This window comes from Micromonospora sp. NPDC049048 (genome assembly GCF_043197615.1).
GTDB lineage: Bacteria > Actinomycetota > Actinomycetes > Mycobacteriales > Micromonosporaceae > Micromonospora.
Window position 1 is genome coordinate 112133 of the sequence record NZ_JBICTM010000005.1, and the last position, 230125, is coordinate 342257.

Here is a 230125-nt window from a genome sequence, read left to right on the forward strand (position 1 = left end):
AGGGGCAGTTCGCGGACTTCCTGCACGCCAAGCCGGCCACCCGGCAGCAGATCCTGGTCAACCTGCTGGGCCTCGGCGTCTACGAGGACGTGCAGAAGAAGGCGACCGCGCGGGCCGTGCAGGCCGAGGCGAAGCTGGAGGCGGTCGACCAGGCGCTCGCCGGGCTCACCGGCGTCGACGACGACGCGCTGGCGGCGGCGACCGGGCGGGTCGACCGGATGCGGGAGCTGGCCGAGGCGGTGGCGGGCGCCGTACCGGAGCTGGAGGCGGCCCGGGCGACGGCGCGGGAGGCGGGCGCGGCGCTGGCGGCGCTCGACGCCGACCTGGCGGTGCTGGCCGCCGTGCGGGCCCCGGACGGGGTGGCGGAGGTGGCCCGGGCGGTCGCGTCGGCGCGGGCCGGCGCGGACGAGGCGGCGACGGCGGTGTCGCTGGCCGAGGAGCGGGAGGAGAAGCTGCGCGGCGAGCTGGCCGCCGCCGGTGACGAGAGCGCGCTGCGGCTGCTGTTGCGGGCGTACACCGACCGGGAGAAGCTGGCCGGCGAGGCGGCGGCGGTCCGCGCGGCGGTGACCGGGGCGCAGGCCGAGCACGGCGCGGCCGTGGCGGCGCTGGCCGAGTCGCGGGCGGCGGCCGACCGGGCCGAGGCGGAGCTGGAGGCGGCCTTCCGCGCCCACGAGGAGGCGAAGGCGACCGACCAGGCGGTGGCGTTGCGCGCGCACCTGCGCGACGGGGCGACCTGCCCGGTCTGCGAGCAGACCGTCGCGACGGTGCCGGCGGTGCCGGCCGACTCGGCGGTGGCCGCCGCGACGGCGGCGGGACGGGCGGCGCGGGCCGCCAGCAAGGCCGCCCAGTCGGTGGTGCAGGAGCGCGACGGCGCGGCCCGGGAGCTGGAACGGGTGCTGCTGCGCGCGCGGGCCCGGCAGGACCAGGTGCAGGCCCGGCTGGCGGAGCTGGACGACCAGCTGGCCGGGGCGGCCGAGCCGGCGGTGCTGCGCCGCGAGCTGGACGACCACGCGCGGCTGCGCCGGGCGCTGGAGGAGTCGGCCGCGGCGGTGCGGGCCGGCCGGGACGCCGCCCGGCGGGCCCGGGCGGCGGTGGACGCCGCCGAGGAGCGACTGCGGGCGACCTGGCGGGCGTTCGACGCCACGCGCGACGGGCTGGCCCGGTTCGGGCCGCCGACGGCCGACCGGGAGGACCTGGGGGCGGCGTGGGCCGCCCTGACCGGATGGGCCGGGGAGGAGGCGCAGCGCCGCCGCGCGGAGCGGGCCGGGCGGGCCGAGGCGGTCGCGCAGGCCGAGGCGGTCGCCGCCGGCGTCGGCGAGCGCATCGCGGGCGTCCTGGCCGCCGCCGGGCTACCGCCCACCGACGATCCGCTGCGCGTCACCGACCGCGCCCTCCAGCGGGCCGAGGCCGACCTGCGCGAGCTTGAGCGGCGCCGGGAACAGGCCGGTGGCCTACGCGACCAGCGGGCCGGCTACGAGCGCGAGGCGCAGGTGGCGCGGTCGCTCGCGAGCCACCTGCGGGCCAACAACTTCGAGCGGTGGCTGCTCGCCGAGGCGCTTGACCTGCTGGTCGACGGCGCCTCGGGCATCCTGCGGGAACTCTCCGGCGGGCAGTACGACCTGGTGCACGACAAGGGCGAGTTCTTCGTGGTCGACCACCACGACGCGGGGCTGCGCCGGGGCGTGCGGACCCTGTCGGGCGGCGAGACCTTCCAGGCGTCGCTGGCGCTGGCGCTGGCGCTGTCCGAACAGCTCGCCGGGATGTCCACCACGGCGGCGAGCCTGGAGTCGATCGTGCTCGACGAGGGCTTCGGCACGCTCGACGCGGCCACCCTCGACACGGTGGCCGCCACGCTGGAGAGCCTGGCCGCCCGGGGCGACCGGATGGTCGGGGTGGTCACCCACGTGCCGGCCCTGGCCGAACGCATCCCGGTCCGCTACGAGGTCAGCAAGGACGCCCGGTCGGCCCGCGTCGAGCGGACCGGCCGGTGAGCGGGGCCCGCCGCGGCGCCCCGGCGCCCGCGACGGAAGGATCGCTGCGGTGACCGACCCCCGGTTCTTCGTCGACGCCTGGGATCCGGCGTACGGCGCCTCGCTCGAGGCGGCCGGCGACGGTCCCGCCGCGCAGAGCAGCGCCCAGGTCGACCCGGACGCCGAGCTGCCGGCGGTCGACTGGCGGGCGATCGGGCCCCGCGCGGGCGTCCGCGCCCCCGACGTGGTGCTGCTCGTCGACGGCGTACGCCGCATCGACGCGAGCGTGTGGACGGCCGAGGAGGACGGCGCGTCCTTCCCCGGCCTCGCCGCGTCGTACGCCGCCGGGGTGGTCCGCTGCGACCTGGAGCGCGGCGCGGCGCAGCTGGCCGGCGCGCGGGTGGGTCGGGGGCTGTTCACCGCCAGTCCCTCCGCCGTGGACGTGGTGGCGGGCAGCGTCCGCTACCCGGTGCACCGGGTCAGCGGCACGGGCGAACTGAACAAGCTCCCCGCCGCCGTGCAGGGGCCGCTGACGGCGCTGGAGGTGGAGGTCTCGGGGGCGGCCCGCACGGACGGCGACCTGCTGGTGGTGGACGGCCCGCTGCGCAACCGGCGGCAGCTGCCGCGCACCCTCGGCTACGTCAAGGCGCAGCATCGCCACTACCTCGACGCCCGGCTCACCGCCGTGGTCACCGGCTTGGCCGCCGGCGAGCGTTCCCCGGTGTTCAAGCTCGGCACGGCCTGGGGCGGCTGGTCGTGGTACCTGCGGCTGCCGGTGGCCCTCGGCGCGCCGTGGGCGGGCATCGTCCGGGTGGAGTGCTCCGCCGAGCTGAGCGTCGACGAGGCGGTCAGCCTGGCCGACCTGTCGCTGGTCACGCTGCCCCGGTTCGCCTCCACCCCCTACAAGGACCCGCGCGCGCCACAGAACCTGATCCCGATCGCCGGCCTGGAACGCCGGCTGCGCGCGCTGCTCGGCGACGCGCGGCTGCTGCACCGGGTGCTCACCACCGCCGCCCGGGCCCGGCGCTGATGGGCCGCAGACGGGCGGCCGACACGGTGGCCGCGCAGGTGGACACCGGCCAGGCCGAGCTGGTGCCCGATCCGGACCGGCCGGGGTCGTGGACGCTGCTGCTCGACGGCGCCCCGCAGTCGCACGTGGACCTGACCGATCCCACGCACCTGGAGTTCGAGTACGTCCGGCGCCTCGCCGCCGCGATCGACCTGCTGGCCCCGGCCGGCGCGCCGCTGCGGGTGCTGCACCTCGGCGGGGGCGCGTTGACCCTGCCCCGCTACGTGGCGGCCAGCCGGCCCGGCTCCACACAGCGGGTGGTCGAGGTGGACGGCGCGCTGGTGGAGCTGGTCCGCCGTGCCCTGCCGTGGCCGTCGGACCCACGGCTCAAGGTGCGGGTGGCCGACGCCCGCGCGGTGCTCGCCGCCAGCCGGGACGCCAGCTACGACGTCGTGGTCGCCGACGTCTTCGCCGGTGCCCGGACGCCGGCCCACCTGACCTCGGTGGAGTACGCCGCCGAGGTGGCCCGCGTGCTGCGTCCCGCCGGCTTCCACCTGGCGAACGTCGCCGACGGCCCGCCGCTGCGCCACGCCCGGGCGCAGGTCGCCACCCTCCGGTCGGTGCTGCCCCGGGCCTGCCTCGTCGGCGACGCGGCGGTGCTGCGCGGGCGTCGTTACGGCAACCTGGTGCTGGTGGCCGGCCGGATCGAGCCGCCGGTGCCGGAGCTGACCCGGCGGGCCGCCGGGGACTGGTTTCCCGGGCGCGTGCTGGCCGGCGAGGAACTCGACCGCTTCGCGGGCGGCGCGGCGGTGGTCCACGACGCGGACGCCACCGACTCCACCCCGCCGCCGCCCGGAATCTTCTCCGTCCGCCGTTGACCGGAATCTTTTCCGTCCACCGTTGATCCGTTGGCCCGGGCACCGCGTACCACCGGGCGGCCGTGCCCGCGCGGGGGGACGGCCGATGTCATCGGACACGCGGAGGTCTGCATGCATGCGGTGGCGGCGGCCGGTTGGCCCGGCGACAGGGCGCGACCGGACTGGATGTCCGCGCGGTCCCAGTCCCGGCCGGGGGCGTCGACCGGCGGGGTCGACGCCCGCGAGGTGCCTCGCCAGAATGGGCCGGTGACGCCGAAATCCGCTCCCGGGCGCCACCAGGCGGCACCGTCCACCGAGGCGGGTCACTCGGACCGGCTGATCCGGCTGCTCTACGCCGAGCACGCGGGGGCGCTGCTGGCGTTCGTCATGCGGCTCACCGGCGGCGACCGGCAGCGGGCGGAGGACATCGTCCAGGAGACGCTGCTGCGGGCGTGGCGCAACGCGCACCGGCTCGGCGCGCAGGGGCAGGGTTCGCTACGGCCGTGGCTGGTCACGGTGGCCCGCCGCATCGCCATCGACGAGCACCGCAGCGGGCAGGCCCGCCCGGCCGAGACGTACGACCGGGACCTGACGGCGTTCGCCGAGGCGGACAGCACCGACCGGGTGCTGCGCACGATGACGGTGGCGGACGCGCTGCGTACGCTGAGCCAGTCGCACCGGGAGATCCTGGTGGCCACGTACTTCCGGGGTCGGACGGTGCCGGAGGCGGCCGAGGAGCTGGGACTTCCGCTCGGCACGGCCAAGTCGCGGGTCTACTACGCGCTGCGCGCGCTGCGCACCGCTCTGCAGGAACGGGGGGTGACGGAATGAGCCGGGCGGACCACATGGACGTCGCGGCGTACGCGCTCGGCGTGCTGGACGAGCGCGACACGGAACGGTTCGAGGAGCACCTCGCCACCTGCTGGGCGTGCGCCGCCGAGCTGGAGACGATGGTGCCGGTCGTCGGCCTGCTCTCCGACATCGACGGCGAGACGATGGCCGCGCTGGAGCAGACCCGTACCGACCCGGCCCTGCTGGACCGGACGCTGGTCGCGGTCCGCGCCCACCGGCGGCGCAACCGCATCCGGCACCTGCTCGCCACGGCCGCCGCGGTGCTGGTCCTCGGTGGGCTGACCGGGCTCGGCCTCGTCAGCGTCGTCGGCGGCGACGCGCCTGAGGTGGTGGCCGAGCCGACCGCCACCACACGGGTTCCGCCACCCACGGCCAGCAGGTCCAGCGACCCGAACGACCCGAACATCGGCGGGACGCTGCCCGAGGGCGACCCGGTCAACGTCGTCGACCCGACCACCGGGGTCGAGGCGACCTTCTTCGTCGCGTCGAAGGAGTTCGGCACGGGCGTGGACTTCATCCTCGCCAAGCTGCCCGGGCCCCGGACGTGCCGGCTCGTCGTGGTGCGGCGCAACAACAGCACCGAGGTGGTCTCGACCTGGTCGGTGCCGGGCACCGGGTACGGCACCAACGCGCGTCCCGACAAGCTGAGCCTGTCGGCGTCGACGTCGACGCGGCTCGTCGACATCAAGCAGTTCCAGGTGCAGTCGGTGGACGCCGGCGGGGTGGCGAGCCCGCTGGTCACCGTGCAGATGTAGCACTCCGTCGCGGAACCGGCGCCGGCCAGCACCACGGCCGGCGCCGACAACGCGTCGCCGTTTCTCCGGCAGTGCGTCCTCATTTCCCGGCGGCGCCGTCGCCGTTTCTCCGGCAAGCGACGTGGCGGAACCGCCTCGTCGCGGGAAACGGATTTCCGGCCCGTTCGGTTCAACCATTCTGCGTGACATCGACCACGCTTTCGCATTCAACGTCGGCAGGGCTCTCTCCGTATTGACCGGTGAACCGCCATCACCGAGGAGGGCACGTGGCACAGATGAAGCGAACCGTCGTCGTGGCGAGCGCGCTGGTCGCGTTGACGGCCTGCGCTCCCGCGGGTTACGACGGGGCGAACCCGGATGCGGCCAACCCGGTCGCCGTGACCGCCGCCGAACCCACCGCGGCGGCCGAGCCCTCGGTCTCGCCGTCCCCCGTCGCCGACGCGCCACCCGCCGACGCGGACCTGACCGAGGAGCTCAACGGCAAGAAGGTCACCCGGATGGGCAGCGTCGTCACCGACCAGGACGGCTGGATCCTCTACCGCTTCGACAAGGACACCAACGACCCGCCCTCGTCGAACTGCGTCGACACGTGCGCCCAGGTGTGGCCGCCGGCGCTGACCGACGGCAACCCCGAGCTCAACGGTGTCTCCGACGACAAGGTCGGCACCGTCACCCGCCAGGACGGCACCCGGCAGATCACCCTCGGCGGCTGGCCGCTCTACCGCTACGTCGGCGACAAGAAGCCCGGCCAGTGGAAGGGCCAGGGCGTCGGGGGCACCTGGTTCGTGGTCGCCCCGGACGGCAGGAAGAACCTCAGCTGCCTGCCGAAGGGCACCCCGAAGCCGGTCGCCCCGCCGGCCGACCAGCAGTCCGGCCAGGGCGACTCGAACTACTCGTACTGACCGCACCGGACCGGTGGCCGGTCGCCGCCGGGGAGGGCGCGGCCGGTCACCGCGCCGGGCTCCTCGTCGAACGGCGGCGACGGCAACCACCCGCGCTACGCGGGCCCGGCGGTGGTGTCGCCGGTCACGGGGCCGGGACGTGGCAGCATGTGCGGGTGACCGGGACCGAACCCACCGCGCGTCGGGAGCTGCGCCCGCCCACCGGGTACCGGCTGGCCGCGTCGGTCCGGGCGCTGACCTTCAGCCCGTACGACCCCTGCGCGCGCGTGGCGGCCGGCACCTTCTGGTGGGCCACCCGCACCCCGGACGGGCCGGCGACCCTCGCCCTGCGGCCGTCCGGCGGCGTCCTGCTGGCCGAGGGCTACGGTCCGGGCGCCGAGCGGGTGGTGCAGCGGGCGGACGCGATCGCGGGGCTGCGCGACGACGTCACCGGGTTCGCGGCGCTCGCCGCCGCCCACCCGGTGGTGGCGCGGCTCGCGGCCCAGCACCGGGGGCTGCGGCTGCCGGCCACCGGGCAGGTCTTCCGCCATCTGCTGCGGGCGGTCTTCGAGCAGAAGGTCACCGGCAAGGAGGCCTACCGGGCGTACGCGGCGACGGTGCGGCACTTCGCCGAGCCGGCGCCCGGTCCGATGCAGCCGCTGCTGCTGCCGCCGGACCCGGCCGCGGTGGCCGCCACCGGGTACTGGGTGTTCCACCCGTTCGGCGTGGAGCAGCGCCGCGCCGAGACGCTGCGCCGGGTGGCGGCCGTCGCGGACCGGCTGGAGCGCTGCGCTGACTCCGCCGAGGCCACCCGCCGGCTCACGGCCATCGCCGGCATCGGCCCGTGGACCGCCGCCGAGGTGGTACGCGTCGCCTACGGGGACCCGGACGCGGTCAGCGTCGGCGACTTCCACGTGCCGAACACGGTGGCCTGGGCGCTGGCGGGCGAGCCGCGCGGCGACGACGCCCGGATGCTGGCGCTGCTGGAGCCGTTCCGGGGGCACCGGGGGCGGGTCTGCGTGCTGCTGGCGGCCGGCGGTGTCCAGGCGCCGAAGTACGGCCCGCGGATGCCGATCCGCTCCTTCGCCCGGTTCTGAGGCGGGACGTCGGTCCGGGGCGGCGCGGTGTCCTGCTCGGGCGCACCCGGCGCGAGGTGAGCGCCGGGCCGGGCGGTGGGAGGTGAGCGCCGAGGGCCGGGGCGGCGCGAGGTGAGCGCCGGGCTCGGGTCAGCGGCGGGCGCAGAGCCGGCGCAGGGTGCGCCCGAGCCACCAGGCGTACGCCCGCTGGAAGGCCCGACCGGCCGGCCCCGCGACGCGCATGACCCAGCGGTCCGGGCGGCTGAACGCGACCACCTCGAACCAGACGTGGCCGGCGGGGTCGCGGCTGACCACGAACGCCTCCTCGCCGCGCGCCGGGTGCCCGGGCAGCGTGCCGTACCCGAAGCCGGCCCGCCGCCCGTCGTCGACGACCCAGACCACCTCGCAGGGCGCGGCCAGCCGCAGCGGGCCGACGCCCAGGCCGGAGACGACCCGGACCCCGGGCGCGGCCCGCCCGGCGTCGGCGTCGATCCGGATGCCGGCCGCCCGGTGCAGGCGCCAGCCGAGCACGGCGTCCCCGGCCGTTCGGAAGCAGGAGTCGGGCAGCCGCACCCGGTGCCGCACGTGCCGCCAGCCGGCCGGCAGCTCGCCGGTCTCGGTGGCGCCGACGTGCGGATAGGTCAGTGCCGGCACGGCGCACCCCCACGGCTCGACGGGACACCGCCAGCGTACGGGCGGCACTGGCGGCCCGCCCGACGGCCTGTGGTTGTCTGTCGGGGTGATCATCGAGCCGCGGATCGCCCCCGCCGACGTCTCCGACGCCGGCGAGATCCTCACCGTGCAGCGCGCCGCGTACCTCACCGAGGCACAGCGCTACGCCGATCCCTTCCTGCCCCCGCTGACCGAGACCCTGGACGAGGTACGGGCCGCGCTGGCGGGCCCGGCGACGGTGCTCACCGCCCGGCTCGGCGACCGCCTGGTCGGTTCCGTCCGGGCACACGTCGACGGCGACACCGCGCACGTCGGCCGGCTCTCCGTCGCGCCGGACCAGCAGGGCCGGGGCGTCGGCGGGCGGCTGCTGCGCGCCGTGGAGGCGGCCTGCGCCGCCCGGGTACGCCGCTTCGCGCTCTTCACGGGCGCCGACAGCGAGCAGAACCTGCGGTTGTACCACCGGCACGGCTACCGGGTGGTCGGGCACCGGCCGGACCCGAACGGCATCCGGCTCGCCCTGCTGGAGAAGGCGGTGGTCAGTCCCGCTCGCAGCGACGCCTGAGCCCGTCGGCCTCCAGCCGCAGGTAGCGGCGCGTCAGGTCGCCGTAGAGCCAGCCGACGGGCCCGGCCAGCGGCCCGGACTGCGTGAGGGCCAGCTCCACGCGGCTGCGCCCGCCGGGTAGCGGCAGCACCCGGTGCTCGCCGAGGGTGCGCACCCCCGGGGCGTTCGACACCCAGGAGAACGACCGCCCCTCGGTCAGCTCGGTGACCCGCCACACCGCCGGCCGCAGCTTCGGCTGCTCCAGCCGGGCGGTGGCGCCCACCACGAGTGGCCCCGCCTCACCCCGTAGCGCCCGGCGCACCGAGGGCGTCCACTCCGGCCACCGCTCGACGTCCACCAGCGCCGCCCAGACCCGTCCCGCCTCGGCGGCCACCTCCGTACCGGCCTCGAACCGCATCGCGCCCCCTCCCCGTGGCGACGCCCGGCGGCGCCGCTGCCCGTCTCGACGACGCTGCCGCACGGATCGTGACCGCGGCAAGCACCCGGGCTCCACCCGTCGGCCGGCGCACTCCACGTCGCCGACCGCCGCGTCGCCGCCGGCGGGTCGCTTCCCGCCGGCCGGCCGGTCCCCACCGCCGCCTGGTCGCGCCGCGGGTCCGTGGTGACGGGGGGCGCCCGCCGGGGTCGGCCGCCGCCGGGTCAGGCGACCTCGCGCAGGTCGGCCAGCCCGAGGGGGGTACGCCGGCGCAGCAGCTCCTCCAGCTCCGCCACCGAGCCGACCTCGCCGAGCACGTCCTTGCCCCCGCCGAACTGGCGCGGATAGCGGCGCACCAGGCGGTACCGGTAGCGCCCGCGAATCAGCTCGACGCTCACCCGCCACCGCCCGCAGCACCCGCAGACCCACTCCGACACCCCGCGAAAGTAGCTCTGACCTGGGGTTTTCCGATTCGCCCGGTACGGCACGAGCGGCGCTCGGCGGGACACGCCGCCCGTTCACCGGCAGTGATCCGCCTCACCACTGTCGGTGCGGTCTGGTTGACTGGTCGCCGTGAAGCTGCCGATCAGTCCGCCGGTCGAGCCGATGCTGGCGAAGAGCGTCCCGCGGGTCCCCACCGCGCCCGGGATGACCTACGAGCCGAAGTGGGACGGCTTCCGGTGCATCGTGTTCCGCGACGGCGACGAGGTGGAGCTGGCCAGCCGGGGCGGCAAGTCGATGACGCGCTACTTCCCGGAGGTGGTCGAGCAGGCCCGCCGCCAGCTGCCCGAGCGGTGCGCGGTCGACGGCGAGCTGATCGTCATCCGGCGCGACGGTCCGGGCGGGCAGCCCCGGCTCGACTTCGAGCTGCTGGCCCAGCGCGTCCACCCGGCCGCGTCGCGGGTGAAGCTGCTGGCCGAGACCACGCCGGCCGACTTCGTCGCCTTCGACCTGCTCGCCCTCGACGACGAGACGTTGCTCGGCGAGCCCTACCCCCGGCGTCGGGCCCGGCTGGAGTCGGCGCTGGCCGGGGTCCGCCCGCCGGTGCACGTCACGCAGGTCACGACCGACGTCGACACCGCGCACCGCTGGTTCGACGTCTTCGAGGGCGCCGGCCTGGACGGTCTGATCGCCAAGCCGGCCGACCTGCCCTACGAGCCGGGCAAGCGGCTCATGTTCAAGGTCAAGCACGCCCGCACGGCCGACGTGGTGGTGGCCGGCTTCCGCTGGCACAAGTCCGGCCCGGTGGTCGGCTCGCTCCTGCTCGGCCTCTACGACGACGGCGGGGTCCTGCACCACGTCGGGGTGAGCGCGTCGTTCACCATGGCCCGCCGCGCCGAGCTGCTGGAGGAGCTGGAGCCCTACCGCGACGTCGGCGCCGACCACCCGTGGGTGCACGGCGACCACGAACGCGGTCAGCGCCTGCCCGGCGGGGTGAGCCGTTGGACGGGCACGCGCAACCTCGAGTGGGAGCCGCTGCGCCCCGAACTGGTGGTCGAGGTCGGCTACGACGCCATGGAGGGCGACCGGTTCCGGCACACCGCCCGGTTCGTCCGCTGGCGGCCCGACCGCAAACCGCAATCCTGCCGCTACGACCAGCTCGAGCGACCCGTACGGTTCGATGTGGACCAGGTGCTGCGCGGCGATCCCACGGTGACCACGGGCTCCGCCGCCGGTCCGGCGTAACCTGGCCGTCGACCCGATCACGGAGGCTCGCTCGTGACCCGCACCCCCGACCGGATCCGCCGGTTCCGGCTCACCCTCGCCGGGCTGACCGCCGCCGCGCTGGTCGCCGCCGGCTGCACCCTCCCGGCGATCGCGCCCCGCACCGAGACAGGTGGTGCGGCCGCCGAACTCGGGGCGGCGCCCACGTGGCGGGCCTGCCCCGGGGTGGCCGAGGAGTTGGTCGGGCGCCAGGCGCCGGACATGCGCTACGAGTGCGCGCGGATCAAGGTGCCGCGCAACTGGGGCACGGGTGCGACTGGCGGCGCCGCGACCGGTCCGGGTGCCGGGCAGACCTTCGAGATCGCGCTGCTGCGGGCCCGGTCGACCAAGCAGCGCGACCGGATCGGCTCGCTGGTCGTCAACCCGGGCGGGCCCGGCGGCTCCGGCGTGGACACGGCCGTCTACCTCTCCTTCGGCCCGGCGTTCGGCGGCCTGCCGACCTCGATCACCGACCGGTTCGACATCGTCGGCTTCGACCCGCGCGGGGTGTCCCGGTCCAGCCCGGTCAAGTGCATCCCCGACGCCGACCTGGACGCCAGCTTCGGCTACGACCCCGATCCGCAGAGCCAGGAGTCGTTCGACGGCTTCGTCACGCTCAGCCAGCGGATCGGGCGCGGCTGCGGCGACCGCTACGGCGACCAGTTGCCGCTCTACGGCACCGAGCAGGCCGCCCGGGACATGGACGCGGTCCGCGCCGCCGTCGGCGACGACAAGCTGACCTACCTCGGCTACTCCTACGGCACCCTGCTCGGCGCCACCTACGCCCAGCTCTATCCGCAGCGCGTGCGGGCGCTGGTGCTCGACGGCGCGGTCGACCCCCGGCAGGGCCTGGTCGCCGCCTCGGAGGGCCAGGCCAAGGGCTTCGAGCGGGCCTTCGGCAACTTCACCACGTGGTGCGCGGCCAACGCCGGGCGCTGCCCCATCGCCCCGGACGCCCGGGCCGCGGTCACCTCGGCGATCGACAAGGCCCGGGTGTCGCCGGTACGCGGGGACGACGGCCGGGAGGCCACCGCGGGCTGGGTCTTCTACGCGATCATCTCGTCGCTCTACACCGAGTCGGGGTGGCAGGAGTTGGCGCGCGCCATCGACGAGCTGGAGGGCGGCGACCCGGAGGAGGTGTTCCGCCTCGCCGACGCGTACGCCGACCGGGACGCCGACGGGCACTACTCGAACATGTTCGACGCCAACCTGGCGGTCAACTGCGCCGACGAGGACGAGAAGCCGAGCCGGGAGCGGATCCGGCAGCTCCAGTCGCAGTGGCGGGCGCAGTACCCGCTGTTCGGTCCGTCCCTGGCCGTCGGCATGCTCTCCTGCACCGAGTGGCCCGGGGGTCGCGACCCGTACCCGACGGGCCGCGCCGACGGGGCGCCGCCGATCCTGGTGGTGGGCACCACCGGCGACCCGGCGACCCCGTACGAGCAGACGGGCGCGTTGGCCGCGATGCTCGGCGTGGGCCGGGTGCTCACCTGGGAGGGCGAGGGGCACACCGCCTACCCGCAGACCTCCTGCATCACCGAGGCCGTCGACGGCTACCTGATCGACCTGACCGTGCCCAGGGAGGGGCTGCGCTGCCCGGCCCGCTGACCGGCCGCCGCGGCGGCGGCGCCCGTCCGGCGGCCCGGACCACTGTGCCACGCTGGGCGGCATGAGTGACGTGATCTTCCGCGAGGCCGTCCGGGCCGACCTGCCCGCCGTCGTCGCCCTGCTCGCCGACGACGTGCTCGGCAGGACCCGCGACCTCACCGAGGTCGACGCCGCCTACGAGAAGGCGTTCGCCGACATCGACGCCGACCCGCGCAACCAGCTCATCGTCGCCGAGGGCGACGACGGGGTGCTCGGCTGCATGCAGCTGACCTACATCCCGGGTCTGGGCCGGCACGGCGCCGAGCGGCAGCTGATCGAGGCGGTCCGGGTCCGCTCCGACCTGCGCGGGCGCGGCGTCGGCCGGCAGATGATCACCTGGGCGATCGACCAGGCCAAGCGGCGTGGCTGCGCCCTGGTCCAGCTCACCACCGACAAGACCCGGCACGACGCCCACCGCTTCTACCTCAACCTGGGCTTCCTCCCCAGCCACGAGGGCATGAAGCTCCCCCTCTGAGCCCTCTTCCAAGGTCCTCCGAACCACTCGCCCCTCGCCCCTCGCCCCTCGCCCCTCGCCCCTCGCCCCGGCGATCATGCAGTTGTGGTGCCCGACAAATAGGGACAAAGAGCGGATAACTCCCACCACAACTGCATGATCGACGCGAGCGGGGGTGGGGCGGGGCGAGAGGCGGGGGCGACGGGCGGGCGGGGGTGGGTGGGTCAGGTGGGGAGGAGGTGGCCGTCGCGGAGGGTGAGGACGCGGTCGGCCAGGTCGATCAGGGCCGGATCGTGGGTGGCGACCAGCGCGGTCATGCCACGGGCGTGCACGACTGCCCGGAGCAGGTCCATGATCGAGCGGCCGGTCTCGGAGTCGAGCTGGCCCGTGGGCTCGTCGGCGATCAGGAGGTCCGGCTCGTTGGCCAGGGCCCGCGCCACCGCCACCCGCTGCTGCTGTCCGCCCGAGAGCTCGTAGGGGCGCTGGCCCGCGTGCCCGCCGAGGCCCACCAGCTCCAGCAGCACCGCCACCCGCTCCTCCCGTTCGGCCGCCGGGACCCGCGCCAACCGCAGCGGTACGCCGACGTTCTCGGCGGCGGACAGGATCGGCACCAGCCCGAAGGTCTGGAACACGAAGCCGACCGTGCCGCGCCGGAGTTCCAGCAGTTCCTTCTCACCGGCACCGGTGACGTCGTGCCCGGCGACCACCACGCGGCCCGAGTCCGGCCGGTCCAGCCCGCCGACCAGGTTCAGCAGGGTCGTCTTGCCCGCCCCGGAGCGCCCCCGCACGGCGACCAGTTCGCCCCGCCCGGCCGAGAACGACACGTCCCGTACGGCGTGCACGGCGTGCTCGCCGCGGCCGAACGTGCGGTTGATCCCCTCCACCCGGACCACCTCGTCGACGACCGTCGCACCCGCCGCCCCGCCGGTGGTCCGCGTGCCCGCCGCCACACCGCCGGTGGTCCGCGCGCCCGCCGCCGTCCCGGCCGGCCGGCCGTCCGACGTCACGTCCAACTCGCTCACTGCTTGGCCTCCCGCTCGTCCTGCGCCCGGTCGCCCGGCCGCACTTCCACGTGGTCCGGTTCCAGGTTGAGCCGCACCCGGTCGCGCAGCGACAACGCGTCCACGAACGGCGCCGGCAGCTGCAACCGGCCACTGCGGTCCAGCACGGCGTACTCCTCACTGACCAGTTCGGTGCTGCCGTCGGCGCCGATCCGCGCGGTCCGGCGTACCTCCGAGGCGGTCCGGCCGTCGCGGATCGCGACGGTCCGACGGACCTGGGTGGCCACGGCGTGGTCGTGGGTGACCACCACGACGGTGACGCCCAGCTCGGCGTTGATGGTGCGCAGCGCCCCGAAGACGTCGGCGCCGGTCGCCTCGTCCAGCTCACCGGTCGGCTCGTCGGCGAAGAGCACCTCGGGATCGTTGGCCACCGCCACCGCGACCGCGCAGCGCTGCTGCTCGCCGCCGCTGAGCTGGGCGGGCCGCCGGTCGGCGAGGTGCCCCACCCCGACCATGTCGAGCAGCTCGCGGGCCCGCTCGCGGTGGGACCGCCGACCGCCCGGCCGCCCGGCGAGGCGCATCGGCAGCTCGACGTTCTCCAGCGCCGACAGGTACGGCAGCAGGTTGCGGCCGGTCTGCTGCCAGACGAAGCCGACCATCTTCCGCCGGTAGCTCAGCCGCCGCCGCGCGGAGAGGTTGAGCAGGTCGTAGTCCCCGACGCGGGCGATGCCGGCGGTGGGTGTGTCGAGCCCGGAGAGGATGTTCAGCAGCGTCGACTTGCCGGAACCGGAGGCCCCCACGATCGCCACCAGCTCGCCCCGGTCGATGACCAGGTCGAGCCCCTGCAGGGCGACCACCTCCACCCCCTCGGTCTTGAAGATCCGGACCAGCCCGTCGCAGACGATGTGCCCGCGCAACCGGTCCCGGCCACCGGCCCGCTCCGCCGCACGCTGGGCGGCGCGCTGTTGCAGGGCGGCCAGATCCGGCACGGCGGTGGTCTCCGCGGTAGCGGTCATTGTCAGTTCTCCTCTCCGAGCCGGAGCACCTCACCGAGGCGCATCCGGCGGTTGTTCAGGGCCTCGACGGTGACCGCGAAGGCGAGGGCGAGCGCACCGAGCGCGACGACGGCGGCCACCAGGGAAGGCTCGAACGCCACCCGGACCGCCACGCCGTCGGTGAAGGCGGACAGGCCGAGCACCGGGGTGAGCAGCAGCGGCAGGGCCGTGCCGACCAGCGCGCCGGTCACCACCGAGGCGCCCACCAGCGGGGCCAGCTCCACCAGCAGCAGCCCGCGCCACTGGCGTCGGGACAGGCCGAGGGTACGCAGCCGGGACAGCACCTGGCCCCGCTCCCGGGCGCCGGCCAGCACCGTGAAGGCGATCGCGAGCAGGCCGAGCGCCGTCCCGCCGCCGGCACCGGCGGCGAAGCCGAAGGCGAGGACCCCGTTCGCGCCGCCCTCGCCCACCTGCCGGCGGGTCTCCGCGTAGGTCAGCACCTCCACGCCGCGCGGGGGCGCCTTCCCGGTCACCGTCCCGCCGGTCTGGAAGCGGGACTGCCCCGCGTCGCCGGCCCGGCGCAGGGCCTCGGCGTCCAGCCCGTCGCCGGCCACCAGGAAGCCGGTCGGCACGGCGGCGTAGTCGCGGCGGGGCAGGGACTGCCAGGGCAGGACGACGAAGCGGCCACCGTCCGCGCGCAGCAGCGGGAAGCTCTCCGCCCGCTCGGCGACCCGGAACTCGTACCGCTGGCCCTGGGCGCTGACGAAGGCGGAGTCGGCCAGGCCGGCGGCGGCCAGCTCGGCGGCGACGGTCGGGGAGACCACGGCGGGCAGCGGCCCGGTTCCCCCGGCGGGGGCGAGCAGCGCCGCCGGCACCGTCACGTCGACGTCGGCCTGCCGCGCCATCCGGGCCAGGGCGGGGCCGTCCACCATGAGCACCGTCACCCCACCGAGCCGGGTGTCGGTGCCGTCCGCGTCCTTCGCCAGGCGCTGGCCCGCCTCGTGCAGCACGGGGCTCGCGGCGCGCACCCCCGGCAGCCGCTCCAGCTCGGCGCCCGTGTCCGGGGCGATCCGCTCCCCCAGGATCAGGGCGTCGGCGGGGACCGTCCGGCTGGCGGCCCGGTCCCGGCTCGCCTCGATCCCGGCGGCCGTCACCGCGCAGAACGCCGCCGTCGCGATGGCCAGCACCACGACCACCAGCGGTACGGCGACGACCGACCGGCCGGCCCGCGCGGTGCCCAGGAAGGCGACGCTGCCCCGGGCCCGGGCGGCGAGCCGGCTGACCAGCCGCAGCGGCCACGGGTACAGCCGCATCGCGACGACCGCCGCGGCGACGGCCAGCAGCACCGGGACCGACACCAGCAGCGGGTCGACCTCGCCGGGGGTGAGGCCGCGGCGGCGCAGCAGCACGACCGCCAGCGCGGCGAGGACCAGCAGGCCCGCCTCCACCGTGAGTCGACGCGCGGTGGGGCGCGAGCGGACCAGGTCGCGCCGCCCGACGCCGCCGGTGGACGCGACGAGGGTGGCCACCGGCGGCGCCGCCGCCACCAGCACGGTCGCGACGACGGCGAGCCACAGGGTCTGACCGGACGCCCCGGGGGCGAGACCGCCGAGCAGCCAGCCGAGCACGGCGGCGGGCAGCACCACCAGCAGCGTCTCGGCGAGGCTGCGGCCCGCGCTCGTGGTGCTCGCCCCGCCCCGGGCCCGCAGCAGGGTGAACTCCGCCCGGCGCCGGCGCACCAGCAGCCCGGCGGCCAGCACGACGAGCCCGGCCAGCGTGGCCAGTACGCCGGCGGCGATCACCCCGAGCACCGTCCGGGCGCTGTCCACCTCGGCGGCGAACTGCCGCAGCGGGATGTCCAGCCCCTGGACGAGGTTGCGCCCGACCGCCTCCCGGGTCAGCTGCTGGAGGCCGTCGATCACCTTGTCCAGCTCGCGGGCGTCGATCCCGTCGGCGCCCAGCCGGTAACGCCAGCCGAACGTCAGCGGCCAGCCGGCGGCGGCCTGGCGGTTCAGCGCGGCGGCGTCGACGACCCCGACGCCGATGAAGGGTTGGGCGTCCCCGGGCGGCTCCACGACACGCAGCAGCGGCGGCAGGCCGTCCCAGAACCCGTCGGCGCCGTCGCGGGGTTGGAAGAGACCGACCACGGTGAGCGGCACGCGGGGCGGGGCATCGGGCGAGACCGGTCCCGGCGGGGCGAGGGTGAGCCGGCTGCCGACCCGCAGGTTCAGCTTGCCGGCGACCTCCGCGGCGATTGCCACCTGCACCGGCTGGTCCTTCGGCGCGTCGGCCGGCCAGCGCCCCTCGACGATCGTGCCGGCCTCCTCGATGCCGGGCACCGCCCGCAGCCCGAGATCGACCAGGAGGTTCTCCGCCGCCAGGTCCGGGCCCCGCACCCTGCCGGCGGGGGTCTCGGCGGAGAACCACCGCTGCTCGACCATCCGCCGGACGACCGGCGGCATCCGGCTCTCCAGCGCCGCCAGGTCGGCCTGGTGGGCGGGCACCAGGGCGCCGCCGTCCGTCGCCATGACCGGTCCGGTCGAGTACGCCACGTCCCGCTGCTGCGGCGCCACGGTGTCCAGGTGCGCCCGCAGGCCCTGCTGGGTGTGCCCGTTGACGACCCTGGGCACCCCGCTGATCACCAGCGTGACGACCAGTGCCAGCGCCGCGAGCAGCAGGAACTGCCCGCCGTACGCCCGCACCCGGCGCGCGACCGACCCGATGCTCACCACGCCGTGTCTCCGTTCCCGCTCGTCCGTACGCTCCACCCGGTCACCGGTCTCCCCCGATCCGCAGCTGTGCCACGGCCACCCGCTGCCGGATGCCGAGGGCGATGAACGCGCTGAAGGCGAGGGCCGCCAGCAGCAGGCCGACCGCGGTCAGGCCGATGGGCAGCCAGGGCAGCACGAAGGCCGCCTCGGGCACCGGCCGGCCGGCGGACGGCGTGAGGATGACCAGCGGGGCCATGGTCGCGCCGACGGCGGCGCCCAGCAGCAGGCCCACGCCGACGCCGATCCCGGCCAGGAAGGTCTGCTCGGCCAGCAGGGCGCGGGCCAGCAGCCGAGGGCTGGCGCCGAGCGTGTGCAGTACGGCGAACTCCCCCAGCCGGTGCCGGGCGGTCGCCCAGACGTCGACGATCAGACCGACCAGGGCCAGCAGCACCGAGCCGAGCGCGGCGGCGAGCAGCCCCGTGCGGGCCCCCTGCCAGTACGGGTCGTCGGCGGAGCGCTCGGCCACCGCCCGCCGGTCGAGCAGCGTGGTGTCGGGCAGCCCGGCCGCCGCGCCGGCCGCCTCGGCGTGCCTGTCGCCGTCGGTGCTCAGCCACCACTCCGCGACGGGCCGGACGCCGCCCCGGTCCCGGATCAGCCACTGCGCCGCCGCCGGCAGGTCCAGCAGCACGCCCGCGCCGGCGGTGGACGGCACCGCGGCCAGCTCGCCGACCAGGGTGACCGGCAGCGTCGCGCCGGACAGCACGAGGTCGACCGTGTCGCCGGTGCGCAGGCTCAACGCGTCGCGCACGGCCCGGGTCATCAGCGCGGGTACCGGCCGGTCCTCGCCGGCCGGCACCACGGCGAACCGGCTGGGCGGCTGGAACGCGAACCGGCCACCCGCCCGGAAGTCGATCGGCCACTCCGCCCGCAGGCCGGCGGCCGTGACCGCCACGCCGACCGGATCGCGCTGGCCGTCGACGGCCACCCACTGACCGTCCAGCGCCGCCGGTGCGGCCGCGCCGTCGGCGCCGACCAGCCGCAGGTCCGACACCTCCATGCGGTACTCCCGCCCCCGCGCGCTCCCGCTGTCGAGCTCGAAACCGGACAGTCGCAGGGGACCTTCCCCGGCGGGGACGGCCACCGTGAACGGCGTGGGCCGGCCGTCGCTGTCGCCGCTGCCCGCCGGCAGCCGGAAGGCCAGCCCGTCCGCCCGGGTCAGCAGCACCCAGAAGCCGATCCGGTGCGGCGTGACGGCGTCGCGCACGGGGGTGCGTACCGTGCCGGTGAGCGACCGGGTGCCGGCGGGCAGCTCCAGGCCGGTCGGCGCGACGCGCGCCCGGGCCAGCCGGTCGAGCAGCGCCGGGGCCGGCTCGTCGGTCAGCCGCTCGTTGAGGCGCAGCACGTCGGCCGCGGCCGCGGCGTCGAGGCTCACCACCGTCGTCGGCAGGTCGGCGCGGCCGAGGCGGATCTCGTCCCGCCAGGCCGGCAGCGCCGCGCCGACGCCGGGCAGCGCGGCGAGCTGACCGGCCCGCTCGTCGGGCGCCACGCCGCTGCGCTCGACCACCCGCAGGTCGGCGCCGACGGTGTGGTCGGCCTGGTCGGCCTGCGACAGCTCGCCCGTCGTCACCAGCGACCAGGCCAGGGTGCTGCCGCCGACGGCGAGGGCGAGCAGCAGCACCGGGCCGGCGTGCGGGCGCCGCCCCGCCTGCCACATGCCGAACATGGTCGCGGTCCACGGTCTGCGGTCGACGAACCGCTCGGCGAACCGGGTCGCGGGCGGCAGCAGCCGCAGCGCCACGACAGCTCCGGCCAGCACGCCCAGCGTCGGCGCGGCGACCAGCAGCGGGTCCACCCCGAGCCGGCCGGCCGCCCCGGCGACCGGCGACGAGTACTGGCGCAGCTGGGTCCAGGCCAGCACCGCGAAGCCGACCAGCACCAGGTCGAGGCTGGCGCGTTGGACGCTCGCGGCGCGGGTGGGGCGGGACCGGGCCGCCATGTCGGCGACGTACGTGCCGGCCCCCCGCAACGTGGGGACGACCATCGCGACGAGGCAGCCGGCGGCGGTGGCGGCCGCGGCGGCCCAGACCAGCGTGGTGTCGCCGGGCTGGAGCGTCAGCGGGGCCGCGGCGTTGACGTGCCGCAGCGCCTCGGCGGCGATCAGGGGGCCCAGCACCCCGGCGGGCAGGACGACCAGGGCCGCCTCGCGGGCCGCCAACCCGGCCAGTTGCCGCCGCGCGGCGCCCCGGGCCCGGAGCAGTGCGGTCTGGCTGCGCCGGTCCTCGTGCAGCAGGGCGGCGACCAGCACCAGCGCGTACCCGCCGAGGACGACGATCAGCAGCAGCGGGGTGGCCAGCGAGGAGCGGCCCACCAGGTCGGCCCGGGTGACCCGGTCGAGGAGCCGGTCGATCGCCGTGACGGTCTGGCCGGAGGAGCCCAGCCCGGCCGCCTCGGGCACCTCGGCGAGGGCCGCGGCCACCTCCTGCCGCACGTCGGGCAGCCGATTCGCGCCGGCCGCCGCGACGAGGTCGGGGGCGACGACCCAGGACACCGACACCGAGCCCGGGTAGGTGGCGACGAAGTCCGCCGGGTCCAGCACGAACGGCCCGTACGACGTGCCGGACTCCGCGGCGCTGCCGGCCCCGATCCCGGGCGCCAGCCACCAGTACGGGTCGGCCGGGTCGCGGGGCTGCCAGGTGCCGACGAGCACCACCGTGCTCCGCTCGCCGGAGCGGCGGTCCAGCATGGGCACCTGGTCGCCGGTGGCCATCCCGAGCGCGCCGGCGACCTTCCCGGGCAGCGTGACCTGAAGCGGCGCGGCGCCCGGGGTGGGCCAGGCGCCGCTGGTCAGCTCGGCGTGGCGGGGCAGGTCGTCGAGGGTCGCCAGGTTGGCGAAGACGGGGTCGTCGCCGTCGCGGACGACGGGGCCGAGGTCACCGGTCAGCTCACGGCCACCGCCGTACCGGGCGGCGTCGACGGTGACCGGCGTGCCGCCGAGGCGGGCGACGAACCCGTCGCGGATCGCCCGGTCCCGGGTGGCGAACTCGGCCGCGTCGCGACCGCTCGTGCCGCTCACCAGGAGGCTGCGCTCCTCGACCGGCGCCCCGCCGAGCAGGGCACGCTGGCCCGCCTCGACGGCCCGCCGGTTGTAGTCGGACAGCCCGGTGACCAGCGCGACCGCCACCAGGGCCGCGACCACCGCGGCGAGCAACAGCCCACGCGCCTCGCGGGCCCGCCTCCACACCAGCTTCATCCGACGCCCTCCCATGGCCCGTGGTCGGGCCGACGACCAGGGAGAGCGGCGACGGTCCGGGAAAGGTTCGCGCCCGTTACTTGATCGTTATCCGGCGATGCCGGTGCGGCCCCCGACGACGGCCGGGCTGTCGCCGGCCCGTCCGCCGCCCCCACGCGACGCGGGCGGCGACGGCGGGATGGCATGGATGTGCTTCCATCACCGGATGGAGATTGCCCTCACCGTCCTGATGGTGGCCCTCGTCGCCCTGCTCGCCGCCCAGCTGCCGGGCAGGGCCGAGCAGGTGCGGACCGCGTACCGGCTCGGCGAGATCGAGCGCCGGCTCCGCCTGGTGATGGACCAGCTGGGCGTGATGGACACCTCGCCCCTGCCGGCGGAGGTGCGGGAGCACCTGGCCCGGGGCGACAAGATCAAGGCGATCGCCGCGTACCGGAAGGCGACCGGTGCGGACCTGCGCTCGGCCAAGGAGGCCGTGGAGACGTACGGGGGCCAGCACTGACGCTCCCCTGCCGCCGGCGCAGGGCGTGACAGGCCACAGTGGCCGCGAGGCGGGACGGTGCTTGCGAGGCGGGACGGTCAGCGGGGCCGGTCGCGGTCCTTGGAGGGCTGCACGCGCTTCGGCTCGCCGGGCATCTTCGGATGGTCCGGCGGGTAGGGCATGTCGCCCTGACCGCCCGCGTCGTCGCGGTCGGCCCACTCCAGCAACGGGGTGATGTCCCACGCGGTGTCGTCGATGCCGGCGTGCGGGTCACCGCGCTCGGCCAGCCGCGCCGGGACCGTACGCAGGTCGAAGTCGTCCGGGTCGACGTCGGGCAGCTCGTCCCAGGTGACCGGGGTGGACACGGTGGCCCGGGCGTTGGCCCGCAGCGAGTACGCGCAGGCGATCGTGCGGTCGCGGGCCATCTGGTTGTAGTCGACGAAGACGCGCTCGCCCCGCTGCTCCTTCCACCAGGCGGTGGTCACCAGCTCCGGCCGGCGCCGCTCCAGCTCGCGGGCCAGCGCGATGGTGGCCCGGCGCACCTCGGTGAACGTCCAACGTGGCGCGATCCGCAGGTAGACGTGCAGGCCACGGCCGCCGGAGGTCTTCGGCCAGCCGGTGACGCCCAGTTCGTCGAGCAGCCCGCGCAGCTCGGCCGCGGCGGAGACGGCGTCGGCGAAGTCGGTGCCGGGCTGCGGATCGAGGTCGATGCGCAGCTCGTCGGGGCGGTCGACGTCGGCGGCACGCACCGGCCACGGGTGGAGGACGATGGTGCCCATCTGGGCCGCCCACGCCACGTGGGCCAGGTCGGCCGGGCAGAGTTCGGCCGCGCTGCGGCCGCTCGGGAAGCTGATGGTGGCCGTCCGCACCCACGGCGGCACGCCTCGGGCGGGCACCCGTTTCTGGAAGAACGCCTCCCCCTCGACGCCCTCCGGGAAGCGCTGCAACGTGGTGGGACGGTCGCGCAGGGCGCGCATGATGCCGTCGCCCACCGCGAGGTAGTAGTGGAAGACGTCCGCCTTGGTGAAGCCGCGCTGCGGGAAGATCACCCGGTCGGGGCTGGTCAGCCGGACGTCGTGCCCGGCCACCTCGATCTGTTCGGCCGCGGCCTTCGTGCCACCCATTGCGCGACCATATGCCACACCCCCGACGTCCGGCGTACCGTTGACGGGTGAGTCTTGACGAGAGTGAACTGCCCCGTACCGAGGAAGAGTGGCGGGTCCGGCTCAGCCCCGAGGAGTTCCGGGTGCTGCGGGAGGCCGGCACCGAACGCCCGTGGACCGGCGAGTACGTCGACACGAAGACGCCGGGGATGTACCGCTGCCGGGCCTGCGGCGCGCAGCTCTATCCCAGCGACACCAAGTTCGACTCGCACTGCGGGTGGCCCAGCTTCGACGACGCCATCCCGGGCGCGGTCAAGGAGGTCGAGGACAACAGCCTCGGCATGTCCCGCACCGAGATCCGCTGCGCCCGGTGCGACAGCCACCTCGGTCACGTCTTCCGGGGCGAGGGCTTCACCCCGAAGGACACCCGGCACTGCGTCAACTCCGTCTCCATCCGGCTGGAGCCGCGCGCCGACGCCTAGCCCCGGCCGCGTCACCGCGCGGGGCCAGGCGTCGGGCGTGCCCGTCGGCACCGGCGGTCGACGTGGTCAGGGCGCACGCCGCGCCGGCGCCAACCCCGCCAGCAGCGACACCTGGGCCGTACGGGAGCGCTCGACGCGCCCGGCGAAGTCGCGTACGCGCGGATCGGCGCCGACCGCCTGGTGTGCCCGGGCCAGGTCGGCCGCCGCCTCCTGGTGCGCGGCGAGCAGGTCGAGCAGGAGACCGTCGACCGCCGCGTCCGGGGCGCTCCGCAGGCGTGCCATGTCCTCGGCGCCGGTCCCGTGTGATCCGTGGTCGTGCCGTCGGGCGGCCTCGGCTGCGGCCGGCCCCGCGTCGCGCAGCCAGCCGCGCATGGTGGCGAGTTCGTCGGTCTCGGTGACCTCGATGGCGGCGACGAGGGTGCGCAGCTTCGGCTCGGCCACCCGGTCCCGGGTCAGGCGCACCATCTCCAGCGTCTGCTCGGTGTGCGCTCCCAACATGGCCAGGAAGACCACGTCGAGGCCGTTCATCTCGGTCCCGGCGGTCGCCGCCGCCCCTGGCGGCGCGGGGGCGGGCGGCGCCGGGGCGGTCTGCGCGGCGCAGGCGGGGACCACCAGCAGCGCGGTGAGCAGGACGACCGTGGGCAGCCGTCGCATGGGGGACTCCATCCGCCGAAGGGGTGACGGGTGCGGCGGGGCCGCACCCGTCACGGTCAGACCTGGGCCCAGAGCGCCGGCACGTACGGCGGTTCCCAGCCGGGGATCGCGGTGTGGGCCTGCCGGCAGCGGTACGTCAGACCGCCGTAGGTGACCTGGTCACCGACCTGGTAGGCCCGGCCCGCCGTCCAGCTGCCGCCCGGGGCGGGCGGGCTGGTCGGGGCGGCGGTCGGGGTCGGGGTCGGCGACGGGGCCGGCGAGGTCGGGCTCGGCGTGGGCGACGGGGTGCCGCCCCCGCCGACCTGAAGGTCGACGCAGGAGTAGAAGGCGTTGGCGGTGTCCGCGATGTTCCAGATGGCGAGGACCTTCTGCCGTCCCGCGTAGCCGCCCAGGTTGACGGTGTGCGAGACCGTGGCCCCGGGCTGCTGCCCGCCGCCGTTGAAGACGGCCACCCGGGTGCCGCCGATGAAGTACTCCCAGTTGCTGGTGGCGTGCCGGGCGGTGTTGGTCCAGGTGAAGGTGACCGAACTGCCGACCGAGGTGGCGGGCCAGCCGCGGCTGTCGTCGTTCAGCACGGCGAACTGGGCGATTCCCGCGTGGCAGCTGCGCAGCCCCTTCGGCCCCTCGACGCTCTGCGGCTCGTACTTGATCTGTCCGCAGTCGGGGACCCGCCCCTGTGCGCAGAGCGCCTGGCGGCTCGGCGGGCCGGATACGTAGCCGTGCGCCTGGGCCGGCGCCGCGACTGCCAGTGCGGAGACGACGGCACCCGTCGCCACGAGCGGGATCGTGATTCTTCGGCGCATGGTGGCAGCTCCTTCGAACTTCGGGCTGGTGAGGTGCCCTCAAAGATAAATTGAAGTTTGTTAACAGTAAAGACTCTTGTCGATAAAATCGAAACCAGCACGAGTACGCAGAGTGACCAACTCGGAGCAGTAGCAGACCGCCCCGGTCGTCCACCCAGGTCGGCGGACCCGTCGCCCGGCCACCCGCCGCCGGCGGGGCAGCGCAAGCGGTGCCCTGCGGGGGCGCGCGCGGCCAGCCGGGCACCCGCCGCCATCGACACCCAGCGGGTGCACGCCCGACACGCCGCCCGATGGGAGGGACCTGGGCGGATTCCGCCCGCCCGACGCCGGCGGGTGCCGCAGGCTGTGGGGAAACGTGTCGACGGTCGGGGGTTCAGTCGTGAAGGCGTGCGAGGTCTGCGGTAACGACTACTGGATGGCGTTCGAGGTGCGGACCGTCAGCGGCGACGTGCACACCTTCGACTCGTTCGAGTGCGCGGCGCACAAGCTGGCGCCCATCTGCGAGCACTGCCAGGTCAAGATCGTCGGGCACGGGGTGGAGGTGTCCGGCCGGTTCTTCTGCTGCGCCCACTGCGCCCGCGCGGAGGAGGGCACCCAGGGCGCCGAGATCCGCGACGCGGTCGGCGCCCGGCCCGCCTGACGTCGGCGAGACCGGCGCCAGCTGCCGGCGCGGGCCGGCCGTCGGCGCGGGCCGGCCGTCGGCGCGGGCCGGCCGTCGGCGTGGAGCCCGGGTCAGCAACCCGCTCACCAGCGAGCCGCCTACCATCGCGGGGTGCCGCAGACTCCCGTGACGAGGGCCGCCTCGTTCGCCGAACTCGACGCCCGCACCTTCCACGACCTGCTCCGGCTCCGGATCGACGTGTTCGTGGTGGAGCAGGCGTGCCCGTACCCCGAACTCGACGGGCGCGACGTCGAGCCGGGCACCCGACACCTCTGGCTGGACGACGGCGGCGTGCCCCTGGCGTACCTGCGGATCCTCGCCGACCCGGGCGGCGTGGCGCGCATCGGACGCGTGGTGGTGGCGCCGGCGGCGCGCGGCGGCGGGCACGCGGGCCGACTCATGGAAGCGGCGCTGGAGTTGGTCGGCGACCGCCCCTGCGTGCTGGAGGCGCAGTCCCACCTGGTCGGCCTCTACGCCCGCCACGGCTTCACCGTCGCCGGCCCCGGGTACGTCGAGGACGGCATCCCGCACACCCCGATGCGGCGGAAAGGAATTGACCGAGGCCGATAAATGTGGCAGCCTCCGGGCAGAGCCGTCGCGCAAGCCACGCAGCGTGCACGGGAGGGGCAACTCCCGCGCCGTCCGGGCGTCGTCGTCCGACCTCTCCCCCGGGGGCTTGAATGTCCGCTCAACTTCGATCATCCCGCCTGGCGTGGCTGCTCGCCGTCGCGGCGACCGCCGTGCTGCTGCTGACCACCACCCTGGCCAACCCCGTGTCGGCGCACGGCTCCGTGGTGGACCCGGCGTCACGCAACTACGGCTGCTGGCAGCGCTGGGGCAGCGACTTCCAGAATCCCCGGATGGCCACCGAGGACCCGATGTGCTGGCAGGCCTGGCAGGCCAACCCGAACGCCATGTGGAACTGGAACGGCCTGTTCCGCGAGGGCGTCGCCGGCAACCACCAGGCCGCCATCCCCGACGGCCAACTCTGCTCTGGCGGCCGGACCGAGGGTGGCCGCTACAACGCCCTCGACACGATCGGCGCCTGGAAGACCGCCCCGGTCTCCAGCAACTTCCGGGTCCGCCTCTACGACCAGGCCAGTCACGGCGCCGACTACATCCGGGTGTACGTGACCAGGCAGGGCTTCAACGCGCTCACCGAGCCGCTGGGCTGGGACGACCTGGAACTGGTCGGCCAGATCGGCAACACCCCGGCGTCGGGGTGGAAGCCGGAGCCCACCGGCGTGTCCATCGAGATCCCGGCCAACGCGCCGGGACGGACCGGGCGGCACATCGTCTACACCATCTGGCAGGCCAGCCACCTGGACCAGTCGTACTACCTGTGCAGTGACGTCGACTTCTCCGGCGGGCCGACCACCCCGCCGCCGACGACCCCGCCGCCCACCACTCCCCCGCCCACCACGGCGCCGCCCACCACCCCACCCCCGACGACCCCGCCGCCGGCCGGGGCCTGCACGGCGACGTACCGGGTGACCGGGCAGTGGTCCGGCGGATTCCAGGGCGAGGTGCAGGTGACCGCCGGGGGCGCGGCGATCACGGGCTGGTCCGTGACCTGGACGTACGCCGACGGCCAGCAGATCAGCTCGGCGTGGAACGCGACGGTCACCACCAGCGGCACACGGGTCACCGCGCGCAACGCCGCCCACAACGGGTCACTGGCCGCCGGAGCGAGCACCACGTTCGGCTTCGTCGGCTCGTCGAGCGGCAGCAACACCGCGCCGGTACCCACCTGCACCACCGCCGTCTGACCGCACCGAGCCCCGGCCGGGGTCGCGTCCCACTCCCTCCGGGACGCGACCCCGGCCGGCTCGCGCATCAGCACCCGCACGTCGCTGTCGAGCTGCCCCACCCGTGCGACCACCCCCGGACGCGCCGCCGCCTCACCCGTGCGACCACCGCGGGCACGCCACCGCCCCACCGTGAGAGCGCCCCGGGCGCGCCGCCGCCCCGCCCCACGGGGCAGCTCGACAGGACCGGAACGCCAACCACCGCCGCCCCAGCTCGCCCGCCCGGTCGCGCGCGCCGGCCGCGCGGGCCGGTGGCGTTGGCCGGTACGAAGGAGGCCGGCGGCCGGTCGCGCGGGCCGGTCGCGCGGGCCGGTCAGACGAGGCCGTTGACGAGGTCGGCGACCGGACGGCGGCGGCCGGTGTAGAACGGGATTTCCTCCCGGACGTGCCGCCGGGCGCCGGAGCCTCGCAGGTCGCGCATCAGGTCGACGATCCGGTGCAGCTCGTCGGCCTCGAACGCGAGCATCCACTCGTAGTCGCCGAGCGCGAACGAGGCGACCGTGTTGGCCCGCACGTCCGGGTAGCCGCGGGCCATCTTGCCGTGCTCGGCGAGCAGCTCGCGCCGCTCGGCGTCCGGCAGCAGATACCACTCGTACGAGCGGACGAACGGGTAGACGCAGACGTACGCGCGCGCCTCCTCGCCGGCGAGGAAAGCCGGGATGTGGCTCTTGTTGAACTCCGCCGGCCGGTGCAGCGCCATCTGCGACCACACGGGCGTGAGCGCCCGGCCCAGGGTGGTACGCCGGAACCGCAGGTACGCGTCCTGGAGCGCGTCGCTGGAGGCGGAGTGCCACCAGATCATCAGGTCGGCGTCGGCGCGCAGCCCCGAGACGTCGTACGTGCCGCGGACGACCACGTCCTTGCCGGCCAGCTCCGCGAAGAGGGCCTCGACCTCACCGGTGACGTTCTCGCGCAGTGACGGGAGCGGGCTGGTCGCCCGGTACACCGACCACATCGTGTAGCGGATGCTGTCGTTGAGTTCCCGCAGCCGGGCCGCGTTGGTCTGCTCGGTCATGTCCCCGATCCTCCCAGTGCTGTGATGATCTCCTCGGCCGCCGTCTCGCCGGAGCGGACGCAGACCGGGATCCCGACGCCGTCGTACCCGGCGCCGGCCAGGACCAGCGTCGGGTGGCTCGCCCGCAGGGCCGCCCGCGCGGCGGCCACCCGGTCGCAGTGGCCCGGGGTGTACTGCGGCAGCGACCCGCCCCAGCGCTGCACGTGGCCGGCGACCGGCGCGGGCAACGGTACGCCGAGCACGGCCGACAACTCCCGGTGCACGGTGGCCGCCAGGTCCTCGTCGGTGCGCTGCACCTGCCGTTCCTCGCCGTAGCGGCCCACGGAGGCGCGGACGAGTGCCAGCCCGTCGGCGCGGCGCAGGTGGCCCCACTTGGTGGTGAAGAAGGTCGACGCCTTGATCAGCAGGCCCTCGGTGCTCGGCACCAGGAAGCCGGACAGCTCCGGCAGTTCCGGCTCGGGCAGCGCCAGGGTGACCAGCGCGACGCTGGCGTAGTCCAGCCCGCCGACGCCCTCGGCCACCTGCGGCGCCGGGCCGGCGAGCAGCCGGGCCGCCGGGCGGGCCGGCACGGCCAGCACCACGGCGTCGACGTCGACCAGCGCCGGATCCCGGGTGGGGCCGACGGTCAACCGCCACCCGGCCCCGGTGGGGGCCAGCTCGCGGACCGCCGCGTCCCGCCGGATCGTCGCCCCGCTGGCCGCCGCCGCGGCCTCGACCAGGGTGCTGAGCCCGCCGGCCAGGGTGCCGAAGACCGGCGCCCCCGGCGCGCGGGGGGCCGCCGCCTGCGCGGCGCGGACCGCGCCCACCAGGGTGTGCTCCACCCGGGCGGTCCGGGCCAGCGCCGGCATCGTCGTCGCCAGGGAGAGATCGTCGGCCCGGCCCGCGTAGACGCCGCCGAGCATCGGGTCGACCAGCCGGTCCACCACCTCGTCGCCGAACCGGGCCCGCACCAGCGCGCCGACGGAGACGTCCTCGTCCGGGCCGAGCAGCGGGCGGCCGGCGTCGACGTCGGCGTCCGCCGCCGGGCGCGCGACCGTGGCCACGCGCTCCAGATCCCCGGGTACGCCGACCAGCGTGCCGCCCGGGATCGGGCGCAGCCCACCGTCGACGGCGAGCGCGGCCTGCCCGACGGTGGGGTGCACGATCCGCTCGCCGAGGCCGAGCCGGCGGACCAGGGCCACGGCGGCGGACTCGCCCCCGGCCGGGTCGCGCATCAGGAACGACTCCGCGCCGAACTCCACCGCCGAGCCGGCAAGCTCACCGGTGCGCAGCTTGCCGCCGAGCCGGCCGGACTGCTCGTACACGGTGATCTCGGTGCCGGCGGGGGCCCGGTCGCGCAACCGGACCGCGGCGGCCAGCCCGGCGATCCCGCCGCCGACCACCGCCACCCGCCACGGCGCCCGCATGCCGCTCAGCTCCGGTCGGCCGGCTCGGCGGACAGCTCGTGCACCAGGGCGACCACCCGGGTCAGCACGTCGGGGTCGGTCTCCGGCAGCACCCCGTGCCCCAGGTTGAACACGTGCCCGGGGGCGGACCGACCCTGCTCCAGGATCCGCCGCACCTCGCTCTCGACGACCGGCCACGGCGCGAACAGCACACACGGGTCCAGGTTGCCCTGCACCGCCCGGTCCGGCCCGATCCGCCGGGTCGCCACGTCCAGCGGCGTACGCCAGTCGACGCCCACCACGTCGGCGCCGGCCTCGCCCATCGCGCCGAGCAGCTCGCCGGTGCCCACCCCGAAGTGGATCCGGGGCACCCCCGCGTCGGCCAGCCCGGCCAGCACGCCCGCCGAGTGCGGCAGCACGAACCGGCGGTAGTCGGCCTCCGACAGCGCCCCGGCCCACGAGTCGAAGAGCTGCACCGCGGAGACGCCGGCGGCCACCTGGACCCGCAGGAACGCCAGCGTCACCTCGGCCAGCCGGCCGCAGAGCGCGTGCCACAGCTCCGGCTGGCCGTACATGAGGGCCTTGGTCTTCGCGTGGGTACGCGACGGGCCCCCCTCGACCAGGTAGCTGGCCAGGGTGAACGGCGCTCCCGCGAAGCCGATCAGCGGGGTGTCGCCCAGCTCGGCGACGAGCATCCGCACGGCCTCGTCCACGTAGGAGACGTCGTCGCGGGTGATCGGGCGGATCCGGTCCACGTCGGCGAGGGTGCGTACGGGCTCGGCGACCACCGGGCCGGTGCCGGGCACGATGTCCAGGTCCACCCCGGCGGCGGCGACCGGCACCACGATGTCGCTGAACAGGATCGCGGCGTCCACCCCGTGCCGGCGTACCGGTTGGAGCGTGATCTCGGTGACCAACTCGGGACGGCGGCAGGACTCCAGCATCGCCACGTTGGCCCTGATCGCGCGGTACTCCGGCAGCGAGCGGCCGGCCTGACGCATGAACCAGACGGGGGTGTGCGGGCCGGGCTGGCGCCGGCAGGCCCGGACGAAGGGCGAGTCGGCCGGTCCGCCGGGGCGGGGGTCTTCGTCTCGGGCGTCGGCGCCCGTCGTGGTAGTGGTCATCGCGGCCATCGTGCCACGCGCGACGCGTTCGGCAACGGGCAGCTTCACCATTTGTGATCCCGGTCGGCCGGCGGGGCGCCCCGGCGTCGCGGCACGGGTCCGCCCGCTGCGGGCGCCCGCGGACGCCGTCCGGGGGCGGTGGCACCGCCGCGACGTGGGCGGCATCGGCGCGCCTCTCGGGCGGGCGACCGGCCGGCGGCATAGGCTGCCGGCATGGCCCCCCCGATCGCGCTCCCGGAGACCTTCGCCCGCGCGGTCACCGGGCTGCGGTCCGCGGCGCCCCGGTCGGAGATCCTGTTGGAGGAGGTCGGCGCGCCGCAGCGACTCGCCCCGTACGCCTTCGCGCTCTCCGCCGTCGTCCTGCGCGACGGCGACGAGGTGGCCTCCGGGCGGCTGATCCTGCTGCACGACCCCGCCGGCCACGAGGCGTGGCAGGGCACGCTGCGGCTGGTCACCTATGTGACGGCGGAGCTGGAGGCCGACCTGGCCGCCGACCCGCTGCTGCCCGGGGTGGGCTGGACGTGGCTGACGGACGCCCTGGACGCGCAGGACGCGGGGCACCGGGCGCTCGGCGGCACGATCACCCAGACCATGTCGACGCGGTTCGGTGACCTGGCCGGGCCGCCCGCGGCCGGCGACATCGAGATCCGCGCCTCCTGGACGCCGGTCGACGACGGCCTCGGCCCGCACCTGCTGGCCTGGTGCGCGCTGCTGGCCTCCACCGCCGGGCTGCCCCCGCCCGGGGTGACCGCGCTGCCGGAACGTCGCCCCGCCGGCGCGGCCTGACCCCGAGGCGGGTCACCTCACAGATACTTCTCGGCCTCGTTGCAGACCTTGTCCATGCCCTGGATGGCCTTGTCGTAGGCCGCCTTGTTGCCGTTCGCCGCCGCGGCGAGCGCGGTGGTGAGCTTGTCGAGGCAGTTGGCGATGACCTTCTTCTGCCGGGCCTGCTCGTCCCGGTCGTTGCGGGTGCCGGTGAGGTCCTGCTCGGTGTCGCCGAGCTTGTCCCGGACCGCCTGGAGGTCGGTCTTGAGCTTCTCGATCTCCTTGCCGTTCGCCGCGATGGTGCCGTCGCGCTGGCTGACCTCGCTGGCCATCTTCTTCTCGGTGCGGTCCAGTTCGTTGCTGGTCGACACGAACAGGCCCGTCATCACCCCGCCGAGGACGAAGAGCAGCCCGGCCACGACCGCCAGGATCAGCACCTTGTAGCTCTTGCCGGGGCCGGCGGGCGCGGGGGCGCCGAAGGGCGGGGCGGAGCCGGGCGGGGTGGACATCGGCTGCCCGTACGCCGGCCCGGAGGACGGGGGCACGGACATCGGCTGCCCGTACGCCGGCCCGCCGGAGAACTGGCCGGCGGTGCCGGGCGAGGCGACGCCGGGGGCGTAGCCGGGCGACGCCGGCGGTGCGGACTGCGGGTAGCCGCCCGGCCCGGCCGGCGGCGCGGACTGGGGGTGACCGGCGGACGGGGCCGGGTTGTACTGCTGCGGGGCGGCGTACTGCTGGCCGGCGTCCGGCTGTTCGGGCGTGTACTGGCGCGGGCTGCCGTACGTGGTGCCGCCCGCCGGCGGCTGACCGGGCGCGGCCGGCGGGTACGGCGGGTAGCCCTCCGGCCCGGTCGGTGGCTGGGACATGTCGTTCTTCCTCCACGTGTGCTGGTCCGGGCGGCAGGCCCGCCGGGCCAAGGGGGGTGGGCTGGGCGCTGACGGGGTCAGCAGATCTTGAAACCGTCGCAGGCGACCTTGATCGGTACGGCGAGACCGATCCCCTCGGCGTTGCGGGCCTTGGCGGTGGCGATGCCGACGACCTGCTTGCTGCCGTTGATGACCGGGCCGCCGGAGTTGCCGGGGTTGATCGGGGCGTCGAACTGGATGACCGGGCCCTCGCCGCCGCCGGCCTCGCGGAACGCGCTCACCACGCCTGTGGTGACGCTGTCCTCCAGGCCGAGCGGGGCGCCGACGACCACGATCTGCTGCCCGGACTTCACCGGGGCGGACGCGGCGATCAGGCCGGTGAACTTGCCGTTGGTGCGCAGGTGGGCGACGTCGTTCGCCTCGTCGACCCGGACGATGGTGGCCGGGAAGCGCTGGTCGGTGCGCTCCAGGAAGACCTCCCGCTCGCCGGTCTGCCAGAGCGCGTCGACCACGTGGTAGTTGGTGAACAGGTTGGTGCCCCCGCCCGCCGCCGGCTTGCCGATCGCGAACGCGGTGCCGGTCGAGTTGCCGGCGCGGACCCGGAACACGCTGGGCAGCACCGCGCTGGCGACGGCCTCGGGGTTGAAGGCGGCGCCGGCCTGCTTCTCCAGCGCCTCCGCCCGGGACTCCAGGCCGTCGAGCCGGGTGCCGTCGGCCGCCTGCGCCGCCGCGACCTTGCCGTCGGTGGCCGCCAGTCGGTTCGACAGCCGGTTGATCTGGTACGCCTGCACGCCCGTCACCACGGCCAGCAGGCCGGCGAGCACGAGCGCGGTGACGGTGAGCCCGCGCCCCTTCGTCGCCGGGGCGGGCCCGGCGGGGTACGGCTGCCCCGGCCCGGGGACCGGGGCGTGGTGCTGGCCGGGCGGCACCGACCCGGACGCGGGCGGCCAGGCGGGCCCCGGCGGGTTCCCGGCCGGAGACGGCGGGTTCCCGGCCGGCGACGGGCCCGGGGGTGTCGACGGCGTGCTGCCGGGCCCCCAGCCGCCGGCCTTGGGTGCGGCGGCCGGGGCCGGCGGACCGGCCGGGGCTGCGCCCCACTGGCCGGGTTGCGCCGGCGGCGACCAGGCGGGGCGGGGAGAGGGGGCGACCGGCGCCTGCCCGGGGGTGCCCGGAGGCAGGTACGCGGGGGCGGTCGGCTCGATCCGGGGCGGCAGTGGCCCGGGCCGGGCCGTCCCCGGCGGGAACCCGCCGTCGCCCGATCCCGTGTCCGCCGACCCGTAGCCAGCAGTCATTCGCCTTGCCTCCCCGTAGACGCCCCGCTCCGTTTCGGACATGATGCCCTAGCCGTGCAATGGCTCGATGGACCGTACCTGCGCCAACGGGCTTTGTCTTCCCCTATGTCCGACCGCCGGAGGGCCACCCGGGCCGACCGGCCGGCCGACACACACCGGACCGGCTTCACCCACCGCGTCGCGTCGCGCACTAGGGTTGTCAGGTGACCGACGAACCACCCCTGCGCCGTCGGCCCGCCGAAAGCCGTACGGGAAACGATGCGCACCACTCGCCGTCGGCCCGACCGGAACCGGAGGCCGCGGGGACCGAACCGACCACCGACGGGCCCGTACCGCTGACCGCCCCGCGTGAGGGCACACCTCAGCCGGCGGCCACGCCCAGCGAGCTGGACGACGTCGTGGCCCGCTTCGCCGCCGGCACCGGCCCCGTCGCCCTGGACGCCGAACGCGCCTCGGGCTACCGCTACAGCCAGCGCGCCTACCTGGTCCAGCTGCGCCGGGCCGGTTCCGGCACGGCGCTGATCGACCCGCTGCCGCTGCCCGACCTGAGCGCCCTCGACACGGTGATCGGCGAGGCCGAGTGGGTGCTCCACGCGGCCAGCCAGGATCTGCCCTGCCTGGCCGAGCTGGGGCTGCGCCCGCGTCGGCTGTTCGACACCGAACTGGCCGCCCGGCTGGCCGGATTCGAGCGGGTCGGTCTGGCCGCGCTGACCGAGCAGCTACTCGGGTTCAGCCTCGAGAAGCACCACTCGGCGGCCGACTGGTCGAGCCGGCCGCTGCCGGAGTCCTGGCTGACCTACGCCGCGCTCGACGTGGAGATGCTGGTCGACCTGCGCGACGCGCTCGACGAGGAGTTGGGCCGGCAGGGCAAGTCCGCGTGGGCGGCGGAGGAGTTCGCGGCGCTGGTGCAGACCGGCGCCCGCCCGCCGCGGGTGCGGGCCGAGCCGTGGCGGCGCACCTCGGGCATCCACCGCGTACGCGGGGCGCGGGCCCAGGCCCGCGTCCGTTCCCTCTGGTACGCGCGGGACCAGATCGCCGCCCGGCGGGACGCCGCCCCGGGTCGGGTGCTGCCGGACTCGGCCATCGTCGCGGCGGCAGAGCTGGATCCGAAGGACGAGAAGACCCTGCTCACCCTGCCCGGCTTCGGCGGGCGCTCGGTGCGCCGGCTGGCCCGCACGTGGCTGGCCGCGCTGGACGACGCGCGTCAGCTGCCCGACGACGCGCTGCCGGTCACCCCGACGGTCGAGGGTCCCCCGCCGCCGCACCGCTGGGCCGAACGGGACCCGGTGGCGGCGGCCCGGCTGGCCCGCTGCCGCGAGGTGGTGGTCCGCATCGCGGGCGCGCACCGCCTGCCGCCGGAGAACCTGGTCGCCCCCGACTCGATCCGCCGCCTGGCCTGGGCGCCCCCGCAGGAGGTGACGGAGGCGACCGTCGCGGAGGCCCTGCGCGGCCTGCACGCCCGCGAGTGGCAGATCACCCTCCTCCTCCCCACCCTGACGGACGCCCTGACCGCCCCACCCCCAACCCCCTGACCCACCCCCTCTCCACCCCGCCCTCCCCGTTGATCGAGAAGTTGTTGTCGCCCCGTCCGGCGTGTCGGAGCAACAACTCCATGATCGACGGGGGCGGCGCTGGCACGGTGGTGTGGGGTGGGCCACAGCAGAGTGGGTGCGAGCAGTGGTTACTGGCGAGTAGCATCCGGGGGAACACGCCCGTGCCGGCGACCTTCGTTCGGTCTGTGGCGCCGCCCCGTCGGCGCGCGACCGAATCGTGGTCGAAGAGGAGGCTCAAGTGCCCCGTGAAGTTCGGGATGTCGTCTTCGTCGACGGCGTCCGTACCCCGTTCGGCAAGGCGGGTGGCATGTACGCCAACACCCGCGCCGACGACCTGGTGATCCGCTGCATCCGCGAGCTGCTGCGCCGTAACCCGCAGCTGCCGCCGGAGCGGGTCGAGGAGGTCGCGATCGCCGCCACCACCCAGATCGGCGACCAGGGCCTGACCATCGGCCGGACCGCCGCCCTGCTGGCCGGCCTGCCCAAGACCGTCCCCGGCTTCGCGATCGACCGGATGTGCGCCGGCGCCATGACCGCGGTGACCACCGTCGCCAGCGGCATCGCCATGGGCGCCTACGACGTCGCCATCGCCGGTGGCGTCGAGCACATGGGCCGCCACCCGATGGGCGAGGGCGTCGACCCCAACCCGCGGATCGTCGCCGAGAAGCTCGTCGACCCGTCCGCGCTGGTCATGGGCGCGACCGCGGAGAACCTGCACGACCGCGTCCCGCACATCACCAAGGCGCGCACCGACGCGTTCGCGCTCGCGTCGCAGCAGAAGACCGCCAAGGCGTACGCCAACGGCAAGCTCCAGGACGACCTGGTGCCGGTGGCCGTACGCGACGAGGAGAACGCCTGGGGCATGGCCACGGTCGACGAGGCCCCCCGGGACACCTCCTTGGAGAAGCTCGCCACCCTGAAGACCCCGTTCCGCCCGCACGGCAAGGTCACCGCGGGCAACGCGGCCGGCCTGAACGACGGCGCCACGGCGAGCCTGCTCGCCTCCGAGGACGTCGCCCGCGAGCTGGGCCTGCCGGTCGCCATGCGGCTGGTGTCGTTCGGCTTCGTCGGCGTGGAGCCCGAGGTGATGGGCGTCGGCCCGATCCCGTCGACCGAGAAGGCGCTGCGTCTGGCCGGCCTGACCATCGACGACATCGGCCTGTTCGAGCTGAACGAGGCGTTCGCCGTGCAGGTGCTCGCGTTCCTCGACCACTTCGGCATCGCCGACGACGACCCGCGGGTCAACCCGTGGGGCGGCGCGATCGCCATCGGCCACCCGCTCGCCTCCTCGGGCGTACGGCTGATGACCCAGCTCGCCCGGCAGTTCGCCGAGCACCCCGAGGTCCGCTACGGCCTCACGGCCATGTGCATCGGCATCGGCATGGGTGGCACCGTGATCTGGGAGAACCCCCACTGGGAGGGTGGAGACAAGTGAGCGCGAGGAATGAGCCGGGCTTGCGAGTCCCGCAGTCGCGAACGGAGAAGGCACAGTGAGCGCGCTCGCCGCAACGAACGAGGTCGTCACCAGGGCGCTGCTGCGCCAGGTGAACGTACCGGGGCTGGACCGACCGGCCGCCCTGATCACCCTGGACAACGGCTTCGACCACACCAAGCCGAACAGCTTCGGCCCGGGCGGCCTGACCAGCCTCGACGAGGCGATCACCGCCGCCGTGGCCGCGAAGCCGGCGTTCATCGCGGTCACCGGCAAGCCGTACGTCTTCTGCGTGGGCGCGGACATCACCAGCCTCCCGCAGCTCGCCGACCGTGAGCAGGCCCTGGAGATCGGCCGGCTCGGGCACCGGGTCTTCGCCCGGCTCCGGGACAGCGAGATCCCGACCTTCGCCTTCGTCAACGGCGCGGCGATGGGCGGCGGTCTGGAGCTGGCCCTGCACTGCCACTACCGGACGCTCTCCGGCGGCGCGGCGGCGCTGGCCCTGCCCGAGGTCTCCCTCGGCCTGATCCCCGGCTGGGGCGGCACCCAGCTGCTGCCGAACCTGATCGGCATCCCGGCGGCGACGCAGGTGATCATCCAGAACCCGCTGATGCAGAACAAGATGCTCAAGCCGAAGCAGGCCGCCGAGATGGGCATCGCGGACGTGCTGTTGGAGCCGGCCGACTTCCTGGAGCGGTCCCTGGAGTGGGCCGCCGGCGTCGTCCGGGGCGAGGTCACCGTGACCCGGCCCGAGGTCGACAAGGACATGTGGGCGGGCGTGCTCTACTTCGCCCGGCAGACCCTCGACCAGCGGCTGCACGGCGCGGTCCCGGCCGCGTACAAGGCGCTGGACCTGCTGGAGACGGCGAAGGACGCCGACTTCGCCACCGGCACCGCCGCCGAGGACGAGGCCCTCGCGGACCTGGTCTTCTCCGAGGAGCTGCGCAGCGGCCTCTACGCGTTCGACCTGGTGCAGCGGCGGGCCAAGCGGCCGGCCGGCGCGCCGGACAAGGGCCTGGCCCGCCCGGTCACCAAGGTGGGCATCGTCGGCGCCGGCCTGATGGCCAGCCAGCTCGCCCTGCTCTTCGCCCGCCGCCTCCAGGTGCCGGTCGTCATGACCGACCTGGACCAGGCGCGCGTCGACAAGGGTGTCGGCTACGTGCACACCCAGATCGAGAAGGCCGTCAGCAAGGGCCGGATGGACAAGGGCACGGCCGCCAAGCTGTACGGCCTGGTCAGCGGCTCTGTCGACAAGGGCGTCTTCGCCGACGCCGATTTCGTCATCGAGGCCGTCTTCGAAGACCTGGCCGTGAAGAAGCAGGTCTGGGCCGAGCTGGAGAAGATCGTCAAGCCGGAGGCGGTGCTGGCCACCAACACCTCCTCCCTGTCGATCACGGCCATGGCCGAGGAGCTGGAGCACCCCGAGCGGGTGGTCGGCTTCCACTTCTTCAACCCGGTCGCGGTGCTGCCGCTGCTGGAGATCGTCCGGGGTGAGCGGACGGACGACGCCACGCTCGCCACCGCGTTCGCGGTCGGCAAGCAGCTGAAGAAGTCGAGCGTGCTGGTCTCCGACGCCCCGGCGTTCGTGGTCAACCGGTTGCTCACCCGCTTCCTGGGCACCGTCTTCGCGGCCGTCGACGCCGGCACCCCGCTGGACGTGGCTGACAGCGCGCTGGACCCGCTGGGTCTGCCGATGCGCCCGCTCGCCCTGCTCCAGCTCGTCGGGCCGGCCGTCGCGTACCACGTGGGCGGCACCCTGCACGCCGCGTTCCCGGACCGCTTCGGCGTGAGCGAGAACCTCAAGCGGATCGCCGACTCCGGTCAGCCGATCGTCGTCGACGACCAGATCAACGACGAGGTGGCGAAGCTGCTCGTGGTCGGCGACCAGCCACTGACCGCCGAGCAGGTGCGCCAGAACGCGCTCGACGCGCTGGCGCAGGAGATCCGGCTGATGCTCGACGAGGGCGTCGTCGCCGAGGCGCAGGACATCGACCTGTGCATGCTCCTCGGCGCGGGTTGGCCGTTCCACCTGGGCGGCATCACGCCGTACCTGGACCGGACCGGCACCTCGGAGCGGGTCACGGGCCGCCGGTTCCTGCCGCACGGGGTGGCGAGCCTCCCCGCCTGACAGCGGCAAGGAAGGGCACCTTCTCGACGCCATGCGTCAGAAAGGTGCCCTTCCTCGCGCACCGCCCCCGCGTTCGCGGTGGTTGCCCCGTCCAGCTTGGATGGTGGTAGCCACCGCGTTCGTCGTTGCGGCCGGTACGGTCGGGAGCGGGACAGCGGTACCGTGCCGTGGCTGGCTACGATCACCCGTTCGCACCCTCGCCTGGAGCTGATCATGTCCTCACCGCCGGTCGATCCCTGGTCCGGGCAGCCGGAGCACGAGCCGCACTACGACTACCCCCCGCCGCGCCCGGAGAGCTACCCGGCGCCGCCGGCAGGTGGCTGGGCGCCCCCACCGGGCGGTCAGCCGGCGTACGACGGCAACTGGCCCACCACCCCGACGCCCGGCCCCGCGCCCACCCAGCCCTATCCGCACCAGCCGTACGGCGGGTATCCCGCCGCGCCCCAGGCCGGGTTCCCCACCAGCCCGTACGCCGGCTACCCGCCACCCGCTCCCCACCCGGGCCAGCCCGCGCGGTCGAACCAGCTGGTGCTGACCCTGAGCCTGGTCGGGCTGCTGGTGCTCTGCCTCGGCGGGGGTGGCATCACCTACCTCGCCTACGAAGGCCGAGACGATCCCGACCCCCGGCCCACCCCGACGGTCGCCACGACCACGCCGCCGGCCACGCCGAGCGCCGACCCGTCGTCCGACGCCCCGTCCCCCACGCCCAGCTCCGCCCCGCGGATCCGGGTCGTCACGCCGGAGACCCTCGGCGGGCGCGCGAAGAGCACCGAGCCGGCCCTGCGCAAGGCCACCGACGACATGGTCCGCGAGCTGCGGTCCTCGGTGAGCAGCGAGTCCAGCGTCGCCGGGGCCTTCTACGGCAGCGCCAAGGATCGGGACATGGTCATGGTGATCGCCGCCAGCAGTTTCGTGCTCAATCCCGAACGGGAGCTCGACGACACGGTCAAGGGCCTGTCGAAGAACCTGGCGGTGCAGGGGTTGACCGCCATCGCCCCGGGACCGCAGGGCGGCGTGGCCAAGTGCGGCGACGGCGAGTCCGCCGGCGTGCCGCTTGGCGTCTGCGCGTGGGCCGATCACGGCAGCGTCGGGCTCATCGTGTTGTTCTTCTCCTCCTCGGCCGCCGCCGCGGCGGAGTTCGTCGCCCTCCGCGCGGAGATCGAGAAGGAATACTGACCGTACGCGGGTGGGACCCGTCGCCGGCGGGGTGACGGGCCCCTGCCGCGTCAGCTCCCGGCGTCAGCCGCCACGACGGCGGCCCGCTCGACCTCGTTGGTTCCGGCTCCGACCGACCGGTTCGAGGCGGATGTGCACCCGGTTCATGATCGTCTTGACCTCAACGTCATACAGGAAGAATCGGGCACCTGCCCGGGGTGCACGGAGGCAACCTCGGTGGACCGAGCACCGATTGGCGGTCTGCTACCGCCAGTCGGTGCTCGTGGCCGGTCTGCGGCCGACGGCGATCCATAGCGTGATCGCCGTGTACGCGCAGAGGACGGCGAGTCCGGCCCAGCCGGGGAGCGGGAAGTACCCAGCAGACGGTGCGTAGTGCGCGATCACCTGTGGATACTCCGCTGCTGTCTGGCGGATGGCGAAGCCTGCGGCCGGGGTGAGTCGCAGGAGCCATTCGGAGACGGCATCGGGCAGCAGCGGGACCGCCGTGACGGTGTAGGGCAGAGCGATCAGTGACAGTCCGGTGAGCATCGCCGCCCAGCCGCGACGCAGCCACACGCCGAGTCCGTATGTGAAAGCGGCGCAGAGCGCGAGCACCGCCGCGACGCCAACCACCACCCGAGCGCCGCTCAGCAGCGGCAGGGGCTGCACCGGAATGCCGTTGGCCCGCAGGATCGCGATGCCCGCCGGAAGGACGACGCCGACAGCGAGCATGCCGGTGACGAAGGTGGCTGCTGCGACGACGCCCGACCGGGCGGCGGTCACCCGCCGGGAGGCTCTCTCACGAGCTGTCCGGGCGCCGTAGCGGGCCGCGACGACAATCACGATTGTCAACGCGACCGCCAGGCCGGGCAGGGTCTTCTCAGCGGTGAGCGCGCCTTCCTCGCCGCGCGGCCCGATGTCGCCGGTGCCGCTGACCGTGATGACGCCGTCCTTCTCCACGGCTCCCGACGCGTGGTGGTACCTCTCCCAGTCGGTGTGGTTCATCTCGCCGACCGGGTCGCTGTCCCACGCGCCGATGCCGCCGCCCTCGACGGCGACGTTGTCGAAGACGCCGACAGCCTGGGTGAACCGAACCTCCTCGGTCGCGCCGCCAAGGCCGATCCTGCGGAGCGTGAGGTCGCCGGGGGAAGTGGCGAACAGGCCGACCTGCACGGTGTCCGGCAGCCCGTCGAGTGTGGCCACGCCGACGGTGCGCCACTGCCTGCCGTCGGCGGACTCGGAGCCGGTGACGGTGTCGCCCGAGCGGGTCAGGCGCAGCCAGCGCGGGGACTGCTGCGATACGCCGCCCGCGCTTCCGGCGACATCGTGCGTGTAGTCGTATTGGAAGCGCACGCCGTGGTTGCCGGTCATCATGACCGCCGCATACGGCGAGCCCTGCCCCACGCCATCCTTGACGATGATCCCCACCTTCGCCCACGGCACCAGACCGGACACGATCTGGTCATGGTTGGGCGGCGGATAGGTGATCGTCCCGGTCATCGAGGTCATCCGGACCGTGATGCTGCCCTCACGGCCAAGGTCGCGATGCAGGAACCAGAACCTGTCGCTGACGACGGCTCCATCGTCAGCGATGGGAACAGTCGGACAGGGCCAGTCGCAGGACGAGCGGTTACCGGAGGCGAACAACAGACCTAGCGCGATGACGGACAGGGCTGCGGCGGCCAGGGCGATCAGGCGGCCGGGGCGGTGGAACGCGGCCCATTCCCGCCGGAGGAGTTCGATGGTTGACATGCCGTCGGTTCTACAGATGGGCGTGTTACACGGCCCGAACCGATGTTGTCATGCTGCTGTTAGTTCTGCCGCGGCATGCTGGAGGACATGATGGAGATGCGCAGCGGGACCGTCCGGGCACGGTTCACATTTTTGTACGCTGCCGTGTTCCTGTTGTCGGGTGTCGGGCTGCTGGGACTGACCGTTCTGTTCTCCGGCAGCCGCGTGAGCAGTGGCGCCCCGGCCGGGAATCTCCCCGTACAGGGCAACCTCGCTGCGGCACAGCAGCGCATTCGCGAGTTGGAAGAGCAACTGGTCGCAGCGCAGACGCAGCAGTCCCGCCAACTGCTGGCCGGTTCGCTGGTGGCGCTGGCCGTGATGGCGGTCGTCTCGCTGCTGCTCGGCCGGGTGCTGGCCAGACGCGTACTGCGGCCGCTGCGACTCATCACCAGCGCCACGCGGCGCATCTCCGCCGACAACCTCGACCAGCGGCTGGCCGTCACCGGCCCAGCCGACGAGGTCAAGAGCCTCGCCGACACCATCGACGAGCTGCTCGAACGGCTCGAGGCGTCGTTCGTCGCGCAGCGCCGATTCGTCGCCAACGCCTCGCACGAGCTGCGTACACCGCTGACGACGATGCGAGCGGCGATGGACGTCGCGGCCGCCAAGTCGGATCCGGCCCCCTCGACCGTGGCGCTCGTGGACCGCTTGCGTCCGCAGCTGGACCGTGTCGATCATCTGCTCGACGGGTTCCTCGTGCTGGCCCGGGCTCAGCACGGCGCGCTGGCCGACACCGCTCGCGTCGACCTCGGCGAGCTCATCGGTGCGGCGCTGGGCGAGAGGTCCGCCGACGTGGAGGCCAAGGAACTGAGCGTGACGCTGAACGCGCCGCCTGCACCAGCGATCCAAGGCAGCCCGCCGTTGCTGGCGCGGCTGGTAGGCAACGTCATCGACAACGCCGTGACACACAACGAGCACGGCGGCTGGATCCAGATCACGGTGTCCGCGAGCGAGGAGGAAGTGGTGTTGGCTGTCGAGACCGGCGGGCGCGTCTTCGACCAGCGCGAGGTCGACCGGTTAGCGCGGCCCTTTGAGCGGCTCGGTGGGGTACGCACCGGCTCCTCGGGGTTGGGTCTGTCCATTGTGGCTGCTGTCGCCGCTGCCCACGGCGGCCGGCTCGCCGTGTTCGCCCGGCGGGAGGGTGGGCTGTGCGTGTCGATCGCGCTTCCGGCCGCGAAGGTGCCGGTGGCGGCGTGAGGATCCTGGTCGTCGAAGACGATGACGCCCTCGCCGAGGTTGTCGCGGAAGGGCTGCGCGACCAGGGGATGGCCGTCGACCTCGCACACGACGGGCTGGCCGCAGCCGCCAAGCTCGATCTCACCGCGTACGAGGTGGTGGTCCTCGACCGGGACCTGCCGGGCCTGCACGGCGACCTGCTCTGCCAGATGATCACCGAGCGGGCAGACCGGCCGATGGTGCTGATGCTGACTGCGGCCAGCGCCCCCGGCGACCGGGTCAGCGGGCTGACCCTGGGCGCGGACGACTATCTCGCCAAGCCCTTCCACTTCCCGGAACTGGTCCTGCGCCTCCAGTCGCTGGCGCGGCGTAAGCCGCATGCCCGGCCACGCACCCTGAGCGCGGCCGGGATCGAACTGGACCCGGTACGCCGGACCGCCGTTCGCGACGGGCGGCAACTCAACCTCTCCGTCAAGGAGTTTGCAGTGCTGGAGGCGCTGCTGCGGGCCAGCCCGGGCTTCCTCAGCGCCGAAGCCCTGCTCGAGCAGGTCTGGGACGAGAACGCCGACCCGTTCAGCAATACCGTCACGGTGACGGTGGGCCGGTTACGCCGCAAGCTCGACGATCCCCCGGTCATCGCGACGACGCCAGGAATCGGCTACCGGATCGCTTGATCTACCGACCCTCAGTCCGGGTTCACCACCAGTCGCGGGCCGATCGAGCGGAAGGTCTGACCGTACGCGTGTGGGGCCCGTCGCCGGCAGGGTGACGGGCCCCTGCCGCGTCAGCTCCCGGCGTCAGCCGCCACGGCGGCGGCCCGCTCGGCCGCGCTGCGCAGCACGCAGAACTCGTTGCCCTCCGGGTCGGCCAGCACCACCCAGCCCGACCCGTCGGGGCGACGGCAGTCGGCGACCTGGGTGGCCCCGATGCCCAGCAGCCGGGCCACCTCCTCGTCCCGGGTCCGGTCGGCGGGCGCCAGGTCGAGGTGCAGACGGTTCTTCACCGCCTTGCCCTCCGGCACCGCCAGGAAGAGCACCTCCGGGCCGCCCGGGGGCAGCAGCATGGCCTCCGGATCGCCCGGGAAGTCGTCCGGCTGCCGGGGGCAGTCGAAGACCTGGGCCCAGAAGCCCGCCAAAGCGTACGTGTCGCGGCAGTCGATGCCGATGTTGTGGATGATCGCGCTCACTGCTGTTCCTCCCAGCTGGACGGCCTCGACGGCGCCGCCGCGTCACGCCGCGGGCGCAACTCGTGTCCCGTGGGGACGCCAGGGTCGGGGCAGTCGGAACTGACGTTGTGGATCCGTGGATGCACGGCTTCCTCCGTTACGGATGGAGGCGCCCCGTGTGCGTGATGGTCAGCCGGCGGTACGGGACGCGGAGATCATGACGGTGAACATCGACGCACCCCCCTCCGGTCCTCGAGCTGACGCCATGATCCTTCCATCAGACGTCGCCGAGCCGCAACCCCGCGGCCCGAGCCGCAACCCCACCGCCCTGAACCGCGACCGCCCTGAACCGCGACGCCGGGCTGGTCCTCACCGCCGGGCGGCTGGCTCCTCGGCGCCGATCGCCGGGGCGGCCTCCGCCGCCGGCAGGGTCACCGTGACCTCCAACCCGCCCCCCGGCTGGGCGATCACCTTCACGGTGCCGCCGTGCGCGTCGCAGACCGCCCGGACGATGGAGAGCCCGAGACCGGAGCCGCGGGCGCCGGTCCGCTCCCGACCGCCGCGCCGGAACGGCTCGAACAGGCCGGGCACGTCGGCCTGGTCCACCTCGAAACCGGTGTTGCCCACCACCAGCCACGACCGGCACCCGTCCGAGCCGGTACGCACCCAGACCCGGCCGTGCAGGTGGTTGTAGCGGATCGCGTTCTCGATCAGGTTGCCGGCCAGCCGGTCCAGCAGCCCCGGGTCGCCGACGACCGGCGCGGACTCCAGCGAGGTCTGCACCCGCAGCTTTATCCGTTCGACCTCCCGGCGTACGGCCGACAGGGCGTTGGCGGTGGCGGCGGCGAGGTCGCACTCGGTGCGGCGACCCAGCCGGCGGCCGGCCTGGGCCTCGCTGCGGGCCAGCACCAGCAGGGCGTCGACCAGGCTGTTCGCCCGCTCGGAGGCGTCGCGGACGACGGTGGCCATCCGGCGGTACTCGGCGGCGTCCGCCTCGTCGTCGCTGAGCGTCACGTCGATCTCGGTACGCATCACCGCGAGGGGGGTCCGCAACTCGTGCGAGGCGTTGGCCACGAAGCGCTTCTGCGCCTCGAAGGCGGCGGCTATGCGGTCCAGCATCTCGTCGAAGGTCTCCGCCAGCTCGGCCACCTCGTCGTCGGCGCCCGAGTAGCCGATCCGCTGGTCCAGCGTGGTCTCGCCGAGCCGGCGGGCGGTGGCGGTCACCTGGTGCAGCGGGCGCAACGCCCGACCGGCGACCGCGTACGCGCCGGCCACCCCGACGACGCTGATCGTCAGCAGCGCCACCAGGCCCTTGACCAGCAGCTCCCCGCTGGCGGCGTCGACGAGCTGACGCTGCCACTGCGCGGCGTCCAGCGACCGCCCGTCGGCCAGCACCACCATCGTGCCGGGGAGCAGTTCGTCGGTCGGGCGCAGCGCGTCGCGGACCAGCAGCCAGGCCAGCAGCATCAGGATCGCGCCCGCGCCGACCAGCAGCACGCCGTTGAGCAGGGTCAGCCGCAGCCGCAACGTGGGCCGCAGCTGGGCGCGCCGGGTCGCGGCGTCCGCCCTCGTCCGCCATCGCGCGGCCTGCGGGACCGACTCGTGTCTCGTGCTCATGCCGACGCCTCCGCCGTGCGGTAGCCCGCACCGACCACCGTCTCGATCAACGGCGGGTCGCCGAGCTTCTTGCGTAACGTCATCACCGTGACCCGGACGATGGTGGTGAACGGATCGGTGTTGGCGTCCCAGACCCGTTCCAGCAGTTCCTCGCTGGAGACCACCGCGCCGCGCGCCTTGAGCAGCTCGCAGAGCACGCCGAACTCCTTGTTGGTCAGGTCGACCGGCTGGCCGCCCCGGGTCGCCACCCGGCGGGCCGGGTCGAGGACCAGGTCGGCGAGTTCCAGCACCGGCGGCGCGGCCGGGGTGGCCCGCCGGCCGAGGGCCTGCACCCGGGCGACCAGCTCGTCGAAGGCGAACGGCTTCGGCAGGTAGTCGTCGGCCCCGAGCTGCAACCCCTCCACCCGGTCGGCGACGGTGCCGCTCGCCGTCAGCATCAGCACCCGGGTGAGGGTGCCGGAGGCGGCCAGCTCGGCGCAGATCTGGTCGCCGTGCACACCGGGCAGGTCCCGGTCCAGCACCACCACGTCGTACCGGGTGACGAACGCCATCTCGTGGCCGCTGTCGCCGTCGTAGGCGACGTCCACCGCCATCCCCCGCTTGCGCAGACCCCGCGCGATCGCGTCGGCGAGGTTGCGCTCGTCCTCGACCACCAGTACCCGCATCCCGGCCTCCTCGTGCCCCTGACCACCCACAACCTAGTGCCGGCCGCCAACCCGGCCCGCACCCGCCGTCTCCGGCCCACCCCGTTGCAGAAAACCTTCGTCGTACGCGATGCTTTCGGCATCAACCTTCGCAACGGACAGGGACACAGATGACCGACGCGGCGACGTTCACCGGGTGGGACGTCACCTACCGGGGCTTCCGCCTGCCCGACGACGCCGGGCTGGGCAGCCTGTCCGGGCTGCGCGCCGGCGGGCGGGGCCTCGAACTGGCCGACCCCGCCGAGTGGCTCGACCACCCCGACGCCGACGGCCGGCCCCGCCGGTACGCGGCCGGCACCTGGACGTCCCCGCCCGTGCCGGTCGGCTTCGCCGTGCGCGACGTGGTGCCCTCCTGGACCGGGGACACCCCCGGCGGCTGCTGGCTGCGGGTGGAGCTACGGGGCTGGCACGACGACGCCCCGGCCACCGGGTGGTACGTCCTCGCGAACTGGGCGGCCGACGACCACGCGATCCGCCGCGCCTCCGTGCCCGGGCAGCGCGACGCCCACGCGCAGGTGGACACGGACACCCTGGTGGTGACGGGTGCCACGGTCACCGGCTGGCAGGTCCGGGTGACCCTGCTCCGGCCGGCGGACGCCGACGAGACCCCGGTGCTGCGCTCGGTCGGGGCGGTCGCCGCCGGCCCCCGCCCGACGGCGTCGCCCGAGGCGCCGCAGGCAGGCCGGGCGGGCTCCGCGGCGATGCCGGGCGGCTCCGATCCGGTCACCGGGCCCACGCCCCGCGTCCCGCGCCCGCTGCCCGTCGAGCGGCCCGCCGGGCGGGTCCCGGCCGCTCGGGGCACCGTGCTGGACGTGCCGCGCTACTCGCAGCGGCTGCACGCCGGGGAGCACCCGCAGTGGGGCGGCGGCGGGGACTCCTGGTGCAGCCCCACCTGCACCTCGATGGTGCTGGCCTTCTTCGGCGCCGCCCCGGCGGCGACCCGGTACGCCTGGGTGACCCCGCCCGGTCCCCGCCCGGTGGTGGTGCACGCCGCCCGGCACTGCTACGACCACACGTACGCCGGGGCCGGCAACTGGTCGTTCAACACCGCGTACGCGGGCCTGCACGGCGTGGACGCCTTCGTCACCCGGCTGCGCTCGCTGGCCGAGGCGGAGGCGTTCGTGGCCGCCGGCATCCCGCTGATCGTCTCGGCCGCGTTCCGGTCCGGCGACGTGCCCGGGCTGGACTACGACACCAAGGGTCACCTGATGGTGCTGGTCGGCTTCACCGAGGCCGGCGCGCCGGTGCTCAACGACCCGTACGCCCCGGACGACGACGCGGTGCGCCGGACCGTCGACCGGGACCGCTTCGAGGCCGCCTGGCAGGGCGGCAGCGGCGGGGTGGCGTACGTGCTCCGGCCGCCGGGCGTGCCACTGCCCCCGGCGCCGGAGCAGCCCAACTGGTGACCCCGGCGGCGGTCGCGAGGACCCGACGCCGGCGTCCCGGACGCGCCTGCCCCGCCCCCGCCAGGGCGGCTCAGCGGGGGTAGCGCCAGACGCCGAACCCGCCGGTAAGCAGCCGGCACGCCACCGCGTTCCCGTGGCTGCGGCAGTCCCCGGAGGCACCGCGGAGCACGTCCAGCACCCGGGCCCGTCCCGCGGCGACGTCCAGCTCGCCCACCACCAGCCCGCCACCGGCGACGGCCGGCCGCACGGCGAGCAGCCGCTCGTCGACGTAGAAGGGCATCAACTGCCAGATGCCGAGGTCGGCCACCTCCCGGCCGGTCGCCGCGTCGAGCACGCCCCACCGGTCACCGACGCCCCCGGACGACAGCGCCAGGAGCCGTCCGCCCCGCGCCAGGAACACCCCCACCCACCGCTCCCCGCTCCACCGCAGCGCCCCGGTGGCCGGGTCAAGGGCACTGAACGTGTTCCCTCGGGGCGCACACAACAGTTCGCCGCACGGGTTGACGTACTCCACCTGCGGCAGGCGGGTCTCCCAGCGCCGCCGCAGCCCGTCCAACCCGTAGGCGGTCACCAGGCCCGTGGGCGGCCGGACGACCAGCAGCAGGTCGTGCGCCACCATCGTGTGCACGAGCCCGGGCACGTCGCCCGAGGGCAGGTCCACCGCGTGCACGATGACGCCGGTGCGGGGGTCGCGCAGCTCGACCCGCCCCTCGGCGGGGAACAGCACGATCCGGTCCACCCGCCCGTCGCGGAGGGCGTACGTCGCGGCCCGGCCCGGCGTCGGCACCGACCAGAGCGCCCGGCCGGAGGCCGGATCCACCGACCGTACGACGCCGCCCTCCTCCCCGCCGGTCTGCAACAGCAGGATCCCCGTCGGGTCGAACCAGGGGTGGCCGGGCTGCCGCCAGCGTTCGCGGCCCGTCCCGGCGTCGAGGGCGACCGTCTGCACGCCGTCCTGGTTCCCGATGATCGAGAACAGGACCACCCCCGGCCCGGTCTGGACCTGCATGAACCGGTTCGCCGTCACGACCCGGGAGCGCCAGGCCGGAACGGGCGGGGCGTCGTCGGCCGGCGCCCGCTCGGGCAGCGCGTACGCGCGCACCTCGACGGTGCCGTCGGACGCCCCCTCGGCCGGCTCGACGACGTAGAGCCGGTCACCGTGCAGGAACGCCTCCGCCCCGAGGCGGGCCGGCACGACGAACGCGACCCGGGCCGGCACCGGCGCGCTCGCCGCCACGGTGGCCACGAGGAACGCGAGCGCCAGTACGACTCGCAGCGGCCTGCCGACGGCGCGGGGCGGGCGGGCCGGGGACGCCTCCCGGCCCGGCTCGTCGCGTATCTCGCCGAGGTCGATCAGCGTCACGCCCGCCCCTTCCGGTCGCGGTCGCCGGGCAGCACCCACACGCCGAGCCCGCCGTCCTCGTGCCGGCAGACGACCGACGACCCGAACGTGCCGCACGCCCCCACCACGCCCCGCAGCACCGCCAGCACCCGGACGCCCTCCCCGCGCTCGTCGATCCGGCCGACCAGGTACCGTCCGTCGCGCTGCCTGCGGTGCACGGTGATCCGGGGGTCCTCCAGCAGCCCCCCGGCGAACGGCTGCCAGCGCCCCAGTTGCCGTACCGACCGCCCGGTCGCCGCGTCGAGCAGCACGTGGTCCGCGGCACCGCCCCCCGAGCGCCGGACGGCCAGCAGCCTGCCCTCGACGGGGACCGGCCACAGCGCCGCCATCCCGGTCTGCCACCGCACGGTGCCGGTGGCGGGATCGAGCAGTCGGACGGTGGGCGAGCCGTCGTCGACACAGATCAGGACGCCGCAGTCGTAGATGTCGGGCTGGTCGGCCGGGCCACGGGGCACGCTCCACCGCCGGCGCAGGGCGGCGATCTCGTAGCCGCTGAGGGTGCCGCTCGCGTCGGTGAGCAGCACCAGCTCCCGTGTGACCGTCAGCACCCGGGACCGGCCGGACACGGTCGCCGCGACGCGCACCGCGCCCGTGTCGGGGTCGCGCACCTCCAGTCGCCCGCCATCGAGCACCGCCAGCAGGCGCACCCGCTGGTCGCGCCGGTACAGGTGCGTGTCCTCGAAGGCCAGCGGCTGCGACCACCGGACGGCGCCGCCCGCCGGGTCCACCGAACGCAGCACGGACGCGCCCGAGGTGTCGAAGGCCGACAGCAGCAGGTGCCCGGCCCCGGTGGCGCCGCGCAACTGTCCCTCGGCCCGCCAGCGCACCCCGCCGTCGCCGACGGCGAGCCCGATCGCCGTCGGCGGCACCGTCCGGTCCCCGGTCGAGCTGACCACCAGCAGGTCACCGACCCGAACGGCCTGGAACACCCGCCCCGGCGCGGGCATCGTCACCCGCCACATCGGACGGCCGGAGGGCAGCCGGTACGCGACCAGGCGCCGCACCGCCTCGTCGGGCACCGCGTCGGGGTCCGAGGCGGTCACCAGGAGCGCCTCGTCGGCGAACAGGACGTTCGCGTCCGATTCGACCGGGATCGCGGCGCCCGGCGGCTGCGCGGGCCAGGGCGCGGCGGCGGCCGGCGCCACCAGGCAGAGCAGGGCGACCAGGGCCGGTGCCCAGCGGCGCAGGAGCCGGCCCGGACCGGGCTCGGCGGGGCCTGCGACGTCCCGCCGTTCGCCGAGGTCGATGACCGTCACGTGCCGTCCTCCCCGTCACACCGTGGCCTCCGGCGCACCGGCAAATCGGCCGCGGGGGCACCGGCTGGGCAAAAGCGACGTTGGCGCGCCTGTACGATGGCGCGTCGTGGCTGTGCCGGTGGTAGACCCCTCGCTGAACTCCGTCTCCGAGCCCGTCGCGGCCGAGCCGACGCGCCGGGCCCGGCGCAGGCCGTCCCGCGCCGACGTACTGGCCATCGGAGCCTATGTCCTGCTCGGCGTTTTCGTGTGCCTGAACTACTGGGTGGACGTGCAGAACCGGGTGTCGTCGCACCTGCCCACCGACCACAGTTGGTTCGAGTGGCTCTTCTCGCACGGCGCGTACTCGGTGCGGCACCTGGAGAACCCGCTGTTCACCGAGCGGCAGAACGCCCCCGACGGGGTGAACATGATGGCGAACACCTCGCTGCTCGGGGTGACGCTGCCGCTGGCTCCGCTGACCATGCTGCTCGGCCCGCAGGTCATGTACGCGCTCTACCTGGGCGGGGCGCTCGCCGCGACCGCCGGCACGTCGTACTGGATGCTGTCGCGGCACCTGGTGCGCTCCCGCGCGGCGGCCTTCGTCGGCGGCGCGTTCCTCGGTTTCGCGCCGGGCATCGTGCACCACGCCAACGGCCAGCCCAACTTCGTGTCGAACTTCCTGCTGCCCCTGATCGTGGTGCGGGTGTTGCGGCTCGGCGAGCCCGGCCGCTGGCGGCGCAACGGCATCGTGCTGGGCCTGCTGGTGGCGTACCAGATCTTCATCAACGAGGAGATGCTGCTGCTCACCGCGCTGGCCTGCCTGGTCGTCGTGGTCGCGTACGCGATCATGCGGCCGGCGCGGACGCGGGCGGTGGCCGGCAGCTTCGCCGCCGCGCTCGGCGTGGGCGGCGGGTTGGCGCTGCTGCTGACCGCCTACCCGATCTGGTTCCAGTTCAACGGCCCGCAGTCCTACCGGGGCTTGCAGGGCGGGGTGTTCCACAGTTGGGGCGAGGACCTGGCCGCCTTCGTCACCTTCGCCCGGGACACCGTGGCCGGCGACGAGGCGGTGGAGAAGACCATCGGGCTGACCGAGCAGAACACCTGGTTCGGCTGGCCGCTGGTGCTGCTGTCGGTGGTAGCGCTGGTGCTGCTGGTCCGCCGCTCGCTCACCGCCCGGATCCTCGCGGTGCTGGTGGTGGTCTTCACGGTGGCCTCGATCGGCCCGAAGGTGCGGCTCAACGGGGTGGAGACGGAGACGGACGGCCCGTGGGCCTACATCTCCGACGACCTGCCGCTGGTCGAGATGATGATGCCGACCCGGCTGGCCCTGGTGGTGGCGGCGGCGCTCGGCGTGCTGCTCGCCCTGGCCTGGGACGCGGTCGCCGGCAACGGTCGTCCGCCGGTGCCGGCCCCCCGCGCCGGCGACGGCACCAGCACCGCCGCCGGGCCGCGTCGCCGCTGGCTGCGGCCCGTCGGGTACGCGGCCGTCGCGCTCGCCGTGCTGCCGCTGTTCCCGCGCCCGCTGCCGGCGCAGCCCGTCGACCCGCCGCCGCACTTCATCACCGCGGGCGGCTGGCGCCCGTACGTGCCGGACGGCCGGACCCTGGTGCCGGTGCCGATCCCGAGCAACGTGCACGGCCTGCCCACGCTGCGCTGGAGCGCGTTGACGCAGCACGAGTTCCCGATCCCCGGTGGCTACTTCATCGGGCCGAACGAGCGGGGCGAGGGCGTCTTCGGCGCACCGAACCGGCCGACCAGCACCCTCATCTACTCCACGATGGACAAGGAGGCGGTCCCCGCGCTCACCGAGGAGAACCGCCGCCAGGCGGTCGAGGACCTGCGCTTCTGGCGGGCGTCGGTGGTCGTCCTCGGCGCGCATCCGCGCGAGGCGGTCCTGCGCGAGCTGATGACCGCGCTGATCGGCCCGCCCCAGCGCGTCGACGACGTGTGGCTCTGGGACGTCCGGCCGCTCGTCGGCTGAGCCGTCACCCGTCGAGCGGTCGCGCTGGTAGGTCGGGCGTCAGCCCACCAGGGGCCGGACGTCCCAGACGTGGGCGCCGGCCACCTCGCGGCCGGGGCCGAGCAGCGCGTCGACCGTACGGCGCACCGGGTCGCCGTGGTGCAGGCCGCCCTGCACCACCAGGGCGGCACGCCAGTGGCGCAGGTCCTCGACCGCCTGCCGGCGGTGCTCGTCGGTGACCACCGGCACCTCGCCCGTCTGCGCCACCCGGCGCAGCAGCTCGGCGGTGGGGCGGTCCGGGGCTCCCCACCGGGCGGCCGGATCGTCGGCGGCCCGGGGGCCGATGAAGTAGCCGCCCGGCGTCGGGAAGGCCAGCCCGGTGCGGGCCGACCAGAGCATCGCCGGGCTGACCCCCGCGCCGGTCACCGGCGGCACCGGCACCAGGGTCCGGCCCGGCGGGACGTGGGCCCGCCAGCCGCCCTCGGCCACGAACGCCGGCACGGGCCAGGCCGGCACGGTCCGGATCGGGGTGGGGATCAGCGGCAGCAGCGCGGCGGCCACCGCCCCGCCCCAGAGCAGCCGGACCGGCACGGCACCCACCCGGGCCTCGGTCCCGACCCCGGGGTGCAGCCGAACGGCCCCCATCTCGGGGCGCAGCCGATCGGCCCCGACCTCGGGGCGCAGCCGGTCCAGGGAGAGGGCGAGCAGGATGCCCAGCACCGGGACGCAGACCAGCGGGAAGCGCGCCGGCACCGCGTGGTCGAGCAGCGGCAGCTCGGCGATCAGCCGGTACGGCCCGGGGATGCCCGTGGGTGTGCCGTCCAGACGGACCTGCCCGCCCAGCGAGAGCAGCGCGAAGAACAGCCCGCAGGCGGCCAGCGCGCGCACCAGCGGCCGACGCCACAGCCAGATCACGATCACCACGGCGAGCACCAGCAGCCCGGGGCCGAAGAAGGAGTTCTCCTCGGTGGGGTTCGGGGCGAGCAGGCCGGGCAGGTGGTCGTCGCCGAGCACCGTCTGCCGCGCCGAGGCGGTGAACGACGCGGCGTCGAGCTGGTAGCCGTACGCGTGGAAGGGCATACCCCGGTAGTGGCCCGGGCCTAAGAACTGGAACCACAGCGGGTACGCCAGCAGCGGCAACGAGACCGCCACGCCGACGGCCAGCCGGCCCAGCAGCGCGGGTGCCCGCCGACGCGCGGTCGCCCGGTCGGCCGCCGCGTACGCCAGCGCGAACTTCCCGGCGGCGAGCACCAGGAAGACCAGCACCTCCTCGCCGAGGAAGACCTGGTACGCCACCAGCAGCCCGAGCAGCGTCCCGTGCCGCCACACCCGGCGCGGGTCGGGGTGGAACACCAGCGCCAGGATCACCGGCACCAGGAACTGCGCCGCCATGTGCAGGTGTGCCCCGGCCTGCGCGACCATGCCGGGGGCGAAGCCGCAGAACAGCCCGCCGACGGCCGCCGCCGCGCGGGAGTCGACGAGTCGGCGGCGCAGCAGCGCGTACCAGGCGGTCGCGGTGCCGGCGAGGCAGCAGACGACGGCCACCAGGAAGGCGACCTGCGAGCCGAACAGCAGGGTGACCGGCGTCAGCGGCACGCCCAGGCCCAGCACCGAGGTGTTGGCCATCAGGTTCACCCCGTCGGGGACGTTCAGCTCCCCGCTGTACAGCGGGTTCTCCAGGCCCGTCACGGCCCGGGCCGCGCGGGCCAGCATCCACTCGAAGAGGATCTGGTCCCCGGCCTGGTGGAACAGCCGCCCCGGACGGCCCCACTGGCCGAGGGTCAGCAGCACCGCCAGGGCGAGGTAGCCGGCGACGACCAGCGCGTCCGGGGCGCGGGACGGCAGCCGGCGGGGCCGCCGCGCGGGTGCCGTGTCGACGGTGCCGGCCGCCGCCGGGGCGGCCATCAGGCCGGCTGGTCCGTGAGCGTCCGGACGTCCCACACCCAGACGTCCAGCTCCCGGCGGCCGGGGCCGACCAGCTGCTCGACGGTGCGCCGCAACTGCTCGGAGTGGTGCTGGGTGACCGGCAGCACCAGGATGGCCGCCCGCCAGTGCCGCAGCTCGTCCATGCAGCGGCGGCGCTGCCGGTCGTCCAGCTTCGGAATGCGGCCGGTCGAGGCGACCTCCTCCAGCAGCTTCCCGATGCCGCTGGGCCGGCCACCGAAGCGGCCGGGGTCGCCGGTGTTGCCGTTGCGCGGCGCCAGGAAGTAGCCGCCGGGGATCTTGAAGTCGAGGTTGGTGGAGGCGGCCCAGCGCATCCCGTGGGTGTGCCCCATGGCGGGCACCGGGATCGGCACCAGGGTCTGGTCCGGCCCGACGTAGCCACGCCACCGGTCGGCCGTGATGAAGTCCGGCACCGGGGGACGCGAGGTCATCTGCAACGGCATCGGCGCGATCGGCAGCAGCGCGAGGACGAGCCCGGCCAGGGTGAGCGTACGCAGCGTCCGCCGCTCCAGCGGCAGCGCCCGGGACCGCTCGACGGCGAAGGCCAGCAGGATGCCCACCACCACACTGGTGATCAGGCCGAACCGGGTGGGCACCACCGCGTCGAGCAGCGGCAACCGGACCAGCCACTCCCAGGGGCCGGTGATCAGCTCACGGTCCCACCAGGACACCCGCTCGCCGAGGGAGAGCACGGCGAAGAACGCCCCGGTCACGGCGAGCGCCCGGACGATCAGCTCCCGCCGCAGCCACACCGCGATGCCGACGGCGATGAGGGCGAGGCTCCAGCCGAAGAAGGCGTTCTCCTCGGAGTAGTTCGGGGCGAGGTTGACGTTGGCGCGCTGGTCGCCGCCGATCGTCGGCGAGCCGGGCGCGAAGAAGGCCGCGATGTCGTTGCCGTAGTCGCGGACCGCGTCGCTCAGACCGTGGTACGCCATGGGCCCGGCGAACTGGATGTAGAGCGGGTACGCGAGCAGCGCCCCGGCGAGCACGGTGCAGATCGCGAGGGCCTTGGCCAACGGCCGCCAGGCCGTTGCCCAGAGCGCCGGCCGCTGGGCGAGCACGGCGAGCAGGAACACGCCGCAGGCGAGCGCCGTGAAGAGCAGGATCTCCTCGTTGATGAACGCCTGGGCGGTGACCATCAGGGCGAGCAGAGCGCCGTCGCGCCACGGCCGGCGGGAGCGGGTGATGACCAGCACCCGCCAGACGATGAACGGCAGCAGGAACTGGGAGATGATGTTGGGGTGCCAGCTGGCGTGCGAGAGCATCGCCGGCGAGAACCCGCAGAACCAGCCGCCGACGGCGGCCGCCAACGGGCTGCGCACGACATGCCGGGAGAGCACGAAGTACCAGGCGGAGGCGGTGCCGGCGAGCGCGAGCGTGACCAGCAACACGAAGGTCACGGCCGGCCCGAAGAGCAGCGTCACCGGCACCATCGGGATGCCCAGCGCGAGGATGGCCGTGTTGGCCATCAGGTTGACCCCGTCGGGGTAGTTGAACTGCTCGGTGAAGAACGGGAACTCGCCGTGCAGCACCACGCGTACCGAGTGGGCGAGGAAGAACTGCACCTGGGCCGGGTCGCTGCTGTAGAGCGACGCCACCCGGCCGGCCGGGTCCACCCAGATCTGGCTGGTCACCCACACCGCGGCCAGCAGGAACAGGCCGAAGACCGTGAGGTCCTGCCGCCGCCGGGCCCACCGCCGCGGCCGGGCGCGCTCCGCCCCTCCCTCAGCCCCGCCGTCCGCTCCGGAGGAGGTCGCGGCGTCGGTCGCTCCGGTGTCGACGGCCACGCCGGGCGAGGAGTCGGCGTCGGTCGCTCCGGTGTCCACAGCCACGCCGGGAGCGCCGGCCTCGTCGGCGGGGGCGGCCCCGTCCGGCGTACGGTCGCCGGCGCCGCCCACGGACGGTGCCACGGGTTCGGACGCGGGGGCCGCGGCGGCGTCGGATTCCGACCTGGATTCGGCGCGGGTCTCGGCAGGCGTCACAGTCGGCGGAGTCTACCCGAGCGGGACATTCACCCTGAAACCACGGCAGTGTCCTGTGTGGCCGGTGTCGGCCGGGGCCCGCGACCTGCGCACGGACGGTGGGCGAGGTGGCGCGTCCCGGTGATCCGACATCTCGTACTATGGCGCTTTCCGTTTGAACGACGGCTGAGGCGATCGAGGGGGCGTACAGGTGGCTCCAGTCCGCTGGCGCGGCATCACGGCCACCGCACTGCTGAGTCTGCTACTCACCGTGACCGCCTGCGGTCCGGTGGCGCAGCGGCAGCCGACCGACCTACGGGTCGGCTACGACAGCCTGGACGGCGACCTCACGGTCTGGCCGCCACGGGGCACGCTCGCGGGCGACGCCGCCGTCCGGTCGGCCGTGACCGGGGCGGTACGCGACTGGCGGTCGCCGGCCGACGACCGGGTGCACCTGCCCACCTCCGGGATCCTCTGGTCCGGCGAGGTCGGCGGCGCGCCCCTGGCGCTGGTCGCGGCCGACGTGCCCGGCCAGAGCGCGTCCTGGCTGCTCCAGGTCACCGCCGAGGGCGGCCGGTACGCCGTCACCCGCGCCGTCGAGTACACCGACCCCGGCTACCTCGTCTACTCCGACGTGCTCCCCGTGCACACCGCCGACGGACGGCGCTACCTCACCTCCGACCGGGTGCAGCGGCTGCTCGGGCCGGACGGTCGCGCGCTGCGGCACACCGAGGGCCTCACCGAGCCGGTGAACGTGCCAGCCTGCCGGGCGGTGCCGGTGACCGCCACGCTCAAGGCCACCCGGGCACTGCCCCGGGGCCGGGCCGCCGACCGGCTGCTGGATCTCGGCACCGGCACCGCCGACCCCCGCTACCCCCTCGTACGCGACGAGAGCGGCTCCGGCAAGCGGGCCCTCACGGGCCTGGACACCTGCGTGCTCGCCGGGGAGGAGGGTCCCTTCGGCAGCATCCCCCGGCGCATCGGCGACCGGGAGGCGCCGCGCTCGGTGCCGGCGTCCTGGCCGATGACCAAGCTGACCGTACGCACCCTCGGCGAGGTCGCCCTGGGCGGTGGCGAGCCGGCGGAACTGGAACAGCTGACCTGGGAGACGGCCGACGGCATGATGTCCGCCGTGGTCTACCGCCCCGCCGACGGGGGCCCGCCGGTGCTCTCCCCCGCCGACCGGTCCGACCCGTTGCAGACGTACAGGCTGCCGGTGCCGGGGCAGCCGCTGGCCGTGCTGAGCTGGCGGCCGACCGCCGACAGTTCGCTGTCGACGCCGCCGGACACGCTCCGGCTGGTGGACCGGCCGGGGCTGGTCGTGGTGCCGATGCCGACCCGCTCGGCGACGTTCAGCCTCGCCGAGGCGGAGAAGACGCACTACCGCTCCGTCGGCGACCGCTGATCCGGGGGGCCGGACGCCGACGGCGGGTGTCCCGGTCTCCCGGGGCACCCGCCGTCGGCGGTCAGGGGCTCAGTTCTGCGCGGTCGCGTCGTCGGCGGTGACGACCGGCTCGACCGGCTCGACGTCGAGCCGGGAGATCCAGCCGGTGACGTCGCGGGCCACGTCCTGCGCGGTCAGGCCCAGGTCGGCGAGGATCTGCGCGCGGGTGCCGTGCGGGTGCCAGTCGGCCGGCACGCCCAGGTCCTTCAGCGGCACCCGGACGTCGGCGTCCCGCATCGCCTGGGCGAGGGCGTCACCGACGCCACCGACCCGGACCCCGTCCTCGACGGTGACCACGAGCCGGTGGCCGGCGGCCAACTCGACCAGCTCGGCCGGGACCGGGCGGACCCAGCGCGGGTCGACCACGGTGACCCCGTAGCCCTGCCCGGCGACCCGGGTCGCCACCTCCATGCCGAGGTGGCCGAAGGAGCCGACCGCGACCAGCAGCACGTCCTTGCGCGCCGACTCGGCCAGCACGTCGACGGTGCCGACCCGGCGCACGGCCGGCAGGTCGGCGGCGACGGTGCCGGTCGGGAAGCGGACGATGGTGGGGCCGTCGTCGACGGCCACCGCCTCGCGCAGTTCCTCGCGCAGGGTGGCGGCGTCGCGGGGCGCGGCGATCCGCAGGCCCGGCACGACCCCGAAGACCGACATGTCCCACATGCCGTAGTGGCTGGGCCCGTCGGGGCCGGTGATCCCGGCCCGGTCCAGCACGAAGGTCACCGGCAGCTTGTGCATCGCCACGTCCAGCAGGACCTGGTCGAAGGCGCGGTTGAGGAAGGTCGCGTAGACCGCCACCACGGGGTGCAGCCCGCCGAGGGCGAGGCCGGCGGCCGAGGTGGCCGCGTGCTGCTCGGCGATGCCCACGTCGTAGACCCGCTTCGGGTGCTTGCGGGCCAGCTTGGCGATGCCGGTGGGCTCGGCCATCGCGGCGGTGATGCCCACCACGTCGGGCCGCTCGTCGGCGATGGCGACCAGTTCGTCGGCGAAGACACCGGTCCACTTCACCGACGGGGCGGCGACCAGCTTGCCGGTCTCGACGTCGAAGGCGCCGGGACCGTGGAAGCAGTCGGCCTCGTCCTCCTCGGCCGGGCGGTAGCCGTAGCCCTTGCGGGTGACGGCGTGCACGATCACCGGGCCGCCGAAGTTCTTCGCCGCCCGCAGCGCCGACTCGACCGCCGTCACGTCGTGCCCGTCGACCGGGCCGACGTACTTGATGCCGAGGTCCTCGAACATCGCCTGCGGGGCGACCGCGTCCTTGATGCCCCGCTTGACCGCGTGCAGCACCTCGTACATCGGCTTGCCGACCAGCGGCGTCGAGCCGAGCGCCTCCTTGACGGTGTCGAGCACCTTCTCGTAGCCGGGGTTGAGCCGCAGCGTGGAGAGGTGGTCGGCGAGGCCGCCGATGGTCGGCGCGTAGGAGCGGCCGTTGTCGTTGACCACGATCACCAACGGGTTGCGGGCGGCGGCGATGTTGTTCAGCGCCTCCCAGCACATCCCGCCGGTGAGCGCGCCGTCACCCACCACGGCGACCACGCTGCGCTGCTCGCCCCGCAGCGCGTATGCCTTGGCCAGGCCGTCGGCGTAGGACAGGGCGGTGGAGGCGTGCGAGTTCTCGATGAGGTCGTGCTCGCTCTCGGCCTGGCTCGGGTAGCCGGAGATGCCGCCGCGCTGACGCAGCTTGTCGAAGCCGGTCTGCCGGCCGGTGAGGATCTTGTGCACGTACGCCTGGTGGCCGGTGTCGAACAGGAGCCGGTCGCGCGGGGAGTCGAAGACCCGGTGCATGGCCAGGGTCAGCTCGACCACGCCCAGGTTGGGGCCGACGTGCCCGCCGGTACGCGAGACCTTGGCGATCAGGAAGTCACGGATCTCCGCGGCGAGGACGTCCAGCTCCTCGGCGGACATCCGCTTGACGTCCTGCGGACCCCGTACGGTGGCCAGCAGCCCGGTGTGGTGGACCGTGTCCTCTTCAACGCTCATGACGCAAGAGTCTATCGGCCGTCCGGTACTCCGCAGCCTGGCCCGGATGCCCGCCGGCCGGCCCGGGGCCCTGATCGCCTGGTCAGTCCCCGGATCCGCGGCCGGCCCGGTCGCCGGCGAACCGGCCCCCTGGGAGATCAGGCCGCGATCCGCAGCCGCCGGGGCGCCGCGACGGTCGGGGCACCCCGGTGCGCCGGCCCGGACGGGGTCCAGGAGCCCAGCACGGCGGCCCGGGTGGCGCCCGTCACCGAGGGCAGCGCGCCCGGCAGCCCGTGCCAGGAGAGCCAGCCCAGCAGCGCGAACGCGTACGCCTCCTTGGCCTGCGCGGGCACCCCCAGCTCGTCGGTGGTGCGCAGCCGCCAGCGCCCCGCGCCGAGGGCGGCCAGCCGGTCCGTCAGCGTCCGGTTGCGCACCCCGCCGCCGGCCGCGACCACCTCGGTCACGCCGTGCCGGTCGCACTCGCCGGCCACCACCCGGGCGGTCAGCTCGGTCAGGGTGGCGAGCACGTCGTCGGCCGGCACCGCCTCGCCGAGCGCGGCCAGCCGGTCGTCCAGGTAGCCGGCGTGGAACAGCTCCTTGCCGGTCGACTTGGGTGGCGGGGCCGCGTAGTACGGCTCGGCGAGCAGCGCGGCGAGCAGGCCGGGGTGCACCCGACCGGCCGCCGCGCGGGCGCCGTCGAGGTCGCAGGGCCGGCCCAGGAGGCGACGGGCCGCCGCGTCGAGCAGCGCGTTGGCGGGACCCACGTCGTACCCGAGCACCGGCGCCCCGGGCGCGACGACCGTGAGGTTGGCGATGCCGCCCAGGTTGAGCGCGGCGCGCGGGGCCGCGCCGTCGGCCGGGTCGAGCAGCAGCGCGTCGAACGCCGGGACCAGGGGCGCGCCCTGCCCGCCGGCCGCGACGTCCGCCGAGCGCAGGTCGCTCAGCACGGGTACGCCCACCCGCGCCGCCACCCGGGCCACCGCGCCCAGTTGCAGGGTGCCCCGGGCGCGCCCGCCGTCCACCCAGTGGAAGACCGTCTGCCCGGGCGAGACCACCGCGTCGGCCGCGCCGCCGGCCAGCTCGACGCCGAGGGCCGCCGCCTCGGCGAAGACCTCCCCGAGGCGGTTGTCCAGGCGGCAGACCGCCTCGACGGTGGTGCTCGCGGGCGGCAGCAGCGCGCCGATCTCGGCGCGCAGCTCGTCGTCGTAGTCGACGCCCCGGTGCCCCAGCGGTCGTAGCCGCAACGTGTCCCCGTCGAGGGTGAACTCGGCGGCGGCCACGTCCACCCCGTCGTACGAGGTTCCCGACATCAACCCGACGATCTTCATCGCGTCAGGCTAGCGGTGGGCTCGCCCCGGCGGCAGGAGCAGGCCGACCAGCTCGACGTGCTGGGTCATCGGGAACAGGTCGAAGCCGCGCAGCTCGGCCAGCCGCCAGCCCAGCCCGGCGAAGGTGTGCACATCGCGGGCGAAGGCAGCCGGGTCGCAGGCCACGTACGCCACCGCGCGGGGACCGGCGGCCACGATGTCGCGCACCACCCGGGCGCCCGCGCCGGAGCGCGGCGGGTCGAGCACCACCACGTCGACCGGCCCGGTGATCCGGCGGCGGGCCAACGCGGTCTCCACCCGGGCCGGCACGACCTCCACCCGGGGCAGGTCACGCAGGTTCTCCCGGGCGGCGGCGACGCCCTGCGCCGCCGACTCGACCAGGGTGACGCGGCCCGCCTCGCCGACCCGGCCGGCCAGCGCGGCGGCGAACAGCCCCGCCCCGCCGTAGAGGTCCCAGGCCCGCTCGCCCGGGCGCGGGTCGGTCAGCCCCAGCACGGCCTCGACCAGGGTGTCGGCGGCGGCCGGGTGGACCTGCCAGAACGACGACGCCGGCAGCGTCCACTCCCGGCCGGCGGCCACCTCACGGACCCGCTCAGGGCCGCTGAGGGTGCGGGACACCCCGTCGGCGACGGCGGTGGCGGTCACGTCCCCGCCGGTGGAGGCGACCGTCTCGACCGCGTCCGCGTCCGGCCAGCGCGCCCCGGTCGGGGCCAGCACGGGCAGCTCCCGGATCGCCGGGTGGGCGATCAGGCAGCGGTCGATCGGCACCACCTCGTGCGAGCGGTGCTTGAGCAGCCCGGCCCGGCCCGCCCCGTCGACGGCGTAGCGGACGCGGGAGCGCCAGCCGAGCGGGCCGCCGGGCAACGGCTCGACCCGGACGCCGAGGGCGTCCAACTCGGCGTCGGTGAGCCCGCCGAGGCGGGTGAGCTGCTCGCGTACGACCGCCGCCTTCCAGTCGAGCTGGGCTGCCGGGGCGACGTGTTGCAGGTCGCACCCGCCGCAGCGGCCCGGCTTCGCGTACGGGCAGGGCTGCTCGACCCGGTCCGGGGAGGCCTCGATCACGGTCACCGCGTCGGCCCGGACGAAGCCCCTGTGCACCTCGGTCACCTCGGCGACCACCCGCTCCCCGGGCAGCGCGTGCCGGACGAAGACCACCTGCCCGTCCACCCGGGCGACGCAGTGCCCGCCCGGCGCGACCGCCCCGACGGTCAGCTCGACGCGTTCGGCCTCCTCCAGCCCCCGTGCGTACTCCTGCGGGTTCACCGCTCACCCCCACCACTCGGGCCGCTCTCTCCGGGCGGCGCGGACACGACGGGCGGCACGCTCGGCGGCAGGGTGCCGCGCGGCGCCACCCGGGGCCCGCGCGCCGGGCCCCGACTGAGGGTGGCGTCCAGCCGGTCCAGGTCCTTGCCCGCCGTCGAGGCGAGCTGCCACGGCACGCTGGTCACCATCACCCCCGGTTCGAAGAGCAGCCGCCCCTTCAGGCGCAGCGCGCTCTGGTTGTGCAGCAGGTGCTCCCACCAGCGCCCCACCACGTACTCCGGGATGAAGACCGTGACCACGTCGCGCGGCGACTCCCGGCGGACGCCGGCCACGAAGTCGAGGATGGGCCGGGTGATCTCCCGGTACGGCGAGTCGACCACGGTCAGCGGGACGGGCAGGTCCCGCCGCTCCCACTCCGTCTGCAACTCCCGGGTGTCCTTCTCGTCGACGTTCACGGTCACCGCGGTCAGCGTGTCCGGCCGGGTCGCCCGGGCGTACGCGATCGCCCGCAGCGTCGGCTTGTGCACCTTGCTGACCAGCACGACGGCGTGGTTGCGGGCGGGCAGCACGGCCCGGCCCTCGTCCGGCGGGGTCAGCTCCGCGGCGACCCGGTCGTAGTGCCGGCGGATGCCCAGCATGAGCATGTAGATCATCGCCATCGCGGCGATGGCGATCCACGCCCCGAGCAGGAACTTGGTGACGAGCACGATGACCAGCACCGCGCCGGTCATCGCCATGCCGAAGGCGTTGATCGCCCGGGAGCGCAGCATCTGCCGGCGCGCCTGCGGGTCCCGCGTCGTCCTCAGGTGCCGGTTCCAGTGCCGGATCATGCCGGCCTGGGAGAGCGTGAACGAGACGAACACGCCGACGATGTAGAGCTGGATGAGCCGGGTCACCTCGGCCTGGAAGCCGACGATCAGCACGATCGCGGCGACGGCCAGGAAGACGATGCCGTTGGAGAAGGCCAGCCGGTCACCGCGGGTGTGCAGCTGCCGGGGCAGGTAGCGGTCCTGGGCGAGGATCGAGCCGAGCACCGGGAAGCCGTTGAACGCCGTGTTCGCGGCCAGGAAGAGGATCAGCGCGGTGACCCCGGCGACCACGAAGAGCAGCACCGAGCCGGAGCCGAAGACCGTCTCCCCGAGCTGGGTGGTGACGGTCTTCTGCACGTACCCCTCGGGGCCGGAGATGATCTGGAGCCTCGGGTCCTCGACGAACTGCAGGCCGGTGAGCCGGGACAGCCAGATGATGCCGACGAGCATGGCCACCGAGATGGTGCCGAGCAGCAGCAGCGTGGTGGCCGCGTTGCGGCTCTTCGGCGCCTTGAACGCCGGCACCCCGTTGGAGATCGCCTCCACGCCGGTCAGCGCCGCGCAGCCCGAGGAGAACGTGCGCAGCAGCAGGAAGACCAGGGCGAAGCCGGTGACGCTGTGCTCGGCCTGGATCTCCAGGCCGGCGCTGGGCGCCCGCAGGTCGTGGCCGAGCACGAAGACCCGTACGAGGCCGGTCAGCAGCATCCCGACCATCACGATGATGAAGCCGTAGGTGGGGATCGCGAACGCGGTGCCGGACTCGCGCAGCCCTCGCAGGTTCACCGCCGTGAGCAGCACCACCGCGGTGACGGCGATCAGCACCTTGTGGGTGGCCACGAACGGCACCACCGAGCCCAGGTTGGCCACCCCCGAGGAGACCGAGACCGCGACCGTGAGCACGTAGTCGACCAGCAGCGCGCTGGCCACCGCGACGCCCGCCCGGGGGCCGAGGTTGACCGTGGCCACCTCGTAGTCGCCGCCGCCCGAGGGGTAGGCGTGCACGTTCTGCCGGTAGCTGGCGACGACGGTGAGCATCACCACCACGACGGCCAGGGCGATCCACGGCGAGAAGAGGTACGCCGAGGCGCCGGCGATGGAGAGGGTCAGCAGGATCTCGTCGGGCGCGTACGCGACGCTGGAGAGGGCGTCGGACGCGAAGACGGGCAGCGCGATGCGCTTGGGCAGAAGCGTGTGCTTGAGCCGGTCGGACCGGAACGGTCGACCGAGGAGCAGCCGCTTCAGCAGCGAGGTGGGTCTGGCCACAACCGCCAAGCGTACGACCACCCGGTTGCGCCCCGTGGGGTGGCCGATCGCGCGGCGGCGGAGCGGCGGAGTACCGTCGGTCCGCGCCCACGCCCGCGACGTGGCAGGCTCGCAGACGGCAGGCCCACCGGCCGGGCGTTGCGCACCTTGAGGAGGGACGCGGTGCATGTCGTGATCATGGGTTGCGGCCGGGTCGGCTCGACCCTCGCCCACAGCCTGGAGTCCCGGGGGCACTCGGTCGCCGTCATCGACCACGACGCCGACGCCTTCCGCCGGCTCGGCCCCGACTTCGCCGGGATCACCGTCACCGGCGCCGGCTTCGACGGGGAGGTCCTCCGGCAGGCCGGCATCGAGCGGGCGGACGCCTTCGCGGCCGTCTCCAGCGGCGACAACTCCAACATCATCTCGGCCCGGCTCGCCCGGGAGACGTTCGGCGTGTCCCGGGTCGCGGCGCGCATCTACGACCAGCGCCGCGCCCAGGTCTACGAGCGGCTCGGCATCCCCACGGTGGCCACCGTCCGGTGGACCGCCGAGCGGATGCTGCGGCACCTGGTGCCGGAGGGGAACGTGGAGATCTTCCGGGACGCGACGAGCACCGTGTCGATCATCGAGGTGCCGGTGCACAAGGACTGGGTCGGCCGGCCGGTACGCGCCCTGGAGGAGGCGACCGGGGCCCGGGTGGCGTACCTGATCCGCTTCGGCATCGGCACGCTGCCGACCCGCTCCAGCGTCGTCCAGGAGGGCGACCAGGTCTTCATGCTGGTCACCGACGACATCGCGGCGACGGTCACGTCGGTGGCGGCGACGCCGCCCGAAGGAGGGCTGTGAGCATGCGCATCGCCATCGCCGGCGCGGGCAACGTGGGCCGCTCGATCGCGCAGGAGCTGATCGACAACGGCCACCAGGTGATGCTCATCGAGCGCCAGCCCCGGATGCTGCGGCCCGACCGGGTGCCGGCCGCCGACTGGGTACTGGCCGACGCCTGCGAGCTGACCAGCCTGGAGGAGGCCGACATCGCCGGCTGCGACGTGGTGGTCGCCGCCACCGGGGACGACAAGGTCAACCTGGTGGTCTCGCTGCTGGCCAAGACCGAGTTCGCGGTGCCCCGGGTGGTGGCCCGGGTCAACCGGGCCGAGAACGAGTGGCTCTTCACCGAGCAGTGGGGCGTCGACGTCGCGGTCAGCAAGCCGCGGGTGATGGCCGCCCTGGTCGAGGAGGCGGTCACCGTCGGCGACCTGGTGCGGCTGATGACCTTCCGGCAGGGCGAGGCGAACCTCGTGGAGATCACCCTGCCGCCGACCGCCCCGTACGTCGGGGAGCCGTTGCGCGCCGTCCCGCTGCCCCGCGACTCGGCGCTGGTGGCGATCCTGCGCGGCAAGCGCGTGCTGGTGCCCACGCCCGACGACCCGCTCGAGGCCGGCGACGAGTTGATCTTCGTGTGCACGGCGGAGGTCGAGGACGCCGTACGCGCGGTGGTGCTCGGACCGGACAGCGTCGAGCGCACCCGCGGGCAGCGCTGAGGCGCGGCGCCCGGTGGGCGAACGGCCGGCTCAGCCGCCGGGCAGCGCCTCGGGCTCCGCTTCCCGGGTCACCCGCCGGACCGTCCAGACGGTGATCAGCAGCAGCAGCACGTACGGCGGGTAGCCCAGCACCAGCCGCGCCACGCCGAGCGCCGTGTCCTGGTGGGCGAGGTAGAGCCCGGCCTGCACGCCCACCTTCGCCAGCCACACCACGCCCCAGAGCACGGTGAGCCCGGTGAAGGTACGCACCAGTCGCGGGTCGTCGCGCCACTCCGAGCGGCCCTTGGCCACCAGCACCGACCAGATCCACCCCACCAGGGGCTGCCGGACCGCCGCCGAGACGAGCAGGGCCAGCCCGTAGCCGATGCCGTAGAGGATGCCGGGGAGGTAGAAGTCCCGTTCGTCGCCGGTGCGCCAGGCGATCGCGGCGCCGACGGCGATGCCGAAGAGCCCGTTGACCGCGTGCCGGACCGGTCGGCGCTGCGCCAGCCGGAGGCCGGCGATCAGGAGCGCCACCGCCACCGAGGCGATCACGGCGGGTCGCAGCTCGCCGATGATGTTGGCCAGCACGAAGACGACCACCGGGATGCTGGACTCGACCAGTCCCCGCCAGCCGCCGAGCTGGTCGGCCATCTGCTCGGCGAGGGTGGGCAGCTGCTCCTCGTCCTGCGGGTCACTCGCCGGCTGTGCCGCCCGGTGCTGTCCCGTCGTCATCGCACGCCTTCCGTCCGCCGCGGCCACCGGGTCACTTCGGCGGTTCCAGCTCGTAGTACGGGTTGTAGATCACCTTGCGGTCGTCGCGCACGGCCACCCGCCCGCGCGCGGTCAGGTGCCGACCGGGCTCGATGCCGGTGATGTGCCGCCGGCCCAACCAGACCAGGGTGACCACGTCGCTGCCGTCGTAGAGATCCGCTTCCAGGGTGGGCAGGTTGGTTCGGGGGGTGTAGACCACCGTACGCAGCCGGCCGGCCACGGAGACCACCTGCCCCCGCGTGCACTGCCCGGCCGGGACACCGCCGTGCTCGGCGCTCTCCCGGCGCAGCTCCTGCGCCTCGATCTCCGCCTCGCTCGCGGTGAGCCGGCGCAGCATGCGGCGCAGACCCCGGCCCTCGTCGGTCGACATGACCTCCGTGTCACCCTCTCCACGCTGGCCGACGCCACGCCGGCACCCGGGCAGGCCCCGGCGGCGCCGGAACCGTCCCGCCAGCGTACGCCGAAGGGGCCGGTCCCGGCGCGTCGTGCCGGACGGTCAGGCCTCGCGGGGCGCGGGAGCGGGGTTGGCCTCGGTCGCCGCCTGGTCGGCCACGTCCCGGGGCAGCCGCAGCGGCAGCGGCTCACGCACCGGCTTGGCCTCCTGGCCCCGGTCGACCACCAGGCCGTCGAGGCACTCGGCGAGCGGGCCGGCGGCGGCCGGGTCGCTGGCCGCGTCGCCCTGGTAGACGCCGCGGACCATCCAGCGTGGCCCGTCGATGCCGACGAATCGCAGGGCGGTCAGGCCGTCCGGCGTACGCACCCGGGCGTGCAGCTCGGTGCCGTACTCGCCCTGGACCTCCTGGGCCGCCGCGCCGTCGTTGAACAGCGACTTGCGGATCTCCTCGCGCACCTCGTCCCAGATGCCCTCGGAGCGCGGCGCGGCGAAGACGCCGAGCTGGAGCGCGTTCGCCCCGTGCACGAGCACGACCTGCTGGATCACGCCCTCGGGGTCGGCCTGCACCCGCACCTCGACGTCGCGCACCGCCGGGATGTGCAGGCTGCCCAGGTCGAGCCGCTGCACGCCCTCGGGCGCCTCGGAGATGTCGTACGGCCCACGGGCCGGGCCCGACTCCTCCTGGGAGTCGAGAACCTCGGTCGTCTGCTCGTCACGGGCGTGCCGTCCGGCACTGTCCCGCTTCCGGGAGAAGATCACTGCGCCAACCTTCCGCTGTTCGTTCTCACCCTGCCACCTCTTCCGTCCGGCCGCCTGCCCGGTCGCGCTCTTCCCGTCGTGCGTCGGGCACGTCCGGCGCCCACCGTGCCTCCGGGGCCCCGCCCTGCCCGTCGCCCGCCGCCGGCGGCGCCAGGCCGGCGTGGCCGCCGGTGGAGCCGTGCCCGCCGCTCCCGCGCCGGGACGCGGGCAGCTCGGCCGTCGGAAGGAACTCCGCCCGCGCCACCCGCTGCACGACGAGCTGTGCGATCCGGTCACCGCGGGAGATCTTCGCCGGTGTCTCCCGATCATGATTGATCAGGTTGACGAGGATCTCACCCCGGTAGCCGGCGTCGACCGTACCGGGCGCGTTGAGCACCGTCACGCCGAGTCTGGCCGCCAGCCCCGAACGGGGGTGGACCAGGCCCACGTACCCCTCGGGCAACGCGATCGCCACGCCGGTCGGGACCAGGGCGCGACCGCCCGGTGGCAGCTCGACGTCCGCCGCCGCCACCAGGTCTGCCCCGGCGTCGCCGGGATGGGCGTACGCCGGCAGCGGCAACTCGGGGTCGAGCTGCCGTACGGGCACGGGTACGACTTCCGTCACGGTTCCCCTCTTCCGTCCGTCTTGCTGGGGTGACCCTGCCATCCTGCCGGTTCCGCCGGCCGTCGTGCGCCGTACCCTGGCAGGAGTGAGCCTGTCAGCATCCTCGTCGTCTCCGGTGTCGACCGCCGCGACGCCCCCGCAGCACACCGAGCGGCTCGGTCTGCCCTGGTGGTTGTGGCTGGGTGGCCTGGCCACGGCCCTGCTGCTGGCCGTGGAGGTCTGGATGGGCGCGCCCGGCGTCCGCGCCTGGCTGCCGTTCGCCGTGCTGCTCCCGGCGACCGTCGCCGGCCTGGCCTGGCTGGGCCGGATCAGGATCTCCGTACGCGACGACGAACTGCGGGTGGACGACGCCCGGCTGCCGGTCCGCTTCGTCGCCGACGTCGTCCCGCTGGACGCCGCCGGCCGGCGTGAGGTGCTCGGGGTCGGCGCCGATCCGCTGGCGTTCGTGGTGCAGCGGCCCTGGATCCCCGGCGCCGTACAGGTGCTCCTCGACGACCCGGCCGACCCCACCCCGTTCTGGGTGGTCAGCACCCGCCGCCCGGTCGAGCTGGCCGAGGCGGTCCTCGCCGCCCGCGACGCCGCCCGCCCCTGAGACAGCCGCGCCGCCGCGCGTCCGGAGTCTTCCCGGCGCCGCCCGCGCCCTGAGCCCGTCCCACCGCCGCCCGCGCCCTGATCTTCCCGGCACCACCCGCGCTGAGCCCCTCCTGGCGCCACCCGCGCCCTGAGTCCGTCCCGGCGTCGCCCCGCGCCTGAGCCCGTCCCGACGCTGTCGGCTCCGCTCGCGGCGGTTCAGCGGGCGCCCGGGAGGGCCGGCGGGGTGCCGGGCAGTGCCTTGGACTGGCGGCGCAGGTCGCTGCGGAGCTGGTCGGCCATCATCCGGGTGGCGCGGCGGTTGAGGTAGCTGGCCACCGCCGCCCCGGTCAGGAACGGGCCGAGGGTGGTCAGGTTGCGGCCGAAGCGCTTGAGCAGCGTGTCCCGCAGCTCCTTGCGCGCGGCGGTGCCCAGCACCGCGCCGACCCCGACACCGGGCATCATCGGGTTGATCCCCCGCTGCCCGGCCCAGGACTGCATCAGCGCCACCGCCCGCTGGGTGCCGCCGGTCGGCGTCGGCATCCCGTAGACCTCGTGCAGCTCGCCGATCAGCTTGAGTTCGACGGCCACCACGGCGACCGTCTCGGCGGCGAGCAGCACCGGCGCGGAGAGCAGCGCCGGGGCGACCGTCCACTCGACCGCCGCCACTCCCCCGCCGGCGGCGCCGATCCCGGCCGTCGTCCGGGCGGCGTTGCGGACCAGCCGCTCGGCCAGCGCCTCGCCGTCCAGGCCGTCGAAGTGCCGGCGCAGGGTGGCCAGGTCGCGTACGGGCACGTGCGGGGCGATCTCGGCGACCGTGTCGACCATCCAGCGCACCGCGCTCTTCGGCTTGAACAGGTCCGTCAGCCCGCGCGCCCGCGCCTGCCCGACGAGCCGACCGAGCAACTGGCGCCGGCGGGCCGGCTCCACGTCGTCGGCGGTCAGCGCCGCGACCGTGGCGCCCAGTTCGTCCGCGCCGCGGTCGGCACCGGGCGGGGCCACGACGGCGGCGTGATCGCCGCGCGTGACCACAGGATCGTCGTCACGGTCGCGGGAAGCCGTGGAGTCGCCGTCCTGGTCGTGTGGGGCCCTGCGGTCACCGTCGCGCCCGCGCGGGGCCGTGGCGTCACGGTCGCGCGGGGGCACGCCGTCACCGTCAGGGTCGCGCGGGGACCTGCCGTCACCGTCGCCGTGGTGCGGTGCCGTGGCGTCACGCCCGGGCGCGTCGGCGTGGTCACGCCGCACGGACGCGGGCGCGGCGTGGTCGCCCCGCGCGACGGGGCCGCCCTGGCCGCCGGCCCGGCCCAGGTCCGCGCCAGGCGTGCCGCCGGACTCGCTCCGCTCGCTCATGCCCGACCTCCCCCAGATGGACCGACGTCGACGTGACGGGTCACCGTCATCGAGTCAAGCAGGTCCACGGGACCATCGCACGGCGACTCGGACAGCGGCGGCCCCGACGAGGGAGCCGCCGCTGGTGCGGACGCACGATGTCAGACGCACTCGCGGCAGATGAGTTCGCCGTTGCGCTCGACCGCCAACTGGCTGCGGTGGTGCACCAGGAAGCAGCGGGCGCACCGGAACTCGTCCTGCTGCATCGGCAGCACCTTGACCGTGAGTTCCTCGTCCGCCAGGTCGGCGCCGGGCAGCTCGAAGCTCTCGGCCACCTCGGCCTCGTCGACATCCACGGCGCCCGATTGTGAGTCGACGCGTCGGGCCTTGAGCTCTTCCAGGCTGTCCTCGCCGAGGTCGACCTCGTCGCGACGCGGGGCGTCGTAGTCGGTGGCCATCGGTTTCACTCTCCCATATCGATGTTGTCGCTTCCGGTTGTAACGCCGGACGACGCTGTTTCGGTTCCGCTGGCCGGCCACCACTTGTGTCGGTCACCCGACCCGAAGACAGCACGGGCGAAGGCGTCCCCCAAGGAACACCCTGCGAGCGCGGAACCCTACCCCCCCTGTGGGCGAGGCATGTATACCGCCCTCGTGGCTGAGATGTACGCCCCCGCACTCGAAGTTGTTCCCAATGTGACTCAGGCGACACGAAGATAGGGGTAGTACTACCTGGTTCCCGGTTGGCGCGCCGGCATGTCCGGCTGTTTCCACGCGACGGCCGGACAACCGTTAACCTCAGCGGCGTACTCGACGGCCGGCGGGGCGGCCCGTCCACCGGCGGCCGCCACCACCCACCACTGTCCGGGGAGCACCCTGATGAGCTTTGCGCGAGTGCGAGCACTCGTTGTCGTCGGCCTGCTGGCGGTGCTGGCCCTCGTCTTCGTGGTCGTCGCGCTGGTCCGCGACACCCAGAGCAGCGCCGGCCTCGCCGGAGGCTGCCCCGAGGGCTGGCCGCTGGCCGACGTGACCCTGCGGGAACCCAAGGACGTCAAGATCAACGTGCTCAACGGCACGGACCGGATCGGCCTGGCCACGTCCGTCGCCGACGACTTCCGCAACCGGAAGTTCCAGGTGAAGAAGGCCGGCGACGAGAAGAAGCAGATCGACGACATCGCCGTCCTGCGCTACGGCCCGAAGGGGGTCGGCTCGGCGCACCTGCTGCGGGCGTACTTCCTCGACAACGCCGAGTACGACTACGACGCCAAGCGCACCGACGACGTCGTCGACGTGGTGCTCGGCAGCGGCTTCCAGCAGCTCGCCACCACGACCGAGGTCAACCAGTCCCTGGGCGACCTCGGCGCGCCGGTCGCCCCGGCCGGCTCCTGCCCGGTGCGCGAGGACGACTGAGCGCGCCGCGCCCCCGGTCCCGCCGGGGGCGCGGCACCGGCCGGTCAGGGACCGCCCGAGGCGTCCAGGTCGGCGAGGCGGTCGTGCAGCGGCTTGAACAGCGCCGCCGGCGCGGCGATCACCAGGTCCGGGCCGGCGGGCAGCCCGCCCAGCCCGGCGACCAGCAGCCCGGCCTCGCTCGCCACCAGGCCGCCGGCTGCCTGGTCCCAGGCGGCGAGCCCCTTCTCGTAGTAGGCGTCCACCCGCCCCTCCGCCGCCAGACAGAGATCCACCGCAGCCGCGCCGAAGCGACGGATGTCCCGGATGTGCGGGATCAGCTCGGCGATCACCCGCGCCTGGTGCGCCCGGCGCGCCGGGTCGTAGCCGAAGCCCGTGGCGACCAGCGCCTGGCCGAGGTCGGTCTCGACGGAGCAGCGCAGCCGCTCGCCGTCGCGCCAGGCGCCCCCGCCGGCCGTGGCCGTCCACTCCTCGCCCGTGCTGATGTTGCGCACCACCCCGGCGACCACCTCGCCGTCGACCTCGGCGGCGAGCGACACGGCGTAGTGGGGGATCCCGTAGAGGTAGTTCACGGTGCCGTCGATCGGGTCGACGATCCAGCGGACGCCGCCGGGGCCGACCGGGCCGGTCTCGCCCGCGCCGTACTCCTCGCCGAGGACGGCGTCGCCCGGCCGCAGCCGGCGCAGCGCGGCGATCACCTGTCGCTCGACCGCCCGGTCGGCGGCGGTCACCACATCGGTGACGGTGCTCTTGGTGGCGGCGACCGACACGCCCTCGACCCGCATCCGGTGCGCGGTGGCGGCCGCGTCCCGGGCCACCTCGACCGCGATCTCAAGCAGTTCCGACGGCGTCGAGCGATCCATCGTTCGTCCCCTTCCCGCACGGCCGGGGTGTTCCGACTCACGCGCGGTACCATCCTTACAAAGTCCACATCTACGTCGAATCGGCGGTCCCCGCCGCGGGTCCGCCGTGCGGCGACGGATGATCGTCGCAGACGGAGTTACAATTCACCCCTGCCCACGCTGCGACGGACCGCCAACGACCGGCCGGCCCGGGACACGGGGGTCCCTCAACCACATCGCCCGGCAAGGTGCCCCGCTCTGCGTCGGACGACCCGGCCGTGCTCGCTCTTCGCCTCCGGAAGGTCATTCGTGACAGAACCCCGCCAGACCGGCGCCGACGTTCGCTCGCTCACCGACACTCTGATCGCCCACGCGCAGAGCGCCGGCGGTCAGCTCACGTCGGCTCAGCTCGCGCGCACCGTCGAGTCCGCCGAGGTGACTCCGGCCCAGGCCAAGAAGATCCTGCGGGCACTCTCCGAGGCGGGAGTGACCGTGGTGGTGGACGGCTCGGCGAGCACCCGCCGCCGCGTCGCCGCCGCCCGATCGGCCACCCCGGCGTCCCGGGCCACCACCGCCAAGACCACCAAGAAGGCCGTCGCGCCCGCCCCGAAGCAGGCGCCCGCCGCCGACGAGGCAGCGGCGCCCGCCCCGCGCAAGGCCGCCCCCCGCAAGGCCACCGGCACCACCGCCGAGGTGGCCAAGGCCGCTGCCCCGGCGAAGGCGACCAAGTCGACCCGGGCCACCAAGGCGACGGTCGCGGCGGCCGGCGCCGCCTCGGCCAAGGCCGGCGGCAAGGCCAAGGGCGAGGGCGACATCGACCCGGAGGAACTGGCCGCCGAGATCGAGGACGTGGTCGTCGAGGAGCCGGCGGAGCTGACCCGGGCCGCCGAGACCGACGCCGCCAACTCGGCCAGCGACAACGACTTCGAGTGGGACGACGAGGAGTCCGAGGCGCTCAAGCAGGCCCGCCGCGACGCGGAGCTGACCGCCTCCGCCGACTCGGTGCGCGCCTACCTCAAGCAGATCGGCAAGGTCCCGCTGCTCAACGCCGAGCAGGAGGTGGAGCTGGCCAAGCGGATCGAGGCCGGGCTCTACGCCGCGGAGCGGCTGCGCGCCGCCGAGGAGGGCGAGGAGAAGCTCACCCGCGAGATGCAGCGGGACCTGGGCTGGATCTCGCGGGACGGCGAGCGCGCCAAGAACCACCTGCTGGAGGCCAACCTCCGGCTGGTCGTCTCGCTGGCCAAGCGCTACACCGGCCGCGGCATGGCCTTCCTCGACCTGATCCAGGAGGGCAACCTCGGCCTGATCCGCGCGGTCGAGAAGTTCGACTACACCAAGGGCTACAAGTTCTCCACCTACGCCACCTGGTGGATCCGGCAGGCGATCACCCGGGCGATGGCCGACCAGGCCCGCACCATCCGCATCCCGGTGCACATGGTCGAGGTCATCAACAAGCTCGGCCGCATCCAGCGCGAGTTGCTCCAGGACCTGGGCCGCGAGCCCACGCCGGAGGAACTCGCCAAGGAGATGGACATCACACCGGAGAAGGTGCTGGAGATCCAGCAGTACGCCCGGGAGCCCATCTCGCTGGACCAGACCATCGGCGACGAGGGCGACAGCCAGCTCGGTGACTTCATCGAGGACTCGGAGGCCGTGGTCGCGGTCGACGCGGTCTCGTTCTCGCTCCTGCAGGACCAGCTCCAGCAGGTGTTGCAGACGTTGTCCGAGCGTGAGGCCGGTGTGGTACGCCTGCGCTTCGGCCTGACCGACGGGCAGCCGCGCACGCTGGACGAGATCGGCCAGGTCTACGGGGTGACCCGGGAGCGGATCCGGCAGATCGAATCCAAGACGATGTCCAAGCTGCGCCACCCGTCGCGCTCGCAGGTGCTCCGGGATTACCTGGACTGATCGCAAACGTCAACCGAACGTGTCGTTTTGACCACCTGGCGTGCAACGTCGGAAGGTGACCGTCCGGTTGCTCGATTGTGATCGTTGACGTGGCACCCTGGGTGCACGGCACACTGTCCCTGCCATGTGTGACCTCGGTCCCCCGCGGGCACACAGGGAACGCAGCGCCGGGACAGGGTGTTGCACGATAGGTGAGCAACGACCGAAGAGATTGTTCATCGGTGACGACCAGAGGAGGAAGGCGATGACCCCGACCCTCACGCCGCCGCCCGAGACGGTGGCTCCCCCAGCCGCCGATGAACGGTGCGACCGCTGCAATGCTGCCGGCAAGCTCCGGATCACTCTGGCGGGTGGGAGCGAGCTGGTGTTCTGTGGGCACCACGCGAACAAGTACGCGGAGGATCTCGTGAAGATCACCGTACGGTTCGCGACGGACCCGGAGTTCAGCTGGCGTGGCGCCGATCTGATGGCGAACTGAGAGATTCCGCGACCCACGACATAAGCCGGCCGGAGGCCCCAGACGGGGCCTCCGGCCGGCTTTCTACGCACCGGGGACGCCGACGCCGCGGCCCGACCCGAGGCGGGCCCGGACCTCAGAGGGTCTGGACGGTGGCGATGCGTTCCTCGAGCTGCTCGATGGTGGCCTGCGCGCTCGGCGGGCCGCCGCAGAGGCGGCGCAGCTCCGCGTGGATCTTCCCGTGCGGCTGCCCGGTGCGGTGGTGCCGGGCGGCCACGAGGGCGTTCAGTTGGCGACGTAGGGCGACCCGACGCTGGGCGGCACTCATCGGTGCCGGCGGCGCCGTGGACGTCTCAGCGGCCGTCTCAGCCGGCCTGGCGGCCCGTCGGCGCTGGGCCGCGAGCTGCTCCTGCTGCCGCTTGGTCAGCAGGAGGGCGACCTGGTCGGCGGTGAGCAGCCCGGGCAGGCCGAGGTATTCCTCCTCCTCGGGGGTGCCGGCCTGGGCGGCGGTGCCGAACGAGGCGCCGTCGAAGATCACCTGGTCCAGCTCGGCCGTGGCGGAGAGCGCGGCGAAGCGCTTCTCCAGCTCGCCGCTGGCCTGGTCGTCGCGCTGGGCGCGCTCCAACAGGTCGTCGTCGAAGCCCTCGCGGTCCTTGGGCTTGCCGAGCACGTGGTCCCGCTCGGCCTCCATCTCGCTGGCCAGCCCGAGCAGGTGCGGCACGCTGGGCAGGAAGACCGAGGCGGTCTCGCCCGGACGGCGGGCGCGGACGAACCGGCCGATCGCCTGGGCGAAGTAGAGGGGGGTGCTGGCGCTGGTCGCGTACACGCCGACCGCCAGCCGGGGGATGTCGACGCCCTCGGAGACCATCCGGACCGCCACCAACCAACGTTGCTCGGACGCCGCGAACGTGGCGATCCGCGCCGAGGCGCCCACGTCGTCGGAGAGCACCACCGCCGCGCGCTCGCCGGTCACCTGCGCGATGAGCTTCGCGTACGAGCGGGCGGCCTGCTGGTCGCTGGCGATGATCAGCCCGCCGGCGTCGGGCATCCCCGCGTTGCGCAGCACGGTCAGCCGGGCGTCGGCGGCCCGCAGCACCTGCGGCATCCAGTCGCCCGCCGGGTCCAGCGCGGTACGCCACGCCTGCGCGACGAGATCCTGGGTCATCGGCTCGCCGAGCCGCGCCGCCAACTCCTCCCCGGCGTTGGTGCGCCACCGCGTCTCCCCCGAGTACGCCAGGAAGAGCACCGGCCGCACGACGCCGTCGCGCAGCGCGTCGGCGTAGCCGTAGACCGAGTCGGCGCGGGAGCGGAGCAGCCCGTCGCCGCCCCGCTCGTAGCTGACGAACGGGATCGGGTTGTCGTCGGAGCGGAACGGGGTCCCGGTGAGCATCAGCCGGCGCTCGGCGCCCTCGAAGGCCGCCTTCACCCCGTCGCCCCAGGAGCGGCTGTCCCCCGCGTGGTGGATCTCGTCGAGGACGACCAGGGTGCGCCGGGTGAGCGTGCGCCGCTTGTGCACCTGGGGCGCCATGCCCACCTGCGCGTACGTCACCACCGCGCCGTGGAAGTCGGCGGAGGAGTGCAGGTCGGCGTTGCGGAACGCGGCGTCGAGCTGGATGCCGACCCGGGCCGCCGCCTGCGCCCACTGGGTCTTCAGGTGCTCGGTCGGGGCCACCACGGTCACCGCCTCGACGGTGCCGTCGGCGAGCAACTCGGCGGCGATCCGCAGCGCGAAGGTGGTCTTTCCGGCGCCCGGGGTGGCGACCGCCGTGAAGTCGGGGTCACGCCGGCGCAGGTACTCCACGAGTGCCTTGCGCTGCCACGCGCGCAGTGCCGGAAACGTCTCGATCGCCGGCAACCGGGCCGCCACGGGAAGCTCCTCTCCGACCGCCTGACGGCGGACCCCGGGCGAGGGGCACGGGTACCGCCGCCCATGAAAACGCCTCCGCGCAGGTGGTGCCGCGAAGGCCGACTCAGCATAACCAGGGCGGGCCGCCCGACCCAGCCGACGCCACGCTGGTCACATCCGCCACGCCTGTCAGGGCTGGACGCCGGAGGTGCCCGTACGCGGCGGACGCAGGGTGGCCACCGGCGCCGACCAGCGCCGTCGCAACGCCACCAGGCGCAACAGGAACACCACGACCGCCGCCGCGGTCAGCCAGCCGGCGTTGGCGTGCCCGAGGGCGTCCAGCAGCGCCACGAGGATCGAGCCGGCGAGGGCGGCGACGGCGTAGATCTCCCGCCGCAGCACCACCGGGATCTCGGCGGTGAGCAGGTCGCGGCCGAGGCCGCCGCCGATCGCGGTGAGCATGCCGATCACGCAGGCCCCGACCGCGGGCACCTGGGCGTCGAGCGCCTTGACCGTGCCGGTGACGGTGAACAGCGCCAGCCCGGCCGCGTCCAGCACGAGCACGGTGGTACGCAGCCGGGCGAACTGGGGGTGCAGCCAGAAGACGGCGGCGGCGGTGACGGCGGCCGTGGCGGCGTACCGCCAGTCGCCGAAGGCCAGCGGCGGCGCCTCGTCGATCGCCAGGTCCCGGAAGATCCCGCCGCCGAGCGCGGCCACGAAGCCGACGAAGACGACGCCGAAGAGGTCGAGCCGTTTGGCCACCGCCGCGGAGGCCCCGGAGGCGGCGAAGACCGCCACCCCGGTGAGATCGGCGAGGAGCAGCGCGGTGGAGGTGGTCACCGGCGAAGGTTACGTGCGCGACCGGAGGGGTCGCCCACGTTCACTCGGCCCAGGAGTCGTAGATCTCCTTGCACTTCGGGCAGACCGGCGAGCCGGGCTTGGCGGCCTTGGTGACCGGGAAGGTCTCGCCGCACAGCGCGACGACGAAGGTGCCCATGACGGCACTCTCGGCGATCTTCTCCTTGCGTACGTAGTGGAACATCTCGGGACCGGTGTCGGCGTCCTTCAGCTCCGGACGCTCGAGAACCTCTGTGCTCACTTTGTGCACCTCCGGCCGTCAAGTCTGGCAGGTCACCCCCGATCCGGTCCACTTCAGGCCGACGGAACGGGGGCCGTACGGTGGTGACGTGACCGACTTCCACATCCGCCACGGCAGCGAGGTTGCCGACGCCCTGCGCGACGGGCGTCCCGTCGTCGCCCTGGAGAGCACCATCGTCTCGCACGGCCTGCCCAGGCCGGACAACCTGCGGGTGGCCCGGCAGATCGAGCAGGCCGTCCGTGACGCGGGCGCGGTCCCGGCGACGATCGGCATGGTCGGCGGGCGGCTCGTGGTGGGCCTGGACGACGCGGAGCTGACCCGGCTCGCCACCGTCGACGGGGTCGCCAAGCTCTCCGTACGCGATCTCGCCCTCGCCGCCGCGAGTGGCGCGGACGGCGCCACGACCGTGGCCGCGACCAGCGCGGTGGCCGCCGCCGCCGGCATCGGGGTGTTCGCCACCGGCGGCCTCGGCGGCGTGCACCGGGAGGCGGCGCAGACCTTCGACGAGTCGGCCGACCTGGTCACCCTGGCCCGCACGCCGATCGCGGTGGTCTGCGCCGGGGTCAAGTCGATCCTCGACGTGGGCGCCACCCTGGAGCGGCTGGAGACCCTCGGCGTCGGCGTGGTCGGCTTCCGGACCCGGCGCTTCCCCGGCTTCTTCATCACCGACGGCGGCTTCGACCTGGACTGGTCGCTGGACTCGGCCGAGCAGGTCGCGGACGTGCTGGCGGCCCGGGAGCAGCAGCGCGTGCACCAGGGCGGCCTCATCGTGGCCAACCCGCTGCCGACCGACGAGCAGCTCGACCCGGAGCTGCACGACCGGACCCTCGCCGACGGGCTGGCCCTGCTGGAGCGCGACGGGGTGACCGGCAAGGCCGTGACGCCCTACCTGCTCGCGCACTTCCACTCGGCGACCGAGGGGGCGAGCCTGGCGGTGAACGTCCGGATCATCCTGCGCAACGCCGACCTCGCCGCCCGGATCGCCGTCGCCGCGGCCGCCCGCCGCGCCGGGGCATGACCGCGGGCCGCGTCCTCGTCGTCGGCGACCTGATCACCGACGTGGTGGCCGTGCTGGCCGGGCCGATGGCCACCGGGTCGGACACCCCGGCGGCGATCCGGTTCAGCGGCGGCGGGCAGGCTGCCAACACCTCGGCCTGGCTCGCCGCGCAGGGCGTACCGGTCACGCTGGTCGGCGCCGTCGGCGACGACGACGCCGGGCGGGACCGGGTGGCCGAGCTGGAACGGGCGGGGGTGGACTGCGCGACGAGCGTGTGCCCGGACCGCGCCACCGGGACGGTCATCGTGCTGGCCACGGCCGGGGAGCGGTCGATGATCACCGAGCGGGGCGCGAACCTGCGGCTGGCCCCGCGCGACGTCGACGCGGCGCTGGCCGCCGCGCCGGACGCGCGGCACCTGCACCTGTCCGGGTACACCCTGCTGGACGCCGAGTCCCGACCGGCGGGGCTGCGGGCGCTGGCCGCCGCCCGCGAGCGCGGGCTCACCACCAGCGTCGACGCGGCCTCCGCGGCCCCGCTGCGGCGGGTCGGCGCGGCGGCCTTCCTGTCCTGGGTACGCGGGATCGACCTGCTCCTGGTCAACGCCGACGAGGCGACGGTGCTGGCCGGCGGGCTGGACCCGGCCGCGCAGGGCCGGGCGCTGTCGGCCACCGCCCGGCGGATCGTCGTCAAGCAGGGCGCGGACGGGGCCGTCTGGGTGGAGCGGGACTCCTCGGTCGCCGTGGCGCCGGCACGCCGGGTGGCGGTGGTCGACGTCACCGGGGCCGGGGACGCGTTCGCGGCCGGGCTGCTGGCCGCCTGGCTGGACGGCGCGGAGCCCGCGGTGGCGCTGCGCCGCGCCGGCGACCTCGGTGCCCTCGCGGTCTCGCAGATCGGCGCCCGCCCCGCCCCCTGACCGGGGCGGGTGGATCAGGGCTCGGCGTCGATGACCTTGTGCGGGCGCTCCTCGGCGGTGAGGCTCATCGGCGGGGTCTCGTCCCGGTGCCGTGGCTGGAACCGGTTGGCCAGCCGGTGCTTGTCCTTGGGCGGGCGGTCGTTGGCCAGCAGGACCGCCAGCCACGGGATGACCACCATGCCCAGGGCCACCAGCGGCAGCCAGAGCCAGAGCAGCGGGGCCCGCACGCTGACCAGGACGGCACCGACGATCACGCAGGCCATCCGGATGGCCATCATCAGCACGTAGCGCTTCTGGCGGCTGGTGAGCTGGTCGTCCTGGCTGCGCGAGGCGTCGGTGATCAGGATCGGCTGGTACGCCTGACGCTTCACCACGGACCTCCTCGAGGGGTTACGCCCCATCCTGACACCTCCGCCGCCCGCGGAGCGAGATTCGCGGCAACCATCCCTCGTATTACGATCGTGGTACGCTCGCGCCGTGGGCAGCAGGTTCAGCTTCACCGACGAGGCGTTGGCCAACCTGAGGGTCTACGACGTCACGCCCGGGGAAGTCTGGGAGGCGCTGCACAGCACCCGCCGGGTGATCCGGCACCTCGGCGACGACGTGATGGTCGTCTACGCCGCGGCCCGCCGGGGGCGCCGGCTGGCTGTCCTGCTCGCCGAGGCCGACGGCACCGACAACGACTGGGACATCCTCTCCGCCCGCGAGCTGAGCGACGTCGAGGCGAAGCGCTACGACGAGGCCGTGCGGAGATCTCGCCGATGAGGAGGCGGTGACGATGAACCGTAACGACGCGACGAAGCAGTTCCACAGCGGCGGCGACCGGCTCGCGGAGCTGATCGACGGGAGCCCGCAGGTGGAGCTGCCCGCCCCCGACACGGACACCCCCATGGTCAGCCGCTCGGTACGGCTGCCGCTGGAGACGTACGAGCGGGTGCGCGCCGCCGCCGACGCACGCGGCATCGGGGTCACCACGCTCATGCGGCAGTGGATCGAGGCGGGCCTGGCCGACCTCGACGACTCGGCGACGGTCTCCCTCGCCGACGTGCGGCGCGCCTTGGCCGCTCTCTCCCGGCCCACCGCCGCCTGACCCGGCCGGATCACGGCGCGGGAAACTCGCCCCCGCCGGTCCCGCCGTGCCCGAGCGGCGACGCGGCCGGCTCGGGTGGACGCCCCCTGCTGCGCCGCGCGTCGGCGAACGCCACCGCCGCCAGCACGACGGCGACCGCCGCCAGCGCGGTCATGGGCGGCCCCAGGGCCAGCGCCGGGGACAGCAGGAGCAACACCAGCAGGCCGGCCGTCCGGGACCGGGACACCCGGCCGAAGATCTCGTACTCGAAGCGGGCCCGGGCCGCCAGAAAGATGGCCGGGCCGCCGACGACGAAGACCAGCCAGGTTGGATCGGTCCGGCCGTACGGGTGTGAGATCGCCAGTTCGTAGCCGACGGCGGTGCTCAGCACGCCGATCACGATGACCAGGTGGGTGCGGCTCGCGGAGGCGCCGAGCCGCCCCGGCGACCGGGCCACCCGCAGCGCCTCGGCGAGCAGGTGACCCGCCCGGTGGAAGTAGATCCGCCACAGCAGGGCCGTGGTGACGAAGGCGGCCGTGAAGGCGCCGGCCCGGTCGGTCGTGAACTCCGTACCGCTGTACGTCAGCCCGATGACCAGGATGGTCTCCCCCAGTGAGATGAGGAAGATCTGCTGGTACCGGTCGGCGAGGTGCTCACCGGCGATCAGCCAGCCGGAGGTGCGCGCCGGCCCCAGCCGGGGCAACGGCCAGCCGCGCAGCAGGCCGGTGTAGTCGACGACCAGGGCGAGCACCCAGAGCGGCAGGCGCAGCTGGTCCGGCCCGAACGCCCCGACCAGCCACGGCACGGCACCCACGACCGCCCAGGCGAAGAGTCGCAGCGGCACCGCCCGGCGGGGGTGACCGCGCAGCGCCAGGCCGATGACCAGCGGCCGGACGACCATCACCGCCAGGTACGCCAGCACGAACGGGACCGCCCGCTCCTCGAACGCCCGGGGCAGCGCCACGGCCATCACCATGGCGCCGAACATCGACCCGACCACCACGAACTGGATCACCGGCTGCTCCGGCTCGTACCGGCTGGTGACCCAGGTGGTGATGGACCAGAGCAGCCACAGGGCGAGGAAGAGCACGCCCGTATGCCCGATCTCGGCGAGCAGCGTCCCGACCGAGTCCCCGGTGCCGTCGACGAGGCGCACCGATACCCGGGTCAGCGCGAAGACGAAGACCAGGTCGAAGAAGAGTTCCAGGAAGGTGGCCGGGGCGAGCTCTCCTCCGGCCGCAGCAGCCGCCCGGCGCGCTCGTCCGTCATCGGCTGCCCGTCGTCGCCATCCTGGCTACAACGACCGGCCCAACCTCGCGGTTGCGTCAGCCCGCAGCGGTCTTCGCCTTCGCCGCCGCCTTCATCTGCTGCTTGTACTCGCGCACCCGGCGCAGCGAGTCCGCGTCGGTGACGTCGGCCACCGACCGGTGGGCGTCCGGGTCGCCGTAGCCGCCGGCCGCCTCCCGCCAGCCCGCCGGGGTGACCCCGAAGCGCTTGCCGAGCAGCGCGAGGAGGATCTGCGACTTCTGCGTGCCGAAGCCGGGCAGGTCGCCGATGCGGCGCAGCAGCTCACGGCCGTCGGCGGCGTCGGACCAGAGCCGGGTGGCGTCGCCGTCGTACCGGTCGACGAGGACCCGGCACACCTCCTGCACCCGGGCCGCCATCGCCTTCGGGAAGCGGTGCAGCGCCGGCGGCCGGGCGAACATCTCGACCAGCGCCTCCGGGTCGTACCCGGCCAGCTCCCGGGCGTCCAGGTCGCGCCCGAGGCGCTGCGCCAGCACGTACGGCGAGGAGAAGGCCTTCTCCATCGGCACCTGCTGGTCGAGGACCATGCCGAGCAGCAGCGCCAGCGGGCTGCGCTCCAGCAGCCGGTTGGCCTCGGGGTCGATGGGCAGGGAGAGCGCCATGGCCACCATGCTGCCACCAGCCGGCCGCCCTGCCGCACACGACCCGCACAGCCATCACGCGGACAGCGTGACCGGTGGGCGCGACCGTGGGCAACGCGTACGTGCCGGTTTCCGGGAGGTGTGCCCGACCGCTCGCCGGCCGGCGCGCACACGGCGTGGCCGCCCGCCGGCCGCGCCGTGGATCGCCGGGTGGCCGCGTGCCGGCGCCGCGAACCAGGCAGGATGGCAACGTGGACGGACACGACATGCTGCTCTCCCCCGCCGGCGTCGACGCGCTGCGGACCGCGCTGACCCGGGCCGGGTTCACCTCGAACGGCATCGCGACCCGGCTCGGCGCGCACGCCACCGGCGGGGTCGCCCGCAACGACTTCCGGGCGGCGCTGCGCGCCACCGAGGAGCCCGACCCGCTCAACACCCTGATCCGGGTGTTCGTCTGCGAACAGACCGAACCCGAGGCCGCCGTCGCCGCGGCGCTGGCGCCGCTGTCGCTGGACGAGGCGCTCGCCGGGGGCCTGGTCGAGCGGCACGGCGACGGGCTACGGATGGGCGTGGACCTGGAGCCGTACGGGGACGAGTGGTGGGTGCTCGCGGACGTGCCCGCCAGCGCCCGGCCCGGCCGCCCGCTGCACGCCGAGCACGTCCTCGGCATCGGCGGGGCGACGCAGACGCTGATCGGCGCGACCGTCCGCCGCCCCGTGGAGACCGCGCTGGACCTGGGCACCGGCTCCGGCGTACAGGCGCTGCACCTGTCCACCCACGCCCGGCGGGTCACCGCCACCGACGTCTCCGAGCGGGCGCTGCGCTTCGCCGCCACCACCGCCGCCCTCAACGGCCAGGACTGGGAGCTGCTGCGCGGCGACCTGGTGGCGCCCGTCGCGGGGCGCCGCTTCGACCTGGTGGTGAGCAACCCGCCGTTCGTGGTCGGGCCGGGCACCACCACGCACGTCTACCGGGACTCGGGGCGGGTCGGCGACGCGATCGGCGCGGAACTGGCCGCCGCCGCGCCCGGCCTGCTCACCGAGGGCGGGACCATGCAGTACCTGGCCAACTGGGTGCACGTCGCCGGCGAGGACTGGGCCGAGCGGGTGACCGGCTGGTTCGCCGGCACGGGGCTGGACGCCTGGGTCATCCAGCGCGAGGTGGCCGACCCCATGGCGTACGTCAACCTCTGGCTCACCGACGTCGGCGAGGCGGCCGACCCGCGCCGGATGGCGGAGTGGCTGGACTGGTTCGACGCGCACAAGGTGGAGGCGGTCGGCTTCGGCCTCGTCTCGCTGCGCCGCGCCGGCCACGACGACCCGGTCGTACGCGTGGAGGACCTGCGCCAGCGGGTGCAGGCGCCGTTCGGCGACCGGATCGGCACCTGGTTCGACCGCCAGGACTGGCTGCGCGCCCGCGACACCGACGGGCTGCTCGCCGCCCGGTTCCGGGCCGCCGACGGCCTCCAGCTGCGGCAGGAGGCCACCATGGGTGACGAGGGCTGGGCGGTGGACCGGCAGGTGCTGGCCATGCCCCACGGGCTGCGCTGGACCGAGGAGATCGACCCGCTCGTGCTGGCCCTGGTCGGCGGGGCCGACGGGCGGCTGCCGCTGCGCGACCAGCTCGCCCTGCTCGCCGCCGCGCACGACGTCACGCCCGGGGAACTGGCCGAGGCGGCGGGCCCGATCGTCGCGCACCTCGTCGAGCGCGGCTTCATCGAGCCGGTGACCGACTGATGCGGGCCGTGGTGCAGACCGTCGGCCGGGCCGGTGTGACGGTCGACGGCGAGCTGGTCGGCGCGATCGACGACGGGCTGCTGGTGCTGCTCGGGGTCACCCACACCGACACCGTCGAGACCGCCCGCACGATGGCCCGCAAGGTGCACGAGCTGCGGATCCTCGACGAGGAGCGGTCCGCGGCCGACACCGGCGCGCCGATCCTGGTGGTCAGCCAGTTCACGCTCTACGGCGACGCCCGCAAGGGCCGGCGTCCGAGCTGGACGGCGGCGGCCCCGGCCGAGGTCGCGGAGCCCCTGGTGACGGCGGTCGTGGAGGCGCTGCGGGCCCGGGGCGCGAAGGTGGAGACCGGCCGCTTCCGCGCCCACATGCTGGTCGAGAGCGTCAACGTCGGCCCGCGCACGGTGCTGCTCGAACTCTGACCGGCCCTGCGCCCGGCACCGGAGCCGGTCGGTGGCGGAGTCGCGCCGTGGCGCAACCCCGCCGACGGGAACTGTTCACGGGACGCGGCGATGGCGGTAGAACCGTCGCATGTCATCCCCCTCACAGCCCTTCACCTGGGCCTACGCGAGACGGCGGCTGACCGCCGCCGCCGCGTCGGCCGGCCTGGTCGCGGCCGGCCTCGCCGCGGTCCAGACGCCGGCCACGGCGGCCGGGCCGCCCCCGGCCGCCCCGGCCGCCACCCGGGACACCCACACGGTCACCCTGATCACCGGAGACGTGGTCACGGTGACGACCTTCACCGACGGCAAGGCCACCGCCGAGGTCGACCGGCCCGACGGCGCCACCGGCGGCGTACGCGTCCGGCAGCGCGGCGACGACCTGTACGTGCTGCCCGACGAGGTGCTGCCGCTGCTGGACGGCGACAAACTCGACAGGCGGCTGTTCAACGTCACCGGCCTCATCGAGATGGGGTACGACGACGCGAAGACCCCGACGCTGCCGCTGATCGCGGCGTACACCCCGGCGAAGGCCCGCACGGCGAAGCCGGCGGCTCCGCGCGGCGCGAAGCTGGTCCGCGACCTGCCCAGTGTCGGCGGCGCGGCGCTGGCCACGGAGAAGAAGCAGGCCCGCGCCTTCTGGTCGGCCGTCGCGCCCGCCACGGCGTCGGCGCCGGTCCGGGCTCTCGGCGGCGGGGTGGCGAAGCTCTGGCTCGACGGCCGGGTGACGGCGGCGCTGAAGGAGAGCGTGCCGCAGGTCGGCGCGCCCGCCGCGTGGGCCGCCGGGTACGACGGCAGCGGGGTGACCGTCGCGGTGCTCGACACCGGGGTCGACCCCGACCACCCCGACCTGGTCGACCAGGTCGACGACAAGGCCAGCTTCGTGCCGGGCGAGGACACCTCCGACGTCCACGGGCACGGCACCCACGTCGCCTCGACGATCGCCGGCACCGGCACGGCCTCCGGCGGCGACAACCGGGGCGTCGCCCCGGGCGCCGACCTGATCGTCGGCAAGGTGCTCGACAACGGCGGCTACGGCCTGGACTCCTGGATCATCGCCGGCATGCAGTGGGCGGCCGAGTCCGGGGCCGACGTGGTCAACATGAGCCTCGGCGACGGCTCGCTGACCGACGGCACCGACCCGATGGCCGCCGCCGTGGAGACGCTGTCCGCGCGGCACGGCACGCTCTTCGTCGTCGCCGCCGGCAACTCCGGCCCGCAGACCATCGGGTCGCCCGGCACCGCGCCGAGCGCGCTGACGGTCGGCGCGGTGGACAAGCAGGACGCGCTGGCGCCCTTCTCCAGCACCGGGCCACTGGCCCGCACCGGCGCGCTCAAGCCGGACCTCGCCGCGCCCGGCGTCGGCATCGTCGCGGCCCGCTCGCAGCAGGCCGCCGGCGAGGGCGCGTACCAGAGCATGGACGGCACCTCGATGGCCGCGCCGCACGTCGCCGGGGCCGCCGCGATCCTCGCCCAGCGGCACCCCGACTGGACCGGGCAGCAGCTCAAGGACGCGCTGATGAGCAGCGCGAAGGGCCTGGCCGACGACTACCGGCCGTACCAGGTCGGCACCGGCCGACTGGACGTGGCGGCGGCGGTCCGTGGCACCGTACGGGCCACCGGGTCGGCGTTCTTCGGCACCTTCGACTGGCCGCACGAGCCGACGGACGCCCCGGTCACCCGGTCGGTCACCTTCACCAACTCCGGCACCACCGCGGTGACCCTCGACCTCGCCCTGGCCGGCGGCGGGCCGTTCGCGCTGGGCGCCTCCTCGGTGACCGTACCGGCGGGCGGCAGCGCCGACGTGGCGGTGACCGGCGACCCGCGCGGCGACGCGCACGGCGAGCTGACCGGCTACCTGGTCGGCACCGACGCCGGCACCGGCACGGCGGTCACCCGTACCGCGCTGGGGCTGCTCAAGGAGAACGAGCGGTACGACCTGAAGGTCAGGCTGGTCGGCCGGGACGGCAAGCCGGCCAGCGCGATGGTCCTGGTGAACCGGGCCGGCGACCTCAACCCCGGGCAGTACCCCGTCGCCGGTGAGCGGACGCTGCGGCTGCCGGCGGGTACGTACACGGTGGAGGCGGTGCTGGACGTCCCCGGCGAGCGGGCCGACCGGCTCGGCTTCGCCCTGCTGGTGGACCCGGAGACGGTGCTCGACCGGGGCGCCGAGGTGGTGCTGGACGCGCGTCGGGCACGGCTGCTCGACACCGCCGCGCCGGAGCGCACCGAGGACCGGCAGCGCAAGCTCGACTACACCGTCGGGTACGCCGACGGCAGCGACTTCCGCGCGGCGTACCAGCTGCCGGTGCGCTACGACGACCTGTACGTCCTGCCGACCGAGCGGGCCGGCACCGTCTCGTTCACCATGGCGGCGCGGTGGCGCAAGGGCGAGCCGATGCTGAGCCTGCGTGTCCCCGGCCGGGCCCCGATCGACGCCACGGTCCAGCCCGGCAGCACCGTCACCGCCGGCACCGAGACCCTGCGGCCGGTCTACGCGGGCACCGGCGCCCCGGACGCGTACGCCGGTCTCGACGTCAAGGGCCGGGCCGTGGTGGTGACCCGCAGCGACGCGGTCGACCCGGTCGCGCGCGCCACCGCCGCGACGGCCGCCGGGGCGAAGTTGCTGCTGGTGGTCAACGACGGTGCCGGCATCCTCACCGAGTACGTCGGCGAGTCCGCCATCCCCGTCGCCTCCGTGCACCGTGACGCCGGCAGGCAGCTGATCGCCGCGACCCGGGGCGGGCCGCGGAAGCTGACCGTCACCGGGGTCCCGTACGCCGGCTACGTCTACGACCTGGCCCGGGTCTTCCCCGGTCAGGTGCCGGACCGGCCGCTCGTCTACCACCCCCGGCAGCGGGACCTGGGCCGCATCGACGCCCGCTACCACGCGGCCGTGGACTCCCCCGGCTCCGGCTACCGCTACGACATGGTCTTCAGCCCCTCGTTCGGCTTCCCGGAGGCCGAGTCGCACCCGGGCACCCGCACCGAGTGGGTCACGCCCGACGTGGTCTGGCACGAGGTGCACGACGAGGGCGGCTGGACCGACACGGCCTACCTCAACACGTACGCCAGGGGCACGACGACCAGGCTGGACTGGTTCGCGCCGGCCGTCCGGCCGGCGTTCAACCGGGCGTTCGGCGTGCGCAACAGCCGCTACCGGGACTACCTGACCCTGAACGTGCAGGCCTGGAGCCCGTCGGACGACGTGCTGGAGCACGGCGGCAACATGGAGTGGGGCTCGGTGCCGACCAACCTGAAGCTCTACCAGGGCGACACGCTGGTGGACGAGAACACCTGGAGCTCGGACCTGCAGTGGGTGCCGGTGCCCGCCGGCACGCTGCCGTACCGCCTGGTGCTGGACGCCTCGCGGCCGGCCGAGCGGTGGCGGCTGTCCACGCGCACGCACACCGAGTGGGACTTCGTCTCCGGCTCGAACGACGCCGACAACTTCGTCCCGTTCGCGCTGCTCCAGCTCGACTACGCGCTGGAGACCGACCTGCGGGGCGACGTGCGGGCGGGCACCAGCCAGCGGATCAGCGTCAAGGCCGGGCCGCAGCCGGGCGGGACCGGCACCGGCACGGTCACGTCGGTCACGCTGGACGTCTCGTACGACGACGGCGCCACCTGGCGGAAGGTGACTCTGCGCAAGGGCCCGGGTGACCACTGGACCGGTTCGCTCGACCTGCCGGAGCGGCCGGGCGGCTTCGTGTCGGTGCGGGCCAGCGCCGCGACGGACGCCGGCTTCGGCATCCGGCAGGAGCTCATCCGGGCGTACGGCCTGCGGTGAGATGGCTGGCGGGGCCCCGGGACGGTACGCGTCCCGGGGCCCTTCCCGACGATCGGACAGGCTTCCCGGGCTGGTCGGGACCGTTCGGCGTGTCCCATACTCTGCGTGCCGCAGGGGGCAGAGGGAGGCAGCCACCGATGCTGGGCGCGTTGGGTCTGAGCCCCGAGGACGAGGCGGTCTACGGCCTGCTGGTCCGGCGGGACCAGGCCGGCGTGGCCGAACTGGGTGACGCCCTGCGGATGCCCGCCGCGACGGTCGAGGAGGCGCTGACCCACCTGGCGGCGTGCGGCCTGGTGAAGTGCGGCCCGGACGGGCAGTTCTCCGTGGCGCCGCCCGCCGTCGCGCTCGGAGCGCTGATCAGCGAGCAGCGGGGCGCCCTGCACAGTGCGGAACTCGCGCTGGTCAGGCTCGCCGAGGAGTACCGCTCCTCGATCGCCGGGCGCTCCATCGACGAGCTGATCGAGGTGGTCAGCGGAATCGACGCCGTCCGGCACCGGTTCGCGCAGGTGCAGCACGCCGCCCGTACGCAGGTGCGCAGTTTCGTCACGACGCCGTTCATCGCGGTGCCACCGGGCGCCAACGCGGTGGAGTCGACGGCGGTCGGCCAGGGGGTGCGCTTCCGGGTGGTGATCGACCGGCCGACGCTGGCCGAGCCCGGGGTCGTCGCCGAGACGCTGGAGTCGCTGCGCGACGGCGTCGAGATACGGGTCGTCGACCACCTGCCGATCAAGCTGATCCTGGCCGACGCGGAGCTGGCCCTGGTGCCGTTGACCGCCACGCCCGGCGGTGAGCCCGGCGCGGTGCTGCTGCACCGCACCGGGCTGCTCGCCGCGATGGACGCGCTGTTCGAGATCGTCTGGCGGCACGCCCACCCGCTCGACCCGTCGGCGATGATCGCCCCCGCCGGCGACGACGGCGCGAGCCCCACGGCCGACGGCCCGACCGAGCTGGACCGGAGGATCCTGGCGCTGCTGCTGGCCGGGCTCACCGACCCGGTCGTCGCCGCCCAGCTCGACCTGTCGTTGCGGACGCTCCAGCGACGCCTGCGCCACCTGATGGACCTCGCGGGGGTGGAGACCCGGATGCAGCTCGGCTGGCACGCCGCACGCCACGGCTGGGCGTGACGGCCGGCGGGCAACGGGCGCCTCGCCGTGCCTGCCGCTGCCGGCCGCACCCGTCGGGGCCCGCCCGCCGTCAGAAGAAGAGACCGCGCCGCTGCAGCGACTGGCTGATCCAGGAGTCGAGCTGGGCCGTCCAGTCGGTGCGCTCGGCGGTGGCGTGGTCGATGCTGAAGCGGCCGAACGCGTCCCGGCCCTCGGTGAACACGCCGCCGCGCTTGTCCAGCTCCAGCACCACCTGGATCTGCTGCGGGTCGGTGACGAAGGTGACCTCGAGCTGGTTGATCCCCCGGGCGTACTGGGGCGCCGGGTAGAACTCGATCTCCTGGTAGAAGGGCAGGCTCTGCCGCACGCCGTAGATGTGGCCCCGCTCCACGTCGGCGCGGGCGAACCGGAAGCCCAGCCGCAGGAACGCCTCCAGGATCTTCTCCTGGGACGGCAACGGGTGCACCGCCACGGCGTCCACGTCGCCCTTGTCGATCGCGCGGGCCACCTCCAGCTCCGTACGCAGCCCCATCGTCATCCCGTGCAGGTGCTGCCCGTACAGCTCGGTGAGCGGCGTCTCCCACGGCACGTCGAAGCGGAACGGGATGTCGTGGCGCTGCCCCGGGCCGAGCTGGAACGCGCCTGTCGCCGCCTGCCGGTGGAACTCCTGTGTGGTCTGGTACTCGTTGTCGCCACTCTCCACCTCGACCCGGGTGACCAGGCCCAGCGAGATGTAGGAGATGTCGACGGGGTGGTCGCCGCCCGCGACGTGGATGACGCCCTCCAACTGCCCGCCGGGACGGCAGTTCGGGTTGGCCAGCACCGTTTCCACCGACGGGCCACCCACACCCATCGCCTGCATGAGCCGCTTGAAGACCACGAAATCCTCCATCACCTGTTCAGTACGCCGATGTCGCCGGCGACGCCGGCCGTGCCGGCCGGTCGCTGGCACGGTAACCGCCTGCGGCAACAGCGCGCTCGGCGACCGGCCGCCCACGCTGAGCAGGCCGGCAACCGAATTCGTGTCGGGTCTCCGATCGCCTCACTCCCGTTTCACGCCCCGCCCGCCAAGCTGTGTGTCACACCGGCACCACTGGGCCGGAACCAACGGCACAGACGTGGACACGGGGAGAAACTGAGATGGCCCTGCAGATGACGGAGCACCGGACGCGCCCGGCCGGCACCACCGAGGCCGCGAGCGCCACCGACACCCTGACCGACCTCGACGCCACCGACGAGCGCGGCGTCTCCACGGATCTGGTCCGGGCATACCTGAACGGGATCGGTCGGACGAAGCTGCTGACCGCCGCCCAGGAGGTCGACCTCGCCAAGCGGATCGAGGCCGGCCTGTTCGCTGAGGAGAAACTGGCGACCTGCACCCCCGTCTCGACGGAGCTGCGTGCCGACCTGGAGCTGATCGTCGCCCAGGGCCGGGCCGCCAAGGACCACCTGCTGGAGGCCAACCTCCGGCTGGTCGTGAGCATCGCCAAGCGCTACACGGGTCGCGGCATGGCCTTCCTCGACCTGATCCAGGAGGGCAACCTCGGCCTGATCCGCGCGGTCGAGAAGTTCGACTACGCCAAGGGCTACAAGTTCTCCACCTACGCCACCTGGTGGATCCGGCAGGCGATCACCCGGGCGATGGCCGACCAGGCCCGCACCATCCGCATCCCGGTACACATGGTCGAGCAGGTCAACCGCATGGTCCGGGCCCGCCGCGAGCTCTCCGTCTCGCTGGGCCGCGAGCCCACCGTCGCCGAGGTCGCCCGGGCCATGGACATCCCGGAGTTCCAGGTGATCGAGCTGATCTCGTACGACCGGGAGCCGGTGAGCCTCGACCAGGCGGTCGGTGAGGACGGCGAGAGCGCGCTCGGTGACTTCGTCGCCGCCGTCGACCCGAGCGCCGAGCCGGGCGACGCCGCCGCGCAGGGTGAGCTGCGCAACGAGGTGAGCATCGTGCTGTCCACCCTCTCCCAGCGGGAGCAGGCCGTGATCCGGCTCCGGTTCGGCCTCGACGACGGCCGGCAGCGCACCCTCGACGAGGTCGGCCGGGAGTTCGGCCTGTCCCGGGAGCGGATCCGGCAGATCGAGAAGGTGACCCTGCTGAAGCTGCGTGACCCGGAGCGGGCGCAGCGCCTGGAGGCGTACGCCTGCTGAGGTCGTCCGACCACGCGAGGCCCCGGCGGTTCGCCGGGGCCTCGCGTACGTGCGGGCGCTGGTCCTTGATCCAGGCTGCCGGGTGGGCTACCAATAGCCATGAACTGGACACTGGAAGTGGTGGTCGTGCCGGTCTCCGACGTGGACCGGGCCAAGGCCTTCTACGCCGACCAGCTCGGCTTCGCCGTCGACCACGACAGGACGTTCGGCGAGAACGCGCGGTTCGTGCAGCTGACCCCGCCCGGCTCCGGCTGCTCGATCGTGATCGGCAGGGGGCCGCTGCCCGAGATGCCGCCCGGCTCCCTCAAGGGCCTCCAGCTGGTCGTGCCCGACCTGCGCCGGGCGCGGGCGGAACTCGTCGAGCGCGGCGTCGAGGTCAGCGAGATCCAGGTGCTCGGCGAGAACCCCCGCCCGGTGCCTGACCCGCTGGACAACGTCGGCTTCGTCCACTTCGCCGACCCCGACGGCAACGCCTGGTCCGTGCAGCAGATCTCCGACCGGGCCTGACCGCTCCGCCGCCCGCCGGGCGTTCCCGCAGCCCCGCGTCCTGACCGTGCGCGGTGCGACCGGCGGCTCTCCCCGGCCCCGGTCGCACCGCCCCCGTCGGGAGAAGATGATCTTCCTCACAGGCGGCGGGGGCCCGTGTCGGGGCGGGCCACGGCGGAACCGATCCGGACGGTGGCGTGCAGCACCGAGATGCCGTCCGGGCGGGCCAGCACCGGATTCAGGGTCAGCGCGCGGACCCGGGGCTGTTCGTCGGCGAGCCGACCCACCCGCAGCAGCAGGTCCGCCAGGGCCGCCCGGTCCACCGGCGCCGCGCCCCGGTGCCCGCGCAGCAGCGGCGCCGCCCGGGGCTCGTCGACCAACTCGGCGGCATCCAGGTCGGTCAGCGGCACCGCCCGCCAGGCCCGGTCGCCGAGCAGTTCGGTGGCGACGCCGCCGAGCCCGAAGCCGACCACCGGCCCGAACGCCGGATCCTCCACCAGCTCGACCACGCAGGCCACGCCGGGCGGCACCATCGGCTGCACCAGGACGTCCGCGCCGAAGAGCGCCGACATCTCCGCGTACGCGCGCTGGACCGTGGCCGCGTCGGGCAGGTCGAGCCGGACCGCGCCGAGGTCGAGGCGGTGCCGCAGGCCGGGGTCGGCGGCCTTGAGGGCCACCGGGAAACCCAGCCGCCGCGCCGCGTCGGCGGCCTCCCCGACGGAACGCGCCGGCACCGACTCGACCACGTCGATGCCGTACGCCGCGAGCAGCCCCGCCGGATCGAGGGCCTCCGGGCGCAGGGCGGCGTGCGCCGCCTCCCGGTCCACCCGGGACAGCTCCGGCGGCACCCCGGCGGGCCGGCGCAGCCACTCGGCGTACGCGGTGACCCGGGCGAGGGCGCGCACGGCCTCCTCCACGCTCGGGTACGCGGGCACCCCGGCGGGCGCCCGGCCGACCAGGAACGTCGCCACGGTCGGCTTGCCGGCGGCGGAGGCGCCCGGGAGCGCGGCCGTGAAGTCGGCGTCGGTGTCGGTGAGCTGGCCGGGCAGCGGCGGGGCGAACACCACCACCAGCGCGTCCACCTCGTCGTCGGCGCCCGTCGCGGCGAGCGCGGCGGCGAACTCGGCCGCGCCTGCGCGGGGGCCGACGTCGCGCGGGTAGCCCCGGGCCACGGTGAGGCCCTGCGCGGTGCAGGCGGTGGCCGCCAGCCCCGTCAACGCCGAGGAGTTGCCGACCACCCCGACGCGGGACCCGGCCGGCAGCGGCTGGTGGGCGAGCAGCACCCCGACGTCGAGCAGCTCGGCGACCGTGTCCACCCGGATCACGCCCGAGTGGGCGAACAGCGCGGCGACCGCCACCTCGTCCGGGCCGGCGGCCTCGCCCACGCCGGGCGGGCGGGCCGGCGAGGCGAGCGCCACGACGGGCTTGTCCCGGCCGATCCGGCGGGCCAGCCGGGCGAACTTGCGCGGGTTGCCGAAGGTCTCCAGGTACAACATGATCACGTCGGTGCCGGGATCGTCCTGCCAGTACTGGAGCAGGTCGTTGCCCGAGACGTCGGCCCGGTTGCCGGCCGAGACGAAGCTGGACAGGCCCAGCCCGCGCCGGTCCGCCTCGGCCAGCAACGCCACCCCGAACGCGCCGGACTGGCTGAAGATGCCCACCCGCCCGGGCACCGGCAGCCGCGGGGCGAGGGTGGCGTTCAGGCGTACCGCCGGGTCGGTGTTGGCCACCCCCAGACAGTTCGGGCCGACCACGCGCATGCCCGCCGCGTGCGCCGCGCGGACCAGCGCGCGCTGTGCGGCCGCGCCCTCGCCGCCGGCCTCGGCGAAGCCCGCCGAGATGACCACCAGGCCGTGCACGCCCGCGGCGGCCGCGTCGGCGACCACCTCCGTCGCCGCCTCCGGCGGGACCGCCACCACGGCCAGGTCGACCGGCACGCCGGCATCGGCCGCCGAGGAGTACGCGGGCAGCCCGGCGACCGTCGTAGCGCTCGGATGCACGGGGACCACCGCGCCGGGATAGCCGCCGTCGCGCAGGTGCCCGAGGACCGCCGCGCCGACGCCCCGCCCGGAGGCGCTGGCCCCGTAGACGACGACGCCGCGCGGGGCGAGCAGCCGGGCGATCGAGCGGGCCTCGGTGCGATGCTCCCGGCCGCGCTGCACCTCCAGCGTCGCGTCGGTGGGCGCGATCGGGAAGGTCAGGTGCACCACCCCGTCGGCGAACTGCCGCTGCACCTGGTAGCCGAAGTCGGAGAAGACCCGCAGCATCGCGCCGTTGGCCGGCAACACCTCCGCCACGAAGTTGGCGATGTCGTTGCGGCCGGCCGCGTCGGCGAGGTGCTCCAGCAGCACCGAGCCGATGCCCCGGCCCTGGTAGGCGTCCTCGACCACGAACGCCACCTCGGCCTCGGGCGCCTGCGGGCCGAGGCGCTCGTAGCGGCCGACGGCGACGATCCGGTCGCCGACCAGCACCACGAACGCCTCCCGGTCGCGGTGGTCGACGTTGACGAAGCGTTGCAGGTCCCGGTCGGGAATACGCGGGTACGGGGAGAAGTAGCGCAGGTAGCGGGTGCGCTCGGAGAAGCGCGAGTGCATCGCCACGATGCCCGGCCCGTCAGACGGACGGATCGGCCGCAGCTGCACGGTGGTGCCGTCGCTGAGCAGCACGTCCACCGGCTGGTCCACCGTGGTCACCGTTCGGCCCTCCCCGGCCGGCTCAGTCGCGGGGGTCGTGCGGGTCGAGCCCGAACAGCGGGAAGGCGGTCTTGCGGGCCGCCGCGATCGCCCGGTCCACCGCGCTCGGCTCCCCCGTCGGCTGCCACGGCTCGTACGCCGGGTCGACGTCGTCGGTCATCCGCAGCGGGATCTGCCGGCCGGGGCGACGGGCGGCGGCCAGTTCCCGCCACGCCGGCGGGGTCAGCGTCGCCGGGGCGAGCGGATCGCCGGTGGCCACCGCGAGCAGGTGCGTCCAGGCCCGGGGCACCACCTCGACCAGCGCGTACCCGCCGCCGCCGGTGGCCACCCAGCGGCCCTCGCACAGCTCGTCGGCGAGCGCCCGCAGGGCCAGGTACGTGGCGCGCTGCCCGTCCACGGAGAGGTTCAGGTCGGCCAGCGGGTCGAGCCGGTGCCCGTCCGCCCCGCACTGGGTCACCAGTACCTGCGGCCGGAACGCGCGCAGCACCGACGGCACGACCGCGTGGAAGGCGCGCTGCCAACCGGCGTCGTCCACCCCGGGCGGCAGCGGGAGGTTGACGGCGCTGCCCTCGGCGCCCGGCCCGCCCGTCTCGTCGGGGAAGCCCGTGCCCGGGAAGAGGGCCAGCGGCGTCTCGTGCACGCTGACCGTGAGCACCCGGGGGTCGTTCCAGAAGACCTGCTGCACCCCGTCGCCGTGGTGCACGTCCACGTCCACGTACGCGACCCGCTCGGCGCCCAGGTCGAGCAGGCGGGCGATGGCCACCGCCGGGTCGTTGTAGACGCAGAACCCGGCGGCGCGGGCCGGCATGGCGTGGTGCAGGCCGCCGGCCACGTTGACCGCCCGCCGGGCCTCGCCCCGCCAGACCGCCTCGGCCGCCGCCACCGTGGCGCCGGCGACGAGCGCGCTGGACTCGTGCATCCCCTCGAAGACCGGGTTGTCGGAGGTGCCCAGCCCGAAACCGGCGAAGAGCGGGTCGCGGGGGGCGACCTTCACCGCGGCGAGGTAGCGCGGGTCGTGCACCCGGCTCAGCAGCGCGTCGTCGGCCGGCTCCGGCTTGACCAGCCGCACCCCGGGACGCTCCAGGATGCCCAGTTCCCGGGCCAGGGCGAAGGTCAGCTCCACCCGTACCGGGTCGAGGGGGTGATCCCCCATGTCGTAGGCGAGCAGGGACTCGTCCCACACCACCACCGTGTCGTCGGACATGGCCCCATCGTCGCACGCGCGCCCGGACACACCCACGCACGCGCTGCGTGGCCTGTCGTTCAGTCGGCCGGGTTCGGGCCGGTGGCGACCGGGCGGGCCGGGTCGGCGACCCAGTTGCTCCACGAGCCGACGTAGAGGGCGGCGTCCGGTCGGCCGGCGAGGTGCAGCGCGAAGACGGCCTGCGCGGCGGTCACCCCCGACCCGCAGTACGCCCCGACCGGCCGGTCGTCGTCCACCCCGGCGGCGGCGAACCGCGCGCGCAGCGCGTCGGCGGCCGGGAACCGGCCCTCGGCGACGTACTCGCCGGCGGGCAGGTTCACCGCGCCGGGGATGTGACCGGCCACCGGGTCGATCGGCTCGGTCTCGCCCCGGTAGCGGGGCGCGGCGCGCACGTCGAGCAGGACGCCCTCGTCGGCCGCGGCCAGCCGAGCCGCCTCTGCGGTGTCGAGCACCGGCAGCGCGCCCGGGCGCACCTCGACGTCGCCCGGCTCCGGGGTCGGCACCGACGTGCTGACGGGCAACCCGGCGGCCAGCCACGCCGGGAAGCCGCCGTGCAGCAGTCGTACCGGCCGGTGGCCCGCCCAGCGCAGGGTCCACCAGGCGCGGGCGGCGGCCATGCCGTCGCCGCCGTCGTACACCACCACGGGACGAGCGGCGCGGACGCCGGCGGCCCGCAGCGCGTCCTGGAGCGCGGCGGGGTCGGGCAGCGGGTGGCGACCGGCGGGGCCGGGCGGTCCGCAGAGGGCGGTGTCCAGGTCGACGAAGACCGCGCCGGGCAGGTGACCGGCGACATAGTCCTCCCGGCCGGGCGGGCCGGCGAGCCGCCAACGGACGTCGAGCAGCGTGGGCGGGGCGGCCTGGCCGAGTTCGACCGCGAGCTGATCGGCCTCGACCAGGAGATCACCAGTGGCGGACATGGCGTCCAGTCAACACCATCCCGGCACGGACCTGGCGGTTCGCCGTGGGTCGTTCGGTGAACGCCGAGGTAGCATCGTTGGCCGGAGGTCCGCTGACGTGAAGCATGATCTGGTCGACACGACCGAGATGTACCTCAAGACCATCCTCGAGCTGGAGGAGGAGGGGGTTCCGCCGCTGCGTGCCCGCATCGCCGAACGGCTGGGGCAGAGCGGGCCCACCGTCAGCCAGACCGTCGCCCGGATGGAGCGCGACGGCCTACTGACCGTCGAGGGCGACCGCCACCTGGCGCTGACCCCGCTCGGTCGCAGCAACGCGGTCTCCGTGATGCGCAAGCACCGGCTCGCCGAGCTGCTGCTGGTGAACGTCATCGGGATGCCCTACGAGGAGGCCCACGAGGAGGCCTGCCGGTGGGAGCACGTGATGAGCGACGCCGTCGAGAAGCGGGTCTACGACCTGCTGAACCGGCCGACCCGCTCGCCGTACGGCAACCCGATCCCCGGTCTGGACCAGCTGGGCACGCCGGAGCAGACGACCGCAGCCCCGGTCGACGGCGAGCGCAACCTGGCCTTCCCCGGGCTGTCGGGGCCGGTCGTGGTGCGACGCATCTGCGAGAGCGTGCAGACCGACGCCGACGTGCTCCGGCAACTGCACGCCGCCGGCGTCGACCCGGGCGCGACCGTGACGGTGGCGCAGGAGCGCGACGGGGTGTCGATCGACCGCTCCGGTGACCGCATCCGGTTGCCGCGCGAGATCGCCTCCCGCGTCTTCGTCGCCGCGCACTGACCCGTCCCGCCGACGTCCGTTCTGATTCGTTTCGCCGACGTCCGTTCTGACTCGCCCTGGCCCACGCCCGTGTGCAACAGGCGGGGGATCCAGAGGGGCGAGGCCGTTCGAGCTGTGGCGGGGCGGCTTCGACGACCCTGGCCGGGGTCAGATGGCGCGGGTGTCGAGTCCCTGTGCCAGGGCGACGAGGGCGGTGGTGAGTTTCTCGGCCTCCGCCTTGTCGGCATCGCGCGCGGTGGCGTAACGCAGGGTGGCGAGGCGGCCCTCAGCGGCCAGCCAGCCGACCTCAGCGACCGGACCGACGTCGCCCTTGGCCGAAATGGTCCGCCGGTACGCCCGCTCGCCGAGCCCCGAGACCTTGGCCGCCTTCTCCGGCACCACGTCGGCGGCGAAGGTCGCCGCGTCGATCGACGTCTTGGTGACGGTCAGCGCCAACTCCGGCAGTGCCTCCCGGCCGACGCGCACCACGCAGGTCTGGCTGTCGCCCGTGGCGCTGGCCGCCGCGACGTCGAAGCGGACGCCGGCATGCTGCTCGATGACGCCGAAGTCCAGCAGCCGGCACGCACCGCCGGAGGAAGCGGCGGCCACGTCGACCGCGACCGGCGCGGCAGGCGGTACGGCCACCTGTTCGGTCTCCGCGCCGCAGCCCGTCACCAGCAGGACCGCCACCCCGGCGCCTAGTATCCGCTCGCGCACGATCGTTCCTCCGCTTGTTCGCCCCCGGCTACGTCCGCCGGAAACACCGTACGGTCTTTCGCTGGCGACGCAAGAGCCTGAGAGGCGGACGTCGGAATGTCGAAGCGGTGGGCCAACCAGCGTGTGTACTGATTGCGCGTGGATGCGCAGCGCCGAACGCGACACCAAAACGACAAGTGGTCCCTACTCTGACGAGAGTTACCCGCCGCCCACGCGTGACGGACGTTGTCGTCAGGGACTGAAGGCCGCGGTCAATGCTCACCGTAATCCTCGAACTCGACATCCCGATGCGGCCGGCCTTCTCTGCCGCTCCCGCCCAGTCCTCCGCTTCCAGCGACCCGACTTGTCGACGCAGGAAATTCCGCAATCTTCCTCGGGTCGAAGCGATCGACCAACAAGTAGCGGCGTCCGACAATCGGACCGGCCTCCGATGTCCGACGGTCCAGCCACACTGGAGTGCAGACCATCAGATCGAACGAGTCTCCGCGATCACCTCCGCCGGCCCTACGGTCATTCGGACCGGGAGGCAAAAGCCCGAAAGATCCTCAACCTGCCCGGAATGGAAATCAATGTCCGGGCTGCAAACGTGCTCAAATTCTGCTCTCATCAAATGAGATCCAGCTGGCCGTTGGATTGGAATCGCCCACCAGGACTGAACCTCCACTCGAAGTTGGCCCGCACTCTCTGCTGACCCGGCTTGAAGGTGGGCGGCCGGTATTGAGGGATCCGTCGGTAATCGCACTGTCAGTCGTCGACGTAGGGGCAGTGCCGGCAGCCGCGCCCGCAGCAGGTGCCGCGCCGGGCCAGGAAGCCGGCACTGAGTACGAACAGACCCGTGGACGGGTCGAGGTAGCCGGCCTCGCCGGCGGTCAGGGCAGCGGCGTGCGCGCTCATGATCCGCTCCCGGTCCGGGTGCTCCGGCGGCAGCCGGGACGGGTGCGGCTCGCTCAGGGGCCGGTCCGCCAACGGTCGTCGCTCTCCGGTCACCGGAGCAAGTCTAGAGACGCCCCCGGCCCCGGAGACGCCCTCGTCGCCCCGCCCGAGACCGGACGCTCCACCACCGGCGGGTCCCGCAGACCTCGGCGCTGCGCTCGCCCGGCCCGGCCCGCATCCCCAGCCGGCGTGCCGGGTACGGTCCGCCGACCATGCCCGCCAGGAGCCCGCCGCCCGTACCGCGGAGTCGGATAACCAGTGGCGTCGATCCGGGCGGGGCCGGCAGGCTGACCGGATGGACCAGGGACGTCCCGGGAAGCGGCGGCGTGTGTGGGCGACCATCCCACGGCGTTGGCCGGCCCGCACCGGGGATCCCCGGTGACGCAACAGGCGGCCAGGCCTGCCGGAGGTGCCGCCCCGAAACGGTCCTCGCTGCTGCGCAGCCGTAACTTCGGGCTGCTCCTGGCCGGGCAGACGGTCAGCGAACTGGGCACCCGGGTCTCCAACGTGGCCGTGCCGCTGCTCGCCGTCGGCACGCTCGATGCCAGCGTCCTACAGGTAGCGCTGCTGACCGCGCTCGCCTGGCTGCCGTACCTGATCTTCTCCCTGCCCGCCGGGATCCTCGCCGACCGGGTCGACCAGCGGCGGCTGATGGTCGCCTGCGACCTGGGCCGGGCCGCGCTGCTGCTGTCGGTGCCGGTGGTCGCCCTGACCGGCCGGCTCACCCTCGCCTTCCTGTACGCGGTGGTCGGGCTCTCCGGCGTGCTCACCGTCCTGTTCACCGTGGCCTACAAGAGCATGCTGCCGAGGCTGGTGCCCCCGGAGCGGCTCGTGGACGCCAACGCGAAGCTCACCGTCAGCCAGGACTCCGCCGAACTCGTCGGCCCGACGATCGGCGGCGTGCTGGTCGGGCTGGTCGGCGCCGCCCGGACCTTCGTCGTCACCGGCCTCGCGTTCGCCGTGAGCGGGTTGACCCTGCTGCTGATCCGGGATGCGCCAGCCGGGCCCGCGCCCCGCCGCGACCGGGTGCCGCTGCGCGTGGAGATGACCGAAGGGCTCGGCTTCATCCGACGCCAGCCGATCCTGCGCCGGATCCTCGCCTGCACCACCGTCTCGAACTTCTTCGTCATGGCGTCCGGCTCCATCGAGGTGGTCTTCATGATCGAGGAGTTGCACGCCACGCCGGCGCTGGTCGGGCTGGTCTTCTCGGTGAGCGCCGTGGGCGGCCTCGTGGTGGGCGCGCTCGCCGACCGGTTGACCGCGTGGCTCGGCTCGGCCCGGGTGATCTGGGTGGCGATGGCCGCCCCGGGCCCGCTGTACCTGCTCATGCCCCTGGCGCAGCCCGGCTGGGGGATGCTGCTCTACGGCGTCGGCCTGGCCGCGTTCTCCGCGAACGCGGTGCTCTACAACGTGGCCACCCTCACGTACCGCCAGCGGATCACACCGCCGGCCCTGCTGGGCCGGGTGAACGCGGCGTTCCTCTGGATCTGCTTCGGCGTGATCCCGCTCGGCGCGCTCACCGGCGGCGCGCTCGCCACCCACCTCGGGTTGCGGCCGGCGCTGTGGATCTGCGTGCTCGGCACGTGGAGCGCCGCGCTCTTCGTCGTCTTCTCCCCGCTGCGGCGGATGCGGGACATGCCGGCGACCTGACCAGCCGGTGTCGCAGGTCACACCTCCCGGCCGGGGGTGCGCCGGGGCACCGGCAAATCCTCGGGCGTACGGAAGCACGTTGGCTTTCCGATCCGCCCGGCCTATGGTGGCTGCATGTGTTCGACCGGTCAGCAGAGCAGCACCGCCGTCATGGTGACGGCGGCGTCCGCTGCTGCCTGCCGGTGTGCCCTGCGGGTGACCGTGGCGACCCGGGTGGTGCGATCCGCGGTCGCGCCGTCGTGCGCCGGCTCGGTCGCCTCCCGACTGCCGAGCCCCGCCGGACGTAGCCCTCCGTGGACCGGTTGCAACTCTTGCGAACGGCCACCAGGGCGAAGCTATCCAGCTTCGGCCCTTTTTCTTTTTCCCGGACAAGGAGCTACGCCATGACCACGCCCACCCAGTCCAGCGAGCAGAAGTGGCTCGACGACCTGCGTACGACACTGACCAACGACTTCGAGGCGCAGACCGTCCGGCTGACGCAGCTCACCGCCGACACCGGCGACCCGGGCCAGGCGCACACCCAGAGCGCACTGATCGCCGCCACCCGGCAGAGCATCGACCAGATCAGCGGCGCGCTGCGTCGCCTCGCCGAGGGCCGCTACGGCGTCTGCGAGCGGTGCTCCGCCTCGATCCCCCGGGAGCGCCTGGAGGTGCTGCCGCACGCCCGCTTCTGCGTGCCCTGCCAGCAGAAGCAGCACTGACGTACCAATCGGGCTGCCGTGCCGGTGCACGGCAGCCCGTCGGGTCACCCGAACCAGGTCATCGCCTGCCCGTGCGGGCTCGTCCAGGCGAGTGGCCGGCCGTCCAACGCGAGCACGTTGTACAGGGCCTCGTCCGGCGGCTCCGGCAACGCGTCGTGGGGCAGCACGTCCGGGGAATCGTTGGAGATCCAGTGGCCGGGCAGGCGGCGTACCACGTCGGCGAACGCCGCCCGGCGCGGCGCCGGCACCTGGTAGAGCACGGAGGTGTGGAACACCACCAGCGTCGCGCCCGCTGGCGCCCGCGCGGCCAGCGCGGGCAGGTCGTCCACCAGGTCGCCGCGCGCGAGCAGCGGCGGGTCGGACGCGGCGACGGCCGCAGCGGCCCGCAGCCGGGCGCGGCGGTGCGTGTGCTCCGGCCAGATGAGGGCGTCGAGCCAGGCCACGTCCGCCGGCTCGGTCACCCGCAGGGGATTCAGGTCCAGGCCCGCCCGCCACACCACCTCCGGTAGCCGGTCCGGCGGGGCCAGGCCGGTGGCCGCGCAACCGAGGACCGGTTCACCCGCACCGAGCGCGTGGTCGCCGTAGCGGTAGGCGTACCGGTCGGGGTAGAGGCAGAGCCCAGCGGACGCGCCGACCTCCAGCAACGCCAGCGGCTGCGGCAACGCGGCGAGCACGGGCAGCAGTACGGCACACCGCCCGGGCTCGTTCGTCTGCGTCGCGCGGGTGCGCAGTTCCGCCTCGATCGCCGGCCAGTTCGCCAGCACGAAGTCGCGGAAGGCCACCGGGTCGTCGACCGGCCCGCCGAGCAGTCGTACGACGCCGAACAGCAGGTTCGGCTGCCGCTTTCCTTGCGGGAGCGCACCGATCAGTGCGAGGACCTCTTCGTCGCGGGAGACGGCGAGGGACAGGCGCTCGTACGCCGGCGACACGCCGCGCGCCTCCCGGGTGGCGAACTCGACGTACGTCTGGGAGGTCGTCATGTCCCGATGATCGCAGTCGACGCCTCTCGTTGTTCGCCACCCGTGACGCGGTCGGGCGCCATCCCGGCTCACGAGCCCCGGGCGCGCCAACGCCCGGGGCTCGTTGCTCTTGTCAGCTGCAGCCGCTGGTGGAGCCGCAGCCCTCGCAGACGTAGCAGCTACCGGCGGGGCGCATCTTCGTACCGCAGGTGAAGCAGAGCGGCGCGTCGGCGGCCTTGCCGATCACGGCCTCCAGCAGCTCGGTGCTGGAACCCACGGACGGCGCCGGCTTGGCGGCGGCGACGTCGGCGACCTCCTGCGCCGGCTGGGCGATCGGGCCGGTCTTCGGCTCCTCCGGCCTCGCCTCGACCGGGGCGGAGGCGGCCATCGCGGTGAGGTCCGCACCGTTCGCCTCCGCCTCCGCCTCGGCCCGGAGCTGGGCGGCCCGCTCCTTGGCGGTGAAGATGCCCAGCTCCGCGCGGCGCTCGTACGGCAGGAAGTCCAGCGCCAGGCGACGGAAGATGTAGTCCATCACCGAGGCGGCCATCCGCACGTCCGGGTCGTCGGTCATGCCGGCCGGCTCGAAGCGCATGTTGGTGAACTTGCTGACGTACGTCTCCAGTGGGACGCCGTACTGGAGACCGATGGAGATGGCCACCGAGAAGGCGTCCATCACGCCGGCCAGGGTCGAGCCCTGCTTCGACATCTTGAGGAAGACCTCGCCCAGGCCGTCGTCCGGGTAGGACGACGCGGTGAGGTAGCCCTCGGCGCCGCCGACGGAGAAGCTGACCGTCTCCGACGGGCGCTTCTTCGGCAGCCGCTTGCGCACCGGGCGGTACTCGACGACCTTCTCGACGACCTTCTCCACCTCGGCGGACGCCTCCGTGGGCGCGGCGGCCTTGTTCGGCTTGGCGGCCGACAGCGGCTGGCCGACCTTGCAGTTGTCGCGGTAGATCGCCAGCGCCTTGAGGCCGAGCTTCCAGCCCTCGAAGTAGATCTTCTCGACGTCCTCGACGGTCGCCTGCTCCGGCATGTTGACCGTCTTGGAGATCGCGCCGGAGATGAACGGCTGGACGGCCGCCATCATCCGCACGTGGCCCATCGGGGCGATGGAGCGCTCGCCCATCGCGCAGTCGAAGACCGGGTAGTGCTCCGGCTTCAGGCCCGGCGCGTCGACCACGTGGCCCTGGTCGGCGATGTGCTCCACGATCGCCTCGACCTGCTCCTCGGGGTAGCCGAGGCTGCGCAGGGCGCGCGGCACGGTCTGGTTGACGATCTGCATCGAACCGCCGCCGACCAGCTTCTTGAACTTGACCAGCGCCAGGTCGGGCTCGACGCCGGTGGTGTCGCAGTCCATCATCAGGCCGATGGTGCCGGTCGGGGCGAGCACGCTGGCCTGCGAGTTGCGCCAACCGAACTTGTCGCCGATCTTGTTGCCCTGGGTCCACTGCTTCGTCGCCTCGCGGACGATCGCGGTGGCCACGGTGCCCGAGGGCTTGATCTCGTCGTTGGCGGCGGCGTGCTTGCGCATGACCCGCTTGTGCGGCTCGGCGTTGCGGGCGTAGCCGTCGTACGGGCCGACGACGCCGGCCAGCTCGGCGGAACGGCGGTACGCGGTGCCGGTCATCAGCGAGGTGATCGCGGCGGCGACCGAGCGGCCCTGGTCCGAGTCGTACGGCAGGCCGGAGGCCATCAGCAGGGCGCCGAGGTTGGCGTAGCCGATGCCGAGCTGCCGGTAGGCGCGGGTGGTCTCGCCGATCTTCTCGGTCGGGAAGTCGGCGAAGCAGATCGAGATGTCCATCGCCGTGATGACGAACTCGACGGAGCGGACGAACTTCTCCACCTCGAAGCCGCCGTCGGCGCGCAGGAACTTCATCAGGTTGAGCGAGGCCAGGTTGCACGAGGAGTTGTCCAGGTGCAGGTACTCCGAGCACGGGTTCGACGCGGTGATCCGCCCGGTCTCCGGGCAGGTGTGCCAGTCGTTGATGGTGTCGTCGTACTGCAGGCCGGGGTCGGCGCACTCCCAGGCGGCCTGGGAGATGGTGCGGAACAGGTCCTTGGCGTCGATGGTCTCGATGACCGCGCCGTCGAGCCGGCCGCGCAGGTCGAAGCCGCCGCCGTTCTCCACGGCCGTCATGAACTCGTCGGAGACGCGGACGGAGTTGTTGGCGTTCTGGTACTGCACACTGACGATGTCGGCGCCGCCGAGGTCCATGTCGAACCCGGCGTCGCGCAGCGCGCGGATCTTGTCCTCCTCGCGCGCCTTGGTGACCACGAACTCCTGGATGTCCGGGTGGTCGACGTCGAGGATGACCATCTTGGCCGCGCGCCGGGTGGCGCCGCCGGACTTGATGGTGCCGGCGGAGGCGTCCGCGCCACGCATGAAGCTGACCGGGCCGGAGGCGTTGCCGCCGGAGGAGAGCAGCTCGCGGGAGGAACGGATCCGGGACAGGTTCACGCCGGAGCCGGAGCCGCCCTTGAAGATCAGCCCCTCCTCCTTGTACCAGTCGAGGATGGAGTCCATCGAGTCGTCGACGGCCAGGATGAAGCACGCGCTGACCTGCTGCGGCGACGGCGTGCCGACGTTGAACCAGACCGGCGAGTTGAAGCTGAACACCTGGTGCAGCAGCATCCAGGTCAGCTCGTGGGCGAAGACCTCGGCGTCGGCCGGGCCGGCGAAGTAGCCGTACTCCTCACCGGCGGTGCGGTAGGTGGTGACCACCCGGTCGATCAGCTGCCGCAGCGACCACTCCCGCTCCGGGGTGCCGACGGCGCCCCGGAAGTACTTGGTGGTCACGATGTTCGCCGCGTTGACGCTCCACGACTCCGGGAACTCGACGCCGCGCTGCTCGAAGTTGATCGAGCCGTCCCGCCAGTTCGTCATGACGACGTCGCGGCGCTCCCACGTGACCTCGTCGTAGGGGTGCACCCCCTCGGTCGTCCAGACCCGCTCCACCTTGAGCCCCGCGCCGGCCTTGTTGCGTGCCCTGCTGGTTGTCACACCGTCCCCCGACATCTCATCCGCCCCCTCGTCCGCACGGCCACCCGCCGCCCGATCCGACTTACACCTGCAAAGAAAAATCAACTGGTACGGCCGGCGGCCTCCGCCGCGTCGGCCCCGGCGCCCTCCCGGGCGCGCGCGGCGGCCCGCAGCGTCTCGATCTCGCGCTCGAAGTCGGCGAGCGAGTCGAACGAGCGGTAGACGCTGGCGAACCGCATGTAGGCCACCTCGTCCAGGTCCCGCAGCGGACCCAGGATGGCCAGCCCCACCTCGTGGCTGGGGATCTCGGCGGCCCCCTTGGCCCGGACGGTCTCCTCGACCTTCTGGGCGAGCAACGCGATCGAGTCGTCGTCCACGGGCCGGCCCTGGCACGCCTTGCGCACCCCGCCGATGATCTTCGTACGGCTGAACGGCTCGGTGACCCCGCTGCGCTTGACGACCGCGAGGACCGCCTCCTCCACCGTGGTGAACCGCTTGCCGCACTCCGGGCAGGACCGCCGGCGGCGGATCAACTGACCGTCGTCGGCCTCCCGCGAGTCGACCACCCGGGAGTCGGCGTGTCGGCAGTACGGACACCGCATCGGCCCGGCCTCCTCCATCGATCGCGGGCCCCGCCGCCCGCTCCCCGGGCACGCGTCAGCGCGACGGAGCCATCTGTCGATGATCTTCGCCGTGTCGACGGTGCCGGAGTGCGGTCGGTAGTCGAACCCAACCTGTAGGCGACTTACGCCCGTGTGACTACTACATCTAGGGGTCGACCGTAGGCCGCTGCGGATCTGCGGTCAAGTTGGCCGGCGTGTCCGGCGCGTCACCCGACCTCCCTGCCGCCCGACGTCGCCCCCGCCGCAGGACCAACCGCCGGACGCCCCCGGGAGTTACCGGTCCGGCCGTGGCGAAACGGCCGACGATCGGACCGAAGTCGAACACCCGTTCGACCCGACGTACCATTTATCAGAACACGAGTACGAGCGGACCGGTTTTTCATCCCGACACGCCGAGCAAGGTCGTACAGATGTTTGAAAATGACCGATCTCACCTATACGGTCTTGAAGAACCGGGCGCGGATCCTCCGTCCACCGGTCGACTCGCACCACCGCACGCACCACGAGCCGCCAAGGCACCCAGCGCCGACCAGGGAGGACGGACGTGACCGAGGATCGGGCCAGCCGGCCGAAGAGCCCGCAGCAGATCACCGAGGCGGGCCCGCCAGCCACCCGACGCCGGGGCGCCGCGCGCAGCCGGACGGGGCAGCCGGCCGTGCGCCAGGTCACCCCGGTGGTCAGTGCCTTCCCCGACCCGGCGACGGTGGATCTCACCGCCCGTCAGCGCCGGATCCTGGAGTTCATCCGCACCTGGGTCGAGCGGCACGGCTATCCGCCGAGCGTGCGCGAGATCGGCGAGGCCGTTGGTCTGGTCTCGCCGTCCAGCGTCGCCTACCAGCTCAAGGAGCTGGAGAAGAAGGGCTTCCTGCGGCGCGATCCCAACCGGCCGCGCGCCGTGGACGTCCGGGCGCCCGCCGACATCGACGACGAGCTGACCCGCTCGCAGCGCCCCGCCCCGGCCTACGTGCCGATGCTGGGCCGGATCGCTGCCGGTGGCCCGATCCTGGCCGAGCAGGCCGTCGAGGACATCTTCCCCCTCCCCCGCGAGCTGGTGGGTGAGGGCGAGGTCTTCATGCTCCAGGTCAAGGGCGACTCGATGCTCGACGCGGCGATCTGCGACGGCGACTGGGTCGTGGTCCGGCAGCAGCCGACGGCCGAGGCCGGCGACATCGTCGCCGCCATGCTCGACGGCGAGGCGACCGTGAAGACCTACCGCCGCCGCGACGGGCACGTCTGGCTCATGCCGCAGAACCCGGCCTTCGACCCGATTCCCGGCGACGACGCCACCATCATGGGCCGGGTCGTCGCGGTGCTGCGCCGCATCTGATCCGCACCGGGTGGCCGCCGTCGGCGGTCACCCGGCAGCCGTCACAGGAGGATCGGCCGGCTCAGGTCAGTAGCGGACCGCCGGCCGGTCAGTAGCGGATCGCCGTTCAGTAGCGGACCGCAGGTCAGTAGCGGACCGCCGGCCGGTCAGTAGCGGTCGCCCCGGTAGCCCCGGCCGCCGCCGGGCACGTGACCGTAGCCACGCCCGTCGTGGGGCCCGTAGCCACGGCCGTCCTCGGGACCACCGTCGCGCCGGCGGACCGGCCGCTGGCCACGCGGATCCGACTCGTCGCCCCGCCGGGGCGGCTCGGCCCGGCCACCGCCGTAGACACCGCCGCCCTGCTGCCCCCCGCCGCCGTAGACGCCGCCGCCGGGGCCGCCGCCCTGGCGTCCGCCGCCTCCGACGGGTGCGCCACCGCCCTGCCGGCTACCCGCGCCGCCACCCTGACGTCGGCCACCGGACGGCGGCCCGCCCCGGCCGGGCGGGGCGTCGACGGGCGGGCGACCGCCGCCGCCGTAGACACCGCCGCCGGACGCCGGACGGGCGCCGCCGTAGACGCCGGCACCAGCCGGACGGGCATCGCCGTGGCCCCCGCCACCGGACGGGCCGCCGCGCCCACCGGCCGGGCCGCCGTAGACGCCGCCAGCGGGCGCACCGCCGTAGACACCACCACCCCGTCCCCGGTCGCCCGGCGGAAGGAAGCCGTCGTCCGCGGGCCCGCGCCGGTCGTCGGCGAGGACGTCGTCGCGCTCCGGCCCCCCGTCGTCGCGGGCAGGTGCCGGCTTGCGCCGGGCCCGGAGGATGCCGAAGACACCGGCCGCCACCATCAGCGCGCCGATCACCCCCACGGCCGCGATCAGGTAGGTGATGTCGCTCAGGCTCAGGCCGTCGACCCAGGACTGGCTGGCCTTCTTCGGCGCGTCGCCCCCCTCGTCCACCGGCTTCGCGCCCTCCGTGGAGGGGGTGTAGGCGAGGATGTCGATCGGGGCGTCGTCGTCGAGCTGACCGCCGTCGGAGACGGTGAGGAAGGTCTTGCCGTCGGGGCTGTAGGAGATCGCCTCGCCGAACGGGTCGGCGAGCGCCGTCACCCGGGGATTGCCGCCGGTCAGGGCCGCCGCGACGTTGCCGTCGGCCACGTCGTACTCGAAGGCGTCGGCGTAGGTGCGCAACACCACCCGGGAGCCGTCCGGGGACCGGGCCGCGCCGGTGATCGCCACCCGGCCGGGAGCGCCGAGCCGGTTCTCCGTGTCGGTCTTCGGCAGGCTTATCTCGCCGACCTTCTTCATCGGTACGGCCGGGGTGTCCCCGCTCTTCATCTTCTCGGCGGGGGTGAAGATCTGGGCCTTGCCCGACATCACCTTGGTGATGATCAACGGGTTGCCGTCGTCGCCGATCAGCAGCGCCTCGGCGTCGTGCGGCTTGCCCTCCGGGTACGAGAGGCGGTGCAGCACCGGCCGCTTGGAGCCGTCGACCGGCATGCTCCACAGCGCCACCCGCTCGCGACGCTCACGGCTGGTGACGTTGTCGCCGGTGTCGGCGATCCAGAGCGTGGCGCCGTCCGGGGAGAGCGCCAGGTCCTCCGTGTCGAACGGCCCCTGCCCGGAATAGCGGACCGGCTCCTTCGAGATCCCGCACTTGGTGTCGAGGAAGAAGACCCGCTTGCGGCTCTCCACCTCGGTGCCGTCGTTGATCACGATGTAGCCGCTCTTGGTGGCCACCAGGCCCGACAGCTCACGCAGTCGTTCGTCGGTGACCGTGCACCGCTTCTTGCCGGGAGCGGCCGCGAGCGGGGACGCGGCCGAGGCCGGTGCCGCAGCCAGGGCGACCCCGGTACACGCCACGGTCGCCCCCAGCAAGCCGAGGGCGACCGTGACCGAAGAAACAGCGCGGCGCATTGAATCAGTGTCGCACGCCGGGAGTTTCCGGCGCGTGACGCCGGGAGGCAGTCATCGCGCGCCCGCGACCGCCTGCTGCTCCTCCGCCCGGAACGGCGCCAGCTCGGCGGCGAGCGCCGCCCCGACCCGGACGTGCAGCAGGGTGCCCTCCGGCAGGTGGGAGGTGCTCAGCACCTCACCCTGGCGGTGCACCCGGGCCACCAGGTCACCCCGGTCGTACGGCAGCACCGCGCGGACCTCCACGGCCGGGCGGGGCAGCCGCGCCTCGACGGCCTCGCGCAGCCCGTCGATGCCGCGACCGGTGTGCGCGGAGACGAAGACCGCCTCCGGCCAGAGCCGCTTGAGCCGCAGCAGCGTCTCCTCGTCGGCCGCGTCGGTCTTGTTGACCACCAGCAGCTCGGGCAGCCGGTCGGCGCCCACCTCGGCGAGCACCTCGTGGACGGCGCGCACCTGCTCCTCCGGGTCCGGGTGGGTGCCGTCGACGACGTGCACCACCAGGTCGGCCTCGGCGACCTCCTCGAGCGTCGAGCGGAACGCCTCGACGATCTGGTGGGGCAGATGCCGGACGAACCCGACCGTGTCGGAGAGGGTGTAGAGCCGCCCGTCGGCCGTGGTGGCCTTGCGGGTGGTCGGGTCGAGGGTGGCGAAGAGCGCGTTCTCCACCAGCACGCCCGCCCCGGTGAGCCGGTTGAGCAGGCTCGACTTGCCGGCGTTGGTGTAGCCGGCGATGGCCACGGCCGGCACGGCGTTGCGGGAACGGCGGGCGCGCTTCGTCTGGCGTACCGTCTTCATGCCCTTGATCTCCCGGCGCAGCCGGGCGATGCGGTGGCGGATCCGGCGCCGGTCGGTCTCCAGCTTCGTCTCACCGGGGCCGCGCAGACCCACGCCGCCGCCGGCGCCGCCGCCGCGACCGCTACCACCGGTCTGCCGCGAGAGGGTCTCACCCCATCCACGCAGGCGCGGCAGCAAATATTCGAGCTGGGCCAGCTCGACCTGGGCCTTGCCCTCCTTGCTCTTGGCGTGCTGGGCGAAGATGTCGAGGATCAGCGCGGTGCGGTCGACCACCTTGACCTTGGTGCGCTGCTCCAGGTTGCGCAGCTGCGACGGCGACAGCTCGCCGTCGCAGATCACCGTGTCGGCGCCGCTGGAGAGCACCACCGCGCCGAGGTCGTCGACCTTGCCCCGGCCGACGTAGGTGGCGGGGTCGGGACGGTTGCGCCGCTGGATCAGCCCTTCGAGCACCTGTGAGCCGGCGGTCTCCGCCAGCGCGGCCAGCTCGGTGAGGGAGTTCTCGGCGTCGCTCTGCGTGCCCTCGGTCCAGACGCCGACGAGGACGACGCGTTCCAGGCGCAGCTGGCGGTACTCGACCTCGGTGATGTCCGCGAGCTCGGTGGAGAGGCCGGGGACCCGCCGCAGCGCCTGCCGCTCCGACAGCTCGTACTCACCGGTGGTGGCGTCGAGCTCGTCGTCCTCGTAGGGAAGTAGGGTCTCCTGGTTGTGCAAGCCGGTCTCCTGTCCGTTCTGTCACGTACCGAGCAATCCTGACATGTGCCAACGCCAGACGCACCCGCTATATGCCCGCGGGGAAAGGCCACAAAAGCGGGGGCGGTTGCCGAGCGGGCGAGCCGGGGCGAGTAGAAATGCGGGCGAGCCGTTCAGCGTCGACGGAGGGATCCCGTGGCCATCACCCGACTTCCAAGTGCCGGATTCTCAATCACGATACGGATCGCGGTGCCCGCGGACGCGTCCTCGATCGGCCGGCTGACAACCTCGGTAGGCGAGGCCGGAGCGATCGTCACCGCCCTCGACGTGGTGGACTCCGACCCGACCCACGTGCTCGTCGACCTCACCTGCGACACCGCCGACGCCAGCCACGCCGACCAGGTGGTCGACGCGTTGACGGCGCTGGACGGCGTGGACGTGCGCAAGGTCTCCGACCGGACCTTCCTGCTCCACCTCGGCGGCAAGATCGAGGTCAGCTCGAAGGTGGCGCTGCGCAACCGTGACGAGCTGTCCCGCGCGTACACCCCGGGGGTGGCGCGGGTCTGCCAGGCCATCGCCGAGAACCCCGCCGACGCCCGCCGGCTGACCATAAAGCGCAACACCGTCGCCGTGGTCAGCGACGGCTCCGCCGTGCTGGGCCTGGGCAACCTCGGGCCGGCGGCGTCGCTGCCCGTGATGGAGGGCAAGGCCGCGCTGTTCAAGCGCTTCGGCGGGGTGGACGCCTGGCCGGTGGTGCTCGACACCCAGGACACCGACGAGATCGTGCAGATCGTCAAGGCGATCGCCCCCGCGTACGGCGGGATCAACCTGGAGGACATCGCCGCGCCGCGCTGCTTCGAGATCGAGGCGCGGCTGCGCGAGGCGCTGGACATCCCGGTCTTCCACGACGACCAGCACGGCACCGCGATCTGCGTACTGGCCGCGCTGACCAACGCGCTGCGCGTCGTGGGCAAGCAGCTCGCGGACGTCCGGGTCGTGGTCTCGGGCGCGGGCGCGGCCGGCACCGCGATCATGAAGCTGCTGCTGCGCCAGGGCGTCGGCGACATCATCGCGTACGACCGGCAGGGCGCCCTGCACCGCGGGATGACCGGGCTCAACCCGGCCTGGCAGTGGCTGGCCGAGAACACCAACAAGGAGAGCTACTCCGGCGACCTACCCGGGGCGGTACGCGGCGCGGACGTCTTCATCGGGGTGAGCGCGCCGAACCTGCTCACCGGCGACGACATCGCCGCCATGGCCAAGGACTCGATCGTCTTCGCGCTCGCCAACCCCGACCCGGAGGTCGACCCGCGCGAGGCGCGCAAGTACGCGGCCGTGGTCGCCACGGGCCGCTCCGACCAGCCGAACCAGATCAACAACGTGCTCGCCTTCCCGGGCGTGTTCCGGGGCATGCTGGACGCGCACGCCGAGGAGTTCACCGAGGAGATGGCGATCGCGGCGGCCCAAGCCATCGCGGACGTGGTCGGCGAAGACAAGATCAACCCAACGGTGATCGTGCCCAGCGTCTTCGACTCCCGGGTCTCCCCGGCGGTCGCCGCAGCGGTACGCGCCGCCGCCCAGAACCCGGCCCCGGCCCCCGCCGCCGACCCGGGTCCGGCCGACCTCCCCGAGATCGCCGCCGAAGCCAGCGCCACCCCCTAACCCACCCCACCCCCCATCCCCGTCTCCCACCCCGCGCGACCCCACCCCGCCCCGCGCTGCGCTGGCCGCCCCGCGCTGCGTTGTGCCGCGCTGCGTTGCGTTGTGCCGCGCTGCGTTGCGCCGCGTTGGCCGCCGCGCGCCGCTTTGATCATGAAGTTGTTGCCCCCGGAAACCGCTCTCCCGGGCAATAACTTCATGATCGACGGGGAGGGGTGGGTGATCGGGGCACAGTCAGGCGCGAACGTTCCGCCCGTTGGCAGTCCTGGGAACTTGCCCGCCTGTGGGAACGCGAGTTCCGCAGGGCATCTCGCGTCACCGCTCGCCGGCTGCGTCGCGGGCCTGATCGTTGACAGTCGAGCTAGTCGACACGCCGCCAATCGAGCAGCTCAACTGTCAACGATCAGGGGGACGGGTGGGGGCGAAGGGGCAGGAGGTGGGGGCCGGGAGCAGGAGCCAGAGCGGGCGCAGGAGTCGGGAGCGGTGGGTTAGGCGGGGGGTAGGGCCGTCAGGGCGGTTGGGTCTAGGGTGCCGGTGGCCACCAGCGTGGCCGGGCCGGCCAGCCAGCAGGAGTCCTCCGTCACCGTGACCGACAGGCGCCCGCCCGGGACGTCCACCGCCAGCACGCCCGTGTCGCGGCCGGCGTCGCGCAGGGCCACCGCGGCTACCGCGCAGGCGCCCGTACCGCAGGAGAGGGTCTCGGCGGAGCCGCGCTCGTGGACCCGCATCCGGACGTGGCCGTCGGTGCCGTCGACCGGCTCGCCCGGCGCCGTGAACTCGACGTTGACGCCGGCCGGGAAGACCGCCGGGTCGACGTCGGGGGCCCGGGTTAGGTCGAGCGCGGCCAGTTCCAGCCCGGCCGGCAGCGCGCAGACCAGGTGGGGGTTGCCCACGTCCACCGCCGTGCCGGGCAGGGTCAGCCCGCCGAGGGTGGCCGTCGCGGTGTCGTACAGCCGGGGGCGGCGCATCTCGACGGCGATGGCGTCGTCCGTGACCAGCGCGCGCACGACGCCGGCCCGGGTGGCCACCGGCAGCGCCCCCTCCGCCGGCTCGGCCAGCCCGGTGGCGACCAGGTAGCGGACGAAGACCCGGGCGCCGTTGCCGCACATCTCCGCAAACGAGCCGTCGGCGTTCCAGTAGTCCATGAACCACTCGGCCTCGTCGGAGAGGTCGATGCCCTCCGGGTGCTTCGCGGCCCGGACGACCCGCAGGACGCCGTCGCCGCCGAGCCCGCGCCGCCGGTCGCAGAGGGCCGCGACCAGCCCCGGTGTCAGATCGAGTCGATTGTCCGGATCGGGCAGGATGACGAAGTCGTTGCCGGTGCCGTGGCCCTTGGTGAACTGCACGCCCCCATCATCGCGCAGCGGCGGGCAGCAGGCGCAGGGCGGCCGGAACCAGGTCCGGCGCCGACGAGTCCAGCCAGTGGATCCGCGGGTCGCGGCGGAACCAGGAGCGCTGCCGCCGGACGAAGCGGCGGGTGGCCCGGACGGTCTCGTCGTGCGCCTGCGCCTCCGTCAACTCCCCGGCGAGGAAGCGCAGGACCTGCTGGTAGCCGAGCGCTCGGCTGGCCGTACGCCCGTCGGGCAGGCCGCGCCCGACCAGAGCCCGGGTCTCGGCGACCAGCCCGTCGGCCCACATCCGGTCCACCCGCAGGGCGATCCGCTCGTCGAGCAGCGCGGTGTCCAGGTCCACGCCGAGCTGCACCGAGGGGTAGTACGGAGTCGGTTCGGGCAGCGCGGCGGTGAACGGCGCCCCGGTCAGCTCGATGACCTCCAGGGCGCGCACGATCCGCCGGCCGTTGCCGGGCAGGATCCCCGCCGCGGCGGCCGGGTCGGCCTCGCGCAGCCGGGCGTACAGGGGTGCGGGGCCGACCTCGGTCAGCTCCCGTTCCAGCCGCTCGCGCACCGCCGGGTCGGTGCCGGGGAACTCGAAGCGCTCCAGCACCGCCCGCACGTAGAGGCCGGAGCCGCCGACCAGCAGCGGCACCCGGCCCCGGGCCAGGATGTCGTCGACGGCGGCGCGGGCCAGCCGCTGGTACTCCGCGACGCTGGCCGGCTCGGTGACGTCCCAGATGTCCAGCAGGTGGTGCGGCACCCCTTCGCGCTCGGCCGGGGTGAGCTTGGCGGTGCCGACGTCCATGCCCCGGTAGAGCTGCATCGAGTCGGCGTTGACGACCTCGCCGTCGAGGGCGTGCGCGAGCGCGACGCTCAGCGCCGACTTGCCGGCCGCCGTCGGCCCGACGACGGCCACGACCGTCCCGGGCTGGTGGGCGGTCACGCCGGCGCCCAGGAGGCCACGAAGTAGGTGACGCCGTAGGGCGCCGAGTGGTGGCGCAGCTCGCCGCGCCAGTCGCCGCCCGTCGCCCGGACCGCGCCGGCCAGCACCTGCCAGGGCGCCCGGCCGGCGGCCTTCAGCTGCGCCGACAGGACCGGGTCCAGGTCGAGCAGGGCCTCGGCGTCCGGGTCGGCCAGGGCGCGGGCGACCCCGTCGTCGTACGCCTCGGCGCGCGGGTCGTCGTAGCCGGGCGACTTCGGGCCGCGGCAGGCCGACCCGTCCCCCGTCACCAGCAGCGCGGTACGCCGCTCCGTCTCCCCGCAGATCGCCGCGCCCAGCTCGGCGCACTCGGCCGGCGTGGCGTCGGCCGCGACGGACCGGGCCAGCCGGGGCAGCGTGGTGCGGGAGCGCCCGACCAGCCACGCGCCGACGGTCAGGCTGAGCGGCAGCCGTTCGCCGCCGGCGCAGTTCACCTTCCACAGCCGCACGTACCGGTCAAGGCCGTACTGCCGCAGCGAGCCGTAGTCGGCCGAGTTGAAGCGGGTGGTCTGCGGCCCGTCACCGACCAGGACGAGCACCTCGGGCTCGGCGGCGAGCAGCCCGGCGACCGCGGCGTCGCAGGCGGCGCGGAGCTCGTCCAGCTCGGGCGCGGCGGCACCGGCCAACTCGGGGACGATCAGCGGCGGGTGGGGGCAGACGGCGGCGGCGACCAGGGACACCAGGCAACGGTATCGGCACGGCCGCACCCCGGCGCCCCGCACCCATGCTCCTGAGGCCACCGCCGCCCGCCAGCGCACCGACCACGTGCATCGCCCCCACCGCCTGCGCCGCCCCGACCACGTTGCGCCGGCTCGACCGCCTGCGCCGCCCCGACCACGTTGCGCCGCCTCGACCACGTGCGCCGCCCCCACCGCGTTTGCGCCGCCCCGACCGCGTTGCGCCGGCTCGACCGCCTGCGCCGCCCCGACCACGTTGCGCCGCCTCGACCACGTGCGCCGCCCCCACCGCGTTTGCGCCGCCCCGACCGCGTGCGCCGCCTCGGCCAGCCCCGCCTGCTCGCCGGTCCGCGCCACACGTCGCCCCGTGCCGGTCCGGCCGCCGTCGTGGCCCACGCCGGGCCGAGGGGTCGGCCCGCCGCGCCGGGACGCCCGGCTCTCCGGGGCTCGCCGTACCAGAATGCGACACTCCCCCGGTGAGCCCGTCCGCGGGCGCTAGGACACCGTATGGTCACGGTCGGCGATAGGCGCTCGACGGGAACGGGGTCGCACCTGTGACAATGCCGGGGGAAACTTTGCTGCGCCGTGGCGGCGATCGCGGGACTGCTCCCCGACGCCGGGAGAACGAGGATGGGCACATGAGCGACTGGACTGCCTTCGGACGGGTGGACGCGGACGGCACCGTGTACGTCAAGACCGCCGACGGCGAGCGGGTGGTCGGATCCTGGCAGGCGGGAGCGCCCGAGGAGGGGCTGGCCCACTTCGCCCGCCGCTTCGACGACCTGGTGACCGAGGTCAACCTGACGGAGGCCCGGCTCAACTCGGGTGCCGCCGACGCCGGCCATTCACTGACCACCATCCGGCGGATCCGCGCATCGCTCGCCGAGGCGCACGTCGTCGGCGACATCGACGCGCTGGCTGCCCGGTTGGACCGCCTCGCCACGGTCGCGGAGGAGAAGGCCGGCGAGGCCAAGGCCGCCCGGGACGCCGCGCGTACCGAGGCGCTCGCCCGCAAGCAGGCCCTGGTGGAGGAGGCGGAGAAGCTGGCCGCCGAGTCGACCGGCTGGAAGACCGCCGGGGACCGGCTCAAGGAGATCCTCGACGAGTGGAAGACCATCCGCGGCGTCGACAAGAAGACCGACGGTGAGCTGTGGAAGCGCTTCGCCGCCGCCCGCGACGGCTTCACCCGCCGCCGGGGCGCCCACTTCGCCTCGCTCGACGCGCAGCGCAAGCAGGCGCAGACGGCCAAGGAGGAGCTGGTCGCCGAGGCCGAGAAGCTGAAGGACTCCACCGACTGGGCGGCCACCGCCAACCAGCTCAAGGAGCTGATGAACCAGTGGAAGGCCGCTCCGCGGGCCTCCAAGGAGGCGGAGCAGAAGCTCTGGGAACGGTTCCGGGGCGCGCAGGACGAGTTCTTCACCCGGCGCAGCGAGGTCTTCTCCGCCCGCGACAACGAGCAGCGGGGCAACCTGGAGCGCAAGCAGGCGCTGCTGGCCGAGGCCGAGGCGCTGGACATCGACGGTGACCCGAAGGGCGCGCAGGCCAAGCTGCGGGAGATCCAGGCCCAGTGGCACGAGGCCGGCCGGGTGCCCCGCGAGGCGGCGGCCGGGCTGGAGCGCCGGCTGCGGGCCATCGACGAGAAGGTCCGCGAGGTGATGGACTCCGCGTGGCGGCGTACCACCAAGGAGGACAACCCTCTGCTCGCCCAGATGCGGGCGCAGGTCGCCGAGGCCGAGGAGCGGCTGGCCCGGGCCCAGGCGGCCGGGGACGCGCGGCGGGTCAAGGAGGCCGAGCAGGCGCTGTCCTCCAAGCGGCAGTTCCTCCAGCTCGCCGAGCAGGCCGGCTGAGCCGAGCCAATCCACCACGGGAGCCCCCGGTCCGCCACGGACCGGGGGCTTTCGCGTGTGTGCGTGGCCCGCCGGCCCGCGCCGGGTCACGGGCGGTTGACGCATCGAGGCGGGCTGATCAGAATGGGCGGCGGAGCCAGGTCCAGCACCGGCGCGAGGGCACCGACGGCGCACGTCACGCCGTCGGGGGACGCCGGTGGTCCCGCGAGCGGCCGCATCCCCACGTGGCACGTCCCGTCGCGCCCTGTCCGCGTACTCCCTGAGGGAGCGTGACGGCCGTCGCCCGGTTCCCGCCCGCGCCGCCGGTGGCGGCGGCGGGCAGTTCGAAGTGGAGCTCGCATGCACCGACGCAGCGCCCTCGGCGGCGCGATCACCGCGCTCGCCACCGCCGCGGCCGGCGTCCTCGTCGCCGCCGCCGTCAGCACCGCCCCCGCCGTCGCCGCCCCCGCCGGCACCGGGACCGGCTACCTGCACACCAACGGCAACAAGATCGTCGACAGCACCGGCGCGACGGTACGCATCACCGGCATCAACTGGTTCGGCATGGAGACCGACAACAAGACCTTCCACGGGCTGTGGTCGACCAACCCGTGGCGGGGCCAGATCGACAAGATGGCCAGCCTCGGCTACAACACGCTGCGCGTGCCGTACTCGAACGACGCGCTGAAGCCGGGTGCCACGGCCAGCGGCATCAACGACTTCGTCAACCCGGACCTGGTCGGGCTCTCCCCGTTGCAGATCCTCGACAAGGTCATCGACTACGCCGGCGACAAGGGGATGCGGGTCATCCTGGACCGGCACCGGCCGACGTCGGCCGGCCAGTCCCCGCTCTGGTACACCCCGACGGTCTCGGAGGCGACCTGGATCAACGACTGGAAGATGCTCGCCCAGCGGTACGCGGGCAACACCACGGTAATCGGGGCGGACCTGCACAACGAGCCGCACGCCGAGGGGACGAACCCGGCGGCCACCGGCGCGTGCTGGGGCTGCGGCGATCCGGTCCGGGACTGGCGGCTGGCCGCCGAGCGGGCCGGCAACGCGGTCCTGTCGGTGCAGCCGAACTGGCTGATCTTCGTGGAGGGGGTGAGCTGCCCCAGCGGCGGCCTCTCCGACGTCTGGGACGGCGACCCGAGCAACGACGAGGACTGCGGCTGGTGGGGCGGCAACCTGACGAAGGCCAGGGACTTCCCGGTGCGGCTCGACGTGCCGAACCGGCTGGTCTACTCGCCGCACGAGTACGCCACCTCGGTCTTCGAGCAGAACTGGTTCAAGTCCCCCGACTTCCCGGACAACCTGCCGGGCATCTGGGACAAGTACTGGGGTTACGTGTACAAGCAGAACATCGCGCCGATCATGATGGGCGAGTTCGGCAGCACCCTGGCCGATCCCCGGGACCGGGTGTGGTTGGAGAAGTTGATGGCCTACACCGGCACCGGGGTCGACGGGATGTCGTTCACGTACTGGTCGTGGAACCCGAACTCGGGTGACACCGGGGGCATCGCGCTCGACGACTGGACGAACATCAACACCACCAAGCAGGCCATCCTCCAGCCGTACCTGATCCCGCCGGTCGGTGGTGGGGGCGGCCCGACGCCGACGGCGACGGCGACGCCGACCTCGACGCCGGCCGGGGGCTGCACGGGCGCGTACCGGCAGGTCAACGCGTGGCAGGGCGGCTTCCAGGGGGAGCTGACGGTGACGAACACCGGCACCGCGACGGTCAACCCGTGGCAGGTCACCTGGAGCTGGCCGGCCGGGGTGAGCCTCGCCAGCGGCTGGAACGCCACGGTGACCCAGTCCGGCACGACGGTGACGGCCGCGGCCCCGACCTGGGCGGGGGCGCTGGCGCCGGGCGCCTCGGTGACCGTCGGCTTCACCGCCAACGGCTCGTCCGCCGCGCCCGGCACGGTGAGGCTCAACGGCGTCGCCTGCTGATTCCACCCCCGTCGGCCGGCACGGCGTCCGCCGACGCACCGGCCGGGGCCCGCGCATGCGGGTCCCGGCCGGTCGCGGGTCAGTGCGCGGCGCAGCCCGTCGTCGGCGCGGGCGCCGCGGCCGGCGCGCCGATCGTCGGCAGCCCGAGCAGCACCCCCGGCGTACGCGAGGCACGCCCCGCCTCGGCCGCGTCGCCGGCCCGGGTGCGCCGGTGCGACAGGGGCGCGCCGTCGGCGTTGAGGTGGTGCGGGGCGGCGTAGGTGATGATGGTGTGCACGACGTCGCCGGGGCGGATAGCCCCCGTGTCGCCGCCCTGTCCGGCCGCGCCGGTGGCGAAGTGGACCAGGCGGCCGTCGCGGGCGCGGCCGGACATCCGGCCCGTACGCTCGTCCTTGCGCCCCTCGCCGACGGCGACCAGCACCTCGACGGTCTCCCCCACGAGCTTCTTGTTCTCCGCCCAGGTGATCTCCTCCACGCAGGCGATCAGCCGCTCGTAGCGCTCCTGCACGACCTGCTTGGGCAGCTGGCCGTCCATCGTGGCGGCCGGCGTGCCGGGGCGCTTGGAGTACTGGAAGGTGAACGCGGAGGAGAAGCGGGCCTCGCGGACCACGTCGAGGGTGCGCTCGAAGTCGGCCTCGGTCTCGCCGGGGAAGCCGACGATGATGTCGGTGGTGATCGCCGCGTCCGGCATCGCCGCCCGGACCTTGGAGATGATGCCCAGGTAGCGGTCGGCCCGGTAGGAGCGGCGCATGGCGCGCAGCACGTCGTCGGAGCCGGACTGCAGCGGCATGTGCAGCGAGTGGCAGACGTTGGGCGTCTCGGCCATCGCGGCGATCACGTCGTCGGTGAAGTCCTTCGGGTGCGGGCTGGTGAACCGCACCCGCTCCAACCCCTCGACGTCGCCGCAGGCGCGCAGCAACTTGCCGAAGGCGAGCCGGTCGCCGAACTCGACGCCGTAGGAGTTGACGTTCTGCCCGAGCAGGGTCACCTCCAGCACGCCCTCGTCGACGAGCGCGCGGACCTCGGAGAGGATGTCGCCGGGGCGGCGGTCCTTCTCCTTGCCCCGCAGAGAGGGCACGATGCAGAACGTGCAGGTGTTGTTGCAGCCGACGGAGATCGAGACCCAGCCGGCGTACGTGGACTCGCGGCGGGTGGGCAGGGTCGAGGGGAAGACCTCGAGGGACTCGAGGATCTCCACCTCGGCCGCCGCGTTGTGCCGGGCCCGTTCCAGCAGCACCGGCAGCGACCCGATGTTGTGGGTGCCGAACACCACGTCGACCCAGGGCGCCTTGCGGACGATCTCGCCCCGGTCCTTCTGGGCCAGGCAGCCGCCCACGGCGATCTGCATCCCCGGGTGCCGGGCCTTGACGGGGCGCAGGTGACCCAGGTTGCCGTAGAGCCGGTTGTCGGCGTTCTCCCGGACGGCGCAGGTGTTGAACACCACCACGTCCGGGTTGTCGTCGGCTTCGGCGGCGCGTACGTAGCCAGCCTGGTCCAGCAGGCCGGAGATGCGCTCGGAGTCGTGCACGTTCATCTGGCAGCCGTAGGTGCGCACCTGGTAGGTACGCGGGCTGCTCGCCGCTGCGGTAGTCATGACCCGGACAGCGTATCCGGGTCCACCGACCTGACCGAACGAGGAGGAGCCGTGTGCCGGAGCATCAAGACCCTGCGGGAGCCGTACACCGAGGAGGTGACCCCGGCCGACGTCGACGCCGCGGCGTTGCAGTACGTCCGCAAGATCTCGGGTTTCCGCAAGCCCGCCGCCCACAACGCCGCGGCCTTCGACGCGGCGGTGGCCGCCGTCGCCGCGGCCACCGCGACCCTGCTCGGGGAGCTGGAGGTACGCGGCGGCCGCTCCGCCGGCCGGGCGGGCTGACCCCGCCGGGCCGGCCGGGGCAGCTCAGGCGGCGGCGAGCGCCGGGAGCACCGAGTCCGGCGCCCAGCGCGAGCGGTGGCACTGCGACCAGCCGCGACAGCGCGGGTCCGCCTCGGTGCACAGCCGCTGGTTGGTGAGCAGTTCGCCGTCGTCGGTCTCCCGCACGTCGAAGTGCACCGGCCGGATCGTGCCGTCGGGCGCGACGAGCAGGTGCCGCCCGGCGTCGAGCGTGTCGTCGCGCAGCAGGCAGTTGCGGTCCAGCAGCCGCGCGAGCGCGGCGATGCTGCCGTGCTCGGAGAGCCGCTCGGGCACCCCGTAGCAGTCCACGATCGTGGCGAACTCCCCCGGCGCCTGCCAGACGTCGCAGATCACCGCGTACGTCGGCAGGCGGGCGGGGTCCGCCGCCGCCAGGGGCATCACCACCCGGCCGAGCGCCTCGGCCAGTGCCGGGTAGACCTCCACCGGCCGCACCTGGTCGATTCTCCAGTTCCACAGCTCGGTCATGCCGCCTCCTCGCTGTGCTCGTCCCACCGGCCTCCGGATCGGGCCTTATGACGATGGTGGGGGGCATATGACCTCAGCCGGGGGCAAGTTACCGGTCTGTGACCATTCCGGGCAAAATTTCCCCGAGCGCCGTTGCTCAGAGCAGCCGAAAGATGACAGTTTATCGGGTACGGTGGCCCACTCCGGGCGCCACACGCCGGGCGCGACACCTCCGGCCGGAAGTCCGGCGCACGGTCACCGCGGCGCACGCCGGTCGCGGTGCCAGGCACGCCGGGGACCGACCTCAGCGCACCAGCACGCGGTGCGCACCGGGCGGCAGCAGCTCACCGACCACGGTGGCGCCGGGCAGCTCACCGGCGACCAGCAGGCCGCCCGAGGTCTGCGCGTCGGCCAGCAGCAACCGGTCCTCCTCGGCGACCCGGCCGAAGTCCGTCCACGGGGTGACCCACTCCAGGTTGCGCCGGCTGCCGCCGCTGACGTGCCCGTCGCGCACCGCCTCCCGGGCGCCGGCCAGGTAGGGCACCCGGGCCGCGTCGATCGCCACCGTCAGCCGGCTCGCCCGGGCCAGCTTGGACGCGTGGCCGAGCAGGCCGAATCCGGTCACGTCGGTGCCGCAGCGGACGCCGGCCGCCACCGCGGCCCGCGCCGCGTCCCGGTTGAGGGTCGTCATCGCGGCGACCGCCTCGGGGAAGCTCTCCCCGGTGGCCTTGTGCCGGGTGTTGAGCACGCCGACGCCGAGGGGCTTGGTCAGCGACAGCGGCAGGCCCGCCCGACCCGCGTCCAGGGTGATCAGCTCCTCGGGCCGGACCACCCCGGTGACGGCCAGCCCGTACTTGGGGCCCTCGTCGTCGACGCTGTGCCCGCCGGCGAGGTGGCACCCGGCGTCGCGGGCCACGTCCTGCCCGCCGCGCAGCACCTCCCGGGCCAGCTCCAGCGGCAGTACGTCGCGCGGCCAGCAGAGCAGGTTGAGGGCCACCAGGGGGGTGCCGCCCATGGCGTACACGTCGGAGAGGGCGTTGGTCGCGGCGATGCGCCCCCAGTCGTACGCGTCGTCGACGACGGGGGTGAAGAAGTCGGCCGTGGTGACCAGGCCGGTGCGTTCGTCGAGCCGGACCACCGCCGCGTCGTCGCCGTGGTCGAGCCCGACGAGCAGCTCGGCGGTGCCGGTGGCCGGGCCGAGTCCGGCGACCATGGTCTCCAGCTCTCCCGGGGGGATCTTGCACGCGCAGCCGCCGCCCCGGGCGTACCGGGTGAGCCGTACCGGTTCGGTCATCCCCACATGGTCTCCCGGAGGTTTCGCCTGCCGGAAAGGCGGGGTCCGACGGGTCAGAATCGGACTCCCGACCGCGATCTGAGCTGGTGTTACCGCTCCGTGACCAACTGAGTTGCGTACCGCCACATCCCCCCGCCTAAAGTTGCCGCACCGGGGGTCGTCCGACCCCCGCGCGACGACAGGGACGGTGAACGACGTGACGACGGGCGAACCGCTCATCGTGCTGGACTCGGTCAACAAGTGGTTCGGGCCGCTGCACGTACTGGACGACGTCTCACTGTCGGTCGGGCGCGGCGAGGTGGTCGTGGTGATCGGGCCGTCGGGCTCCGGCAAGTCCACGCTCTGCCGCACCATCAACCGCCTCGAACCGATCAGCTCCGGCACGATCACCTTCGACGGGCAGGCGCTGCCGGCCGAGGGCAAGGCTCTGGCGAAGCTGCGCAGCGAGGTCGGCATGGTCTTCCAGTCGTTCAACCTCTTCGCGCACAAGACGATCCTCGAGAACGTCACCCTCGGGCCGGTCAAGGTCCGCAAGGAGAAGCCGGCGGCGGCGCGCGAGCGCGGGCTGGCCCTGCTGGACCGGGTGGGCATCGCCAACCAGGCCGACAAGTTCCCGGCGCAGCTCTCCGGCGGCCAGCAGCAGCGGGTGGCGATCGCCCGGGCGCTGGCCATGCAGCCCAAGGCGATGCTCTTCGACGAGCCGACCAGCGCGCTGGACCCGGAGATGGTCGGCGAGGTGCTGGACGTGATGACGTCGCTGGCCAGTGACGGCATGACCATGGTCGTGGTGACCCACGAGATGGGCTTCGCCCGGCACGCGGCGAACCGGGTCATCTTCATGGCCGACGGCCAACTGGTCGAGGACGCGCCGCCGGCCGAATTCTTCGCGAACCCGCGCAGCGAGCGGGCCAAGGACTTCCTCTCCAAAATCCTCACGCACTAGCCGTCCGTACCCGGAGCGCGCCGTCCCCCGGCGGTTCCGTCCAAGAAGGAGATCAACATGCGTATCACGCGCGTAGCGGCGCTTGCGGCGGCCGCCACCCTGGCGCTCGGCATGACCGCCTGCGGTGGCGACGACGCCGACGAGGGCACCGGCGCCGGCAGCAAGTCCTTCGCCGCCGGCAGCACGATGGAGCGCCTCAACAAGGCCCAGGCCATCAAGATCGGCACGAAGTTCGACCAGCCCGGCTTCGGCCAGAAGGGCCTCTCCGGCAAGCCGGAGGGCTTCGACGTCGAGGTCGCGAAGATCATCGTCAAGGAGCTCGGCATCCCCGAGGACAAGATCGAGTGGGTCGAGGCCCCCTCGAAGGTCCGCGAGGACGTGATCGTGAACGGCACGGTCGACCTGGTCGCCGCCACCTACACGATCAACGACAAGCGCAAGGAGCGCATCGCGTTCGCCGGGCCGTACTACGAGGCCGGCCAGAACATCATGGTGAAGAAGGACGACGCGGCCATCACCGGCCCGGACTCGTTCAAGGACGGCACCAAGAAGGTCTGCTCGGTCACCGGATCCACGCCGGCCGAGGAGATCAAGAAGCACGTCAAGGACGTCGCCACCCAGCTGGTGCTGTTCGACACCTACGACAAGTGCCGCGACGCCCTCAAGGGCGGCCAGGTCGACGCCGTCACCACGGACAACGTGATCCTGCTCGGCTACATCGCCAAGGACGAGGCGTCGTTCAAGCTGGCCGGCAGCAACTTCACCAAGGAGCCGTACGGCATCGGGGTGAAGAAGGAGGACACCGACTTCCGCAACTTCATCAACGACACGCTGGAGAAGGCGTACGCGGACGGCAGCTGGAAGAAGGCCTGGGACGACACCGCCGGCAAGTTCGGTGCCGAGCTCGGCGCCGCCCCGACCGTCAACCGCTACTGAGCCTGAATCGCTGATCTGGAGGGTGGGGAGGAAGACCGTCCCGTGAGTGTGCTCATCGACAAGTTCGACGTCTTCGCGGGTGGATTTTGGCTCACCCTCCAGATCTGCGTACTCGCCGCGGTCGGCGCCCTGGTCCTGGGCGCTGTCCTGGCGGTGCTGCGGATCTCCCCGGTGCCACCGCTGCGGGCGCTCGGCACCGGCTACGTGAACGTGTTCCGCAACATGCCGCTGACCGTGGTGATGTTCTTCGCCGCGTTCGGTCTGCCGGCGCTCGGCTCCAACGCGGACTTCCTACGGATCCCCGGCCTGGACGCGGTGTTCAGCCGGCTCGACACCGACCTGCCGTACTTCCGCTTCGCGCTGATCGCGCTGGTGCTCTACACCGCGGCGTTCGTCTGCGAGGCGCTGCGCTCCGGCGTGAACGCGGTGCCCGCCGGCCAGGCGGAGGCCGCCCGGTCGCTCGGGCTCACCTTCGGCCAGAACCTGCGCTACGTGGTGCTGCCGCAGTCCTGGAAGGCCTCGGTGGTGCCGCTCGGGTCGGTGATCATCGCGATGATCAAGAACTCGGCCCTGGTCGGCTTCTTCGGCGTGGTCGGTGACCTCTCGCAGACCGCCGACCAACTGACCTCGGCCGAGGGCTACGCCTTCGTCCCCGTCGCCATCGGCATCTCGATCGGATACCTGATCATGACCGTCCCCCTCGGCGCACTCCTCGACCGGATCGAGAAGCGGCAGGCGGTGGCCCGGTGAGCCAGCAGAGCGTCCTCTACGACGTCCCCGGGCCCCGGCAGCGCCGGCTCACCCTGATCGGCAGCGTGGTGGCGACGGTGCTGCTGCTCGCCGCCGCGTACTTCCTGGTCTACCGGCCGCTGAACGACAAGGGCCAGTTCTCGATGGAGCTGTGGGGGCCGCTGATCGACCCCTCCAACGAGAACTTCTCCCTGGTGTGGAAGCGGATCGGCACCGGCATCACGAACACCCTGACCGCCGCCGCGCTGGCCATCGTCTCCTCGCTGGTGGTCGGCACCCTGCTCGCGGTGCTGCGGATCCAGCTCAAGAGCCTCACCCAGCGCCGGTTCACCGGGTTGGCGACACCGCTGGCGTACCTGCTGCGCGGGCTGAGCACGCTGCTGTCGGCGGTCACCCGGGTCTGCGTCGAGGTGTTCCGGGGCCTGCCGGTGGTCATCACGATCTTCTTCGTGGCCCGTGGCTTCCCCGAGTTCGGCGTCTCGTTCGACACGCTGTGGTACCTGGTCATCGGCCTGACCATCTACAACTCCGTGGTGATCGCCGAGATCCTCCGCTCCGGCATGGAGGGCCTGCCCGGCGGGCAGGCCGAGGCGGCCTCCGCGATCGGCCTCTCCCCGTTGCAGACCACCCGGATGATCCTGCTGCCGCAGGCGTTCCGGATCATGCTACCGGCGCTGATCAGCCAGCTCGTCGTGGTGCTCAAGGACACCTCGCTGGGCTTCATCATCAGCTACGAGGAGACCCTGAACATCGGCAAGCAGATCATCGGCGCGCTGGACAACCCGATCCAGGTCTACATCGTGATCGCGGTGCTGTTCATCCTGGTGAACTACGCGCTGTCGAAGCTGGCCCAGTACGTCCAGCACCGGCTCTCCCGGGGCCGCAAGACCGCCGGCACCCCGGCCCAGAACCCGCCCCCGGCGGCGCTCACCGCGCAGGCGGAGGGCACCGGCGCCGCCTGATCCGCACGTACGACGAAGGGCCGGCCCGATCGCATCGGGCCGGCCCTTCGCGTTGCGCCGTCAGCGGGCGATCTCGGTGACCCGGGACTCGCGGACCACGGTCACCCGGATCTGCCCCGGGTAGGTCAGCTCCTCCTCGATCTGCTTGGCCACGTCCCGGGCCAGCACGGCCGCGCCGATGTCGTCCACGTCGTCCGGCTTGACCATCACCCGGATCTCCCGGCCGGCCTGCATGGCGAAGACCTTCTCCACACCGAGCTTGCCGGCCGCGATCTCCTCGATCCGCTCCAGCCGCTTGACGTACGCCTCAAGGCTCTCCCGGCGGGCCCCCGGCCGGCCGCCCGAGCAGGCGTCGGACGCCTGGGTGAGGACGGCCTCGACGGTCTGCGGCGGCACCTCGTTGTGGTGCGCCTCGATGGCGTGGACGACGTCCTCGCTCTCGCCGTACTTGCGGGCGAGGTCGGCGCCGATGATGGCGTGGCTGCCCTCCACCTCGTGGGTGAGCGCCTTGCCGATGTCGTGCAGGAACGCCGAGCGCTTGATGAGCGGCACGTCCAGCCGCAGCTCGGCGGCCATGACGCCGGCGATGTGCGCGGTCTCCACCAGGTGTTTGAGCACGTTCTGCCCGTACGACGTCCGGTAGCGCAGCCGGCCGAGCAGGGTGACCAGCTCCGGGTGGATCTCGGTGATGCCCACCTCGACCAGGGCGTCCTCGGCGGCCCGCTGGCACAGCTCCTCCACCTCGTGCCGGGCCAGGTCGTAGACCTCCTCGATGCGGTGCGGGTGGATCCGCCCGTCCAGGACCAGCTTCTCCAGGGTCAGCCGGCCGACCTCCCGGCGCACCGGGTCGAAGCAGGAGAGCAGCACCGCCTCGGGGGTGTCGTCGATGATCAGGTTGACGCCGGTGACCGACTCGAAGGCGCGGATGTTGCGGCCCTCCCGGCCGATGATCCGCCCCTTCATCTCGTCGCCGGGCAGGTGCAGGACGCTGACCACGCTCTCCGCGGTCTGCTCGCTGGCGACCCGCTGGATGGCGTCGACGACGATGTGCCGCGCGCGCTGCTCGGCGGTGCCGCGCGCGTCGGACTCGATGTCCCGCACCAGCAGCGCGGCCTCCCGCTTGGCCTGGACCTCGATCGCCTCGATCAGCTCGGCGCGGGCCGCGTCGGCGGTGAGGCCGGCGACCCGCTCCAGCTCGCGGCGCCGCTGCTCCTCCGCCTCGGCGAGCTCGGCCTCCCGCTGGACGAGCGCGGCCTCCCGGGCCGACAGGGCCGCGCTGGCGGCGGTGAGCTGCCGCTCCCGCTCGGCGAGCCGCTCCACCTCCTCGGTGTGCAGCCGCTCGCGCTCGTCCATCCGGGCCGCCCGCCGCTCCACCTCGGCAGCCTGCTCCCGGGTGGTGGCGGCGAGCACCGCGACCTCCCGCTCGCCGCTGCGCCGGGCGGTGACCCGCAACTGCTCCGCGTCGGCCTCGGCCTGCTTGTGGGCCCGCTCCAGGACGGTGTCGGCCTCCGCCCGGGCGTCGTCGAGCACCCGGCGGGCCTCGGCCCGGGCCGCCTTCGCCTCGGCCCTCGCGGCGGCTGCCTCCGCGCGGGCCGCCGCGGCGGCGGACTTCGCCACGTCGATCGTGCTGTTGGCCTCGTCGGCGGCGGTACGCAGGGCCGCGAGGGACTGCTCCTGCCGGTCCTTCTCGGCGATGAAGGCGGGGTCCTCGGGCGCCGGCGCCGCGCTGAACCGCCGCAGCGCCCGTACGCCGAGCAGCACCGCCCCGAGCACGACCACGGTCAGGACCAGCACGACGGCGAGGATCACGGCGTCGAACCCGCTCATGTCGGCACCCCGGTGCAACTGCGCCGCCTCGCCATGGCCGCCTCCCCTGAACGTCGGGACCGCAGCGACCGTGCCGATGGGCACGCACCCTGCGGCTGTGGACGCCCGACCGGAGCGACTGGCCGTGGGGTAGCTTCCGTCGGCGGTGCCCCACATGGGAGCATCGCCGACGGCCGGGTGCAGTTGTCACGCCAGCGTCGGACCGGCCAGTCCGAGCTGCCGCCGATGACCGATCGGATCGGTCAAAGTGATGCTGTTCCGTTACACGATCTATGTTGTGCGCTTAGCCTGCGCTTGGTCGGGCAATGTGAGCCTGTATGGCGAGGCTAGGTCTCCCGGGGCGGTCTGGTCAAGAAGTCATGATCAAACCCCCCGAACGGAGAGAAGTTGTCGCGTTACGCAGCGCTGATTTCGTGCCGGACACCGGCGGACAAAAGCGGCGGCCAATCGACGCCGGTCACGCATCGGCCCTGCTCAGCCGGGCCGACGCGGACGCGGTCCGTGTGGACCCGGTGCGACCGACTGTGACGTAACCGTCGGCGCGGCGGCGCGCCGGTCAGGGGGCGCCCGCGGCGAGCGCCGCCGACACCAGTGCGGCGTTGTCGGGCGCGGTCGAGCCGTCCGGCAGCGACAGGGTGTCTTCCAGCCCGACGCGGCGGTGCAACCCTCGACGCACCGCTTCGGCCAGCACCGCCCATGTCGCCGGCCCCTCGGCGTGCAGCAGCACCGGTGGGTCCCCGCTCACCCGGGGCGGCAGCGCCGCCAGCATGGCGGCGGCGTCCGCCAGCGCCGCCGTGCGCTCCTCGGCCATGCACTCGATCAGGATCCGCCCGGCCGGCACCCGCCACCGCGTGTGAGCCCGCACCGCGTCGACCGTCCAGAGCCCCGCTTCCACCATGACGCCCCGCTCGTGCAGCGCCGCCGCCACCGCCTCCGCGCCCGGCTCGTGCGCGTTGACCGAGGCGAAGTCGGGCAGCACCCGCCAGGCCCGAACGGCGGCCACCCGGGCGGCCGGGTCCGGCTCGATCCAGGCCCCGGTGCTCACCCCGACGGGCAACCCTGGCCGGGCGGCCCGGATCGCGTCCAGCGCGGCGGCGACCGCCGACGGGTGCAGGGACTCCCGGCCGGCGCCGTCCCGTGGGTGCACGTGCACCGCGATGGCACCGAGCGCCGCGCAGCGGGCCGCGTCGGCCGCCAGCTCGGCCGGGGTGACCGGCACCGCCGGATGCTCGTCACGCATCCGGGCCCCGTTGAGGCACGCCTTCAGCATCGGAGCTCTCCCTCCGCCGCGCTCACCCGCCGGAACCGCTGTCCCGGTCGAGATCACCCTCGGCGTCGGCGAGCGCGTCGGCGTCGATCTGCTCGGCGAACTCGGCCGCCTCGGCGCTCTGCGCGGCCAGCGCGTCCTTCACCGCCCGGATCGCCACGCCCGGCGGATAGCCCTTGCGGGCCAGCATGGCCACCAGCCGGCGGAAGACGGCGTCCGGCTCACCCCGGGCGGTACGCAGCTTCCGTTCGACCAGGACGCGGGCGGTCTCGGCCTCGGTCTCCTCGTCCAACTCGCCGAGCGCCTCGCTCGCGACCTCGCCGTCCACCCCGCGCCGGCGCAGCTCGTTGGCGAGCGCCCGGCGGGCCAGGCCCCGACCGTTGTGCCGGCTGGACACCCAGGCCCGGGCGAAGGCGGCGTCGTCGATGATGCCGACCTCGTCGTAGCGGTCGAGCACCTCCGCCGAGACCTCGTCGGAGACGCCCCGCTTCGCCAGCGCCCCGGCCAGCTCGGCCCGGGTGCGGGGTCGGACGGCGAGTTGGCGCAGGCAAATCTCCCGCGCCAGCTCGGCCTCGTCGCGGGGTGGGGCCGAGGGCTGCTCGGGATCGGTGTCGCCGGCTGCACCGCGCCGGGCCCGACGGGGTCGGGGCGTGTTGTCGTCACCCGCGCGGGCGGGGCTGGCATCCCAACCCCGCCCGGTGCGGGCGCGTCGTCCTGCCACGGGTCAGGACCGGTCAGAAGTCGACCGGCGGCAGCTCCGGGCCACCGGCGGCGTCACCCGCGCCGACCCCGACGCCGAGCTTCTCCAGGATCTTCTTCTCGATCTCGGCGGCCACGTCCGGGTTCTCCCGGAGGAACTCGCGGGCCTTCTCCTTGCCCTGACCCAGCTGGTCGCCGTCGTAGGTGTACCAGGCGCCGGACTTGCGGATGATCGCCTGCTCGACGCCGACGTCGATCAGCGAGCCCTCGCGGGAGATGCCCTTGCCGTACATGATGTCGAACTCGGCCTGCTTGAACGGCGCGGCGACCTTGTTCTTCACGACCTTGACGCGGGTGCGGTTGCCGACCACGTCGGTGCCGTCCTTGAGGCTCTCGATGCGACGCACGTCGAGCCGGACGGAGGCGTAGAACTTCAGCGCCCGACCACCCGTGGTGGTCTCGGGGCTGCCGAACATCACGCCGATCTTCTCGCGGAGCTGGTTGATGAAGATCGCCGTGGTGCCGGTGTTGTTGAGCACACCGGTGATCTTCCGCAGCGCCTGGCTCATCAGCCGGGCCTGGAGGCCCACGTGGCTGTCGCCCATCTCGCCCTCGATCTCGGCGCGCGGCACCAGCGCGGCCACCGAGTCGATGACGATGATGTCGATCGCGCCGGAGCGGACCAGCATGTCCGCGATCTCCAGCGCCTGCTCGCCGGTGTCGGGCTGGGAGACCAGCAGGGCGTCGGTGTCGACGCCGAGGGCCTTGGCGTATTCCGGGTCGAGCGCGTGCTCGGCGTCGACGAAGGCGGCGATGCCGCCGGAGCGCTGGGCGTTGGCCACCGCGTGCAGCGCCACCGTGGTCTTACCGCTGGACTCCGGGCCGTAGATCTCGACGACCCGGCCCCGGGGCAGACCGCCCACGCCGAGCGCCACGTCGAGCGCGATCGAACCCGTCGGGATCACCGACGTCTGGATGACCGGCCGCTCCCCCAGCCGCATCACCGAACCCTTGCCGAACTGCTTGTCGATCTGAGCGAGAGCAAGGTCGAGTGCCTTCTCCCGGTCGGGCCCTGCGGCCATGTTTGCCACCCCTGCCTTCGCCGGCGTCTTTCCTGAGCTTCGCGTCACGCGGACACGCTAGGCGCTGGGTCCGACAGAAAACCAGCCGACCGGCCGTGAGCTGTGGACGAGCGCCCCGCTGTGGACAATAGCCGAACAGGTGTACGAGTCGGCAAGCGACACGCGCGAGCCGGGAAACGGCTGCTCAGCGTAGTCGCGCGGGCACCCGGTCGGGATAGGCGGCGCAGACCGCGCGCCACACCACGTGGGTCTGCTCACCCGCCGCCAGGGCCTGCTCGACGGTCCGCCCGCCGAGCTGCGAGAGCACCTGGTCGCGGGCGATGCTGGCCGCGTAGCCGGGACCGAACGCCTCCTCCAGCCGGGTCCAGAAGTCGGTCAGCCGCACGTGATCAGTCCTCCTTGTCCGGTGCCCCCACCGGCACCGGCCGCAACGCTAGCGTCACCAGGGGCACCACCGCGACCGCCGCGAGTCCGGTGAGCACCGGATATCCGGCCACCTCCACGACAAACCCGCTGACCGCCCCGGCCCCGGCGCCGGCGAGCCCCATGGTCAGGTCGGAGAGCCCCTGCACGCTCGGCCGGACCCCCACCGGCACCGACTCCGACAGCAGCGTTGAGCCCGCGACCATGGTCCCCGACCAGCCCAGGCCGAGCAGGAACAACCCGACCGAGAGCCGGGCCGTGTGGTGCCCGGCGGTGCCGGCGACCGCGCAGGCCGCGAGCAGCAGCCCGACGCCGCCGAGGATCACCGCCCGGCGACCGACGCGGTCGGTGAGCCACCCCGCCAGCGGGGCGAGGGCGTACATGCCGGCGATGTGCAGGCTCAGCACGAGACCGACCACCCGCAGCACGTCGGCGTCGTCGTGCCACTCGTGCAGGCGTACCGGGGTCATCACCATCACCGCGACCATCACCAGGTGGCCGACCGCCACGGCGACGATGCCGAGCCGGGCGGCCGGGCGGGTGCATACCACCGACCAGGCGGCCCGCATGCCCGCACCGCGCCGGACGGTCGGCGCCGGCGCGAGGACGGGGGTCGCCGGCGTGGCGGCCGTCGCCAGCCGGCGCGCCGTGAGCAGCGGGTCCGGCCGCAGCAGCGCCAGGATCGCCCCGGCGGCGAGCACCAGGGCGACGGCGCTGAACGCGAACGGACCGGCCAGCGGCGGCAGCCCCCAGCCGCTGGTGGTGCGGTCGGCGAGCGTGGCGAAGTTCGGCGCGGCGACCGCGCCGAGGGTGGTGGCCCAGACGATCAACGAGAGCTGGCGGCCCCGGCGGGCGGGGGCCGCCAGGTCGACCGCCGTGTAGCGGGCCTGGAGGTTGGCCGCGCTGCCGCCGCCGAACAGGAGCATGCCGAGGAAGAGCAGCGGAACCCAGCGGGTGACCGCCGCCAGGACCACGAGGGCACCGCCGGCCGCGCCGGTCAGGTACGCCACGACCAGGCCCGGCCGCCGGCCACGGGCCGTCATGAGCCGGGTGACCGGCACGGCCAGCAACGCGCCGCCGACCACGGCCGCGCTGCTCGCCAGCCCTGCGACGGCGGTGCCGGCGATGTCGGCGGCGAGCAGCGCCCCGACCGTGACCCCGATGGTCACCCCGATCCCGCCGATGATCTGGGTGACGAAGAGCAACCGCAGCGTACGCCGCTGGATGGGCGCGACGTCGGAGGCGGCGAGCGGCGCGACGAGGTCTGTGGCCACGTCTGCTCCTTCGAGGTAAGGGGTGAACTACCGTTCCATCCTTGCGCACCCCGCGCGCCGTACGGCAGCCGGTCGCGCGGCGCTCAGCCGGCGAGGGCGCGGGCGGCGACGGTGAGGTCGGCGACCAGCCCCTCGTACGCCTTGTCCTGGTCGTCGGCGCGCAGCACGGCGGACGGGTGGATGGTGGCCAGCAGCCGGGCCGGCGGGGCGTCGGCGACGGCGCCGGCGGAGTCCACCGGAACCCGCCGGAAGTCCTCCGGGCGCTGGGCCGACTCCGGCCAGGGCAGCAGTTCGCCGCGCTGGCGGGTGACCCGGAACGTCGGGCCGAGCAGGGCCTTGGCGGCGGTCGCGCCGAGCACGACCACGATCTCCGGGCGCAGTTGGGCGAACTCGGCCACCAGCCAGGGGCGGCAGGCGGTGACGTGCACCCGGTCCGGGGTCTGGTGGATGCGCCGCTTGCCGCGCAGCTCGAAACGGAAGTGCTTCACCGCGTTGGTGAGGTAGATGTGGCCGGGGTCGAGCCGGGCGTCGTCGACCGCCCTGCGCAGCAGCCGGCCGGCCGGGCCGACGAACGGCAGGCCCTTCTGGTCCTCCATGTCGCCGGGCTGCTCGCCGACGAAGACCACCCGCGCGCCGGCGTCGCCGCGGCCGAAGACGGTCTGCGACGCGTCGCGGTAGAGCTCGCAGCCCCGGCAGCCGGCGGCGGCGACGCGCAGGTCGTCGAGGGTGTCGGCCTGCGGCGGGATGAACTGCTGTGCGCCCGGTGCGGTCTCGGTCTGCTCGGCCATGGCGACTGTTCTACCCGGTGCGGGAGGGACACGCGCGGGGACCCGCCGGGCGGGACACGCCGGTGCGGACAGAGTGGACGGTGGGACGCGCGACGCCGCCCGCCCCCGGGCCGGGTAGCGGTGGGCGACGACGCCGGCCGGCGGGTGACCGACGGGGCGGCCGGCGCCCGCTCACGCCGTGAAGCCGGCGGGCGGGGTGGGCCGCACCGCCCGGGCCACCGCCCCGGCCAGCTCCGGGATCTCCGCGTCGGAGAGCGAGCTGACGGTGATCCGGATCGCCGGCGGGCCGGCGATGCTGTGCAGCGCGCCGGGCGCGACCGCCCAGCCGGCGTCGCGCAGCGCGGTCAGCACGCTGGTCTCGTCGTCGACCGGCAGCCAGACGTTGATGCCGCTGCGCCCGTGGGCGGTCAGGCCGTGGCCGGCGAGCGCGTCGACCAACGCCGTGCGCCGCCGCTCGTAGCTGCCGGCGGCCCGGTCCACCAGCACCGCCACGGCGGGGTCGCGCCAGAGCGCCAGGACCAGTCGTTGCAGCACGGTGGAGACCCAGCCGGCGCCGACCCGGGCCCGGCCGGCCACCCGGGCCACCGTGGTCTCGTCGCCGACCAGCACGGCCAGCCGCAGGTCGGGGCCGAACGGCTTGCTCACCGAGCGGACGAAGGCCCACGTCGGGGTCGCCCCGGCGAGCGGGTGCAGCGGTACGCGGGCCAGCTCGGCGGCGTGGTCGTCCTCGATCAGCAGCAGGTCGGACCGGCCGGCGAGCAGGGCGCGCAGCTGCCCGGCCCGCTCGGCGGAGACCGCCGCGCCGGTGGGGTTCTGGGCCCGGCTCGTCACGATCAGCGCCCGCGCGCCGGCGGCCAGCGCGGCGCCGACCCCGGCGACGAGCGGACCGTCGTCGTCGACCGGCACACCGATCGGCCGCAACCCGAGCGCGGCGATCAGGTCGAGCAGGTTGGCCCAGCCGGGGTCCTCGACCGCGACCGCGTCCCCGGGGCGCAGGTGCGCGCCGAGCAGCCGCTCGATGCCGTCCAGGGCGCCGCCGGTGACGGTCAGCTCCGTCGCCGGTACGCCGTCGGCGGCCAGCCGCTCGCGGGCCGCCCCGGCCAGCTCGGGCAGCACCCCGGCGGCGGGGTAGCCGACCGGCTCGCCCGCGGCGGCGGCCAGGCCGGCCAGGTGCTCCCCGAGGGGTGGCAGCAGGCGCACGTCCGGCTCGCCCCGGGAGAGGTCACGCAGGCCGGGGACGGTCGGCGGGCGCAGCGCGGAGCGGCGGGCCGCCACCGGTGGGCGGGGCCGCACCCGGGTGCCGTGCCGGCCGGCGGTGACCACCAGGCCCCGCTGGCGCAGCTCCTGGTAGGCCCGGGCCGCGGTGGCCGGGCTCACCGCGAGCCGGGCGGCGAGCTCCCGCACCGGCGGCAGCGCGTCGCCGGGGGCGAGGGCGGCGCTCCGGATGCCCGATTCGATGCTGGCCGAAATCTCGGCGGCCGTCGTACCGACGACCTGATAGCGTGCTGACACAAATCAGGGATTGTACTAGAACAAAGGTCGAGCCATGTACGCACCCACCGAACGGACCGCCGCCAGCCGCTCGCGGGAGCGGATGAGCTACGACGAGGCCGCCGCGCACGCCGTCCTCGACGAGGCGTACGACTGCGCGCTCGGGTTCACCGTCGACGGCGAGCCCCGGGTGCTGCCCACCCTGCACGTGCGCATCGGCGACACCCTCTACCTGCACGGCTCCACCGGCAGCCGGCCGCTGCTCGCCGCCCGGGGCGACGGACTGCGGATCTGCGTCGCCGTCACCCTGCTCGACGGCCTCGTCTACGGCCGCTCGCAGTTCCACCACAGCGCCAACTACCGCTCGGTGGTGGCGCACGGCACCGCCCGGCTGGTCACCGACCAGCGGGAGAAGCTGCGGATGCTGACCGCCCTGGTGGAGAAGGCCGCCGCGGGGCGCAGCGCCGACAGCCGGCCGCCCTCGCGCCGGGAGCTGGCCGAGACGGCCGTACTGGCCCTGCCGCTGCGCGAGGTGTCGGTGCGCGCCCGCGCCGGCGGCGTACGCGACGAGCCGGCCGACCTCGCCCTGCCGTACTGGGCCGGCGTGGTGCCGCTGCGACTGACCGCCGGACCGCCCGAGCCCGACGCCGGGGTGGGCGTGCCGGTGCCTGCGTACCTGCGGCCGGAGACGTCGCCGTGGCTCGACCCGGCGGTGCTGCGCGGGGAGCACGTGCTGCTCGAACCGCTCGACCTCGCGCACGCCGACGAGCTGCACGCCGCGACCGCCGACCCGGAGGTCTGGCGGCACCTGGGCAGCCCGCCGCGGCCGGCCGACCCCGCCGGCACCGCCGAGGCGATCGCCGTCGCGCTGGCCGCACACCGGCGGGGCGAGCGGGTGCCGTGGGTGCAGCGCTGCGCGGTGACCGGCGCCGTGGTGGGCACCACCTCCTTCTACGAGGTGGACCCGGAGCGCCGGGCGGTGGCGATCGGCTACACCTACCTGGGCCGGCCCTGGTGGCGCACCGGGATCAACACGGAGGCGAAGCTGCTGCTGCTCACCCGCGCCTTCGAGGAGCTGGGCGCGGTACGGGTGGTCTGGCACACCGACATCCGCAACGAGCGCTCGCAGCGGGCGATCGAGCGCCTCGGCGCGTCCCGCGAGGGGGTGCTGCGGCGGCACCGGCAGCGCCCGGACGGCTCCTGGCGGGACACCGTGCAGTATTCGATGACCGTCGACGAGTGGCCGAACGCACAGGTCACGCTCCGGAAAAGGCTTCGCCGGGAGGCACCCGTGGCCCCATGATGACGGGCGTGCTGGGCATCACCGACATCTGGACGTACGTGCTGGGCACCGTGGCGATCGTTCTGCTGCCCGGGCCCAACTCCCTCTTCGTGCTCTCCACCGCCGCGCAGCGGGGCGTGGCGGCCGGCTACCGTGCGGCCGGCGGGGTCTTCGTCGGCGACGGGGTGCTGATGTTCCTCTCCGCCGCCGGCGTGGCGTCGCTGGTCAAGGCGTACCCGCCGATCTTCCTCGTGATCAAGTACGCCGGTGCCGCGTACCTCGGCTATGTGGGGTTGACGATGCTGCGCGGCGCGTGGCGACGCTGGCGCACGCGCAACGACCCGGCCAGCCCGCGGCTCATCGACGCCGCGGAGCCGGCGGCGCTGCGCAGCCCGTTCCGCAAGGCGCTGGTGATCAGCCTGCTCAACCCGAAGGCCATCCTGTTCTTCGTGTCGTTCTTCATCCAGTTCGTGGACCCGAACTACGCCTGGCCGGCGCTGTCGTTCCTGCTGCTCGGGCTCATCGCCCAGGTCACCAGCGTGCTCTACCTGACCGCGCTGATCTTCACGGGCACGTTCCTGGCGGCGCAGTTCCGTCGACGCCACCGCCTGGCCGCCGGCGCCACCACGGGCGTCGCCGCGCTCTTCCTCGGCTTCAGCCTCAAGCTGGCCACCGCCTCCGCCTGACCCGGCCGGGCCGGGTGCCGCCTCCCCCTGACGCTGCCGGGTCGGGTGCCGGCGCCTGAACCGGCCGGGTCGGGTGCCGCCATCGCCTGGCGCTGCCCGGCCGGCGCCGACCGAACCCGACGGGGTCAGGCGCCGTCGCCGCCCCCGGAACCGCCGATGCCGGCTCCGCCGGCGGTGCCGCCCAGCCCGAAGCCGGGATGGATCGGCGCGTCCGGCGGGCGGCTGACGTGCGCCGACTCGGAGATGTTCGCGGACCAGTCGGCGTGCGCGGCGGCGGCAGCGTGCCGGTTGATCGCCGCGCGCAGCCAGGCGTCCACGGTGGCGACCCAGTCGCGCTGGTCGGCGCCGGTGTGCCAGACCCGGAACCGGCTGATGCTCTGGTGGGTGATCCCGGCCAGGGCCAGCCGCCGGTCCATCCAGAGGATCACCTCCAGGCCGGCCGGATCGGCGATGAAGATCAGCTCCAGTTCGGTGATCGGCCCGGCGTAGAGCGGCGCCACCCAGTAGCCCAACCGCTGGTGCAGCGGCAGCGTCTGCGCCACCCCCGGCAGCCGCCCGTCGACCAGGCCGGCCTGACGCATGCTGAAGCCGAGCGTGTCGAGGGCCGCCAGGACGTGCGCCTGGGTGGGCAGCGGATGCACGAAGACCGGCACCATCGCGCCCTGGTCGAGCCGGGGCTCGACCGCCACCTCCGTACGCAGCCCCATCCGCAGGCTGAGCAGGGGGACCTCGCCGAACACGGTCACCGGGGTCTGCCACGGCAGCGGGAACTCGAACGGGATCGTGCGGCCCCGCCCGGCCCGCAGCACGAAACCTTCCGCCACCGTCGCCTGGTGGAACTGCACCAGGCGACGGGGTGCCTCCGGGTCCTCCGGCTCGGCCGTGGTGACCAGGCCGAGCCGGACGTGCAGGACGGGTACGTCGGTGGAGCCGGCGATGACGGTCACCCGTCCGGGCAGGCGCAGCCCCGGGCGGGTGCTCGGGTTGGCCAGGGCCGTCCGCACCGACAGTCCGGTCCAGCTGGACTCGGGTGACACCCCCGTCAGCCGCACGGCACTCCCCCGTCCACGACCAGGCCGGCCCGGCCGCCCCGTGACCGCCGATCCCGCGCGCGTGGGGCCGCCCCCGCCGTCACGTGCCCGGCCGGCGCCGCCCCCGTGCGTCGCGGGCCCGGCGGACGCCGTCCCCGTCGTCGCGGACCGGTGGGTGGGGCCCACCTCCATGGTCGCGGACCCGGCGGGTGGCCGCCCCGACTTCGGAGAAGAGCGGCCACCCGTCCGTTCTCACCTCATGCGTCGCCCGCGCGGCACCGGGTCGGTCTCGTCGTCGAACTCGCCGATGACCTCCTCCAGCAGGTCCTCCAGCGCGACGAAGCCGATGGGCCGGGTCGGCCCGCCGCCGTTGCGCACCAGCGCGAGCTGGGACTGCCGGGCCCGCATCTCCGCCACGGCGTCGGTCACCGAGGCCGTGGCCGGCAGGGTGAGCGCGTTGGTCATCAGCTCGGCCGCGGTGACCGTACGACCCGTGGTGGTGGCCCGCACCGCCTCGCGGACGTGGACCAGGCCGCAGACGTCGCCGTTGGCGTCCAGCACGGCCAGCCGCGACCGGCCGCTGTCCCGGCTGACCTGCTCGATGCGGTCGGCCCCCTCGTCGCGGCGCACCGTCACCATCTGGTCGAACGGCTCCATCACCTGGGCCACCGTGGTGCCCTGCAACTCGAGCATGCTGGTCAGCATCTCGTGCTGCTCGGCGCCCAGCAGCCCGTGCTCGCGGGACTGCTCCAGCAGCATGCGCAGCTCGTCCGGGCCGTGCACCTGGGCGAGCTGGTCCTGCGGGTTGACCTTGACCAGCCGCAGCATCGCGTTGGCCAGCGCGTTCATCACCGACAACACCGGCCGGGCGACCCGCGCGAAGGCGCGGAACGGCAGGGCCAGCAGCACCGCCGAGCGCTCCGGGTGGGTGATCGCCCAGGACTTCGGCGCCATCTCCCCGACCACCAGGTGCAGGAAGGTGACGACGCTGAGCGCGAAGATCAGCGCGATCACGTGACTCGCGGCGGTCGGCAGCCCCACCGCGTGCAGCAGCGGGCTCAGCAGGTGCTCGATCGCCGGTTCGGCGAGCGCGCCCAGCCCCAGGGTGCAGAGCGTGATGCCGAGCTGCGCGCCGGCCAGCATCAGGGACAGCTCGCGTACGCCGTCCAGGGCGGCCCGGGCGGCCCGGCCGCCACCGGCGGCGGCGTGCTCCAGCCGGTAGCGCTTGCTGGCCACCAGGGCGAACTCGGCGGCCACGAAGAAGCCGTTCAGCGCCAGCAGGATCACCGACGTGAAGAGTGCGATACCGGGGGTCATGCGGACACCTCCCCCGGCTCGGCGATCCGCAGCCGGACCGAGTCGGCCACGTGCCGGTCGACGGCCAGCACCTCGACCAGGGCGCGCGGCTCCTCCGCGCCGTCCTCGCCGTCGGCCGGCAGGCTGATCTCCAGCCGGTCACCGACCTCGGGGACCCGTCCCAGCTCCCGCATGACCAGGCCGGAGAGCGTGTCGTACTCCGGGGCCTCGGGCAGCGCGATGCCGGTGCTGTCGGCGACCTCGTCGATGCGCCAGCGGGCCGGCACCACCCAGGAACCGTCCTCCTGGCGGGCCGGGGCCCGCTCCGGCGGGTCGTCCTCGTCCCGGATCGGCCCGACGAGTTCCTCGGCGATGTCCTCCAGCGTGATCACGCCGGCGAAGCCGCCGTACTCGTCGACCACGCAGGCCAGCTGCCGGTGGCCGGAGCGCAGCCGATCCAGCACCGTCGGCAGCGGCAGGGTCTCCGGCACCAGGAGCGGGGGCCCGGCCACCGCGCTGACCGGGGTGCTCGCGCGCTTCTCCGGGGGTACGCCGAGCACGTCGGCGATACCGACCACGCCGACGAGGTCGTCGACGCCCTCGGTGCCGCGTACGGGGAACCGGGACTTGCCGGTGTCCAGCAGCTCGACCACCCGGCTGAGCGGCTCGTGCGCGCGTACGGTGTGCACGTCGACGCGGGGCACCATGACCTCGCCGGCGGTCAGCTCCCGGAAGTCGAGCCCCCGGTCGAGCAGCGTCGACATCTCGTCGGTCAGGTGCCCCTCCTGGCGGGACTCGGCGATGATCTGCTCCAGGTCCTGCGGGGTGGCCCCGCTGGGCAGCTCCTCGATCGGCTCGATGCCGACGCGGCGGAGCAGCCGGACCGCGGCCCGGTCGAAGAGCTTGATCAGCGGACCGGCGATCTTGAGGTAGATCAGGGTGGAGCGGCTCAGGGCCCTCGCGAGGGGCTCGGGTCGGGCGATGGCGAGGTTCTTCGGTGCCAGCTCGCCCAGGACCATCTGCACGAGGGTGGCGAGGATCAGGGCGAGGACGACGGAGAGCGGCAGGCTGACGGCCGTGGAGACGCCGGCGACCCCGAGCAGCTCGGCCAGCCCGGCGCCGAGGAACGGCTCGGCGACGTAACCGACCAGCAGGGCGGTGACGGTGATGCCGAGCTGCGCGCCGGAGAGCATGAACGACAGCCGTCCGGTCACCTCCAGCGCCCGGGCGGCGGCCTTGTCGCCGTCGTCGGCCAGCTGCTTGAGCCGGCCCCGGTCCACGGCGACGTAGCCGAACTCCTGGGCCACGAAGTAGCCCGTGGCGACGGTGAGAACGATGATGAGAAGAAGACCGACGACGATCAACACGGGTCGCTCAGGGCTCCCGGGGACGTCGGGGTCGGGATACGCCGGGCACGACCCGGCTGGCTACTGCTGCCCTCCTGGGCAGAAGAGTCGATCATGCGGCCCATTTTATCCGGCCCCCCTGGATGTCCGCTGAAGGTGTGCCGAAGGCCCCGCCGGGCGCCCGCGATCCCCGGTCAGTGGTCGGCGAGTTCGTCGGCGTCGAGCAGGGCCGGGTCGACCCGGCCGGCGCGGTACGCGGCCCGGCCGACCATCTGCGCCGCCACCGGGGCCGTGGCGAGCTGGAACACCCCGACCAGCGCCAGCATGCCCAGGTCCGCCGGGGTACGTAGCCGCAGCGCCACGCCGATCAGCAGGAGCAGCACGCCGAGCACCTGCGGCTTGGTGGCGGCGTGCATCCGGTCCAGCGTGCTGGGGAAGCGCAGCACGCCGATCCCGGCGGCGAGGCTCAGCAGGGCGCCGACCACCAGGCAGCCGCCGCCCAGCCAGTCGGCCAGCGTGTCCCACATCAGGCTCCCCCGCCCTCGCGGACGGCGAAGCGGACCAGCGACACCGATCCGACGAAGCCGAGCATGGAGAGCACCACCAGCACCGGCAGGGTGGTGGCGTGCCGGTTCACCGCGGCCTCCGCGCCGACCGCGCCGACCAGGGTGGCGAGCAGCATGTCGGCCGCGACCACCCGGTCGATCAGCGACGGCCCCCGGTAGAGCCGGATCAGGGCCAGCATCGCGGTCACCGAGAACAGGGTGGTGAGGATGACGGCGAGGAACGTGGTCACGGGTCGGGTCCCCTCTCGACGGGATCGGCGCTCACCCGGTGGACCTCGGCGGCGGAGCCGACCGCGCGGACGATCCGGCGCTCGACGGCGAGGATCCGCCGCCGGCTGCCGTCGAGGTCCTGCGGACCGTGGGTGTCGAACACGTGCACGTAGAGGACCCCGAGGTCCCGGTCCACCTCGACGATCAACGTGCCCGGCACCAGCGAGATCGCCTCGGCGGTGAGCGCGAGGTTCAGGTCGGTGCGGACCCGCAGGCGGACCGCGATGATCGCCCCGCGGGGCTGGTACCCGGGCTGCACCGCGACCCGGGCGACGTGCGCGCTGGCGCTGACCAGTTCGGCGGCGAAGCGCACCGCGAAGACCAGCAGCGGTCCGGGGCGCAGCCGGCCGCCGAAGCTCACCGGTGGCAGCGGGAAGAACACCAGCACGGCGGCGGCCACCAGCATCCCGCCCGCGAGGTTGCCCCAGGAGAAGTCCCCCCAGAACAGGCTCCAGACGAGCACCAGCCAGCCGAACGCGATGAGCTGGTCCCGCCGCCGTCCCCAGCCGCGTCCCCGTGCCGGGGTCACGGGGCACCGACCGGCAGCACGGAACGGATGTACGGGGTGCGCTCGCGCAGGTCGGCCGCCGCGTCGGCGGTGACGTCGAACAGCGGCCCGGCGACGACGGTCAGCGCCAGCCCCAGCCCGACCAGCGCGATCGTGGCGCCGACCATCAGCGCGGGCAGGCGCACGACCGGGGCGGTGGTGGCCAGCTGGGGGGACCGCCAGAAGGCGATGTTCCACACCCGGGAGGCCACGTAGAGGGTGAGCAGGCTCGTCACCGTGCCCGCCGCGACCAGTACGCCGGGCAGCGGCTCGCCGGCCGCGACGCCGGCCTGGAGCAGGCCGAGCTTGCCGAGGAACCCGGAGAAGGGCGGGATGCCGGCGAGGTTCATGGCCGGGACGAAGAAGAGGACGCCGAGCAGCGGGGCCACCCGGGCCAGGCCGCCGATGCGACGCAGGTCGGTGCTGCCGGCCCGCTCCTCGACCAGCCCGGTGACCAGGAACAGCGTGGTCTGGATGGTGATGTGGTGCACCACGTAGAAGATCGCGCCGGAGAGCCCGGCGACGCTGCTCAACGCCACCCCGAAGATCATGTAGCCGATGTGGCTGACCAGGGTGAACGAGAAGAGGCGCTTCATGTCCGACTGCGCCACCGCGCCGAGGATGCCCACCACCATGGTCAGCCCGGCCACCACCATCAGCAGCCCGGCGAGCTCGCCGCCGGGGAAGAGCAGCGTCTCGGTGCGGATGATCGCGTACACGCCGACCTTGGTGAGCAGGCCGGCGAAGACCGCCGTGACGGGGGCCGGCGCCGTCGGGTAGCTGTCGGGCAGCCACGCCGAGAGCGGGAAGACCGCCGCCTTGATCCCGAAGGCGAGCAGCAGCATCAGCTGGAGGGTCAGCCGTACGCCGTCGGGCAGCGCGTCCAGCCGGTGCGCCAACTGGGCCATGTTCAGGGTGCCGGTGGCCGCGTACACCATGCCCACCGAGGCGAGGAAGATCATCGAGGAGAGGATGCTGACCACCACGTACGTGGAGCCGGTGCGGATCCGGGTCTCGGTGCCGCCGAGGGTGATCAGCACGAAGCTCGCGGCCAGCAGGATCTCGAAGCCGACGAAGAGGTTGAACAGGTCGCCGGCGAGGAACGCGTTGGTGACGCCGGCGGTCAGCACCAGGTAGGTGGGGTGGTAGATGGTCACCGGGACGGTCTCGCCGAAGTCCCCCTGCCCCTGGCCGACGGAGTAGAGCAGCACGCACAGGGTCACCGCCGAGGAGATCACCAGCATCAGCGCGGCGAGCTGGTCGGCGACCAGCACGATGCCCACCGGCGCCGGCCACCCGCCGACCTGGACCACCACGGGTCCGTGCCGGTACGCCTGCACCAGCAGCACCGCCGCCACCGCCAGCGTGGCCGTCAGGCAGGCCACGCTGACGAACCGTTGCGCCCCGGGCCACCGGGCCAGCAGCAGGGTCAACGCCGCGCCCAGCAGCGGCACCACCACGGGCAGCGGCACGAGCCGGCTCATCGGGCGCCCCGTCCCGCGTACCCGGTCATCCGAGGCCGTCCCCGCGCCGGAGCCGGCGCGGCGGCTCCGGGTCGACCTGTTCGGGGTCGGCGTCGGGGCCCTCGCCGCCGAGGTCGACGGCGGCCAGGTTGTCGTGCTCGGCCGCCTCCCTGATCTGCCGGTCCTCGATGTCGTCGGGCACCTCGTCGTCCCCCGTGAGGTACCAGCTGCGGTAGCTCACCGACAGCAGGAACGCCGTCAGGCCGAAGGTGATCACGATGGCGGTGAGGATCATGGCCTGCGGCAGCGCGTCGCTCAACCTGCCCGGGGGCGCCGTGCCGACCACCGGGGCGGCCCCCGCCCGCCCGCCCAGGAGGATCAGCACGTTGACGCCGTTGCCGAGCATGATGACGCCGAGCAGGATCCGGCTCAGGCTGCGTTCCAGCAGCAGGGTGACTCCGCAGCCGACCAGCATCCCGGCGGCGACGACGAGCGCCAGGGCCGGCCCCGCGGCGTCCGTCCTCACGTCCGCTCCCCCTGCCGGTCGACGCGCAGCCCGCCCCCGGGCTCGCCGGCCGCCTCGATGTGCCGGTCCACCTCGGCGCCGAGGCTGCGCAGGATGTCCAGCACCAGCCCGACCACGACCAGGTACACGCCGACGTCGAAGAAGAGGGACGTGACCAGGTAGAACTTCCCGATCACCGGCAGCCACAGGTCGACCCGGGTGCTCTCCAGCACCGACCCGCCCGCGAACAGGGCGACGGCCCCCGCGCCGACCGAGACGAACAGGCCGGCGCCGAGCACCGTGCCGGCCCCGACCGGGGCGGCCTCGGCCAGCTCGTAGCGCCCGCCGGCCAGGTAGCGCACGGCCAGCGCCAGGCCCGCCACCAGACCACCGGTGAAGCCGCCACCCGGGGCGTTGTGGCCGGAGAAGAGCAGGAACAGGGAGAAGACCACAACCGTGTGGAAGACCAGCCGGGTCACCACCTCCAGCACGATCGAACGCTGCCGCTTGTGCAGGGTCGCCCCGCCGCGCAGCCAGACCCGGTGCCCCGGCAGCTGAACCCGGTTCGGCGGCTGTGGGCGGCGGGGGCGGGGTCCGGTCCGGGACTGCTGGAAGACCAGGCTGGCCACGCCGGTCGCGGCCACCACCAGCACCGCCAGCTCGCCCATCGTGTCCCAGGCCCGGATGTCGACCAGGGTCACGTTGACCACGTTGCGGCCGTGCCCGTAGGTGACGGCCAGGTCCGGGAACGCGTCGGAGATGGTGGGCGCCTGCCGGGCCGCGGCGGCGGTCAGGGCCAGCCCGCCGACCACCACGCCGACGACCGCCCCGATCGTGCGGCGTACCCACCGCCTGCGTCTCGGGCGGGCCGAGAACCGCTCCGGCAACCGGCGCAGCACCAGCACGAACACCGCGATGGTGGCGGTCTCGACGAGGAACTGGGTCAGCGCCAGGTCCGGCGCGCCGTGGATCACGAAGAGCATCGCGGTGCCGTAGCCGGTCATGCCGACCAGCAGCATCGCCGTCAGCCGCCGCCGGGCGCCCACCGCCAGCAGCGCGGCGACCGTCACCACCGCCGTCACCACCACCTGCAACGGGCTGTCCCAGAGGGCGATCCGGTCCTGCCACGGACGGGTCGCCAGCATCGCCCCGCCGGGCACGACGGCGAGCACGACCAGGATCACGCCGAGGTACTGGGGCAGGGAGCCACGCTGGGTGGCGCCGGTGACCTCGATGGCGAGCCGGTCGAAGCGGCCGATGAGCCACTCGTATCCCTGGTTGCCGCTGACCGGGACGTGCAGCCGGGCCAGCACCGGGGCGAGCGGGCCACGCAGCGCGAACAGCGCCGCCCCGCCGGCCACGGCGAGGGCGGAGAGGCCGAGGGCCGGGGTGAGGCCGTGCCACAGCGCCAGGTCCTTGCCGACGGCGCCGAACAGCTCGGCGTACGGGCGCAGCAGGCCGTCGAGGATCCCGGCGGCCGGACCGGCGGCCAGCCCGACGGCGGCCAGCAGGACCGGCGGGGCGAGCATCGACGCGGGGATCCGCCCGAGGACGGTCGGCTCCACGCCGGGGCGGGTGGCGAACGCGCCCCAGACGAACCGGGCGCTGTAGGCGACGGTGAGCGCCGTGCCGGCCACCAGCACGGCGACGACGGCGGGCTGGTCGGTGAAGGCGGCCAGCACGGCCTCCTTGGCGACGAAACCGACCAGCGGCGGCAGTCCGGCCATCGACGCGGCGGCGAGCACCGTCACGGTGACGAGCAGCGGCGCGCGCCGCCCCAGCCCCGACAGCTCCCGCAGGTCACGGGTGCCGGCACCGTGGTCGATGATGCCCACGACGAGGAAGAGCGGCGCCTTGAACAGGGCGTGGGCCAGCAGCATCGCCGCCCCGGCCAGCGCGGCGTCCGGGGTGCCCGCCCCGACCGCCACCGCGAGCAGGCCGAGCTGGCTGACCGTGCCGTACGCCAGCAGCAGCTTCAGGTCCGTCTGCCGCAGCGCCGCCCAGCCCCCGGCGAGCATGGTGACCAGACCGGCGACCACGACCACCGGCCGCCACGGGCCGGCGCCCGCGAGCACCGGGGCGAGCAGCCCGATCAGGTAGATGCCCGCCTTCACCATCGCGGCGGCGTGCAGGTACGCGCTCACCGGCGTCGGCGCCGCCATCGCCACGGGCAGCCACGAGTTGAACGGCACCAGCGCCGACTTGGACAGCGCCCCGGTCAGGATCAGCAGGACCGCCGTGACCAGGTACGCCCCGCCCGGCGGCGGGCCGGCGGCGATCTCCGACCAGCGGTAGGTGCCGGCGTGCTCGCCGAGCATGATGAACCCGACCAGCATCGCCAACCCGCCGAGGGTGGTCACGGTCAGCGCCTGCGCCGCCGCCCACCGGCTGGAGCGCCGCTCGGTGCTGTGCCCGATCAGCAGGTACGAGAAGACGGTGGTGAGCTCCCAGCACGCGTAGAGCAGCAGCAGGTCGTCGGCGAGGACCAGGCCGAGCATCGCCCCCGCGAAGGCCACCAGCACGGCCGCGAAGCGGGCCACGCCCCTGAACTCCCGACCGAAGTAGTGGGCGCTGTAGACCAGTACCAGCGCGCCGACCCCGCCGACGAGCAGGACCATCAGCCAGGACAGGGTGGTCAGCCGCAGCGCCAGGTCGACGCCGAGCTGACCGATCCACGGGTACGTCTCGACCACCTCGCCGCCGTCGCGGACGGCGGGGGTGCGGGCCAGCGCCCAACCGAACGCGGCGGCCGGCGCCAGCGCCAGCGGGTAGCAGGCGCGGGAGCCCCACCACCGGACGAGCAGCGGCGCGACGAGGGCCGCCACGAGGTGGAGGATCAGCAGTACGAGCACCCGCGCTCCCGGTCGAGGTTGCTGCGGCGCGCGCCGGAGGTGGGACGGCACCTAGGTGCGATCTCACGCCAGTTCGTCGCCCTGCGGGCGGTTTTGCGCGAATTCGCCCCTGTCGCGGCGTACGTCAGGCGACGGTGACTTCGGCCGCGGGGGCCGCGGATTCCCGGACGGGGTGCTCGTCACGGGGCTCCACCAGCAGGTCGGGACGGCCGAGCTGGACCACGACCTTGTTGACCACCCGCTGGGCGGCGGCGAGGGAGCGCACCGGCAGCAGCCGGCCCCGGCCCTCGCGGCGCAGCACGAAGTAGTGCACCGCCGCACGGACCTGCCCCCGGTCGGCGGCGCTGGCCTGCGCGGTGGAGACGACCAGCTCCCGCAGCGCGGTGGCGAGCCGCTCGGCCAACTCCAGCTCCGGGCCGGACAGGCCGGTGCGGACGGCGGCGAGGTGACTGTCGACCTTGCGGATGAGCACGTCGGTGCCGGGCTCGAAACTCCGCTGCTCGACGGCCAATCCGATCCCCTCCACCCAGGCTGACGCTCCGGGTGAAGTTACTTTATGTTGTGGTACACAATCAAGCTGTTAAGTAAGACTTAATGGATTAAACACTCAAACACCGCTAGTTGCCCAGCCGTGCCGGCACCGATCCGGAGCCGATGAGCCGGAGCGAGGCGCCCGTGGCCCGCCGGCGGGTCAGGATGTCGGCCCCGCGGGGCAGGATGGATGGCGTGACGGAGGCGATGGCGGGTTTCGGCGCGGCGACCAGGGAGTGGTTCGGCGCCGCGTTCGCCGCGCCCACCGCCGCCCAGACCGGCGCGTGGGCCTCCGTCTCGGCGGGGCGCAGCGCGCTGGTGGTGGCACCCACCGGCTCCGGCAAGACGCTGGCCGCGTTCCTCTGGTCACTCGACCGGTTGGCCCGCGAGCCCGCCCCGGCCGATGCCCGGCACCGGTGCCGGGTGCTCTACGTCAGCCCGCTCAAGGCGCTCGCGGTCGACGTCGAGCGCAACCTGCGCACGCCCCTGACGGGCATCCGGCAGGCCGCCACCCGACTCGGCGTGGCGCCTCCGGAGATCACCGTCGGGATGCGCACCGGCGACACCCCCGCCGACGAGCGGCGGGCCTTCGCCCGCACGCCGCCGGACATCCTCATCACCACGCCCGAGTCGCTGTTCCTGCTGCTCACCTCGGCCGCCCGCGACTCCCTGCGCGGCGTCGAGACCGTGATCGTCGACGAGGTGCACGCGGTCGCCGGCACCAAACGCGGCGCCCACCTCGCGCTCTCCCTGGAACGCCTCGACGAGCTGCTGCCCGCCCCGGCGCAGCGGATCGGCCTCTCCGCCACCGTCCGACCGGTCGACGCGTGCGCCCGCTTCCTCGGCGGTGCCCGCCCCGTCGACGTGGTCGCGCCGCCCACCGCCAAGACGATCGAGGTCAGCGTCCAGGTCCCGGTGGAGGACATGACCCGCCTCGACGAGCAGGAGCCGCCGGAGGACGATCCCGGTGGTCTCGGCGCCCGTCGGGCGTCGATCTGGCCCGCGCTGGAGGAGCGCGTCTTCTCCCTGGTCCGGGCGCACCGCTCGACCATCGTCTTCACCAACTCCCGGCGTTCCGCCGAGCGCCTCTGCGCCCGGCTCAACGAGCTGGCCGGCGAGGCGGCGGCCGGGCAGGAGCCGACCGGCGCGTCCACGGCGCCGGAACGCGAGGCGGACGGGTGGGGCGGCCCCACGGGGCCGGTACGCGTCGGTCGTACGCCCGCGGAGCTGATGGCACAGGCGGGCGCGGCGGCCGGCGCACCTGCCGTGATCGCCCGCGCCCACCACGGCAGCGTCTCCCGGGAGGAACGCAAGCACATCGAGGAGGCGCTCAAGTCCGGCCAGCTGCCCGCCGTGGTGGCCACCTCCAGCCTGGAGCTGGGCATCGACATGGGCGCCGTCGACCTGGTGGTGCAGATCGAGGCGCCGCCCAGCGTGGCCGCCGGGCTGCAACGGGTGGGCCGGGCCGGCCACCAGGTCGGCGCGGTCTCCCGAGGGGTGGTCTTCCCGAAGCACCGGGGCGACCTGCTCTCCTGCACGGTGGTGGCCGAGCGGATGGCCGACGGCGCCATCGAGGAGCTGCACCACCCGCGCAACCCGCTCGACGTGCTGGCCCAGCAGATCGTCGCCATGGTGGCGCTGGAGCCGTGGCGCGTCGGCGACCTGGCCGTGCTGGTACGCCGGGCGGCGCCGTTCGCCGAGCTGCCCGACTCGGCGCTGCACGCCGTGCTCGACATGCTCTCCGGCCGCTACCCGTCGACCGCGTTCGCCGAGCTGCGGCCCCGGCTGGTCTGGGACCGGGCCACCGACACGCTCACCGGCCGGCCCGGCGCGCAGCGGCTCGCGGTGACCAGCGGCGGCACGATCCCCGACCGGGGCCTGTTCGGTGTCTTCCTGGCCGGGGCGGAGCGGGCCGCCCGGGTCGGCGAGCTGGACGAGGAGATGGTCTACGAGTCGCGCGTCGGCGACGTGTTCCTGCTCGGCTCGTCGTCCTGGCGGATCGAGGAGATCACCCCCGACCGGGTGCTGGTCTCCCCGGCACCGGGGCAGGCGGCGAAGATGCCGTTCTGGAAGGGCGACCAGCTCGGCCGGCCCGTCGAGCTGGGTCGGGCCATCGGCGCGCGCGTACGGGCCCTGCTGCGGCAGGACGACGAGACGGCGACCGCCGCGCTGCGGGCCGGCGGCCTGGACGACTGGGCCGCGGGCAACCTGATGGCCTACCTGCGCGAGCAGCGCGCCGCCACCCGTTCCCTGCCCGACGACCGCACGGTGGTGGTCGAGCGGTTCCGCGACGAGCTGGGCGACTGGCGGCTGGCCGTGCACAGCGTGCTCGGCGCCCGGGTCAACGGGCCGTGGGCGCTGGCCATCGGCCGCCGGCTCGCCGAGCGCTACGGCGTGGACGCCCAGGTGATGCCGTCCGACGACGGCATCGTGGTCCGCCTGCCCGACACGGCCGACGAGCCGCCCGGCGCCGACGTGGTGGTCTTCGAGCCGGAGGAGATCGCCCAGCTCGTCGAGGAGTCGGTCGGCACGTCCGCGCTCTTCGCGTCCCGGTTCCGCGAGTGCGCCGCCCGGTCGCTGCTGTTGCCCCGCCGCGACCCGCGCCGCCGCCAGCCGCTGTGGCAGCAGCGGCAACGCGCCGCCCAGCTCCTCGACGTCGCCCGCGAGTACGCCGACTTCCCGGTCACCCTGGAGGCGGCCCGGGAGTGCCTCCAGGACGTCTTCGACCAGCCGGCGCTGGCCGAGCTGATGCGCGACCTGGCCGCCCGGAAGGTGCGCCTGGTCGAGGTGGAGACCGCCCAGCCGTCGCCGTTCGCCCGGTCGCTGCTCTTCGGCTACGTCGGGGCGTTCCTCTACGAGGGCGACGCGCCGCTGGCCGAGCGCCGGGCCGCCGCGCTCGCGCTGGACTCGACCCTGCTCGGCGAGCTGCTGGGCCGGGTCGACCTGCGGGAACTGCTCGACCCGGCGGTGCTGGCCGAGACCGAGCGGCAGCTGCGCTGGCTGACCGAGCAGCGCCGCCCGCGCGACGCGGAGGACGTGGTCGAGCTGCTCCGTGTGGTCGGCGACCTCTCCGAGGCCGAGCTGGTCGGGCGGGGGGCCTCCCCCGGGTGGCTGACGGAGCTGGCGGCGACCCGCCGGGTGCTGCGCGTACGCGTCGCCGGGGAGGAGCGCTGGGTCGGCATCGAGGACGCGGCACGCCTGCGCGACGCCCTCGGCGTGGCCCTGCCGGTCGGGGTGGCCGAGGCGTACCTCGCCCCGGTGGCCGATCCGCTCGGCGACCTGGTCGCCCGCTACGCGCGTACGCACGGGCCGTTCGCCGCCGCCACCTGCGCGGCCCGCTTCGGGCTCGGCGTCTTCGTGGTCGAACAGGCGCTGCGCCGGCTCGCCGCCACCGGGCGGGTGGTCGCCGGCGAGTTCACACCCGACACGGCCGGCAGCCAGTGGTGTGACGCGGAGGTGCTGCGGCTGCTGCGCCGCCGTTCCCTGGCCGCGCTGCGCCGCGAGATCGAGCCGGTGCCGCCCCGCGCGCTGGCCGCGTTCCTGCCCCGCTGGCAGCAGGTGGGCTCGTCGGCGCGGGGGATGGAGGCGCTGGCCGCCGCCGTGGAGCAGTTGCAGGGGGCGGCGGTGCCGGCGTCGGCGCTGGAACGGCTCGTGCTGCCCGGCCGGGTCGCCGACTACTCCCCCGCCCAGCTCGACGAGCTCTGCGCCAGCGGCGAGGTGCTCTGGGCCGGCTCCGGGGCGATCTCCGGCGGGGACGGCTGGGTCACCCTGGCCTACGCGGACGTCGCGCCGCTGCTGCTGCCCCCACCCGACGAGGCGCTCACCCGTACCCCGCTTCACGACGCGGTCCTGGACGCGCTCGACGGCGGGCAGGCGCTGTTCTTCCGCTCGCTGTCCGACCGGGTCGGCTCGACCGACGACGCCGCGCTGACCGCCGTCGTCTGGGATCTGGTGTGGGCCGGTCACCTCACCAACGACACCCTGGCGCCGCTGCGCGCGGCGCTCGGCGGCGGCGGGGCGCACCGGTCCCGTCCCGCCGCGCCGCGCACCCGCTACCGGCGCCCCGGGCGGGTGGCCCTGCCGACGCGTGGCGGCCCGCCGACCGTCGCCGGCCGCTGGTCGCGGCTGCCGGAGCGCGACACCGACCCGACCCGCCGCGCCGCGGCCCTGGCCGACGTGCTGCTGGAGCGGCACGGCGTGGTGACCCGGGGCGCGGTCATGGCCGAGCAGGTGGCCGGCGGTTTCGCCGCGGTCTATCCGGTGCTCGCCGCGCTGGAGGAGCGCGGCGCCGCCCGGCGGGGCTACTTCGTCGAGGGCCTGGGCGCGGCGCAGTTCGCGGTGCCGGGTGCGGTGGACCGGATCCGGGCGCTGGCCGAGACGGCGGACGGCGGGCGGGGGCGCGGCGGCCCCACCCTGGTGCTCGCCGCCACCGATCCGGCCAACCCCTACGGCGCGGCGCTGTCCTGGCCGGAGCGGGTGGTCGACTCGGGCGACGGGGCCGCCCCGGCGTCCGGGCACCGGGCGGGGCGCAAGGCCGGTGCCGTGGTGGTGCTGGTCGCCGGTGACCTGGTGCTCTACGTCGAACGCGGCGGGCGGACGATCCTGTCGTACACCGACGACGGCGACCTGCTGGCGGCGGCCGGGAAGGCGTTGGCCGACGCGGTCCACTCCGGCGCGCTGGGCGCGATGTCGGTGGAACGGGCCGACGGCGAGGCGGTGCGTTCCTCTCCGCTGCGCGACGCCCTCACCGCCGCCGGCTTCCGCGCCACCCCGCGCGGCCTGCGCCTGCGCGGCTGACCCGCCCCGACACACGCCGGTGTCGAGGGTCCGCCGGTCCGGGGTCCCGCCGACGGGCCGCGCGAGCCGGGGGCGGGTGTCGGTACGCGGGGCCGGGGCGTCAGCGCAGGCTCGTGAGCACCTTCTCGTACCCGGCGCGGTCGGCCTTGGGGGTCTTCGCCTCCAGGTAGTTGAGCACCACCGTGCCCCGCCGGAACGACTGGCCGCCCCAGATCTCGGCGATGTCGCTGGCGCTGGTCTCGTCGGGGAAGACGTACACGGTGACGGCGTCGGTGGCGATCAACTCGGAGCAGCCCAGGCCGAGCCCGTCCGGTCCGCACTCGACCGACCGGTCCCGGGGGTTCGGCGCCTTCAGCCCGGCGGCCTTGAACGCGTCGACGACCTGCCGCGCGCCGGGAGTGCCGGTCGGCCGGACGGGCAGCTTCACGGGCGGCGGGCTGGCGGGGCGGCGCTCGGTGGTCCCGCCGGCGCTCGGTCCGGCCGGGCCCGGGGGCGCGGCGGGCGGCGTCGGCGCGCCGGTGGGGCCCGACGTGGGCAGGTCCGCCGGAGTCGACGGAGAGGTGGCCGGGGTCGACGCGGCGGCGGCCGGGGGCGGGGCGCTCGGCTTCTCCGCGTCGTCACCGCAGGCGGCGGTGAGGGCGGCGGCGATCACGAGTACGGCGACGGCGGGCAGGCTCCGGTTGGTCACCCCTGGCAGTCTGCCCGAACCCGATCCCGCCCCGGCAGTGGCCGGTCGGCCAGTGCCACTGTCCCATTTCCGCCATTCCGCTCCGGTCGGCGGGGCCGCGTTGCCGGCGTCGGTACGATCCCGACCGGTCGACGAGGGGAGCCGGGGATGACGGGGGCGGACGCAGCGGCCGGGGTGACCGTACGGCCGGCGCGGGCCGGGGACCGCGTTGCGGTCGACGCGCTGCACGAACGTGAGTGGGGTGGGCCGTACGTCGTCGCCCACGACACCCGCCACGACCTGCGTACGCTGCCGACGCTGGTGGCGGTCGACGGCGCCGGGGCGGTGGTCGGCGCGCTCGCCCACCGCGCCGACGCCGACGGGTTGGAGGTGGTCAGCCTGGTGGCCGCGACGCCGGGCGGCGGCGTCGGTACGGCGCTGCTGGCGGCGGCCGGGGAGGTGGCCCGGGCCACGGGCCGGTCCCGGCTCTGGCTGGTCACCACGAACGACAACCTGCGCGCGCTGCGCTTCTACCAGCGGCGCGGGTTGCGGCTGGTACGCGTGGACCGGGGCGCGGTGGACCGGGCGCGCATGATCAAGCCAAGCATCCCGACGGTCGGCGAGGACGGCATCCCGCTGCACGACGAACTGGTCCTGGAGCTGTCCCTCGCCGCCGGCCAACGGGTACCCACCGACGGTGCGGAGCACGGCGCCCCCGACGCGACCCGCGTCCCGTGGATCTCGCTGACCACCGACTACGGCCTCGCCGACGGGTTCGTCGCCGCGTGCCACGGGGCGATCGCCCGGCTGGCCCCGCAGGCCCGGGTCGTCGACGTGACCCATCTCGTCCCGCCGGCCGACGTACGCCGGGGCGCGGCGGTGCTCGCGCAGGCCGTGCCGCACCTGCCGGAGGGGGTGCACGTGGCCGTCGTCGACCCGGGCGTGGGCACGACCCGCCGGGGCGTCGCGCTAGCCACCCCGCGCGGGCTGCTCGTGGGGCCGGACAACGGCCTGCTGCTCGACGCCGCGCAGGCGCTGGGCGGGGTGACCGCGGCCGTCGAGCTGACCGATCCGCGGTGGCTCGCGCCCGAGGTGTCCCGCACGTTCCACGGTCGCGACGTCTTCGCGCCGGTCGCCGCGCGGCTGGCGCTGGGGGCGCCGCTGGCCGGGATCGGCCCGGCGGTCGACCCGGAGTCCCTGGTCCGGCTGCCGGCGCCGGTGCTCCGACGGGAGACGGACGGGTTCGTGGCCGAGGTGCTGACCGTCGACCACTTCGGCAACGTGCAACTGGTCGCGCCGGCCGAACTGCTGGCGCCGCTGCCCGCCCGGGTCCGGGTGGGGCCGGGCAGCGGCGCCGGGTCCGGCCGGGCGGCCGTGCACGGGCGTACCTTCGGCGACGCCCCGCCGGGCGGGCTGGTGGTGCACGCCGACTCCGCCGGCCACGTCGCCGTGTCGGTCAACGGCGGGCGGGCGGTGGACCTGCTGGCGGTGGCGCCGGGCGACCTGCTGCGGGTCGCGGCCGGCTGAGCGCCCGGACCGCCGCCTGGCCTGGCAGGGCGGCGGAGCGGGCCGCCGCCGCCCGACCGACCGGGCCCTGGCCGGGCCAGCGCGGTCGCCGTGCCGGGCCGGCGGATTGCTCCGTCCGGCCCGGCGGGCGTACGCGGGCGGCGGTCAGCAGAGCGGCACGGTGCCGCCGTGGACCGCCGAGACGTACGCGTGGCTGACGTACTGGCCGCTGGCGACGCGGTTCCACCGGTTGGAGGTCCCGTACGGCCCGGCGACGCTCTGCCCGGTCACGTAGCACTCGATCGGCACGTTGGCGTGCCGGGCGGCGAGGCCGCGCACCGCGTAACCCGTGCCGGCGCCGGCACGGATGTTGAGCGGACCACCGCCGACCACGCCCCGGGGGCCGCTGCCGGTCCACAGGTACGCCACGTCGACCCAGGCGTTGGTGGTGAGCTGGAGCCCGTCCCAGAACGTGCCGTCGGCGAGGTCGATGCCGGCCGGGCTCAGCACCGTCCGGCCGAACTGGTCCCGCCCGCCGTTGTAGCCGGACTGGTAGGCCGCCTGTGCCTGCGGCAGGCCCTGCGGCAGGTCCTTCCACTCCTCCCGCACGTCGCTGGGGTTCCAGTAGTCGTTGCGGGTGTTCCACGGGCCGACGTCCCAGACCGGGGCGTACTCACAGCGGCTGCCGGTGGTGGTGCAGACCCGGACGGTGTAGTCGCCGGTGTTCCGCGGGGACAGGCCGCGCCACGACGGCAGCGCGACGAAGTGGTCCCGGGAAACGATCGTGTGCCCGTTGGCGGTCACTCCGCCGACCAGCCCGATCCGGGTGGCGTACACCCGGTAGGTGAGGCCGGGCGTGGCGGCGGAGGCGGAGGCGGCGGAGTTGGCGGCGGAGGCGGTGTCGGCGCCGGCAGCGGCCGATGCGGGGCTCGGGGCGGGTAGGAGGGCGAGGGCGAGGATGACGGTCATGGCGGTGGTGAGCGCACGACGATGGGACAGAATCATGGGCATTCTCCTGCAACTTTTCGATCCTGCCCCTTTATAGATCGACAAGAATCTTCACACAACCAGCGATGCATGTGAATTTTTTGCGAACGAGGAGGGACGGACCGGTGCCCGAAGGCGACACCGTCTGGAACACCGCCCGCGTGCTGCACCGCGCCCTGGCCGGCGCCCGCCTGACCGGCAGCGACTTCCGGGTGCCGCAGCTCGCCGCGGCCGACCTGACCGGCTGGACCGTGCGGGAGTCCGCCAGCCGCGGCAAGCACCTGCTGCTGCGCCTCACCGCCCCACCGCACGCCGCACCCGCACCGGCTGCCCCGCCGCCAGCGGAGGAAGCGATCCCGGCGACGGGCGCGGTCCCGGTGGAGGGCGTCGGCCCTGCCGGGGACGCGGCAGACGACGGCGGGGCGCGCTGGACGCTGCACTCGCACCTGCGGATGGACGGCGCCTGGCGGGCGTACGCGCCGGGGGAACGGTGGACGGCCCGGCCGGCGCACCTGATCCGGGTCGTGCTGCACAGCGCGCGGGCCGTCGCCGTCGGCTACCACCTGCACGAGCTGGCCCTCGTGCCGACCGCCGAGGAGGACTCGCTCGTCGGGCACCTCGGCCCCGACCTGCTCGGTCCGGACTGGGACCAGTCGGAGGCGGTACGCCGGTTGACCGCCCACCCGGACGTCACCATCGCGGAGGCGCTGCTCGACCAGCGCAACCTGGCCGGCGTCGGCAACCTCTACAAGTGCGAGGTGCTCTTCCTGCGCGGCGTCTCGCCGTGGACCCCCGTACGCGCGGTGCCGGACCTCGCCGGCACCGTGGCCCTGGCACGCAGGCTGCTCGCGGCGAACCGGGGTCGGTGGACACAGAGCACCACCGGGTCCCTGCACCGGGGGCGGACCAGCTACGTCTACGGCCGGCGCGCCCAGCCCTGCCGCCGGTGCGGTACGGCGATCCGCAAGGAGGAACTGGGCGAGCGGGTCACCTACTGGTGCCCGGTCTGCCAGCCGGAGCGCCCCGCCTCCTGACGCCGGCGTGTCGGGCGGGACACTCCGTCGCTGCGGCGACGAGTCGCATCCCCGTCACAGAAACGGACGATTGGGTACTTCCTAACCTCCCGTCGAGGTCGCATGCTGCGGTTGACTCCTCACGCATCGTCAGCGAAGCGCGTCACGCCGCCGTGGCGGCCACCGCGCCCCGACACCGGGGAGAGCCATGGAGCTGTTCCGCAGACTCCGGATCCCGTGGGCGGATCGCGCGACGGCCCGCGCCGACGACGTCGACGGGACCGGGGCGGCAGCCGTTCCGGCGGCCCGGCGCGCGACGGAGCCGGTCGTCGCGCCGGCCAGCCTCGACCCGGCCGCCGTCCCGCGCTACTTCGGTCCGGTACCGAACCACGCGCGCAGCCCGCTGCCGGTCGTCGACGCCGACGGCGGCGTGCTGCCCGGCACCGGCATCCGCAAGTTCGTCGACGCGCTGCCGTGCCCCGGCGCACCCGACCCCGCCGAGCCGGGCGCCCACCTGCCGGTGGCGGTGCCGGACACCATCAGCTACCCGGGCTGCGACTACTACGAGATCGGCCTGGAGCAGTACGCGCAACGCCTGCACCGGGACCTGCCGGCGACCCGGCTGCGCGGCTACCGGCAGCTCAACCTCGGCACGGACGCGCACGGACACAACACGGTCGTGCCGGCGGGACGCCCCTGGCACCTCGGCCCGCTCGTCCTGGCCCGGCGGGGCCGGCCGGTCCGCGTCAAGTTCATCAACCAGCTCCCCACGGGCCGCTCCGGCGAGCTGTTCCTGCCGGTCGACCCGACCGTCGACGGCGCCGGGAGCGGCCCGCTCGACGGCCCCGCGCCCTATCCGCAGAACCGGGCCGTGCTGCGCCTGGCGGGTGCGCACACCGGCTGGATCAGCGCCGGCAGCCCCTGGCAGTGGGTGACCCCGGCCGACGAGATCACCCCCTACCCGACCGGGCCCGGCCTGACCCATGTGCCCGACATGCCGCCGCCCGGCGCGGGCGCCACCACGCTCTACTACCCCAACGAGCAGAGCGGGCGGCTGTGCTGGTTCCACGACAACACCGTCGGCCTGGCCCGGCTCACCGTCTACTCCGGGCAGGTCGCCCTCTACCTGCTCACCGACCCCGCCGAGGAGCGGCTCGTCGCGGACGGGGTGCTCCCCGCCGACCAGCTGCCCCTGGTGATCGAGGACAAGACCTTCGTGCCGGAGGACGCCCAGCTCGCCGGGGAGGACCCGACGTGGGACCGGGACCGCTGGGGCTCCCGGGGCAGCCTCTGGCACCCGCACGTCTACCAGCCCCGGCAGAACCCGCACCGGGCCGACGGGACGAACCCGACCGGCCGGTGGGACTACGGACCGTGGTCGCGTACGGGCGACGAGACCGGGCAGCGGGAGCACGGCGGAACCCACCACCGGGCGGCCCCGGTGCCGAACCCGCACCACGATCCCGTGACCGCGCCCGACGAGCCGCCGCTGGCGCCCGGCGTACCGCACCCCTCGGCGGTGCCGGACGCGTTCGGCGACACCGTGCTGGTCAACGGGGTCGCGTACCCGTACCTGGAGGTCGAGCCGAGGACGTACCGGTTCCGGATCCTCAACGCCTGCCTGGACCGCGGCCTGAACCTCCAGCTCTACCGCGCCCGCTCCGACGGACCGATGTGGGACCCGGACGGCGGGCTGGCCGACGCGGGCGCCGGTGAGGTGCCGATGGTGGAGGCGGTACGCGCGCCGGGCCGGCCGCCCGGCTGGCCGACCGACGGGCGGGACGGCGGCGTCCCGGACCCGCGCGCCGCCGGCCCGGAACTCGTCCAGATCGGCAACGAGTGCGGCCTGCTCCCCGCGCCGGTGGTGGTGCCGAACCAGCCGGTCGGCTACCGGTACGACCGGCGCGACCCGACCGTGCTCAACGTCGACTCGCACGCGCTGCTGCTCGCCCCCGGGGAGGCGGCCGACGTGCTGGTCGACTTCTCCGCGGTCCCGCCCGGCGCCACGCTGATCCTCTACAACGACTGCCCGGCCCCGCTGCCCGGCTTCGACCCGCGCGCCGACCACCACACCGACGGCCCGGACCGCACCGCCGAGGGTGGGACGACGACCCGTCCCGGGTACGGGCCGAACACCCGCACCCTGCTCCAGTTCCGGGTCGCCGGCACCCCCGCGCCGCCGTACGACCTGGCCCGGCTGCGCGGGCGCCTGCCCGCCGCGTACGCGGCCAGCCAGCGCCCGCCGATCGTGCCGCAGCCGGCGTACGACGCGGCGTTCGGCACCCGGACGGCGCGCGACACGGTGGTCGGGGTGCACGCCGGCACGGTCAGCTTCGTCCCGGCGGGCGCCGCCTCCCCGGTGCTCCTGCCGCTGGAGGTCAAGGCGGTGCAGCAGGTCTTCGAACCGGACCACGGGCGGCTCGTCGGGCGGCTCGGCGTCGGGCACCCGTACGCCGGGCCGCTCTCCCCCACCGTCCTGCCGCTCGGGCCGACGGATCCGGCCACCGAGGTGCTGCACGTCAGCGACCCGGCGGTGCCGGTGGGCGGGCCCGCCGACGGCACCCAGCTCTGGCGGATCCGCGGCAACAGCCGGCAGAGCCAGCCGGTGCGGTTCAGCGGCTGCGACGTGCAGCTGATCGGCCGGGTCGGCTGGGACGGCGTCACCCGACCGCCGCACCCGGCGGAGCGGGGCTGGAAGCAGGTCGTCCGCGTCGACCCGCGCGAGGACGTGATCGTCGCGCTCCGGCCGGTCGCGCCACCCCTGCCGTTCAAGATCGGCGACAGCGTACGGCTGCTCGACCCGGTACGGCCCGCCGGCGCCCGGACCGGCTCGACCCCGGTGAGCCCGGCGGACGGCCGGCCCGCGGTCGTGGTGAACCAGCTCGTCAACCTCGGTTGGGAGTACCACTGGCACAGCCAGCTCGGCGGCCACCGGGACCAGGGCATGACCCGGCCGCTGGTGCTGCGGGTGTCGCCCCGGGCACCGACCGGGCTGACCGCCACCCCCGCCCCCGGTTCGGCCACCGCGCTGCCGGCCATCGCGCTGACCTGGACGGGCAACGGCAGCCGCCCGCCGGGCACCAGCCACCTGCTCCAGCGGGCCACCGACGCCGCCTTCACGCAGGGCCTCACGGCGATCACCGTGGCGGCCACCGCGACCCGCCACACCGACGCCAGCGTCACCCCCGGGGTGACCTACCACTACCGCATCCGGGCAGAGAACGCGGTGAGCTTCTCCACCTGGTCGAACAGCGTGCCGGCCTCGGTGCACCTCGCCGCGCCGGCCGGGCTGACCGCCGCGATCCCGCCGGCCGCGCCGCTACGGATCGCGCTGCGCTGGGCCAACCGCTCCTTCGCCACCGGGATCGACGTGCAGCGGGCCACCAATCCGACGTTCAGCAGCGGGCCGGGCACCACCGCGATCGGCGTCGGCGACAACCATCTCGACGCCGCCGTGGCCCCCGACACCACGTACTACTACCGGGTGCGGACCACCTATCTCGGCGCCGCGTCGGCCTGGTCGACCGTGGCCCGGGCGACCACCCCGCCGGCGCCGGGCCCGCCCACGGGCGTGACCGCCACCGCGACGGCGCCCGGACCGGACACGGCGACGGTGATCCTCGGCTGGGCGGCGAGCAACCCCGCCGCGCCGGGCGCGGGGTTCATCGTGCAGCGGGCGCTGGACCCGGCGTTCAGTCGGGAGGTGGCGACCTTCACCGTCACCGGCCGGGGCTTCACCAACACCGGCCTGGCGCGCGGCGTCACCTACCACTACCGGATCCGGTCGTTCAACGTCGTCGGCAGCTCCCCGTTCACGGGCCCGATCCCGATAACCACACCCCCCTGACCCTGCCCCCGGGCCCCGGCGCCGCGCCGATCATGCAGTTGTGGTGGGGCGCGAAACGCCCGAAAAGGCACCGATCCGGCACCACAACTGCATGATCGACCGCGCGGGAGGGCGCGCCCGGGCGGGAGGGCGCACGGGGAGGGTGCGGGGCTTCAGGGGGTGCGGAGAGGGGTGTTGACGGCGCGGAGTTCCGTCAGGGCCGAGGCGACGCCGTGCAGCAGGTCCGTCGCCTCGGTGAGGCGGGAGGCGGCCGGATGCGCGGCGTCGGGGTGGGCTTCCCCGGCGACGTAGCCGGCGGCGGCGACGACCAGCCGCTCGTACGCGGTGACGCCCTGCTCGAGCTGCGCGGTCAGGGCCCGGTGCGCCTCGGCCAGCGGCGGCCGGGACTCGGCCGGGGCGAGCCGGAGCGTGCGCTCGACGCTGGCCACCCGGTCGGCGAGGTCCCGCAGCGACCGGTCGGCCTCGGCGGCCTCCAGCACGGCAGGACCGGCCAGCCCCGTGAGCCGACCGGTCATCCCGGCGAGGGTGAGGGCGGCCCGGTCCAGGCGGGCCCACGGCTCGGCGGCGCTGGTGCCGCGCAGCGCCACCCGGGAGCGCACCCGACGGACCTCGGCCAGCACACCGGGACCGACGGGGAGCCGCTCGACGGCGGCGACGAGCCGGGCGCGGGACCGCGCGGCGGCCTCGGCCGGATCGAGCGCCGGCGGTGCCGGTTGGGCGGCCAGCGCCCGCAGGTCGACCCAGCGCCAGGCGGCGAGCACCAGCGCGCCGCCCGCCCCGGCCGCCCAGGCCGCGTCGGGCAGTCCCAGCCCGGCGTACGGGGTCAGCACGGCGGCGGCACCACTCAGGCCACCGGCCGTGACACTCCACCGACGCGCGGACGCCCGCAGCCGGGTCAGGCGCCGGAAGTACCGCGTGCGCTCGTCTGCCACCTCTGCCTCCTCGCCCCGGCCGCTCAGCCGGCGGCGGTGGTGTCCCCGGTGCCGCGCTCGCGGCCCATGCTGGCCCGGATCTCGTCCAGCCGGGCGGCGGCGGCCGGGTCAGCGGCCGGCGCGGCGGGCTGAGCCTGCTCCACGCCCGGTCGTTCCTGCTTGCCGCCGAGCTGCTCGCCGGCCATGCTCGACCGGATCTGCTCCAGCCGGGAGGAGCCCGCCGAATCGAGCGTCGCCTTCTGGATCTCCAGCATGCGGCCCTCGACGGAGTTGCCGGCCAGCTCGGCGCGACCCATCGCCGTCGCGTAGCGCTGCTCGATGCGGTCACGCACCTCGTCGAGCGAGGGCGTGTTGGCCGGGGCGGTCAACGCCGACATCGACTCCAGCGAGCGGGCCACGCTCTCCTGCATCTTGGCCTGCTCCAGCTGGCTGAGCAGCTTGGTGCGCTCGGCGAGCTTCTGCTGGAGGATCATCGAGTTGTTCTCGACCGCCCGGCGGGCCTGGGCGGCGGCGCCGAGCGCCTGGTCGTGCAGGGTCTTGAGGTCCTCCGTGGCCTGCTCGGCCGAGACCAGCTGGGTGGCGAGGGTCTGCGCGGACTGCTCGTAGCGGCCGGCCTCGGCCTCGTCGCCCCGGGCGCGGGACTGGTCGGCGAGGACCAGCGCCTGCCGGGCGTTGGCCTGCAACCGCTCGACCTCGGACATCTGACGGGACAGCTTCATCTCCAGCTGCCGCTGGTTGCCGATCACGGCGGCGGCCTGCTGGACCAGCGCCTGGTGCTGCCGCTGGGCCTCCTCGATGGCCTGCTGGATCTGCACCTTCGGATCGGCGTGCTCGTCGATCCGGGCGCCGAAGAGCGCCATCAGGTACTTCCACCCCTTGACGAACGGGTTCGCCATCTTTGCGTTGTCCCCTCAGTAGCGTCGCTCCGCCTCGACCGCGCCGGGTGTTCCCGGCCGGCTCCGGCGCGGCAGTGGCTCCATCGTCCCAGCCGGACGCCACCGGGGCATCCGTACCGGTGAGCGAAACGAGCGCCGACGCCGTCCGCGATCAAGGGTACGCGGCGCGGTCGAACCCGACCACGTGGCGTCGTAGGGGGTGGATCAGGCGGCGCAGACCACGTCGCGCTCGCTGCCCCGGACCCGGGAGCTGCGCAGCGTGGCCTTGAGCGGGGAGTCCTGGCGGACCTGGACGGCGACCGTGCCGTCCGAGCTGACCTGGTGCACGCCCCGACCCGTGCTCCTGCGTACGGCGACGGGGGCGGCCGGCTCGTCCTGCACCGGCACCAGCACGCCGGGCATCTGCTCGGCGAGGGCCACGGTGTCACTGACCTCGCGCAGCAGCTCCGACAGACGCGCCCCGAGGGCGTCGCAGATCGCCGCCAGCAGCTCGCTGGAGGGCTCCTTCTGGCCGCGCTCGATCTCGGACAGGTAGCCCAGGCTGACGTTGGCCGCGGAGGAGACCTCCCGCAGGGTGCGGTGCTGCCCCTGCCGGCGCGCCCGCAGTGCGTCACCGATCACGCGGCGTAGCAGGACCATTCGCACCTCCCCCTGAGGGACACCACTCGTCCACGCGGCCCGCCCGGCACGTCTAGCCGGACCGGCCGCCGGAGCCTTCCCGCAACCGTACCTGTTGCAGGCCACCAGGACATCCCACCCCGCCCCTCGGAATCACGGGAGACCGGTCAGCGGCGGCCCGCGCCGGCGGGGTCGGCCCGCCCGCCGCCTCTCTCCACGGCGTCGCTCTCGCCCGCGTCGACCTCGGCGGCGGCCTCGGTGCCTCCGGTGTCGGCGGCGGGCTCGGTGGCCCCGGTCTCGGCCGCCGCGGTCTCGTGGATCCGCGTGGCGAGCAGCCGCAGGGCCTCGACGACCGCGGCGGATCGGATGTGGTCCCGGCCGCCGTCCAGGTCGAGCTGCCGGACGTGGGTGCCGGACGGGCCGGCCACCGCGACGTAGACGAGCCCGACCGGCTTGCCGTCCTGCGGTTCGGGGCCGGCCACCCCGGTGGTCGCCAGGCCCCAGTCGGCCCCGCAGCGGCGCCGGCCGCCCTCCGCGAGGGCCACCGCCACGTCCGGGTCGACGGGCCCCCGCTCAGCCAGCAGATCCTCCGGTACGTCGGCGAGCCACGACTTGAGCTCGGTGGCGTAGACCACAAGGCCGCCCCGGTAGATCCCGCTCACCCCGGCGATCTCCACGATCGAGGCGGCCAGCAGGCCGCCCGTCAGCGACTCGACGGTGGCCAGGGTCTCGTGCCGTTCGGAGAGGCTGTGCACCACACCGGCTGCCGGGCTCCCGACCGGCCGCGCGCCGTCAGCGTCACTGTCCATGTCTGGGATCCTTTCCCCGCCCCGCCGGCCCTACTCATCCTCCCCGACCGGGTCGCCCGCCGGTGGGTCAGCTGCTCGGGCGGCGCAGCCGGAGGGCCTGGACGACGTAGTCGAAGCCGGTGACGACCGTGACGCCGACCGCGGCGACCATGATCCACGGACCGACGGCGGCGAGGGCGGCGGGCATCGGCCACAGGTACCACGTGATGGCCAGGATCTGGAGGGCGGTCTTGATCTTGCCGCCCCGGCTGGCCGCGATCACGCCGTGCCGGATCACCCAGAAGCGCAGCGCGGTGATGCCCAGCTCGCGGACGAGGATCACGGCGGTCACCCACCAGGGCAGCCGGTCGTACCAGGAGAGCAGCACCAGGGCGGCCCCCGTGAGCGCCTTGTCGGCGATCGGGTCGGCGACCTTGCCCACCGAGGTGACCAGGGCGAACCGGCGGGCGATCCAGCCGTCCACCAGGTCGGTCGCGGAGGCGACGGCGAAGATCAGGCAGGCCACCATCTGCCAGCCGGCGTGGGTCATCGCCGAGACGGCCACGGAGGCCGCGAAGACCGGCACCAGGAGCAGCCGCAACGCGGTGAGCGCGTTGGCCGCGTTCAGCACGGGCACCCGGGCCACCACCGGCGCGGGCTTCGGTTCAGCCGCCCCGGCCACCTCAGCCGCCCCGGTCACCGCCGCACCCCGCTGCGGCCTCCGTGGCGTACCTGGCACCCCACCACGCGGCTCCCCCGCTCCGTCCGGGCCCGCCGTCACCGTGTTGCGCCGGGCGCAGCCGAGATCATCTCATCCGGGACCGCCACCAGGTCCACTCCCTCGGTGCTGGTCACCGTCGCCCGCACCAGGTCGCCCGGGCGCAGCGCGGCCAGGTCCACCCCGCCGTCGGCCGGGGCGACGAGGGTGGTCGAGCCGTCGACCTCGGGAGCCTGGTGGGCCGCCCGCCCCTCCACCACGCCATCCTCGACCGAGTCGACCAGCACCTCGACCGTGGAGCCCAGGCGCTCCTCGGCCCGCTGCGAGCAGAGCTCGTCGGCGAGCGCGCTGAGCCTGTCGTAGCGGCGCTTGACCGTGGCGGCGGAGACCTTGCCGGGCAGCCCGGCGGCCTCGGTACCGTCCTCGTCGCTGTAGTCGAACACGCCGATCGCGTCGAGCCGCGCCTCGGTCAGGAACCGGACCAGCTCCTGGTAGTCGGCCCGGGTCTCGCCCGGGAAGCCGACGATGAAGTTGCTCCGCGCGCCGGCGTCCGGCGCCAGCGCCCGGGCGCCGGCCAGCAGCTCCAGGAACCGGTCGGTGGAGCCGAAACGACGCATCCGACGCAGCACCGGCTCGCTGGAGTGCTGGAACGACAGGTCGAAGTAGGGTGCCACGCCGGGCGTGGTGGCGATCGCCTCGACTAGGCCCGGCCGGGTCTCGGCCGGTTGGAGGTAGCTCGCCCGTACCCGCACGATGCCGTCGATCGCGGCGAGCTGCGGCAGCAGCTTCTCCAGCGCCCGGGGGTCGCCCAGGTCCTTGCCGTACGAGGTCGAGTTCTCGCTGACCAGCACCAGCTCGCGGACGCCGGACTTGGCCAGCCACTCCGCCTCGGCGAGCAGCTCGTCCGGCGTACGGGAGACGAAGGCGCCGCGGAAGGCGGGGATGGCGCAGAACGCGCAGCGCCGGTCGCACCCGCTGGCGAGCTTGAGCGAGGCGACCGGGCCGGTGTCGAGCCGGCGGCGCAGCACCTGGCGCAGGTGGGCGGGGGTGTGCTCGTCGGTCTCGGCGACGTTGCGGACGGGGGTGCCGTGGCCGGGCAGCGACACCGCGCTGTCCCGCCGGGCGACGGGGGTCAGCGGCAGCAGCTCGCGCCGGTCGCGGGGGGTGTGCGCGTCGATCCGCTCGCCGGCGACCACCGCGTCCAGCCGGGCAGCGATGTCCGGGTAGTCGTCGAAGCTCAGCACCGCCTGCGCCTCGGGCAGGCTGTCGGCCAGCTCACGGCCGTAGCGCTCGGCCATGCAGCCGGCGGCGACCACCTTGGCGCCGGTGTCGGCGGCGGCCAGCAGGGTCTGGATGGAGTCCTGCTTCGCCTTCTCCACGAAGCCGCACGTGTTGACGACCACCACGTCCGCGCCCTCGCCGTCGGTGGTCACCTGCCAGCCGTCGGCGTGCAGCCGGGCGGCCAGTTCCTCCGAGTCGACCTCGTTGCGGGCACAGCCCAGCGTCAGCAGGGCGACCCGGCGGCCGTCGGGGGTCGACGACTCCAGGTCGTGGCGCGGCGTCGGACGTGCCGAGCTGGACTCGTCGGTGGCGGAGGTGGCAGACACCATCCGAGGGTACCGGGCGGGCGGACGGCGCCCCGCAACGGCGGGCCACCCGTATCGCCCCGCACACCGCCCGCCGTCCCTGGCCGGCTCAGGCCACCGCCGCGCCCACCCGGACCAGCTGGTCGAGCAGGAAGACCTCCGTGCCGGCCAGGCCGGTCGAGCAGAAGACGGAAACCTGGTCCGCGCCGGTCCGGCCGGGCACGGCGCCGGCCAGCACCGCGCCCAGGTCACCCAACCGCCCGGCGTACGCGGGCAGCGCCGCCAACATCGGCGGATCGTACGCGGCTGCCTGCGCCGGCGAGTCGGTGACCAGCAGATCGGCGGCGTCCAGCAGGTCGGTGCCGAACTCGTGCCGGTCGACCTGCTTGAAGCCGACCGTGTTGACGTGGGTGCCGGGGGCCAGGTCGGCGGCGTCGAGCACGGAGGTGACGGCGGTGGTGGCGAGCACCACGACGTCGCGCTCCCGCACGGCGGCCGACGCCGAGCCGACCGCCCGTGCCGGCACGCCCAGCTCGGCGCGCACCCGGGCGGCGAACGCCTCCCGCCGGGCGGCCGAGCGGCTGTACACGGTGACCTCGCGCAGCGGGCGCACGGCGGCGGCGGCCCAGACCTGGGTCCACGCCTGAGCGCCCGAGCCGACCACGCCCAGCGTGGCGGCGTCCGGGCGGGCCAGGGCGTCCACGGCGACCCCGCCGAGCCCCCCGGTACGCCGGGAGCCCAGCTCGTCCCCGACCGCCACCGCCCGGACCGCCCCGGTGCGCCCGTCGTGCAGCACGACCACCTGCTCGCTCTCCGGGTGCCCGAACGTGTCGTACGAGCGGAAGCCGTACCACTCGCCGGTCAGGTGCCCCGCGGTGAGCACCATCCGTCCCCCGCCCAGCGGCGCGGCGGCCCGGGGCGGGGCCACCAGGCGGCCGGCGTACGCGGCGAGCAGGGCGTCGCGCATCGCGGCCACCGTGGTGGGGGCGTCCAGCACGGTGGCGACGTCGGGATCGGTGAAGAGCAACGGCATGACCCGAATACTGCAACTTGAAGTTAGGTTTACGTCAACCGGTGGTGGCCCGGCTCACCCCGGAAACCGTCCGGCCGGTGCTAACGTCGGTCGTGGCGGCCCCAGGGCCGCCCCGGACGAGTGGTGGGCGTACCCGGTCAGGCCAAGACGCCTCACGTGTGAGTACGAGCCCACTCGCCCTGGCACCGCAGGTCCCGGGCGCCGAAGCAGAGGTGTTGCGCCATGGCCTGGATCGTGTTGGTGATCTCCGGACTTCTCGAGACCGCGTGGGCGATCGCCCTCGACCGCAGCGCCGGCTTCAGCCGGCTCGTACCGTCCCTGGTCTTCGGGGTGACCCTCGTGCTCAGCATGGCCGGGCTGGCGTACGCGCTACGCGAGATCCCGGTCGGCACCGGCTACGCCGTCTGGGTCGGCATCGGGGTGGTCGGCACCGCCCTGGTCGGCATGGTCGCGTTGCACGAGCCGGTCAGCCTGCCCCGGATCGCCTGCCTGCTGCTGGTGGTCGCCGGCGTCGTCGGCCTGAAGGTCCTGCACTGACGGCACTGCGGGCGAGGCACCGGGGGCACCCGCCGCGGTGAGGCGTGGCGGACGACCACAGTGGGTAGAACTGTGCCTGGCACCGGAAGGCTCTCACCCACGGAGGCAGACATGGCCGACATGCACTCGACCGCCCGCCCGCGCACCAACGCCGCCCGCATCTGCACGATCGTGGCCTTCGTGTTCGCGGTCCTGGCGCTCCTGATCAGCCCGCTCATCTTCGGCATCCTCGGGCTGATCCTGGGCATCGTCGGCGCGGTGCTCGGCGACAAGCCGCTCGGCTGGTACGCCGCCGCCGCCAACGTGGCCGCCATCATCGTCAGCCTGTTGATCGTCAGCGCGATCGTCAACAACTGATCCGCTCCCCCGGCGGAGACCGGGCCCGCCGGCATGCCGGCGGGCCCGTCGCGTATGCCCGGGCGGCCTCTTCCGTGTGCCGGCGGGCCCGTCGCAGGTGCCCGCGACGAACCGGCCCGACCCTACGACGACACGCCGGCCGGGCTCGTGCTCAGCCCTCGTCGCCGCGCAGGCCGACCAGGACCTCCTCCAGCTCGTCCGGCTTGACCAGCACGTCGCGGGCCTTCGAGCCCTCCGACGGGCCGACCACGCCCCGGGTCTCCATGAGGTCCATCAGTCGCCCCGCCTTGGCGAAGCCGACGCGCAGCTTGCGCTGGAGCATCGACGTCGAGCCGAACTGCGAGGTGACCACCAGCTCGACCGCCTGCACCAGCAGGTCGAGGTCGTCGCCGATCTCCTCGTCGATCTTCTTCTTGCCGGCGTCGGGCGCGACGAGCACGTCGGGGCGGAACTCCGGCTCGCGTTGGTCCTTGCAGAACTTGACCACGTCGGAGATCTCGCGCTCGGTCACCCAGGCGCCCTGGATGCGGATCGGCTTCGAGGCGCCCATCGGCAGGAACAGGCCGTCGCCCCGACCCAGCAGCTTCTCCGCGCCCGGCTGGTCGAGGATGACCCGGGAATCGGCCAGCGAGGAGGTCGCGAACGCCAGCCGGGACGGCACGTTCGCCTTGATCAGGCCGGTGACGACGTCGACCGACGGGCGCTGGGTGGCCAGCACCAGGTGGATGCCGGCCGCGCGGGCGAGCTGGGTGATCCGGACGACCGAGTCCTCCACGTCGCGCGGGGCGACCATCATCAGGTCGGCCAGCTCGTCCACGATCACCAGCAGGTACGGGTACGGGCGCATCTCCCGCTCGCTGCCGGGCGGGGCCTTGATCTCGCCGTTGCGCACCTTGCGGTTGAAGTCGTCGATGTGCCGGACCCCGTTGGCGGCGAGGTCGTCGTAGCGCATGTCCATCTCGCGGACGACCCACTCCAGCGAGTCGGCCGCCTTCTTGGCGTTGGTCACGATCGGGGTGACCAGGTGCGGGATGCCCTCGTAGCCGGTCATCTCGACCCGCTTCGGGTCGATCAGCAGCAGCCGCACCTCGTCCGGGGTGGCCCGGGTGAGGATGGACACCAGCAGCGAGTTGAGGCAGGACGACTTGCCCGCGCCGGTCGCGCCGGCGATCAGGATGTGCGGCATCTTGGCGAGGTTGGCCACCACGTAGCCGCCCTCGATGTCCTTGCCGAGCGCCACCACCATCGGGTGGTGGTCGCTGGTGGCGGCCCGCGAGCGCAGTACGTCGCCGAGCGCCACGTTCTCCGGGTCGGTGTTCGGGATCTCCACCCCGACCGCGCTCTTGCCCGGGATCGGGCTGAGGATCCGCACGTCGGGCGACTTCACGGCGTACGCGATGTTGCGGGAGAGCTGGGTGATCCGCTCGACCTTGACGCCCGGGCCCAGCTCCACCTCGTAGCGGGTGACGGTGGGCCCGCGGGTGAACCCGGTGACGGCGGCGTCCACGCCGAACTGCTCGAAGACGCCGGTGAGCGCGACGATCACCTCGTCGTTGGCCTTGCTCCGGGACTTCGGGGCCGCGCCGCTGCCGAGCATGTTCGCCGGCGGCAGCGTGTAGTCGCCCGCCAGCCCGGTCAGCGCGAGCTGCTCGGCCCGGGTCGGCGCGGGCGAGTGCTCCGGCGGCTCGGCCGGCTTGCGGGTGGCCGGCACCCGGCCCGGGGGCTTGCGCGGCAGCACCAGGGTCTCCTGGAGGTCCACCCCGTCGAGGTCGTCGTCGAAGTCCGCCGGATCGGGCGGCGGCGGGGTCGCCCGCTTCGCCGGGCGGCGGCGGGGCGCCCGCTTGACAGGCTCCTCGTCCGTCTCCTCCTGCGCCACCGGCGGGGCGATCCGGGTGCCGAACAGCAGGCCGAGCCGCTCCGGGACCTTGTTGATCGGGGTCGCGGTGACCACCAGCAGGCCGAAGACCAGCAACAGGATCAGCAGCGGTACGGCTACCCAGGCGGTGACGGCCCGCTCCATCAGGCTGCCGACGCCGGCGCCGACCAGGCCGCCGGCGAAGTCGCGCTGGCCCGCGTCGGCCGGGTCCTGTCCGATGTGCAGCATCGCCGCGGTGGCGACCAGCATGGACGTCCACCCGACCAGGCCCCGGCCACGGTGCTCGGGATCGACGGGCTCGCGCATCAGCCGCCAGGCGCCGATCATCAGCAGCACCGGCACCACGACCGAGATCGCCCCGAGGAAGAGCCGGAAGGTGTCGGCCAGCCGCGCGCCGACCGGGCCGGCGCCGGAGAACCAGACGGCCACCGCGCTGAGCAGCGCGAGACCGAAGACCAGCAGTCCCGCGCCGTCGCGGCGCTGCTCCGGGTCGAGGCCCCGGGCCGAGCCGGCCTGCCGGAACGCCCAGCCGACGCCGTGCGCCATGCCCATCCACAGGGCGCGGGCCGCCTGCCCGACGATCACTCCCGGGCCCCGCCGGGCCGCCGGCCGCCGCCGGGGCGCCGCACGGCCGGTCTTCTTCGCCGGCTGACGGGCACGACTGTTCGTGGTGCCACGCGGCGACGCGCCGCGCCGCCGGCTCGCCTGAGAGGTACGGCCCGCCATAGCATCAACCTAATGGCGTGACCCGGCAGATCGCCGCCTTTCCGGGTCGTGTCCGCGTGTCGCAGCGCGGGCCCCGCCTGGTCACGTGATATCTGCCTCAGAAGGGATGCCCCCATGGCGTCGCCGGGAACCGAGGACGGCCGGCACGGCCCCCCGACCGGACACCCGGGGGCGCTGGAGCCGCTGACCGGCGACCTGATCGCCGCCGTGCTGCACAGCCGGGGGTACCGCGTCGGGGCCGACGCCGACGGCGACCTGGTCGGCCGCTGGGACGACAGCCTGATCTGGTTCCTGCGCCCCGGTGCCGCCGGCGAGCTGCTCCAGGTCCGCACGCTGACCGCGCCGACGTTCCCGATCGAGTACGTGCCCGCCCTGCACGCGTTCTGCAACGCGTGGAACCACGACCGGCTCTGGCCGAAGGCGTTCGTGCACGTCGAGGATGACGGGCGGGCCCGGGTCTGCGGCGAGGTCATCACCGACCTGGAACGCGGGGTCACCGCGCACCAGCTCGACCAGCTGCTCGACTGCGGCATCGCCACCGGCTGCCAGCTCGCCACCGAGGTCGCCCGGCTGCCCGGCGGGGTGGTGGCGTGACGGGCCGCGGCGGGGAGCTGGCCGGCCGGGGCCTCGACCCGTTCGGGCTGCCCGGCTGGTGGAGCGGGCTCCGGCGCGGGGGCCGGCAGCCCGACCCGGCGCTGGCCGCGGCGCTCGCCGACGCCCGCGACACCCCCGACGGCGAGGCCCGCAGCACCGAGCTGGAACGGATCGCCGCGCACGCCGACGCGACGGGCGACGACCAGACGGCGCTGGCCGCCCGGTTCGCGCTGGTCGAGGCGTACCTCGTGCACGGGGAGCGGTGGCGGCTGGTCGAGCCCGTGCGCCGCTGCCTCGCCACCGCGCAGCGCCGTCCCGACCTGCTCGCGGCGGACCAGGCCGAGCTGCTGCGGCGCTACCGGCGGTACGCGGTCGAGGCCCTGCTCGGCTCGCCCCGGGTCGGGCTGGACCAGGCCCGCTCCATGCTGGACGACCTCGCCGCGTACGCCGCCGACGACCCGGCCGCGATCGCCGAGCTGCGCTGCCGCATCGCCGAGCACCTCGGCGACGAGCCCACCGCCCGGCGGTGGTACGAGCACTGGTCCACGGCCGACCCGGGACCGGTCGGCGGCTGCCCGGACTGCGCGGCGGCCCGACGGGCCGAGCTGCTCGCCGGCTGGGGCGACCACCCGGCCGCGCTGGCCGTCCTGGGGGGCACTTCGGACGGTGCCGGCGGCTGCACCGAGCAGCCGGAGCGGACGCTGGCCGCCGGGATGCTGTCCTGGCTGCGGGCCGGGGCACCGGAGCGGGCGGCCGAGGCGCACGTGCGGGCGTACCGGCGGCACCGGCGGGAGCGGGGCGCCTTCCCGTTGCTCGCCGCGCACCTGCGGTGGTGCGCGCTGGCCGGGCACCCCGCCCGGGGTCTCGACGTCCTCGCCGAGCAACTGCCCCGGCTGGACCAGCCGCACGACGACTTGTCCGCGATGGAGTTCGCCGCCGCCGGGGCGCTGGTCTGCGCCCTCGCCGTCGAGGCGGGGCTCGGCGGGCGGACGGTGCACCGCCCGGCGTACGGGATGCGCCCGGCCGCCGACCTCGACGTGGCCACGCTGGGCGCGACCCTGCTGGGGGTGGCCACCGCGCTCGCCGGCAGCTTCGACGCCCGCAACGGCACCGGCCACCAGTCCGGCCGCATCGCGTCCTGGCTGGCCGAGCGGCCGACCGCCGCCCCGGTGCCCCTGCCGCCTGACGACGGCTCCGACGACGTCGACGACCCGCCCGGGGAGGACCCGCCGGACACGGAGCCCCGCCCGCTGAGCCTCGCGATGATCACCGCCGTGCTGGACCGGCGCGGGGACCGGTACGCCGTGGACGACCGGGGCGCCGTCACGGGCCGGTGGGGCGAGGCGCTGATCCAGTTCCGGCAGGCCGGCGAGCGGGGCGAGATCCTCCAGGCCCGCTTCGTGGCGAGCCGCCGACTGCCGACGGACCGGCTGGTCGAGGCGTACGCCTTCTGCAACGCCTGGAACCACGACCGGCTGCTGCCGAAGGCGTACGTGCACGAGGGCGAGGGCGAGCTGCTGCTGGCCGGCCAGGTCGCCACCGACCTGGCGCACGGGGTGGCCCCCGCCCAGCTCACCGTCCTGCTCGACGCGGCCGTGCAGACCGCCGTCGCGTACGCCGACGCGGTGGCCGCCCTGCCCTGACCCGGACGGCCCGTCCGACGACGACGCCCGCCGGCACACGGGGGTGCGGGCGGGCGTCGCGGCGGGTGCGGGTCAGACCTCGACGACGGTCGGGACGATCATGGGTCGGCGCCGGTACGCGTCGTTCACCCACCGTCCCACGGTGCGCCGCACGATCTGCTGGAGCTGGTGCGGGTCGGTGATGCCGTCGGAGGCGGCCCGGTTCAGGGCCTCGGTGACCAGCGGGATCACCGGGGCGAACGCCTCCGGGTCCTCGGAGAAGCCCTTCGCCGACAGGGTCGGGCCGGCCACCACCTTGCCGGTCACCGAGTCGACCACCACGGTGGTGGCGATGAACCCGCCGTCGCCGAGGATCCGGCGCTCGGTGAGCAGCGACTCGCTGACGTCGCCGACGGCGAGGCCGTCGACGTAGACGTAGCGGCTCTTGACGTGCCCGACGAGGCTGGCGCGGCCCTCGACGAGGTCGACGACGTCGCCGTCCTCGCAGAGCACCACCCGGTCGGGGGCGACGCCGGACTCGATGCCGAGCCGGGCGTGCGCGCGCAGGTGCCGCCACTCGCCGTGCACCGGCATCAGGTTGCTGGGACGGACCACGTTGAGCAGGTAGAGCAGCTCGCCGGCGGGGGCGTGACCGGAGACGTGCACCTTGGCCACGTCCTTGTGCACCACCACGGCGCCGGCCCGGGCCAGCCGGTTGATCACCCGGTAGACCGAGGTCTCGTTGCCGGGCACCAGCGACGAGGCGAGCACCACCGTGTCGCCGGGGGCGATGGTGATGTGCCGGTGGTCGCCGCTGGCCATCCGGCCCAGGGCGCTCATCGGCTCGCCCTGCGAGCCGGTGGACATCAGCACGATCTGCTCGGGCGGCATGTTCGTCGCCTCGTCCAGCCCGACGACCAGGCCGGACGGGATGTTGAGCAGCCCCAGGTCGCGGGCGATGCCCATGTTGCGGACCATGGACCGGCCGATCAGGGCGACCTTGCGGCCGTGCTCGGCGGCGGAGTCGAAGACCTGCTGCACCCGGTGCACGTGCGACGCGAACGACGCGACGATGATCCGGCCCTTGGCCTTCGCGAAGATCGAGTCGAGCACCGGCCCGATCTCGCGCTCCGGCGTGACGAAGCCGGGGATCTCCGCGTTGGTGGAGTCCGAGAGCAGCAGGTCCACGCCCTCGGCGCCGAGCCGGGCGAACCCCGCCAGGTCGGTGATCCGCCCGTCCAGCGGGAGCTGGTCCATCTTGAAGTCGCCGGTGTGCAGCACCAGGCCGGCGGGGGTGCGGATGGCCACCGCGAGCGCGTCGGGGATCGAGTGGTTGACGGCGAAGAACTCGCACTCGAACGGGCCGAGCCGCTCCCGGCCGCCCTCCCGCACGGTCAGCGTGTAGGGCTGGATCCGCCGCTCGGCGAGCTTCGCCTCGACCAGGGCGAGGGTGAACTGGGAGCCGACCAGCGGGATGTCGGGCTTGTGCGCCAGCAGGTACGGCACCGCGCCGATGTGGTCCTCGTGGCCGTGGGTCAGCACGATCGCCTGGACGTCGTCGAGCCGGTCCAGGATCGGACCGAAGTCGGGCAGGATCAGGTCGACCCCGGGCTGCTCCACGTCGGGGAAGAGCACCCCGCAGTCGACCACCAGCAGCTTGCCGTCGTACTCGAAGACGGTCATGTTGCGACCGATGGCGCCGAGCCCGCCGAGCGGGATGATCCGCAGCCCACCCTCCGGCAGCGCTGGGGGCAGTTCCGTCTCGATGTGCGCCTCGGTCACGCGTCCACCTCATTCTGCGACGCCGTCACTCGGCGTCCGTCGTGTCGTTCGGTCATTCGGGCAGTTCCACGCCCGCCGCCGCGCTGTCGGCGCGGAGCTGGGCGATCTCGCCGTCGGTCGCGTCGACCAGCGGCGAACGCACCGGCCCGGCGGGCTTCCCGAGCGCCGCCAGGCCCGCCTTCACCAGGATCACGCCCTGGGTACGGAAGATGCCGGTGAACAGCGGCAGCAGCCGCCGGTGCAGGTTCAGCGCGGTGGCGGTGTCCCCCGCGTCGTACGCCTCGATCAGCTGCTTGGTGAGCACGCCCGTGAAGTGGGTCGAGGTGCCGACCACGCCGACGCCCCCCACGGCCAGCGAGGGCAGGGTCAGCGAGTCCTCGCCGCTGTAGACGGCGAGGTTCGTCCGGCTGGTGACCCAGCTCGTGGCGGTCAGGTCGCCCTTGGCGTCCTTCACCGCGACGATCCGGCCGTGTTCGGCCAGGCGCACCATGGTCTCGGTGTCGATCGGCACGCCCGCCCGGTGCGGGATGTCGTAGAGCATCACCGGCAGGCCGGTGGCGTCCGCGACGGCGGTGAAGTGCCGCAGCAGGCCGCTCTGCGGCGGCTTGTTGTAGTAGGGGGTGACCACGAGCAGGCCGTGCGCGCCCGCCTTCTCGGCGGCCACGGAGAGCTCGATGGTGTGCCGGGTGTCGTTGGTGCCGACCCCGGCCACGACCTTGGCGCGGTCGCCGACGGCCTCCACCACGGCCCGGATCAGCTGTTCCTTCTCCGCCTCGGTGGTGGTCGGCGACTCGCCGGTGGTGCCGTTGACCACCAGCGCGTCGTTGGCCTGCTCGTCGACCAGGTAGCTGGCGAGCTGCGCGGCGCCGTCGAGGTCGAGGGAGCCGTCGGCGGTGAACGGGGTCACCATGGCCGTGAGCACTCGCCCGAAGGGGCGGGACACCGCCCGCGCGGGCGTGTCAGGGTGGTCGTGCGTCATGCCACCAACCTAGCGGACGAGCACCGGCGCCCCACGGGGGAAGGGTTCAGGACTCACTCGCCGTGCGGGCTGGCGGCCACCTCGGTGCCGTCGGGCAGCGTCGAGATGACGAAATCGGCGAAGACGTTCGGGGCGACGCCCTGGAGCTGCCGCAGGCACTCCACCGCCAGCTCACGGATCTCCACGTCGGCGTGCTCCGTCGCGCGCATGGCGATGAAGTGCCGCCAGGCCCGGTAGTTGCCGGTGACCACGATGCGGGTCTCGGTGGCGTTGGGCAGCACCGCGCGGGCCGCCTGGCGGGCCTGCTTGCGCCGCAGCGTGGCGTTCTCCACGTCGGCGAAGCGCCGCTCCAGCCCCTCCAGCAGCTCGTTGTACGCGCGCACGCTCGCCTCGGCGGCCTCCACGAACTTCTTGTGCAGCTCCGGGTCGTCGGCGATCACGGCGGGCTCGACCATGGCGGCGTCGCGCTCCGGCACGTACCGCTGGGAGAGCTGGGAGTACGAGAAGTGCCGGTGCCGGATCAGCTCGTGGGTGAAGGACCGGGACACCCCGCTGAAGTAGAAGCTGACCGAGCCGTGCTCCAGCACACTCAGGTGGCCGACCTCGAGAATGTGGGCGAGGTAACCCGCGTTGGTGGCGGTGGCGGGGTTCGGCTTCTTCCAGCTCTGGTAGCAGGCCCGCCCGGCGAACTCCGCCAGCGCCTGGCCGCCTTCGGCGTCGGTCGACCACGGCACGTCGTCGGGGGCCTCGAAGTGCGTCCACGCGACGAGCTTGACCTGGGGCTGCACCATCTCCGGCATTCCTCGGACTGTAGTGCCGTGGACCCGGCCCGCCCAAGCCAGGCTCGCCCGGTGCAACGTCGGTCACCGAAACGACGCCGGCCGGCGCGGGGCGGCCTCGTTCCGCTCACCGCACAGGCAGTCGTGACCCGGCTTCGGATGTGGCCAGCAGCAACACGAGAGCCGTCGGACCTCGCGCCGGGGTCCCGGGGAGCGGGAGCCGGAGGTCGAGGGCTGGAAACCCGGTTCGAGGGCGAGGGCTGCTGGAGGCGGGGACCGGGCCGAACACACCGGCTTGTGCACGCTGTCGAACTGAATCGTCTGCGACATCAGCGAGCGGCGACGGCCTCGGCCTGCCGGCCGCCACCGTTTCGGACCTCAGAACGGGTTCCCGTATCCGCCGGCTCACCGGGCACCGCCCGTGCGTGTGAGCGTCGAGGCGAAAGGGCTTCGGGAGCGTGATGTCGCAAACGATTCAGCTCGACAGGACGCTTGCACCACTCCGCGTCGGTCCCTGTGTCGACGATCACCACGGAGCGCCCAGCTTCGCGTCAGGCCCGAGCCTTTGGCCCGGGCGGGACGACCGGCTCGGTCGGTACGAGAGCCAGGAAGCCCGTACACCCCCGCCCGACGTGACACCCGACCCGGCCCGCAGCCCGGCCGCCCCTAGCCCCAGGCGACGCGGTCGGGTGGGCCGGGACGCGCCGCCGGGGGTGCAGAGGTCAGCCGTGGAGGGAAGTGAGCCGCGAAACGCCGTCGGTGGGCGTTCCGCACCAGCCCAGTTCTTCCGCCACTTCCCCCGGCCGGTCAGACGTAGAGGGTGGTGAAGGGGGCCCAGGGCAGGTTGCGCAGGATCGTGAAGGCCAGCCAGGCGGCCAGGAAGACGCCGATCACCCGGGAACTGATCCGCAGCTCGGGCAGGCGCCAGCCGAACGCCTGCTTCCCGGCCCAGGCGACGAAGAGGTAGGCCAGGAAGGGCAGCGCGAAGACGAAGAGGAAGTGGTGCCGGGCGGCGGCCGGCAGGTCGGCGTGCAGGACGTACCAGAGCGCGCGGGTGCCGCCACAGCCCGGGCAGTCCAGCCCCGTGGTGAGCTTGAGCAGGCAGGTGGGCGCGGCGTCCGGCGCCGAGCGGGTGGGGTCGCTGATCAGGGCGTAGCCGATGCCGGCGGCGACGCAGCCGAGCGCGGCGAGCGGCACGGCCCAGCGCGGCGAGCGCTCGTAGAGACGGACGACGAACCGGGTGAGCCGGTCCGGCTCCGCCACGGGATAGGGCACCGTCGGGTAGGCCGCCCCCGGATAGGGCGCCCCCGGGTGCGGCGAACCCGGGTGCGACGAACCTGGCTGGGGCGGCCCCGGGTGGAGCGGCCCCGCGTGGGGCTGCGCCTGGTCCGTGGGCCATCCGCCGGCCGGTGCGGCCGGGTCAGCCGGCGGCGGGGCGTCGAGCCCGGCCGTCTGCGGATGCGGCGGGGAGGCCGGTCCGTCAACGCTCGTCACGTCGCTCACCGTACACCGGCCACGCCCCCCAACGCGGCGGCCAGCGGGACAGCCAGGTCGCCGGCGGTGGGCGGGGCGACCGCGTCCAGCCCCAGCCAGCCGGCGAGTCGGTGCAGCTCGGCGGCGAGCGCCAGCGCGGTCTCGCCCCGGTCGACGCCCGGCTCGCCCCAGGCCGCCGGCACCAGCAGCACGCCCGCCCTGCGGTCGGCCTTCAGGTCGACCCGTGCGGTGAAGCGCTCCCCCTGGAGGAAGGGCAGCACGTAGTAGCCGTAGACCCGCTGCGGCGCCGGCACGTAGATCTCGATGCGGTAGCTGAAGTCGAAGAGCCGCTCGGTGCGGGCCCGCTCCCAGACCAACGGGTCGAACGGGCTGACCAACGTGTTGCCGCGCACCCAGCGGGGCAGCCGCGCCCCGGCGTGCAGCCAGGCGGGCCGCTGCCAGCCCTGCACCGCGACCGGCAGCAGCTCGCCCGCCTCGACCAGTTCGGCGATGGCCTGCCGGGCGCCGGCCACCGGCAGCCGGAAGTAGTCGCGCAGCTCCGGCTCGGCGGCCACTCCGAGCGACCGTGCGGCGATGCCCACCAGCGCACGGTGGGCCTCCGCGTCGGTCGGCGTGGGCGCGTCGAGCACCGCGGCCGGCAACACCCGCTCGGGCAGGTCGTAGCGGCGGGCGAACGACGTGGTGCGCTCGGCGGCGGTGACCTCCCCCGCCCAGAACAGGAACTCCAGCGCCCGCTTCACGGCCGACCAGTTCCAACCCCAGTTGCCGGTCTCCCGGGGCGCGTCGTGCTCGATCTCGGCGGCCGTCAGGGGACCCCGGGCGGCCACCTCGTCGCGCACCCAGGCGACCAGGCCGGGCTGCTCCTGGGCGATGCGCCGCATCCCGCCCCAGGCCTCCGAGCGGGCCCGGGCCATCCGCCAGCGCAGCGCCGGGTGCAGCCCGACGGGCACCAGCGACGCCTCGTGGCCCCAGTATTCGAACAGCTCGCGGGGACGGCGGTAGGCGGCGGTGTCGAGCAGCGTGGTCGGATAGGGCCCGAGGCGGCTGTAGAGCGGCAGGTAGTGCGCCCGTTGCAGCACGTTGACCGAATCCATCTGGATCAGCCCGACCCGGTCGAGCACCCGGCGCAGGTGCCGGCGGGTGGGCACGCCAGTGGGCGCGGGGTCGGCGAAGCCCTGGGCGGCGAGCGCCACCCGACGTGCCTGGGCGAGCGAGAGCGATTCCGGTGCGGCCATCGTCGGCACCCTAATCCAGGGGTACGACACCGGTGCGGACGCTGGACCGGTCGCCCGTCGAGGCATAGAACGGACCCATGCTCACAATCCGGCGCGAGGAGCCCGACGACGCCGAGGCGGTCGCCCGGGTGCACATCCACGGCTGGCAGGCCGGCTACGCCGGCATCATGCCCGAGGAGGTGCTGCGGCGGCTCAACGTCACGGCCTGGGCGCAGCGCCGCCGGGACCTCGGCACGGCCGACCCGGAGCACCCCTTCACCACGCTGCTCGCCGAGGTCGACGGGACGCTGGCCGGTTTCACCACGTTCGGCCCGTACCGCAACAACCAGGACCGGGGCGACCTCGACGCCGCGCACGGCGAGGTGGTGGCGATGTACGTCGAGCCGGCCTGCTGGGGCGACGGCACGGCGCTCGCGCTGCTGGCCGCCGCTCGGCGCGGGCTGGTCGCGCGGGGCTGGTCCGACTGCCGGCTCTGGGTGCTGGAGGCCAACCACCGGGCCCGCCGGTTCTACGAGCGGGCCGGGCTCTCACCGGACGGTGAGCGGTCGACCTACGCGGTGCCCCTGGCCGGCGGGCGCCCGCCGGTCGGGCTCGTCGAGCTGCGGTACGCCGGACGACTCGACGGCTGACCCGGCCGACGTCGCTGAACGACGGCTGATCCCACCGGCGTCGCCCCCGCGACGGCTGGGCCGGCTGTCGTCGCCCCCGCGACGGATGGGCCGGCTGTCGTCGCCCCAGCGACGGATGGGCAGGAACGCCAGCAGGGCCAGGCTGATCCAGACGTAGGTGTTGCTGCCGAGGAAGCCGTCGAGCCCGGTGAAGTCCTTCTCCCAAGCCCAGACGATCCGGCTGATCAGGAAGCCGTACCCGACGATCGCCGCGCCCAGCAGGAGACGGCGCCGGCGGCTGCCGGCCGGGGCGTTCATCCCGTTGTCCACCAGCAGGATCAGCGCGGGCAGCAGCCAGACCAGGTGGTGCACCCAGGTGACCGGGCTGACCAGGCACATCACCGCTCCGGTGAGCGCCAGGCCGGTCGCCTCGTCGCCGGCGGCCACCGCGGCGCGGGACCGCCAGGCCCACAGCGCCAGCGTGGCGAGCACCAGCGCCAGCCAGGCCAGGGTGCTCGGGTGTTCCGGGTTCAGCCGGGCGACCACGCCGCGCAGCGACTGGTTGGAGACGAACGCCAGCTCACCCACCCGGCCGGTGTTCCACAGCGCCTCCGTCCAGAACTCCCGTGCGGCGTCGGGGAAGAGCGCGGCGGCCAGCAGGGTCACGCCGGCGGCGGCGGCCATCGAGGTGACCGCGGCGCGCCAGCGGCGGGTGACCAACAGGTAGACGATGAAGATGCCCGGGGTCAGCTTGATCGCGGTGGCCAGGCCGATGCCGACGCCCGCCCAGCGGTTGCCGGCCGGCAGCAGCCGGAGCAGGTCGACCGCGACCAGGAAGAGCAGCAGCATGTTGACCTGGCCGAAGTTGACGGTCTCGCGCATCGGCTCGTACGCGGCGGCCAGGCAGAGCGCCACGGCGAGGGCGAACCAGCGGGTCCAGCCCGACCGGCGGGAGATGGGGTCCACCAGCCACCAGAACAACACGGCGGTGACGACCACGCTGGCGGCCACGCTGACCGCGATCGCCGCCGACCACGGCAGGTACGCCATCGGCAGCATGACCAGGGCGGCGAAGGGTGGGTAGGTGAAGCCGTACTGGGTGCCGGGCTTCAGGAAGTCGTAGATCTCCCCGCCGTCGTGCACCCACCAGGTCAGCGCGCCGTAGTAGACCTTGAGGTCGAAGAAGCCGTGCCGGACGGCGGCCACGGAGAGGAAGAGGGCAACCGCGGCGGCTAGCCCGACGACTCCGACGACCTGCCCGATCGTCTTTCTGGCACCCTGCGACACCATCGCCTCCCTCGCCCTGCGTAGGCTTCCGTCCCATGGCTCTCGGGTACGTCCGCCCGGCGCGTCCGGAAGACGCCGGCGAGATCGCACGCATCCAACTCGCGACCTGGCGGGTCGCCTATCGCCGGATCCTGCCCCGGCATGTGCTCGACAACCTGGACGAGGCGTGGCTCGCCCGGCGGTGGAGTGCGGCCGTGCAGGAGCCGCCCTCCGGCGCCCATCGGGTGCTGGTCGCCGTCGAACAGGCCGAGCAATCCTATCTGGTGGGGTTTGCCGCCTCCGGTCCGGCCGATGCCGAGGCGCTCGCGCCGGGCGAGCCGGCGGACGCCCTCGGGCCGGACGTCGCCGCGGTGACGGACCTGCTGGTGGAGCCGCGCTGGGGCCGGCGCGGCCACGGCAGCCGGCTGCTCGCCGCGACCGTCGACCTGTGGCGTGCCGACGGGTTCACCCGCGCGCTGGCCTGGGCCTTCGACGGCGACGCGGCGACCCGGAAGTTCCTCACCAGCACCGGTTGGGAGCCCGACGGCGCGGCCCGCGCGCTGGACGTGGAGGACATGCTCGTCCCGCAGGTACGCCTGCACGTGGCGGTGCCCGGGGACCCGGATCCGGCGGACGCGACGCCCGCCGAGGCGACGTTGCCCGACCTGCCGCCGGGTGGGTCGTCGCCCGCGACGCCCGGGGACTGACGCACCGCCTCGCGGTCCGGGCGACACGCCGGCCACTGTCGGGGGCATCGCCTACGGTGACCCCATGGTCACTGTGGCGGCGCCCACGAGAGGGAGGCACCTGGCATGTTCGCGGACACGAGGGCGTGGAGCAGTTTCTCGGTGGACGACACCGGGCAGGCCGAGCGGTTCTACACGGACACGCTCGGTCTGCGGGTGTCGCGGGACGACGCCATGGGCGGCCTGCTGACGCTGCACCTCGCCGGCGGCCGGGACGTCATGGTCTACCCGAAGGCGGATCACACCCCGGCGGCCTACACGGTCCTCAACTTCCCCGTCGAGGACGTCGACCGGGCCGTCGACGAGTTGACCGCGCGCGGGGTCCGGTTCGCGCAGTATCCCGGTCTGCCCCAGGACGAGCGGGGTGTCATGCGCGACAACGGCCCGACCATCGCCTGGTTCACCGACCCGGCCGGCAACATCCTGTCGGTGATCGAGGAGGGCTGATCCGGAGACGGGAGCGGGCGGGGCCAGCTCAGCAACGGGACCGGGCAGGCTCCGGAGCAGGGCGGGGCAGGCCGCTCAGGAGCGGGACGGGGCCGGGGTGGGCGCGAGGAGTTCGGCGACCAGTTCGTCGTCCTCCATCGCCCCGGTCGGGACGAAGCCGAGGCTCGTGTAGAGGCGGGCGGCCTGGACGTTGTCGGGATGGTAGGAGAGCCGGACGGGGTGGCCGCCGCCGTCCTGACCGCCCAGCCAGCCGGCCAGGGTGCGTACGGCCGCCCGGCCGACCCCCCGGTCCTGCTCGGCCGCGTCGATCACCATGCCGCCGATCCAGCGGGACCCGTCGTCGTCGACGCCCCACATGACGTGCCCGGCCACGGTCTCGTCCGCGTACACGGCCAGCGAGGTCCACACGTCCGAACGCGTGGTCAGCAGCAGGTAGCGGGCGGCCAGTGCCGCGACCCACGCGCGCTGGTCGTCGCGCGGGGCCACGTCGGCCACCGCCCGCCAGTTGTCGTCGTCCACCGGGCGCAGGGTGACCCGGCGCCCGGAGCGGTCGGAGAGTCCAGAATCGATCACCCGGGCAGCCTAGGGGGCGGGCCGGGTGCCCGCGACGGGTTTGCCCGTCAGCCCACCGTCGCCCGTCAACCCAGCGTCGCCCGTCAGCGCCCAGCGTCGCCCGTCAACCCAGCGTCGCCCGTCAGGCCAGCTTCGCCCGTCAGTCGAGCAGGGGGTCCAGGCCGACCGTCAACCCGGGCCGGGTGCGGACCGCGCGGACGGACAGCAGCACGCCCGGCATGAACGAGACCCGGTCGTACGAGTCGTGCCGGATGGTCAGCGTCTCCCCCACGGTGCCGAAGAGCACCTCCTGGTGGGCGACGAGGCCGGTGGCGCGCACGGCGTGCACGCGTACCCCGTCGATGTCGGCGCCCCGGGCGCCCGCCACCTCGTCGGAGGTGGCGTCCGGCACGGGGCCGAGCCCGGCCTCGGCGCGGGCCGCCGCGACCAGCCGCGCGGTGTGCGTGGCGGTGCCGCTGGGGGCGTCCAGCTTGCGGGGGTGGTGCTGCTCCACGATCTCGACCGACTCGAAGTGCCGGGCGGCGCGGGCGGCGAACTGCATCATGAGCACGGCGCCGATGCCGAAGTTGGGGGCGATCACCACGCCCACCTCGGGCTTGTGGGCCAGCCAGTCCCGCACCTGCGCCAGCCGCTGCTCGGTGAAGCCGGTGGTGCCCACCACCGCGTGGATACCCTGGTCGACGCACCACTGCAGGTTGTCCATGACGACGTCCGGGGTGGTGAAGTCGACGACCACCTCTGCCCCGGCGTCGGAGGCGGCGAACAGCCCGTCGCCCTGGTCGACCATGGCCACCAGCTCCATGTCGGCGGCGGCGTCCACGGCCCGGCACACCTCGATGCCCATCCGTCCCCGGGCGCCCAGCACACCGACCCGGATCAGCTCGTCCGGGCTCTTCTCCTGCTCGTCAGTCACGGGGCACAACCTATCCCAATCGGGACGGGCGCACCCCGGCGGACCGTGACGGGCACCGCCACGCGCACTGGTCGTCTGTGTGGCGCTGAGCGCCCGCAACGCGCGTACCCCGGCGGAGCGTGACCGGGCAGGGCCACGGGACGGCTCAGTTCGCCGCGAAGTCCCCCGCGTCGAACGGGCCGACCACCGCCAGCGACATCGGCCGGCTCAGCAGCTCGGCGGCCAGGGTGTTGACGTCGGCCACGGTGACCGCGTCGACCCGGCCGAGCAGCTCGTCGACCGGCATCAGGTGACCGTAGAGCAGCTCGCCCTTGGCCAGCCGGCTCATCCGCGAGCCCGTGTCCTCCAGGCCCAGCACGAAGGAGCCCTTGCTCATCCCCTTGCCCCGGGCCACCTCGGCCTCGGTCAGGCCGTCGGCGGCCACCCGGGCCAGCTCCGCCCGGGTCAGCTCCAGCACCTCGTCGACCTTGCCGGGGGCGCAGCCGGCGTAGACGGCGAAGAGGCCGCTGTCGGCGTACTGGCTGGCGTAGGAGTAGACCGAGTAGGCGAGGCCGCGCCGCTCGCGGATCTCCTGGAACAACCGGCTCGACATGCCGCCGCCGAGGATGTTGTTCAGCACGCCGAGGGCGAAGCGGCGCTCGTCGAGCCGGTCGATGCCGGGGCAGCCGAGGATGACGTGCGCCTGCTCGGTCTCCTTCGGCTCCACCAGGGTGGTGGCGGGCTTCGTGCGTACGGCCGGGGTGGCCGACCGGTGCGCCGCGGGCGCCGCCGGGTCGGTGTCCAGCGGAGTGCCACGCAGCGCCTGGCGCACCAGCTTGACCACCGTGGCGTGGTCGAGGTTGCCCGCGGCGGCGACGACGATCCGCGGCGGCGTGTAGTGGCGGCGGTAGAAGCCCTGGATCTGCCGCCGGGTCATCGGGGTGACGGTCTCCTCGGTGCCGGAGATCAGCCGGCCCAGCGGGTGGTCGCCGTAGGCGGCGCGGGCGAAGAGGTCGTGCACCTCGTCGCCGGGCTCGTCGTCGTGCATGGCGATCTCTTCGAGGATCACGCCCCGCTCGGTCTCCACGTCGGCTGCTTCCAGCAGCGAGTCGGCGACAGCGTCGCACATGACGTCGATGGCCAGCGGCAGGTCCTCGTCCAGCACGCGGGCGTAGTAGCAGGTGTATTCCTTGGTGGTGAAGGCGTTGGTCTCGCCGCCCACCGCCTCGATCTCGGCGGAGATGTCGAGCGCGCTGCGCTTGTTGGTGCCCTTGAAGAGCAGGTGCTCCAGGAAGTGCGCCGCGCCCGCCTGCGGGCCGGTCTCGTCGCGGGAACCGACCGCCACCCAGACGCCGAACGAGACGCTGCGCATGGCCGGGATCGCCTCGGTGAGCACACGCAGCCCGCTGGGCAGCACGGTACGCCGTACCGTGCCGCCCAGCGGGTCGTCGCTGATGGTGCGGGTCACCGCGCGGGAGGCGCCGCCGGAGCGGGCCGCCCCGGTGCTCCGGTGGCTGGCCCCGGCGGGGGCCGGGACGGACGCCACCCCCCGTCGATCCGGCGGAAACGGCGCGCTGACGGCCCGACTCACGTGTTGCTCCCAGATCGACGAGGGGTGGGTGATGCGCTGGTGCGGTGGGTCAGCTGCGCCGGGTACGGCGGCGCGGACGCTCGCCGCCCTCGCCACCCTCGCCGCCGCTCTCGCCGCCACCCGGGCCACGACCGCCCCGGTCGCCGCCACGCTCACGGTCGCCGCGGTCGCGCGGTCCCCGGTCGCCCCGGTCCCGGCCGGCCGGACGCTCCTCACCGGCGGCCTCGGCAGCCGGCGCCTCGGCGCCCTCCGGGCGGACCTTGTCCAGGTAGATCTTGCCGCGGGCGTCGATGTCCGCGATCTCGACCTCGACCCGGTCGCCGACGTTGAGGAAGTCCTCGACCTTCTCGACCCGCTTGCCGTCGCCCACCTTGGAGATGTGCAGCAGGCCGTCGCGGCCCGGCAGCAGCGAGATGAACGCGCCGAACGCGGCGGTCTTGACCACCGTGCCGAGGAACCGCTCCCCGACCTTCGGCAGCGTCGGGTTGGCGATCCCGTTGATCCGGTCCACCGCCGCCTGGGCCGCCGGGCCGTTGGTGGCGCCGACGTAGATCGTGCCGTCGTCCTCGATGGAGATCTCGGCGCCGGTCTCGTCCTGGATCGCGTTGATGGTCTGCCCCTTCGGGCCGATCACCATGCCGATCTTGTCGACCGGGATCTTGACGGTGGTGACGCGCGGGGCGTGCTCCGACATCTCGGCCGGGCCCTCGATCGCCGCCTGCATCACGCCGAGGATGGTCTGCCGGGCCTCGTACGCCTGCTGCAGCGCGGAGGCCAGCACGTCCGACGGGATGCCGTTGAGCTTGGTGTCGAGCTGGAGCGCGGTGACGAACTCCGGCGTGCCGGCGACCTTGAAGTCCATGTCGCCGAACGCGTCCTCGGCCCCGAGGATGTCGGTCAGCGTCACGTACCGGGTCTTGCCGTCCACCTCGTCGGAGATGAGCCCCATGGCGATGCCCGCCACCGGCGCCTTCAGCGGCACACCGGCCGAGAGCAGGCCCAGCGTCGACGCGCAGACCGAGCCCATCGAGGTGGAGCCGTTGGAGCCGAGCGCCTCGGAGACCTGCCGGATGGCGTAGGGGAACTCCTCGCGCGACGGCAGCACCGGGATCAGCGCCCGCTCGGCGAGCGCGCCGTGGCCGATCTCGCGCCGCTTCGGCGAGCCGACCCGGCCGGTCTCACCGGTCGAGTAGGGCGGGAAGTTGTAGTTGTGCATGTAGCGCTTGCGGTTCTCGGGGGACAGGGTGTCCACCATCTGCTCCATGCGCAGCATGTTCAGCGTGGTGACGCCCAGGATCTGGGTCTCGCCACGCTCGAACAGCGCCGAACCGTGCACCCGGGGCAGCACGCCGACCTCGGCGGTCAGCGGGCGGATGTCGCGCGGCCCACGGCCGTCGATGCGGACCTGCTCGCGCAGCACCCGGTTGCGCACCTCGGACTTGGTGAGCGACCGGAAGGCGGCGCCGAGCTCCTTCTCGCGGCCCTCGAAGCGACCGCCGAGCTCCTCGGCGACCTTGGCCTTGATCCGGTCGAGGGCCTCCTCGCGGTCGGCCTTGCCGGCGATCTGGAGCGCCTCGGCGACCTCGGCACGGGCCAGGTCGGCGACCGCCTCGTAGACGTCGTCCTGGTAGTCCAGGAAGACCGGGAACTCGGCGACGGGCTTGGCGGCCACCTCGGCCAGCTCGGCCTGCGCGCGGCACAGCTCGCGGATCGCCGGCTTCGCGGCCTCCAGGCCGCTGGCCACGATCTCCTCGGTCGGCGCGGTCGCGCCGCCCGCGATCAGGGTCACGGCGTTCGGCGTCGCCTCGGCCTCGACCATCATGATCGCGACGTCGCCGTCCGGCAGCGAGCGGCCGGCCACGACCATGTCGAAGGTGGCCCGGGCCAGCTCCTCCAGGGTCGGGAAGGCGACCCACTGGCCGTCGACGTGCGCGACCCGGGTGGCTCCGATCGGGCCGGAGAACGGCAGGCCGGAGAGCTTGGTCGACATCGAGGCGGCGTTGATCGCCACGACGTCGTAGGGGTGCTGCGGGTCGAGCGCGAGGATGGTCTCGACGACCTGGACCTCGTTGCGCAGGCCCTTGACGAACGACGGGCGCAGCGGCCGGTCGATCAGCCGGCAGGTGAGGATCGCGTCCTCGCTGGGGCGACCCTCGCGGCGGAAGAACGAGCCGGGGATGCGGCCCGCGGCGTACATCCGCTCCTCGACGTCGACGGTCAGCGGGAAGAAGTCGAACTGCTCCTTCGGCTGCTTGCCGGCGGTGGTGGCGGAGAGGACGACCGTCTCGCCGAGCTGGGCGACGACGGAGCCGGCGGCCTGACGGGCCAGCCGGCCGGTGGAGAAGGTGATCTCACGGGTGCCGAAGGACCCGTTGTCGATCACGGCGGTGCGGGATTCGGTGCCGAGGTTGGTCTCGGTCATGGTGCTGTCGTGCTCCTTCGCATCGGGGGCCCACGACGCGGGAAGCTGCTCAGACGGCCGGTCTTCGATCGAAGCGCCCGGGTGGCCGGCGAAGGCCGGGGTGCCCGGGGGCCACTACCGGAGACCGGTACGCTGACCGGCTCCCCTTCTCGGGTGGTCGCGCGGCCCGGTTTTCGTGTGGTCACACGGCGGGGGAGCGGCCCGGTCGGGCCACTCCCCCGTCACGTCACCGGCGCAGACCGAGCCGCTCGATGAGCGACCGGTAGCGGTTGATGTCCTTCTTCTGGACGTAGTTGAGCAGCCGACGGCGACGGCCGACCAGCAGCAGCAGCCCACGGCGGCTGTGGTGGTCGTGCTTGTGCACCTTCAGGTGCTCGGTCAGCTCGGCGATCCGCTTGGTGAGGACCGCGACCTGCACCTCCGGCGAACCGGTGTCGCCCTCGGCGGTCGCGTACTCCGCGCGGATCTTGGCCTTGGCTTCCTGGTCGAGCGCCATGTTCTCCCTGTTTCGTGGGTTGTTCGATGATGTCCGTCGGATCGGTCAGTGGACCGGAAACGGACCGGTACCTCGCACCCGCGGCGTCGTGCAGGCACGCGAGGCCCCACGTCGGTCAGCCGACGTCGGGGCCAGACTACCAGCCCGGCCGGGTGCCGGCCTGTCAAGGGCCGCGACGCGGGTCAGCCGAGCACGCGCCGGGTGCGCTCGACGTCCTGGTTCATCTGCGCGATCAACGGCTCGACCGCGTCGTAGCGGATCTGCCCGCGCAGGTGCGCCACGAAGTCCAGTGCCAGCCGCTCGCCGTAGAGGTCGCCGGTGAAGTCGAGCACGTACGCCTCCACCCGCCGCTCCCGGCCGGAGAACGTCGGGTTGGTGCCGACCGACACCGCCGCCGCCATGGTCTCGGTGTGGCCCCGGCGCACGAGTCGGGCGGCGTAGACGCCGTCGGCGGGGATCGCCGCGTACCGGTGGCAGAGCAGGTTGGCGGTGGGGAAGCCCAGCTCGCGCCCGCGCTGGTCGCCGCGGACCACCACGCCCTCGACGCGGTGCGGCCGGCCGAGCGCGGCGGCGGCGGCCGTCACGTCACCGGCGTCGACGCAGGAACGGATGTACGTGGAGGAGTAGACCGTGCCCGCCTCGGCGACCAGCGGGGCCCCCTCCACGCCGAAGCCGAAGGTGCGGCCGAGCCGCTCCAGCAGCGCCACGTCGCCGGCGGCCTTGTGCCCGAAGCGGAAGTTGTCGCCCACCACGACCAGTGCGGCGTGCAGGTGCTCGACCAGGATGTCGTGCACGAACGCCTCGGCGGGCAGCCGGGAGAACTCCGGGGTGAACGGCACCACGCAGAGCACGTCCACGCCGAGCGCCTCGATCAGCTCGGCCTTGCGGGCGGTCTCGGTGAGCACCGCCGGGTGCGAGCCGGGGCGCACCACCTCCGCCGGATGCGGGTCGAAGGTCACCACCACCGACTGCACGCCCAGCTCGCGGGCCCGGGACACGGCGTGCCCGATGGTCGCCTGGTGTCCCTTGTGCACGCCGTCGAAGACGCCGATGGTGACGACCGACCGCCCCCAGCCACCGGGCGCCGCGTCGTACCCCCGCCACCGCTGCATGCCGCTCCTCCCCTGCCTCTGCGGGCGGCCCGCGCCGGCCCCCGCTCCTTCGCCCCGTCAGGCGGGGGCGAGCACGATCTCCGCGCGGGCCCGGCCGTCCCGCTCGCTGACGATAGCGATCAGCCCGCCGTCCGGGCCGAAGACCGCGTAGGGGCCGGGAATCCCCGCCGGGTCGAGCGGCCCGCCGTGGGAGAGCACCTTCGCCTCGTCGGCGCCGGCGTCGCGGCGCGGGAAGAACCGGTCGGCCGCCGCGGCCAGCGGCAGGTTCACCACCTCGGGGGCGCGCTCCGCCAGCTCGTCGAGGGTGGCGGCCTCCGCGAGGGCGAAGTTCCCCACGGCGGTACGGCGCAGCGCCGTCAGGTGCCCGCCGACCCCGAGCGCCAGGCCCGCGTCCCGGGCGATCGCCCGGATGTACGTCCCGGAGGAACAGGTCACGTCGATGTCCACGTCGACGACGTCCGGCGTGTCGCGGCGTACCGCCAGCAGCTCCAGCCGGGACACGGTGACCCGGCGGGCGGGCAGTTCGACGCTCTCCCCCTCGCGCACCCGCTTGTACGCCCGCTGCCCGTCGATCTTGATGGCGCTGACCGCACTCGGCACCTGGTCGATCTCCCCGGTCAGCGCGGTCAGCGCGGCCCGGATCGCCTCGTCGGTGACGACCTGACCGGCCGGCGTGGTGGCGATCACGTCGCCCTCGGCGTCGTCGGTGACGGTGGCCTGGCCGAGCCGGACGGTGGCGGTGTAGCTCTTGTGCGCGCCGATCACGTAGGTGAGCAGGCGGGTGGCCCGCCCGACCCCGATCACCAGGACGCCGGTCGCCATCGGGTCGAGGGTGCCGCCGTGGCCCACCCGGCGGGTCCGCGCCAACCGGCGGATGCGCGCCACGACGTCGTGCGACGTCATGCCGCCGGGCTTGTCGACCACGATCAGACCGTCTGTGCTCACGACACCCAAGCCTGCCAGACCGGGTCGGACGCCCCACCGCCGCCGTACGTCCGGAGGCCCCGCCGGCGTTGCCTCCCGCCCGCGCGGCGGTGGGAGCCGCCTCCGATGGTCGGCCGATGTGCCGTCAGCCACTCGGGCGGGATCGCGGCGGCGGTGGCGTACGGGATCACGTCCCGGACGACCGGGTGCGAAGATCATGCGCCCTCGATGGACCGTTCCCCAAGGACATGCCGATGACCACTCCCCCGCCGGCGGACGAGCCGTCCCCGCCGAGCCGGTCGGCTCCCCTGGCCTCCCACGACGAGCCGGGACAGGTCCCGGAGTGGCTGCGCCAGCCGGCCGAGGAGCATCCGGTCGGCGCCCTGGAACGGCTCCGCCTGTTCTGGGAGAACCACACCCAGGCGGTCACCGCCGTGGTCGGGGGCGGACTGGTCCTCGTCCTCCTGCTCGGCGCGGGGTGGTTCGACCTGTGGCGGCGGGCCGGGGAGACGCCGCGCGGCTACCCGACGATCAGCCCGCCGTCGGGCGTCTCCGCGACGACCGACACGAAGCCCGCGACGAGCGGCACGAAGCCCGCACCGGCTGCCGACAACTTCGCGGGTACCCCGGCGGCGACCTTCGCCGAGGGGGCGGCCGGGATCACGCTGCCGCCCGCCCGACGCGCGGGTGTGTTCAGCGCCACCGAGGTGGCGGCGGCCCTAGCGGACGTCCGCGCGGCGCTGCTGCTCGCCCGGCTGGACCGGAAGTTCCTGGCCGGCGGCGAATTCGACCGGTTCGTACGGATGTTCGCTCCCGCGTCCCGGTCGGAGATCCGGGCCGACTTCCGCGACACCTCCTTCGCCACGTACGCGACCCGACTGGCTCCGGGTGCCCGGCTGACCGCTGACCAGCCCCGGGTCAAGGGCCGGGTCACCTACCGGGCGACCCGGGACAATGAGGGCATCCGGGTGCTGGAGATCACCACCAACTTCGTCTGGGCGTACGCGTTCCACACCCTCGACCCCACTCCGGGCGCCGGTGTGGTGGTCGTCCACGACACCGTCGTCTGGCACGTGCCGCACCCCGACGACGTCGCGAGTTCAGGCGTCGGGCTCTGGCTCATGGAGTCGGAGTCGTACGCCTCCAACATGGACTGTGCGTCGTTCGACAAGGGTCTGCTGGCTCTGGGCACCCCGAGCTACGGCCTTCCGGTCGCCACGGAGGACCCGGACGCGGTGTTCGACCCCGATCGTTCCCTGGACATCACAGACACCTGCTGAGCCGGACCGGAGCACCCATGGCACCCGACACACGACCTGCCCACGAGCACCACGCCCGGGTCGACCTCCCGGACTGGATGCGCAACCCGACACCACCGCGACGGACCCTCGGCCGCCACGTCGCCGACCTGGTCGAGCGGTTGCCCGTGCTTCGTGGGGCCCGGCGTTCGCTGTGGCGGTGGCGGGACCGCAGGAGGGTGACCGAATCCCGCCCGGTGGTCACGGTGGCCGTGTTCATCGTCCCCGTGACGGCGACGTTCGCCCTGGCCGCCTGGTTCTTCTACTGGCTCTACCTGTCGCTGCGCGACACGCTCTGAGGCGGAGACGATGCACACCGACCCGTACGCCGGCGCTCCCGGGACCACCGACCAGGCGCGGACGCCCGAGCAACCCACCGCCGAGGTGACGCCGGCCGAGCAACCCACCATCGACGCGACGCCAGCCGAGCAACCCGCCGCCGACGCGACGCCGGCCGAACAACCCACCATCGACGCGACTCCGGTCGCCGACCGGCCACCAACCGGCAGTGCGGCCGAGGGGCGACGGGAGGTCGTGGTCGCCGAGGCGGAGCCGGTGCGGCTGCCCGACTGGATGCGGTCGCTGGGGCCGGAACACCAGCCGACCGGGCTGGACCGGGTGCGCTTCTTCCTCGCCCGGCACAACGGCCCGCTGGCGGTCGGCCTCACGTTCGCTCTGGCCCTGCTGGTGGTCGTCGCGGCCGGGTGGATGGTCGTGCGGGTGGCCGACTGGCGCCGGACGGCGACCGTCGCACCGAGCCCGAGCGCGAGCGCGAGCGCGACGCCCGAGCCGATCAGCGCCGTCGGCACGCCCCGAGACCACTTCGCCGGTACTCCGGCTGCGTCCTTCCCCGTCGGGAAGGAGTCGATCGTGCTGCCGCCGGCCACGGCTGCCGGACCGTTCAGCGCCGCCCAGGTACGTGCCGCGCTGGTCCTGGTCGGCAGGGCCCTGGTCGAGAGCCGGCTGGAGCTGAGGATGATGGTCGGGGACACCGGGAAGTTCCTCGCCCTGCTCGCTCCGGACGCCCGCGCACAGGTGCAGCCGTGGCTCAACGAGGGCCGCCTGCTGACCTTCGCCACCCGCACCGGGTCCCAGGTCCAGCCGGTGGACGACGCGCGGGCCCGGGGGCGGATCAGCTACCGGGCCACCGAGGCGAACGGCATCCGGCTGCTGGAGGTGACCACGGAGTTCGTCTGGGCGTACCCGTTCGACGTGGTGCGCCGCGCTCCGGCGGGCGCGGGGGTGGCGGTGATCCGTGATCGGGTGGTGTGGCACGTGCCGTACGCGGCCGACGTCGTCGCCTCGTCGCGGGGGCTCTGGCTGGACTCCGCGAAGATGATCACCTGGAACGTCGACTGCGCCAAGCACGCCGACGGCTGGCTCGACGTGATCCGGTGGATGCCCGAGCAGCATGGCGAGCGTCCGCCGGGCGGCGACCCGGGTGCTATCTTCGACCTGGATGCGCCCCGACCGGTCACCAGGCGGTGCTGAGGCTCAGCGGACCGCGCCGACCACGGCCCAGCCGCCGGAGCGCAGGCGCCACAGCAGGGCGACCAGCCGGAGCACCACGAAGAGCGTGAGCCCCGCCCAGATGCCGCCGAGGCCGAGGCCGAGCCCGTACGCCAGCCAGATGGCGGGCAGGAAGCCGCCGAGCGCCGCCACGACGGTGAGGTTGCGCAGGTAGCGGACGTCCCCGGCGCCGATCAGCACGCCGTCGAGGGCGAACACGACGCCGGCCAGCGGCAGCATCGCCACGAACCACGGCCAGGCGAGCATGGCCTGGGCGCGTACCTGCGGATCGGAGCTGAAGAAACCGGGCACCACGCCGGCGCCGGCGGCGATGAGCACGGCGAACGCCACGCCGCAGACGCCGCCGAGCAGCCCGATCCGGCGCGCGAGGTCCCGGGCGGCGTCCGCGTCGCCGGCTCCGAGGGCGGCGCCGACCAGGGACTGGGCGGCGATGGCGAGCGCGTCGAGCACCAGGGCGGTGAAGAACCACAGTTGCAGGGCGATCTGGTGCGCGCCCACGGCGGCGGCCCCGAAGCGGGCGGCGACGGCGGTGGCGGAGAGGAAGCTGGCCTGGAACGCGACGCCCCGGATCAGCAGGTCCCGGCTGAGCGCCAACTGCTGCCCGATCAGCCTCGGGCGGGGGCGCAGCGAGATCCGTTCGGCGACCAGCGCCCCGGCGAAGAGCGCCCCGCCGATGCTCTGGGCGATCACGTTGGCCACGGCGGAGCCGACCAGTCCGAGCCCGGCCGGATAGACCAGCAGTGGGCAGAGCACGGCGGAGAGCAGGTTAGGGCCGAGCACGAACAGCAGCGGGCGGCGCATGTCCTGCACGCCGCGCAGCCAGCCGTTGCCGGCGGCGGCGAGCAGCAGGCCGGGCGCGCCGAGCGCCGCGACCCGCAGCCACTGTGCGGCGGCGTCGGCCACCTCGCCGGGGCCGCCGGCGAGGGTACGCGCCAACGCCCCGCCGCCGATCTGCATGCCGAGCGCGACCAGCACCCCCACCCCGAGGGCGAGCCAGGACGCCTGCACGCCCTCGGCGACGGCGGCCGCCCGGTCGCCCGCGCCGAACCGCCGGGCGGAGCGCCCCGTGGTGCCGTACGCGACGACCGTGCCGAGCCAGGCGATGAGCGTGAGCACCGTCCCGCCGACGGCGAGGGCGGCCAGCGGCACCCGGCCGAGGTGCCCCACCACCGCCGTGTCCACGAGCACGTAGATCGGTTCGGCGGCCAGCACCACCAGCGCCGGAAGGGCCAGCGCGGCGATCCGGCGGGGCGCGACGGCCCGGGGGTCGGCAACGGCGGGAGTGCTCATCGCCGCCGATCCTGGCACGGACACGTAAGGATCGCAATGCAGCCGATCACTTACCGACGATACGGCCGCGCGGGCCGGCTATCCGGCCGTTGAGCGCAGGTGGACGACGGCCACGGCACCGAGCAGGAGCACCCCTCCGACGATCACCGGCGCGGGCAGCGACTCGCCGACGAGCCAGCCCGCCAACAGCACGGCGGTGAGCGGCTCCGCCAGGGTGGCCAGCGCGGCGGCGCTGCCGGTGACGCTGCGCAGCCCGGCGTAGAACAGGGCGTACGCCACCGCCGTGGTGACCACACCGAGGTGGAGCAGCAGGCCGACGGGCGCGAGCCGGGCCGGGACGCCGATCCCCTCGGCCAGCGCGATCGGGGCCAGCGCCACGGCGCCGACCGCCGCCGACACCGTGGTGAGCGCCATCGGCGCGACGCGCTGCGCGGCGTGCCGGCTCAGCACGGTGCTGGCGGCGTAGCCCACCCCCGAGCCGAACGCCGCGAGCAGCCCGAGCAGCGGGCGCGGCGCGGTCGCGCCCGGTTGCCCGACCGACACCGTGATCAGCACGAGGCCGATGACGCCGGCCACCAGGGCGCCCAGCATGGTCCGGCCGGGCAGCCGCCGCGCGCGCAGCGACTCCCAGCCGAAGATGAGCACGGGGGCGAGCCCCAGGCTGACCACGGTGGCCACCCCGACGCCGCCCGACGCGACGGCGAGGAAGTACAGCGCCTGGTAGCCCCCGAGCCCGACGCCGACCCCGACGAGGGTCACCGGTTCCGCCCGCAGCGCCGCGAGCACCGGCCCCAGCCGGTGCGCCAGCAGGGCGACCAGCACCAGCGCGCCGATGGTGAGACGGTAGAAGCCGATGCCCGTCGGGGTGAGCGTGGTGGACTCGCGGACGAACTGCACGGCGACGCCGGTGGTGCCCCACAGCACGGCGGCGCCGGTGACGTACAGCAGCCCTCGGCGTACGCCGGCCGGCGCGCGGCGGGCACGCAGGACGGACGCGGACAGGGCGGACGAAGAAAGGGACGTTCGAGACATAGGTGCGCTCCAGGGCAGGGTCGAATCACGGCGGGGTCGACGTCTGTCGGAGCGCACGCACGACGAACGGAAGCCGGGCGGCTGCGCCCGGTCCCGAGGTCTCACGGGTCAGGTGGATGACCGGCGACGTCCCCCACACGGGGACGCGGCCGGTGGTGTGGCGCTCCGGTCAGGAGCGCGGCGGCGGCAGGACGCCCTGGAACGGCCTCATGCCCGCACTCTAGCCCAGCGCTGCGGGGCCGGGCGGGCGGTGACGCTGTGGCGTACGTCGACGCCTACAGCGTCACCGCCGGTCGACCTTGGTCACTGCCGGGTGTCCATGGACGTCTGCAGCGCGCGGCGCATCTGCTCGCGGGCCTCGTCGGTGGTCTGCGGCTTCGGCTTGCTCGGCATGGTGGTCCTTCCAGGGGCGCGGGCCACCGGCGGACGGCAGCCCTCATCGGGCGGTCGTGCTGAGCGCCCGGCAGCGGTCCGGGGTCACCGGAGCGGCTGGTGGGCAGCGAGAGCCCGGGTCGGTCCGACCCTGGAGGGAGGCGCCGCCGGGTGTGGCGACACCGCCCGTTCGCCGGCGCCGCCACACGACACCGGTCGATTCCCAAGCTATCGTTCAGTTCCACATGCTGCCCGGTGTTCCCGCGATTTGGACTCACGTCCGCCCCGGCCCGGCCCGCGTCACGGGCTCCCCCGGGATGCGGCAGGGGCGGGGGTCAGCGGGCCAGGAAGTGCCAGCCCAGCCACCACCAGAAGCCGAACAACCCGATCCGGCCGACCGGCACCGGGCCCACCTCGTAGCGCATCACGTACGCGCAGACCTCGCCGAGCGTGGGGATCCGGGAACCCTCCCGGCGGGCCGCCCACTCGACGGCGGCGAAGAGCACCAGCGAGACCAGGAACCCACCGATGGCCACCATCCGCATCATCGCCGCACCAACCCCCAGAACGCCGCCAGCCAGCCCAGCCAGGCCGCCGAGCGGACCAACTGGTCCTCCAGCAGCGGATCGGCCAGCCGGGAGAAGGTGGGGAACTCGTCCCCCGCAGCCATCACGAAGGTGGCCCCCTCGAAGACGCCGAAGACCACCACCGGCAGGGCCCACCAGGCCGCCGGGGCGCCCAGCCGGCGTGGCGCGGGCCGTCGGGGCACCCGGTTGCTCAGACCCAGCCAGATCAGCACCCCGCCGGTGCCGAGGGTCCAGAGATTGGCCTCGGTCGAGAAGGACGGGAACCGGCCGCCGACCAGCGAGAGGCAGACCAGCACCGGCACGGTGACGGCGGGACGGTCCCAGGCGCGAGGCGCCTCGACGGTGAGGTCGTGGGGCTGTTCCATCTCGCGATTCTCCCCGTACTCGCCGGAACCGGGAAGACGGACACTCCCCGAGCTCACCCTGATCTTCCTGTGCCCGGCCCTTTCCGTTCAGTCCCGGCCGGAGCCGGTCAGCGCGCCGTCGAGCTCCGCGCGGATCCGGTCGACGACCTCGTCGACGGTGCCCGAACCGGTGAAGCCCGCCGCGAAGCGGTGCCCGCCGCCGCCCAGCGCGACCGCCACCCGGCTGACGTCCACCGCGCCCTTGCTGCGCATCGACACCGCCCAGTCGCCGGTCGGCGTCTGCTTGACCACGCAGCTCACGTCGGCCTCGGCCGTGCACCGGACCGAGTCGATCAGCGCCTCCAGCACGTACGGGCGCTGGTCGTGCCGGGCCAGGTCGTCCTGCGTCGCGTACGTCCACACCAGACCGTGCCCGGCGGCCGCGGCCGGCTCCAGTCGGGCCCGGCCGAGCACCTCCCCGAAGAGGCGTACGGCGCCGAACGGCCGGGTGTCGAAGATCCGGCGGGAGATCTCGCCGGGCCGGATGCCCGTGGCCAGCAGCCGGGCCGCCAGCTGGTGCACCGCCGGAGTCGTCGCCTCGAACCGGAACGAACCGGTGTCGGTGCTCAGCGCGACGTAGAGACACTCCGCGATCCCGGCGTCCAGCGGAACGCCGAGCCGGGCGAGCAGCTCCTCGGCGACCACCGAGGTGGCCGCCGCGTGCGGGTCCACCAGGTTGATCCGTCCGAAGCGGGTGTTCGACCCGTGGTGGTCGAGCACCAACGCGGCGCCGGCGGTCTCCAGCCGGTCGACCAGGTCGCCGAGGCGCGACTCGCTGGCCGCGTCGAAGCAGATCACCAGGTCCGGGTCGGGGTACGCCTCCGGGGCCGGCACCAGCAGGTCCAGCCCGGGCAGTCCCCGCAACTGCTCCGGCACCTCCGGCGGGCCGGGGAAGGTCGCCTGCATCCGCCGCACACCGAGCCGGAGCAGCCCGAGCCCGAAGCCGAGCATGCTGCCCAGCGCGTCCCCGTCGGGGTTGACGTGGCAGATCAGCAGCACCCGCCCGTCCGGCGGCAGATCCCGCACGGCCGCGACGGCGGCGGCCCATTCCGCCTCGCTCGGGCCGGAGTCGACCGGAAACGCCGCCGCACCAGGTCCGGGATCGGCCGGTGGCGCCGCACCCAGGGCGGCGTGGGCCGGGAGCCCCAGTGCGCCCGGGCCGGGGTCGGCCGGAAGCCCCGCCCCGGTCGGGCCGGAGTCGGCCGGGAGCGCCGCCTCGGCGAGGGCGCCACCGGCCGGGCCACCGGAGGGCTCCGTCACCTCGGATCCCCGCCCCGGGGCGGGGTCTCGTCCTCGTCGCGCGCCTCGTCGCCGTCCTCGTCCTCCTCCAGCCGGTACGGCTGGGGCTCGCCCGCGTACTCGGCGCGGGCGGCGAGGCGCTGCACCTCCGCGTCGGCGTTGCGGGCCTGGGCGAGCAGGTCGTCGATGTGCTTGACCTGATCCTGCACGTCGTCCAGGACGAAGGTCAGCGTCGGCGAGTGCCGCAGCCCGAGCGCCTTGCCGACGGTGCTGCGCAGCATGCCCTTCGCGCTCTCCAGGGCCGCCGCCGTGCCCGCCTGGGCCGCCGCGTCGCCGAGCACCGTGTAGAAGACGGTCGCGTCGCGCAGGTCGGCGGTGATCCGGGCGTCGGTGATGGTGATCATGCCGAGCCGGGGGTCCTTGATCTGGCTGCGCACCACCGACGCGACCAGTTCACGCACCCGTTCCGCGTGCCGGCGTACCTTGGCCGGATCCGACATCTCGCACCTCCACGGCGTCCCGCTCCCGACCGTCACCGGCGACGCGGAGCGCCCCCGGAGCCGACCGGCCAACAACTCGAACACTACCCGCGTGGCCACCCGTGCCGCGCGGCGCCGGCTGCGTCCCGGCCGCCCGGCCGACTGGCGTCGCCGGGGTCAATCCTCTTCGCCGTACAGCCGCCGGCGCACCGAGAGCAGCTCGGTCTCCGGCCGGCCGGCCACCAGGCGCTCGCACGAGTCCAGCACCTCGCGGACGTGCGACGCCTCGGCGGCCACCACGGCCACGGCGATCTCGGCCCGACCGTGCAGGTCGAGCGCTCCGACTTCGGCGGCCGAGACCTCGAAGCGGCGCAACGCCGCCACGATCGGCCGTACGTATGATCTCTTGGCCTTGAGCGACCGGGAGTCGCCCGGCAGCAGCAGGTCGAAGACCGCGGTTCCGGTGAACATCGCCCCGGACGATACCCGTCCGGACCCCCACATGATCAAGGGGTTTACGCCTCTCGACGTAAACCCCTCGATCAGTGGTTCACCGGATCAGGAACGAGCCTTCTCCCGCATCTCGAAGGTCTCGATGACGTCGCCGACCTGGACGTTGTTGTAACCACCCAGGGTCAGACCACACTCGAAGCCCTCGCGCACCTCCGTGGCGTCGTCCTTGAAGCGCTTGAGCGAGCTGACGGTGAGGTTGTCCGCCACCACCGACCCGTCCCGCAGCAGGCGCGCCTTGGCGTTGCGCCGGATGATGCCCGACCGGACGATGCAACCGGAGATGTTGCCGATCTTGGACGAGCGGAAGACGTCGCGGATCTCCGCGGTGCCCAGCTCGACCTCCTCGTACTCCGGCTTGAGCAGGCCCTTGAGCGCCGCCTCGATCTCCTCGATGGCCTGGTAGATCACGGTGTAGTACCGGATCTCCACAGCCTCGCGGTCGGCGATCTCGCGGACCTTGTTGGCGGCCCGCACGTTGAAGCCGATGATCGTGACCGGCTCGGACGACGCGCTCGCCAGCATGACGTCGCTCTCGGTGATCGCACCCACGCCCCGGTGGATGATCCTGAGCTGGACCTCCTCCGGGATGTCGAGGTTGAACAGCGCATCCTCGAGGGCCTCCACGGAACCGGAGACGTCGCCCTTGAGCACCAGGTTGAGCGAGGTCTTCTCGCCCTCCTTGAGCTGCTCCATGAGCGTCTCGAGGGTGGCCCGGCCGCGCGAGTTGGCGAAGGACGCCGCCCGCCGCCGTGCCTGCCGCTGCTCGGCGATCTGACGCACCGTGCGGTCGTCCTCGGCCGCCAGGAACGTGTCACCGGCACCGGGCACCGCGGTCAGACCGAGCACCAGGACCGGACGGGCCGGACCTGCCTCGGCGACCTGGTTGCCGTTCTCGTCGAGCATCGCCCGGACCCGGCCGTGCGCCCCGCCGGCGACGATGGAGTCGCCCGCCCGCAGGGTGCCCTTCTGCACCAGCACCGTCGCCACCGCGCCGCGGCCCTTGTCCAGGTGCGCCTCGATGGCCACACCCTGCGCCGGACCGTCGATCGGAGCGGTCAGCTCCAGCGACGCGTCGGCGGTCAGCAGGACCGCCTCGAGCAGCTCGTCGATGCCGATGCCCGGCTTCGCCGCCACGTTGACGAACATGGTGTCGCCGCCGTACTCCTCGGCGACCAGGCCGTACTCGGTCAGCTGCTGGCGGACCTTGTCCGGGTTCGCCTCCGGCTTGTCGACCTTGTTGACCGCCACCACGATCGGCACGTCGGCCGCCTTGGCGTGGTTCAACGCCTCGATCGTCTGCGGCATGACACCGTCGTCGGCCGCGACGACCAGCACCACGATGTCGGTGACCTGGGCACCACGGGCACGCATGGCGGTGAACGCCTCGTGACCCGGGGTGTCGATGAAGGTCACCGCGCGGTCCTCGCCCTCGTGCGGCACGTGGACCTGGTAGGCACCGATGTGCTGGGTGATGCCGCCCGCCTCGCCAGCCACGACGTTCGCCTTGCGGATCGCGTCGAGCAGCTTGGTCTTACCGTGGTCGACGTGACCCATGACGGTCACCACCGGCGCACGGCTGACCAGGCGGTCCTCCGCGACCTCGGCGTCGAGGTCGATGTTGAACTGCGCGAGCAGCTCGCGGTCCTCGTCCTCCGGGCTGACGATCTGCACGTTGAAGCCGAGGTGCTCACCCAGCAGCAGCAGGGTGTCGTCGGAGCACGACTGGGTCGCCGTGACCATCTCGCCCAGGTTGAACATCTCCTGGACCAGCGAGCCCGGGTTGGCGTTGATCTTGTCGGCGAAGTCCGACAGCGAGGCGCCACGGGAGAGCCGGACGACCTGACCCTGACCCCGGGGGGCACCCGAGCTCATGGTCGGGGCCGACAGGTTGTCGAACTCCTGTCTGCGCTGCTTCTTGGACTTGCGACCGCGCGTCGGCCGGCCGCCGGGACGCCCGAAGGCACCCGCCGCGCCGCCACCACGGCCACGACCGCCACCACCGGGGCGACCACCGCCACCGGCGGGAGCACCCGGACGGAAACCGCCGCCCGGAGCACCGCCGCCGCCACCGGGACCGCCACGGTAGCCACCGCCACCGCCGCCGCCACCGGGACCGCCACGGAAGCCACCGCCACCGCCGCCACCGGGACCGCCACGGAAGCCACCGCCACCGCCACCGGGACGACCCGCGCCGCCACCGGGGCGACCGGCGCCACCGGGGCCGGGACGGCCGGTGGAGGGACGCTGGCTCGGCATGGACGCCGGGCTCGGACGCGGCGGCATGGAGGCCGGGCTCGGACGCGGCGGCATGCCGGCCGGGCTCGGCCGGGGACCACCGGCACCGGCGGCCGGAGGCCGCTGCTGCTGGCTGCCCTGGATGCCGAACGGGTTGTTACCGGCGCCGCGCGCCGGCGGACGCCCGCCCGGACGGCCACCCGGGCCCGGCGTCGGAGCGCCGGGACGGCCGGCGGCCGGGGAACCCGGACGCGGCGGCATGGCACCCGGACCCGGTCGGGGACCGGGACGGTTGCCACCGTCCGCCGGGGGCTCCCGGCGGACGTTCTCACGCTGCTGCTGCCGAGCGGCCTGGGCGGCCTTGACCGCCGCCTCCTGCTCGGCCTTCAGCGCGGCGGCACGTGCCTCGGCGGCCGCCACCTCGATGTCGTGGGCACTCGCCGGCTTGGCGACCGGGGCCGCGGGCTGCGGCGGACCGGGCACCGGGCCCTTGGGCTTCGGGCCGGGCGTCGGCGCGGCCGGCCGCCGGGGCGGCATCGGCTTGGCCGAGATCCGGGGGCCACCGGGGGCCGGGGAGGGCGTCGGGGTCGGGGTCGGCGCCGGGGCGGCCGCCGGCGGGGCGGCCGGCGCCGGAGATCCGGCTCCGGCGACGAACGCGCTACGCAGCCGTCGGGCGACGGGCGCCTCGACGGTGCTGGACGCGGACTTCACGAACTCGCCCATCTCCTTGAGCTTGGCGAGAACGGTCTTGCTTTCGACCCCGAGCTCTTTTGCAAGCTCGTGTACGCGGGCCTTACCTGCCACTGCACTCCTCACTCCGAGGTCGTGCGGGCAGCACCCGCAGCGACCTCACTCGTGCACTTGAAGCCTGGTCATTTCAGGGACTTCATCGTGTGCTCATGTCGGTCGTCCTACCTTGCTAGCGACCCTCGCCCGGTCGGGTTGACCGGACGTAGTGGTTGGCGCATCGACGTGCTCCGCGAGCTCACCGTGGTCGGGGACCCCGCTGATGCGCAGCGCGCGCCCGAAAGCGCGTCGCCGCACCGCTTGCGCGAAGCAGGCCGGATCCGGGTGCATGTTCGCTCCCCGACCCGGCAGCCTGCGGGCCGGATCGGGCCGAAGACTGTGACCAGCCCCGTCGCCGACCGCGACGATCCGCAGCAATTCGCTGGCCGGCGCACGTCGCCGGCAACCCACACAGGTGCGCTCCGGCAGCGCGCGTCGTACCACTGGAGAAAGTCTACCCCTAGGCGCCCGAGATCGCGCCGCCCGGTTCCGGGACGTGATCAGCTCCGCCCCGGCCGGAGGCGCCGGCCTGCTCGGCGTCGGACCGGATGTCGATCCGCCAACCGGTCAACCGGGCAGCAAGTCGGGCGTTCTGCCCCTCCCGGCCGATGGCGAGGGAGAGCTGGAAGTCCGGGACGGTGACCCGGGCGGTGCGGCTGGCCAGGTCGACCACCTCGACCCGCAGGGCCTTGGCCGGCGACAGGGCGTTGCCGACGAACGTCGCGGGGTCGTCCGACCAGTCGATGATGTCGATCTTCTCGCCGTGCAACTCGCTCATCACGGCCCGAACCCGTTGTCCCATCGGCCCGATGCAGGCGCCCTTGGCGTTGACGCCCTGGGTGGTGGACCGCACCGCGATCTTCGTACGGTGACCTGCCTCACGTGCGATCGCGCCGATCTCGACCGTGCCGTCGGCGATCTCCGGCACCTCGAGCGCGAAGAGCTTCTTCACCAGCGCCGGGTGCGACCGGGAGAGGGTGATCTGCGGGCCGCGCATCCCCTTGGCCACGTGCACCACCACGCAGCGGATCCGCTCGCCGTGCGCGTAGCGCTCGCCGGGGACCTGCTCGGACTGGGGCAGCACCCCCTCCAGCTTGCCGAGGTCGACGCTGACGATGCCCTTCTCGCTGCGCGCCTCGTGCGCCTGCACCACACCGGTGACCAGGTCACCGTCGCGGCCCACGTACTCGCCGAAGTGCACCTCGTCGGTGGCCTCCCGCAGCCGCTGGAGGATCACCTGCTTGGCGGTCATGGCGGCGATCCGGCCGAAGTCGTGCGGGGTGTCGTCCCACTCCCGTACGACGGTGCCGTCGTCGCCCAGCTCCTGGGCGTAGACCAGGGCGGCACCGGACTTACGGTCGATCTCCACCCGGGCGTGCGGTTCCGCGCCCTCGGTGTGCCGGTAGGCGGTCAGCAACGCGGTCTCGATCGCCGCGAGGATCGTGTCGAACGGGATCTCCCGCTCGCGCTCGAGTGCGCGCAGCGCCGCGAGGTCGATGTTCACCTCTCCTCGTCCTCCACATCATCATCTTCGTCGTCGAAGTCGTCGGTGTCGTCCATGTCGTCGGGTTCGTCCGCCTCCTCGATCTCGCCGAGGCGGTGGAACTCGACCTGCACCCGGCCGGGGCCGAGCTCTGCGTACGTCCAGGTGGCGCGGCCGGCGTCGGTCTCCAGCACCACGCGCTCGTCGTCGGCCTCGACCACCCGGCCGGTGACCTGCCGGTCGCCGGCGGGCTGCCCGGCCGGGGAGCCCGCGCCGCGCGCGGTCACCTTGACCAGCCGGCCGACGTTGCGCCGCCAGTGCCGGGGGAGGGTGAGCGGCCGGTCCACGCCGGGGGAGCTGACCTCCAGCTGGTACTCCCCGGCGACGATGTCGCCCCCGGCCTCCTCGGCCGCGTCGAGGGCCGCGGAGACGGCCCGGGACACCTCGGCGACGGCGTCCAGGTTGATCCCGCCGTCGGCGTCCACGATCACCCGCACCACGTGCCGCCGGCCGGCCCGGGAGACGGAGAGCTCCTCCAGGTCGTAACCGGCGCCGACGACCACCGGCTCGATCACCTCGCGCAGCCGGGCCCGCCGGGCGGCGAGGTCGCCGCGCGGGCCGCCGGCACGCTCCCCGCCCCTGGGGGCGTCGGCGCGTCGGGGCCTCCCCGCCGGACCCGTCGACCTCGTGGCACGGCCACGCTGCGTCATCTCCGCACCCTCCTGCTGATCGACGGCACCGATCGGCCGCCATGCCGGCACGCCACCGGAGCTGAGCGCCGGCGGCTGCGCAGAGCGTAACGCGCCTGCCGGGTACCGGGCCGGGCGGCGCACCGACGCCGGTGGCCCACGTACGGCCGGTGATGGTGTTGACTTGTCTGGTGGCGACCGGCAGAACGACACGACGCGGCGGGACGACCGGGCACTCCCGGCGGAAGGTGCTGCGCGCCGGGGTCCTCCTGGCGCTCGGCGGGGCGGCGGCGCCGCTGACCGGCTGCGGCCTCCTCGACCGCGGCGACGACCCCGCACCCGGGCCCGACCCGCTCACGCCACTGCTCGACGAGTCGCTCCGGCTCGCCGCCGGACACCGGGACGCCGCCGCCGCGCACCCCACGCTCGCCGGCCTGCTCACCCCGATCGCCGAGGCGCACCACGCGCACGCGACCGAACTGGCCCGGGTCATCGGCGTACCGCTGCCCTCGGCGTCCGCCACGCCCACGCCCGCCGCGCCGGGCGACCCGGTGGCGGCGCGGGCCGCGCTGCGCGAGGACGAACGCGCCGGCCGCGAGTCGGCGACCAGGGCCTGCGCGGCGGCGCCGGCCGAGCGGGCCGCGCTGCTCGCCTCGATCGCCGCCGCCCGGGCCACGCACGTGGAGGCGTTGAAGTGACCGCACCCACACCCACCGGGCCGGCCGGGGCGCTCGGCGCGGCGCTCACCGCCGAGTACGCGGCGATCTGGGCGTACGGGCCGATCGGGGTACGCCTCACCGGCGCCGCCCGGAACGCCGCGAGGGAGGCGGAGGCCGCGCACCGGCGCCGCCGCGACGACCTGATCGTGCAGTTGAGCGCCGGCGGCGGGAGCGTCCCGCCGGACCGGGCCGGCTACACGCTGCCGTTCCCGGTCACCGACCGGGCGAGCGCGCTGCGGCTGGCCGTCGAGGTGGAGGAGCGCACGGCCGCGTTCTGGCGGGCGGCGGTGCCGGCCACCACCGGCGCCGACCGGGACAAGGCCCTGGCCGCCCTGGTCGAGTACGCCCTGCGGGCCACCCGCTGGCGGCGGACGGCCGGCATCACCCCGCTCACGGTGCCCTTCCCGGGCCGCCCCAGCTGACCTGCCCGGCCCGTAGTCCGCGACTCCGGTTGCGGGTCGCATACCAGGTATGCATACTCCGGAGCCATGTCCATCCGTCACGGGCTGCTCGCCCTGCTCGAACGCGGCCAGATGTACGGCTACCAGCTCCGCGCCGCGTTCGAGGAGTCGACCGGCTCGACCTGGCCGCTGAACATCGGGCAGGTCTACACCACCCTGTCCCGCCTCGAGCGCGACGGGCTGGTCCGGTCGCTGCCCGAGAGCGAGGCGGGACAGCGCCCGTACGAGATCACCGACGCCGGACGGGCGGACCTGGCCCTGTGGTTCGCCACCCCGATCAGCCGCACCGACCGCCCTCGCGACGAGCTGGCCATCAAGCTGGCCCTCGCGCTGACCACCCCCGGGGTCGACGTCCGGTCGGTGGTGCAGACCCAGCGCAGCGCGACCATGCGGGCGTTGCAGGAGTTGACCCGGTTGAAGTACGCCAGCGACCGCCCCGAGGACCTGCCGTGGCGGCTGGTGCTGGACGCCATGGTCTTCCAGGCCGAGGCCGAGGTGCGCTGGCTGGACCACTGCGAGACGAGCCTGGTGCGCTACCGTCCGACGGAGCCCGGGCGCGTGCCGACGACGCCCGCCGAGGCGGTGGACCGGACGGACCAGGAGGCGAGACGGTGAGCACGGGGAACGGGCCGGCGGGCGGGAACCCCGCCACGCCCGTGCTCGACGTACGGGCCGTGCACCGCACCCACGGCGCCGGCGCGGCGGCCGTGCACGCGCTGCGCGGCGTCAGCCTCACCGTGCACGCGGGGGAACTCGTCGCCGTGATGGGGCCGTCCGGCTCCGGGAAGTCGACCCTGCTCGCCCTGGCCGGCGGGCTGGACGGCCCCACGGCGGGCGAGGTGTACGTCGAGGGCGAGCCGCTCGGCGCCCTCGACCGGCGGCGGCTGGCCCAGGTGCGGCGCCGCCGCATCGGCTACGTCTTCCAGGACCTCAACCTGCTCGGCAGCCTCAGCGCCGTGGAGAACGTCGCCCTCCCCCTCGAACTCGACGGGACGGGCGTACGGCGGGCCCGCCGCCTCGCGCTGGACGCGCTGGCCGAGGTGGGCCTGCCCGAGCTGGGCGACCGGTTCCCCGACCAGCTCTCCGGCGGGCAGCAGCAGCGGGTGGCGATCGCCCGCGCGCTCGTCGGGGAACGCCGGCTCGTGCTCGCCGACGAGCCGACCGGCGCGCTGGACTCGCAGACCGGGGAGGCGGTGCTGCACCTGCTGCGCCGGCGGGTCGACGCCGGAGCCGCCGCCGTGCTGGTCACCCACGAGGCGCGGCACGCCGCCTGGGCGGACCGGGTGGTCTTCCTGCGCGACGGGGTGCTGGTCGACACGACGGCGCCACTGGGCAGCGTGGAGCAGCTGCTGAGCGGCAGCGGTCGGTGAGCGCGGGCCGGGGCGGCCGGCTCGCCCGGGCGACCGGCTCCTGGTGGGCCGCGCTGCGGATCGCCCGGCGCGAGGCCCGGCGGGCGCGGGGGCGTACGGCGCTGGTGCTCGCGATGATCACGCTTCCGGTGCTGGTGCTGACCTTCACCGCCGTGAGCTGGCGGATGTCCGAGCTGACCCCGGTGGAGCGGGCCGACCGTCAGCTCGGCGCGGCCGACGCGGAGCTGAACTGGGTGACGCGGATCCCGATCGTGCAGAGCGCCTGGGCCGAGACCTGGCGCACCGACCCGGAGGAGGCTCCCCCGGCCGAGCCCGTCACCGCCGAGCAGGTGACCGCCCTCCTGCCGGCCGGGAGCCGCGTCATCCCGCTGCGCCGCTGGGTGTCGTTCGACGCCCGGATCGGCGAGCGGGTCGACGACACCCTCACGGGACGCGCCGTGGACCTCGCCGATCCGCTCGGCCGGGGACTCGTCCGGTTCCACTCGGGGCGGGCGCCGGCCGGGCCGGGCGAGATCGCCGTCAGCCCGGCGGGCCTGCGCCGCCTCGACGTCCGCCTCGGCGGCACCGTCACCTCCGGCGACGGCGTGCGCTCCTGGCGGGTGGTCGGGGTGGCCGAGTACCCCGACGACCTGGGCCCGGTGGTGACGCTGCACCCGTCGGACGGGCGGATGGAGACCGAGCCGGGCACGAGCTGGCTGGTCGACCTGCCCGGCGCCCCCGACGAGACCCTGTTCCGCCGGCTCAACGCGCACGGCGTCCTGGTGCACGCCCGTGTCCCCGCTCCGGCGTCGGGCACCGTCACGTTCCCGCCGTACGGCCGCTCCCCCCTGGACGTGGAGGGGATGAGCGTCTCGGTGCTCGTCGGCGGGCTGGGACTACTGGAGGTGGTGCTGCTCGTCGGGCCGGCCTTCGCGGTCGGCGTACGGCGGCGGCGCCGGGACCTCGCGCTGGTCGCCGTGGCCGGCGGGGACGACGTCCACCTGCGCCGGATCGTGCTGGCCGACGGCGTGGTGCTGGGCGCGCTCGGCGCCGTCGTCGGGGTCACGCTGGGCGTCGCCGCCGCGTTCGCCGGCCGCTCCCTCGTGGAGCAGCACCTCTTCGGCGTGCGCTTCGGCGCGTACCGCTGGTGGCCGGAGGCGATCGCGGCGATCGCCGCCGTCGCGGTGCTGGCCGGAGTGCTGGCCGCGCTCGCCCCGGCCTGGACGGCCGCCCGGCAGGACGTGGTGGCGGGGCTGGCCGGCCGGCGGACCCCGCCGGCACACCGGCGGCGCTGGTTGACCGTCGGGGCGGTCCTGGCCGTCGGCGGGGCCGCGGTGGCCGCGTTCGGGGCGGCCCGGACGGCGCCGGCGGTCATCCTGGCCGGCCTCGTCCTCGGCGAGCTGGGCCTGGTCTTCGCCACCCCGACGCTCGTCGGCCTGCTCGCCCGCCTCGGGCGGTCGCTGCCGCTGGCGCCCCGGATCGCGCTGCGCGACGCCAGCCGCAACCGGTCGTCGACCGCGCCCGCGATCTCCGCCGTGATGGCGGCGGTCGCCGGCAGCGTCGCCGTCGGGGTGTACCTGGCCAGCGACGACGCCCGGTCGGCCACGATGTACCTGCCGACCCTGCCGGCCGCCACGGTGCTGGTCACCGGATCGGACGGGGTTAGCCTGCCCGATCTGTCCCGGGTCAGCGAGGCCGCGCGCGCCCACCTGGGAGGCCGGACGGTGGCGCCGCTGGCGGAGCCCCGGTGCGGGACGGCCACCGACCTGTGCGTGGTCTCGCCGGTGCTGCCGGCCGAGCGCGTCTGCCCGTGGACGCCGGGCGACGGGCTGAGCCAGGCGGAGCAGCGACGGGCCCGCGCGGACGCCCGCTGCACGGGACCGGAGGACCACTACGGCCGGTACTTCCACGTGCTGGTGGACGACGGCACGGCGCTGCCGGTACTCACCGACGCCGCCACCGAGGACATCGCCGCCGCCACCGCCGTGCTGCGGGCCGGCGGCGCGGTGGTCACCGATCCGCGCTACGTGCGCGACGGTCGGGTCGACGTGCGGGTGACCCGCGCCGGGCAGGCCCGGCCCGATTCCCCGGCCGTCACCACCGTCGCCGCGTATCCGCTGCCCACCGCGCTGGGGGCGGACCGGCTGCTGCTCTCACCGGCGGCCGCCGAGCGGCTCGGTCTGCGCGTCCACCCGCTCGGCTGGGCGATCACCGCCGACGGCGCGCCCGACGAGGACCGGCAGGACCGGTTCGTCGCCGCCGTACGGCCGCTCGGCGCGCACGTGGAGATCGACCAGGGCGCCCAGGCCAACGCGGGACGGCCGCTGCTGCTCCTGCTGGCCGCCGCAGCCGGGGTGATCACCGTGGGCGCCGCCGGCATCGCCACCGGGCTGGCCGCCGCCGAGGGGCGGGCCGACCTGTCCACCCTCGCGGCGGTCGGCGCCGGCCCGGGGCTGCGCCGGCTGCTCTCGCTCTGCCAGTCCGGGGTGATCGCCGTGCTGGGCTCCGCGCTCGGCATCGTCGCCGGCCTCGGCTCCGCGTCGATCATCCTGACCGCCCTCAACCGCCGGTACGCCGCCCTGTGGCCCATCCCGGAGCCGTACCCGGTCGTGGTCCCGTGGATCACGCTCGGCGTACTGGTGGTGGTGCCGCTGGTCGCCATGCTCGGCGCGGGACTCCTCACCCGGTCCCGGCTGCCGATCGAGCGACGTCTCGACTGACGGGCCGCGAACGGGCACACTGGCTGCCGTGCCCGTACTGGGATCCCTCACCCGCCGGGTCGGTCACCACCGCTGGTTCGGTGCCGCCGTCCGCCTGCTCGTCCCCGCCGACCGCGTGGTCGGGCGGCTCACCCGGGGGCGGGTGGTCGCGCTCGGGCTCATCCCGTCGCTGGTCATCACGACCACCGGCCGCCGCTCCGGCAAGCCGCGCAGCAATCCGCTGCTCTACGTGCCCGACGGCGACGCGTACGTGGTGGTGGGCTCCAACTTCGGCCAGGCCCACCAGCCCGGCTGGGCGATGAACCTGCGCGCCGATCCCGCCGCCGAGGTCGCCGTCAAGGGCCGACACGTCCCGGTACGCGCCGACATCGCGACCGGCGCCGAACGGGACCGCCTCTGGACACTGCTGGTCACCGAGTGGCCCGCCTACCGCACGTACGCGCAGCGGGCCGGCAACCGGGAGATCCTCGTCTTCCGGCTGGTGCCCACCGGGCGCGGCGAGCCGGGCGGGCCGACCGCCCGCGAATAGGGTGGTCGGGTGACCGGCGCCGACGGCGAACCCCACCTGGACGACCCGCGGTGGGCGGTGGCCGAACGGGTCGCCGACGCGGTGCGCCGGCGGTTCCCGGCCGACGTGCTGGCGGTCGCGGTGCACGGCCCGCTGGCCCACGGCGACGACGACGGCGGCGGGAACGGCGAGGTCGGGCTGCTGGTGGCGACGTACCGGCCCGGCGGCGGGCCGTCCCCGGCGACCCGGCGGGTCGACGGCGTGCTGGTCGACCTGACCGTGGCCGGCGCGGACGACTACCTGCGGCAGGCCCAGGTCATCTCTCCACTGTGGCCGTTGACCGCCGACCGGTACGTCAACACCCGGGCACTCCACGACCCCACCGGCTGGCTGCGCACGCTGCGCGACGAACACCTGGGCCGGCTGGCCCGGGCCCGGCCGGGCGAGTTCAGCACGGCCGCCCGCCGGGCCTGGTACCGGGGCAGCGCGGCGCACGCCCGGGCCGCCCGGCTGGCCGAGTGGTACGAGACCGACCAGGCGCTGCTGATGCTCGGCGAGGCGCGGCTGGCGGCGGCCACGGTCAACGGCCTGCTCAGCCGCACCTACTTCCGCGACCCGGGCGACGCCGTTCGCCGCACCGGTCTGGCGGGCGCGGACATGACCGAGGTGGGCGCGGTGCTGACCCGCCAGGCGGAGGAGCTGGCGGCCCGGGGCCGTCCCGTCGACGGCACCGTCGACGACCTGCTCGACGGCTGACGGCACTCCTTGGCCGGCCGAGCTGGCGGAACCTCCTACCAGCCGAGCCGACGACACCCGCGCCGCAGCCGATCCAAGGGACCCGCGCCGCAGCCGGGCCGGCGGGGCCCCGGGCTCAGCCGAGTCCGCCCTGGACGCCGATGAGCGCGCCGATGAGGTAGGTGGCGCCCGCCGCCGCCGCGCCCAGCAGGAGCTGCCGCAGGCCGCCGGACCACCAGGGCCGGGCGGTGAACCGGGCGACCACCGCGCCGGCCAGGAAGAGCCCGAGCCCGCCGACCGCGAGCGCCAGCCACAGGCTCGTCGCGCCGAACAGGTAGGTCAGCAGCGGCACCAGCGCCCCGACCGAGAAGAACAGGAACGACGAGATCGCCGCCGCCCACGGGCTCGGCTGCTCGTCCGGGTCGACGCCGAGTTCCTCCCGGACGTGCACCCGCAGCGCCTCCTCCGGGTTGCGCCGGACGGCCTGGGCGACCTCCATGGCGAGGTCGGGCGGCAGCCCCCGGGCGATCCACGCCTGGGCCAGTTCGCGCGCCTCGGCCTCGGGGTGCCGCTCCAGCTCGCGGCGCTCCTTGGCGACCTCGGCCGCGACCTGCTCGTTGGCCGAGCGCACGCTCGTGTACTCCCCCAGCCCCATCGAGATGGCGCCGGCCACCAGACCGGCCACGCCGGTGAGCACGACACTGCGGGGCGACACGCCGCCGCCCGCGACGCCGGCGATCAGGGCGATGTTGGTGACCAGACCGTCCATCGCCCCGAAGACGGCGGGGCGCAGCCAGCCGCCGGAGACGTCCGCGTGGTGCGCCTCACGCAGCGCCGCCGGGGTGTCCGTCACGGCAGGGTCAGGATCTCGTGACCGTCCTCGGTCACCACGATGGTGTGCTCGAACTGTGCCGTCCACCTGCGGTCCTTCGTCACCACGGTCCAGCCGTCGTCCCACATGTCGTACTGGTGGGTGCCGAGGGTGATCATCGGCTCGATGGTGAAGGTCATCCCCGGCTCCATCACGTCGGTGGGGCGGGGGCTGTCGTAGTGCGGCACGTAGAGCCCGCTGTGGAAGGCCTCACCGATGCCGTGGCCGGTGAAGTCGCGTACGACGCCGTAGCCGAAGCGCTTCGCGTACGACTCGATGACCCGGCCGATCACGTTGATCTGGCGGCCCGGGGCCACCGCGCGGATGCCCCGCATCATCGCCTCGTGGGTCCGCTCGACCAGCAGCCGGACCTCCTCGTCGACCTCGCCCACGCAGAAGGTGGCGTCCGTGTCGCCGTGCACCCCGTCGAGGTACGCGGTGACGTCGACGTTGATGATGTCGCCGTCCTGGAGCACGGTCGAGTCGGGGATGCCGTGGCAGATCACCTCGTTGAGGCTGGTGCAGCAGGACTTGGGGAAGCCCTTGTAGCCCAGCGTCGACGGGTAGGCGCCGTGGTCGCAGAGGAACTCGTGCACGACCCGGTCGATCTCGTCGGTGGTCACGCCGGGCTTGCAGTGTTCACCGGCGAGCTGGGTGGCCTGCGCGGCGAGTCGACCGGCGACCCGCATCTTCTCGATCGTCTCCGGGGTCTGCACGTGCGAGCCGGTCCACTGGCGTGGGCTCTTCTTGCCCACGTACTCCGGGCGGACGATGTGGGCGGGCACGGGCCGCAACGGGGAGAGCGTGCCTGGGGTCAGCGGCGCACGGACGGTCATGCCCCGAGTTTATCGCCGCGAGCAGTGGTGACCCGCGCCACCGCCCGCCCGGAGCGGTCGGTTGCCGCGCCAGGCCCGCTGTGCCATTGTGGCTGCGTGGATCAAGGGGGTGGCGCATCTCCCGTCTTCTCCGTCAGCGCGGAGGTCGACGGCGGCCACCTGCACGTCCTGGTGACCGGCGAGGTCGACATGGCCACCGCCGACATCATGTTCCAGACCGCGCTGCGGGAGCCGGCCGAGCGGCTGACCCTCGACCTGCGGGCGGTCACCTTCTTCGACTCGGCGGCGATCCACGCCGTGGTCCGGCTGGCCCAGCAGTTCCCCGACGCGCTCACCGTGCTGCCGTCGCGGCAGGTCCACCGGGTGCTGGACATCTCCGGCCTGGGCGACCAGGCCTGGCTCCGCCCGGCCTGAGCCTGCTCCCCGTCGGAGCGCCGCCGCGGCGCCCGCTCGGAAGGGCGTCGGGTGCCGCGATCAGGCCGCGAGGCGCCGGCGCAGCGTGACTTCGGTCCCCTCGGCGGTACGGTTCACCGACAGCTCTCCCAGCGCCTCGATCAGCGACAGCCCGCGCCCCCGGAAGCCCGATCCGGTCGACTCCCGCCACCGCCCGCTGTCGCGCACCGTGGCGACCACCGTGCGCTCGGAGATGGTCACCTCGACGCTGATCGTCGGCTCGCGCGGGTCGACCGGGTGCTCGATGGCGTTGGCGGCCGCCTCGGAGACGGCGACCGTCAGGTCGAACAGGTCGGTCTCGGTGACCCGGTGCGCGACGAGGAAGTCCTCCAGCCGCTTGCGCAGCACGCTGAGCCGGGTGGGATCGGCCGGCAGCCGCAGCGCGAACCGGTCGAGTTCGGCCGCCTCCAGGGCGAGCACCGCGACGTCGTCGCGCAGCGGCCGGCCGGCCACCCGCTCCACCACCGCGTCGATCAGGTCGGCCACGTGCTCGGCGGGGGTGGCCGCGTCCTGCCGCAGCAGGTCCAGCGAGGCGTCGATGCCGAGCTGCCGGTCCTCGATCAGCCCGTCGGTGTAGAGCAGCAGCCGGTTCCCGGCGGCCAGTTCCCCGTCGACGGTCTTGTAGGTCGTGCCGGGGATCGCCCCGACCGGCGGCCCGAGCGCCCGCCCGTGCAGGAACGCGACGTCGTCGCCGCGACTCAGCAGGGGGGACGGGTGGCCGGCGCTGGCGTACCGCATCCGGCCGGTGCGGGGACTGAACCACAGGCAGAACACCGTGGCGAAGGAACGGCCCTCCGTCGTGCCGACGAGCCGGTTGAGCCGGGTCAACGACTCGCCGGGGTCGAAGCCCTCCAGGACGTACGCCCGCAGCCCGTTGCGGAGCTGGCCCATCGCCGCCGCCGCCGGGACGCCCTTGCCGACCACGTCGCCGATGGCCAGCACAAGCTCGTCGTCGCCGAGCGCGATGACGTCGTACCAGTCCCCGCCGACCTCCACGTCGGCGCTGCCCGGCAGGTAGCGGCTGGCCACCAGGGCGCCCGGCAGCTGCGGCAGCGACCGGGGCAGCAGGCTGTGCTGGAGCGTGGTGGCGATGCGGTGCTCGGCCTCGTAGAGCTGGGCGTTCTCCAGCCGCACCCCGACCAGCCGGGCCAGCTGGGTGAGCGCGGCCTCGTCGGTGTGGATGCCGTCGCCGTCCGGGCGCCAGACCCGCAGCTCGCCGAGCCGCTCGCCGGCGGTGCCGGTCAGCGGCAGCACGAAGGACGGCTCGATCGAGGTCAGCCCGCCGCCGTCGGCCTCGAAGCGCATCCCGGTGGCGGAGACCACCACCCGGGCGGCCTCGGCGAGGCTCAGGGCGTGCCGCGCGGCGACCTGGAGCACGTCGGCCGTGGAGCGGGCCGTGTTGAGCGCCACCGCCGCGTCGGCCAGGGCCTGCAACCCCCGGATGATCTGGCCACGGAGCTGCCCCAGCTCGACGTTGGCCCGCACCCGGGCGATCAGCTCCTGACCGGAGAAGGGCTTGGTGAGGTAGTCGTCGGCGCCCACCGCCAGCCCGGCGACCTCCTCGGCGGAGCCGGCCCGGGCGGAGAGCAGCACGATCGGCACGTGCCGGGTACGCGGGTCCGCGCGCAACGCGGCGACCAGCCCGAAGCCGTCCAGCCGGGGCATCATCACGTCGGTCAGCACCAGGTCGAACGAGCCGTCGACGGCGTGCCGCAGCGCCTCCACGCCGTCGGCGACCGCGACCACCTCCCAGGACGGCGAGAGCAACCGGTTGACGTGCTCGCGGAGGTCGGCGTTGTCGTCGGCGACCAGGATCCGGCCGGCGGCGCCGCTTCCCCGGGGCGTCCCACCGCCGTCGGCCGACGCGGCGCCCGTCCAGAGCGCCGTCTCCGCCACATAGAGGTCGGCGTGCGCCAGCTCGGCCTGTGCCGGGGCGCCGGTGTCGACGACCCGCTCGGCCGGCAGGTGCCCGGCGCCGAACGGGATGGTCACGGTGAACGTGCTGCCCTCGTCGACGCGGCTGCGCGCGGCCACCTCGCCGCCGTGCATCTCGACCAGCTCGCGGACCAGTGCCAGGCCGATCCCGGTGCCCTCGTGGCTGCGCGAACGCGCCCCGGGCACCCGGTGGAAGCGCTCGAAGATGTGCGGCAGCTCCTCCGGCACGATGCCGACACCCGTGTCGGAGACCTCCAGCCGGGCGGCGCCGTCGACCGCGCGGACGCGGACCCGGATCTCGCCGTCGAAGGTGAACTTCACCGCGTTCGAGACCAGGTTGAGGACGACCTTCTCCCACAGGTCCCGGTCGACGAAGACCGGCGCCGGCAGCGGCGGGCAGTCCACCACCAGCCGCAGCCCGGTCCGTTGGGTGGCGGAACGGAAGGTGCTGGCCAGGCGGGCGGTGTAGTCGGCGAGGTCGGTGGGCTGGTAGCGGGCGGCCAACCGCCCGGACTCCAGCCGGGAGAAGTCGAGCACCGTGTTGACCAGCTTGAGCAGCCGCAGCGCGTTGCGGTGCATGGTGGCGAGCCGGTCGGTGTACGCCTCGGGCAGCGCCGGGTCGGCCAGCAGGTCCTCCAGCGGGCCGAGCACCAGGGTGAGCGGGGTACGGAACTCGTGACTGACGTTGGCGAAGAAGTTCGTCTTGGCGCGGTCGAGGGCCGCCAGCTCGGCGGCGCGGGCGCGTTCCTGCTCGTACGCCTGCTGCCGGCCGACGGCCCGCGAGACCTGCGCGGCGACCAGGTCGAAGAAGTCCCGGTACTCGTCGGTGAGCGGCACCCGGCGGGCGACACCGACCGCCAGCGTGCCGACGGTCTCGTTCCCGGCGGTGACCGGCAGCACCAGCGCCTCACCGGTCGCGTCGGCCGGCACCTCGGTGAGCAGGTCCGTCACGGCGACGGTGACGGCGCTGCCGGTGGCGGCGACCTCGGCCAGCCGCGCCGGCGGGGGCGGGACGACCACCCCGGGGTCGACGCCGCTGCATCCGGCCAACGTCACGTCGCCCGCCTGGCCGGGCAGGTGCAGCAGCGCGAACGGCACGTCCGAGCGGTGCCGGTCGAGCACCTCGGCGGCGATGCGACCCAGCTCGGGCCTGCTGTCGACCTCGGCCAGCTCGGTGCCCAACTCGGCCAGCAGCCGCAGCCGGCGTTCCCCGACGACGCGGCCCGTGGTCTCGTTGACGATGCAGAAGACGCCGTCGACGGAGCCGTCGACGCCCAGGATCGGATCGTAGGAGACGTCGAAGTACGTCTCCTCCACGAAGCCCCGGCGGTCGAGCGGGAAGGGATGGTCCTGCGCGCGGTACGAGCGGCCGTCGCGCCGGACGCCCTCCAGCAGCGGCCCGAGCACGCTCCAGGTCTCGGCCCAGTGCACACGCGCCGGCTGGCCCAGCACGTCGGGGTGCTTGCCGCCGATCGTCGGGCGGTAGGCGTCGTTGTAGAAGGCGAGCTCGTCCTCACCCCAGAACATGACGATCTGCGCGCTGGAGGCGAGCATCAGGCCGACCGCGGAGCAGAGCGTCGTCGGCCAGCGGTCGGGGGTGCCCAGCGGGTGGCCGGACCAGTCGAGGCGACTCATCAGCTCGCCCATCTCGCCGCCGCCGGCGAAGGCGGCGGCCAACAGCGGGGGGAACTCGGGGTCCTGGCCTCCCTCGGACGGGTGCCCCACGCCCACGCCCCCCTGGGCCGAACTCATAGTTCCTCCTGCTCCGGCCATCACCGCCTCGGCCCGATGATCCAACCGGCCGTGCCCCGCTTGGTACCCCGACGGACGAGCAACGTAACGCATACGGCGTCGTAAGCGCTGGTTATGTCCCCCCGACCAGCGGCCGGCTCAGAGCGGGGTGACGTACGCGCCCGTGATGCCGCCGTCCACGACGAACTGGGCGGCGGTCATGAAGGACGAGTCGTCGCTGGCCAGGAACGCCACCGCGGCGGCGATCTCCTCCGGTTTCCCGAACCGCCCCATCGGCACGTGCACCAACCGGCGGGCGGCGCGCTCGGGGTCGGCGGCGAAGAGTTCCAGCAGCAGCGGGGTGGCGACCGGGCCGGGGCAGAGCGCGTTGACGCGGATGCCCTCCCGGGCGAACTGCACGCCCAGTTCCCGGGTCATCGCCAGCACCCCGCCCTTGCTCGCCGTGTACGCGATCTGCGAGGTGGCCGCCCCCATCAGCGCCACGAACGACGCGGTGTTGATGATCGAGCCCTTGCCCTGCCGGCGCATGTGCGGGATGACGTGCTTGCAGCAGAGGTAGACACTCGTGGTGTTGACCCGCAGCACCCGCTCCCAGGCGTCCAGCCCGGTGGTCAGGATGGAGTCGTCCTCCGGCGGGGAGATGCCGGCGTTGTTGAACGCCACGTCGATGCGCCCGTGCCGCTCGGCCACCCCGTCGAAGAGGTCCCGTACGGCCGCCTCGTCGGCGACGTCCGTGGCGACGAACTCCCCGCCGACCTCCTCGGCGGCCCGCCCACCCGCCTCCGGGTCGACGTCCACGCAGACCACCCGGGCCCCCTCGGCGGAGAAGCGCCGCACGGTGGCCAGCCCGATCCCGCTGCCCGCTCCGGTGACCACGGCCACCCGGTCCTCAAGTCGACCCCGCACCTGATCACTCCTCCGTCGCGATGAACACGTTCTTGACGTCCGTGAAGGCGTGCAGCGCGTCCGGGCCCAGCTCGCGGCCCAGCCCGGAGCGCTTCATCCCGCCGAACGGGGTCCAGTACCGCACCGAGGAGTGCGAGTTGACGCTGAGGTTGCCCGCCTCCACGGCCCGCGCCATCCGCACCGCCCGGCCCACGTCCCGGGTCCAGATCGAGCCGGAGAGCCCGTACTCGGTGTCGTTGGCGAGGCGGATCGCGTCGGCCTCGTCGTCGAACGGGAGCACCGAGACGACGGGGCCGAAGATCTCCTCGCGCCAGTGCCGGTCGGCGGGCGAGTCGGCGAGCAGCACGGTCGGGGCGTGCCAGAAGCCGGGCCCGTCGGGGCGGGAGCCGGTGAAGGCGACGTTCGCCCCGTCGACGTACCCGGCCACCCGGTCCCGCTGGGCGGCGGAGATGAGCGGCCCCATCTCGGCGGTCTCCCGCGCCGGGTCCTCCACCCGCAGCGCGCGCACCGCCGGTTCGAGCAACTCCAGGAACCGGTCGTACGCCGGCCGCTGGACCAGGATCCGCGACCGGGCGCAGCAGTCCTGGCCGGCGTTGTCGAAGACGGCGTACGGGGCGGTGGCCGCCGCGCGCTCCAGGTCGGCGTCGGCGAAGACGACGTTGGCGCTCTTGCCGCCCAGCTCCAGGGTCAGCCGCTTCACCTGCGCCGCGCAGCCGGCCATGATCCGGGTGCCCACCTCCGTGGAGCCGGTGAAGCAGACCTTCCGTACGGCGGGATGGGTGACGAACCGTTCGCCCACCACGGATCCGGCGCCCGGCAGGACGGTGAACACGTCGTCGGGCAGGCCCGCCTCGCGGGCCAGCTCGGCCAGGCGCAGCGCGGTCAGCGGGGTCAGCTCGGCGGGCTTGAGCAGCACGGTGTTGCCGGCCGCGAGCGCCGGCGCGAAACCCCAGGCGGCAATCGGCATCGGAAAGTTCCAGGGCACGATCACGCCGACCACGCCGAGCGGCTCGTGGAACGTCACGTCCAGCCCGCCCGGCACCGGGATCTGCCGTCCGGTCAGCCGCTCCGGCGCGCCCGCGTAGTAGTCGAGGACGTCGCGGACGTTGCCCGCCTCCCACCGCGCGTTGCCGATGGTGTGCCCCGAGTTGCGCACCTCCAGCCGCGCCAGCTCCTCCAGGTGCGCGTCGACCACCGCCGCGAAGCGCCGCAACACCCGCGCCCGCTCCCCGGGCGTCACCGCGCGCCAGCGTACGAAGGCCGCGTCCGCCCGCGCGATCGCCGCGTCGACCTCGGCGAGCGACGTGGCGGCGACGCGCCCCACGACCTCCCCGGTGGCCGGATCCACCACCTCACTCACGTCCCACCCTCCCTCCCGCCGCCCCGCCCCAGGCGGCGTCGATCATGCAGTTGTGGTGCCGCATCAAAGCCGCCGATCATCCTCGACCGCCCACCGGAACCGCATGATCGACCGGCAGCGGGGCCCGGGGCCGGGCGGAGGGGTCAGAGGCGTTCGAAGCCACGGCGGAGTTCCCAGTCCGTGACGGCGGCGTCGAAGGCCGTCAGTTCGACTCGTGCCTGGTTGGCGTAGTGCGCGTGCACCTCGTCGCCGAACGCCCCGGCGGCCAGCGTCGAGCCCTCCCAGAGGGCCAGCGCGTCGCGCAGCGTGCCGGGGACGCGCTCGGCGGCCGGGTCGTCGTACGCGTTGCCGGTGCACTCCTCGCCCAGCTCCAGCTGCCGCTCGATGCCGTGCACGGCACCGGCGACGAGCGCCGCGATCGCCAGGTACGGGTTGACGTCCGCGCCCGGCACCCGGTTCTCCACCCGCATGCCCTGCCCGTGCCCGACCAGCCGCAGCGCGCAGGTGCGGTTGTCCGTGCCCCAGCGCAGCGCGGTGGGCGCGAACGACCCGGGCTGGTAGCGCTTGTACGAGTTGATGTTCGGCGCGAACAGGAGGCTGAACTCGCGCATGGTGGCCAGCAGCCCGGCCAGCACCCGCTGCCCGGTCGTCGACAGGTGCGCCGGCCCGTCGCCGAGCATCGCCGAGCGGCCGTCGGCGTCGCGCAGCGAGAAGTGGATGTGGCAGGAGTTGCCCTCGCGCGCGTTCGGCTTGGCCATGAAGGTGATCGACATGCCCTCCTGGGCGGCGATCTCCTTCGCCCCGTTCTTGTAGATCACGTGGTGGTCGGCGCAGGCCACCGCCTCGTCGTAGCGGAAGGCGATCTCGTGCTGGCCGAGGTTGCACTCCCCCTTCGCGCTCTCCGGGGTGAGCCCCGCCCCGGCCATCTCCCGCCGGATGCGGCGCAGCAGCGGCTCCACCCGGGCCGTGCCGAGCAGGGAGTAGTCCACGTTGTACTGGTTCGCCGGGGTCAGGTCGCGGTAGCCGCGCCGCCACGCCTCCTCGTACGAGTCGCGGAACAGCACGAACTCCAGCTCGGTGCCGGCGTACGCGGTCAGCCCGTGCGCGGCCAGCCGGTCGAGCTGGCGGCGCAGGATCTGCCGGGGCGAGGCGACGACCGGGGAGCCGTCCGGCCAGGCCAGGTCGGCCAGGAGCAGTGCGGAGCCCGGCTGCCAGGGCACCGGGCGCAGCGTGTCGAGGTCCGGCACCATGGCGAAGTCGCCGTAGCCGCGGTCCCAGCTCGACATCGCGTACCCGTCGACGGTGTTCATGTCGACGTCCACGGCCAGCAGGTAGTCGCAGCCCTCACTGCCGTGCGCGGCCACCTCGTCGAGGAAGTAGGGCGCGTGGAACCGCTTGCCCTGCAACCGGCCCTGCATGTCCACCAGGGCCAGCACGACGGTGTCGATCTCGCCCTCGGCGACGGCGACCCGCAGCTGTTCCAACGTGAGCGGAGCTTTCCTCATCGGCGGGCCTCCATCACCAAGGTCTACTGGCTGAACCGGTCGACCGTCAATGCCCTGCCCGGCATCCCGGCAACCGCCCCGGGGCCGCCGGACCTGCCGCACACCGCAGCCGCCCGACCTGCCGGCCGCCGGTGGGGCGGGCCGGCCGAGCCGGGCAAATTGCGTTGCCGTGCGGGCGCGTGGACCGCATGCTTGAGCCCGTGACCAGGCCCGATCGCGACGGGCCACCGCCGGGCGCTCGGACCGCCCGGCACGCGGCGGCGCGGGGCACGTCACCTCTCTCTCACCCGTACGGCGCTGCGCCGTACCGACGCCCGCCCCGCGCCGTCCGCACCGCACCGCACCGGTCCACCCGAGCCACCGCACGGGTTCAGGCGAGCGTCAGTCCCACCACCCAGAGCGCCGCCACGAGCAGGCCGGCGAGGAACTCGACCAGCATGGCCAGGCCCGCCGCCGCCACTGCCTGCTTCGTCGCCGGCCAGGCCAGCCGGGAGTCGCCCAGCCGCAGCCGCTCCGCCGCCCACACCCCGCCGACGAAGCCGAGCACCAGCCCGATCACCGGGATCACGAAGAAGCCGACCAGCCCCAGCAGGCCACCGGCCAGCAGCGACGAGGTCGGCACCCCCGTGCGTTTCAGGTTCCGCCCCGGCCAGGCGTACTTGACGACCGTGCCGCCGGCGACGACCACGGTCGCGGCGGCGAGCACCGCCCAGCGGCCGGGCCCGGCGCCGCCGAAGACCGCCCAGACGAGCACCCCGCCCCAGCACAGCGGCAGCGCCGGCAGGCCGGGCACCACCACCCCGGCGAGCCCGGCGACGATCGCCAACCCGGCGAGTACGGCGACCGCCGCCTCGCTGTCCGTCAGGCTCATGCCGTCGTCTCCTGCTCCTCGGTGCGCAGCCGGGCGGTGATCTCCGCCGCCGGGGCGGGCGGGCCGAAGAACAGCCCCTGCCCGCTGTCGCAACGCAGCGCGCGCAGCCGCTCCGCCTGCACCCCGGTCTCCACCGCCTCGGCGGTGACCCACAGCTCCAGCGCGTGCGCCAGCCGGACCAGCGCGTCCACGATCCGCTCGTCCCGGTGGTCGGCCACCGCCCCGGCGTCCGCGCCCCGGATGCCCTCGACGAACGGCCCGGCCAGCTTCAGGCAGTGGATCGGCAACCGGCGCAGGTACGCCAGGTTGGAGTAGCCGGTGCCGAAGTCGTCGATCGCCATCCGTACGCCGAGGGCGGCCAGCCGGTGCAGCGACCGCAGCGGCTCCCCGGCGGTGCCCATCACCGCGCTCTCGGTCAGCTCCAGTTGCAGCAGGTCCGCCGGCAGCCCGGTGGAGGCCAGCGCGTCGGCGACGGTGTCGACGATCCCCGGATCGTCGGCCTGCCTTGCGGCCAGGTTGACGCTGACCACCAGCCCGGCGCGGGGGAACTCCCGCCGCCACGCCTCCGCGTCCCGGCAGGCCTGCCGCAGCACCCACTCGCCCAGCCGGACGATCAGGCCGGTCTCCTCGGCCAGCCCGATGAACCGGTCCGGCCCGATCAGGCCCAGCTCCGGGTGCTGCCACCGGACCAGCGCCTCGACGGCCAGCGTCGAGCCCTCCAACAGGGACACGATCGGCTGGTAGTGCACGACGAACTCGCCCCGGTCCAGCGCCGCCGGCAGCCCGGCGGCGAGGGCGGAGCGGGCGATGTCCCGGGCGCCGCGCTCCGGGTCGTAGACCGCCCACCGGCCCCGCCCCTCCGCCTTCGCCCAGTAGAGCGTGGTGTCGGCGGCCTTCATCAGCTCCGAGGCGCTCGTCGCGCTGGCGGGGCACTCGACGACGCCGACGCTCGCCGACACCGCGACCTGGTGCTCGCCGATGCGGACCGGGACGGAGACCGCGGCCAGGGCCATCTGGGCGACCTCGACCGCGTCGTCGATGCCGGCGCCGTCGTCGACCAGGATGACGAACTCGTCGCCGCCCATCCGGGCCACGAGGTGGCCCCGCCCGGCGACACAGTCGGCGAGCCGCTCGGCGATCACCACGAGCAGCCGGTCGCCGAGGTCGTGGCCGAGGCTGTCGTTGATCGCCTTGAAGCCGTCCAGGTCGAGGAAGCAGACCCCGACCCGGTGGGCGGCGTCGGCGCCGTCGAGGACCCGGCCCAGCGTCTCGAAGAACAGGGTCCGGTTGGGCAGGCCGGTGAGCGGGTCGTGCAGCGCCTGGAAGCGCAGCCGCTGCTGGAGTTCGTACCGCTCGGTGATGTCCTCGATCATCGCCACGGTGAACCGGGGCCGGCCGTCGTCGTGGCGGATCAGCGAGACGGACAGGTCCGTCCAGACCACGCTGCCGTCCTTGCGGTAGTAGCGCTTCTCCACCCGGGCCCGGTCCTGCTTGCCCTCGATCAGCTCCTGGTAGAGCTCCCACATGCCCGCCGCGTCGTCGGCATGGAACAGCGCGGCCACGTTGGTCTGCCGCAGCTCCTGGATCGAGTAGCCCAGCATGCCCGCGAACGCCTGGTTGACGTCGATGATCTGGCCGTCGACGCCGGCGATGCCGATCCCCGTGGCGGCCCCCACGAAGACCGCCCGGAACCGGGCCTCGCTGTCGCGCAGGGCCTGCTCCACCTCGTCACGGGCCTGCCAGGCCGAGCGGGCGATCCGCTCCTGCTGGGCGAAGGTGCGCTCGCGCAGGGCCCGGGCGAAGCCGGCCGCGAGCCCGCCCTGCAAGGCCGCGACCCGTTGTGCCGTCTCGCCCCGGTGGGCCCGGCCCGGCAGCACCCGGGCCGGGAACCGGTGGCCGAGCGCCTGCACCGACCAGTCGAGCACCCGGGGCTCGGTCAGGTGCTCCTCGACCAGTGCCCGCCCCACCTCCTCCGCCGGCAGGGCCGAGAACGGCTCGGCCAGCAGCGCCTCGGCCAGCCGGACGGTGTGCAGGTGCAGCAGGCGCTCCGTCTCGGCCGCGCTGAGCGGCACGAAACCGAGCCGGCGCACCGCCCGCGCCCACTCGGCCGCGTAGCGCTGGGCGCCCGACCGGCTGAGGTCGTCGCCGCCGGGCTCCGGGACGGCGGCCATCGGATCAGGCGGCGGGCAGGTCGTACCGGGCGACGCCGCCGAAGGCGCCGAACCGCTCCGGGTGCTCGTCCACGTCGGAGGGCGAGTCGGGCCGCCACAGCGGCATGTGCACCACGCCCGGCTCCAGCAGCGTCCAGTCGCCGAAGAAGCTCGTCACCTCGGCCCGGGAGCGCAGCGTGATCTCGGTGTCGGTGCGCGCCGAGAGGCGCTGCGCGTCGAGCATCTCCTGCGGCTGGTCCTCGAACGTGGAGTGCGAGACGACCAGATGACTGCCCGGGGCCGCGGCGGCCCGGAGGGTGGCCAGGATGTCACCGGGGCGGTCGGCGTCCGGGATGAAGTGCACCACCCCCGCGAGCAGGATGCCCAGCGGCCGGTCGAAGTCGAGCAGCCCGAGGTCGCGGGCTCCGGCCAGGATCCGCTCCGGCTCCCGCAGGTCGGCGTGGATCACCCCGGTCAGTTCGTCGCCGGCGAGCAGCTCCCGGCTGTGCGCCACGGCGACCGGGTCGATGTCGACGTAGACCACCCGGGCCTTCGGGTTGGCCGCCTGGGCGACCTCGTGCACGTTGCCGACGGTGGGGATGCCCGAGCCGATGTCGAGGAACTGGTCGATGCCGGCGTCGAGCAGCGTACGCACGGCGCGGCGCAGGAACTCCCGGCCGGCACGCATGGTCGCCGCCAGGTTCGGGGTCATGCTGGCGATCTGCTCGGCGAGCTGCCGGTCGATCTCGAAGTTGTGCGCCCCGCCGAGGAAGTAGTCGTAGACCCGGGCCGCGCTCGGCCGGGAGAGGTCGATCTCGGCGGGAAGTCCGTCCGGCATCTGCACTGCTGCACCCCAAGTCGTCGCCGCGGTGCGGGAGGGAGCCGGCGTCGGGGCGCGTGCGGGCACGCGCGGCACGCCGACCGACCCGCGGATCGTGTGGTGCTCACCACTCTAGGCCGCGAACTCCACGCTCCGGGAGGTCCCATGACCCACTTCGTCGGTGCCGCCGCCGCTCCGGTGCCGCCCGGGGGTCAGGCGGCTTCGAGGAGGAGGGAGATGCCCTGCCCGACCCCGACGCACATGGTGGCCAGCGCGCGCCGGCCACCCCGGTGGCGCAGCTCGATGGCGGCCGTCAGGGCGAGGCGGGCGCCGCTGGCGCCGAGCGGGTGCCCGAGCGCGATCGCCCCGCCGTTCGGGTTGACGTGCTCGGCGTCGGTGGGCAGGCCCAGCTCGCGCAGCACCGCGACGGACTGCGCGGCGAACGCCTCGTTCAGCTCGATCACGTCGACGGCGTCGAGACCGAGGCCGAGGCGGTCGAGCAGCCTGCGGGTGGCCGGCACCGGGCCCACCCCCATCACCCGTGGCGGTACGCCGGCCGAGGCGGCGCCGGCGACGCGGGCCAGCGGGGTGAGGTCGTAGCGGGCCACCGCCGCCTCGGAGGCGACCAGCAGCGCCACCGCGCCGTCGTTGACGCCCGAGGAGTTGCCGGCGGTCACCGTGCCGCCCTCGCGGAACGGGGTGGGCAGCGCGGCGAGCTTCTCCAGTGAGGTCTCCCGGGGGTGCTCGTCGACCTCGACGAGCCTGGTCTCGCGCCGGCCCGCCGGCACGGTCACCCCCACGATCTCCTCGGCGAACCGGCCGGCGGCCTGCGCCTTCGCGGCCCGCTGCTGCGACCGGTACGCGAACTCGTCCTGCTCGGCGCGGCCGACGCCGTACTCGGCGGCGACGTTCTCCGCCGTCTCCGGCATGGAGTCGATGCCCCAGTGCTTCTCCATCAGCGGGTTGACCAGCCGCCAGCCGATGGTGGTGTCGTAGACCTCGGCGGTGCGGGAGAACGGGGTGGCCGCCTTGGGCAGCACGAACGGGGCGCGGCTCATGCTCTCCACCCCGCCGGCCACCACGAGGTCCGCCTCGCCGGCCACAACGGAGCGGGCCGCGGTGGCGAGGGCGTCCAGGCCGGAGCCGCAGAGCCGGTTGACCGTGCTGCCGGGCACCGCCTCGGGCAGCCCGCCGAGCAGCGCCGCCATCCGGGCCACGTTGCGGTTGTCCTCGCCGGCCTGGTTGGCGCAGCCCAGGATCACGTCGTCGACGCGCGCCCAGTCCACCGACGGGTGCCGGGCGACCAGCTCGCGGATCACGTGCGCGGCCAGGTCGTCGGGGCGGACGGCGGCGAGGGCGCCGGCGTACCGGCCGATCGGGGTGCGGACACCGGCCACCAGGTAAGCCACGGTCATCGACGCGATCCTTCGGGGGTGGGGGAAGGGGCGGGGCGGGCGGCCCGGGTCCCGGGGGACACCCGGCCGCCAGGATATCCGTGCCCGCAGCGGATAGGTTGGCGGCATGGCCCGGCCCCAGTTCAGCGCAGAGACCAGCGGCGGCGGCGAGTTCGTCCGCCAACCCAACCGGTTCACCGGGAGGGTCACCGTGGACTCCGACTCGCCGCCCGGTGGCGGGCCGGACGCGCAGGACCGGTGGCCGCTGGAGCCGGGCCGCTACCGGCTGATCTGGTGCCGGGCCTGCCCGTGGGCACACCGGGCCCGGATCGTACGCGGCCTGCTCGGTCTGGAGGACGCGATCTCCCTCGGCACGGTGGACCCGATCCGCGACGAGCGGGGCTGGCGGTTCGCCCTCGACCCCGACGGGTTCGACCCGGTGCTCGGCATCGGCTTCCTCTCCGAGGCGTACCTCGCCACCGATCCCGACTACACGGGTCGGGTCACCGTGCCGGCGCTGGTCGACACGCTCACCGGGCGGGTGGTCACCAACGACTATCCGCAGCTCACCCTCGACCTCTCCACCGAGTGGCGCGGGCTGCACAAGCCGGACGCACCGGACCTCTACCCGGTCGAGCTGCGCCCGGAGCTGGACGCCCTGATGGCGGAGATCCACCGCGACGTCAACAACGGCGTCTACCGGTGCGGCTTCGCCACCTCGCAGGCCGCGTACGACGAGGCGTTCACGGCCCTCTTCGCCCGCCTCGACGCGCTGTCGGAACGGCTGGCGGGCCGGCGCTACCTGATGGGCGACGCGATCACCGAGGCCGACGTGCGGCTGTTCACCACCCTGATCCGCTTCGACGTGGCGTACCACGGGCACTTCAAGTGCAACCGGCACAAGCTCACCGAGATGCCGGTGCTGTGGGCGTACGCCCGGGACCTGTTCCAGACCCCGGGCTTCGGCGAGACGGTCGACTTCGACCACATCAAGCGGCACTACTACGGCACCCACGGGGCGATCAACCCGACGGGGATCGTCCCGCTGGGGCCCGACACCTCCGGCTGGACGACGCCGCACGGGCGTGGCTGAGCCGCCCCGGGCCGACCCGCGCGCCGCACCACCCCGGGCCGCCGCCGCGTCGGCCTCGGCCGGCTGCGTCGTCGGGGGCGCGGTCGCGGTGACGGTCGCCGTGGTCGCCGGTCCCGGGCCGGGCCTGACCGGGTACGTCAGCGAGGCGGGCGTCACCGACAGCGCGTACGCGCCCGCGTACCGGATCGGGGTCTTCGCCCTGGCTGCCGGCCTGCTGCTGCTCGCGGCGGCGCTGCCCCCGGCGCTGCGGGCGGCGGCCGGGCTGCTCGCGGTCGGCAGCGTCTTCGCGCTGGTCTCCGGGGCGGTGACGTGCAGCGCCGGTTGCCCGCTGCCGCCGTTCGAGCAGGCGACCACGGCGGACCTGGTGCACGGCGCGGCGAGCATCCTCGCGGTGGCCGCGGTGGTCCTCGCGATGCTGGCGATCGCGCTCACCCGGGCCGCCGAGCCGGTGCTGCGCCGGCTCGCCGTGGTGGCCCTGGCGGTGGCCCTGCCGTTGGCGGGCGCGACCGCCGTGGCGCTCGTCACGGTCGGGCGCGGCGGCCTGATCGCGGTCCTGGAACGGCTGTTGCTGCTGGTGGCCGTCCTCTGGGGCGCGGCCACCGCGACCGTCGTCGCCCTGCGCCGGCGGGCGAGGGCACCCGGTTGACGCCCGGTGGGGCAGGAGCACAGCACGACCCGACGAGCCGGGAGGGGCCCCGCACCGGTGCCCTTCCACCCCCGGAGAGGATGACCACATGAGTGTCCTGTTCACCCCGCTGACCCTGCGCGGCGTGACCCTGCCCAACCGGATCGCCCTGGCGCCGATGTGCCAGTACACGGCCAGCCCGGACGGCCTGCCCACCGACTGGCACCTGGTGCACCTCGGCGCCCGGGCGGTCGGCGGCGTCGGCCTGGTGATGACCGAGGCCACCGCCGTACTGCCCGAGGGACGGATCAGCCCGCAGGACACCGGGCTCTGGTCGGGCGCGCACGTCGACGCCTGGCGGCCGGTGACCGCGTTCGTCGCCGCGCACGGCGCCACGCCGGTCGTGCAGCTCGCGCACGCCGGATTCAAGGCGTCGACGTACCGGCCGTGGGCGCCCCGGCGCGGCGGGGTGCCCGACGCCGAGGGCGGCTGGACGCCGGTCGGCCCGGGCTCCGCGCCGTTCGTCGCCGGCTACCGGGTGCCGACCGCGCTGGACGAGGCGGGCATCGCGGGCGTCGTCGAGGCGTTCGCGGCGGCGGCCGGGCGGGCGGTCGACGCCGGCTTCGCCGCCGTGGAGATCCACGCCGCGCACGGCTACCTGCTGCACGAGTTCCTCTCCCCGCTCACCAACCACCGCGACGACGGCTGGGGCGGAGACCGCTCCGGCCGGATGCGGCTGACCCTGGCGGTGGCACGGGCGGTCCGCGCGGCGGTCGGCGAGCACGTGCCCGTGCTGACCCGCATCTCGGCCACCGACTGGGATCCGGCGGGCTGGACGGCCGACGACAGCGTGGTGCTCGCCGGCGAGCTGGCCGCCGCCGGGGTGGACCTGGTCGACTGCTCCTCGGGCGGCGCGTCGCCCACCGCGACCATCCCGGTCGGCCCGGGCTACCAGGTGCCGCTGGCCGCCCGGGTGCGCCGGGAGGCGGGCGTGGCGACCGGCGCGGTCGGCCTGATCGTCGAGCCGGAGCAGGCCGAGGAGATCGTCGCGTCCGGTGACGCCGACCTGGTCCTGCTCGGGCGGGAACTGCTACGCGACCCGTACTGGCCGCACCGGGCCGCCGCCAAGCTCCGCGCCACCCCCACCTGGCCGGCCCAGTACGCCCGCGCCTGACCCTCGGGACGGGTCAGCCGGCCAGGTGGGACCAGTGTGGTTCGAGGTCGCGCCAGGGTCCCTGGGCGGCCACCGTGCCGGAGGACAGCACCACGACGTGGTCGGCCCGGACCAGGGCGGCCCGCTTCGAGGTCGAGCCCACCACCGTCACCCCGTGCTCGCGCAGCGCCTCCCACAACGCCAGCTCGGTGGTGACGTCCAGCGCCGAGGAGACGTCGTCGGCCACCAGCAGCTCGGTACGCGGGGCGAGCGCCCGGGCCAGCGCCAGGCGCTGCAACTGCCCGCCCGACAGGCGGGTGCCCTTGTGCCCGATCAGCAGCCCGAGCCCGCCGCCGGCCGCCGCCAGGTCGTGGTCCAGCTGGGCGGTGGACACCGCCGCCGCGGCGTCCACCTGGTGGCCGAGGGTGATGTTGTCCGCCACCGTGCCGGAGAGCACCCGTGGCAGCTGACCGACGTAACCCACCTGGTGGGGGCGCAGGAACAGCTCCGGCTCGGTGACAGGGTCGCCGTTCCAGGTCAGCCGGCCGGTGTGCGGGGCGATGCCGGCCAGCGCCCGCAGCAGCGACGACTTGCCCGAGCCGACCGGCCCCACGACCAGCACCAGCTGGCCGCGTTCCACCGTCAGGTCGACGTCGCGTACGGCCACCGTCCCGTCGGTGTGCCGGACGCCGAAGCCGGTCAGCTCCAGCCGGCGCAGCGGGTGCCGGGTCGGCACGACGGGTGCCGGGGCGGTCCCGGCGCCGAGGTCCACCTCCGGCACCGGCGCCGAGTACGCCTCCACGCCGGCCATGGCCACCGTGCGCCCGGTCCACACCCGCGCCGACGGGACCTGTGAGATCAGCGACGCCGTCGTCCAGGCGAACCACCGGGCGGCGGCCAGGGTGGCCACCGCGACCAGCGTGGCGCCGGCCGACAGCTGCCCGGCCAGGAAGAGCGCCCACGCGCCGATCGGCAGCAGGCCGCTGACCAGCGACGGGGTCGACCGGGACCAGACCTGCACCGAGATCTCCCGGCGTTGCCGGTCGCTGCGCACCACGTCGAGGTCGGCCAGGTGACGCAGCACCGGGCGGGTGGCCCCGGCGAGTTTGACCGTACGGGCGGCCGACAGCGAGGAGACCAGGGCGGTGGCGAACGCGGCCCGTGCCGCGACGGTGGCCCGGGCGCACCGTTCCAGGTGGGGGCCGAACAGCATCGCGGCCAGCCCGGAGACCAGCATCGTGCCCGCGAAGAACAGCCCCGGCACCACGCTGCCGGTGACGGCGGTCATCGTGACCAGGAGCAGCAGCGAGATCCCCTGGTCCATCAGGTTGTCGGCGAGCTGCACCACGCGTTCGGTGTCGCCGCCCTGGGCCACCACCTCCGCCGGCGTGTGCCGGCTGACCCGGCGGGGCCCCGTCTGGCCGTGCACCAGGCGCAGGCTGATCCGCAGCATCTGCCGGACCCACCACTGCGGGAAGCGCAGGCCGGTGATGTACGGCACCGGCAGGGTCACCAGCAGGCCGGCGACGATGCCCAGCGCCGGTTTCCACGGGTCGCCGGTGCCGTCGACCACGTCGGCCCAGAGCCAGGGCAGCACCGGCCCCTCCAGGCCGAGGAGCACGATCAGCAGGAACAGCGAGAGCGAGGCCAGCCCGTACCGGGCGTCGTTCAGGCACAGCCGCAGGATCTCCCGCAGCCCGCGCAGCCCTCGGGGAGCCGGCTCCGGCGACGCCTGGGCACCGCCGTCCCTGCCCGCCACCGGGTCGACGGGCCTGGC

At 74.3% G+C, this 230125-nt stretch carries 201 protein-coding genes, 2 pseudogenes and 1 riboswitch (2 of these 204 cut by a window edge); of the genes and pseudogenes, 82 read left to right on the top strand and 121 right to left on the bottom strand.

The genetic code is table 11. The annotated features are described in order from the left end of the window. The 7 genes from ACGFIG_RS17480 to ACGFIG_RS17510 form a co-directional block, all read left to right on the top strand. On the top strand, positions 1-1991 hold the 3' portion of the coding sequence (locus ACGFIG_RS17480) for an AAA family ATPase (RefSeq protein WP_393003982.1). 484 nt of this gene lie to the left of the window's left edge; the window shows 1991 of its 2475 coding nt (coding positions 485-2475); its start codon lies off the left edge, out of view; its stop codon occupies positions 1989-1991. 49 nt (positions 1992-2040) lie between these two features. After that, positions 2041-3000, top strand: coding sequence for a hypothetical protein (locus ACGFIG_RS17485; protein WP_393003984.1), 960 nt, complete (start codon positions 2041-2043; stop codon positions 2998-3000). Next, positions 3000-3857: a spermidine synthase gene (locus ACGFIG_RS17490; protein WP_393003986.1), complete on the top strand. Its 858-nt coding sequence runs from the start codon at positions 3000-3002 to the stop codon at positions 3855-3857. The genes ACGFIG_RS17485 and ACGFIG_RS17490 overlap by 1 nt, the downstream gene beginning before the upstream one ends. A 111-nt stretch (positions 3858-3968) precedes the next feature. Continuing rightward, a complete protein-coding gene (locus ACGFIG_RS17495; protein WP_393003988.1) occupies positions 3969-4667 on the top strand; it encodes a sigma-70 family RNA polymerase sigma factor in 699 nt (232 codons plus the stop codon). Further along, positions 4664-5443, top strand: coding sequence for an anti-sigma factor family protein (locus ACGFIG_RS17500; RefSeq protein ID WP_393003990.1), 780 nt, complete (start codon positions 4664-4666; stop codon positions 5441-5443). The genes ACGFIG_RS17495 and ACGFIG_RS17500 overlap by 4 nt, the downstream gene beginning before the upstream one ends. A 266-nt stretch (positions 5444-5709) precedes the next feature. After that, positions 5710-6345: a hypothetical protein gene (locus ACGFIG_RS17505; protein ID WP_393003992.1), complete on the top strand. Its 636-nt coding sequence runs from the start codon at positions 5710-5712 to the stop codon at positions 6343-6345. Between the two features lie 155 nt (positions 6346-6500). Then, positions 6501-7421, top strand: a complete 921-nt coding sequence (locus tag ACGFIG_RS17510) for a DNA-3-methyladenine glycosylase family protein (protein WP_393003994.1) — start codon at positions 6501-6503, stop codon at positions 7419-7421. A gap of 129 nt (positions 7422-7550) precedes the next feature. Here ACGFIG_RS17510 and ACGFIG_RS17515 read toward each other — a convergent pair whose 3' ends face one another. After that, positions 7551-8054, bottom strand: a complete 504-nt coding sequence (locus tag ACGFIG_RS17515) for a DUF1990 family protein (RefSeq protein WP_393003996.1) — start codon at positions 8052-8054, stop codon at positions 7551-7553. Between the two features lie 85 nt (positions 8055-8139). Here ACGFIG_RS17515 and ACGFIG_RS17520 point away from each other — a divergent pair, with 85 nt between their 5' ends. Then, a complete protein-coding gene (locus ACGFIG_RS17520) occupies positions 8140-8634 on the top strand; it encodes a GNAT family N-acetyltransferase (protein WP_393003998.1) in 495 nt (164 codons plus the stop codon). Here the strand turns inward: ACGFIG_RS17520 and ACGFIG_RS17525 are convergent. Together ACGFIG_RS17525 and ACGFIG_RS17530 are read right to left on the bottom strand one after the other, a co-directional pair. Continuing rightward, positions 8609-9031, bottom strand: coding sequence for an SRPBCC family protein (locus ACGFIG_RS17525; RefSeq protein WP_393004000.1), 423 nt, complete (start codon positions 9029-9031; stop codon positions 8609-8611). The genes ACGFIG_RS17520 and ACGFIG_RS17525 overlap by 26 nt on opposite strands. A gap of 242 nt (positions 9032-9273) precedes the next feature. Beyond that, positions 9274-9486 carry a hypothetical protein gene (locus ACGFIG_RS17530; protein WP_393004002.1) on the bottom strand — a complete coding sequence of 71 codons (213 nt, stop codon included), beginning with the start codon at positions 9484-9486 and terminating at the stop codon, positions 9274-9276. Positions 9487-9622: 136 nt separating this feature from the next. On the opposite strand from ACGFIG_RS17530, the gene ACGFIG_RS17535 reads away from it, so the two are divergent. The 3 genes from ACGFIG_RS17535 (at position 9623) to ACGFIG_RS17545 (ending at position 12872) form a co-directional block, all read left to right on the top strand. Continuing rightward, entirely contained in the window at positions 9623-10735 is a 1113-nt protein-coding gene (locus ACGFIG_RS17535; RefSeq protein WP_393004004.1) for an ATP-dependent DNA ligase, read from the top strand. A 33-nt stretch (positions 10736-10768) separates the two neighbouring features. Further along, positions 10769-12358: an alpha/beta hydrolase gene (locus ACGFIG_RS17540; RefSeq protein WP_393004006.1), complete on the top strand. Its 1590-nt coding sequence runs from the start codon at positions 10769-10771 to the stop codon at positions 12356-12358. Positions 12359-12419: 61 nt separating this feature from the next. Further along, positions 12420-12872: a GNAT family N-acetyltransferase gene (locus tag ACGFIG_RS17545; RefSeq protein ID WP_393004008.1), complete on the top strand. Its 453-nt coding sequence runs from the start codon at positions 12420-12422 to the stop codon at positions 12870-12872. A gap of 203 nt (positions 12873-13075) precedes the next feature. Here ACGFIG_RS17545 and ACGFIG_RS17550 read toward each other — a convergent pair whose 3' ends face one another. The 4 genes from ACGFIG_RS17550 to ACGFIG_RS17565 form a co-directional block, all read right to left on the bottom strand. Beyond that, positions 13076-13801 (bottom strand): ABC transporter ATP-binding protein, encoded by a 726-nt coding sequence (locus tag ACGFIG_RS17550; RefSeq protein ID WP_393004693.1) that lies wholly within the window; start codon positions 13799-13801, stop codon positions 13076-13078. A gap of 68 nt (positions 13802-13869) precedes the next feature. Next, a complete protein-coding gene (locus tag ACGFIG_RS17555; protein WP_393004010.1) occupies positions 13870-14868 on the bottom strand; it encodes an ABC transporter ATP-binding protein in 999 nt (332 codons plus the stop codon). Positions 14869-14870: 2 nt separating this feature from the next. After that, a complete protein-coding gene (locus tag ACGFIG_RS17560; protein WP_393004012.1) occupies positions 14871-17579 on the bottom strand; it encodes an FtsX-like permease family protein in 2709 nt (902 codons plus the stop codon). 40 nt (positions 17580-17619) lie between these two features. Further along, positions 17620-20808, bottom strand: a complete 3189-nt coding sequence (locus ACGFIG_RS17565) for an FtsX-like permease family protein (protein WP_393004014.1) — start codon at positions 20806-20808, stop codon at positions 17620-17622. 205 nt (positions 20809-21013) lie between these two features. Between ACGFIG_RS17565 and ACGFIG_RS17570 the strand changes: the two genes are divergently transcribed. Next, on the top strand, positions 21014-21307 hold the full coding sequence (locus tag ACGFIG_RS17570) for a hypothetical protein (RefSeq protein ID WP_393004016.1): 294 nt from the start codon (positions 21014-21016) through the stop codon (positions 21305-21307). 77 nt (positions 21308-21384) lie between these two features. Here ACGFIG_RS17570 and ligD read toward each other — a convergent pair whose 3' ends face one another. After that, positions 21385-22410 (bottom strand): non-homologous end-joining DNA ligase, encoded by a 1026-nt coding sequence (ligD, locus tag ACGFIG_RS17575; RefSeq protein ID WP_393004018.1) that lies wholly within the window; start codon positions 22408-22410, stop codon positions 21385-21387. Between the two features lie 47 nt (positions 22411-22457). Here ligD and msrB point away from each other — a divergent pair, with 47 nt between their 5' ends. Beyond that, a complete protein-coding gene (gene msrB / locus ACGFIG_RS17580) occupies positions 22458-22871 on the top strand; it encodes a peptide-methionine (R)-S-oxide reductase MsrB (RefSeq protein ID WP_393004020.1) in 414 nt (137 codons plus the stop codon). Positions 22872-22937: 66 nt separating this feature from the next. On the opposite strand, the gene ACGFIG_RS17585 is transcribed toward msrB, so the two are convergent. Next, on the bottom strand, positions 22938-23525 hold the full coding sequence (locus ACGFIG_RS17585) for a DUF305 domain-containing protein (protein WP_393004022.1): 588 nt from the start codon (positions 23523-23525) through the stop codon (positions 22938-22940). Positions 23526-23581: 56 nt separating this feature from the next. Next, positions 23582-24328 (bottom strand): lytic polysaccharide monooxygenase, encoded by a 747-nt coding sequence (locus ACGFIG_RS17590; protein ID WP_393004024.1) that lies wholly within the window; start codon positions 24326-24328, stop codon positions 23582-23584. Positions 24329-24707: 379 nt separating this feature from the next. On the opposite strand from ACGFIG_RS17590, the gene ACGFIG_RS17595 reads away from it, so the two are divergent. The 3 genes from ACGFIG_RS17595 (at position 24708) to ACGFIG_RS17605 (ending at position 26758) form a co-directional block, all read left to right on the top strand. Continuing rightward, the gene (locus ACGFIG_RS17595) at positions 24708-24968 is read left to right on the top strand and encodes a Prokaryotic metallothionein (protein WP_393004026.1); all 261 of its coding nucleotides are present in this window, start codon (positions 24708-24710) and stop codon (positions 24966-24968) included. Positions 24969-25100: 132 nt separating this feature from the next. Beyond that, positions 25101-25559: a GNAT family N-acetyltransferase gene (locus tag ACGFIG_RS17600; RefSeq protein WP_393004028.1), complete on the top strand. Its 459-nt coding sequence runs from the start codon at positions 25101-25103 to the stop codon at positions 25557-25559. A 110-nt stretch (positions 25560-25669) separates the two neighbouring features. After that, positions 25670-26758, top strand: a complete 1089-nt coding sequence (locus tag ACGFIG_RS17605) for a lytic polysaccharide monooxygenase (protein ID WP_393004030.1) — start codon at positions 25670-25672, stop codon at positions 26756-26758. A 352-nt stretch (positions 26759-27110) separates the two neighbouring features. Here ACGFIG_RS17605 and hemQ read toward each other — a convergent pair whose 3' ends face one another. Genes hemQ through hemE form a run of 3 tightly spaced genes read right to left on the bottom strand, consistent with a single transcriptional unit; the run spans position 27111 to position 30321 of the window. Beyond that, the gene (gene hemQ / locus ACGFIG_RS17610; RefSeq protein WP_393004032.1) at positions 27111-27812 is read right to left on the bottom strand and encodes a hydrogen peroxide-dependent heme synthase; all 702 of its coding nucleotides are present in this window, start codon (positions 27810-27812) and stop codon (positions 27111-27113) included. Next, a complete protein-coding gene (gene hemG / locus ACGFIG_RS17615) occupies positions 27809-29218 on the bottom strand; it encodes a protoporphyrinogen oxidase (RefSeq protein WP_393004034.1) in 1410 nt (469 codons plus the stop codon). The genes hemQ and hemG overlap by 4 nt, the downstream gene beginning before the upstream one ends. Positions 29219-29223: 5 nt before the next feature. Beyond that, positions 29224-30321, bottom strand: a complete 1098-nt coding sequence (gene hemE, locus ACGFIG_RS17620; RefSeq protein WP_393004036.1) for a uroporphyrinogen decarboxylase — start codon at positions 30319-30321, stop codon at positions 29224-29226. 213 nt (positions 30322-30534) lie between these two features. On the opposite strand from hemE, the gene ACGFIG_RS17625 reads away from it, so the two are divergent. Further along, positions 30535-31107 (top strand): DUF3000 domain-containing protein, encoded by a 573-nt coding sequence (locus ACGFIG_RS17625; RefSeq protein ID WP_393004038.1) that lies wholly within the window; start codon positions 30535-30537, stop codon positions 31105-31107. Positions 31108-31124: 17 nt separating this feature from the next. Here ACGFIG_RS17625 and ACGFIG_RS17630 read toward each other — a convergent pair whose 3' ends face one another. Both ACGFIG_RS17630 and ACGFIG_RS17635 read right to left on the bottom strand, forming a co-directional pair. Beyond that, positions 31125-31952 carry a hypothetical protein gene (locus ACGFIG_RS17630; RefSeq protein WP_393004040.1) on the bottom strand — a complete coding sequence of 276 codons (828 nt, stop codon included), beginning with the start codon at positions 31950-31952 and terminating at the stop codon, positions 31125-31127. Positions 31953-32029: 77 nt separating this feature from the next. Beyond that, complete coding sequence (locus ACGFIG_RS17635; protein WP_393004042.1) at positions 32030-33244, bottom strand: trypsin-like peptidase domain-containing protein; 1215 nt, start codon at positions 33242-33244, stop codon at positions 32030-32032. Positions 33245-33447: 203 nt separating this feature from the next. Between ACGFIG_RS17635 and ACGFIG_RS17640 the strand changes: the two genes are divergently transcribed. The 4 genes from ACGFIG_RS17640 (at position 33448) to ACGFIG_RS17655 (ending at position 39533) form a co-directional block, all read left to right on the top strand. After that, entirely contained in the window at positions 33448-34776 is a 1329-nt protein-coding gene (locus tag ACGFIG_RS17640; RefSeq protein WP_393004044.1) for a ribonuclease D, read from the top strand. A gap of 259 nt (positions 34777-35035) precedes the next feature. After that, positions 35036-36232: a thiolase family protein gene (locus ACGFIG_RS17645; RefSeq protein ID WP_393004046.1), complete on the top strand. Its 1197-nt coding sequence runs from the start codon at positions 35036-35038 to the stop codon at positions 36230-36232. A 55-nt stretch (positions 36233-36287) separates the two neighbouring features. Continuing rightward, positions 36288-38357, top strand: a complete 2070-nt coding sequence (locus ACGFIG_RS17650; RefSeq protein WP_393004048.1) for a 3-hydroxyacyl-CoA dehydrogenase NAD-binding domain-containing protein — start codon at positions 36288-36290, stop codon at positions 38355-38357. A gap of 213 nt (positions 38358-38570) precedes the next feature. Beyond that, a complete protein-coding gene (locus tag ACGFIG_RS17655; RefSeq protein WP_393004050.1) occupies positions 38571-39533 on the top strand; it encodes a hypothetical protein in 963 nt (320 codons plus the stop codon). A 243-nt stretch (positions 39534-39776) separates the two neighbouring features. Here the strand turns inward: ACGFIG_RS17655 and ACGFIG_RS17660 are convergent, their stop codons facing one another. Beyond that, positions 39777-41264 carry a hypothetical protein gene (locus ACGFIG_RS17660; protein ID WP_393004052.1) on the bottom strand — a complete coding sequence of 496 codons (1488 nt, stop codon included), beginning with the start codon at positions 41262-41264 and terminating at the stop codon, positions 39777-39779. Between the two features lie 87 nt (positions 41265-41351). Between ACGFIG_RS17660 and ACGFIG_RS17665 the strand changes: the two genes are divergently transcribed. Together ACGFIG_RS17665 and ACGFIG_RS17670 are read left to right on the top strand one after the other, a co-directional pair. After that, on the top strand, positions 41352-42500 hold the full coding sequence (locus ACGFIG_RS17665; protein WP_393004054.1) for a sensor histidine kinase: 1149 nt from the start codon (positions 41352-41354) through the stop codon (positions 42498-42500). After that, positions 42497-43153: a response regulator transcription factor gene (locus tag ACGFIG_RS17670; RefSeq protein ID WP_393004056.1), complete on the top strand. Its 657-nt coding sequence runs from the start codon at positions 42497-42499 to the stop codon at positions 43151-43153. The genes ACGFIG_RS17665 and ACGFIG_RS17670 overlap by 4 nt, the downstream gene beginning before the upstream one ends. A gap of 110 nt (positions 43154-43263) precedes the next feature. On the opposite strand, the gene ACGFIG_RS17675 is transcribed toward ACGFIG_RS17670, so the two are convergent. The 3 genes from ACGFIG_RS17675 to ACGFIG_RS17685 form a co-directional block, all read right to left on the bottom strand. Then, on the bottom strand, positions 43264-43665 hold the full coding sequence (locus ACGFIG_RS17675; protein WP_393004058.1) for a VOC family protein: 402 nt from the start codon (positions 43663-43665) through the stop codon (positions 43264-43266). Between the two features lie 348 nt (positions 43666-44013). Further along, positions 44014-45183, bottom strand: a complete 1170-nt coding sequence (locus ACGFIG_RS17680) for a sensor histidine kinase (protein ID WP_393004695.1) — start codon at positions 45181-45183, stop codon at positions 44014-44016. 74 nt (positions 45184-45257) lie between these two features. Further along, positions 45258-45926 (bottom strand): response regulator transcription factor, encoded by a 669-nt coding sequence (locus tag ACGFIG_RS17685; protein ID WP_358084829.1) that lies wholly within the window; start codon positions 45924-45926, stop codon positions 45258-45260. 149 nt (positions 45927-46075) lie between these two features. Here ACGFIG_RS17685 and ACGFIG_RS17690 point away from each other — a divergent pair, with 149 nt between their 5' ends. Further along, entirely contained in the window at positions 46076-47371 is a 1296-nt protein-coding gene (locus ACGFIG_RS17690) for a C39 family peptidase (RefSeq protein ID WP_393004060.1), read from the top strand. A 70-nt stretch (positions 47372-47441) separates the two neighbouring features. On the opposite strand, the gene ACGFIG_RS17695 is transcribed toward ACGFIG_RS17690, so the two are convergent. Together ACGFIG_RS17695 and ACGFIG_RS17700 are read right to left on the bottom strand one after the other, a co-directional pair. Further along, the gene (locus ACGFIG_RS17695; protein WP_393004062.1) at positions 47442-48734 is read right to left on the bottom strand and encodes a PQQ-binding-like beta-propeller repeat protein; all 1293 of its coding nucleotides are present in this window, start codon (positions 48732-48734) and stop codon (positions 47442-47444) included. Beyond that, on the bottom strand, positions 48731-50029 hold the full coding sequence (locus ACGFIG_RS17700) for a PQQ-binding-like beta-propeller repeat protein (RefSeq protein ID WP_393004064.1): 1299 nt from the start codon (positions 50027-50029) through the stop codon (positions 48731-48733). The genes ACGFIG_RS17695 and ACGFIG_RS17700 overlap by 4 nt, the downstream gene beginning before the upstream one ends. Before the next feature lie 106 nt (positions 50030-50135). Between ACGFIG_RS17700 and ACGFIG_RS17705 the strand changes: the two genes are divergently transcribed. After that, entirely contained in the window at positions 50136-51989 is a 1854-nt protein-coding gene (locus tag ACGFIG_RS17705) for a hypothetical protein (protein WP_393004066.1), read from the top strand. Positions 51990-52028: 39 nt separating this feature from the next. Here the strand turns inward: ACGFIG_RS17705 and ACGFIG_RS17710 are convergent, their stop codons facing one another. Together ACGFIG_RS17710 and ACGFIG_RS17715 are read right to left on the bottom strand one after the other, a co-directional pair. Continuing rightward, positions 52029-53873 carry a hypothetical protein gene (locus ACGFIG_RS17710; protein WP_393004068.1) on the bottom strand — a complete coding sequence of 615 codons (1845 nt, stop codon included), beginning with the start codon at positions 53871-53873 and terminating at the stop codon, positions 52029-52031. Then, positions 53873-55744 carry a hypothetical protein gene (locus ACGFIG_RS17715; protein WP_393004697.1) on the bottom strand — a complete coding sequence of 624 codons (1872 nt, stop codon included), beginning with the start codon at positions 55742-55744 and terminating at the stop codon, positions 53873-53875. Before ACGFIG_RS17715 ends, ACGFIG_RS17710 begins: the two co-directional genes overlap by 1 nt. A 340-nt stretch (positions 55745-56084) precedes the next feature. On the opposite strand from ACGFIG_RS17715, the gene ACGFIG_RS17720 reads away from it, so the two are divergent. Then, positions 56085-57278 carry a hypothetical protein gene (locus tag ACGFIG_RS17720; RefSeq protein ID WP_393004070.1) on the top strand — a complete coding sequence of 398 codons (1194 nt, stop codon included), beginning with the start codon at positions 56085-56087 and terminating at the stop codon, positions 57276-57278. Positions 57279-57347: 69 nt separating this feature from the next. On the opposite strand, the gene dxs is transcribed toward ACGFIG_RS17720, so the two are convergent. The 4 genes from dxs to ACGFIG_RS17740 all read right to left on the bottom strand — a co-directional run bounded on the left by dxs (position 57348) and on the right by ACGFIG_RS17740 (position 63939). Next, a complete protein-coding gene (gene dxs / locus ACGFIG_RS17725) occupies positions 57348-59297 on the bottom strand; it encodes a 1-deoxy-D-xylulose-5-phosphate synthase (RefSeq protein WP_393004072.1) in 1950 nt (649 codons plus the stop codon). A gap of 137 nt (positions 59298-59434) precedes the next feature. Further along, a complete protein-coding gene (locus tag ACGFIG_RS17730) occupies positions 59435-60604 on the bottom strand; it encodes an anhydro-N-acetylmuramic acid kinase (RefSeq protein WP_393004074.1) in 1170 nt (389 codons plus the stop codon). Positions 60605-60613: 9 nt separating this feature from the next. Continuing rightward, the gene (locus tag ACGFIG_RS17735; protein ID WP_393004076.1) at positions 60614-61867 is read right to left on the bottom strand and encodes a class I SAM-dependent RNA methyltransferase; all 1254 of its coding nucleotides are present in this window, start codon (positions 61865-61867) and stop codon (positions 60614-60616) included. After that, positions 61864-63939 carry an APC family permease gene (locus ACGFIG_RS17740; protein WP_393004078.1) on the bottom strand — a complete coding sequence of 692 codons (2076 nt, stop codon included), beginning with the start codon at positions 63937-63939 and terminating at the stop codon, positions 61864-61866. The genes ACGFIG_RS17735 and ACGFIG_RS17740 overlap by 4 nt, the downstream gene beginning before the upstream one ends. A 162-nt stretch (positions 63940-64101) precedes the next feature. Here ACGFIG_RS17740 and ACGFIG_RS17745 point away from each other — a divergent pair, with 162 nt between their 5' ends. Together ACGFIG_RS17745 and ACGFIG_RS17750 are read left to right on the top strand one after the other, a co-directional pair. Continuing rightward, the gene (locus tag ACGFIG_RS17745; RefSeq protein WP_393004080.1) at positions 64102-64767 is read left to right on the top strand and encodes a potassium channel family protein; all 666 of its coding nucleotides are present in this window, start codon (positions 64102-64104) and stop codon (positions 64765-64767) included. A 2-nt stretch (positions 64768-64769) separates the two neighbouring features. Continuing rightward, positions 64770-65459, top strand: coding sequence for a potassium channel family protein (locus tag ACGFIG_RS17750; protein ID WP_393004699.1), 690 nt, complete (start codon positions 64770-64772; stop codon positions 65457-65459). A 30-nt stretch (positions 65460-65489) separates the two neighbouring features. Here the strand turns inward: ACGFIG_RS17750 and ACGFIG_RS17755 are convergent, their stop codons facing one another. From ACGFIG_RS17755 to dut, 4 genes are all read right to left on the bottom strand, one after another. Beyond that, positions 65490-66173 carry a DUF3159 domain-containing protein gene (locus ACGFIG_RS17755; RefSeq protein WP_393004082.1) on the bottom strand — a complete coding sequence of 228 codons (684 nt, stop codon included), beginning with the start codon at positions 66171-66173 and terminating at the stop codon, positions 65490-65492. A 31-nt stretch (positions 66174-66204) separates the two neighbouring features. Further along, positions 66205-66582 (bottom strand): OB-fold nucleic acid binding domain-containing protein, encoded by a 378-nt coding sequence (locus ACGFIG_RS17760; protein ID WP_393004084.1) that lies wholly within the window; start codon positions 66580-66582, stop codon positions 66205-66207. A 126-nt stretch (positions 66583-66708) separates the two neighbouring features. Next, positions 66709-67365 (bottom strand): DUF3710 domain-containing protein, encoded by a 657-nt coding sequence (locus tag ACGFIG_RS17765; protein WP_393004086.1) that lies wholly within the window; start codon positions 67363-67365, stop codon positions 66709-66711. A 25-nt stretch (positions 67366-67390) separates the two neighbouring features. Further along, positions 67391-68011: a dUTP diphosphatase gene (dut, locus tag ACGFIG_RS17770; RefSeq protein ID WP_393004088.1), complete on the bottom strand. Its 621-nt coding sequence runs from the start codon at positions 68009-68011 to the stop codon at positions 67391-67393. A 49-nt stretch (positions 68012-68060) separates the two neighbouring features. Between dut and ACGFIG_RS17775 the strand changes: the two genes are divergently transcribed. After that, the gene (locus ACGFIG_RS17775; protein WP_393004701.1) at positions 68061-68561 is read left to right on the top strand and encodes a DUF3093 domain-containing protein; all 501 of its coding nucleotides are present in this window, start codon (positions 68061-68063) and stop codon (positions 68559-68561) included. 197 nt (positions 68562-68758) lie between these two features. Here ACGFIG_RS17775 and ACGFIG_RS17780 read toward each other — a convergent pair whose 3' ends face one another. Further along, positions 68759-69541: a hypothetical protein gene (locus ACGFIG_RS17780; protein WP_393004703.1), complete on the bottom strand. Its 783-nt coding sequence runs from the start codon at positions 69539-69541 to the stop codon at positions 68759-68761. A 488-nt stretch (positions 69542-70029) separates the two neighbouring features. Beyond that, a complete protein-coding gene (locus tag ACGFIG_RS17785) occupies positions 70030-70326 on the bottom strand; it encodes a DUF4193 domain-containing protein (RefSeq protein ID WP_007075406.1) in 297 nt (98 codons plus the stop codon). A 435-nt stretch (positions 70327-70761) separates the two neighbouring features. Here ACGFIG_RS17785 and ACGFIG_RS17790 point away from each other — a divergent pair, with 435 nt between their 5' ends. Further along, positions 70762-71277: a LytR C-terminal domain-containing protein gene (locus ACGFIG_RS17790; RefSeq protein WP_393004705.1), complete on the top strand. Its 516-nt coding sequence runs from the start codon at positions 70762-70764 to the stop codon at positions 71275-71277. A gap of 44 nt (positions 71278-71321) precedes the next feature. Here ACGFIG_RS17790 and ACGFIG_RS17795 read toward each other — a convergent pair whose 3' ends face one another. Next, complete coding sequence (locus tag ACGFIG_RS17795; RefSeq protein ID WP_393004090.1) at positions 71322-72137, bottom strand: inositol monophosphatase family protein; 816 nt, start codon at positions 72135-72137, stop codon at positions 71322-71324. 288 nt (positions 72138-72425) lie between these two features. On the opposite strand from ACGFIG_RS17795, the gene ACGFIG_RS17800 reads away from it, so the two are divergent. Beyond that, positions 72426-74024: an RNA polymerase sigma factor gene (locus ACGFIG_RS17800; RefSeq protein WP_393004092.1), complete on the top strand. Its 1599-nt coding sequence runs from the start codon at positions 72426-72428 to the stop codon at positions 74022-74024. A 244-nt stretch (positions 74025-74268) separates the two neighbouring features. After that, positions 74269-74502 (top strand): hypothetical protein, encoded by a 234-nt coding sequence (locus ACGFIG_RS17805; protein WP_074474066.1) that lies wholly within the window; start codon positions 74269-74271, stop codon positions 74500-74502. Between the two features lie 115 nt (positions 74503-74617). Here ACGFIG_RS17805 and ACGFIG_RS17810 read toward each other — a convergent pair whose 3' ends face one another. The 3 genes from ACGFIG_RS17810 to ACGFIG_RS17820 all read right to left on the bottom strand — a co-directional run bounded on the left by ACGFIG_RS17810 (position 74618) and on the right by ACGFIG_RS17820 (position 77426). Beyond that, positions 74618-76348: a DEAD/DEAH box helicase gene (locus ACGFIG_RS17810; RefSeq protein WP_393004094.1), complete on the bottom strand. Its 1731-nt coding sequence runs from the start codon at positions 76346-76348 to the stop codon at positions 74618-74620. 168 nt (positions 76349-76516) lie between these two features. Beyond that, the gene (locus ACGFIG_RS17815; RefSeq protein ID WP_393004096.1) at positions 76517-77167 is read right to left on the bottom strand and encodes a trimeric intracellular cation channel family protein; all 651 of its coding nucleotides are present in this window, start codon (positions 77165-77167) and stop codon (positions 76517-76519) included. A gap of 40 nt (positions 77168-77207) precedes the next feature. Then, on the bottom strand, positions 77208-77426 hold the full coding sequence (locus tag ACGFIG_RS17820; protein WP_357564418.1) for a DUF3039 domain-containing protein: 219 nt from the start codon (positions 77424-77426) through the stop codon (positions 77208-77210). Between the two features lie 88 nt (positions 77427-77514). Here ACGFIG_RS17820 and ACGFIG_RS17825 point away from each other — a divergent pair, with 88 nt between their 5' ends. Next, positions 77515-78444 (top strand): pseudouridine-5'-phosphate glycosidase, encoded by a 930-nt coding sequence (locus ACGFIG_RS17825; protein ID WP_393004098.1) that lies wholly within the window; start codon positions 77515-77517, stop codon positions 78442-78444. Then, positions 78441-79337: a carbohydrate kinase family protein gene (locus tag ACGFIG_RS17830; RefSeq protein WP_393004100.1), complete on the top strand. Its 897-nt coding sequence runs from the start codon at positions 78441-78443 to the stop codon at positions 79335-79337. Before ACGFIG_RS17825 ends, ACGFIG_RS17830 begins: the two co-directional genes overlap by 4 nt. 14 nt (positions 79338-79351) lie before the next feature. On the opposite strand, the gene ACGFIG_RS17835 is transcribed toward ACGFIG_RS17830, so the two are convergent. Beyond that, entirely contained in the window at positions 79352-79708 is a 357-nt protein-coding gene (locus tag ACGFIG_RS17835) for a DUF3099 domain-containing protein (protein ID WP_393004102.1), read from the bottom strand. Positions 79709-79814: 106 nt separating this feature from the next. Here ACGFIG_RS17835 and ACGFIG_RS17840 point away from each other — a divergent pair, with 106 nt between their 5' ends. Further along, positions 79815-80102, top strand: coding sequence for a hypothetical protein (locus ACGFIG_RS17840; RefSeq protein WP_225851882.1), 288 nt, complete (start codon positions 79815-79817; stop codon positions 80100-80102). Between the two features lie 13 nt (positions 80103-80115). Beyond that, the gene (locus tag ACGFIG_RS17845; RefSeq protein ID WP_101414717.1) at positions 80116-80427 is read left to right on the top strand and encodes a hypothetical protein; all 312 of its coding nucleotides are present in this window, start codon (positions 80116-80118) and stop codon (positions 80425-80427) included. 10 nt (positions 80428-80437) lie between these two features. Here ACGFIG_RS17845 and ACGFIG_RS17850 read toward each other — a convergent pair whose 3' ends face one another. After that, entirely contained in the window at positions 80438-81562 is a 1125-nt protein-coding gene (locus ACGFIG_RS17850; protein ID WP_393004104.1) for a low temperature requirement protein A, read from the bottom strand. Positions 81563-81731: 169 nt separating this feature from the next. Continuing rightward, a complete protein-coding gene (locus ACGFIG_RS17855) occupies positions 81732-82322 on the bottom strand; it encodes an HhH-GPD-type base excision DNA repair protein (RefSeq protein ID WP_393004106.1) in 591 nt (196 codons plus the stop codon). A gap of 221 nt (positions 82323-82543) precedes the next feature. On the opposite strand from ACGFIG_RS17855, the gene ACGFIG_RS17860 reads away from it, so the two are divergent. The 4 genes from ACGFIG_RS17860 (at position 82544) to ACGFIG_RS17875 (ending at position 89382) form a co-directional block, all read left to right on the top strand. Next, a complete protein-coding gene (locus ACGFIG_RS17860) occupies positions 82544-84028 on the top strand; it encodes a methyltransferase (protein WP_393004108.1) in 1485 nt (494 codons plus the stop codon). Continuing rightward, positions 84028-84450, top strand: a complete 423-nt coding sequence (gene dtd / locus ACGFIG_RS17865) for a D-aminoacyl-tRNA deacylase (RefSeq protein WP_393004110.1) — start codon at positions 84028-84030, stop codon at positions 84448-84450. The genes ACGFIG_RS17860 and dtd overlap by 1 nt, the downstream gene beginning before the upstream one ends. Positions 84451-84559: 109 nt before the next feature. After that, positions 84560-88258 carry a S8 family serine peptidase gene (locus ACGFIG_RS17870; RefSeq protein WP_393004112.1) on the top strand — a complete coding sequence of 1233 codons (3699 nt, stop codon included), beginning with the start codon at positions 84560-84562 and terminating at the stop codon, positions 88256-88258. Between the two features lie 137 nt (positions 88259-88395). Beyond that, positions 88396-89382, top strand: coding sequence for a helix-turn-helix domain-containing protein (locus ACGFIG_RS17875; protein WP_393004114.1), 987 nt, complete (start codon positions 88396-88398; stop codon positions 89380-89382). 70 nt (positions 89383-89452) lie between these two features. Here ACGFIG_RS17875 and ACGFIG_RS17880 read toward each other — a convergent pair whose 3' ends face one another. Further along, complete coding sequence (locus tag ACGFIG_RS17880) at positions 89453-90241, bottom strand: sporulation protein (RefSeq protein ID WP_393004707.1); 789 nt, start codon at positions 90239-90241, stop codon at positions 89453-89455. A 260-nt stretch (positions 90242-90501) separates the two neighbouring features. On the opposite strand from ACGFIG_RS17880, the gene sigB reads away from it, so the two are divergent. Then, positions 90502-91518, top strand: a complete 1017-nt coding sequence (gene sigB, locus ACGFIG_RS17885) for an RNA polymerase sigma factor SigB (protein WP_393004116.1) — start codon at positions 90502-90504, stop codon at positions 91516-91518. 99 nt (positions 91519-91617) lie between these two features. Beyond that, positions 91618-92025, top strand: a complete 408-nt coding sequence (locus tag ACGFIG_RS17890) for a glyoxalase superfamily protein (protein WP_393004118.1) — start codon at positions 91618-91620, stop codon at positions 92023-92025. Between the two features lie 116 nt (positions 92026-92141). Here ACGFIG_RS17890 and ACGFIG_RS17895 read toward each other — a convergent pair whose 3' ends face one another. From ACGFIG_RS17895 to ACGFIG_RS17905, 3 genes are read right to left on the bottom strand one after another with little or no spacing between them, the layout of a single operon-like run. Continuing rightward, complete coding sequence (locus ACGFIG_RS17895) at positions 92142-94697, bottom strand: GNAT family N-acetyltransferase (protein ID WP_393004120.1); 2556 nt, start codon at positions 94695-94697, stop codon at positions 92142-92144. A 22-nt stretch (positions 94698-94719) separates the two neighbouring features. Then, positions 94720-95901 (bottom strand): acetoin utilization protein AcuC, encoded by a 1182-nt coding sequence (locus ACGFIG_RS17900; RefSeq protein WP_393004122.1) that lies wholly within the window; start codon positions 95899-95901, stop codon positions 94720-94722. A 59-nt stretch (positions 95902-95960) separates the two neighbouring features. Further along, on the bottom strand, positions 95961-96818 hold the full coding sequence (locus tag ACGFIG_RS17905; RefSeq protein ID WP_393004124.1) for a sulfurtransferase: 858 nt from the start codon (positions 96816-96818) through the stop codon (positions 95961-95963). A gap of 97 nt (positions 96819-96915) precedes the next feature. Here ACGFIG_RS17905 and ACGFIG_RS17910 point away from each other — a divergent pair, with 97 nt between their 5' ends. Then, entirely contained in the window at positions 96916-97602 is a 687-nt protein-coding gene (locus ACGFIG_RS17910) for a metal-dependent transcriptional regulator (protein ID WP_393004126.1), read from the top strand. A gap of 147 nt (positions 97603-97749) precedes the next feature. Here the strand turns inward: ACGFIG_RS17910 and ACGFIG_RS17915 are convergent, their stop codons facing one another. The 3 genes from ACGFIG_RS17915 to ACGFIG_RS17925 form a co-directional block, all read right to left on the bottom strand. Further along, the gene (locus tag ACGFIG_RS17915) at positions 97750-98298 is read right to left on the bottom strand and encodes a hypothetical protein (protein WP_393004128.1); all 549 of its coding nucleotides are present in this window, start codon (positions 98296-98298) and stop codon (positions 97750-97752) included. A gap of 251 nt (positions 98299-98549) precedes the next feature. Next, complete coding sequence (locus tag ACGFIG_RS17920) at positions 98550-98828, bottom strand: Imm8 family immunity protein (RefSeq protein ID WP_393004130.1); 279 nt, start codon at positions 98826-98828, stop codon at positions 98550-98552. A 214-nt stretch (positions 98829-99042) separates the two neighbouring features. Further along, positions 99043-99285: a DUF5522 domain-containing protein gene (locus tag ACGFIG_RS17925; protein WP_393004132.1), complete on the bottom strand. Its 243-nt coding sequence runs from the start codon at positions 99283-99285 to the stop codon at positions 99043-99045. A 324-nt stretch (positions 99286-99609) separates the two neighbouring features. Here ACGFIG_RS17925 and ACGFIG_RS17930 point away from each other — a divergent pair, with 324 nt between their 5' ends. Together ACGFIG_RS17930 and ACGFIG_RS17935 are read left to right on the top strand one after the other, a co-directional pair. Continuing rightward, complete coding sequence (locus ACGFIG_RS17930; RefSeq protein WP_393004134.1) at positions 99610-100881, top strand: MFS transporter; 1272 nt, start codon at positions 99610-99612, stop codon at positions 100879-100881. A gap of 383 nt (positions 100882-101264) precedes the next feature. Then, the gene (locus tag ACGFIG_RS17935; RefSeq protein WP_393004136.1) at positions 101265-101582 is read left to right on the top strand and encodes a TraR/DksA family transcriptional regulator; all 318 of its coding nucleotides are present in this window, start codon (positions 101265-101267) and stop codon (positions 101580-101582) included. Positions 101583-101626: 44 nt separating this feature from the next. Here ACGFIG_RS17935 and ACGFIG_RS17940 read toward each other — a convergent pair whose 3' ends face one another. From ACGFIG_RS17940 to nrdR, 3 genes are all read right to left on the bottom strand, one after another. Then, positions 101627-102562 (bottom strand): DUF2332 domain-containing protein, encoded by a 936-nt coding sequence (locus ACGFIG_RS17940; protein ID WP_393004138.1) that lies wholly within the window; start codon positions 102560-102562, stop codon positions 101627-101629. A gap of 112 nt (positions 102563-102674) precedes the next feature. Next, a complete protein-coding gene (locus ACGFIG_RS17945) occupies positions 102675-105557 on the bottom strand; it encodes a vitamin B12-dependent ribonucleotide reductase (protein ID WP_393004140.1) in 2883 nt (960 codons plus the stop codon). 65 nt (positions 105558-105622) lie between these two features. After that, positions 105623-106123: a transcriptional regulator NrdR gene (gene nrdR, locus ACGFIG_RS17950; RefSeq protein WP_121395973.1), complete on the bottom strand. Its 501-nt coding sequence runs from the start codon at positions 106121-106123 to the stop codon at positions 105623-105625. 565 nt (positions 106124-106688) lie between these two features. Here nrdR and lexA point away from each other — a divergent pair. Next, positions 106689-107471 carry a transcriptional repressor LexA gene (gene lexA, locus ACGFIG_RS17955; RefSeq protein ID WP_393004142.1) on the top strand — a complete coding sequence of 261 codons (783 nt, stop codon included), beginning with the start codon at positions 106689-106691 and terminating at the stop codon, positions 107469-107471. A 146-nt stretch (positions 107472-107617) separates the two neighbouring features. Here lexA and ACGFIG_RS17960 read toward each other — a convergent pair whose 3' ends face one another. Together ACGFIG_RS17960 and hflX are read right to left on the bottom strand one after the other, a co-directional pair. After that, the gene (locus ACGFIG_RS17960) at positions 107618-109366 is read right to left on the bottom strand and encodes a hypothetical protein (protein ID WP_393004144.1); all 1749 of its coding nucleotides are present in this window, start codon (positions 109364-109366) and stop codon (positions 107618-107620) included. Between the two features lie 51 nt (positions 109367-109417). Beyond that, complete coding sequence (gene hflX / locus ACGFIG_RS17965; RefSeq protein WP_393004146.1) at positions 109418-110869, bottom strand: GTPase HflX; 1452 nt, start codon at positions 110867-110869, stop codon at positions 109418-109420. Positions 110870-111043: 174 nt separating this feature from the next. Between hflX and ACGFIG_RS17970 the strand changes: the two genes are divergently transcribed. Then, on the top strand, positions 111044-112510 hold the full coding sequence (locus tag ACGFIG_RS17970; protein ID WP_393004148.1) for an NAD-dependent malic enzyme: 1467 nt from the start codon (positions 111044-111046) through the stop codon (positions 112508-112510). 485 nt (positions 112511-112995) lie between these two features. On the opposite strand, the gene dapF is transcribed toward ACGFIG_RS17970, so the two are convergent. The 3 genes from dapF to ACGFIG_RS17985 are packed head-to-tail and all read right to left on the bottom strand — an operon-like array spanning position 112996 to position 115500. Next, a complete protein-coding gene (gene dapF, locus ACGFIG_RS17975; protein ID WP_393004150.1) occupies positions 112996-113853 on the bottom strand; it encodes a diaminopimelate epimerase in 858 nt (285 codons plus the stop codon). A 7-nt stretch (positions 113854-113860) separates the two neighbouring features. Further along, positions 113861-114898, bottom strand: coding sequence for a tRNA (adenosine(37)-N6)-dimethylallyltransferase MiaA (gene miaA, locus ACGFIG_RS17980; protein ID WP_393004709.1), 1038 nt, complete (start codon positions 114896-114898; stop codon positions 113861-113863). Further along, positions 114781-115500 (bottom strand): class III extradiol dioxygenase subunit B-like domain-containing protein, encoded by a 720-nt coding sequence (locus ACGFIG_RS17985; protein ID WP_393004152.1) that lies wholly within the window; start codon positions 115498-115500, stop codon positions 114781-114783. The genes miaA and ACGFIG_RS17985 overlap by 118 nt, the downstream gene beginning before the upstream one ends. Before the next feature lie 635 nt (positions 115501-116135). On the opposite strand from ACGFIG_RS17985, the gene ACGFIG_RS17990 reads away from it, so the two are divergent. Together ACGFIG_RS17990 and ACGFIG_RS17995 are read left to right on the top strand one after the other, a co-directional pair. Next, positions 116136-117344 (top strand): DUF349 domain-containing protein, encoded by a 1209-nt coding sequence (locus ACGFIG_RS17990; RefSeq protein WP_393004154.1) that lies wholly within the window; start codon positions 116136-116138, stop codon positions 117342-117344. A gap of 339 nt (positions 117345-117683) precedes the next feature. After that, complete coding sequence (locus ACGFIG_RS17995; RefSeq protein ID WP_393004156.1) at positions 117684-119279, top strand: cellulase family glycosylhydrolase; 1596 nt, start codon at positions 117684-117686, stop codon at positions 119277-119279. Between the two features lie 79 nt (positions 119280-119358). On the opposite strand, the gene miaB is transcribed toward ACGFIG_RS17995, so the two are convergent. Beyond that, positions 119359-120873: a tRNA (N6-isopentenyl adenosine(37)-C2)-methylthiotransferase MiaB gene (gene miaB / locus ACGFIG_RS18000; RefSeq protein ID WP_393004158.1), complete on the bottom strand. Its 1515-nt coding sequence runs from the start codon at positions 120871-120873 to the stop codon at positions 119359-119361. 51 nt (positions 120874-120924) lie between these two features. Here miaB and ACGFIG_RS18005 point away from each other — a divergent pair, with 51 nt between their 5' ends. Further along, complete coding sequence (locus tag ACGFIG_RS18005) at positions 120925-121155, top strand: DUF2277 family protein (RefSeq protein ID WP_393004160.1); 231 nt, start codon at positions 120925-120927, stop codon at positions 121153-121155. 24 nt (positions 121156-121179) lie between these two features. Here ACGFIG_RS18005 and ACGFIG_RS18010 read toward each other — a convergent pair whose 3' ends face one another. Both ACGFIG_RS18010 and selD read right to left on the bottom strand, forming a co-directional pair. Continuing rightward, positions 121180-121659 carry a hypothetical protein gene (locus ACGFIG_RS18010; protein ID WP_393004162.1) on the bottom strand — a complete coding sequence of 160 codons (480 nt, stop codon included), beginning with the start codon at positions 121657-121659 and terminating at the stop codon, positions 121180-121182. A 283-nt stretch (positions 121660-121942) separates the two neighbouring features. Beyond that, positions 121943-122932 (bottom strand): selenide, water dikinase SelD, encoded by a 990-nt coding sequence (gene selD / locus ACGFIG_RS18015; RefSeq protein WP_393004164.1) that lies wholly within the window; start codon positions 122930-122932, stop codon positions 121943-121945. Between the two features lie 187 nt (positions 122933-123119). Between selD and ACGFIG_RS18020 the strand changes: the two genes are divergently transcribed. The 4 genes from ACGFIG_RS18020 to ACGFIG_RS18035 are packed head-to-tail and all read left to right on the top strand — an operon-like array spanning position 123120 to position 126523. Beyond that, positions 123120-123875: an amino acid ABC transporter ATP-binding protein gene (locus tag ACGFIG_RS18020; RefSeq protein WP_393004166.1), complete on the top strand. Its 756-nt coding sequence runs from the start codon at positions 123120-123122 to the stop codon at positions 123873-123875. A 57-nt stretch (positions 123876-123932) separates the two neighbouring features. Continuing rightward, positions 123933-124811, top strand: coding sequence for a glutamate ABC transporter substrate-binding protein (locus ACGFIG_RS18025; protein ID WP_393004168.1), 879 nt, complete (start codon positions 123933-123935; stop codon positions 124809-124811). A 42-nt stretch (positions 124812-124853) separates the two neighbouring features. Continuing rightward, entirely contained in the window at positions 124854-125561 is a 708-nt protein-coding gene (locus ACGFIG_RS18030; protein WP_393004170.1) for an amino acid ABC transporter permease, read from the top strand. Then, entirely contained in the window at positions 125558-126523 is a 966-nt protein-coding gene (locus tag ACGFIG_RS18035; RefSeq protein WP_393004172.1) for an amino acid ABC transporter permease, read from the top strand. Before ACGFIG_RS18030 ends, ACGFIG_RS18035 begins: the two co-directional genes overlap by 4 nt. 60 nt (positions 126524-126583) lie before the next feature. Here the strand turns inward: ACGFIG_RS18035 and rny are convergent, their stop codons facing one another. From rny to ACGFIG_RS18075, 8 genes are all read right to left on the bottom strand, one after another. After that, on the bottom strand, positions 126584-128350 hold the full coding sequence (rny, locus tag ACGFIG_RS18040) for a ribonuclease Y (RefSeq protein ID WP_393004174.1): 1767 nt from the start codon (positions 128348-128350) through the stop codon (positions 126584-126586). A gap of 556 nt (positions 128351-128906) precedes the next feature. Then, positions 128907-129620 (bottom strand): 3-keto-5-aminohexanoate cleavage protein, encoded by a 714-nt coding sequence (locus ACGFIG_RS18045; RefSeq protein ID WP_393004176.1) that lies wholly within the window; start codon positions 129618-129620, stop codon positions 128907-128909. 22 nt (positions 129621-129642) lie between these two features. Next, complete coding sequence (locus ACGFIG_RS18050) at positions 129643-130338, bottom strand: regulatory protein RecX (protein WP_393004178.1); 696 nt, start codon at positions 130336-130338, stop codon at positions 129643-129645. 13 nt (positions 130339-130351) lie between these two features. Further along, on the bottom strand, positions 130352-131398 hold the full coding sequence (gene recA / locus ACGFIG_RS18055) for a recombinase RecA (RefSeq protein ID WP_393004180.1): 1047 nt from the start codon (positions 131396-131398) through the stop codon (positions 130352-130354). Between the two features lie 184 nt (positions 131399-131582). Further along, the gene (locus tag ACGFIG_RS18060) at positions 131583-131783 is read right to left on the bottom strand and encodes a DUF3046 domain-containing protein (RefSeq protein WP_393004182.1); all 201 of its coding nucleotides are present in this window, start codon (positions 131781-131783) and stop codon (positions 131583-131585) included. Positions 131784-131787: 4 nt separating this feature from the next. Then, positions 131788-133095, bottom strand: a complete 1308-nt coding sequence (locus ACGFIG_RS18065; RefSeq protein ID WP_393004184.1) for an MFS transporter — start codon at positions 133093-133095, stop codon at positions 131788-131790. A gap of 83 nt (positions 133096-133178) precedes the next feature. After that, positions 133179-133955: a UdgX family uracil-DNA binding protein gene (locus ACGFIG_RS18070; protein ID WP_393004711.1), complete on the bottom strand. Its 777-nt coding sequence runs from the start codon at positions 133953-133955 to the stop codon at positions 133179-133181. Between the two features lie 99 nt (positions 133956-134054). Continuing rightward, positions 134055-135395: an aminotransferase class I/II-fold pyridoxal phosphate-dependent enzyme gene (locus ACGFIG_RS18075; protein ID WP_393004186.1), complete on the bottom strand. Its 1341-nt coding sequence runs from the start codon at positions 135393-135395 to the stop codon at positions 134055-134057. A gap of 34 nt (positions 135396-135429) precedes the next feature. Between ACGFIG_RS18075 and ACGFIG_RS18080 the strand changes: the two genes are divergently transcribed. Beyond that, positions 135430-136677, top strand: a complete 1248-nt coding sequence (locus ACGFIG_RS18080) for a bifunctional pyridoxamine 5'-phosphate oxidase family protein/GNAT family N-acetyltransferase (protein WP_393004188.1) — start codon at positions 135430-135432, stop codon at positions 136675-136677. Next, a complete protein-coding gene (gene leuE / locus ACGFIG_RS18085; protein ID WP_393004190.1) occupies positions 136674-137342 on the top strand; it encodes a leucine efflux protein LeuE in 669 nt (222 codons plus the stop codon). Before ACGFIG_RS18080 ends, leuE begins: the two co-directional genes overlap by 4 nt. A 125-nt stretch (positions 137343-137467) precedes the next feature. Here the strand turns inward: leuE and ACGFIG_RS18090 are convergent, their stop codons facing one another. The 10 genes from ACGFIG_RS18090 to ACGFIG_RS18135 form a co-directional block, all read right to left on the bottom strand. Next, positions 137468-138394, bottom strand: a complete 927-nt coding sequence (locus ACGFIG_RS18090; protein ID WP_393004192.1) for a sporulation protein — start codon at positions 138392-138394, stop codon at positions 137468-137470. Between the two features lie 231 nt (positions 138395-138625). Continuing rightward, the gene (locus ACGFIG_RS18095) at positions 138626-139690 is read right to left on the bottom strand and encodes a hemolysin family protein (protein WP_393004194.1); all 1065 of its coding nucleotides are present in this window, start codon (positions 139688-139690) and stop codon (positions 138626-138628) included. Then, the gene (locus ACGFIG_RS18100; RefSeq protein ID WP_393004196.1) at positions 139687-141036 is read right to left on the bottom strand and encodes a hemolysin family protein; all 1350 of its coding nucleotides are present in this window, start codon (positions 141034-141036) and stop codon (positions 139687-139689) included. The genes ACGFIG_RS18095 and ACGFIG_RS18100 overlap by 4 nt, the downstream gene beginning before the upstream one ends. A gap of 173 nt (positions 141037-141209) precedes the next feature. Then, positions 141210-141542 carry a monovalent cation/H(+) antiporter subunit G gene (gene mnhG, locus ACGFIG_RS18105; protein ID WP_393004198.1) on the bottom strand — a complete coding sequence of 111 codons (333 nt, stop codon included), beginning with the start codon at positions 141540-141542 and terminating at the stop codon, positions 141210-141212. After that, on the bottom strand, positions 141542-141811 hold the full coding sequence (locus ACGFIG_RS18110; protein WP_393004200.1) for a monovalent cation/H+ antiporter complex subunit F: 270 nt from the start codon (positions 141809-141811) through the stop codon (positions 141542-141544). Before ACGFIG_RS18110 ends, mnhG begins: the two co-directional genes overlap by 1 nt. Further along, entirely contained in the window at positions 141808-142380 is a 573-nt protein-coding gene (locus ACGFIG_RS18115; protein ID WP_393004202.1) for a Na+/H+ antiporter subunit E, read from the bottom strand. The genes ACGFIG_RS18110 and ACGFIG_RS18115 overlap by 4 nt, the downstream gene beginning before the upstream one ends. After that, positions 142377-143882: a Na+/H+ antiporter subunit D gene (locus ACGFIG_RS18120; protein WP_393004204.1), complete on the bottom strand. Its 1506-nt coding sequence runs from the start codon at positions 143880-143882 to the stop codon at positions 142377-142379. Before ACGFIG_RS18120 ends, ACGFIG_RS18115 begins: the two co-directional genes overlap by 4 nt. A gap of 25 nt (positions 143883-143907) precedes the next feature. Further along, positions 143908-144387, bottom strand: coding sequence for a Na(+)/H(+) antiporter subunit C (locus tag ACGFIG_RS18125; RefSeq protein ID WP_393004206.1), 480 nt, complete (start codon positions 144385-144387; stop codon positions 143908-143910). Continuing rightward, positions 144384-147218, bottom strand: a complete 2835-nt coding sequence (locus tag ACGFIG_RS18130; RefSeq protein ID WP_393004207.1) for a Na+/H+ antiporter subunit A — start codon at positions 147216-147218, stop codon at positions 144384-144386. The genes ACGFIG_RS18125 and ACGFIG_RS18130 overlap by 4 nt, the downstream gene beginning before the upstream one ends. 124 nt (positions 147219-147342) lie before the next feature. After that, positions 147343-147744 (bottom strand): hypothetical protein, encoded by a 402-nt coding sequence (locus ACGFIG_RS18135; RefSeq protein WP_393004208.1) that lies wholly within the window; start codon positions 147742-147744, stop codon positions 147343-147345. 212 nt (positions 147745-147956) lie between these two features. On the opposite strand from ACGFIG_RS18135, the gene ACGFIG_RS18140 reads away from it, so the two are divergent. Next, on the top strand, positions 147957-152546 hold the full coding sequence (locus ACGFIG_RS18140) for an ATP-dependent helicase (RefSeq protein WP_393004713.1): 4590 nt from the start codon (positions 147957-147959) through the stop codon (positions 152544-152546). A 100-nt stretch (positions 152547-152646) separates the two neighbouring features. Here ACGFIG_RS18140 and ACGFIG_RS18145 read toward each other — a convergent pair whose 3' ends face one another. After that, complete coding sequence (locus ACGFIG_RS18145) at positions 152647-153234, bottom strand: hypothetical protein (RefSeq protein WP_393004209.1); 588 nt, start codon at positions 153232-153234, stop codon at positions 152647-152649. Between the two features lie 147 nt (positions 153235-153381). Between ACGFIG_RS18145 and ACGFIG_RS18150 the strand changes: the two are divergent. Together ACGFIG_RS18150 and ACGFIG_RS18155 are read left to right on the top strand one after the other, a co-directional pair. Then, a pseudogene (locus ACGFIG_RS18150) lies at positions 153382-153747 on the top strand (GNAT family N-acetyltransferase); the annotation flags it as partial. 204 nt (positions 153748-153951) lie between these two features. Then, entirely contained in the window at positions 153952-154740 is a 789-nt protein-coding gene (locus tag ACGFIG_RS18155; RefSeq protein WP_393004715.1) for an S-adenosyl-l-methionine hydroxide adenosyltransferase family protein, read from the top strand. 144 nt (positions 154741-154884) lie between these two features. Here the strand turns inward: ACGFIG_RS18155 and ACGFIG_RS18160 are convergent, their stop codons facing one another. After that, the gene (locus ACGFIG_RS18160; RefSeq protein WP_393004210.1) at positions 154885-155724 is read right to left on the bottom strand and encodes a hypothetical protein; all 840 of its coding nucleotides are present in this window, start codon (positions 155722-155724) and stop codon (positions 154885-154887) included. 107 nt (positions 155725-155831) lie between these two features. Between ACGFIG_RS18160 and ACGFIG_RS18165 the strand changes: the two genes are divergently transcribed. Further along, on the top strand, positions 155832-156740 hold the full coding sequence (locus ACGFIG_RS18165) for a zinc finger domain-containing protein (protein WP_393004211.1): 909 nt from the start codon (positions 155832-155834) through the stop codon (positions 156738-156740). A gap of 187 nt (positions 156741-156927) precedes the next feature. Further along, on the top strand, positions 156928-160566 hold the full coding sequence (locus ACGFIG_RS18170) for a hypothetical protein (RefSeq protein ID WP_393004212.1): 3639 nt from the start codon (positions 156928-156930) through the stop codon (positions 160564-160566). Positions 160567-160718: 152 nt separating this feature from the next. Here the strand turns inward: ACGFIG_RS18170 and ACGFIG_RS18175 are convergent, their stop codons facing one another. The 7 genes and pseudogenes from ACGFIG_RS18175 to ACGFIG_RS18205 form a co-directional block, all read right to left on the bottom strand. Then, positions 160719-161498: a hypothetical protein gene (locus tag ACGFIG_RS18175; RefSeq protein WP_393004213.1), complete on the bottom strand. Its 780-nt coding sequence runs from the start codon at positions 161496-161498 to the stop codon at positions 160719-160721. Positions 161499-161521: 23 nt separating this feature from the next. Next, on the bottom strand, positions 161522-162394 hold the full coding sequence (locus ACGFIG_RS18180) for a PspA/IM30 family protein (protein WP_393004214.1): 873 nt from the start codon (positions 162392-162394) through the stop codon (positions 161522-161524). A gap of 204 nt (positions 162395-162598) precedes the next feature. After that, positions 162599-163033, bottom strand: a complete 435-nt coding sequence (locus ACGFIG_RS18185) for a helix-turn-helix domain-containing protein (RefSeq protein ID WP_121396018.1) — start codon at positions 163031-163033, stop codon at positions 162599-162601. Between the two features lie 263 nt (positions 163034-163296). Then, positions 163297-163821: pseudogene (locus ACGFIG_RS18190) on the bottom strand (CinA family protein); the annotation flags it as partial. Between the two features lie 67 nt (positions 163822-163888). Then, a complete protein-coding gene (gene pgsA, locus ACGFIG_RS18195; protein WP_393004717.1) occupies positions 163889-164482 on the bottom strand; it encodes a CDP-diacylglycerol--glycerol-3-phosphate 3-phosphatidyltransferase in 594 nt (197 codons plus the stop codon). A 95-nt stretch (positions 164483-164577) separates the two neighbouring features. Further along, a complete protein-coding gene (gene rimO, locus ACGFIG_RS18200; protein WP_393004215.1) occupies positions 164578-166128 on the bottom strand; it encodes a 30S ribosomal protein S12 methylthiotransferase RimO in 1551 nt (516 codons plus the stop codon). A gap of 85 nt (positions 166129-166213) precedes the next feature. Beyond that, a complete protein-coding gene (locus ACGFIG_RS18205) occupies positions 166214-167137 on the bottom strand; it encodes an ornithine cyclodeaminase family protein (protein ID WP_393004217.1) in 924 nt (307 codons plus the stop codon). A 91-nt stretch (positions 167138-167228) separates the two neighbouring features. Beyond that, a riboswitch (guanidine-III (ykkC-III) riboswitch) is annotated at positions 167229-167294 on the top strand. A gap of 65 nt (positions 167295-167359) precedes the next feature. On the opposite strand from ACGFIG_RS18205, the gene ACGFIG_RS18210 reads away from it, so the two are divergent. Both ACGFIG_RS18210 and ACGFIG_RS18215 read left to right on the top strand, forming a co-directional pair. Further along, a complete protein-coding gene (locus tag ACGFIG_RS18210) occupies positions 167360-167674 on the top strand; it encodes a DMT family transporter (protein ID WP_393004219.1) in 315 nt (104 codons plus the stop codon). Between the two features lie 111 nt (positions 167675-167785). Further along, positions 167786-168031, top strand: coding sequence for a hypothetical protein (locus tag ACGFIG_RS18215; RefSeq protein WP_393004221.1), 246 nt, complete (start codon positions 167786-167788; stop codon positions 168029-168031). A gap of 151 nt (positions 168032-168182) precedes the next feature. On the opposite strand, the gene ACGFIG_RS18220 is transcribed toward ACGFIG_RS18215, so the two are convergent. After that, a complete protein-coding gene (locus ACGFIG_RS18220) occupies positions 168183-170633 on the bottom strand; it encodes a DNA translocase FtsK 4TM domain-containing protein (RefSeq protein WP_393004223.1) in 2451 nt (816 codons plus the stop codon). A 114-nt stretch (positions 170634-170747) separates the two neighbouring features. Here ACGFIG_RS18220 and ACGFIG_RS18225 point away from each other — a divergent pair, with 114 nt between their 5' ends. Together ACGFIG_RS18225 and ACGFIG_RS18230 are read left to right on the top strand one after the other, a co-directional pair. Continuing rightward, the gene (locus ACGFIG_RS18225; RefSeq protein ID WP_393004225.1) at positions 170748-171227 is read left to right on the top strand and encodes a YbjN domain-containing protein; all 480 of its coding nucleotides are present in this window, start codon (positions 170748-170750) and stop codon (positions 171225-171227) included. Next, complete coding sequence (locus ACGFIG_RS18230) at positions 171224-172870, top strand: YbjN domain-containing protein (RefSeq protein WP_393004227.1); 1647 nt, start codon at positions 171224-171226, stop codon at positions 172868-172870. The genes ACGFIG_RS18225 and ACGFIG_RS18230 overlap by 4 nt, the downstream gene beginning before the upstream one ends. A 72-nt stretch (positions 172871-172942) precedes the next feature. On the opposite strand, the gene ACGFIG_RS18235 is transcribed toward ACGFIG_RS18230, so the two are convergent. From ACGFIG_RS18235 to ACGFIG_RS18255, 5 genes are all read right to left on the bottom strand, one after another. Beyond that, a complete protein-coding gene (locus ACGFIG_RS18235; protein ID WP_393004229.1) occupies positions 172943-174631 on the bottom strand; it encodes a ribonuclease J in 1689 nt (562 codons plus the stop codon). 52 nt (positions 174632-174683) lie between these two features. Continuing rightward, positions 174684-175610, bottom strand: coding sequence for a 4-hydroxy-tetrahydrodipicolinate synthase (gene dapA / locus ACGFIG_RS18240; RefSeq protein WP_393004231.1), 927 nt, complete (start codon positions 175608-175610; stop codon positions 174684-174686). 53 nt (positions 175611-175663) lie between these two features. Continuing rightward, positions 175664-176401, bottom strand: a complete 738-nt coding sequence (thyX, locus tag ACGFIG_RS18245; RefSeq protein ID WP_393004719.1) for an FAD-dependent thymidylate synthase — start codon at positions 176399-176401, stop codon at positions 175664-175666. Between the two features lie 795 nt (positions 176402-177196). Then, on the bottom strand, positions 177197-177892 hold the full coding sequence (locus ACGFIG_RS18250) for a DUF2752 domain-containing protein (RefSeq protein ID WP_393004233.1): 696 nt from the start codon (positions 177890-177892) through the stop codon (positions 177197-177199). Beyond that, the gene (locus ACGFIG_RS18255) at positions 177889-179118 is read right to left on the bottom strand and encodes a winged helix-turn-helix domain-containing protein (protein WP_393004235.1); all 1230 of its coding nucleotides are present in this window, start codon (positions 179116-179118) and stop codon (positions 177889-177891) included. Before ACGFIG_RS18255 ends, ACGFIG_RS18250 begins: the two co-directional genes overlap by 4 nt. A 77-nt stretch (positions 179119-179195) precedes the next feature. Here ACGFIG_RS18255 and ACGFIG_RS18260 point away from each other — a divergent pair, with 77 nt between their 5' ends. Then, a complete protein-coding gene (locus ACGFIG_RS18260; RefSeq protein ID WP_393004237.1) occupies positions 179196-179747 on the top strand; it encodes a GNAT family N-acetyltransferase in 552 nt (183 codons plus the stop codon). Here ACGFIG_RS18260 and ACGFIG_RS18265 read toward each other — a convergent pair. Continuing rightward, the gene (locus tag ACGFIG_RS18265) at positions 179646-181013 is read right to left on the bottom strand and encodes a glycosyltransferase 87 family protein (RefSeq protein ID WP_393004239.1); all 1368 of its coding nucleotides are present in this window, start codon (positions 181011-181013) and stop codon (positions 179646-179648) included. The two genes, ACGFIG_RS18260 and ACGFIG_RS18265, sit on opposite strands and share 102 nt — an antisense overlap. 35 nt (positions 181014-181048) lie before the next feature. Here ACGFIG_RS18265 and ACGFIG_RS18270 point away from each other — a divergent pair, with 35 nt between their 5' ends. Together ACGFIG_RS18270 and ACGFIG_RS18275 are read left to right on the top strand one after the other, a co-directional pair. Beyond that, a complete protein-coding gene (locus tag ACGFIG_RS18270) occupies positions 181049-181699 on the top strand; it encodes a GNAT family N-acetyltransferase (RefSeq protein WP_393004241.1) in 651 nt (216 codons plus the stop codon). Positions 181700-181804: 105 nt separating this feature from the next. Then, positions 181805-182185: a VOC family protein gene (locus tag ACGFIG_RS18275; RefSeq protein WP_393004243.1), complete on the top strand. Its 381-nt coding sequence runs from the start codon at positions 181805-181807 to the stop codon at positions 182183-182185. A gap of 75 nt (positions 182186-182260) precedes the next feature. On the opposite strand, the gene ACGFIG_RS18280 is transcribed toward ACGFIG_RS18275, so the two are convergent. The 7 genes from ACGFIG_RS18280 to truB form a co-directional block, all read right to left on the bottom strand. Continuing rightward, a complete protein-coding gene (locus tag ACGFIG_RS18280; protein WP_393004245.1) occupies positions 182261-182758 on the bottom strand; it encodes a GNAT family N-acetyltransferase in 498 nt (165 codons plus the stop codon). Positions 182759-182897: 139 nt separating this feature from the next. Beyond that, complete coding sequence (gene dapB / locus ACGFIG_RS18285) at positions 182898-183671, bottom strand: 4-hydroxy-tetrahydrodipicolinate reductase (RefSeq protein ID WP_393004247.1); 774 nt, start codon at positions 183669-183671, stop codon at positions 182898-182900. A 145-nt stretch (positions 183672-183816) separates the two neighbouring features. After that, entirely contained in the window at positions 183817-185241 is a 1425-nt protein-coding gene (locus ACGFIG_RS18290) for a M16 family metallopeptidase (protein WP_393004249.1), read from the bottom strand. A 49-nt stretch (positions 185242-185290) separates the two neighbouring features. After that, a complete protein-coding gene (locus tag ACGFIG_RS18295) occupies positions 185291-187663 on the bottom strand; it encodes a polyribonucleotide nucleotidyltransferase (protein ID WP_393004251.1) in 2373 nt (790 codons plus the stop codon). 226 nt (positions 187664-187889) lie between these two features. Then, positions 187890-188159, bottom strand: a complete 270-nt coding sequence (gene rpsO, locus ACGFIG_RS18300; protein WP_043962418.1) for a 30S ribosomal protein S15 — start codon at positions 188157-188159, stop codon at positions 187890-187892. Positions 188160-188341: 182 nt separating this feature from the next. Next, the gene (locus tag ACGFIG_RS18305; protein WP_393004253.1) at positions 188342-189271 is read right to left on the bottom strand and encodes a bifunctional riboflavin kinase/FAD synthetase; all 930 of its coding nucleotides are present in this window, start codon (positions 189269-189271) and stop codon (positions 188342-188344) included. 57 nt (positions 189272-189328) lie between these two features. Further along, positions 189329-190216 carry a tRNA pseudouridine(55) synthase TruB gene (gene truB, locus ACGFIG_RS18310; protein ID WP_393004255.1) on the bottom strand — a complete coding sequence of 296 codons (888 nt, stop codon included), beginning with the start codon at positions 190214-190216 and terminating at the stop codon, positions 189329-189331. A 233-nt stretch (positions 190217-190449) separates the two neighbouring features. Here truB and ACGFIG_RS18315 point away from each other — a divergent pair, with 233 nt between their 5' ends. From ACGFIG_RS18315 to ACGFIG_RS18325, 3 genes are read left to right on the top strand one after another with little or no spacing between them, the layout of a single operon-like run. Beyond that, positions 190450-191475, top strand: a complete 1026-nt coding sequence (locus tag ACGFIG_RS18315; RefSeq protein WP_393004257.1) for a hypothetical protein — start codon at positions 190450-190452, stop codon at positions 191473-191475. 17 nt (positions 191476-191492) lie between these two features. After that, positions 191493-191792 carry a hypothetical protein gene (locus ACGFIG_RS18320; protein ID WP_393004259.1) on the top strand — a complete coding sequence of 100 codons (300 nt, stop codon included), beginning with the start codon at positions 191493-191495 and terminating at the stop codon, positions 191790-191792. A 10-nt stretch (positions 191793-191802) separates the two neighbouring features. Next, the gene (locus ACGFIG_RS18325; protein WP_393004261.1) at positions 191803-192984 is read left to right on the top strand and encodes a hypothetical protein; all 1182 of its coding nucleotides are present in this window, start codon (positions 191803-191805) and stop codon (positions 192982-192984) included. Positions 192985-192987: 3 nt separating this feature from the next. Here the strand turns inward: ACGFIG_RS18325 and ACGFIG_RS18330 are convergent, their stop codons facing one another. The 11 genes from ACGFIG_RS18330 to rimP all read right to left on the bottom strand — a co-directional run bounded on the left by ACGFIG_RS18330 (position 192988) and on the right by rimP (position 204153). Beyond that, the gene (locus ACGFIG_RS18330; protein WP_393004263.1) at positions 192988-194313 is read right to left on the bottom strand and encodes an MATE family efflux transporter; all 1326 of its coding nucleotides are present in this window, start codon (positions 194311-194313) and stop codon (positions 192988-192990) included. Between the two features lie 78 nt (positions 194314-194391). Then, positions 194392-195345 carry a DMT family transporter gene (locus tag ACGFIG_RS18335; RefSeq protein ID WP_393004265.1) on the bottom strand — a complete coding sequence of 318 codons (954 nt, stop codon included), beginning with the start codon at positions 195343-195345 and terminating at the stop codon, positions 194392-194394. Positions 195346-196052: 707 nt separating this feature from the next. After that, the gene (locus ACGFIG_RS18340; RefSeq protein WP_393004721.1) at positions 196053-196262 is read right to left on the bottom strand and encodes a DUF6186 family protein; all 210 of its coding nucleotides are present in this window, start codon (positions 196260-196262) and stop codon (positions 196053-196055) included. Beyond that, complete coding sequence (locus tag ACGFIG_RS18345) at positions 196262-196669, bottom strand: hypothetical protein (protein ID WP_393004267.1); 408 nt, start codon at positions 196667-196669, stop codon at positions 196262-196264. The genes ACGFIG_RS18340 and ACGFIG_RS18345 overlap by 1 nt, the downstream gene beginning before the upstream one ends. Before the next feature lie 87 nt (positions 196670-196756). Beyond that, entirely contained in the window at positions 196757-197833 is a 1077-nt protein-coding gene (locus ACGFIG_RS18350; protein WP_393004723.1) for a bifunctional oligoribonuclease/PAP phosphatase NrnA, read from the bottom strand. A 131-nt stretch (positions 197834-197964) separates the two neighbouring features. Further along, complete coding sequence (gene rbfA, locus ACGFIG_RS18355) at positions 197965-198447, bottom strand: 30S ribosome-binding factor RbfA (RefSeq protein WP_393004269.1); 483 nt, start codon at positions 198445-198447, stop codon at positions 197965-197967. 156 nt (positions 198448-198603) lie between these two features. After that, on the bottom strand, positions 198604-198897 hold the full coding sequence (locus ACGFIG_RS18360) for a DUF503 domain-containing protein (protein ID WP_101414636.1): 294 nt from the start codon (positions 198895-198897) through the stop codon (positions 198604-198606). A gap of 87 nt (positions 198898-198984) precedes the next feature. Then, on the bottom strand, positions 198985-201978 hold the full coding sequence (infB, locus tag ACGFIG_RS18365) for a translation initiation factor IF-2 (RefSeq protein ID WP_393004271.1): 2994 nt from the start codon (positions 201976-201978) through the stop codon (positions 198985-198987). 93 nt (positions 201979-202071) lie between these two features. Continuing rightward, a complete protein-coding gene (locus ACGFIG_RS18370; RefSeq protein ID WP_393004273.1) occupies positions 202072-202404 on the bottom strand; it encodes a YlxR family protein in 333 nt (110 codons plus the stop codon). A gap of 16 nt (positions 202405-202420) precedes the next feature. Next, complete coding sequence (gene nusA, locus ACGFIG_RS18375; protein ID WP_393004275.1) at positions 202421-203464, bottom strand: transcription termination factor NusA; 1044 nt, start codon at positions 203462-203464, stop codon at positions 202421-202423. After that, complete coding sequence (gene rimP / locus ACGFIG_RS18380; protein WP_393004277.1) at positions 203461-204153, bottom strand: ribosome maturation factor RimP; 693 nt, start codon at positions 204151-204153, stop codon at positions 203461-203463. The genes nusA and rimP overlap by 4 nt, the downstream gene beginning before the upstream one ends. A gap of 227 nt (positions 204154-204380) precedes the next feature. Between rimP and ACGFIG_RS18385 the strand changes: the two genes are divergently transcribed. The 7 genes from ACGFIG_RS18385 (at position 204381) to ACGFIG_RS18415 (ending at position 210645) form a co-directional block, all read left to right on the top strand. After that, positions 204381-204830: a hypothetical protein gene (locus tag ACGFIG_RS18385; protein ID WP_393004725.1), complete on the top strand. Its 450-nt coding sequence runs from the start codon at positions 204381-204383 to the stop codon at positions 204828-204830. Beyond that, entirely contained in the window at positions 204827-205273 is a 447-nt protein-coding gene (locus ACGFIG_RS18390) for a ferritin-like domain-containing protein (protein ID WP_393004279.1), read from the top strand. Before ACGFIG_RS18385 ends, ACGFIG_RS18390 begins: the two co-directional genes overlap by 4 nt. 66 nt (positions 205274-205339) lie before the next feature. Beyond that, complete coding sequence (locus tag ACGFIG_RS18395) at positions 205340-205927, top strand: PadR family transcriptional regulator (protein WP_393004281.1); 588 nt, start codon at positions 205340-205342, stop codon at positions 205925-205927. Continuing rightward, positions 205924-206682: an ABC transporter ATP-binding protein gene (locus ACGFIG_RS18400; protein WP_393004283.1), complete on the top strand. Its 759-nt coding sequence runs from the start codon at positions 205924-205926 to the stop codon at positions 206680-206682. Before ACGFIG_RS18395 ends, ACGFIG_RS18400 begins: the two co-directional genes overlap by 4 nt. After that, a complete protein-coding gene (locus tag ACGFIG_RS18405; RefSeq protein WP_393004285.1) occupies positions 206679-209381 on the top strand; it encodes an FtsX-like permease family protein in 2703 nt (900 codons plus the stop codon). The genes ACGFIG_RS18400 and ACGFIG_RS18405 overlap by 4 nt, the downstream gene beginning before the upstream one ends. Positions 209382-209409: 28 nt before the next feature. Next, a complete protein-coding gene (locus ACGFIG_RS18410) occupies positions 209410-209910 on the top strand; it encodes a nitroreductase/quinone reductase family protein (protein ID WP_393004287.1) in 501 nt (166 codons plus the stop codon). Between the two features lie 9 nt (positions 209911-209919). Further along, positions 209920-210645 carry a nucleotidyltransferase domain-containing protein gene (locus ACGFIG_RS18415; RefSeq protein ID WP_393004289.1) on the top strand — a complete coding sequence of 242 codons (726 nt, stop codon included), beginning with the start codon at positions 209920-209922 and terminating at the stop codon, positions 210643-210645. Positions 210646-210760: 115 nt separating this feature from the next. On the opposite strand, the gene ACGFIG_RS18420 is transcribed toward ACGFIG_RS18415, so the two are convergent. Beyond that, positions 210761-211477 (bottom strand): VIT1/CCC1 transporter family protein, encoded by a 717-nt coding sequence (locus tag ACGFIG_RS18420; RefSeq protein ID WP_393004291.1) that lies wholly within the window; start codon positions 211475-211477, stop codon positions 210761-210763. Next, positions 211474-212331 (bottom strand): type I methionyl aminopeptidase, encoded by an 858-nt coding sequence (map, locus tag ACGFIG_RS18425; RefSeq protein WP_393004293.1) that lies wholly within the window; start codon positions 212329-212331, stop codon positions 211474-211476. Before map ends, ACGFIG_RS18420 begins: the two co-directional genes overlap by 4 nt. 96 nt (positions 212332-212427) lie before the next feature. On the opposite strand from map, the gene ACGFIG_RS18430 reads away from it, so the two are divergent. Next, positions 212428-212745: an STAS domain-containing protein gene (locus tag ACGFIG_RS18430; RefSeq protein WP_393004295.1), complete on the top strand. Its 318-nt coding sequence runs from the start codon at positions 212428-212430 to the stop codon at positions 212743-212745. 60 nt (positions 212746-212805) lie between these two features. Here the strand turns inward: ACGFIG_RS18430 and ACGFIG_RS18435 are convergent, their stop codons facing one another. From ACGFIG_RS18435 to pcaF, 8 genes are all read right to left on the bottom strand, one after another. Beyond that, positions 212806-216471: a SpoIIE family protein phosphatase gene (locus tag ACGFIG_RS18435; RefSeq protein WP_393004297.1), complete on the bottom strand. Its 3666-nt coding sequence runs from the start codon at positions 216469-216471 to the stop codon at positions 212806-212808. A 138-nt stretch (positions 216472-216609) separates the two neighbouring features. Beyond that, positions 216610-217377 (bottom strand): 3-oxoacyl-ACP reductase, encoded by a 768-nt coding sequence (locus ACGFIG_RS18440; RefSeq protein WP_393004299.1) that lies wholly within the window; start codon positions 217375-217377, stop codon positions 216610-216612. A gap of 4 nt (positions 217378-217381) precedes the next feature. After that, positions 217382-218737, bottom strand: a complete 1356-nt coding sequence (locus tag ACGFIG_RS18445; protein WP_393004301.1) for an aldehyde dehydrogenase family protein — start codon at positions 218735-218737, stop codon at positions 217382-217384. A 143-nt stretch (positions 218738-218880) separates the two neighbouring features. Then, the gene (locus ACGFIG_RS18450; RefSeq protein ID WP_393004303.1) at positions 218881-220242 is read right to left on the bottom strand and encodes a glutamine synthetase family protein; all 1362 of its coding nucleotides are present in this window, start codon (positions 220240-220242) and stop codon (positions 218881-218883) included. Between the two features lie 370 nt (positions 220243-220612). Beyond that, positions 220613-221113 carry a DUF456 domain-containing protein gene (locus ACGFIG_RS18455; protein ID WP_393004305.1) on the bottom strand — a complete coding sequence of 167 codons (501 nt, stop codon included), beginning with the start codon at positions 221111-221113 and terminating at the stop codon, positions 220613-220615. Next, positions 221110-223284: a putative bifunctional diguanylate cyclase/phosphodiesterase gene (locus ACGFIG_RS18460; protein WP_393004307.1), complete on the bottom strand. Its 2175-nt coding sequence runs from the start codon at positions 223282-223284 to the stop codon at positions 221110-221112. The genes ACGFIG_RS18455 and ACGFIG_RS18460 overlap by 4 nt, the downstream gene beginning before the upstream one ends. Positions 223285-223288: 4 nt before the next feature. Next, on the bottom strand, positions 223289-224107 hold the full coding sequence (locus tag ACGFIG_RS18465; RefSeq protein ID WP_393004309.1) for an SAM-dependent methyltransferase: 819 nt from the start codon (positions 224105-224107) through the stop codon (positions 223289-223291). Between the two features lie 188 nt (positions 224108-224295). After that, entirely contained in the window at positions 224296-225498 is a 1203-nt protein-coding gene (gene pcaF, locus ACGFIG_RS18470; protein ID WP_393004311.1) for a 3-oxoadipyl-CoA thiolase, read from the bottom strand. A 106-nt stretch (positions 225499-225604) separates the two neighbouring features. Between pcaF and ACGFIG_RS18475 the strand changes: the two genes are divergently transcribed. From ACGFIG_RS18475 to ACGFIG_RS18485, 3 genes are all read left to right on the top strand, one after another. Then, positions 225605-226570, top strand: a complete 966-nt coding sequence (locus ACGFIG_RS18475; RefSeq protein ID WP_393004313.1) for a glutathione S-transferase family protein — start codon at positions 225605-225607, stop codon at positions 226568-226570. After that, complete coding sequence (locus tag ACGFIG_RS18480) at positions 226563-227216, top strand: DUF998 domain-containing protein (RefSeq protein ID WP_393004315.1); 654 nt, start codon at positions 226563-226565, stop codon at positions 227214-227216. The genes ACGFIG_RS18475 and ACGFIG_RS18480 overlap by 8 nt, the downstream gene beginning before the upstream one ends. A gap of 88 nt (positions 227217-227304) precedes the next feature. Continuing rightward, the gene (locus tag ACGFIG_RS18485) at positions 227305-228369 is read left to right on the top strand and encodes an NADH:flavin oxidoreductase/NADH oxidase (RefSeq protein ID WP_393004317.1); all 1065 of its coding nucleotides are present in this window, start codon (positions 227305-227307) and stop codon (positions 228367-228369) included. Between the two features lie 13 nt (positions 228370-228382). Here the strand turns inward: ACGFIG_RS18485 and ACGFIG_RS18490 are convergent, their stop codons facing one another. Next, positions 228383-230125, bottom strand: the 3' portion of a protein-coding gene (locus ACGFIG_RS18490) for an ATP-binding cassette domain-containing protein (RefSeq protein ID WP_393004319.1). It continues 1845 nt past the right edge of the window; 1743 of the gene's 3588 nt are visible here — the last part of the coding sequence; its start codon lies beyond the right edge, outside the window — the gene reads right to left on this strand; its stop codon occupies positions 228383-228385.

What these genes read in the sequence shown, in the direction of transcription:
- ACGFIG_RS18045 (WP_393004176.1), bottom strand. Translation starts at nt 129,620, where the DNA reads ATGCTGAAGGCGTGCCTCAACGGGGCCCGGATGCGTGACGAGCATCCG.
- thyX (WP_393004719.1), bottom strand. Translation starts at nt 176,401, where the DNA reads ATGGTGCAGCCCCAGGTCAAGCTCGTCGCGTGGACGCACTTCGAGGCC.
- dut (WP_393004088.1), bottom strand. Translation starts at nt 68,011, where the DNA reads ATGGCAGGGTCACCCCAGCAAGACGGACGGAAGAGGGGAACCGTGACG.
- ACGFIG_RS17845 (WP_101414717.1), top strand. Translation starts at nt 80,116, where the DNA reads ATGAACCGTAACGACGCGACGAAGCAGTTCCACAGCGGCGGCGACCGG.
- map (WP_393004293.1), bottom strand. Translation starts at nt 212,331, where the DNA reads ATGACCGTCCGTGCGCCGCTGACCCCAGGCACGCTCTCCCCGTTGCGG.
- ACGFIG_RS17710 (WP_393004068.1), bottom strand. Translation starts at nt 53,873, where the DNA reads ATGGCCGCCCCGGCGGCGGCCGGCACCGTCGACACGGCACCCGCGCGG.
- ligD (WP_393004018.1), bottom strand. Translation starts at nt 22,410, where the DNA reads ATGGGTGGCACGAAGGCCGCGGCCGAACAGATCGAGGTGGCCGGGCAC.
- ACGFIG_RS18080 (WP_393004188.1), top strand. Translation starts at nt 135,430, where the DNA reads ATGTACGCACCCACCGAACGGACCGCCGCCAGCCGCTCGCGGGAGCGG.
- ACGFIG_RS18025 (WP_393004168.1), top strand. Translation starts at nt 123,933, where the DNA reads ATGCGTATCACGCGCGTAGCGGCGCTTGCGGCGGCCGCCACCCTGGCG.
- ACGFIG_RS18340 (WP_393004721.1), bottom strand. Translation starts at nt 196,262, where the DNA reads ATGCGGATGGTGGCCATCGGTGGGTTCCTGGTCTCGCTGGTGCTCTTC.
- ACGFIG_RS17685 (WP_358084829.1), bottom strand. Translation starts at nt 45,926, where the DNA reads ATGCGGGTACTGGTGGTCGAGGACGAGCGCAACCTCGCCGACGCGATC.
- ACGFIG_RS17755 (WP_393004082.1), bottom strand. Translation starts at nt 66,173, where the DNA reads ATGACGACGGGACAGCACCGGGCGGCACAGCCGGCGAGTGACCCGCAG.
- ACGFIG_RS17665 (WP_393004054.1), top strand. Translation starts at nt 41,352, where the DNA reads ATGATGGAGATGCGCAGCGGGACCGTCCGGGCACGGTTCACATTTTTG.
- ACGFIG_RS17945 (WP_393004140.1), bottom strand. Translation starts at nt 105,557, where the DNA reads ATGTCGGGGGACGGTGTGACAACCAGCAGGGCACGCAACAAGGCCGGC.
- ACGFIG_RS18455 (WP_393004305.1), bottom strand. Translation starts at nt 221,113, where the DNA reads ATGAGCCTGACGGACAGCGAGGCGGCGGTCGCCGTACTCGCCGGGTTG.
- ACGFIG_RS18255 (WP_393004235.1), bottom strand. Translation starts at nt 179,118, where the DNA reads ATGGCCGCACCGGAATCGCTCTCGCTCGCCCAGGCACGTCGGGTGGCG.
- hemQ (WP_393004032.1), bottom strand. Translation starts at nt 27,812, where the DNA reads ATGACCGAGCAGACCAACGCGGCCCGGCTGCGGGAACTCAACGACAGC.
- ACGFIG_RS18095 (WP_393004194.1), bottom strand. Translation starts at nt 139,690, where the DNA reads ATGACCCCCGGTATCGCACTCTTCACGTCGGTGATCCTGCTGGCGCTG.
- ACGFIG_RS18225 (WP_393004225.1), top strand. Translation starts at nt 170,748, where the DNA reads ATGGCGTCGCCGGGAACCGAGGACGGCCGGCACGGCCCCCCGACCGGA.
- ACGFIG_RS17760 (WP_393004084.1), bottom strand. Translation starts at nt 66,582, where the DNA reads ATGTCGACCGACGAGGGCCGGGGTCTGCGCCGCATGCTGCGCCGGCTC.
- rpsO (WP_043962418.1), bottom strand. Translation starts at nt 188,159, where the DNA reads ATGGCGCTCGACCAGGAAGCCAAGGCCAAGATCCGCGCGGAGTACGCG.
- hemG (WP_393004034.1), bottom strand. Translation starts at nt 29,218, where the DNA reads ATGCGGGCGCCGTGGCGGGTGGCGGTGGTCGGCGGCGGGATCGCCGGG.
- ACGFIG_RS18315 (WP_393004257.1), top strand. Translation starts at nt 190,450, where the DNA reads ATGACCACTCCCCCGCCGGCGGACGAGCCGTCCCCGCCGAGCCGGTCG.
- rny (WP_393004174.1), bottom strand. Translation starts at nt 128,350, where the DNA reads ATGAGCGGGTTCGACGCCGTGATCCTCGCCGTCGTGCTGGTCCTGACC.
- ACGFIG_RS18160 (WP_393004210.1), bottom strand. Translation starts at nt 155,724, where the DNA reads ATGATTCTGTCCCATCGTCGTGCGCTCACCACCGCCATGACCGTCATC.
- ACGFIG_RS18345 (WP_393004267.1), bottom strand. Translation starts at nt 196,669, where the DNA reads ATGGAACAGCCCCACGACCTCACCGTCGAGGCGCCTCGCGCCTGGGAC.
- ACGFIG_RS17625 (WP_393004038.1), top strand. Translation starts at nt 30,535, where the DNA reads ATGGCCCCCCCGATCGCGCTCCCGGAGACCTTCGCCCGCGCGGTCACC.
- ACGFIG_RS17795 (WP_393004090.1), bottom strand. Translation starts at nt 72,137, where the DNA reads ATGGATCGCTCGACGCCGTCGGAACTGCTTGAGATCGCGGTCGAGGTG.
- ACGFIG_RS18335 (WP_393004265.1), bottom strand. Translation starts at nt 195,345, where the DNA reads ATGTCTCGAACGTCCCTTTCTTCGTCCGCCCTGTCCGCGTCCGTCCTG.
- ACGFIG_RS18140 (WP_393004713.1), top strand. Translation starts at nt 147,957, where the DNA reads ATGGCGGGTTTCGGCGCGGCGACCAGGGAGTGGTTCGGCGCCGCGTTC.
- rimO (WP_393004215.1), bottom strand. Translation starts at nt 166,128, where the DNA reads ATGGTGTCTGCCACCTCCGCCACCGACGAGTCCAGCTCGGCACGTCCG.
- dapA (WP_393004231.1), bottom strand. Translation starts at nt 175,610, where the DNA reads ATGACGCACGACCACCCTGACACGCCCGCGCGGGCGGTGTCCCGCCCC.
- ACGFIG_RS18215 (WP_393004221.1), top strand. Translation starts at nt 167,786, where the DNA reads ATGGCCGACATGCACTCGACCGCCCGCCCGCGCACCAACGCCGCCCGC.
- ACGFIG_RS18435 (WP_393004297.1), bottom strand. Translation starts at nt 216,471, where the DNA reads ATGAGTTCGGCCCAGGGGGGCGTGGGCGTGGGGCACCCGTCCGAGGGA.
- ACGFIG_RS17495 (WP_393003988.1), top strand. Translation starts at nt 3,969, where the DNA reads ATGCATGCGGTGGCGGCGGCCGGTTGGCCCGGCGACAGGGCGCGACCG.
- ACGFIG_RS18330 (WP_393004263.1), bottom strand. Translation starts at nt 194,313, where the DNA reads ATGAGCACTCCCGCCGTTGCCGACCCCCGGGCCGTCGCGCCCCGCCGG.
- ACGFIG_RS17585 (WP_393004022.1), bottom strand. Translation starts at nt 23,525, where the DNA reads ATGCGACGGCTGCCCACGGTCGTCCTGCTCACCGCGCTGCTGGTGGTC.
- nrdR (WP_121395973.1), bottom strand. Translation starts at nt 106,123, where the DNA reads ATGCGGTGTCCGTACTGCCGACACGCCGACTCCCGGGTGGTCGACTCG.
- ACGFIG_RS17890 (WP_393004118.1), top strand. Translation starts at nt 91,618, where the DNA reads ATGAACTGGACACTGGAAGTGGTGGTCGTGCCGGTCTCCGACGTGGAC.
- ACGFIG_RS17960 (WP_393004144.1), bottom strand. Translation starts at nt 109,366, where the DNA reads ATGCGCCGCGCTGTTTCTTCGGTCACGGTCGCCCTCGGCTTGCTGGGG.
- ACGFIG_RS18485 (WP_393004317.1), top strand. Translation starts at nt 227,305, where the DNA reads ATGAGTGTCCTGTTCACCCCGCTGACCCTGCGCGGCGTGACCCTGCCC.
- mnhG (WP_393004198.1), bottom strand. Translation starts at nt 141,542, where the DNA reads ATGTGGGACACGCTGGCCGACTGGCTGGGCGGCGGCTGCCTGGTGGTC.
- ACGFIG_RS18395 (WP_393004281.1), top strand. Translation starts at nt 205,340, where the DNA reads ATGTCCATCCGTCACGGGCTGCTCGCCCTGCTCGAACGCGGCCAGATG.
- ACGFIG_RS18320 (WP_393004259.1), top strand. Translation starts at nt 191,493, where the DNA reads ATGGCACCCGACACACGACCTGCCCACGAGCACCACGCCCGGGTCGAC.
- ACGFIG_RS17490 (WP_393003986.1), top strand. Translation starts at nt 3,000, where the DNA reads ATGGGCCGCAGACGGGCGGCCGACACGGTGGCCGCGCAGGTGGACACC.
- rimP (WP_393004277.1), bottom strand. Translation starts at nt 204,153, where the DNA reads ATGACGCAGCGTGGCCGTGCCACGAGGTCGACGGGTCCGGCGGGGAGG.
- ACGFIG_RS17690 (WP_393004060.1), top strand. Translation starts at nt 46,076, where the DNA reads ATGACCGACGCGGCGACGTTCACCGGGTGGGACGTCACCTACCGGGGC.
- ACGFIG_RS17990 (WP_393004154.1), top strand. Translation starts at nt 116,136, where the DNA reads ATGAGCGACTGGACTGCCTTCGGACGGGTGGACGCGGACGGCACCGTG.
- ACGFIG_RS17655 (WP_393004050.1), top strand. Translation starts at nt 38,571, where the DNA reads ATGTCCTCACCGCCGGTCGATCCCTGGTCCGGGCAGCCGGAGCACGAG.
- ACGFIG_RS17940 (WP_393004138.1), bottom strand. Translation starts at nt 102,562, where the DNA reads ATGACGACCTCCCAGACGTACGTCGAGTTCGCCACCCGGGAGGCGCGC.
- ACGFIG_RS17900 (WP_393004122.1), bottom strand. Translation starts at nt 95,901, where the DNA reads ATGTCCGACGACACGGTGGTGGTGTGGGACGAGTCCCTGCTCGCCTAC.
- ACGFIG_RS17875 (WP_393004114.1), top strand. Translation starts at nt 88,396, where the DNA reads ATGCTGGGCGCGTTGGGTCTGAGCCCCGAGGACGAGGCGGTCTACGGC.
- ACGFIG_RS18120 (WP_393004204.1), bottom strand. Translation starts at nt 143,882, where the DNA reads ATGAGCCGGCTCGTGCCGCTGCCCGTGGTGGTGCCGCTGCTGGGCGCG.
- ACGFIG_RS18295 (WP_393004251.1), bottom strand. Translation starts at nt 187,663, where the DNA reads ATGACCGAGACCAACCTCGGCACCGAATCCCGCACCGCCGTGATCGAC.
- ACGFIG_RS17630 (WP_393004040.1), bottom strand. Translation starts at nt 31,952, where the DNA reads ATGTCCCAGCCACCGACCGGGCCGGAGGGCTACCCGCCGTACCCGCCG.
- sigB (WP_393004116.1), top strand. Translation starts at nt 90,502, where the DNA reads ATGGCCCTGCAGATGACGGAGCACCGGACGCGCCCGGCCGGCACCACC.
- ACGFIG_RS18180 (WP_393004214.1), bottom strand. Translation starts at nt 162,394, where the DNA reads ATGGCGAACCCGTTCGTCAAGGGGTGGAAGTACCTGATGGCGCTCTTC.
- ACGFIG_RS18325 (WP_393004261.1), top strand. Translation starts at nt 191,803, where the DNA reads ATGCACACCGACCCGTACGCCGGCGCTCCCGGGACCACCGACCAGGCG.
- ACGFIG_RS18210 (WP_393004219.1), top strand. Translation starts at nt 167,360, where the DNA reads ATGGCCTGGATCGTGTTGGTGATCTCCGGACTTCTCGAGACCGCGTGG.
- ACGFIG_RS17500 (WP_393003990.1), top strand. Translation starts at nt 4,664, where the DNA reads ATGAGCCGGGCGGACCACATGGACGTCGCGGCGTACGCGCTCGGCGTG.
- ACGFIG_RS18205 (WP_393004217.1), bottom strand. Translation starts at nt 167,137, where the DNA reads ATGCCGTTGCTCTTCACCGATCCCGACGTCGCCACCGTGCTGGACGCC.
- ACGFIG_RS17565 (WP_393004014.1), bottom strand. Translation starts at nt 20,808, where the DNA reads ATGAAGCTGGTGTGGAGGCGGGCCCGCGAGGCGCGTGGGCTGTTGCTC.
- ACGFIG_RS17590 (WP_393004024.1), bottom strand. Translation starts at nt 24,328, where the DNA reads ATGCGCCGAAGAATCACGATCCCGCTCGTGGCGACGGGTGCCGTCGTC.
- ACGFIG_RS17545 (WP_393004008.1), top strand. Translation starts at nt 12,420, where the DNA reads ATGAGTGACGTGATCTTCCGCGAGGCCGTCCGGGCCGACCTGCCCGCC.
- ACGFIG_RS17635 (WP_393004042.1), bottom strand. Translation starts at nt 33,244, where the DNA reads ATGACTGCTGGCTACGGGTCGGCGGACACGGGATCGGGCGACGGCGGG.
- ACGFIG_RS17555 (WP_393004010.1), bottom strand. Translation starts at nt 14,868, where the DNA reads ATGACCGCTACCGCGGAGACCACCGCCGTGCCGGATCTGGCCGCCCTG.
- miaB (WP_393004158.1), bottom strand. Translation starts at nt 120,873, where the DNA reads ATGACTACCGCAGCGGCGAGCAGCCCGCGTACCTACCAGGTGCGCACC.
- ACGFIG_RS17905 (WP_393004124.1), bottom strand. Translation starts at nt 96,818, where the DNA reads ATGTCCGCCACTGGTGATCTCCTGGTCGAGGCCGATCAGCTCGCGGTC.
- hemE (WP_393004036.1), bottom strand. Translation starts at nt 30,321, where the DNA reads ATGACCACTACCACGACGGGCGCCGACGCCCGAGACGAAGACCCCCGC.
- ACGFIG_RS17525 (WP_393004000.1), bottom strand. Translation starts at nt 9,031, where the DNA reads ATGCGGTTCGAGGCCGGTACGGAGGTGGCCGCCGAGGCGGGACGGGTC.
- ACGFIG_RS17785 (WP_007075406.1), bottom strand. Translation starts at nt 70,326, where the DNA reads ATGGCCACCGACTACGACGCCCCGCGTCGCGACGAGGTCGACCTCGGC.
- ACGFIG_RS17995 (WP_393004156.1), top strand. Translation starts at nt 117,684, where the DNA reads ATGCACCGACGCAGCGCCCTCGGCGGCGCGATCACCGCGCTCGCCACC.
- ACGFIG_RS17605 (WP_393004030.1), top strand. Translation starts at nt 25,670, where the DNA reads ATGTCCGCTCAACTTCGATCATCCCGCCTGGCGTGGCTGCTCGCCGTC.
- ACGFIG_RS18260 (WP_393004237.1), top strand. Translation starts at nt 179,196, where the DNA reads ATGCTCACAATCCGGCGCGAGGAGCCCGACGACGCCGAGGCGGTCGCC.
- ACGFIG_RS18475 (WP_393004313.1), top strand. Translation starts at nt 225,605, where the DNA reads ATGGCCCGGCCCCAGTTCAGCGCAGAGACCAGCGGCGGCGGCGAGTTC.
- pcaF (WP_393004311.1), bottom strand. Translation starts at nt 225,498, where the DNA reads ATGACCGTGGCTTACCTGGTGGCCGGTGTCCGCACCCCGATCGGCCGG.
- ACGFIG_RS17805 (WP_074474066.1), top strand. Translation starts at nt 74,269, where the DNA reads ATGACCCCGACCCTCACGCCGCCGCCCGAGACGGTGGCTCCCCCAGCC.
- ACGFIG_RS18185 (WP_121396018.1), bottom strand. Translation starts at nt 163,033, where the DNA reads ATGGTCCTGCTACGCCGCGTGATCGGTGACGCACTGCGGGCGCGCCGG.
- rbfA (WP_393004269.1), bottom strand. Translation starts at nt 198,447, where the DNA reads ATGTCGGATCCGGCCAAGGTACGCCGGCACGCGGAACGGGTGCGTGAA.
- dxs (WP_393004072.1), bottom strand. Translation starts at nt 59,297, where the DNA reads ATGAGCGTTGAAGAGGACACGGTCCACCACACCGGGCTGCTGGCCACC.
- ACGFIG_RS17935 (WP_393004136.1), top strand. Translation starts at nt 101,265, where the DNA reads ATGACCACGCCCACCCAGTCCAGCGAGCAGAAGTGGCTCGACGACCTG.
- ACGFIG_RS17570 (WP_393004016.1), top strand. Translation starts at nt 21,014, where the DNA reads ATGGAGATTGCCCTCACCGTCCTGATGGTGGCCCTCGTCGCCCTGCTC.
- ACGFIG_RS17750 (WP_393004699.1), top strand. Translation starts at nt 64,770, where the DNA reads ATGCGCATCGCCATCGCCGGCGCGGGCAACGTGGGCCGCTCGATCGCG.
- ACGFIG_RS18450 (WP_393004303.1), bottom strand. Translation starts at nt 220,242, where the DNA reads ATGAGGAAAGCTCCGCTCACGTTGGAACAGCTGCGGGTCGCCGTCGCC.
- ACGFIG_RS18170 (WP_393004212.1), top strand. Translation starts at nt 156,928, where the DNA reads ATGGAGCTGTTCCGCAGACTCCGGATCCCGTGGGCGGATCGCGCGACG.
- ACGFIG_RS17830 (WP_393004100.1), top strand. Translation starts at nt 78,441, where the DNA reads ATGACCGCGGGCCGCGTCCTCGTCGTCGGCGACCTGATCACCGACGTG.
- ACGFIG_RS17870 (WP_393004112.1), top strand. Translation starts at nt 84,560, where the DNA reads ATGTCATCCCCCTCACAGCCCTTCACCTGGGCCTACGCGAGACGGCGG.
- leuE (WP_393004190.1), top strand. Translation starts at nt 136,674, where the DNA reads ATGATGACGGGCGTGCTGGGCATCACCGACATCTGGACGTACGTGCTG.
- ACGFIG_RS17730 (WP_393004074.1), bottom strand. Translation starts at nt 60,604, where the DNA reads ATGAAGATCGTCGGGTTGATGTCGGGAACCTCGTACGACGGGGTGGAC.
- selD (WP_393004164.1), bottom strand. Translation starts at nt 122,932, where the DNA reads ATGACCGAACCGGTACGGCTCACCCGGTACGCCCGGGGCGGCGGCTGC.
- dtd (WP_393004110.1), top strand. Translation starts at nt 84,028, where the DNA reads ATGCGGGCCGTGGTGCAGACCGTCGGCCGGGCCGGTGTGACGGTCGAC.
- ACGFIG_RS17855 (WP_393004106.1), bottom strand. Translation starts at nt 82,322, where the DNA reads ATGGTGGCCATGGCGCTCTCCCTGCCCATCGACCCCGAGGCCAACCGG.
- ACGFIG_RS18305 (WP_393004253.1), bottom strand. Translation starts at nt 189,271, where the DNA reads ATGCAGCGGTGGCGGGGGTACGACGCGGCGCCCGGTGGCTGGGGGCGG.
- ACGFIG_RS18360 (WP_101414636.1), bottom strand. Translation starts at nt 198,897, where the DNA reads ATGTTCACCGGAACCGCGGTCTTCGACCTGCTGCTGCCGGGCGACTCC.
- ACGFIG_RS18460 (WP_393004307.1), bottom strand. Translation starts at nt 223,284, where the DNA reads ATGGCCGCCGTCCCGGAGCCCGGCGGCGACGACCTCAGCCGGTCGGGC.
- ACGFIG_RS18010 (WP_393004162.1), bottom strand. Translation starts at nt 121,659, where the DNA reads ATGACCGAGCTGTGGAACTGGAGAATCGACCAGGTGCGGCCGGTGGAG.
- ACGFIG_RS17660 (WP_393004052.1), bottom strand. Translation starts at nt 41,264, where the DNA reads ATGTCAACCATCGAACTCCTCCGGCGGGAATGGGCCGCGTTCCACCGC.
- recA (WP_393004180.1), bottom strand. Translation starts at nt 131,398, where the DNA reads ATGGCCGCAGGGCCCGACCGGGAGAAGGCACTCGACCTTGCTCTCGCT.
- ACGFIG_RS18275 (WP_393004243.1), top strand. Translation starts at nt 181,805, where the DNA reads ATGTTCGCGGACACGAGGGCGTGGAGCAGTTTCTCGGTGGACGACACC.
- ACGFIG_RS18270 (WP_393004241.1), top strand. Translation starts at nt 181,049, where the DNA reads ATGGCTCTCGGGTACGTCCGCCCGGCGCGTCCGGAAGACGCCGGCGAG.
- ACGFIG_RS18220 (WP_393004223.1), bottom strand. Translation starts at nt 170,633, where the DNA reads ATGGCGGGCCGTACCTCTCAGGCGAGCCGGCGGCGCGGCGCGTCGCCG.